The sequence below is a fragment of the Sorangium sp. So ce426 genome, assembly GCF_051475585.1.
In the GTDB taxonomy this organism is placed as follows: domain Bacteria; phylum Myxococcota_A; class Polyangia; order Polyangiales; family Polyangiaceae; genus Sorangium; species Sorangium cellulosum_B.
The window spans coordinates 1672472-1900921 of sequence record NZ_CP150341.1 but is presented as its reverse complement, the minus strand read 5'-3'; the positions used below and the strand labels follow the sequence as shown (position 1 = coordinate 1900921).

193 protein-coding genes, 1 tRNA gene, 1 pseudogene and 1 riboswitch (2 of these 196 only partly in view) are annotated in these 228450 nt (G+C 70.8%); of the genes and pseudogenes, 91 read left to right on the top strand and 104 right to left on the bottom strand.

Features of this window, described 5'->3' with window-relative positions:
* The 8 genes from WMF44_RS07170 to WMF44_RS07135 all read right to left on the bottom strand — a co-directional run.
* A protein-coding gene (locus WMF44_RS07170) for a hypothetical protein (protein WP_437298379.1) crosses the window boundary here: on the bottom strand, positions 1-294 show its 5' portion. 1197 nt of this gene lie to the left of the window's left edge; 294 of the gene's 1491 nt are visible here — the first part of the coding sequence; its start codon is at positions 292-294; its stop codon lies off the left edge, out of view.
* Between the two features lie 145 nt (positions 295-439).
* Positions 440-1969, bottom strand: coding sequence for an amidohydrolase family protein (locus WMF44_RS07165; RefSeq protein WP_437298378.1), 1530 nt, complete (start codon positions 1967-1969; stop codon positions 440-442).
* A gap of 132 nt (positions 1970-2101) precedes the next feature.
* Positions 2102-2245 carry a hypothetical protein gene (locus tag WMF44_RS07160; protein WP_437298377.1) on the bottom strand — a complete coding sequence of 48 codons (144 nt, stop codon included), beginning with the start codon at positions 2243-2245 and terminating at the stop codon, positions 2102-2104.
* 448 nt (positions 2246-2693) lie between these two features.
* A complete protein-coding gene (locus WMF44_RS07155) occupies positions 2694-3590 on the bottom strand; it encodes an STAS domain-containing protein (protein WP_437298376.1) in 897 nt (298 codons plus the stop codon).
* Between the two features lie 122 nt (positions 3591-3712).
* The gene (locus WMF44_RS07150; protein ID WP_437298375.1) at positions 3713-4741 is read right to left on the bottom strand and encodes a hypothetical protein; all 1029 of its coding nucleotides are present in this window, start codon (positions 4739-4741) and stop codon (positions 3713-3715) included.
* Positions 4742-5109: 368 nt separating this feature from the next.
* The gene (locus WMF44_RS07145; protein WP_437298374.1) at positions 5110-6069 is read right to left on the bottom strand and encodes a phosphotransferase; all 960 of its coding nucleotides are present in this window, start codon (positions 6067-6069) and stop codon (positions 5110-5112) included.
* Positions 6066-6608 (bottom strand): hypothetical protein, encoded by a 543-nt coding sequence (locus tag WMF44_RS07140; protein WP_437298373.1) that lies wholly within the window; start codon positions 6606-6608, stop codon positions 6066-6068. The genes WMF44_RS07145 and WMF44_RS07140 overlap by 4 nt, the downstream gene beginning before the upstream one ends.
* 282 nt (positions 6609-6890) lie before the next feature.
* Entirely contained in the window at positions 6891-8396 is a 1506-nt protein-coding gene (locus WMF44_RS07135) for an FAD-dependent monooxygenase (RefSeq protein WP_437298372.1), read from the bottom strand.
* Positions 8397-8501: 105 nt separating this feature from the next.
* Between WMF44_RS07135 and WMF44_RS07130 the strand changes: the two genes are divergently transcribed.
* Entirely contained in the window at positions 8502-9206 is a 705-nt protein-coding gene (locus tag WMF44_RS07130) for a TetR/AcrR family transcriptional regulator C-terminal domain-containing protein (RefSeq protein WP_437298371.1), read from the top strand.
* Positions 9207-9352: 146 nt separating this feature from the next.
* Here the strand turns inward: WMF44_RS07130 and WMF44_RS07125 are convergent, their stop codons facing one another.
* A complete protein-coding gene (locus WMF44_RS07125; protein ID WP_437298370.1) occupies positions 9353-9667 on the bottom strand; it encodes a hypothetical protein in 315 nt (104 codons plus the stop codon).
* Positions 9668-9678: 11 nt separating this feature from the next.
* Positions 9679-10014, bottom strand: coding sequence for a hypothetical protein (locus tag WMF44_RS07120; RefSeq protein WP_437298369.1), 336 nt, complete (start codon positions 10012-10014; stop codon positions 9679-9681).
* Positions 10015-10053: 39 nt separating this feature from the next.
* Here WMF44_RS07120 and WMF44_RS07115 point away from each other — a divergent pair, with 39 nt between their 5' ends.
* Positions 10054-10890 (top strand): cyclase family protein, encoded by an 837-nt coding sequence (locus WMF44_RS07115; protein WP_437298368.1) that lies wholly within the window; start codon positions 10054-10056, stop codon positions 10888-10890.
* A 28-nt stretch (positions 10891-10918) separates the two neighbouring features.
* On the opposite strand, the gene WMF44_RS07110 is transcribed toward WMF44_RS07115, so the two are convergent.
* Together WMF44_RS07110 and WMF44_RS07105 are read right to left on the bottom strand one after the other, a co-directional pair.
* Complete coding sequence (locus WMF44_RS07110; protein WP_437298367.1) at positions 10919-11308, bottom strand: tautomerase family protein; 390 nt, start codon at positions 11306-11308, stop codon at positions 10919-10921.
* Between the two features lie 32 nt (positions 11309-11340).
* A complete protein-coding gene (locus WMF44_RS07105) occupies positions 11341-13272 on the bottom strand; it encodes a D-glucuronyl C5-epimerase family protein (RefSeq protein WP_437298366.1) in 1932 nt (643 codons plus the stop codon).
* Positions 13273-13442: 170 nt separating this feature from the next.
* Between WMF44_RS07105 and WMF44_RS07100 the strand changes: the two genes are divergently transcribed.
* The 4 genes from WMF44_RS07100 to WMF44_RS07085 all read left to right on the top strand — a co-directional run bounded on the left by WMF44_RS07100 (position 13443) and on the right by WMF44_RS07085 (position 18852).
* A complete protein-coding gene (locus tag WMF44_RS07100; protein WP_437298365.1) occupies positions 13443-14609 on the top strand; it encodes an RtcB family protein in 1167 nt (388 codons plus the stop codon).
* Positions 14610-14756: 147 nt separating this feature from the next.
* Entirely contained in the window at positions 14757-16547 is a 1791-nt protein-coding gene (locus WMF44_RS07095; protein ID WP_437298364.1) for a Rieske 2Fe-2S domain-containing protein, read from the top strand.
* 92 nt (positions 16548-16639) lie between these two features.
* Positions 16640-17527: a serine/threonine-protein kinase gene (locus WMF44_RS07090; protein WP_437298363.1), complete on the top strand. Its 888-nt coding sequence runs from the start codon at positions 16640-16642 to the stop codon at positions 17525-17527.
* A gap of 5 nt (positions 17528-17532) precedes the next feature.
* Positions 17533-18852, top strand: coding sequence for a GNAT family N-acetyltransferase (locus WMF44_RS07085; RefSeq protein ID WP_437298362.1), 1320 nt, complete (start codon positions 17533-17535; stop codon positions 18850-18852).
* An 11-nt stretch (positions 18853-18863) separates the two neighbouring features.
* On the opposite strand, the gene glgX is transcribed toward WMF44_RS07085, so the two are convergent.
* Both glgX and WMF44_RS07075 read right to left on the bottom strand, forming a co-directional pair.
* A complete protein-coding gene (glgX, locus tag WMF44_RS07080; RefSeq protein WP_437298361.1) occupies positions 18864-20990 on the bottom strand; it encodes a glycogen debranching protein GlgX in 2127 nt (708 codons plus the stop codon).
* 82 nt (positions 20991-21072) lie between these two features.
* Positions 21073-21324, bottom strand: coding sequence for a hypothetical protein (locus tag WMF44_RS07075; RefSeq protein WP_437298360.1), 252 nt, complete (start codon positions 21322-21324; stop codon positions 21073-21075).
* 599 nt (positions 21325-21923) lie between these two features.
* Here WMF44_RS07075 and WMF44_RS07070 point away from each other — a divergent pair.
* Entirely contained in the window at positions 21924-23057 is a 1134-nt protein-coding gene (locus WMF44_RS07070) for a hypothetical protein (RefSeq protein ID WP_437298359.1), read from the top strand.
* 125 nt (positions 23058-23182) lie between these two features.
* Here the strand turns inward: WMF44_RS07070 and WMF44_RS07065 are convergent, their stop codons facing one another.
* Positions 23183-24376, bottom strand: a complete 1194-nt coding sequence (locus WMF44_RS07065; RefSeq protein WP_437298358.1) for a glycosyltransferase family 4 protein — start codon at positions 24374-24376, stop codon at positions 23183-23185.
* Positions 24377-24390: 14 nt separating this feature from the next.
* Entirely contained in the window at positions 24391-25470 is a 1080-nt protein-coding gene (locus WMF44_RS07060) for a glycosyltransferase family 4 protein (protein ID WP_437298357.1), read from the bottom strand.
* 233 nt (positions 25471-25703) lie between these two features.
* Here WMF44_RS07060 and WMF44_RS07055 point away from each other — a divergent pair, with 233 nt between their 5' ends.
* The 9 genes from WMF44_RS07055 (at position 25704) to WMF44_RS07015 (ending at position 38074) form a co-directional block, all read left to right on the top strand.
* Entirely contained in the window at positions 25704-26600 is an 897-nt protein-coding gene (locus tag WMF44_RS07055) for a hypothetical protein (protein ID WP_437298356.1), read from the top strand.
* Positions 26601-26679: 79 nt separating this feature from the next.
* On the top strand, positions 26680-27762 hold the full coding sequence (locus WMF44_RS07050; RefSeq protein WP_437298355.1) for a nucleotidyltransferase domain-containing protein: 1083 nt from the start codon (positions 26680-26682) through the stop codon (positions 27760-27762).
* Positions 27763-27790: 28 nt separating this feature from the next.
* Positions 27791-28507 (top strand): TIM barrel protein, encoded by a 717-nt coding sequence (locus WMF44_RS07045; RefSeq protein WP_437298354.1) that lies wholly within the window; start codon positions 27791-27793, stop codon positions 28505-28507.
* 177 nt (positions 28508-28684) lie between these two features.
* Complete coding sequence (locus WMF44_RS07040; RefSeq protein ID WP_437298353.1) at positions 28685-30115, top strand: ATP-binding protein; 1431 nt, start codon at positions 28685-28687, stop codon at positions 30113-30115.
* A gap of 2850 nt (positions 30116-32965) precedes the next feature.
* Positions 32966-34048 (top strand): hypothetical protein, encoded by a 1083-nt coding sequence (locus WMF44_RS07035; protein ID WP_437298352.1) that lies wholly within the window; start codon positions 32966-32968, stop codon positions 34046-34048.
* Positions 34042-35520: a protein kinase domain-containing protein gene (locus tag WMF44_RS07030; RefSeq protein ID WP_437298351.1), complete on the top strand. Its 1479-nt coding sequence runs from the start codon at positions 34042-34044 to the stop codon at positions 35518-35520. Before WMF44_RS07035 ends, WMF44_RS07030 begins: the two co-directional genes overlap by 7 nt.
* A 663-nt stretch (positions 35521-36183) precedes the next feature.
* The gene (locus tag WMF44_RS07025) at positions 36184-36417 is read left to right on the top strand and encodes a hypothetical protein (protein WP_437298350.1); all 234 of its coding nucleotides are present in this window, start codon (positions 36184-36186) and stop codon (positions 36415-36417) included.
* A gap of 92 nt (positions 36418-36509) precedes the next feature.
* Positions 36510-37082: a hypothetical protein gene (locus WMF44_RS07020; protein ID WP_437298349.1), complete on the top strand. Its 573-nt coding sequence runs from the start codon at positions 36510-36512 to the stop codon at positions 37080-37082.
* Between the two features lie 128 nt (positions 37083-37210).
* On the top strand, positions 37211-38074 hold the full coding sequence (locus WMF44_RS07015; RefSeq protein WP_437298348.1) for a hypothetical protein: 864 nt from the start codon (positions 37211-37213) through the stop codon (positions 38072-38074).
* Positions 38075-38154: 80 nt separating this feature from the next.
* On the opposite strand, the gene WMF44_RS07010 is transcribed toward WMF44_RS07015, so the two are convergent.
* The 10 genes from WMF44_RS07010 to WMF44_RS06965 all read right to left on the bottom strand — a co-directional run bounded on the left by WMF44_RS07010 (position 38155) and on the right by WMF44_RS06965 (position 49092).
* Positions 38155-38727 (bottom strand): RNA polymerase sigma factor, encoded by a 573-nt coding sequence (locus WMF44_RS07010; protein ID WP_437298347.1) that lies wholly within the window; start codon positions 38725-38727, stop codon positions 38155-38157.
* Between the two features lie 14 nt (positions 38728-38741).
* Positions 38742-39668 (bottom strand): helix-turn-helix transcriptional regulator, encoded by a 927-nt coding sequence (locus WMF44_RS07005; protein WP_437298346.1) that lies wholly within the window; start codon positions 39666-39668, stop codon positions 38742-38744.
* Positions 39669-39818: 150 nt separating this feature from the next.
* Complete coding sequence (locus WMF44_RS07000) at positions 39819-40616, bottom strand: integrase (RefSeq protein WP_437298345.1); 798 nt, start codon at positions 40614-40616, stop codon at positions 39819-39821.
* Between the two features lie 230 nt (positions 40617-40846).
* On the bottom strand, positions 40847-41659 hold the full coding sequence (locus tag WMF44_RS06995) for an integrase (RefSeq protein WP_437298344.1): 813 nt from the start codon (positions 41657-41659) through the stop codon (positions 40847-40849).
* Positions 41660-41860: 201 nt separating this feature from the next.
* Positions 41861-42661: a hypothetical protein gene (locus WMF44_RS06990; protein WP_437298343.1), complete on the bottom strand. Its 801-nt coding sequence runs from the start codon at positions 42659-42661 to the stop codon at positions 41861-41863.
* A gap of 84 nt (positions 42662-42745) precedes the next feature.
* Positions 42746-43996: a glycoside hydrolase family 113 gene (locus tag WMF44_RS06985; protein WP_437298342.1), complete on the bottom strand. Its 1251-nt coding sequence runs from the start codon at positions 43994-43996 to the stop codon at positions 42746-42748.
* A gap of 185 nt (positions 43997-44181) precedes the next feature.
* On the bottom strand, positions 44182-45192 hold the full coding sequence (locus WMF44_RS06980) for a Uma2 family endonuclease (protein ID WP_437298341.1): 1011 nt from the start codon (positions 45190-45192) through the stop codon (positions 44182-44184).
* Positions 45193-45491: 299 nt separating this feature from the next.
* Positions 45492-45908, bottom strand: coding sequence for a hypothetical protein (locus WMF44_RS06975; RefSeq protein ID WP_437298340.1), 417 nt, complete (start codon positions 45906-45908; stop codon positions 45492-45494).
* A gap of 538 nt (positions 45909-46446) precedes the next feature.
* Positions 46447-48432 (bottom strand): protein kinase domain-containing protein, encoded by a 1986-nt coding sequence (locus tag WMF44_RS06970; protein ID WP_437298339.1) that lies wholly within the window; start codon positions 48430-48432, stop codon positions 46447-46449.
* Between the two features lie 312 nt (positions 48433-48744).
* Positions 48745-49092: a transcriptional regulator gene (locus WMF44_RS06965; protein WP_437298338.1), complete on the bottom strand. Its 348-nt coding sequence runs from the start codon at positions 49090-49092 to the stop codon at positions 48745-48747.
* A gap of 204 nt (positions 49093-49296) precedes the next feature.
* Here WMF44_RS06965 and fusA point away from each other — a divergent pair, with 204 nt between their 5' ends.
* Positions 49297-51408, top strand: coding sequence for an elongation factor G (gene fusA, locus WMF44_RS06960; RefSeq protein ID WP_437298337.1), 2112 nt, complete (start codon positions 49297-49299; stop codon positions 51406-51408).
* A gap of 25 nt (positions 51409-51433) precedes the next feature.
* On the opposite strand, the gene WMF44_RS06955 is transcribed toward fusA, so the two are convergent.
* Complete coding sequence (locus WMF44_RS06955; protein WP_437298336.1) at positions 51434-53056, bottom strand: L,D-transpeptidase; 1623 nt, start codon at positions 53054-53056, stop codon at positions 51434-51436.
* A gap of 262 nt (positions 53057-53318) precedes the next feature.
* Here WMF44_RS06955 and WMF44_RS06950 point away from each other — a divergent pair.
* Positions 53319-53392: transfer RNA gene (locus WMF44_RS06950), tRNA-Arg, on the top strand.
* A 190-nt stretch (positions 53393-53582) separates the two neighbouring features.
* Here the strand turns inward: WMF44_RS06950 and WMF44_RS06945 are convergent.
* Both WMF44_RS06945 and WMF44_RS06940 read right to left on the bottom strand, forming a co-directional pair.
* Positions 53583-54458: a hypothetical protein gene (locus tag WMF44_RS06945; protein WP_437298335.1), complete on the bottom strand. Its 876-nt coding sequence runs from the start codon at positions 54456-54458 to the stop codon at positions 53583-53585.
* Between the two features lie 214 nt (positions 54459-54672).
* Entirely contained in the window at positions 54673-55707 is a 1035-nt protein-coding gene (locus WMF44_RS06940; RefSeq protein WP_437298334.1) for a GNAT family N-acetyltransferase, read from the bottom strand.
* Between the two features lie 91 nt (positions 55708-55798).
* Here WMF44_RS06940 and WMF44_RS06935 point away from each other — a divergent pair, with 91 nt between their 5' ends.
* Both WMF44_RS06935 and WMF44_RS06930 read left to right on the top strand, forming a co-directional pair.
* Entirely contained in the window at positions 55799-57256 is a 1458-nt protein-coding gene (locus WMF44_RS06935; RefSeq protein ID WP_437298333.1) for a PLP-dependent aminotransferase family protein, read from the top strand.
* A gap of 338 nt (positions 57257-57594) precedes the next feature.
* Entirely contained in the window at positions 57595-58257 is a 663-nt protein-coding gene (locus WMF44_RS06930; protein WP_437298332.1) for a methyltransferase family protein, read from the top strand.
* Between the two features lie 87 nt (positions 58258-58344).
* On the opposite strand, the gene WMF44_RS06925 is transcribed toward WMF44_RS06930, so the two are convergent.
* On the bottom strand, positions 58345-59631 hold the full coding sequence (locus tag WMF44_RS06925) for a serpin family protein (protein WP_437298331.1): 1287 nt from the start codon (positions 59629-59631) through the stop codon (positions 58345-58347).
* Positions 59632-59751: 120 nt separating this feature from the next.
* On the opposite strand from WMF44_RS06925, the gene WMF44_RS06920 reads away from it, so the two are divergent.
* Positions 59752-60237 (top strand): gluconokinase, encoded by a 486-nt coding sequence (locus WMF44_RS06920; RefSeq protein WP_437298330.1) that lies wholly within the window; start codon positions 59752-59754, stop codon positions 60235-60237.
* Positions 60238-60320: 83 nt separating this feature from the next.
* Here WMF44_RS06920 and WMF44_RS06915 read toward each other — a convergent pair whose 3' ends face one another.
* Positions 60321-61742, bottom strand: a complete 1422-nt coding sequence (locus WMF44_RS06915; RefSeq protein ID WP_437298329.1) for a hypothetical protein — start codon at positions 61740-61742, stop codon at positions 60321-60323.
* An 884-nt stretch (positions 61743-62626) separates the two neighbouring features.
* Between WMF44_RS06915 and WMF44_RS06910 the strand changes: the two genes are divergently transcribed.
* Positions 62627-65230 (top strand): GAF domain-containing protein, encoded by a 2604-nt coding sequence (locus tag WMF44_RS06910; protein WP_437298328.1) that lies wholly within the window; start codon positions 62627-62629, stop codon positions 65228-65230.
* Between the two features lie 708 nt (positions 65231-65938).
* Here WMF44_RS06910 and WMF44_RS06905 read toward each other — a convergent pair.
* The 4 genes from WMF44_RS06905 to WMF44_RS06890 form a co-directional block, all read right to left on the bottom strand.
* Positions 65939-66274 carry a hypothetical protein gene (locus WMF44_RS06905; RefSeq protein ID WP_437298327.1) on the bottom strand — a complete coding sequence of 112 codons (336 nt, stop codon included), beginning with the start codon at positions 66272-66274 and terminating at the stop codon, positions 65939-65941.
* Positions 66275-67009: 735 nt separating this feature from the next.
* On the bottom strand, positions 67010-69151 hold the full coding sequence (locus WMF44_RS06900) for a response regulator (protein WP_437298326.1): 2142 nt from the start codon (positions 69149-69151) through the stop codon (positions 67010-67012).
* Between the two features lie 472 nt (positions 69152-69623).
* Complete coding sequence (locus WMF44_RS06895; RefSeq protein ID WP_437298325.1) at positions 69624-70739, bottom strand: prephenate dehydrogenase/arogenate dehydrogenase family protein; 1116 nt, start codon at positions 70737-70739, stop codon at positions 69624-69626.
* A 198-nt stretch (positions 70740-70937) separates the two neighbouring features.
* Complete coding sequence (locus WMF44_RS06890; RefSeq protein WP_437298324.1) at positions 70938-72068, bottom strand: serine/threonine-protein kinase; 1131 nt, start codon at positions 72066-72068, stop codon at positions 70938-70940.
* A gap of 255 nt (positions 72069-72323) precedes the next feature.
* Between WMF44_RS06890 and WMF44_RS06885 the strand changes: the two genes are divergently transcribed.
* Positions 72324-77405, top strand: a complete 5082-nt coding sequence (locus tag WMF44_RS06885) for a sensor histidine kinase (RefSeq protein ID WP_437298323.1) — start codon at positions 72324-72326, stop codon at positions 77403-77405.
* A gap of 119 nt (positions 77406-77524) precedes the next feature.
* Here WMF44_RS06885 and WMF44_RS06880 read toward each other — a convergent pair whose 3' ends face one another.
* From WMF44_RS06880 to WMF44_RS06870, 3 genes are read right to left on the bottom strand one after another with little or no spacing between them, the layout of a single operon-like run.
* Positions 77525-79678 (bottom strand): heavy metal translocating P-type ATPase, encoded by a 2154-nt coding sequence (locus WMF44_RS06880; RefSeq protein ID WP_437298322.1) that lies wholly within the window; start codon positions 79676-79678, stop codon positions 77525-77527.
* Between the two features lie 2 nt (positions 79679-79680).
* The gene (locus tag WMF44_RS06875) at positions 79681-80277 is read right to left on the bottom strand and encodes a hypothetical protein (RefSeq protein WP_437298321.1); all 597 of its coding nucleotides are present in this window, start codon (positions 80275-80277) and stop codon (positions 79681-79683) included.
* 46 nt (positions 80278-80323) lie between these two features.
* Positions 80324-80584 (bottom strand): hypothetical protein, encoded by a 261-nt coding sequence (locus WMF44_RS06870; RefSeq protein ID WP_437298320.1) that lies wholly within the window; start codon positions 80582-80584, stop codon positions 80324-80326.
* Positions 80585-81186: 602 nt separating this feature from the next.
* On the opposite strand from WMF44_RS06870, the gene tssC reads away from it, so the two are divergent.
* The 4 genes from tssC to WMF44_RS06850 all read left to right on the top strand — a co-directional run bounded on the left by tssC (position 81187) and on the right by WMF44_RS06850 (position 87587).
* Complete coding sequence (gene tssC, locus WMF44_RS06865; RefSeq protein ID WP_437298319.1) at positions 81187-82659, top strand: type VI secretion system contractile sheath large subunit; 1473 nt, start codon at positions 81187-81189, stop codon at positions 82657-82659.
* An 82-nt stretch (positions 82660-82741) separates the two neighbouring features.
* Positions 82742-84856 carry a M13 family metallopeptidase gene (locus WMF44_RS06860; RefSeq protein ID WP_437298318.1) on the top strand — a complete coding sequence of 705 codons (2115 nt, stop codon included), beginning with the start codon at positions 82742-82744 and terminating at the stop codon, positions 84854-84856.
* A gap of 33 nt (positions 84857-84889) precedes the next feature.
* Positions 84890-85522, top strand: coding sequence for a glutathione S-transferase family protein (locus WMF44_RS06855; protein ID WP_437298317.1), 633 nt, complete (start codon positions 84890-84892; stop codon positions 85520-85522).
* Between the two features lie 547 nt (positions 85523-86069).
* Positions 86070-87587: a hypothetical protein gene (locus WMF44_RS06850; RefSeq protein ID WP_437298316.1), complete on the top strand. Its 1518-nt coding sequence runs from the start codon at positions 86070-86072 to the stop codon at positions 87585-87587.
* Positions 87588-87610: 23 nt separating this feature from the next.
* Here the strand turns inward: WMF44_RS06850 and WMF44_RS06845 are convergent, their stop codons facing one another.
* On the bottom strand, positions 87611-88273 hold the full coding sequence (locus WMF44_RS06845) for a hypothetical protein (protein ID WP_437298315.1): 663 nt from the start codon (positions 88271-88273) through the stop codon (positions 87611-87613).
* Here WMF44_RS06845 and WMF44_RS06840 point away from each other — a divergent pair.
* Both WMF44_RS06840 and WMF44_RS06835 read left to right on the top strand, forming a co-directional pair.
* A complete protein-coding gene (locus WMF44_RS06840) occupies positions 88245-89957 on the top strand; it encodes a family 43 glycosylhydrolase (protein ID WP_437298314.1) in 1713 nt (570 codons plus the stop codon). The genes WMF44_RS06845 and WMF44_RS06840 overlap by 29 nt on opposite strands.
* A 2-nt stretch (positions 89958-89959) precedes the next feature.
* A complete protein-coding gene (locus WMF44_RS06835; protein ID WP_437298313.1) occupies positions 89960-91447 on the top strand; it encodes a UxaA family hydrolase in 1488 nt (495 codons plus the stop codon).
* A 97-nt stretch (positions 91448-91544) separates the two neighbouring features.
* On the opposite strand, the gene WMF44_RS06830 is transcribed toward WMF44_RS06835, so the two are convergent.
* From WMF44_RS06830 to WMF44_RS06815, 4 genes are all read right to left on the bottom strand, one after another.
* Positions 91545-92858 carry an MFS transporter gene (locus WMF44_RS06830; RefSeq protein ID WP_437298312.1) on the bottom strand — a complete coding sequence of 438 codons (1314 nt, stop codon included), beginning with the start codon at positions 92856-92858 and terminating at the stop codon, positions 91545-91547.
* Between the two features lie 31 nt (positions 92859-92889).
* Positions 92890-94020: a mannitol dehydrogenase family protein gene (locus WMF44_RS06825; protein WP_437298311.1), complete on the bottom strand. Its 1131-nt coding sequence runs from the start codon at positions 94018-94020 to the stop codon at positions 92890-92892.
* 53 nt (positions 94021-94073) lie between these two features.
* Positions 94074-95087, bottom strand: a complete 1014-nt coding sequence (locus tag WMF44_RS06820) for a zinc-binding alcohol dehydrogenase family protein (RefSeq protein WP_437298310.1) — start codon at positions 95085-95087, stop codon at positions 94074-94076.
* A 195-nt stretch (positions 95088-95282) separates the two neighbouring features.
* Entirely contained in the window at positions 95283-96266 is a 984-nt protein-coding gene (locus WMF44_RS06815) for an amidohydrolase family protein (RefSeq protein WP_437298309.1), read from the bottom strand.
* Between the two features lie 789 nt (positions 96267-97055).
* Here WMF44_RS06815 and WMF44_RS06810 point away from each other — a divergent pair.
* From WMF44_RS06810 to WMF44_RS06795, 4 genes are all read left to right on the top strand, one after another.
* Complete coding sequence (locus WMF44_RS06810) at positions 97056-97208, top strand: hypothetical protein (protein WP_437298308.1); 153 nt, start codon at positions 97056-97058, stop codon at positions 97206-97208.
* Entirely contained in the window at positions 97205-98296 is a 1092-nt protein-coding gene (locus WMF44_RS06805) for a PfkB family carbohydrate kinase (protein ID WP_437298307.1), read from the top strand. The genes WMF44_RS06810 and WMF44_RS06805 overlap by 4 nt, the downstream gene beginning before the upstream one ends.
* Entirely contained in the window at positions 98293-98964 is a 672-nt protein-coding gene (locus WMF44_RS06800; protein WP_437298306.1) for a bifunctional 4-hydroxy-2-oxoglutarate aldolase/2-dehydro-3-deoxy-phosphogluconate aldolase, read from the top strand. The genes WMF44_RS06805 and WMF44_RS06800 overlap by 4 nt, the downstream gene beginning before the upstream one ends.
* Positions 98965-99235: 271 nt before the next feature.
* Positions 99236-100357 carry a YncE family protein gene (locus tag WMF44_RS06795; protein ID WP_437298305.1) on the top strand — a complete coding sequence of 374 codons (1122 nt, stop codon included), beginning with the start codon at positions 99236-99238 and terminating at the stop codon, positions 100355-100357.
* A gap of 96 nt (positions 100358-100453) precedes the next feature.
* Here WMF44_RS06795 and WMF44_RS06790 read toward each other — a convergent pair whose 3' ends face one another.
* The 3 genes from WMF44_RS06790 to WMF44_RS06780 form a co-directional block, all read right to left on the bottom strand.
* On the bottom strand, positions 100454-101398 hold the full coding sequence (locus tag WMF44_RS06790; protein ID WP_437298304.1) for a lamin tail domain-containing protein: 945 nt from the start codon (positions 101396-101398) through the stop codon (positions 100454-100456).
* A gap of 11 nt (positions 101399-101409) precedes the next feature.
* Positions 101410-103494 (bottom strand): PEP/pyruvate-binding domain-containing protein, encoded by a 2085-nt coding sequence (locus WMF44_RS06785; RefSeq protein ID WP_437298303.1) that lies wholly within the window; start codon positions 103492-103494, stop codon positions 101410-101412.
* 381 nt (positions 103495-103875) lie between these two features.
* Positions 103876-106287, bottom strand: coding sequence for an FG-GAP repeat domain-containing protein (locus tag WMF44_RS06780; protein ID WP_437298302.1), 2412 nt, complete (start codon positions 106285-106287; stop codon positions 103876-103878).
* Between the two features lie 144 nt (positions 106288-106431).
* Between WMF44_RS06780 and WMF44_RS06775 the strand changes: the two genes are divergently transcribed.
* Positions 106432-107145 carry a DUF3455 domain-containing protein gene (locus tag WMF44_RS06775; protein WP_437298301.1) on the top strand — a complete coding sequence of 238 codons (714 nt, stop codon included), beginning with the start codon at positions 106432-106434 and terminating at the stop codon, positions 107143-107145.
* 98 nt (positions 107146-107243) lie between these two features.
* Here the strand turns inward: WMF44_RS06775 and WMF44_RS06770 are convergent, their stop codons facing one another.
* The 3 genes from WMF44_RS06770 to WMF44_RS06760 all read right to left on the bottom strand — a co-directional run bounded on the left by WMF44_RS06770 (position 107244) and on the right by WMF44_RS06760 (position 111711).
* Entirely contained in the window at positions 107244-108428 is a 1185-nt protein-coding gene (locus tag WMF44_RS06770; RefSeq protein WP_437298300.1) for a hypothetical protein, read from the bottom strand.
* 124 nt (positions 108429-108552) lie between these two features.
* Positions 108553-110037: a bifunctional metallophosphatase/5'-nucleotidase gene (locus WMF44_RS06765; RefSeq protein ID WP_437298299.1), complete on the bottom strand. Its 1485-nt coding sequence runs from the start codon at positions 110035-110037 to the stop codon at positions 108553-108555.
* 237 nt (positions 110038-110274) lie between these two features.
* Complete coding sequence (locus WMF44_RS06760; RefSeq protein WP_437298298.1) at positions 110275-111711, bottom strand: FAD-dependent monooxygenase; 1437 nt, start codon at positions 111709-111711, stop codon at positions 110275-110277.
* Between WMF44_RS06760 and WMF44_RS06755 the strand changes: the two genes are divergently transcribed.
* From WMF44_RS06755 to WMF44_RS06745, 3 genes are all read left to right on the top strand, one after another.
* Complete coding sequence (locus WMF44_RS06755) at positions 111703-112407, top strand: TetR/AcrR family transcriptional regulator (RefSeq protein ID WP_437298297.1); 705 nt, start codon at positions 111703-111705, stop codon at positions 112405-112407. The genes WMF44_RS06760 and WMF44_RS06755 overlap by 9 nt on opposite strands.
* Before the next feature lie 363 nt (positions 112408-112770).
* Positions 112771-114552, top strand: a complete 1782-nt coding sequence (locus tag WMF44_RS06750; RefSeq protein WP_437298296.1) for a hypothetical protein — start codon at positions 112771-112773, stop codon at positions 114550-114552.
* Between the two features lie 96 nt (positions 114553-114648).
* Positions 114649-115275 carry a hypothetical protein gene (locus WMF44_RS06745; RefSeq protein ID WP_437298295.1) on the top strand — a complete coding sequence of 209 codons (627 nt, stop codon included), beginning with the start codon at positions 114649-114651 and terminating at the stop codon, positions 115273-115275.
* A 390-nt stretch (positions 115276-115665) separates the two neighbouring features.
* Here WMF44_RS06745 and WMF44_RS06740 read toward each other — a convergent pair whose 3' ends face one another.
* The 8 genes and pseudogenes from WMF44_RS06740 to WMF44_RS06705 form a co-directional block, all read right to left on the bottom strand.
* Positions 115666-117345, bottom strand: coding sequence for a methyl-accepting chemotaxis protein (locus WMF44_RS06740; RefSeq protein ID WP_437298294.1), 1680 nt, complete (start codon positions 117343-117345; stop codon positions 115666-115668).
* Entirely contained in the window at positions 117324-118316 is a 993-nt protein-coding gene (locus WMF44_RS06735) for a CheR family methyltransferase (protein ID WP_437298293.1), read from the bottom strand. Before WMF44_RS06735 ends, WMF44_RS06740 begins: the two co-directional genes overlap by 22 nt.
* Complete coding sequence (locus tag WMF44_RS06730; RefSeq protein ID WP_437298292.1) at positions 118313-118867, bottom strand: chemotaxis protein CheW; 555 nt, start codon at positions 118865-118867, stop codon at positions 118313-118315. Before WMF44_RS06730 ends, WMF44_RS06735 begins: the two co-directional genes overlap by 4 nt.
* A 55-nt stretch (positions 118868-118922) precedes the next feature.
* Positions 118923-120611, bottom strand: coding sequence for a chemotaxis protein CheA (locus tag WMF44_RS06725; protein WP_437298291.1), 1689 nt, complete (start codon positions 120609-120611; stop codon positions 118923-118925).
* Between the two features lie 5 nt (positions 120612-120616).
* Complete coding sequence (locus WMF44_RS06720; protein ID WP_437298290.1) at positions 120617-121063, bottom strand: chemotaxis protein CheD; 447 nt, start codon at positions 121061-121063, stop codon at positions 120617-120619.
* Between the two features lie 166 nt (positions 121064-121229).
* Positions 121230-121598, bottom strand: coding sequence for a response regulator (locus WMF44_RS06715; protein ID WP_437298289.1), 369 nt, complete (start codon positions 121596-121598; stop codon positions 121230-121232).
* Between the two features lie 744 nt (positions 121599-122342).
* Positions 122343-122483: pseudogene (locus WMF44_RS06710) on the bottom strand (AraC family transcriptional regulator); the annotation flags it as partial.
* Positions 122484-122838: 355 nt separating this feature from the next.
* A complete protein-coding gene (locus WMF44_RS06705; RefSeq protein WP_437298288.1) occupies positions 122839-123762 on the bottom strand; it encodes a gamma-glutamyltransferase in 924 nt (307 codons plus the stop codon).
* A 540-nt stretch (positions 123763-124302) separates the two neighbouring features.
* Positions 124303-124417: riboswitch (SAM riboswitch) on the top strand.
* Between the two features lie 36 nt (positions 124418-124453).
* Here WMF44_RS06705 and WMF44_RS06700 point away from each other — a divergent pair.
* The gene (locus tag WMF44_RS06700) at positions 124454-125908 is read left to right on the top strand and encodes an aminotransferase class V-fold PLP-dependent enzyme (RefSeq protein ID WP_437298287.1); all 1455 of its coding nucleotides are present in this window, start codon (positions 124454-124456) and stop codon (positions 125906-125908) included.
* A 15-nt stretch (positions 125909-125923) separates the two neighbouring features.
* Here WMF44_RS06700 and WMF44_RS06695 read toward each other — a convergent pair whose 3' ends face one another.
* The gene (locus WMF44_RS06695; protein ID WP_437298286.1) at positions 125924-126943 is read right to left on the bottom strand and encodes a lipoyl protein ligase domain-containing protein; all 1020 of its coding nucleotides are present in this window, start codon (positions 126941-126943) and stop codon (positions 125924-125926) included.
* A 144-nt stretch (positions 126944-127087) separates the two neighbouring features.
* Here WMF44_RS06695 and WMF44_RS06690 point away from each other — a divergent pair, with 144 nt between their 5' ends.
* Positions 127088-128917 carry a vWA domain-containing protein gene (locus WMF44_RS06690; protein ID WP_437298285.1) on the top strand — a complete coding sequence of 610 codons (1830 nt, stop codon included), beginning with the start codon at positions 127088-127090 and terminating at the stop codon, positions 128915-128917.
* 166 nt (positions 128918-129083) lie between these two features.
* Entirely contained in the window at positions 129084-130037 is a 954-nt protein-coding gene (locus WMF44_RS06685) for a serine/threonine-protein kinase (protein WP_437298284.1), read from the top strand.
* 126 nt (positions 130038-130163) lie between these two features.
* Here the strand turns inward: WMF44_RS06685 and WMF44_RS06680 are convergent, their stop codons facing one another.
* The gene (locus tag WMF44_RS06680) at positions 130164-131075 is read right to left on the bottom strand and encodes a LysR family transcriptional regulator (RefSeq protein WP_437298283.1); all 912 of its coding nucleotides are present in this window, start codon (positions 131073-131075) and stop codon (positions 130164-130166) included.
* A 57-nt stretch (positions 131076-131132) separates the two neighbouring features.
* On the opposite strand from WMF44_RS06680, the gene WMF44_RS06675 reads away from it, so the two are divergent.
* Positions 131133-132140: an aldo/keto reductase gene (locus WMF44_RS06675; RefSeq protein WP_437298282.1), complete on the top strand. Its 1008-nt coding sequence runs from the start codon at positions 131133-131135 to the stop codon at positions 132138-132140.
* A 217-nt stretch (positions 132141-132357) separates the two neighbouring features.
* Positions 132358-133020: a glutathione S-transferase family protein gene (locus tag WMF44_RS06670; RefSeq protein ID WP_437298281.1), complete on the top strand. Its 663-nt coding sequence runs from the start codon at positions 132358-132360 to the stop codon at positions 133018-133020.
* 118 nt (positions 133021-133138) lie between these two features.
* On the opposite strand, the gene WMF44_RS06665 is transcribed toward WMF44_RS06670, so the two are convergent.
* The 3 genes from WMF44_RS06665 to WMF44_RS06655 form a co-directional block, all read right to left on the bottom strand.
* Positions 133139-133483: a response regulator gene (locus WMF44_RS06665; RefSeq protein ID WP_437298280.1), complete on the bottom strand. Its 345-nt coding sequence runs from the start codon at positions 133481-133483 to the stop codon at positions 133139-133141.
* A 16-nt stretch (positions 133484-133499) separates the two neighbouring features.
* A complete protein-coding gene (locus WMF44_RS06660) occupies positions 133500-135515 on the bottom strand; it encodes a sensor histidine kinase (RefSeq protein ID WP_437298279.1) in 2016 nt (671 codons plus the stop codon).
* A gap of 190 nt (positions 135516-135705) precedes the next feature.
* Positions 135706-137199, bottom strand: a complete 1494-nt coding sequence (locus WMF44_RS06655; RefSeq protein WP_437298278.1) for a hypothetical protein — start codon at positions 137197-137199, stop codon at positions 135706-135708.
* A 327-nt stretch (positions 137200-137526) separates the two neighbouring features.
* On the opposite strand from WMF44_RS06655, the gene WMF44_RS06650 reads away from it, so the two are divergent.
* The 4 genes from WMF44_RS06650 (at position 137527) to WMF44_RS06635 (ending at position 143982) form a co-directional block, all read left to right on the top strand.
* Positions 137527-140703, top strand: a complete 3177-nt coding sequence (locus WMF44_RS06650; RefSeq protein ID WP_437298277.1) for a hypothetical protein — start codon at positions 137527-137529, stop codon at positions 140701-140703.
* Between the two features lie 522 nt (positions 140704-141225).
* Entirely contained in the window at positions 141226-141954 is a 729-nt protein-coding gene (locus WMF44_RS06645) for a hypothetical protein (protein WP_437298276.1), read from the top strand.
* A gap of 26 nt (positions 141955-141980) precedes the next feature.
* Positions 141981-143495: a hypothetical protein gene (locus tag WMF44_RS06640; protein ID WP_437298275.1), complete on the top strand. Its 1515-nt coding sequence runs from the start codon at positions 141981-141983 to the stop codon at positions 143493-143495.
* Between the two features lies 1 nt (position 143496).
* The gene (locus WMF44_RS06635) at positions 143497-143982 is read left to right on the top strand and encodes a hypothetical protein (protein WP_437298274.1); all 486 of its coding nucleotides are present in this window, start codon (positions 143497-143499) and stop codon (positions 143980-143982) included.
* A 10-nt stretch (positions 143983-143992) separates the two neighbouring features.
* Here WMF44_RS06635 and WMF44_RS06630 read toward each other — a convergent pair whose 3' ends face one another.
* The 4 genes from WMF44_RS06630 to WMF44_RS06615 all read right to left on the bottom strand — a co-directional run bounded on the left by WMF44_RS06630 (position 143993) and on the right by WMF44_RS06615 (position 149093).
* Positions 143993-145060: a hypothetical protein gene (locus tag WMF44_RS06630; RefSeq protein WP_437298273.1), complete on the bottom strand. Its 1068-nt coding sequence runs from the start codon at positions 145058-145060 to the stop codon at positions 143993-143995.
* Positions 145061-145325: 265 nt separating this feature from the next.
* Positions 145326-146639: a multicopper oxidase family protein gene (locus tag WMF44_RS06625; protein WP_437298272.1), complete on the bottom strand. Its 1314-nt coding sequence runs from the start codon at positions 146637-146639 to the stop codon at positions 145326-145328.
* Between the two features lie 184 nt (positions 146640-146823).
* Complete coding sequence (locus tag WMF44_RS06620) at positions 146824-148410, bottom strand: alkaline phosphatase D family protein (protein WP_437298271.1); 1587 nt, start codon at positions 148408-148410, stop codon at positions 146824-146826.
* Between the two features lie 179 nt (positions 148411-148589).
* Positions 148590-149093 carry a response regulator gene (locus WMF44_RS06615; RefSeq protein WP_437298270.1) on the bottom strand — a complete coding sequence of 168 codons (504 nt, stop codon included), beginning with the start codon at positions 149091-149093 and terminating at the stop codon, positions 148590-148592.
* A gap of 192 nt (positions 149094-149285) precedes the next feature.
* Between WMF44_RS06615 and WMF44_RS06610 the strand changes: the two genes are divergently transcribed.
* The 3 genes from WMF44_RS06610 to WMF44_RS06600 all read left to right on the top strand — a co-directional run bounded on the left by WMF44_RS06610 (position 149286) and on the right by WMF44_RS06600 (position 153982).
* A complete protein-coding gene (locus WMF44_RS06610; protein ID WP_437298269.1) occupies positions 149286-149900 on the top strand; it encodes an NAD(P)H-dependent oxidoreductase in 615 nt (204 codons plus the stop codon).
* A 258-nt stretch (positions 149901-150158) separates the two neighbouring features.
* Positions 150159-152201 carry an ABC transporter ATP-binding protein gene (locus tag WMF44_RS06605; protein WP_437298268.1) on the top strand — a complete coding sequence of 681 codons (2043 nt, stop codon included), beginning with the start codon at positions 150159-150161 and terminating at the stop codon, positions 152199-152201.
* Positions 152202-152308: 107 nt separating this feature from the next.
* Entirely contained in the window at positions 152309-153982 is a 1674-nt protein-coding gene (locus tag WMF44_RS06600) for a glycerol-3-phosphate dehydrogenase/oxidase (RefSeq protein WP_437298267.1), read from the top strand.
* A 77-nt stretch (positions 153983-154059) separates the two neighbouring features.
* Here WMF44_RS06600 and WMF44_RS06595 read toward each other — a convergent pair whose 3' ends face one another.
* From WMF44_RS06595 to WMF44_RS06580, 4 genes are all read right to left on the bottom strand, one after another.
* On the bottom strand, positions 154060-154440 hold the full coding sequence (locus WMF44_RS06595) for a response regulator (RefSeq protein WP_437298266.1): 381 nt from the start codon (positions 154438-154440) through the stop codon (positions 154060-154062).
* Positions 154441-154669: 229 nt separating this feature from the next.
* On the bottom strand, positions 154670-156292 hold the full coding sequence (locus WMF44_RS06590; RefSeq protein ID WP_437298265.1) for a hybrid sensor histidine kinase/response regulator: 1623 nt from the start codon (positions 156290-156292) through the stop codon (positions 154670-154672).
* Between the two features lie 144 nt (positions 156293-156436).
* On the bottom strand, positions 156437-157111 hold the full coding sequence (locus WMF44_RS06585) for a hypothetical protein (RefSeq protein ID WP_437298264.1): 675 nt from the start codon (positions 157109-157111) through the stop codon (positions 156437-156439).
* The gene (locus WMF44_RS06580; RefSeq protein ID WP_437298263.1) at positions 157108-158292 is read right to left on the bottom strand and encodes a hypothetical protein; all 1185 of its coding nucleotides are present in this window, start codon (positions 158290-158292) and stop codon (positions 157108-157110) included. The genes WMF44_RS06585 and WMF44_RS06580 overlap by 4 nt, the downstream gene beginning before the upstream one ends.
* Before the next feature lie 285 nt (positions 158293-158577).
* Here WMF44_RS06580 and WMF44_RS06575 point away from each other — a divergent pair, with 285 nt between their 5' ends.
* The 5 genes from WMF44_RS06575 (at position 158578) to WMF44_RS06555 (ending at position 162907) form a co-directional block, all read left to right on the top strand.
* Positions 158578-158895 carry a putative quinol monooxygenase gene (locus WMF44_RS06575; protein ID WP_437298262.1) on the top strand — a complete coding sequence of 106 codons (318 nt, stop codon included), beginning with the start codon at positions 158578-158580 and terminating at the stop codon, positions 158893-158895.
* Position 158896: 1 nt separating this feature from the next.
* The gene (locus WMF44_RS06570) at positions 158897-160075 is read left to right on the top strand and encodes an iron-containing alcohol dehydrogenase (RefSeq protein ID WP_437298261.1); all 1179 of its coding nucleotides are present in this window, start codon (positions 158897-158899) and stop codon (positions 160073-160075) included.
* A 27-nt stretch (positions 160076-160102) separates the two neighbouring features.
* Positions 160103-160303 (top strand): hypothetical protein, encoded by a 201-nt coding sequence (locus tag WMF44_RS06565; RefSeq protein ID WP_437298260.1) that lies wholly within the window; start codon positions 160103-160105, stop codon positions 160301-160303.
* A gap of 43 nt (positions 160304-160346) precedes the next feature.
* Positions 160347-161489, top strand: coding sequence for a class I SAM-dependent methyltransferase (locus WMF44_RS06560; RefSeq protein ID WP_437298259.1), 1143 nt, complete (start codon positions 160347-160349; stop codon positions 161487-161489).
* Between the two features lie 251 nt (positions 161490-161740).
* Positions 161741-162907 carry an acyl-CoA dehydrogenase gene (locus WMF44_RS06555; RefSeq protein ID WP_437298258.1) on the top strand — a complete coding sequence of 389 codons (1167 nt, stop codon included), beginning with the start codon at positions 161741-161743 and terminating at the stop codon, positions 162905-162907.
* 40 nt (positions 162908-162947) lie between these two features.
* On the opposite strand, the gene WMF44_RS06550 is transcribed toward WMF44_RS06555, so the two are convergent.
* The 6 genes from WMF44_RS06550 to WMF44_RS06525 all read right to left on the bottom strand — a co-directional run bounded on the left by WMF44_RS06550 (position 162948) and on the right by WMF44_RS06525 (position 166783).
* Positions 162948-163241, bottom strand: a complete 294-nt coding sequence (locus WMF44_RS06550) for a type II toxin-antitoxin system RelE/ParE family toxin (protein ID WP_437298257.1) — start codon at positions 163239-163241, stop codon at positions 162948-162950.
* Positions 163238-163459: an addiction module protein gene (locus WMF44_RS06545; RefSeq protein WP_437298256.1), complete on the bottom strand. Its 222-nt coding sequence runs from the start codon at positions 163457-163459 to the stop codon at positions 163238-163240. The genes WMF44_RS06550 and WMF44_RS06545 overlap by 4 nt, the downstream gene beginning before the upstream one ends.
* A 58-nt stretch (positions 163460-163517) precedes the next feature.
* The gene (locus WMF44_RS06540) at positions 163518-163997 is read right to left on the bottom strand and encodes a DUF2383 domain-containing protein (protein ID WP_012233797.1); all 480 of its coding nucleotides are present in this window, start codon (positions 163995-163997) and stop codon (positions 163518-163520) included.
* 268 nt (positions 163998-164265) lie between these two features.
* A complete protein-coding gene (locus WMF44_RS06535) occupies positions 164266-164772 on the bottom strand; it encodes a hypothetical protein (RefSeq protein ID WP_437298255.1) in 507 nt (168 codons plus the stop codon).
* Positions 164773-165073: 301 nt separating this feature from the next.
* Positions 165074-166420 (bottom strand): DNA topoisomerase IB, encoded by a 1347-nt coding sequence (locus tag WMF44_RS06530; protein ID WP_437298254.1) that lies wholly within the window; start codon positions 166418-166420, stop codon positions 165074-165076.
* Positions 166421-166432: 12 nt separating this feature from the next.
* On the bottom strand, positions 166433-166783 hold the full coding sequence (locus WMF44_RS06525; RefSeq protein WP_437298253.1) for a polyhydroxyalkanoic acid system family protein: 351 nt from the start codon (positions 166781-166783) through the stop codon (positions 166433-166435).
* Between the two features lie 284 nt (positions 166784-167067).
* Here WMF44_RS06525 and WMF44_RS06520 point away from each other — a divergent pair, with 284 nt between their 5' ends.
* A complete protein-coding gene (locus WMF44_RS06520; RefSeq protein ID WP_437298252.1) occupies positions 167068-169032 on the top strand; it encodes a hypothetical protein in 1965 nt (654 codons plus the stop codon).
* 321 nt (positions 169033-169353) lie between these two features.
* Positions 169354-170880, top strand: coding sequence for an amidohydrolase family protein (locus WMF44_RS06515; protein WP_437298251.1), 1527 nt, complete (start codon positions 169354-169356; stop codon positions 170878-170880).
* A gap of 123 nt (positions 170881-171003) precedes the next feature.
* Here the strand turns inward: WMF44_RS06515 and WMF44_RS06510 are convergent, their stop codons facing one another.
* The 4 genes from WMF44_RS06510 to WMF44_RS06495 form a co-directional block, all read right to left on the bottom strand.
* Positions 171004-172392 carry an MATE family efflux transporter gene (locus WMF44_RS06510; protein ID WP_437298250.1) on the bottom strand — a complete coding sequence of 463 codons (1389 nt, stop codon included), beginning with the start codon at positions 172390-172392 and terminating at the stop codon, positions 171004-171006.
* Positions 172393-172447: 55 nt separating this feature from the next.
* Positions 172448-173056, bottom strand: coding sequence for a DUF2239 family protein (locus tag WMF44_RS06505; RefSeq protein WP_437298249.1), 609 nt, complete (start codon positions 173054-173056; stop codon positions 172448-172450).
* A gap of 155 nt (positions 173057-173211) precedes the next feature.
* Positions 173212-174705 (bottom strand): hypothetical protein, encoded by a 1494-nt coding sequence (locus tag WMF44_RS06500; RefSeq protein ID WP_437298248.1) that lies wholly within the window; start codon positions 174703-174705, stop codon positions 173212-173214.
* On the bottom strand, positions 174702-175058 hold the full coding sequence (locus WMF44_RS06495; RefSeq protein ID WP_437298247.1) for a hypothetical protein: 357 nt from the start codon (positions 175056-175058) through the stop codon (positions 174702-174704). The genes WMF44_RS06500 and WMF44_RS06495 overlap by 4 nt, the downstream gene beginning before the upstream one ends.
* A 136-nt stretch (positions 175059-175194) precedes the next feature.
* On the opposite strand from WMF44_RS06495, the gene WMF44_RS06490 reads away from it, so the two are divergent.
* The 4 genes from WMF44_RS06490 (at position 175195) to WMF44_RS06475 (ending at position 178081) form a co-directional block, all read left to right on the top strand.
* A complete protein-coding gene (locus WMF44_RS06490) occupies positions 175195-175623 on the top strand; it encodes a hypothetical protein (protein ID WP_437298246.1) in 429 nt (142 codons plus the stop codon).
* Positions 175624-175637: 14 nt separating this feature from the next.
* On the top strand, positions 175638-176810 hold the full coding sequence (locus WMF44_RS06485; RefSeq protein WP_437298245.1) for a hypothetical protein: 1173 nt from the start codon (positions 175638-175640) through the stop codon (positions 176808-176810).
* The gene (locus WMF44_RS06480; protein WP_437298244.1) at positions 176807-177181 is read left to right on the top strand and encodes a hypothetical protein; all 375 of its coding nucleotides are present in this window, start codon (positions 176807-176809) and stop codon (positions 177179-177181) included. The genes WMF44_RS06485 and WMF44_RS06480 overlap by 4 nt, the downstream gene beginning before the upstream one ends.
* 168 nt (positions 177182-177349) lie before the next feature.
* Positions 177350-178081: a hypothetical protein gene (locus WMF44_RS06475; RefSeq protein WP_437298243.1), complete on the top strand. Its 732-nt coding sequence runs from the start codon at positions 177350-177352 to the stop codon at positions 178079-178081.
* Between the two features lie 44 nt (positions 178082-178125).
* Here the strand turns inward: WMF44_RS06475 and WMF44_RS06470 are convergent, their stop codons facing one another.
* From WMF44_RS06470 to WMF44_RS06445, 6 genes are all read right to left on the bottom strand, one after another.
* Complete coding sequence (locus WMF44_RS06470) at positions 178126-178785, bottom strand: hypothetical protein (protein WP_437298242.1); 660 nt, start codon at positions 178783-178785, stop codon at positions 178126-178128.
* 324 nt (positions 178786-179109) lie between these two features.
* Complete coding sequence (locus WMF44_RS06465; protein ID WP_437298241.1) at positions 179110-179652, bottom strand: YkgJ family cysteine cluster protein; 543 nt, start codon at positions 179650-179652, stop codon at positions 179110-179112.
* A gap of 83 nt (positions 179653-179735) precedes the next feature.
* Positions 179736-181187, bottom strand: a complete 1452-nt coding sequence (locus WMF44_RS06460) for an FAD-dependent oxidoreductase (RefSeq protein ID WP_437298240.1) — start codon at positions 181185-181187, stop codon at positions 179736-179738.
* Positions 181187-183319: a molybdopterin oxidoreductase family protein gene (locus tag WMF44_RS06455; RefSeq protein ID WP_437298239.1), complete on the bottom strand. Its 2133-nt coding sequence runs from the start codon at positions 183317-183319 to the stop codon at positions 181187-181189. The genes WMF44_RS06460 and WMF44_RS06455 overlap by 1 nt, the downstream gene beginning before the upstream one ends.
* A 99-nt stretch (positions 183320-183418) precedes the next feature.
* Positions 183419-185128: a WD40/YVTN/BNR-like repeat-containing protein gene (locus WMF44_RS06450; protein ID WP_437298238.1), complete on the bottom strand. Its 1710-nt coding sequence runs from the start codon at positions 185126-185128 to the stop codon at positions 183419-183421.
* A 204-nt stretch (positions 185129-185332) separates the two neighbouring features.
* Positions 185333-186133 (bottom strand): hypothetical protein, encoded by an 801-nt coding sequence (locus WMF44_RS06445; RefSeq protein ID WP_437298237.1) that lies wholly within the window; start codon positions 186131-186133, stop codon positions 185333-185335.
* A gap of 218 nt (positions 186134-186351) precedes the next feature.
* On the opposite strand from WMF44_RS06445, the gene WMF44_RS06440 reads away from it, so the two are divergent.
* The 4 genes from WMF44_RS06440 (at position 186352) to WMF44_RS06425 (ending at position 190211) form a co-directional block, all read left to right on the top strand.
* Positions 186352-186627, top strand: coding sequence for a barstar family protein (locus tag WMF44_RS06440; protein WP_437298236.1), 276 nt, complete (start codon positions 186352-186354; stop codon positions 186625-186627).
* A gap of 939 nt (positions 186628-187566) precedes the next feature.
* Positions 187567-188106, top strand: coding sequence for a hypothetical protein (locus WMF44_RS06435; RefSeq protein WP_437298235.1), 540 nt, complete (start codon positions 187567-187569; stop codon positions 188104-188106).
* A gap of 601 nt (positions 188107-188707) precedes the next feature.
* A complete protein-coding gene (locus WMF44_RS06430) occupies positions 188708-189949 on the top strand; it encodes a hypothetical protein (RefSeq protein WP_437298234.1) in 1242 nt (413 codons plus the stop codon).
* Between the two features lie 22 nt (positions 189950-189971).
* Positions 189972-190211, top strand: coding sequence for a choice-of-anchor Q domain-containing protein (locus WMF44_RS06425; RefSeq protein WP_437298233.1), 240 nt, complete (start codon positions 189972-189974; stop codon positions 190209-190211).
* A 91-nt stretch (positions 190212-190302) separates the two neighbouring features.
* Here WMF44_RS06425 and WMF44_RS06420 read toward each other — a convergent pair whose 3' ends face one another.
* A complete protein-coding gene (locus WMF44_RS06420) occupies positions 190303-191013 on the bottom strand; it encodes a DUF3943 domain-containing protein (RefSeq protein ID WP_437298232.1) in 711 nt (236 codons plus the stop codon).
* Between the two features lie 315 nt (positions 191014-191328).
* Here WMF44_RS06420 and WMF44_RS06415 point away from each other — a divergent pair, with 315 nt between their 5' ends.
* A complete protein-coding gene (locus tag WMF44_RS06415; RefSeq protein ID WP_437298231.1) occupies positions 191329-192075 on the top strand; it encodes an SDR family oxidoreductase in 747 nt (248 codons plus the stop codon).
* 88 nt (positions 192076-192163) lie between these two features.
* On the opposite strand, the gene WMF44_RS06410 is transcribed toward WMF44_RS06415, so the two are convergent.
* Positions 192164-192670, bottom strand: coding sequence for a hypothetical protein (locus WMF44_RS06410; protein ID WP_437298230.1), 507 nt, complete (start codon positions 192668-192670; stop codon positions 192164-192166).
* Between the two features lie 344 nt (positions 192671-193014).
* Positions 193015-194580 (bottom strand): PLP-dependent aminotransferase family protein, encoded by a 1566-nt coding sequence (locus tag WMF44_RS06405; protein WP_437298229.1) that lies wholly within the window; start codon positions 194578-194580, stop codon positions 193015-193017.
* A gap of 68 nt (positions 194581-194648) precedes the next feature.
* Between WMF44_RS06405 and WMF44_RS06400 the strand changes: the two genes are divergently transcribed.
* Together WMF44_RS06400 and WMF44_RS06395 are read left to right on the top strand one after the other, a co-directional pair.
* The gene (locus WMF44_RS06400) at positions 194649-195929 is read left to right on the top strand and encodes a hypothetical protein (protein WP_437298228.1); all 1281 of its coding nucleotides are present in this window, start codon (positions 194649-194651) and stop codon (positions 195927-195929) included.
* Positions 195926-196468, top strand: coding sequence for a GNAT family N-acetyltransferase (locus tag WMF44_RS06395; RefSeq protein WP_437298227.1), 543 nt, complete (start codon positions 195926-195928; stop codon positions 196466-196468). The genes WMF44_RS06400 and WMF44_RS06395 overlap by 4 nt, the downstream gene beginning before the upstream one ends.
* 58 nt (positions 196469-196526) lie before the next feature.
* On the opposite strand, the gene WMF44_RS06390 is transcribed toward WMF44_RS06395, so the two are convergent.
* Entirely contained in the window at positions 196527-197972 is a 1446-nt protein-coding gene (locus WMF44_RS06390; RefSeq protein ID WP_437298226.1) for an ATP-binding protein, read from the bottom strand.
* 294 nt (positions 197973-198266) lie between these two features.
* Here WMF44_RS06390 and WMF44_RS06385 point away from each other — a divergent pair, with 294 nt between their 5' ends.
* The 5 genes from WMF44_RS06385 (at position 198267) to WMF44_RS06365 (ending at position 202228) form a co-directional block, all read left to right on the top strand.
* The gene (locus tag WMF44_RS06385) at positions 198267-199373 is read left to right on the top strand and encodes a substrate-binding domain-containing protein (RefSeq protein ID WP_437298225.1); all 1107 of its coding nucleotides are present in this window, start codon (positions 198267-198269) and stop codon (positions 199371-199373) included.
* A 46-nt stretch (positions 199374-199419) separates the two neighbouring features.
* Complete coding sequence (gene modA / locus WMF44_RS06380; RefSeq protein ID WP_437298224.1) at positions 199420-200250, top strand: molybdate ABC transporter substrate-binding protein; 831 nt, start codon at positions 199420-199422, stop codon at positions 200248-200250.
* Positions 200247-201062 (top strand): ABC transporter permease, encoded by an 816-nt coding sequence (locus WMF44_RS06375; RefSeq protein WP_437298223.1) that lies wholly within the window; start codon positions 200247-200249, stop codon positions 201060-201062. Before modA ends, WMF44_RS06375 begins: the two co-directional genes overlap by 4 nt.
* Positions 201062-201838 (top strand): ABC transporter ATP-binding protein, encoded by a 777-nt coding sequence (locus tag WMF44_RS06370; protein ID WP_437298222.1) that lies wholly within the window; start codon positions 201062-201064, stop codon positions 201836-201838. Before WMF44_RS06375 ends, WMF44_RS06370 begins: the two co-directional genes overlap by 1 nt.
* 159 nt (positions 201839-201997) lie before the next feature.
* Positions 201998-202228 (top strand): hypothetical protein, encoded by a 231-nt coding sequence (locus WMF44_RS06365; RefSeq protein WP_437298221.1) that lies wholly within the window; start codon positions 201998-202000, stop codon positions 202226-202228.
* A gap of 311 nt (positions 202229-202539) precedes the next feature.
* On the opposite strand, the gene WMF44_RS06360 is transcribed toward WMF44_RS06365, so the two are convergent.
* The 5 genes from WMF44_RS06360 to WMF44_RS06340 all read right to left on the bottom strand — a co-directional run bounded on the left by WMF44_RS06360 (position 202540) and on the right by WMF44_RS06340 (position 204868).
* Positions 202540-203031, bottom strand: a complete 492-nt coding sequence (locus tag WMF44_RS06360; protein ID WP_437298220.1) for a Fur family transcriptional regulator — start codon at positions 203029-203031, stop codon at positions 202540-202542.
* Positions 203032-203133: 102 nt separating this feature from the next.
* The gene (locus WMF44_RS06355; RefSeq protein WP_437298219.1) at positions 203134-203628 is read right to left on the bottom strand and encodes a DUF3368 domain-containing protein; all 495 of its coding nucleotides are present in this window, start codon (positions 203626-203628) and stop codon (positions 203134-203136) included.
* Positions 203625-203879 carry a UPF0175 family protein gene (locus tag WMF44_RS06350; protein WP_437298218.1) on the bottom strand — a complete coding sequence of 85 codons (255 nt, stop codon included), beginning with the start codon at positions 203877-203879 and terminating at the stop codon, positions 203625-203627. Before WMF44_RS06350 ends, WMF44_RS06355 begins: the two co-directional genes overlap by 4 nt.
* Before the next feature lie 127 nt (positions 203880-204006).
* Positions 204007-204366, bottom strand: coding sequence for an ArsR/SmtB family transcription factor (locus WMF44_RS06345; protein WP_437298217.1), 360 nt, complete (start codon positions 204364-204366; stop codon positions 204007-204009).
* On the bottom strand, positions 204350-204868 hold the full coding sequence (locus tag WMF44_RS06340) for an SRPBCC family protein (protein WP_437298216.1): 519 nt from the start codon (positions 204866-204868) through the stop codon (positions 204350-204352). Before WMF44_RS06340 ends, WMF44_RS06345 begins: the two co-directional genes overlap by 17 nt.
* A 108-nt stretch (positions 204869-204976) precedes the next feature.
* On the opposite strand from WMF44_RS06340, the gene WMF44_RS06335 reads away from it, so the two are divergent.
* The 3 genes from WMF44_RS06335 (at position 204977) to WMF44_RS06325 (ending at position 206629) form a co-directional block, all read left to right on the top strand.
* Complete coding sequence (locus tag WMF44_RS06335; RefSeq protein WP_437298215.1) at positions 204977-205306, top strand: ArsR/SmtB family transcription factor; 330 nt, start codon at positions 204977-204979, stop codon at positions 205304-205306.
* Positions 205307-205316: 10 nt separating this feature from the next.
* Positions 205317-205826, top strand: coding sequence for an SRPBCC family protein (locus WMF44_RS06330; RefSeq protein WP_437298214.1), 510 nt, complete (start codon positions 205317-205319; stop codon positions 205824-205826).
* Between the two features lie 134 nt (positions 205827-205960).
* The gene (locus tag WMF44_RS06325; protein ID WP_437298213.1) at positions 205961-206629 is read left to right on the top strand and encodes a glutathione S-transferase family protein; all 669 of its coding nucleotides are present in this window, start codon (positions 205961-205963) and stop codon (positions 206627-206629) included.
* Positions 206630-206724: 95 nt separating this feature from the next.
* Here WMF44_RS06325 and WMF44_RS06320 read toward each other — a convergent pair whose 3' ends face one another.
* Entirely contained in the window at positions 206725-207570 is an 846-nt protein-coding gene (locus WMF44_RS06320; protein ID WP_437298212.1) for a ketopantoate reductase family protein, read from the bottom strand.
* Between the two features lie 96 nt (positions 207571-207666).
* Here WMF44_RS06320 and WMF44_RS06315 point away from each other — a divergent pair, with 96 nt between their 5' ends.
* The 4 genes from WMF44_RS06315 (at position 207667) to WMF44_RS06300 (ending at position 210325) form a co-directional block, all read left to right on the top strand.
* The gene (locus WMF44_RS06315; protein WP_437298211.1) at positions 207667-208533 is read left to right on the top strand and encodes a LysR family transcriptional regulator; all 867 of its coding nucleotides are present in this window, start codon (positions 207667-207669) and stop codon (positions 208531-208533) included.
* A 201-nt stretch (positions 208534-208734) separates the two neighbouring features.
* Positions 208735-209400 (top strand): TetR/AcrR family transcriptional regulator, encoded by a 666-nt coding sequence (locus tag WMF44_RS06310; RefSeq protein ID WP_437298210.1) that lies wholly within the window; start codon positions 208735-208737, stop codon positions 209398-209400.
* A gap of 17 nt (positions 209401-209417) precedes the next feature.
* Complete coding sequence (locus WMF44_RS06305) at positions 209418-209714, top strand: YciI family protein (RefSeq protein ID WP_437298209.1); 297 nt, start codon at positions 209418-209420, stop codon at positions 209712-209714.
* On the top strand, positions 209711-210325 hold the full coding sequence (locus WMF44_RS06300; protein WP_437298208.1) for a DNA-3-methyladenine glycosylase I: 615 nt from the start codon (positions 209711-209713) through the stop codon (positions 210323-210325). Before WMF44_RS06305 ends, WMF44_RS06300 begins: the two co-directional genes overlap by 4 nt.
* A 58-nt stretch (positions 210326-210383) precedes the next feature.
* Here the strand turns inward: WMF44_RS06300 and WMF44_RS06295 are convergent, their stop codons facing one another.
* Together WMF44_RS06295 and WMF44_RS06290 are read right to left on the bottom strand one after the other, a co-directional pair.
* The gene (locus WMF44_RS06295) at positions 210384-211790 is read right to left on the bottom strand and encodes an MFS transporter (RefSeq protein WP_437298207.1); all 1407 of its coding nucleotides are present in this window, start codon (positions 211788-211790) and stop codon (positions 210384-210386) included.
* Complete coding sequence (locus tag WMF44_RS06290; RefSeq protein WP_437298206.1) at positions 211787-212326, bottom strand: hypothetical protein; 540 nt, start codon at positions 212324-212326, stop codon at positions 211787-211789. Before WMF44_RS06290 ends, WMF44_RS06295 begins: the two co-directional genes overlap by 4 nt.
* Before the next feature lie 149 nt (positions 212327-212475).
* Here WMF44_RS06290 and WMF44_RS06285 point away from each other — a divergent pair, with 149 nt between their 5' ends.
* Complete coding sequence (locus WMF44_RS06285; RefSeq protein WP_437298205.1) at positions 212476-213435, top strand: LysR family transcriptional regulator; 960 nt, start codon at positions 212476-212478, stop codon at positions 213433-213435.
* A 34-nt stretch (positions 213436-213469) separates the two neighbouring features.
* On the opposite strand, the gene WMF44_RS06280 is transcribed toward WMF44_RS06285, so the two are convergent.
* Complete coding sequence (locus WMF44_RS06280) at positions 213470-214534, bottom strand: NAD(P)-dependent alcohol dehydrogenase (RefSeq protein ID WP_437298204.1); 1065 nt, start codon at positions 214532-214534, stop codon at positions 213470-213472.
* A gap of 419 nt (positions 214535-214953) precedes the next feature.
* Here WMF44_RS06280 and WMF44_RS06275 point away from each other — a divergent pair, with 419 nt between their 5' ends.
* Positions 214954-215448, top strand: coding sequence for a DUF421 domain-containing protein (locus WMF44_RS06275; RefSeq protein WP_437298203.1), 495 nt, complete (start codon positions 214954-214956; stop codon positions 215446-215448).
* A 45-nt stretch (positions 215449-215493) separates the two neighbouring features.
* Here WMF44_RS06275 and WMF44_RS06270 read toward each other — a convergent pair whose 3' ends face one another.
* Positions 215494-216450 (bottom strand): LysR family transcriptional regulator, encoded by a 957-nt coding sequence (locus WMF44_RS06270; protein WP_437298202.1) that lies wholly within the window; start codon positions 216448-216450, stop codon positions 215494-215496.
* 379 nt (positions 216451-216829) lie between these two features.
* Here WMF44_RS06270 and WMF44_RS06265 point away from each other — a divergent pair, with 379 nt between their 5' ends.
* The 6 genes from WMF44_RS06265 to WMF44_RS06240 all read left to right on the top strand — a co-directional run bounded on the left by WMF44_RS06265 (position 216830) and on the right by WMF44_RS06240 (position 220309).
* Positions 216830-217522: an O-methyltransferase gene (locus tag WMF44_RS06265; RefSeq protein ID WP_437301537.1), complete on the top strand. Its 693-nt coding sequence runs from the start codon at positions 216830-216832 to the stop codon at positions 217520-217522.
* A gap of 220 nt (positions 217523-217742) precedes the next feature.
* The gene (locus tag WMF44_RS06260; RefSeq protein ID WP_437298201.1) at positions 217743-218636 is read left to right on the top strand and encodes a hypothetical protein; all 894 of its coding nucleotides are present in this window, start codon (positions 217743-217745) and stop codon (positions 218634-218636) included.
* A gap of 334 nt (positions 218637-218970) precedes the next feature.
* Entirely contained in the window at positions 218971-219111 is a 141-nt protein-coding gene (locus tag WMF44_RS06255; protein WP_437298200.1) for a hypothetical protein, read from the top strand.
* Between the two features lie 211 nt (positions 219112-219322).
* Positions 219323-219481, top strand: a complete 159-nt coding sequence (locus WMF44_RS06250; protein WP_437298199.1) for a hypothetical protein — start codon at positions 219323-219325, stop codon at positions 219479-219481.
* On the top strand, positions 219478-220101 hold the full coding sequence (locus WMF44_RS06245; RefSeq protein ID WP_437298198.1) for a hypothetical protein: 624 nt from the start codon (positions 219478-219480) through the stop codon (positions 220099-220101). Before WMF44_RS06250 ends, WMF44_RS06245 begins: the two co-directional genes overlap by 4 nt.
* Positions 220085-220309: a hypothetical protein gene (locus tag WMF44_RS06240; protein ID WP_437298197.1), complete on the top strand. Its 225-nt coding sequence runs from the start codon at positions 220085-220087 to the stop codon at positions 220307-220309. Before WMF44_RS06245 ends, WMF44_RS06240 begins: the two co-directional genes overlap by 17 nt.
* On the opposite strand, the gene WMF44_RS06235 is transcribed toward WMF44_RS06240, so the two are convergent.
* Positions 220281-220955: a hypothetical protein gene (locus WMF44_RS06235; protein ID WP_437298196.1), complete on the bottom strand. Its 675-nt coding sequence runs from the start codon at positions 220953-220955 to the stop codon at positions 220281-220283. The two genes, WMF44_RS06240 and WMF44_RS06235, sit on opposite strands and share 29 nt — an antisense overlap.
* A 21-nt stretch (positions 220956-220976) precedes the next feature.
* Between WMF44_RS06235 and WMF44_RS06230 the strand changes: the two genes are divergently transcribed.
* Positions 220977-221111: a hypothetical protein gene (locus tag WMF44_RS06230; protein ID WP_437298195.1), complete on the top strand. Its 135-nt coding sequence runs from the start codon at positions 220977-220979 to the stop codon at positions 221109-221111.
* A gap of 112 nt (positions 221112-221223) precedes the next feature.
* Here the strand turns inward: WMF44_RS06230 and WMF44_RS06225 are convergent, their stop codons facing one another.
* From WMF44_RS06225 to WMF44_RS06215, 3 genes are all read right to left on the bottom strand, one after another.
* Positions 221224-222069 (bottom strand): hypothetical protein, encoded by an 846-nt coding sequence (locus tag WMF44_RS06225; protein ID WP_437298194.1) that lies wholly within the window; start codon positions 222067-222069, stop codon positions 221224-221226.
* Positions 222070-222466: 397 nt separating this feature from the next.
* The gene (locus tag WMF44_RS06220) at positions 222467-222901 is read right to left on the bottom strand and encodes a YciI family protein (protein WP_437298193.1); all 435 of its coding nucleotides are present in this window, start codon (positions 222899-222901) and stop codon (positions 222467-222469) included.
* Between the two features lie 290 nt (positions 222902-223191).
* On the bottom strand, positions 223192-223494 hold the full coding sequence (locus WMF44_RS06215; protein WP_437298192.1) for a hypothetical protein: 303 nt from the start codon (positions 223492-223494) through the stop codon (positions 223192-223194).
* Between the two features lie 577 nt (positions 223495-224071).
* Here WMF44_RS06215 and WMF44_RS06210 point away from each other — a divergent pair.
* The 3 genes in view from WMF44_RS06210 to WMF44_RS06200 are tightly spaced (at most 8 nt apart) and all read left to right on the top strand, a layout consistent with a single transcriptional unit that may run on beyond the window.
* Positions 224072-225769, top strand: a complete 1698-nt coding sequence (locus tag WMF44_RS06210) for an N-6 DNA methylase (RefSeq protein WP_437298191.1) — start codon at positions 224072-224074, stop codon at positions 225767-225769.
* A gap of 8 nt (positions 225770-225777) precedes the next feature.
* Entirely contained in the window at positions 225778-227289 is a 1512-nt protein-coding gene (locus WMF44_RS06205; protein WP_437301536.1) for a type I restriction-modification system subunit M, read from the top strand.
* Positions 227282-228450, top strand: the 5' portion of a protein-coding gene (locus tag WMF44_RS06200) for a hypothetical protein (protein WP_437298190.1). Its footprint extends 34 nt past the window's final position; the window shows 1169 of its 1203 coding nt (coding positions 1-1169); it begins with the start codon at positions 227282-227284; its stop codon lies off the right edge, out of view. Before WMF44_RS06205 ends, WMF44_RS06200 begins: the two co-directional genes overlap by 8 nt.

The window sequence follows — 228450 nt, the reverse complement described above, 5'->3', positions numbered from 1 at the left end:
GTCGTCCCGCGTGACGGCGTTGGGATCCGGCTCGACGAAGGCCTCCGCGGCTGCGTCGCCCGCGGGCGGGGTGCCGGCGTCCGGCGCGCCGGGGGTGGCGCCGGGAGCAGCCGGAGCGGCGGTCGCGGCGCCCGGCGCGGCGGGGGCTGCGCCAGCAGGCGCCGCAGCCGCAGGGGCCGCGCCGGCGGGCGCAGGGGCCGCGCCGGCAGGCGCCTGAGCCGCGCCGGCGGGCGCAGGCGCGGGACGCTCGCCCTGGGCTCTGCCGGGCGGGTTCTGCGCGCTCGCCTGCGTCACGCAAAGGACGAGGCTCGTCGCGAGGATCGATGATATGGCGGTTCTTGAGCGGTCGAGCAAACGCATGAATGGATCCAGAGGGGTTCGTTGATTCACAGTTACGGTCGGGCGGGGCTGCTTCCGTCGCCCCGCCCGACGCTCCACGTCAGGCCGCCTTGCTCTTCCGCAGCTTCTGCTCGACCGCGGTCCCGGCGAAGAAGCCGGGGTTCTTGCCGGCAAAGAAGTTGTAGGGGTGGGTGAACACGAGATCGCGGAAGTTCGCCTCCGTGAGCGCCCCGCGCTCGACGAGGCTCCAGGTGTCCGCGAGGACCTCGGTCAGATCCGGCACGTCCCAGTGGCCGCTGTCCGACGCCCAGAAGGCGTTGAGCTGCACGCCGAGCGGGTTGACTTTCGTGTTGAACGCGTACGCGATCGTGGGGTCGTCCGCCTCCGAGCCGAAGTAGAAATTCGGCACGTACCGGTCGCGGATGTCCTCGATCCGCTCGATGCCCGCCACCGCGAAGTCGTCGAGCGCGCCCGGGTCTTGCGGCTGCCTCCGCGAGTTGTTCGAGACGCCGAGCGCCCCGCCGAGGACAGCGTGGATGTCGCCGAGCCGCGCCCCGACCTCCTCGCCGCCGTACTGCTGGTACAGCGCGTACAGCAGCTTCGCGTCGATCAGATCGGGGTTGTAGTTCTGGACCGCCCTGCCGTTGCGCTTCTCCCAGTGCCCCACCAGATCCGCGAACAGCGTCGCGCCCCACGCCGCCCCTCCCTCGAGGAAGCCGACGCGGAGATCGGGGAACCGGCGGGTCACGCCGCTGAAGAAGAGCGACTTCGCGAGCGCCTCGGAGGCGGAGGCGAAGTGGCCGATGTGGTTGTACATGTAGCTCGAGACCGAGCTGCGGCTGGTCCACCCCATCCCGGCGGAGTGGGTGGTCAGCACCGTCCTGAGCTCGACGGCCTTGGCCCAGAACGGGTCGTAGTTGTGCTCGCTGTCGACGCCGAACGTGTCGAGCCAGTTGGCGTGCCGCGCGACGTCCGGGTGGTGCCGCGACGGGTACTTCTCGGCCACCGACCGGATCGGCCGCCGGAGGTTGCCCGGGATGAGGGCGACCTTGAGGCCCAGCTCGCGCACGGCGAACTCGAGCTCTTCGACGCCCTCCTCCGGCGTGTGCAGCGGGATGGCCGCGACAGGCGTGAGGCGGTCGGCGTACGGCCGGTACACGTCGGCGTGATAGGCGTTGACCGCGCGGATGAGCACCCGGCGCAGGTCCTCCTTGCCGACGTGGGTGGCGAACGTGGAGACGTTCGGGAAGAGAACCGCGTAGTCCGTCCCCGACTCGCCGAGCCGCTCGTGAAGCAGCCTGGGCAGCGACACCGTGGCGAGATCGAGGGTGTTCTTCGTCGGCAGCGCCCACCACGGCGGGCGGACCGAGCGCTGCGCCGCGCGCTGCTCGGGCGTGAGCTCGTACCACTCGTTGCTCAGGTAGCCGAAGCCCCGGTTGATCGCGTCGCGGAACGCGTCGACGGACTTCGCGCCGCCGTACTTCGCGATGTAATCCTCGAGGATCGGCGCGAACTCGATCGTGTGCAGATCGGTGTCGATCACCGGGTAATCGAGCTTGTCGCGCACCAGCCGCGATCGAGAGGTCTTCTTGCCGTCTTTCAGCGAGAGGTGAGAGGATGAGACGCTCATGACGATGACTCCATGGCGCGATCGCGCGGCCGCGCGGCGGCCATCGGCGCCGGGCAGCCGCGCCCAGGGCGCACGAGGCCGCGCGCCGACCAGGCGCCCGCTCCTGTGCTGAGAATGTGAGAGGCCTTCGAGCTAGAGCGCCGCGAGCGCGGCGCCCCTACAGCGCGTCGCGCCCCGACGCCACACGACGGCTGGCGCGCCCGGGAGGGCGTTCGTCAGGGTCGTGATCGCGAGGGCGGATGAGACCGCGTCGAGCGCGATCACTGGATCTTTCATGGCTTTCTTCAGATCGACTATCGCCCTGACGCATTGCACTGTGCGGACCAATCCTTCACCGTGGCCAGCAGGGCAGGTCGGGCGGAAGCACCAATCGATGCGCTCGGCCTTGTGACCGCGCCCGCACGCTCCAGCGCGCCGTCCCGGGGGAGAGTTCAGAGAGGGCGCGAACGCCCCGACGCCTCCCGGCAACGAAGGAAACTCAGCCGCACGCGGCGCACGCCGCGCACTCTGTCAGGAAAGCAGCTCGACGCTCGTTGCGCCGCTGCAGGTTGCGTTCTGCACTCTGCGTTCTGCGTTCTGCGTTCTGCGTTCTGCATGCGGCGTACCAGGCTTACGTCCGCTTCAAAAGACACGGATCCGTTATACCGGACAAGCCCTTGCTGCTGGAGCAGCAGGCGCGTGCTGCGGGGGTGCTGCTCCAGCAGCAGCCCCCGGGCAAGCTGCGTCAAGGCTGGGACGTCGACGCGGGCGAAAGGCTCATCCCGGTCGCGAACGAGATCGCGCTCTGCAGGTCGCGACGGGTCACGACGCCGGCGAGATCGATGTCGAGGCTGACGATGGCCTGGGACACCTCCGGCCGGATGCCCGTCAGGACGACCTGCGCCCCGATCAGCCGGACCGCCCGCGCCACCTGCAGGAGGGCGCTCGCCGAGGCCGCGTCGATGTGCGGGACGCCGGTGACGTCGATGATCGCCACCCGCGCCTGCCGCTCGACCACCTTGCTCAGCAGGTTCTCCATCATCTGCTGCGCCCGCGCCGCGTCCAGCACGCCCACGAGCGGCAGCACGAGGACGCCCTGGCTGATGGGCACGATGGGCGTCGACAGCTCCAGGAGCGTCTTGGCCTGCAACCGGAGCGTATCCTCGAGCCGCTTCCGGTCGGTGATCACCTCGGTGAACAGCATGATCCCGCCGATCTCGCCGGTCGACTTGTACCAGGGAAAGATCTTCCAGCGCACCCAGTCGACGCTCCCGTCGGCCCGCGGGAAGGGCTCTTCATCATTCGATTCCGAGGCCCCTGCGATGCAGCGCCGGTGGATCGCCCTCCAGTGCTCGGGGATCTCGGGGAAGAGATCGTAATGACATCGGCCGATGATGTCCCGCTCCTTCATGCCGAAATCTTCCCGCCAGCGGTGACTGACCAGGATGTAGCGCATGTCCTTGTCGAACATGGCCACAGCAGCCGGGCTGTAGGTGACAAAGACGCGCGCATGCTCCTCGCTCTGGCGCAGCTCCGCCTGGAGGCGATCCCGCGCCTCCTCGGCCTCCTCCAGCTCCCGGATGCGCTGCTTCAGCTGCTGGTTCTCCGCAACGACAGCCATGTAATCCGTGTCACCGTTCATCCGCACCTCGGTTCCGTCCTGGCTTGTATATCAAAGAAGCGCGGGGCATGGCGCTCGGGCGCAACGCGTGCGCTACCGAGGAGCGGGTCAATGTCGCAGCCTGCGCCTCGGCCCGGCCATCGCTAGCGGTAGGGCCCGCCCCCGGGGCCACGCAGGAGGTTGCGCTCGATCCGTGCGCGCACCTCGTCGAGCGTGTCGATGGCCCACACCATCGTATCCGGCGCGATCGAGGGGGCGATCGGTCCCACGGTCACGCCGCGATCGTCGATGGTAACGGGGCCAGCGCGCTCGTCGAGGGCGAGGAGGGCCACACGGGCGCCGGGGTCGAGCAGCGCGGGGGTTCGGTCGGTCTGCCGCGGATCCACACGCACGAGGAAGCGGCGATCGAACGCCTCGTCGTCAACGACGATGTCCTGCCCGCCCAGCATCGTGCCGAGGCGGTCGAAGAGTCGTTCGCGCCGGACGGCGAGGCCAAGGCCGAGCTCGGTCTCGAAGCTCGCGCGCGCGGTGATCCGGTGGCGGTCGCGCGCCGCGCGCGCCGAGCCGATCTCGATCGGCCCCCCCTCGATCCGGCCCGTGACCGAGAGCGGAACGCTCGCGAAGGCGAGGCCGCGCGCCGCGGCGAGCGCGCGGAGCGCCTCGGCGTGTCCAGCGAGCGACGCGGCGGCGCGGAGGCCGACGCGCGCATCGTCGAGGAGCTCGACGGTCTGCGCGGCGCTGTGGACGGCGCGCACGATCCACGCCTCATCGGTGGAGCCGTACGGCTCGGAGAGCGTGCAACCGCCGTCGTGGACGCGGAGCTCGTAGGACGCGCGGTGCAGGGCGACGAGGTGCTCGCGGAGCGCCACGGTGAAGAGATCCCCTGTCCGGGAAGGGTCATCCGCTGCGATCGAGAACTCGCTGTCGAGGTCGTCGCTGCCGGTCACGACCGCGTTCACGAAGCCCAGGGTCGTCTGCCGGCGGCCCATCTCGAGGCCCAGATCGAGGGATGGCCGGAGCCAGCCATGGACGCGGACGTACGGATGCTCTTGTATGTCGCTGAGCTCCACGGAGACGCGGCGCCCCCCGACGAGGCCCTCCGCGTCGCGGCCCCGCGCGGCGATGCCGAGCGTCGCGGCCGCGGCCTGGACTTGCTGCTCCCAGCTCCTCATGCACCCACGCTATCCGCGCGATGCACCTGGCGCAATCATCGCAATCCCACGCACCGCCGCCCAATGGACCTTGCCTCGCGGAAGCCCCGGTCTTCATGAACGGAGAAGCGTCATTGTTCCTTCGACGCCAGAGCGCCTTCCTGTGGCGCGCACCTCGAGCTCAGCCCGCTCGAGCGCTTCACCCGAGAAAAGGCAAGGAGTCCCCACAAGGGGACTCCGCGCCTTCCTGAATGTACTGCTGGCGTGCTGCCAGCCGCCGGGTCGCGGCCCGACGGGCAGCGTCACCCTGGCCGCGGAGCGCGCTGGGCAGCATCGAGGTGGGTCGCGATCCTTGTCGGGGGTTCGCGGCCCATGCCTTCAGCGTGACGTCATGGCCAGCCGCGCAGGACGTCGAGCGCCCGGGCTTCCTGTCGCATCTCGCGCAGGAAGGCGGCGGCGACGACGCCGGGGTGCGTTCGCTCCGGCGCGGCGCCGAACGCGGCGAGGACCTCCGCGAGCGGGCGGGACGCGTCGTCTTCAGGAGGCGGCCCGCCGAGGCGCGCTGCCACGAAGAAGAAGCTCGCGGCGTAGAAGGCGAGGGCGATGGCGCGCGCAAGGCCCGCCCGCGCGCGCACGCCGTCGCTCGCTGGCCTCCCGAGGTACGCCTCGAGCAGCGCCTCGCGCTGCTCCGGCCGCGGGCACGCAAAGACACCGAGCTGCGCGAGATCGATGAACGGATCTCCCGCGCCCGCGTGGGTCCAGTCGACGAAGTACACGCGCTCGGCCGCCACGAGCACGTTGTTCGGGTTGAGGTCGCGATGACACGCGGCGGCGTGCGCGTGCGGCGCGCTCACACGCTCGAGCTCGACGACCGTGCGCACGAGCTCGGCTGGCAGGCCCGCGCCTCCGAGCGCGGCGCACTGCGCGTCGAGGGAGCGCAGGAAGTCCATGCGCGACGGGCTGCGCGGGAACGGCGGACCGTCGTGGAGCCGCCGCAACGCCGCCGCGACCCGCTCGATCTGCGCCGGATCGCGCGTCGGGCGGAGCTGTGTCCCCGCGATGCGGTCCATGATCGTCACGCCCGTCCGCGCGTCCGCGTGGTGCAGGCGCGGCGCGACGCCGCGCTCGGACGCGATGCGCATGCACGCGCTCTCGCGCGCGGCGCGCTCCGGATCGCTCGGATCGACCGCGAAGCGCTTCGCGACGTACGGCGCGCCGTCGACGACGAACGCGATCAGCGCGGCGCCGGAGAACCCGCCGGAGAGCGAGGTCACGTCCTGGACCGGGCGCCCCGGGAACGTTGCCTCGAGCGCGGCGGTGAGGTCCGGGTGCAGCTCCGGGGCGCTCATGCCCACCCCCGCATCGAGGCGAGCCGCTTTGCGTAGAGGCGGCTCCGCGCGGCGAGATCGGCGGGCCGTGCCCAGTCCCACCCGATCGCCTGCCAGTCCGGGTCGTCGGGATCGAGCCCGAGCGACGCGACGAACGCGCGATCGGCGACGAAGAAGTGGTGTCTGTACGCGAGGAGATAGCCGCGCGGCGCCTCTGGCAGCGCCTCGACGTGGGCGCGCGCCTCCTCGTAGGTCGCGAACCAGTGGTGCAGCACGCCGCCATCCCGGCCGTAGAGCAGCGTCCCGAGCTCGGGCGCGCCGGGCTCTCCCGCGAGGGCGAGGCGCGCGCGCTCCCAGCTCGAGAAGCCGCACTCGCGCGCGACCACCGCGAGGCAGTGCTTTCTGCGGATGCCGGCCACGGCCGCGGCGAGCGCGTCCTCGTCGGCGCGCCCGAGCTCGGGCAGCGCGCGCAGGCGCGAGAGCGCCCTGGCGTCGTTCGACGCGAGCTGCTTGTGCAAGAGCTCGGCGCGGGTCTTCAGCTCGCGAACGGGATCCATCATGGACGTCTCCTCTTGAATCGGCCGCTACCCGCTCCCTCGGCCCGAGGATGTCGACGTGGTCATGACGGTGCGAGGTGGCTCGCGGTCGTCGCGTCGCAGGGTGAAAGGCTTCTTTCCGGCGGGGAGGGCGCCCCTGCGCACCCTGACCAGACGCTAGCGCTTCGCGTCGGGGCGCGCCAGGCCGAACCCAGGAGCGTGCGGGCGCTGATCGCGCGAACGGGCGCCGGCGCTCCACCTTCTCCACCTCTTCCGAGCCGAAGGTGTGAGTGGACCCTCGCGGCCTCACGCGGGCCCGCACCAGGACGCGAGCGCGCTCCTCAGATCGGCGAGGCGCGTCGCCCGCCGGGCAGCGTCGCTCGCCCACGCGACGTGCCCGTCCGGCCTCACAAGGACCGCATCGACGGCGGCGAGATCGCTCTGCGGCGCGGCCGTCGCGCGGACGACGTCGACGCGATCGCCCCACGCCGCGCCTGCCCCCCGGAGATCGACCGCGCCGGCGAGGTCGAGCAGGACGAACCGGGCCGTGTGGAGCAGCTCGTACAGCCGCGAAGCGCCGGAGTCCGTCACGAGCGCGCGATCGGGCGCCCGCCTGCCGACCCAGGGGTGCGCCTCCGCTGCCCCGCCGGCCGGATACGCGACGTCGAGCGCGCTGATCATCCCGGAGATCCGCCGATTGACGGGATCCATGGCGAGCAGCTCGCTCATCATCTGGCGGAGCGCCAGCCCCGCTTCCGAGAAGTCGCCGAGCTTGGTCTGGATCTCCGTGTTGCGCCCCAGGGCCACGCCCACGGGGTGGCGCTCGGCATGATAGCTGTCCAGGAGGTGGGGCGGCGCCCAGCCGTTCACCTCGGCTGCCAGCTTCCATCCGAGGTTCATCGCGTCTTGCAGACCGACGTTGAGCCCTTGACCGCCGGCGGGAAAGTGGATGTGCGCCGCGTCGCCCGCGAGGAGGACCCGCCCGCGCCGGTACCGCTCGGCGACCCGCGTCGCATTGCCAAAGCGCGACAGCCACCGTGGATTGCGCATCCGGAAGTCCCTTCCGACGATCCGCGCGACGCCGCTCTGCAGCTCCTCGAGCGTGACCGGCTCGGACGTGCTCACGTGCGCCCGTTGCGGATCGAACACGACGAAGCGATAGACGCCCTCGTGATCGCCGGGTGGAAGCGGGGCCGCCAGCACGGAGCCGCGCGCGCACGTGTGCCTGAACGGCCTGGCCGGGGGCTCGTCGAGCTCCACGTCGCCCAGGATGGCCGTCACCGTCGTCTCCGTGCCCGGAAACCCCACGCCGATCGAGCGTCGTACGACGCTCCTCGCCCCGTCGCACCCCACCACGTAACGCGCGCGCTCCTCGGCCTGCCCCGCGGGGCCTTCGACCCGCAGCGCGACCTCGCCTTCCCTCTCCGCGACCTCGACGACCGAGCGACCGCGCTGGATGTCGACGCCCAGCTCGCGGGCCCGCTCCTCCAGGAGCGCCTCTGTCTGCGCCTGGGCCAGCCACAGCGTGTACGGGTGCCGCGTGTCGAGGCGCGAGAAATCGAGCGGCGTGTCGAGCCACGCGAAATGCCCTGCCGGCATCGGCACGCCCCGGCGCTGGAAGCGGTCCACGATCCCGCGCTGTTCGAGGATCTCCAGGGTCCTCGGGTGCACCGTGAGCGCGCGCGATTGCTCGGTGCGCGCCCGCCGCTGCTCCAGCACACGGACCCGGACCTTCGCGAGCGCGAGCTCCGAGGCCAGCAACATCCCTACAGGGCCACCGCCAACCACAACAACATCATTTTGCACCGACATTGAAACCTCCACACCCCAAACTCTAACAACGTTAGAGTAAATTGAACGGTGTTAGAGTCAAGGCCGTGCTTCGACTTCCGGGCGCGAACGAGGGAAGGGCCAGCGATGCGGCTACGACGTGAGCAGGTCGTCGCGACGGCGCTGCGCCTCTTGAACGACGTCGGGCTCGACGCGCTGACGATGCGCCGGCTCGGGCAGGAGCTGGATGTCCAGGCGGCGACGCTCTACTGGCACATCAAGAACAAGGAGGAGCTGCTCGACGCGATGGCGGAGGCCATGCTGGCGGGCTGCGCGGAGAGCGTGCCGGCAGCGCTCTCGGGGATGGAGCTCGCGGCGGACATGGCCGAGCGGCTCCGCAGGGCGCTCCTCGCGCACCGCGATGGGGCGCGGGTGTTCGCGGGGACCTACGTCGCGCAGGACAACACGCTGCGGGTCTCGGAGGTGCTGCTCGGCGCGCTGAGCGACGCCGGTCTCTCCCCGCGCGCCGCGGCGTGGGGGTGCTGGTCGATCGTGTACTACGTGATCGGCTTCACCCTCGAGGAGCAGGCCCTCGTGATCCGCCCGGGAGCAGACCCTGGCAAGGCGGATCCAGCGCTCTTCCGCGAGGCGGTGGAGCGAGGAGCTTACCCGCACCTCGCGGCGGCGCTCCCGCACCTCCTGAGCACCGACACGGACGCGCGGTTCCGGTATGGACTGGCGCTGATCCTCAAGGGGCTTGAAGCGGAGCTCGAAGGGGCGCCGCGACCGAGGGAGCCCAGGAGCCCGCCGCACGCCGGAGCCAAGAAGCGGGCGCCCCGCCGGAGCGGCTGACCGCCGCCCGCGCGGATGACCGGGCCGCTCGGGTCGACGGTCGCTCCCGATGGGGGCCACGCCGCTGCGGCTGCTGTGCGGCGGCTGCGCCTACCTGGGTCGAATCGCTGCGATCACGCGCGCGGAGAGCCGTCCTCCCGCGGAGCTCACGACGTGCGGAGCGGCTCCGCGAGCCAGCGCACCAGCGCGTCGGCCTCCAGATCGAGCAAGGCATCCTCGACCTCGCCCGGACCGATGGCGCGGGCTCGCTCGATGATCGAGCGCTCTTCCTCGGCCGTCGGTCGCCGCCCGAGCCGCCGGGCGAAGAGCCGGCCGAGCAGCTCCGCGATCGCCTGCTGCTTGCCTCGCTCCTCGCCGCGTCGCTCCCCGCGCTCCTCGCCGCGTCGCTCGGCCTCGATGATCATTTCCCCGATGATCGGCGTGCGCCGGAGCAGCCCCTCTTCCTTGTCCTCCACCATCATGACGAGCTCCTTCAGCAGATCGTCGGCAGTCGCCGCCTGCGGCCCGACAGGACCACGGCGACGCTCTCGATTGGCGGCACCGCCTCCCTGTGGGCATCGAGGCGGAGCGCGGCGAAGAGGAATCCGAGGTACTCGAAGACGCGATCCGGAACGTCGTCGCGGAGCGCGAAGCAGAACTCGACGTGCAGCACGCGCGGCTCGCCGTCGATCCGCAAACGAATGGCCTTGTCCAGGCGACGCTCGATGTTCGTGACCTGGCTGTCGACCCAGCCGAGTCCTGCCCGCGTTGCTCTCCCGCGCGCGACCTCAGGATCGATGCCCCGGCGCGAGGCCGGTGACAGAATCATCTCCGGCGGCCGGTCGCATGGCCGGCCAGGAGGGGCTCGATGCGAACGTTGATCACGACGATACTCGTGCTCGCCGCGCTCTCGGCGGGCTGCGCGGCGGAGCAGGCGGGAGCGCGGGGCAACACGCCTGGAGGAGCTGGCGCGAGCGACATCCGCCTGCCCGAGGGCGCGCGGCTCGTCGACCTGACCTATCCCTTCGACGACAAGACCATCTACTGGCCCACGGCGACGACGGGATTCACCCACGGCACGGTGCACCACGGCAAGACCGAGGGCGGCTACTTCTACTCGGCGTACACGCTCTGCGCGCCCGAGCATGGCGGCACGCACCTCGACGCGCCCATTCACTTCGCCGAGGGCAAATCGACCGCGGACGCCGTGCCCCTGTCCCGCCTCGTGGGCTCCGCGGTGGTGGTCGACGTGTCGGCCGCCGCGGCCAGGGACAGCGACTACCTCGTGACCCCGGCGGACATCGAGGCGTTCGAGCGGGCGCACGGCGCCATCGAGCCGCGCACCATCGTGATGATCCGGACGGGCTGGGGCGCGCGCTGGCCTGACAGGAAGCGTTACCTCGGCGACGATCGACCTGGCCACGCCGAGGCGCTGCATTTTCCGGGGATCGGCGAGGACGCCGCGCGGGCGCTCATCGAGCGGAACGTGGGGGCGGTGGGCATCGACACGGCGAGCATCGATCACGGCCCATCGAGGACCTTCATGGCGCATCGGGCGCTGCTCGGGGCGGATATCCCGGCGTTCGAGAACGTCGCCTCGATGGAGTCGCTCCCCCCGCGAGGCGCGCTCGTCATCGCGCTCCCGATGAAGATCCGCGCCGGCTCCGGCGGGCCGCTGCGCATCGTGGCCGTGCTGCCGCGCTGACCGCCGGAGCCGCGCCGGCGCCCGGACGCTAGAGATTGACCTTGTAGTTCAGCTTGACCTCGTCGCCGTGCATCCCGCGAAACCCCCAGTCGTGGGCGGGCGACTCCGAGATACAGATCTCGATGTCCTGGTGGTCGATCCCGACCTCGTCCCGGATCTTGTCGAACAGGAGCCGCACGAGCTTCTTCTTCGTCTCCACGCTGCGCCCGGTCATCATCGAGATCTCGATGATCGTGTAGGCGTCGGTGCGCCCGCCCGGCGCCAGCATGTCCTCGCGCTCCATCGGGAAGAAGCGATGCGCCCGCTTGTCCTGCGGCATCAGCAGCGCCTCCATGACGCAGGCGTGGATCACCCTCGACAGGGCCTCCTTCACCGGATTGAGCTTCTCCTTGATTCCGTAGATCTTCACCTGAGCCATGGGGAGTTCTCCTGGAACAACGTCAATGCGTTTCAGTCGTCCGCGTCCTCGCCCTTCGGCCCGGGCTGCCCCGCGGCGGCCTCCTCGCCCTCGTCCTCGGGGAGCCCCGCGTCCGCCGCGCCCGGCGCCTCCGCCGCGAGCGCCATCCGCTCGGCGAGGGGCCGCTCGGGCAGCGTGAGCAGCGGGCCGTCGCCGAGCTCGTCGATCATGTTGAGGTACGCATTCATCGCGTGGCACACCGAGTCGGTGCGCACATAACGGTCCCTGACGCTCCAGAACACCCCGCCGGCGGCCGCCTGCGGGTTCTTCACCACGAACGAGCTGTCCGGACCGTACGTGTACTGCAAGAGCAACCGGATCGCGGCGACCACCGCGTCCTTGTACCGATCGCAGCCCTCCATGCCCTTCTTCCGGCAATGGTGGTACACCTCCGACATCACCTCGGCGAGCCAGCCGCTCCCGCTGCTCGACAGCGAGCGCTGCCAGCGTCCGTAGCGGTAGGCGTCCTCGGGCCTGCGCCACTGCCGCTTCACGAGGTCGTCGGCGCAGCGGAAGACGGTCTGCTCGACGCGCTGGTCGCCGCCGGCCTTCGCGAAGTCGAGCAGCGACTGGACCGCCCACGAGCTCGAGATCGGGTTGGGCTTCCTGTAATCGTCGCCGAGGAAACACCCCTTCTCCGCGATCCTGGCGAGCAGGTGGTCCGCGGTCCGGGCCGCGGCGTCGAGGTACTTCTTGTTGTTCGTGGCCCGGTAGGTGCGCGACAGGGCCGAGAGGACCTGCCCCGTGTAGAGCGTCGAGTCCTTGCCCTGGACCTTCCACGCCCCGCCCTCCTGCCCGGTCAGGGCCGATCGCACGCTGCCGTCCGGCCGCTGCATCGAGATCAGCCACTCGGCCGCGAGCACGGCGGACTCGAGGTACCTCTTGTCCTTCGTGACGCCGTGGAGCTCGAGGAGCGTGAAGATCGACTTCGACGCCGTGCCGACGACCAGCCGGCGCTCGGGCCGCTCGCGCTCCAGGTCGAACGCATAGAAGAAGCCGCCGGCCGTGCGATCGCGCGCCTCGCGGCTCTGCATGCCCATCATGAAGCCGGCGGCCTCCGTCGCCAGCCGCAGCAGGCGCTCGTCGGGCTTGTGGGCGTGCAGCTTCAGCAGCGTCAGCGCCGTGGACGCGGTGTAGATCGTGTGCAGCTCGCGCTCGAACCGGTCCGCGGGGGCGTGGTAGTACTTGTGAACCCCCTTGTGCCGCGGATCGATGACGCGCAGGAGATAGCCTTTGCCATCCTCGATGCGCCGCGCGAGGAGCGGCTTGTCGAGGACGCGCACCGGCACGAGCCCCTCGACGAGCTCGACGCCCTTCCCCGGGCGCTCGACGCTCTCCACCATCGACGCGTGATGATCCGGGAGCTCCACGACCAGCCGCGCGCCCGCGAGCGCGCTCGTCATCGCCGCCGCGCCGCCCGCCGCGGCCACGGCCCTGCGCGCGGCGTCCTTCAGCGCGACGCAGAGCCCCGCGTCCGACGCCTCCCCGCGGGCGATCTGCCTCCCCTCCTGAAAGCCCATCACGACAGCGCGGAAGGGGCGTTTGGACGAGAGGGCGAGATCGCACGTCACCCTGTCGCCGCCCGCCATCACCTGGCGGACGAAGGCGATGGCGCGATCGCGGAAGGCGCCATTGTCGAGCTCGGCGCCCGCGCCCCCGCCCTCCGGGGCCTGGATCGCTGGATCGGGCACCCGGGGTAGGTTCGCCGCGATCTGGGCCGCGAAGCGGTCGTCGCCGGCGGGCAGGACGCGTCGTCGACGTGCCGCACCTTCCGCGGCGCTGGCCGTCGCGGAAGCCGCCGCGGCGGGCTTCCCGGCCGCAGGGTCCTCGCTCGGCTTGCAGCCATCACAACCGCTCGTGGCCCCACACGACAGAGCGGCGAAGGCCGCCAGGGTTGCGATGGAGAGCGCGCGAGCAGACGGCATGAACAAGGACCCCGGAAGCAGCGATTTCGACGCGTATCAAGAACCCAGAGGCCCCGCAAGGCCGAACGGGGTAGCCGCGCCCCTCGCGATCGCTCGCACGCGCGCCTCGCGATTCGCCCGCATGCGCCCCTCGCTGTTCGCCTGCGTCCGCCGCGCGCTACTCTGCCCGCATGGGACCCGCGCAGATCAAGGGCAAGAACGTGGACATCAAGCTGTGGACCCGGCCGGACGAGGTCGAGGAGATCGCGCTGGAGCAGCTGCGGAACATCAGCGCCCTGCCCTGGGTGTTCCACCACGTCGCCGCCATGCCCGACGTCCACTTCGGCAAGGGCGCGACCGTCGGCTCGGTCATCGCGATGCGGGACGCTGTCGCGCCGGCCGCCGTCGGCGTCGACATCGGCTGCGGGATGGGCGCGCTCCGCACGAACCTCACCGCGGCCGATCTGCCCGACGACCTCCGGCGGATCCGCGGCGACCTCGAGCGCGCGATCCCCGTCGGGTTCGCGGCCCACGACGCCCCGCCGGCGGGGTTCGAGCGCCTCGCGCTCTGGGACGAGTTCGCGGGCCTGAGCCCGAAGGTCCAGGGGCTGTTCACGCGGGCGCGCTGTCAGCTCGGCACGCTGGGGGGCGGCAACCACTTCATCGAGCTCTGCCTCGACACGGACGACGGCGTGTGGCTGATGCTCCACTCCGGCTCTCGCAACATCGGCAAGGAGCTCGCCGAGATCCACATCGCCACGGCGAAGAAGCTCGCCCACAACCGCGACCTGCCCGATCGCGATCTCGCGGTGTTCCTCGCCGGCACCCCGGAGATGAAGGCCTACCGGCACGACCTCTTCTGGGCGCAGCGGTACGCGCGGACGAACCGCGAGGCCATGTTCCACCTCGCCGAGGGCGTGCTGCGCCGGCACTTCCCCGAGCTCGCGATCCAGGAAGCCATCACCTGCCATCACAACTACGTGGCAGAAGAGTGTCATTTCGGCGAAGACGTGCTGGTGACGCGCAAGGGCGCGATCCGGGCGGGCAAGGGCGAGCTCGGCATCATCCCCGGCTCGATGGGCACGCGCTCGTACATCGTGCGCGGCCTCGGCAACCCCGAGGCGTTCGAGAGCGCCTCGCATGGCGCGGGGCGCAAGATGAGCCGCGGCGAGGCGAAGCGGCGCTTCACGGTCGACGACCTGGCCGCGCAGACGGCCGGGGTCGAGTGCCGCAAGGATGGCGGTGTCCTCGACGAGATCCCCTCCGCCTACAAGCCGATCGAGCGCGTCATGGAAGACCAGCGCGATCTCGTGGAGGTCGTCGCCGAGCTGCGGCAGGTCCTCTGCGTGAAGGGGTGAGCGAGCGGCGCGGTCCCGGACAGGGAACTTTTCGCGGCGGCCCCGTGTTCGCGGCCCCTCCCCGCCCCGCTCTCGGCTACGATGCGCGTCGCTCTCACGACGCGCGCCGCGTACCCGCCGCGGCGCGCGCCGCCGCGCGGAGAAGCCATGAAATCGGACTGGATCGATCTGGGCCCCCTCTCCGAATTTCCGGCGGAGGTGCCCGTGCTGCGCAAGGACGACGCGGGGCGGCGCTTCGCCTGCGTCCTCCGGGGCGGCGAGGTCCACGCGCTCGACGATCGCTGCCCGCACCAGGGTTACCCGCTCTCGCAGGGCGCGCTGCGCGGCGGCGTGCTGACCTGCGCGTGGCACAACTGGAAGTTCGAGCTCGCCTCGGGCGCCTGCACGTTCGGCGGCGAGCCCGTGCGGCGCTACGCCACCCGCATCGACGGCGGGCGCGTGCAGCTCAACCGGGCCGTCGACACAGCGGCCGAGGTGCGGCGGCTCGTCGCCGGCCTGCGCGAGGCGATCCTGCGCGACGAGCCGGCGCGCGCCCTGCGCGAGGGCCTCCGGCTGGGCGCGCTCGGGCTCCACCGGGGGGAGACCGGCCTCGGCAGCCTGCACCTCGCGTTCGAGGTGCTCGCCAGGGACGGGGCCGAGCGCGCCGAGTACGGCTTCGACCACGGCCTCGCCCTGCTCGCGGATCTCTGCGCCTGGGTCGAGCGCGGCAGGATCCCCGCCGAGGAGGCGTTCGTTGTCGCCGCCCACGCGATCGGCGAGGCGTCGGCCCGGCTGGGCCCCCGCGGCAAGGGCCCCGGCAGGGTGGGGGCCCGCTCGCCCCTCGCGCGCATCGCCGACTTCGAGCTCGACGAGCCGGCGAAGGTGAGCGAGGCGCTCGCGGCGGAGCGCCGCGACGAGGCCGAGGCGCGGATGCGCGAGCTCGTCGAGATCCGCGGCACGGCCGGCGCGCGCCGCGCGCTCATGCCCTTCGTCTCGCAGCACCTGTACGACTACGGGCACGGCGCCATCTTCCTCGCGAAGGCGCTCGAGCTGGCCGAGCGGTTCTCGTCCGCCGCCGACGAGGTCCTCGCCGCCTCGACGGTGCAGCTCGCCTGGGCGACCGCCGACACAAGCCTGCCCCCCTTCGCCGCCACGCGCGCCGCGCTCGCGCGCCTCGCCGATCTGCCCCTGCCCGGCCCCGACAGCGCCGCGGCGGCCACGCGCCCGGACGCCGCGCCGCTCGAGGGCGCGGAGCGCGCCGCCTTCGAGGCCGAGGTGCTCGCGGGAGAGCAGCCGGCGGTCGAGGCGACCGTGCGCTGGCTCGCGCGCGGCGCCGGGCCGCTCGCGCTGCTCGGCGCGATCGGCCACGCCGCCGCCGTCCGCCTCGCGCGCTTCGACTCGGCCTGGGAAGCGCGCCTCGACGCCGAGGTCGGGGTGCTCGACGTCACCCACGCCGTCACCTTCGCGGAGGCGGCGGCGGCGCTCGGGCGCGAGGCCCTCCCGCGCGAGGCCGCGCAGCTCGCGGTGCTCGCGGCCGGCTTCGTCGGCAAGCTCCGCAAGGCGGACGCCGCCGCGCCGCACGCGTCCGCTGCGACGACGGCTACGACTACCCGCGCGCGAGGCGGCGGGCTGCTCCAGGCGGTGGAGGCGCGCGACGTCGGCGCGGCGCTCGCGATCGCGCGGGAGCTCGACGCCGCGGGTCGCCGGCGCGCGTTCGCCGAGCTCGCCCCCTTCGCCGCGTTCGACGCCGCGGTGAGGCCCATCTTCACGGCGCACGCCGTGAAGACGCTCGAGGCGCTGGAGCGGCTCGAGTCGTCCGATCCTCGGCCCGACGGCGCGTACCTCGCGGCGCTGCTCACCCACGTCGTCCCCGTCCGGCCGGAGCTCTCCGCGCGCCGGATCGCGGCCGTGGCCAAGAAGTTCATGTCCGATGGGCGACCACCCGATGGCCTGTATTGAGCCGGCCGCCCGCCCGGTGGCCCGCCCGGTGACCCGGTGGACGGAGACCAGAGAGACGTGCACCGGTGCGAGCATCATTCATACTGACTGCTATGCGGCTTGAGCCTGGATCCCACGTAGCGCCGCACCTGACGCTCGACACCCTCCTCCGGATGGGAGGCGTCGGCAGCATCTGGACGGCGCATCACCTCGGGCTGGGCAAGGAGGTCGCCGTCAAGTTCATCTCTGCGTCGCTCGCGACCGACGCGACCGCGGTCGCCCGGTTCCACCGCGAAGGCGCGCTCATGGCGAGGATCAAGAGCCCTCACGTCGCCGAGGTGTACGAGCACGGCGTCGCCGCCAACGGCCTCTCGTACATCGTGATGGAGCTGCTGCGGGGCGAGGAGCTGTCCGACCGGCTCGCGCGCGCCGGGCGCCTCCCCCTGGAGGAGACGCTCGCGCTCGTCTCGCAGCTCTGCACGGGGCTCACCGCGGCCCACAAGCTCGGCGTCATTCACCGGGACATCACGCCAGAGCACGTCTTCCTCGCCGACACCGGCGGAGGCATCTGCGTCAAGCTGCTCGATTTCGGGGTGGCCAGGGGGGATGTCGACCCGGATGGGACCACGCTGACGAACACGGGCGCGGTGGTCGGCAGCCTCGTTTATATGAGCCCGGAGCAGTTCTTCAACCCGAAGCTGGTCGACGGCCGCTCGGATCTCTGGTCCGTGGGCATCATGGCGTACCACGCGCTCACCGGCGCGCCGCCGTTCGAGCAGAAGGGGATCGAGGCCCTCCTCGGCGCCATCCGGCTCGGCACCTTCTCGCCGCCGAGCCAGCGTTGCGCCGAGATCACGCCCGCCCTCGACGCGTGGTTCGTCAAGGCGCTTGCCCGTGAGCCCTCCGGCCGCTTCGGATCGGCCGAGGAGATGTCCGAAGCGCTTCGCCGGGCCGCCGCCGGGCCGCCGGGCCCAGGGAGCGCGCTTCCCAGGGTAGATTGACCGGCATGGCGCGCACCCGCACCCCGAGCCGTTCCAACCATGAGCTCGTGTTTCGCAGCGCCCGCAAGGGCGAGGAGGGCACCCTCGCGACGGTCGCCTACCGCGCGTTCCAGGCGGGTGATCCAGAGGCGTGGCTGCGGTATTTCACCGAGCACGCGCACCTCGCGCTCGACAACGTGATCGTCGCGGAGACCGACGGCCAGCTCGTCGGGTACGTCGCCTCGCTCGACCTGACGATGAGCTTCGCGGGCGCGGACGTGCCGTTCCAGGGCCTCTCGTCCGTGGCGGTGCTGCCGGAGTTCCGCCGCCGCGGCATCGCGGATCGGCTCGTCCGCGAGAGCCTCCGCCGCATGCGCCGCCGGGGCGAGGCGCTCACGCTGCTCCACCCTTTCCGGCTCTCGTTCTACCGGCGGTTCGGCTTCGGCGTCTGCGAGCTCCGGGACGTCGTGCGCACCTCCCCCGATCGGCTCCCGGACTCGGTGCTGCGCCGCCACGTGCGGGCCTTCTCCCGCCCGCGGGACGAGCCGCTCATCAAGCAGGCCTACGACGTCGCGCGGGCCGAGACGACGGGGCAGCTGAAGCGGAGCGACTACTGGTGGGACGTGCGCGTCTTCAAGCGCTCTCCGAGCGGCGCCGTCTACGTGGATCCGGGCTCCAAGGCGATCGCCGGCTACCTGTTCTTCGACGTCCCGGAGGGCGGCGCCTACGGCGCCCAGCAGCTGCTCGTCCGCGAGCTCCACGCGCCGACGCCGGGCGCTTACCGCGGGCTCATCGGCTTCCTCGGCGCGCTCGGCGATCAGTACGAGGTCGTGGAGCTGGCGCTCCCGCGCGGCCAGGGCGCGCCGCTGCTCGACGAGCCCGGCATCCGCGACGAGCCGATCGTGTACGAGACGGCGGCCCGGCACCCCGGCCTGTGCCCGCCCGCGCACACAGCGCAGCGCCGCAGCGTCCTCGGCCTGACGGCGGCGGGCGCGATGGGGCGCATCGTCGACGTCGCCGCCGCGCTCGCGCTTCACCCGTCGCCGCGGAAGCACGGCATCCGGGGCGCCATCGGCGTCGACGTCGAGGACCCGGTGTTCACGGACGCGCCGCGCGCCTTCGACGTCACCTTCGCGGCGCGCGGCGTCCAGACGGCGCCCGGCAGCACCGCGGGCGATCGCCTCTCGCTCTCCATCGAGCGGCTCACGCAGATCTATTTCGGCGCCTCCTCGGCGCGCGCTCTCCTGAGCCAGGGCTTCGTGGTGGGCAGCGCCAAGGCGGCCGCCCTCCTCGACGCCGCGTTCGCCGGCCCCCCGCTCTTCCTCGGCGCCTTCAACGCGTTCTGAGCGCCCCGCTCTCAGCAGCGGCGGTTGCGGAGGAAGAGCTTGAGCGAGCGCGACGTCAGCGCCGTCTCTTCGCCGCCTCTCCGCGTCTCGACGGCGGCGTCGTCCTGGGTGTCCACGAGGAGCTGCCACGGCCTGGGATCATCGGCGAAGGGCAGGAGGAAGCCCAGGTCGCACGGCGACGCGTTGAGCAGCAGGACGAAGTCGTCGTCGATCAGCCGATCGCCCTCCTCGTCCACGTCGTCGAGCCCCTCCCCCGACAGGAACACGCCGAGGCACTGCGTGCACGGGTTCGACCAGTCCTCGTCGGTCATCAGCTCTCCGTCCGGGCGATACCACTGGATATCGTAGGTCTTGCCGCCGCGGATCGGGCGCCCCTTGAAGAAGATCGAGCGCCTGAGCGCCGGGTGCTCGTGCCGGATGCGGAGGCATTTGCGCGTGAACTCCAGGAGCGCCCGCGACGGCTCGTCCCAGCCCCACGGCTGCCACGTGAGCGGGCTGTCCTGGCAGTACCCGTTGTTGTTCCCCTCCTGCGTGCGCCCCCGCTCGTCCCCGTGGAGCAGCATCGGAGTCCCCTGCGAGAACAGGAGCGACGCCATGATGTTCCGCATCTGCCGCGCCCGCAGCTTCAGGATCTCGGGGTCGTCGGTCGGCCCCTCGACGCCGCAGTTCCACGAGCGGTTGTCGTCGGCGCCGTCGCAGCCCCCCTCCCCGTTCGCCTCGTTGTGCTTCTCGTTGTACGAGACGAGATCCGCCAGGGTGAAGCCGTCGTGGGCCGTGACGAAGTTGATGCTCGTGTACGGCTTTCGCCCGCTGTTCTCGTAGAGATCGCTGCTCCCCGTGAGCCGGAACCCGAGATCGGAGGCGATGCCGCCCGAGCCGCGCCAGAAGTCGCGCAGCGTGTCCCGATAACGACCGTTCCACTCGGCCCAGCGCACCGGGAAATTGCCCACCTGGTAGCCGCCGGGGCCCACGTCCCAGGGCTCGGCGATGAGCTTCACCTGGCTGAGCACCGGGTCCTGGTGGATGATCGTGAAGAAGCTCGAGAGCTGGTCGACGTCGTGGAGGCCGCGCGCCAGCGCCGCCGCGAGGTCGAAGCGGAACCCGTCCACGTGCATCTCGAGGACCCAGTACCGCAAGGAGTCCATGATCAGCTGGAGCGTCTGCGGGTGACGCACGTTGAGGGTGTTCCCCGTGCCCGTGGTGTCGAAATAATAGCGCTCGTTGCCAGGGACGAGGCGGTAGTAGGTCGGGTTGTCGATGCCGCGCAGGCTCAGCGTCGGGCCCAGGTGGTTGCCCTCCGCCGTGTGGTTGTAGACGACGTCGAGGATGACCTCGATGCCGGCGGCGTGGAGCGCCCTCACCATCTCCTTGAACTGCCGCACCTCCGACGCCACCTCGGCGCCGGTGCGGTACCCGACGTCCGGCGCGAAGAAGCCTATCGAGTGGTATCCCCAGTAGTTCCGGAGCCCCTTGTCGAGCAGGAATTTCTCGTGAACGAAGGCGTGCACGGGCAGGAGCTCGATGGCCGTGATGCCGAGATACCGCAGGTATCCGATGATGGCCGGGTGGGCGATGCCAAGGTAGGTCCCGCGGAGCTCCTCCGGGATCTCCGGGTGCTGCATCGTCATGCCGCGGACGTGCGCCTCGTAGATGACGCTGCGGTGGAACGGCACGTACGGGCGCCGGTCTCCGCCCCAGTCGAAGGACGGGTCGATGACGACGCCGAGCGGGGCGCCGAGCGCCTCCCCCTCGGCCATGGCGAGGTCGCCGTCGGGCTCACCGCTCCGGTGGGCGAACGCGCCCGCGTCCCACTGGACCCGCGAGGCGAGCGCCTTCGCGTACGGATCGAGCAGGCGCACCCGCGGGTTGAAGCGCAACCCCCGCTCCGGCGCCCACGGGCCGTGCACGCGATACGCGTATTTCTGCCCCGGTCCGACCTCCGGCACGTAGACGTGCCAGACGAGGGAGGTGCGGTGACGGACCGGCAGGCGTTGCTCGTTCCCCTCGTCGTCGACGAGGCACAGGTCCACCGCCTCGGCGTTCTCCGAGAAGAGGGCGAACTGCGTTCCAGCGCCGTCCCATGTCGCGCCGAGGGGATACGGATCCCCGGGGCGCATTCCTTTGCGCTTGTAGCTCATGCTGGTCTCGATTTCGGGACCCACGGCCGGGGCGCGGCGCCCCCCTCGGGCCTCGTCGCCCCGGCCGGCGTGCTTGCGCGGCTTAGGCGACGTGAGCGCGCCGGCTGCCCATGGCGTCGGTCACGACATCCGCGACGCTCCGTGCCATCCCCTCCGCGATGCGGAGCGCCTGGGCCTGATCGCCCTCCGGAGTGCACATCCTGAGGCGCTCGATCACGTCCACGAGCCGCCGGGCTAGCTCGCACGCCTCGGTCATCGAAGCTTTTGACTCGACGGAGGCCCTCCGCGGGAGGGAGACCATCTCTTCGCTCAGCGTCATCGCGGTTGACATCATGCCTGGCTCCTTGTCGGTGATGGCTGCGGTCCGCACCCCCGAGAGCAGGCGTCGTGCCAGGGCGCCTGCCGTGGGGATGCTCACCGCAGACACAAGGGTAGGTGCTCAGCCGACAGACTGGGCGGCACAAACCGCCACAGGTGGGGCGATTTGTCCCCCCCACAGCGACCGTGGCTCGGCAAAGCAGGGCGGCGCACGGAACAGTCAGGCGCAAAATTTGAAGACGCGATGCGTGCCGTAAGGGTTCGCCGCGCGGTAGCTGTTCGGGACGGCCGCTCGGGCTCTGCTGGGGTGTGCTTGCGCTTCCATGGCCTCTGCGCACCCCTTGCCGCAGGCGGGCGGGCCGGGCCGCGTGCGCTCGCTGCTTGCGGGGCGAGGACGGCGGCCGCGCGCGCCTCGCGGGGGGACGAACGTGGCGAGCACGATCACGACGCGCGCCGTCCGGGAGGCAGGTGGGCCGCGCTCCGCGCGGCGTCGCGCGAGGTAATCTCGATCGCTGCGCGGCCCCGAGGCGGCTATGGCTACGCTCGGGGGGGCCAGGTTAGTATCCGTTCCGCCGCGGCGGCCGCCGGTCCAACGCGTCGCGGTCGAGAGAGCTCATGATCGGAACACTCCAGGCGAAGATCCAGTATCTCAAGAACAAGAACCTTCACAACTGGCTCGGCGGCTACGCCCGGCAGAGGATCGAGAACGCCCGTGCTCCGCGTCCGCTCGGCCCGCGGCACCTGCTCTTCGCGGTCTGCGATCACTGGGAGCCGGGGTGGGAGAACCCCACACCGGAGGTCGCCGACGCGCGGGTGAGGGCGTGGTCGGAGGGGTATCCCGAGATGGCGGGCGCGTACCGCGACGCGGACGGCCGGAACCCGCGTCACAGCTTCTTCTTTCCGGGGGAGCAGTACACGCCCGGGTGGCTCGACGCGCTGGCGGACCTCACGCGCGGCGGCTTCGGCGAGGTGGAGCTGCACCTGCACCACCACAACGACACGGAGGAGAACCTGCGCGCGGACATCCTCAGGTACCTGGACATCCTGGGGAAGCACGGGCATTTCTCGCGCGACCCGGACGGGCGCATGCGTTACGGGTTCATCCACGGCAACTGGTGTCTGGCGAACTCCGGCCGGGACTCGCGGAACTGCGGCGTCGACGCGGAGCTCCCGCTCCTCTTCGAGACGGGCTGCTATGCCGACTACACGTTCCCGTCGGCCCCCGACGAGTCGCAGCACTCCATCGTGAACCAGATCTACTGGCCGACGGGCAACCTGGCGCGCCGGAGCGCCCACGCCGTGGGCGCGCGGGCCAAGGTCGGCGAGGTGCTGGAGGACCGGATCCTGATGATCGAGGGCCCGCTCGCGCTCGCGCTGACGCGCCGGGGAAGCCGGGTGCGGATGCGGATGGAGTACGGCGCGCTCCAGGCGATCGACCCGCCGACGCCGGATCGGGTGAAGACGTGGGTCGATCAGAACATCCATATCGAGGGGAGGCCCGAGTGGGTGTTCGTCAAGGTCTACACGCACGGCGCGCCCGAGGAGCAGGCGGCGTCGCTGCTCGGCGCCGGGGGCCACGAGCTGCACCGGGAGCTCACCACCCGTTACAACGATGGCAAGGAGTGGGTGCTCCACTACGTGACCGCGCGGGAGATGTACAATATCGCGATCGCCGCGCTCGAGGGGAAGACGGGCAATCCCGGTGACTACAGGGATCACCGCCTGAAGCCGCCGCCCTGCGCGAGCTGACCGTTCATCCCCGAGGCATCCCCTCAAAATCTTCGGGGAATTCACAGGGAGGCGGGGAGACGGGGAGGGAAATTTTCAAATACTCCCTGTCTCCCCGCCTCCCTGTGTTCAATTTCCCCGTTGAATCAGCCCGGCCCGCGACCGCGCTGCTCGCCGAGGACCTCCTTCAGGAGCGCATGATAGCGCTCCCCCACGACGTCCCATGACAGCGCCCCCACGCTCCCCCGCAGCGCCTCCGGCTCCCACGCCGTATCCAGCGCTCGCGCCAGCGCGGCCCCGAGCGCCCCGGGATCGCCGGGCGGGACGAGCAGGCCATTGCCCCCGTTCCCTTCGCGGACGAGCTCCGGCACGCCGCCGACCCGGGTTCCGACGACGGGGCGCCCCGAGGCGAGCGCCTCCAGGACGACGTTCGGGCAGCCCTCGCGGCGGCTCGGCAGGCAGAACACGTCGCACGCGGCCATGTAGTCCGGGATCTCCACGGGCAGCGCCCAGCCGAACAGCCGCACGCGATCGCCCAGGCCGAGCGCGCTCACCTTCGCGCGCAGCGGCTCGAGCAGCTCACCACCGCCCACCATCATCAGGTGAATGTCGCGGCGGCCCGCCCGGTCGAGGTGCGCCATCGCCTCCACGAGGACGTCCACGCCCTTCTCGGGCACGTGATAACCGGCGTACAGCACCACCTTCGCGTCCGCCGGGACGCCGAAGCGCCGCCGCGGCTCGGCCCGATCCCGGATCGCGAACCGCGCGCCGTCGACCGCGTTGAGCTGCACAACGACGCGCTCCCGCGGCACCCCGAGCTCCACCAGGCGCTCCCCGAGCGCCCCGCTCACCGCGACCACCCGGGCGCAGCGCTGGAGCGCCGGCGCGATCTGCGCCCGCAGCGCGGGGTTCCTCGGCTGCTCGTTGATGTCGCTGCCGAGCACCGTCGTGACGACCGGCACCCCCGCCTCCCGCGCGAACGCCTCCGCGGCGACCGTATCGGGATAGGCCCACGCGGCCAGGATCGCGTCGTACGGAAACTCGCGCCGCAGCCCCGCCATCGTGCGCCCGAGCGACGCGCGGAGCGCCCGCGCGTGCAGGCTCGGCAGCCCCGGGACCGACCAGTACGTGGGGAACAGCGCGTCGATGCCGGTGTGCGCCTCGCGCGTGCCGCCGAAGAGCTCCCGGGACGCCCCGCGCGCGCGCGTCCACCAGGGGATCGGGGCCACGAGCCGGAGCTCGCAGCGGCGCGCGAGCGCCCTGTACGTGTGATAGCTGTACGGCGCCATCGTCGGCAGCCGCGTGGAAGGGTAATGATGGGTGAAGACGAGGACCTTCATCGCGCGCTCGCCTGTCACGTGAGACGGAAATAGAGTTGCTCGTATTTGCGCGTCATCTTCTCGAACGAGAAGTCGTCGCGCACCCGCGCGTGCCCCGCCTCGCCGAGCCGCCGCCTCAGCGCCGGATCGCTCGCGAGCCGCTCGATCGCGTCCGCGAGCGCGTCGTGCCCGTCCACAGGGACGATCAGGCCGTGCTCCTCGTGCCGCACCACCTCCGGGACCCCGCCGACCGGCGTCACCACGACAGGCAGGCTGCGCGCCATGGCCTCGAGGACGGCGAGCGGCAGCCCCTCGTCGCGCGAGGGCAGCGTGAAGAAATCGGCGGCGACGAGCAGATCGGGCACGTCCTTGCGGAAGCCGAGGAAGCGCGCCTCGGCGCCGTGGACCCCGAGCTCTCTCGCGAGCCCATGGACGCGATCGCGCTCGTCGCCGTCGCCGACGACGAGCACCGCGACCGCGACGCCGCGCTCCCGGAGCCGCGCGAGCGCCCGCAGCAGCACGTCGTGCGCCTTCACCGGGTGGAACGCGGCGGGCATGATGCCGAGGAACACGTCCGGGCCGAGCCCGAGCTCGGCGCGCACCTCGTCGCGCGTCCGCTTGGCCGGGGTGATGTCGATCCCGTTGTGGATGACAGAGATGTCGCTGGCCACGCCGACCGCGCCGCTCTTGTCGGCCGTGTCCTGCGAGCAGCCGACGACAGCGTCCGTCTCACGCCACTCGAAGCGCGACGGAACGCGGATGATCCCGCGCGTCTGGGCGTGATCGGTGAAGACGAGCCGCGCGCGCGTAAGGAGCTTGCCGATCGTGGCGTAATGGAGCGCAGTGGGGTTGTGCGCGTGGACGACGTGCGGGCGGGAGCGCGCGAAGGAGAGGGCCGCGTGCGCGAGCCGCGTGGGGAGGCGCCCGCCCAGCACCGTGGTCGGCAGCGCCCGCTGCCGCGAAAGCTCCGACAGCGGCCCGCCGCGCAGCGCGAGGATGGAGGCGTCGTGGCCGTGGCGCCGCTGCGCCTCGGCGAGGCGCAGCACGAAATGCTCCATACCTCCGCCATTGAGGCTGCTCACGACATGGACGATCCGCAGCGTCGAATTCCCCATGAAGGCTTGCTACCCGAATCGGGTCCCCTGTTGAAGCGCAAACCGCACCCAGCATCACCACACGCGCTGCCAAACGCCCACCCGGCACGCCGGCGGTCGTGGCCTCTGGCGCGCGTCGGCGAGCGTCGACGCTCGCCGACGCGCGCGCCCCAGATCGATGGATCAGCGTACCACCTCGCCTCGCCGTCACCTCACCTTTTGATTTGCCGAACGGAAGCGGCTACTAGACGGGCATGAACCCTGAGCTTCGGCGCGCCCTTGACGAAGGCATGCGCCGCGTGCCCGGCATGGACGCCGCGACGAGGCTGCTCGCCGTGCGGCTCGAGACGGTCAGAGCGCTCCTTGCGCGCCGGCTCGCGGAGAACCCGCTCCCCGTGCCCGACGCCGTGACCCCGAGCGAGATCCCCTCGGTCGCCGAGCTCGGCCCGGGGGACAGGGTGCTCGCGGAGCTCGATCAGGACGGCTTCGCCTTCGCGGTCCACCCGGCCGACGTCGCCTTCTTCAACCGGCGGAGCCAGAAGATGCCGCGCCTGCGCTACCGGCTGCACGTCGTGCTGCGCAACGGCTACGTCTGCGTCCGCAAGCGCTTCGTGGGACAGCCGCAGAACGCGCCGCTCCAGGCGCACCTCTTCGCCCTGCTCGGCCTCTTCTTCTACAACGAAGCAGCCGCGCTCTTCCGCCTGCGCGACCTCCCCAGCGTCCCGAGGATTCGCGATCTCAGCCTCGCGACGCGCACCCTCTACCTCGACTACGTGCGCGGACGGACGCTGCAACATCAGGTCGCCGAGCGCGGGGAGAAGGTGCTCGACATCGACCTCGCGCCGCTCGGGCAGCTGTTCGATCCAGACCGCGACCGGCGGGAGATCGAGGCGTTCGCGAGCGGCGGCGGCGCGACCTACCGCGGCCGGATCGAGGAGATCGTCCGGGCGATGAACGCGCGCGGCGTCGCGCCGCTCGACGTCAAGCTCGGCAACGTGCTCATCGGCGAGAAGACGGGCGCCCTGTACTGGATCGATTTCGAGCGAGCCGCGCTCGAGGGCACCCCCCGCTACCGCGATCGCCTCGACGAGCACCATGACCTCGTGAACCGGTGGTTCGGGCTCGCGCTCTCCGGCGACGGCGGGGCGTGAGGCGCGCGGCGCGACGCGGCGCGCTGCCATGCGCTGCGGTGGGCTCGATGAACGGCTCCCGCGATCGAGGGTGCGATCGATGACGAGAGATGAAGGCGCGGCGCCGCGGAGCGCCATCGAGCGGATCGGCGAGAAGGCGGGGCGATCGTGGCCGAGCATCGAGGCGGCCGCGCGGCTCTCGACGGAGACCCGGGAGCGGCTCGCTGCGCTGCTCCGCGAGCAGATCCCCTGCGACACGAGCGTCGTTGTCTTCGGCTCCCTGGCGCGGGGCGAGTACACGACCGGCAGCGATCTCGACTGGACGCTGCTCATCGACGGTCAGGCCGACGAGGGGCATTTCAGCCAGGCCCAGGCCATCACGAGGATCCTGAGGGAAGCGAAGTTCCATGAGCCGGGCCCGACGGGCGTGTTCGGCAACGTGGCCTTCAGCCACCCGATCCTCCACCAGATCGGCGGACAGGAGGACACGAACAAGAACACGACCCAGCGCATCCTGCTGCTCCTGGAGTCGCTCGCGATCGGCCAGCCGGACGCCCACGAGCGGGTGCTCAGGCTCGTGCTCTCGCGGTACGTCGAGGACGACCGCGGCCTGCGCTACGGCAGCAAGCGCGAGATCCTCCCGATGTTCCTCCTGAACGATATCGTCCGGTACTGGCGCACGGTCGCCGTCGATTTCGTCTACAAGCAGCGGGAGCGCAGCTCGGGCTGGGCGCTCCGCAACGCGAAGCTCAGGATGTCGCGGAAGCTCATCTTCGTGAGCGGGCTCCTCACCTGCTTCGGCTTCGAGCTGTTCTGCAAGGATCGGGCGACGTTGACCGGCGACGGCGAGCGGCTCTCGATGCCCGCGCTCGTGCGCTTCCTGCGAGAGCGCATCCGGGTGACGCCCCTGGAGAGCCTGGCCGAGGTGCTGCTCCGGCCCTCGATCTCGGCGGAGACGGCGCGCACGCTGTTCGACAGCTACGACGCGTTCCTCGCGCTCCTCTCGAACGAAGAGGAGCGCGGCCGGCTGAAGCAGCTGCCGCTGGACGATCAGCTGGGCAGCGACCCGACCTTCAAGCGGGCGCGGGACATCGCGCGTGAGTTCCAGGGCGGGCTCGACCGGCTCTTCTTCAAGGAAGACGACGAGCTCCGCAAGCTCCTCCAGACCTACGGGGTGTTCTGATGCTCCTCCAGACCTATGGGGTGTTCTGATGCGACCCGTGGGCTACTCGACAGGGGCGCTCGCCCTCAGCGACGTCGAGCGAGCGCTCTCGATGCTCGAAGGGAGCTCGGCGACCGCCGTGGAGCTCTCCGCGCTGCGGATCTCGGAGCTCAAGCCGCTGCTCCGGCTCCTCGGCTCGCTCGACCTGTCGCGGTACGGCTACGTCTCGTTCCACGCTCCGAGCCGCTTCGACGCGGCGGAGGAGCGCGCCGTCGCCGACGCCATGGCGGAGGTGGCCGCGCTCGGGTGGCTCGTCGTCCTCCACCCCGACACGCTCCATGATCTCGGCGCCTTCCGGCAGCTCGGCGGCCTCCTCGCCATCGAGAACATGGATAAGCGAAAGCGGACAGGCCGCACCGTGGAGGAGCTCGGGCCCTTCTTCGACGCGCTGCCGGACGCGTCGTTCTGCTTCGATATCGGCCACGCGCACCAGGTCGATCGCACGATGACCGAGGCCCATTTCCTCGTGCGGGAGCACAGGACGCGGCTGAAGCAGCTCCACGTGAGCGAGGTGAACGCGGGGAGCCGCCACGGCGCCCTGAGCCAGAGCGCGGCGCACGCGTTCCAGCGGATCGCCGCCCACGTCCCTGACGACGCGGCGCTGATCCTGGAGACCCCGGCGTCGCCCGCGGAGCTCGAGCGGCAGATGGCCATCGCGCGGGCGGCGCTGTCGAGCCCGAAGGGCCTGGAAACCACGCACGCCTGAGGCCGCGCGCTGCGCAGCCTCGACGGGGAGCCGCGCCGCTCCCGCGGCGCCCGGGCTCGGCCGCCTCTCCGGCGGCTCCGGGAGCTCTGGATTGCCCGGCGGACGGGCCGCGCGCGCTCGCGGCGCTACGCTTCCGCTCGTTCTCGGCGCGACCTGGGCCGGAACCGGGGGACGACGATGAAGCTGAAGACGCTCGCGGCGGCGAGCACCGCATGGCTCGCCGCCCTCGCGCTGCTGACGGCGAGCGGGTTCACGCTCAGCGCCACGTACATGACCCGCGAGGTCACGTGCCTCTTCAACATCGTCCGGGAGGTGCGGTCCATCACGCAGCTGGAGGTCCACCTCCTCGCCCACGAGCGCGAGAGCGCCCGCGTCGCGCTGACCCACCTCCCCGAGCACGTCGGCGCGCGCGACGCCGCCCGGCGCGAGCTCTCCCGGTGGCTCGAGGACCCCCGCGAGCCGCCGGTCACCGCGGAGAGCGCCGGCGTCTTCGAGGAGGCCGAGCGGGAGATCGAGCACTACCTCGCCACGCACCCGCGCGCGCAGGAGGACCGGGAGGCCGAGGCGGACGCCGGGGCGTCCCACGAGGAGGTCGATCGTACGTTCGCCGCGCTCGAGCGGCTGCTCGCCACCCGGCTCGCCGAGGCGCGGATCGCCCGGCAGCGCGTCGACGAGGTGCACAGGCTCTCGGAGATCGTGAGCCTCGGGGCCGCCGGGCTGCTGCTGGCCGGCGTCCTGCTCGCGCTCTGGCAGCTGCGCAGGTGCGTCTATCGCCCGCTCCTCTCGATCCGCGCCGCGATCGACCGCTACGGGGCCGGCTCGCACGACGCCCGCGCGCCGCAGGGCGGGCTCGACGAGCTGCGCGAGATCGCCGTCGCGTTCAACGAGATGGCCGCCGCGCTGGCCGAGCAGCGCAAGAGGCAGCTCGGGATCCTCGCGAGCGTCGCGCACGACCTGCGCAACCCGCTCGCCGCGCTGAAGCTCACCGTCGACGGCCTCCGGCCGGATCGGCCCCTCCCGCACGAGGAGCGGCTCCGATCGATGCTCGCCCGCATCGGGAAGGAGGCCGCGCGCTGCGACCGGATGCTCACGGACCTCATGGACATCGCGCGGCTCGAGGGCGGCGAGCTCGAGCTGCGCCGCGAGACCCGGGACGCGCGCGAGCTCGCCCGCGACGTCGTTGAGCTCTACCGCCCGACCGCGACCGCGCACGAGCTCGGGCTGTCGCTCCCCGAGGAACCCGTCCCGCTGCGCTGCGACCCGATCCGGATCGAGCAGGTGCTCAACAACCTGGTCGCGAACGCCATCAAGTACTCGCCCGCGGGCGGCGCCGTGCAGGTGACCGTCGCGCGGGCAGGCGCCGAGGTCTCCATCGCGGTATCGGACCGCGGGGTGGGGATCGCGGCCGACGATCAGCGACGGCTGTTCGAGCGCTACTTCCGCGCCCCGTCGTCGAGCGGCGTGGCCCCGGGCGTCGGCCTCGGCCTGTGGGCCGCGCTCCGCATCGCCGAGGCGCACGGCGGGCGCATCGAGGTGACGAGCGCCGAAGGCAGGGGCTCGACCTTCACCCTGCGGTTGCCGTCCACGTCGGGCGGGGCGGCCGCGTAGGACCTCGTCGTCTAGGGTCCGCGCCCTGGTTCTGTGAGAGGTCTCGACGAGCCCCCTCCTCGGGGGCCGAGGCCAGCACACAACCCGAACGCGCGCAACCAGAAACGGACCTGGGTGGACGAGGTACTAGACCCCCACCCGGCCTCGTCTGCCTCACGGCCCAGCGCGTCTGCCCTAGGACCGAGGACATCTGGCCCGCAGGGGGGAGAGCACCCGCCTCACGATGCGGGTCAAATCGGGCAGTGCGGCGAGGACAGATGACGCCGCAAATGCCGTGACGACGGGAGGGTCGGTGCGCCGACTTCCGCTTGAATGGCGAGGCCATCGTTAAGACTGGCCCGGAACGCTCCGCCACGTCCCCTCGGACCGAGCCGTCACGTGCGCTCGGAACCGAGCGGCGCTGCCTCCATCTTCGATGGCGCGCTACTCCCAGATCCCAACGGCCCCCTCTCTCCTCTTGTCCCTCAGCAAGAGAATCCGTATGCTAAATGTGATGCTCCCAGGTTGCATAAATAGACACTCTTCCCGCAAGAAGAATGAGCAAAGTACCCTTCTCGTGCGTCGAAGTGGTTGCGAGACCAGGTGTCTCCGACGAACAAAGAACGGCACCCAAGGTGAGACTTACCAGAAAGCAGATTCAGGCTCGACGCTGCATAAACGACCCGGGGTGTGAGCCGCACAGACTCCCGGCCCCGCGAGTTCGTGTTCGTGGCAGGCGGGACGAGCGGCATCGCGTGGGATACGAACGCAGAGGCGGCGTGGAGGGGAAGTGGAAGCGCCGACGTCTCCAGTGCCGTCTCCCGGTCGGAACCGTCCGGCGGCTCGGGCCGCGGCGACAGCGAGGGCGGTACGGGGGACGTCAACGGCACCCCGAGCATCGAGTTCCTCGCGCTCCACGCCCGACAGCGCGGCGTCGCAGAGCACGCTACACGCGCTGCCTGGACGGCGTTCGAGCTCAACAATGCGCGGCCGGTTCTTCGCACCGGACACGGTGTGCATCCTAACCCCTTGATGCCGCTTTCCTGCCGGAGGATCGGCGGGTCTGGAACAATCGGAGGAAACAGATGCAACATCGGTTGATAATGAGGCTGGTCGCTCTTGTTCTATGCGGCGTACTCCTGATCGTCCTCAGTTCTTCGTGCGACTTGAGTTACGAGTGCGAACCCGTGAACACGGGAGGCGCTGGTGCTGGAATACCCACAGGCTCAGTCGGGGCAGGGGACTTTCTCACCGAACGTAAAAACAACGGGGAGGAAGACGTCAACACGGCGTCGGAAGCGCTGATGGCAGGATGCACATCGAAGGACTGTTACGACATGTTCGAAGACTGCGAAGATATCGGCGGGAGGTGCATCATTGGATTTCCTGGATGCGATATCCACGGCAGCAGCCCGTGCAAGTCTTGCCTTGCTGCCTGCCTCGATGACAGACCCTATCCGCCGCAATGCAACTGCAGACAATGCGGGTTCCGCTGATGATCAACCCGCACAAAGGCGCGATTTATGTCGCAATCGGCAGAATCGCCCAATCAGAGCTAAGAAAGATTGCGTCTCCGGTGGTGGTCGAGGACGACTGTCTCCTCCTTGGTCCGTCGAGCGCAGACCCGAGGCGCCATCGCTTCATACGGACTCGATACTGGGGAGTCCAACCATCTGCAAAGCTAAACAAATGCATTGCACGAGCCGATGGCAAACCGATCTGCGTAGCACTGCCATCCACGATCCACGGCCTACTGAGCTTCTCCAGGATCTGCGCATCCGCAGTTGAACGACAACGACAAGTGTACACGGTGGCTCTTGAGCACGACACGAATGTTTCGATGCCACAAGGGCCCGACCCATCGCGAGCAAACTATGTCGACGTAGCTGAGGCGCTGCAGCAACAGCCACCCATGGCTCGGAGCTCAGATCTCGAGATTGCTCTTACAGCCGCGCTATGGAAGTTATGGTGTCGCCGTTCCCCCGTCGCGATATCGAGATTTCTTGCGACTGGTGGCGCACTCCATCCACTACTAGCGAATCTTGGCCGATACCATGCAGGACACTTCCCGCGACAGACTGACCGCGGCCTCTTGCTATCGCGCTTCGACGAGCTTCTCTTGCGCCAACTCTCCAGCGATTGGATCAAGCCGGTCAAGGTGTTCTCTAACGGAATGAGGGCGCAGTCCGGTCTACACGCCTGGCTCTCACACGTCGGCGATCTCTACGTGTCGCAGCGACTGTTGGCCTGGTCACGCCATAGTCGCGGACGCATCATCGAGTGCCAGGAGCATCCGGAAAAGTCGTCTGAATTGAGCAGATGGTCTTTCCGATGGGTTGCGGGAGGAGAGGCTATACTTGATGCACTGCCGAGCGTGCAAGTCGCACCACCGATTTCCATCGGAGGTGCCGTCGCATACGACCCAGATCACGCCTGGGTATGCCGCTTTGACGTTCGGGGTACGCCTTACGTAACTCGGCTCGCCATCGCTGACCCTTCCGTCGACGATCCCTCGACGTAGCCGACTCGCCGAGGGGCAGCTGTCCAGCGTGTTTCTGTGCGGGTACGACTTGTCTTCCCCTTGCAGAACGGCGGCCTGAGCGCGCGGCATCCACGCGCAGACGCCGATAGAGTCGCTGAGGTGCGCCTACATGCTCCCGCGAGCGCCAGGAGCGCGTGGGCGTCCCGGCGCCGCGCCGCATCGGACGCCCTCACTTTCCGTGATAAATCCGCACGGGCCGCCGCAATGCTCTCGGCCGTGCGCCCGCCCATCCCGTCGGTATCCTGCCGCCCCAGGATGGTATAAAGGGGAAGCCCCGCTGCCCTGGGTCGGCTGGGCGTCGGGTCCCCTCGTCTGGGCCGAGGAGTTCCATGGGTGCTTCTGGACTGACCGCTCGCTCCCTGCGAGCGGCGACGCTCATCTCGCTGGCGCTGTGCTCCCTCTCGTCGCCGGTCCATGCGGAAGGACCGCCGCCTCGCTCGCCGGAGCTCCTGGCGCTGTTCCGCGCGGCCGACGAGGCCATGGCTCAGGCCGACGTGGGCAGCGCTCGCGCGATCTGGGGCCAGATCCACCTGCTCGAGCCCACCAACCCGGCCCTGTGCCAGCTCGGACAGCTCGATCGACGCCTCGAGCGCTGGGTGACGGCCGCCGGGGAGCTCTCCAAGTGCACCGAGCGGATGCCCGCGCCACAAGATGCCAGGGAGCGCGGGCTGCACGAGGCGCGCCACGCGGACTTCGCCGCGGTGCGGCAGCACGTCGGCGAGCTCGATCTGAGCCCGCCGCCCGGCGCGGAGCGCGTCCTCGTCGCCGGGAAGGACGTGGACGTGAGACACAAGGTCTATGTGCCACCGGGCGAGCACGAGATCACCGCGATGGGCCCCCAAGGCTTGTTCGCTCGGGCGCGCGTGAGGATCGAGGCGGGAGAAACGTTGAAGCTGCCCCTCATCTACGAGGTAGCACCCCCTGCGCCGGAACCGGCGCCGGAGCCGGCGCCGGCGCCGAAGGCCCCCCCTTCGCCCGGACCGCACGACGCCCCAGCCGTCAAGGGTCCTGTGCTCGACAAACCACGCCATGCGCCCAGGCCGCCCCCTCCGAGCGCGGGCCAGGCGGGCCCGAACCCGTGGATCGCCGGAACCGGTGCCTTCGTGGCCGCGAGCCTGGTCGGCACCGGGATCGGGCTCCACGTGGCCGCGAGCGACGCGAGCCAGGAGGCGACCCGGCTGAGAGGCGAGATCAAGGACAGCGAGCAGGACGCGATTCAGACCGGGCTCGCTGACGCCTACGAGCAGGCGATCGACGTCCATGAACGCGCCAACCGGCTCCACACGTGGAGCTTCGATGTGCTCATGGCCGGGGCGGCGGTCGGCGCCGCGACGGTCGTGTACCTCTCCCTTCCGCGCAACGCCGAGATCCGGGCGCACGCAGGCGGCGCCTCGGTGCGCGTCGTATGGTAGCCGCTGGCGACCTGTGGGAGGGCCATGAGGTCCTGCGCGAGCTCGAGCGGGGCGCGGTGGACACCTTTCTCGCGCGGCGGCCCGGAGACACCCGCGACCTCGTCTGCCTGCACATCCGGGAGGGCGCGCGGATCCAGCCCGACCTGTTCGCCACGGAGATCGAGCGTCTGCAGCGCGTGGCGGCCGAGATCTCCGAGATCGTGCCCGTCCTCTACGGCGGTGTCGCCGGCTCCGTCGCGTGGGCGGTGTCGCCCGTGCACGAAGGCGCAGTCCGGCTCGTCGACGCGATGCGCGGCGCGGACCTCGGGCCGGCGGTGCTCAAGACGCTCATCGACCTCGGAGGCTGCCTCGCGCGCGCCCATGCGCTCTCCGCGATCCATGGCCTGCTGGGCCCCGATCGTGTCTTCGTCGTGGGCGAAGGTCGAACCGCCATCACCCATTTCGGCTTCGTCCGCCTCTTCGAGCTCGGCGCCGACGACGTGATCCTCGAGCCGAACTACGCGGCGCCGGAGCTCCTCTCCGGGGGTCACCTGGGCTCCCGCGCGGACGTCTATGGATTCGGCACCCTCCTCTACGAGCTCGTGTGCCAGCACGAGTTCTCCGTCGAAGAGCGGATTCTCCCTCTCGTGCCGGAGACGGCGGCCGCCGCCCGTGACGCCGCGACGATCCCGACCTTGCTCCAGTGGACGATACGCGAGGCCCTCGCGGAGAACCCCAAGCGGCGGCACCCGAGCATCGCGAGCATCCTCGCGTTCTTGACGCGCTTCGCCCGCGAATGGGAAGAGCTGGGGGGACCGCCCGAGCTCCCCCATGACAACCCCTTCCTGGATGTGTCCGCCTCCCGGCGCCAGCCGCGCGAGACCGCGATGGACCTCGATCCCGACGACGAGGCGCCGCTCGCCTCCGGCGAACGGGCGGGAGCGACCGGTGAGCTGCCACCGTCGCTCCCGTCGGTGCCACCGGACACGCTCAGGGCCGGGACGACGCCGCAGAACGACGTCGGCGCGCCCCACGGGCCTCCTGCCACGCCGCGGTTGCCCGTTGCCCTCGAGGTGCCAGAGCTCGATCCCTTGCCCCCGCCGCCGCCCGCCGTATCGCTCGGTGCGCGCTCGGGCGAGCGGAGACGCCTCAGCGGCCCCGTGCTCGGTCGCGCGCTCGCGCTGCTGTCCCTGCTGGTCACCGCCTGGATCTTCGTCCTGTGGCAGCGCGCGCCTCGGCCCGTGGACCCGCGGCCACAGATCGTCCAGGTCGCGACCGCGCCGTCGTCTGCCGCTCCACCCGCGCCCGTTCCCTCCGGCACCGCCGAGGCGCCCTCGACGCCCGAGCTGCCCAAGGGAGCGCCACCGGAGCGGCCCGACGAGCGCCGCCGCGCTGTCTCTGCGCCACGACCGGTCGTCGGGTCGTCGATGTCAAGGCAGGAGCCGCTCGGCCACTCCCGGTTCTACCTGTCTGCCGGGAACACGGCCTACTGACAGACGGAGCGGAGAGGATCCACGATGCGATACGGGCTACCGTCTGCGCTGATCGCGTTCTCGCTCACAGCCTGCCTCGACCTGGGCGACTCCTTCCTCTATCCCCTGATAACAGAACCGCAGCCCATGTGGCTCTGGTCGGGCAAACACGGGGACGCCGCCCCTTGTCCGGAGGGTCGCACGATCCAATGGCAGGGATGGGCGGACGAGGAGTTTCCACCGGAGTGCGGCCCGTGCGCGTGCGGCCCAGCCCGCTGTGCCCTGCCTACGGGGATAACGACGCACGCGGCGGCGTGCCCGGACGAGGGGCCGCCGAGCTCGTTCGAGGCAGACGAGGTGCTCGACGCAGCGTGTATCGTTCCCGCGCCTCCCATCCCGGAGAGTTCTTTGGCCTCGGTGACCTACCCGCCACCGACCTTCGCCCCGTGTACGCCGTCGCCCACGCCCGAGCCGCCGCCCATCGACGGGGTCTTCGCGAGGGCGTGTCAGGCAGGGCAAGAGAGAGACACGCCTCCGCCGGGCTGGTCCTTCTGCCTCCCGCCCGAGGACGACGGGACCTGCCGGCCCGAGTTCCCGATCCGGCGGGAATTCCGCACGCTGGGGCAGGATCATCGCACCTGTTCGCCGTGCGAGTGCGGCCCGCCGAGCGGGGGCACTTGCAACATGAGGATCACGCTGTACGGCGACACGGGCTGCGCCCGCCCGTTCGACAGCGCGGAGCTGTCCGACACCGACGTCCCGCTGTGCCACGACATCGCGGCGACGGCCGAGCTGGCTGCCTTTCGGGTCGACGTGATCCGGCGGGAAGAGGGCGCGTGTACGCCGAAGCGCGCCACGTCGATGGCCTCCGGCACCGTCGAGGAGGGCGAGCACCATGTCGCATGCTGCCGCGACTGACCTTTGCCTGGCGGGAAACGATCAGGAGCGAACCAGGACGGCGCGTCGTCACGCGGCTCGTTCCAGAGGCGCGACAGCAGGAAAGTGAGCCCATGAAGAGCAGAGCCGCTTTCCCATCGAAGGTCTCGGAAAACTGGAGAGCGCGCCCTGGCCGGCTCCTGTGCCTCGGCCTCACGGCGCTCGTGCTCGGGTGCAGCGAAGAGCCGGATCCCGAGGTCACGGGCATCTCCCAGTTCCTCCTCTTCAACGAGTTCGCGGGGGATCGTCGGTTCACGCTGGACACAGGCGCAGATGGTACGCAGCCGATCCAGAGCGACGGTACATGGGACGTGAGCTGCGACGTGAGCATTCCTGGTTCCCCGTGGATGCGCTTGACCCGCAAGGATCACGCGGAGGTTGCCCAGCGTGACCCCGGCATCATCACGAACATGTTTCTCAGGATATGGCCGGAGTCGTCTCCGGAGGTGAGCGTCGGCGCGATGCTCGACGATTATTACCACGTGGTGGGCACGTGCCCGGTCACCTTCGCGGCGGCGGACGGCGACCGTGCCGCCGGCACGTTCTCCGCCGAGAGCTGCGATGTGGCGACGCGGTTCGGGAACAAGGGCCGTCTCGAGTTCGCCAAGTTTCATGTCACGAACTGCAACACGGAGCCGTACAAATGAAGCGCGCCAATGGGCGTCGGGAAGGTCTCGGGCTCGCGCGCGCCCTCACCGGCCCCCCTCCTCGCCGCGTAGAGCACCGGCCGCTTCGCCCGGGGAACGGCCCACCGAGAGCTCAGGAGCACCCGACGATGCGATCCGTCCTGCCGTTCGCGCTCGCTGGCGTCACCGCCGCGGCGTGCGCCCTCGATACACCGTACATCGAGCAGCCAAAGCCCATGTGGCTCTGGACCGGCGACGAGACGGCGGCGCCCCCTTGCCCGGATGGCGCCGAGCCGGCCTGGGACGGCTGGCAATACGAGGACCCCTCGCCGGACTGCGGCGAGTGCTCGTGCGCGCCGGCCACGTGCAAGCCCTCGACGGCGTACGAGACCTTCGGCGCAGCGTGCGGCGAAGAGACGGTGCCCACGAACCACGTCGACCTGCCCGAGGGCTGGGACGGCGCGTGTTTCGCCCCCGATTTGCCCGTCCCCACGCTCTCTTACGAGTCGATCCTCTACCGTCCTCCGGCCGTCGTGCCGTGCGAGCCCTCGCCCACCCCCGAACCGCCGGCGCTCACCGCCGAGATCGGGAGGGCTTGCCGGGCGGACGCGGCGCTGGCGCCGCCCGCGGGCTTCGTGTCCTGCATGACCTCGACGATCAATGCCGCCTGCCCCGCCGAGTTCCCCCTTCGACGTGTGTTCACCGAGCACCGCATCGACTACCGCATGTGCTCGCCGTGCGAGTGCGCCCCGCCGAGCGAGCTCGAATGCACCGTACACATCATGGCCTACGCTGACAGGGCCTGCGAACAGGCGTTCGACAGCGCGACGCTCTCGTTCACGGACGGTCCCGTGTGCCACGACTTCCCGTCGCCATCCCGACCGAAATTCTCGGCGCTGCGGGCCGAGCCCGCGGCCCCCCTCGCGGGCGCCTGCGCCCCCGTGCAGCGCCGCTCCGTCGTCGTCGACGAGATCGTGCGGAGCCCCCCGGAGTTCCTCTGCTGCGAGCAATAAGGCCCTACCCAGCTCCGGCGCGCCACACCAGGCTGTCGGAGCGCCGAGGAGCCAGCCCCTCGTCTCTTGGTTCGCTCGCCTCATGGCTTCCCCTTCCGTTCCAGGTCGCCCTCGCGCTCCAGCACAGCGCGCAGCGCGGCGAGCGCCCTCGCGCGGTGCTTGTACAGCGTCGACAGGGGCAGCTTGGCCGCCTCCGCCATACGCGCCATGGGGATCCCCTCGAGATCGTGCGAGACGAGGACCGCGCCGAGCTTCGAGTCGATCTCTCCCAGCGCCTCGACGATACGAACCTTGACGCGTCGGCTCGCCATCGCGTCCGCGGCGTCAGGCGCGGGATCAACAAGGTCCGGCGCGTCGTCCATCAGCTCCTCCCAGCGGTGCCGCGCGCGCTCATGGTAGTGCGCTACGACGTGCACCGCGATCCTGTTCAACCAGCGCGCTGCGCTGCCGCGGCTCGGATCGAACGTGCGCCAGCTCTTCCAGGCCTGCAACCAGACCTGGCCCGCGACATCACCTCGATCTCGCTCCGGGACCCCGAGGCGCGCGAGCCAGCACAGCACGTCGCGGCGGACCTTCTCACTGCAGAACAGGCGCGCCGGCGCCGAGGCGCGCGTCTCTTCGAGCCTCGTCCTCTCCATAGAATCGACTCCCATGGTGAAACTCCGGCCTACACGCGAGGCTTGCTGCCCGTGCCGGGCAGGGTGGCCTCGAAGAGCGATCGCTCGACCTCTGCCCATCGGTCGCCGTCGCCAGGGCGAGCGTCTCCACGCAGGACCGGGAAGTCCGTGAGCGTGGAGGCCCGCCCGAGCGCCGGCGTCCCGCCCGGCGTCAGCGCGGCGCCCGGACGCTTGCCGCGCGGCTTCGGCGGTGGAGGCAGGCCGCCGAGCTCACGCCGGGCCGCGCTGGCGCCCGGCGGCTCGGCGACGGCGGGGCGCCGGGGCTCCGCGGCAGCGCGCTGGACAGGCGGAGCCGCGGACGGCTGCGGTGCGACCGGGCGACTGACCGGCGGAACGCGTGGCGCCGCCGGCTCCGCGACGGCGCGGCCGTCATCGACGAGCTGGAGCACGGGACGCGGCTCGGGAGGCGCTCCACCCCCATCCCGCCGCCCGCGCTGCGCGCCGTCGATCAGCATCACGACCGTCTGATCCACCTCCGCGCGGTAATCGTCGTGCAGCCGCCACAGGTGCTCCCAGTAGCGAGCGGGCGCGCCGGTGAACAGCTCCAGCTTCCGCGCGAGGCCCGGCGTCACCGGAAACGCGTTCTTCAACAGCCTGTCCACCTCGACCGGCTGGAGGCCGGTGGTCCGGGCCAGATCTCGTTTCCAGTCGGCGTGCCAGGAGCACAAGCCCTCCAGGACCACCCCCGGCGACGGGACGGCCCGCTCTCGAAACTCCGTCGCTTCGGCGACGATCGCGTCGATGTGGCAGTCGAGCAGGCGCCTGAACCGGCCGATCTCCTCGAGCTCCCAGTCCTTGTTCGCGGCCAGCGTCTTGAGCGCCGCATCGCGCGCTCGTTCCGCGGCCGCGCGGAGCCCGCGCTCCTTCCCCAGCGTCTCGCGCGCGGCGAGGGCCAGGCCGAACGCGAAACACGCCATGATCGCCAACGCTATCGGCGATAAAGACACCATCGTATCGAGTACCCGGTGCATGTCTGACCTCCAGAACGCGCGGCGCAGCCCCAGCCGGCAGCCGCGGCGTAGTGCTCTTCGCTATCAGGTCCGGGTGCGGCACCGACGCCGCGCCCGCTACAGAAGTCGGCGCTCGTCTCGCGAGCCGCGGTGAAGCGAATCCGCGCTGATGCGCTCGATCGACAGGCCCGCCTTGCGAGCCCTGGCCTGCACGATGAGGGTGACCCCGCGCTCGGACAGCCGTCCACCGCACTGCCCCCATCGGTTGATCCCGACGAAGAGCGGCCCGCTGGGCACCAGCGCGCTGGCGTCGATCCACGAGCACACCGCGAGCGGCGTGCTCGTGATCGCATCATGCCCCGGCGGGATGAGGATCCGCCGCGCCGGCACCAGGAGCTCGATCCCTTCGCCGCGGCGGACGACGTCGGCGACGTTCAGCTCGACGAGCTCCGCGGGTCGAAGCCTCGCCGAGAAGCCCACGAGCAGCAGCGCGCGGTCGCGGAAGGCGGCCAGGTCATCCCCCATGACCGCCACGATCCGCCGCAGCTGAGCCGCCGTCAGGCCGGCCGTTCTCTGCGGTTCGTGAGAGCATGTGTCCGTGAGACGACGCAGCCACGTCATCACGAGCGGGTGGCTCATGGGCGGTACGTGGCCGTGCAGCTCATGAGCCTTGGCGATCGCGTTGCAAGCGACCTTCAGCGTTGAAGCCGACAAACGCTCCTCGGCAAGCATGGCGAGATAGAGGATCAGAAGCCGGGGCCGAGCGGGGAGCGCGAGCGAAGGGCGCGCGGCGCACCAGCCCACGAACTTCCGCCACTGCGCCGCGTAGAGCCGGCGCGTGTTGTCGGACAGCGCGACACCCTCGAACAGGCTTTGGAGCTCCGTGCTTGTCTTCGCGGCTTCGTCGCGATCCATGGTCGCCGGCCCCCCGTGAGCTGAACACGCCCCTCGACACACTGAGGCGCTGACGCGCCGACCCATCGCCGCGCTCAGGCATCGCGGGTGGTCGGGAATGCGCCCGTCGTCTTGCCAAACTGTGCTTCAACATCGGAACCAACGCAAGCAATAACGGAAGTGACTGCGCGAGGGGCTGACCTGGAGACGCGTCCGGCGCGAGCACCGGACGCGTCGCCAACGCCGAGACCTCACAGGAGCCGGCGCTCGCCCCGGGAGCCCACGCGGAGCGAGTCGGCGCTGATGCCCTCGATCGACAGGCCGGCTTTGCTGGCCCTGGTCTGGACGATCAAGCCGACGGCGCGATCGGACAGCCGGCCGCCCAGCTGCCCCCATCGATTGATCCCGACGAACAGCGGTCCGCTCGGCGCGAGCGCGGCAGCGTCGATCCATGACCGCACCGCGCCCGGGGTACACGTGTGCTGGTGACGCCCTGGAGGGATGACGATCCTCCGCGCCGGCACCAGGAGCTCGATCCCTTCATCGCGGAAGACGACGTCGGTGACATCCAGTCCGACGAGCTCCGAGCGCCGGAGCCTCGCCGCATAGCCGACGAGCACCAGGGCGCGATCGCGCAGGTCGACCCTGTGAGCGCCCATGGCCGCTGTCATCTGCGCGACCTGGGCCGCTGTCAGCTCGGCGGCTTTCTGGGGCTCTTGATCGCCTGCTTCGATGAGCCGGCGCCGCCAGGCGACCACGATCGGATGGCTCGTCGGCGGCGCGAAGCCGCGCAGCTCGTGCGCCTTGCCGATGGCGGTGCAGGCGCCTCTCAGCGTTGAAGCCGACCGGCCGCCCTCGGCGAGCGCGGCGAGATAGGCGACCACGAGGCGCGGCCGCGCCGGAAGCGCGCGAGCCGGGCGCCCGAGCGAGGCGCGCGTGGCGCACCACCCCACGAAATGGTGCCATTGCGCGCTATAGACCCGACGCGTGTTGTCAGGGAGATCGACTCCGTCGAACACGCTCTGGAGCTCGGTGCCGTTCTTCACGGCTTCGTCGCAGCCCATGATCACCACCCCGATGAGACAGACACGATCCGGTCGCGACCCGCTCGCAGGTGCCGCAAGCCTGGTCGCGACCCGCTCGCAGGTGCCGCAAGCCTGGTCGCGACCCGCTCGCAGGTGCTGCAAGCCCGGTCGCGACCCGCTCGCAGCACCGGCGAGCCTACCGGCGACCTGCTCTCCGCTGCTGCGAGGAACCGCAGCGCCTCACGCCGGCTTGTCGCCCGAAGCCGCGTCGGCCTCGACTCCCCCCTCTTCCGGCTCCGCCCCGGCGCTGGCCGCCGGCGGGGGATACCGCTTGAGCAGCTCGAGGAACGGCCTGTGCAGCGCTTCGACCTGCTCGCGCTTCTTCCCCGCGGGCAGGTGCTCGAGGAGCCAGACCATCTCGTCGTGGATGCTGTTGAAGGCGGTCACGCAGACCCCGATGGCCTCGCGCAAGCGCGTCGACCGCGCGCCCGGCCGGCCCTCCACCGCGCCGCGACCCATCCCCTTCGCCAGCGCGTCGGTCGCTGCCTCGATCCGCTTGAGGTGAGCGAGCGCGCCGATCTTCTTGAGATCGGCCTCCATGCGCTTGTTCTTGGCCGCTTCCAGCTGCGAGCGCCCGAAATCGACCTCGGCGCCATAGGTCAGGGTGGTCTGCCCGGTGCCGCCCCCCTTCAGCATGGCGCGCCGGACCCGCGTCGCGGCCGTGCGCACGGCCGCGTCCTCGTGCTCCTCGGCCGCGGCCACCGTGTAATCGAACGCCCGCTGCGCCGAATCCCATGCCGCGTCGAGCGAGCGGAGCACGTCGTCCGACGCGACCGCCAGGACCTCGTCGAGCCGCGCGATGCTCCACCGCGCGCGCAGCTTCCACGCCACCGGCCGCGGCGCCTCCAGGAGCAGCGGCGCTACCTGATCCGGCGCGTCGTACTTGTCGGTCGAGATCTCCCTCCACGCCCCTTCCTCGAGATCACCGATGAACGCGTGGAACCCCCGGTCGGGGACGTGACTGTACCCATAAGCTGCCATGTCTCTGCGCTCTCCTTTCGCCCTCCCCCGCGAGCGCGATTCTACGCTGAGCTCGGCCGGCGAGTGCAAGCGCAAGCAGCTCGGCTACTCGTCGGGATCGAGCTCCCAGCCGAAGAGCCCCGGGGTGCGGGCGCGGTGCCCGCCGAGCGCGTCGCCGGGCAGCCGGGGGCCGTCGGCGGCCCAGCGGGTGGCGAAGGCGTCGCGCAGCACGAGCTCCGCGAGCTTGCCCCTCGGCGAGAAGCCCCACTCGGCCTCCTGCGAGACGTCGTCCGGATCGGCGTAGAGCCGCCAGACGAAGAAGCCGGCGCACGTGCGCGCGTCGAGGAACGGCGCGATCACCGCGGCGTAGGCCTCGGCCTGCGAGCGCTGGTCGACCACCACGCCCTTCATGCGGTCGGGCCACTCCCACGGGCGCACGGCGGGATCGCGCCGCGTGGTGTAGCCGATCTCCGTCAGCAGGATCGGCTTGCCCCACGCGCGCGCCACGGCGTCCACCCCGGCCGCCACCTTGCGCCCGCCGCGCAGGAGCTCCTCGAACGACGCGCCCTCGCGCTCCGCCAGCGGGTAGAACGCGTTGATGCCGATGAGGTCGAGCGCGTCGAAGATCAGCGTGTGCTCGACGTCGTCCCAGTTCGCCGAGTAGGTGAGCAGCCCCGGGTACACGCGGCGCACCGCCTCGATGATCGGCAGGAAGCTCGCCGCCCGCGGCGTCGTCACCCAGCTCCGCAGCTCGACGCCCACGCTGAGCATCTCCGCGCCGCCCTCGCGCGCGACCGCGGCCCACGTGAGCAGGAACCGGCGGTACGACTCGGCCCAGCGCGCCCAGCCCGCGTCGTCCCCGGGGTCGATGAGGGCCCGCCACTCGCCGCTCTCGACCCAGAGGTGCGGGACGAGCAGCACCTTGAGCCCGCGCGCGTGCGCCTGCGCGATCGCCGCGAGCACGTTGCGCCGGTTCTCCTCGAACGGCGCCTCGAAGACGAGATCGACGCCCGTGCCCTTGCCGTCCCACACGCGGCCGAACGGCGTCAGGCTGACCCACGTCGCGCCCATGGCGACCGCCTCATCCATCGCCCGCCCGCTCGCAGCGGTGCCGTAGCCTCGGCCCGGGTGCCGCAGGTTCTCGATCGGCCCGATCGTCACGCCGCGCACGCCGCCCCAGCCAGACACGGCCCACCCCGCCGCGCCGTACGGCAGGTGCTCCGGCGCGACCCGCGGCGCCTGCTGCGCGACCCGCGGCGCGGCGCTCGCAGAGCGCACAGGAGCGCCGGCCACCGCCGCCGACACGGCGAGCGCCGCGCCCGCTGCGCGGGCGAGCGCCCAACCTCTTCGACTCATCCCTGGCACGGGCCGCCTTATACCAGGCAGGCGGACCGCCGGGCCGCGGACGTCACCCGCCGTCGCTCGCCTGGGGTCGCTGCGCGCCGTCGCTCTCCGCGGGCTGCTGCGGCTCGCGCGCGAGATCGCCCCACGCCCCGCGTGAGAGCGCTACAGATAAAACGGGGAGCGCCCACGGCCGGTGGTCAAGGTTTCGCCGAAGCAACGGCGGCCCATAGGGCGTCGAGGTCGATGGCGAGCCCCTCCAGACCCACCTGGGACATCGTGCCGTCGATCGCATCCAGGAACACGATGTAGCGGCCTCCGGACCCGAGCTCGAGAATCTCGAACGTGCGCTCAAGTGCATCGACGATCCAGTACCATCGCACGCCCAGCGCGCCGTATTCCCGACTGGTCGTCAAGCGTGCACGCCGGTGATCCGCGCGGTTTGCGGAGACCACCTCCAGGACCAGGACCGGCGTCGATGGCGCGCCAGCGTCGGCGGGCGGGTTGTTCGGCATGTAGATGCAAACATCGGGCTTTCGGCCCGTCGACGTCGATACGACGAGCTTGTGCCCTCGGCCGTACACGACCCCCCCGCGCGGTGATGCCCACGCGCGCAGCACCGCGAGAAACCAGCTCGCGACGGCTTCCTCCAGCGCCGTCGAGGTCTTCTCTTCGACGAGAACGCCGTCGCAGAGCTCGCCGGGGCCGTCGAACGCAAGCCATGCTTCGAGCGTCATCGGATCCGCGCGGAGGATGCTGAGCGTTGGCCACGCAGGCGGCACCGATTGCTCCTCACTTGCGCCTTCCCAGCGATCCCACCCCTCGTCCGGCTCCCGAACGTTCAGCGCCCGGAGCACCCTGCGCGCGGCCTCGACGATCGGCTCCGACGCCGGGCTCTTCCCTTCCCATGTCACGAGGCGAGCGCGCAGCTCCTCCAGCGACGCAACAAGACCCGTCGCGTCGCTGGAGGAGCGAAACGTCGTCAGGGCATTCTCGATCACCACCGCGAGAGCCTCCGCGGCCGGCGCCTGCTCTTGGGTTCGGATCGCCTTAGCAAGCAGGCGCGGCGCCGCCAGGAGCCCCGCAACGTGCAGCGCGGCTGAGAGGCCGATCGCGAGCTCTCGCGCCTGGTCCGCCGCCGCTACGGGCGGGGCCGGCGTCGCGCTCCCAGCGCCCTGTTCAAGCACATGTGTCTTGAGGTCGTCCGTCATGGCTTGCCGCTCACGGGTCCGTGCAGATGGGACCCACGAAATGGCCATTCAACGCGGAAACACCCCCGGCTCCGATCGCGACCACACTGGTCTGCGACGGCTTTCCAAGCTCGGCACAAACGTATGCACACCAGGACGTAACCACCAGGCTCTTCAAGAGCTCGGCCACCCACTCAGGACAGATAGAACATCTGGACTTGCCACAATCGGTGACATGACACATGTGCCTTACCGGCGGAGCATTGTATTTGCATGGCACACGAGAAGCGCAACCTTCATCGAATTCGCATTCGGGCTTTTCACGCCATGCCGGGAACGTCGCCGGATCCAGCGTCGCGAGCCACGCCTCCGCCGAGGCCGCCGCCGCGGGAAGGGTACTGCTGCATGAGCTGTTCGAGCGCGACGGCGTCGAGTGTGCTGGGATCGATGCCCGAAGACTCCGCCTGGGCGACCAGGTAGGCCGTGGTCAGCGACGCCTTGGCCTCGGCGAGCGCGAGTTGCTGCGGATCCACTTGGGCGAACGCCGCAGCGGCCTCGTCCTCCGGCGTGGGCTCTGGAGTGACCGGATTCTCCGGCGTCGCGCCCGTGTCCGTCCCGTCGCCGGTCGAATCCCCCTCGGCGCTCGGGCCAAACCGGATGACGCACCCTGGGGTCATCGAGTACACAACGAATGCCACCAGACCGCAGGCGAGAACCTTGGTACGGAAGACTTTCACGGACCTGCTTCTCCTCGTTTCGGACGCTATCACCAGGCTTCTGGCGCGCACCATTCCAAACTTCTGCCACCACTGCCTGGCCGGCGTGCTCAGACCGAGGTGATCGTAGAGCGCAAGCGTGGTGCCCTAGAACGACAAACGGGTTGAAACCGCGCGAAAGAGCAGAAATTCGAACCGCCAAGGCGCCGAAGACGCCAAGAATTTGTCTTCGTCTTGGCGTCCTCGGCGCCTTGGCGGTTCATTTCTCGCTCGCCCAACGTGATCGTTGTTCTAGTTCAACCAACGCGTGCAGCGTGGGCGTACGGTGGGACCACCGTTACGAAGGGCTTGACTTTCGGATCGCGTTTGGATCGGAACCCTCGCCAGCTTACCCCTCGGCGAGAAGCCCCACTCGGCCACCTGCGAGACGTCCTCCGGATCGGCATAGAGCCGCCAGACGAAGAAGCCGGCGCACGTGCGCGCGTCGAGGAACGGCGCGAATCGCCGCGGCGTAGGCCTCGGCCTGCGAGCGCTGAGGCGGACCGCCGGGCCGCGGACGTCAGCCGCCGTCGCTCGCCTGGGGTCGCTGCGCGGCGTCGCTCTCCGCGGGCTGCTGCGGCTCGCGCGCGCCCTCGGCAGGCTGCACCGGCGCGCGCTGGGACGCGTCGCGCTCCTGCCGCGCGCGGGTGGTCGCCTCGCGCCACGCCTGCTCGCGCTCGAGCTTCTCGCGCCGCCGCCGCCGCTCGCGCTCGACCTCGTCGTAGATGACGTCGGGGCGCCGCGCGTCGGGCCGGGCCCCTCGCGCTTGCGCCACCCGCGGCGCCTCGCTGTCGGGGCCCGCGACGCTCGCGGGAACCAGCTCGGCCGCCGGGGGCTCACCCGCCAGGGGCTCGGCCGCCAGGGGCTCGGGCTCGACAGGGACGGCCACGCTCGATCGCCTCGCCACGACCGACGAGCGCGCCTCCTGGACCGCGCGCTCCGCCAGCCCCTTCGCCGCAGGCAGCGCGCTCCCGCCTCCGTCGAGCGTGCGCATCTGCACGAGCCACACGCCGCCGATCCCCGCGAGCATCCCGAACAGCGCGAACGCGATCGCGAGCCGCCGGGGCCACGGCGACGGCCCCCGGCGCACCACCGTGAGCCGCTCCGCGTCGGCCTCGGCCAGGGCACGCGCCGGGAGCACCGGCGTGACGCGAGGCGCCGCGCCGTCGCTGACGCGGTGCACGACCTTGCGGCCGAGCGGAACGGGCGTGTCCTCGGCGGTCGGCTGCTGCCCTGGCCTGCCCGCCTGGGGATCGGAGCGGCGCTCCGGCGGGCTCACCGTCAGGACCGGCGGGGGCGGAGTCCGGCTCGCCCGGAGCTGATCGCCGCCGTCCCACCCCGCCCCCGCGTGCGACACCAGCGTGGCGTCGGACAGACGGCCTGCGGGAGATTCCCACTTGGCCGTCGTCTCGAGGTCGCTCAAGAGATCGTCGGGCGACATCCTCGGCAGGTCCGCCAGCGTGTCGGCCTCCCACTCGTCCGCGGCGACCGGAGCAGGCGTCGCCATGCGGACGGTCTCGTCCGCCCGGAGCGCCTCCCACACGCGCTCGGCCGCGTCCTCCGCGCCCTCGCCCCCGAAGCGCGCGAGCGCGAACGCGAGCTTCGCGACGTCCGAGGGGCGCGCCTCCGGGTCCTTGGCGAGGCAGCGCAGCAGGAGGGCCCGCAGCTCCGGGGGCTCGACGCCCGCCGGAAAGGGCGCGGGCGGCTCGGTCAGGACCTTGGTGCAGATCTCGAGCTCGGTCGGCGCATCGAACGGGCTCGCCCCGCAGAGCAGCGCGTAGGCGACCGCGCCGATCGACCAGATGTCGGCGCGCTCGTCGATGCCGCCCGCCGACCGCATCTGCTCCGGCGCCATGAAGAGCAGCGACGTCCGCATGGCGCCCGAGGCAGCGTTCGGCCCCTCGCTCTCGACGCCGCAGGCGACGGCCGACACCCCGAAGTCGAGGACCTTCACGCTCGGGGCGCCGTCGCCGAAGCTGAGAAAGAGGTTCTCGGGCTTGATATCCCGGTGGAGGATCCCGATGCCGTGCGCCTCGGCGACCGCCTCGCAGATCTGCAGGAGGTACTTCACCGCCTCCCTGACCCGGATCGGCCCGCGGCGCCGCAGGTAGCTCGTGACGTCGGAGCCCTCCAGGTACTCGCTGACAACGAACGGCGCGCCACCTTCGACCCCGACGTCGAGGATCCGCGCGACGTACCTGCCCTTGAGCGCGCGCGCGGCGCGGGCGCCCCGGAGCAGCCGATCGACGGCGTGCCTGTTCTCGACGAGCCTCGGATCGACGCGCTTGAGCGCGACGCGCTGGCCCGACAGGCGATCGGTGGCGAGCTGGACGACGCCCACGCCGCCGGCGCCGATCCGGGTCTCCACCGCGTACCTGCCGGCGACGATCTCTTGCCACCTCGGGCCGCCCTCGGCCGCCCGCGGCGCACGTTCAGCGTCGGTCCACGCGTCGGTCCGCTCCCGTGCGGCCGCGCGATCCTCTCCTCTGGGCTTCAGCGACGTCAACGCACTGCCTCGGTGTGTGTCCGCGAGCTCCGCGGACAGAGTCAAAGCCTGTCCCCTGAATAACAGATTCAGAGTGCTGCTATCGCGTCCATGACGTGTCGTCTAGTGACACCCGGGCACGAAAATGTCCGTTCTTCACGCATTTTGGCGCAGCTGGCTGGCCGGCCAGCTGGCCGGCCGGCCGGCCTGCAGCCATCTCCATCATCCGCGGCATCCGCGGCATCCGCGGCATCCGCGGCATCCGCGGCTATTTTCATGGGCCATCGAGCCATCGACACCGCGTCCATGCGTTCCGCGTGCCATCCACGCGGCTCACGGCGGGAGCCCCAATGCGAGCGCGACGAGATAATCGACGCCGCTCAGGATCAGGACGAGCGCTGCAGCGGACGCCGCGCCGAGCCCGAGCGCCTTCAGCGCGCGGAAGAGCGCTGTTCCGCGTGTTCCACGCGCCCCCGGCCGCCCGTGCTGGACGCCGCGCGTGACCCAGCACCACCCGAGCATGGACAGCGGGCCGAACGCGTAGAGGGCCGCGCCCCAGGTCGCTCCGTTCCAGCAAGCGGCGCGCTGCTCGGGCGTGAGCCGCCGTCGGTCCCAGCGCTGCAGCGCGAACGGCAGCGCGATCCCGAGGACCATCTGGAGCGCGAGGCGGAGAGTGCTCATTTCGTGCGCCGAGCTCCCGGACGAGCGCTCCACTCAGGCAGCGCCGGACAAGCGCAAATCGCCAGAGCACGCCGCAGCGCGTCGCGGCAGAGCTCGGGTGAGCGACTCGCTGCCCGGCTTCGCTGACCTCCTGCCCCGAGGAAAGCGCCGCAAAAATCGCGTGCCGGCCTTCTCGATCTCGACGGGGATTGGTACGAACGAGGGATGACAACGACTGAGGCAGGGGACATCAGGAACGTTGCAATCATCGGGCACAAGGGGGCTGGGAAGACATCGCTTGCCGAGGCCATGCTGTACGTCGCCAAGGCGACGGCCAGGCTCGGCAAGGTGGACGACAAGTCGAGTGTCCTCGACGAGACCGCCGAGGAAAAAGAGCACGTTTGCTCGTTCGAGGCGAGCGTCGCGCACCTCTCCTGGGCGGGGAAGAAGGTCAACCTCGTCGACACGCCGGGCGAGGGCAGCTTCCTCGCCGAGACGCGGCTCGCCCTCGCGGCGGTCGACGCGGCCATCCTCGTCGTGAGCGGCAAGGACGGCGTGCAGCCGATCACCGAGCGCGTCTTCGGCTGGGTGAGGGACGCAAAGCTACCGTGCATGGTCGTCGTCACGAAGGTCGACGCCGAGAACGCCCGCCCCGACGAGGTGCTCGCCGAGGTCCGCGCGCGCCTCAAGGCGCCGCTCGCGGTGATGGAGGAGCGCGTCGGCGAGGGGCTCCAGCACCGGGGGGTCGTCGCCATCCGGACGAAGAAGGCCTGGCTCGACAAACCCGAGGCGCCCGCCACGGCCGCCGGCTCTCCCGTGCCGGCCGACGCCGCGGGCGCCGTCGAGAAGGCCCGGGGGAAGCTCGTCGACGACGTCGCCGGCAGCGACGACGAGCTCACCGAGCGGTACCTGACCGAGGGCGATCTCACGCAGGAGGAGCTCGATCAGGGGCTCCGCGCCGCGGTCCGCCAGGGGGCGCTGATCCCGGTCTACTTCGCCTCCGGGGTCCGCCCGAGCGGCGTCGCCGCGCTGCTCGACGGCATCGTCGAGCTCGTGCCGCCGCCGACCGAGCACCCGGCCTGGAGCGGCGTCGTCCCGAGCGGCAAGCCCGGCGCCGCGCCGCAGGCCGCGGAGCGGCCGTCGTCGGCGGAGGCCCCGGCCGCGGCGTTCGTCTTCAAGACCTCGATCGATCCGCACGCCGGCCGCACCTCGTTCGTGCGCGTGCTCTCCGGCGTGCTCCGGCCCGACGCCACGGTGCTCAACGCGAGCACGGGCGGCTCGGAGCGGCTCGGCAAGATCCACAGCGTGGTCGGCAAGGACCACAAGCAGGTGGACGAGGCGCGCGCCGGGGACATCGTGGCGCTGCACAAGCTGAAGGCGACGCTGAGCGGGCACACGCTCTCGGACGAGAGGCACGCGTTCCTGCTCTCCGCGCCGGAGCTGCCGCCGGCCCTCTTCTCGCGCGGCGTGCGGTTCGACGCCAAGGGCGGCGAGGACAAGGTCGGCAACGCGCTCTACCGGCTGACCGAGGAGGACCCGGGGCTCAGCGTGCACCAGGACGCGTCGACCCGCGAGCTCGTCGTCTCGGGGCTCGGCGCCCTGCACCTCGAGATCACGGTGGAGCGCATCCGCCGGCGCGTCGGGGTCGACTGTCGGCTCGGCCCGCCGCACATCGCCTACAAGGAGACGATCTCGAAGAAGGCCACGAACATCGAGGGCAAGCACAAGAAGCAGACGGGCGGACATGGCCAGTTCGGCGTCTGCTACATCGACATGGAGCCTTTGCCGCGCGGCGGCGGCTTCGTCTTCGAGGACGCGGTCGTGGGCGGCGCCGTGCCGCGGCAGTTCATCCCCTCGGTCGAGAAGGGCATCGTCAAGTCGATGTCGAAGGGCGTCCTGGCGGGCTACCCGATGATCGACGTCAAGGTCCGGCTCTTCGACGGCAAGTACCACGACGTCGACTCCTCGGACGCGGCGTTCCAGATGGCGGGCAGCAAGGCCTTCAAGGCCGCCGCCGCGCAGTGCGCGCCGGTGCTGCTCGAGCCCATCGTGCGGCTCTCGGTGACGGTGCCGAGCGTCGCGATGGGCGACATCATCGGCGACATCAACAGCCGCCGCGGGAGGATCATCGGCACGGACTCGGTCGAGAGCCAGACGATCGTGAACGCGTTCGTCCCGCTCGCCGAGGTGCTCGAGTACGAGTCGAAGCTGAAGAGCATGACCCAGGGCAAAGGCACGTTCACGATGAACGTCGAGCACCTGGAGGTCTGCCCGCCGATGGTGCAGGACAAGGTGATCAAGGAGAGCGGCTTCAAGGCCGAGGCCGACGAGGACTGACCCGCGCCGCTTCCTGAGCCCCGCTCTAGGGATGGATGTGGACGATGGTCCCTTCCCCCGTGGCCTTCCCCGCGCTCACCCCGTGCCATCCGTCGGGCACGGGGGGATCGGTCCAGAGGAACACCCGGCGCGCGTCGATCGGCGACAGGTTGATGCACCCGTGGCTGCGCGGCTTGCCGTAGTCGTCGTGCCACGGCGCCGCGTGGATCGCGTAGCCAGCCTCGAAGTACTGCACCCACGGCACGTCGCGGAGCTCGAACTTGTTGTCGACCTCGTGCGCGTCCATGGTCGTCGTGACGTGTTTGTCGCGGATCCGGAACGTCCCGCGCACGGTCGAGAAGGTCTTCTTGGGGTCGCCGAGCCCGTCGCGCCCGGTCGCCGCCGCGGTCGCGTAGACCGGCCTGTTGCCCTCGTAGAGGATCAGCGTCTGGGTGAGGATCGAGATGTCGATCCACTTCACGTTCCCCTGCGCGAACGACGGCAGCTCCGAGGGCTTCACCGCGATGGCGACGTCGGAGTCGCGCACCCACGTCCCGTCCTTCGCCTCGACGAGGCGGGCGCCGCCGACCTTCTTCGAGCGCCCCGTGAGCTGCACGGCGGTGTGCCAGGGCAGCGCGCCCGCCTTCTCCATCTCGCCGCCGGAGATGTCGTAGCGCTTCGCGCCCTGCCGGTGCACGAACGCGAGCGGCAGCTCCCATCCCTTGGTCATGTCGACGCCGTGGAACGTGGAGCCGCGGGCGGGCTTGAGCTTCGAGGTGGGCACGAGCCGCGCGTCGGTGGTCAGGGCGAAGCGCCGCCCGCCGTCGCCCATGAAGGTGTCGACGAGGGCGAGCCCTGCCTTGCGCGCGATCCGGTTGGTGATGATCGCGTACCCTGGGACCTTGAACGACGAGATGTTCGGGAGCTGCCGGCCGCCCTTGAAGAACCAGGGGATCTCGTCGCTGCCGTTGCCGCCGAAGAGCTCGCTGTCGCCGAGCTCGGGCGGCTCCGCGGGCGGGTCGGCGACGGCGTTGCCCGCCGCGTCGAGCGGCACGTCGTTGGCGCCGACCTTGACTTCGTCCCACTTCTTCTTGAGCTTCTTGTAGCTGCGGAGGTGCCGCTCCAGGCTCATCTCGTACTTGAGCTGCTCCTTCGTGGACGGCATCCGGTAGTAGTTCGGCGCGATGGCCCGGACGAAGGCGTACGGGTACGGCATCGGCTTGGACAGGTCGGGCCGCCGCGTGAGCGCCCGGAGGATCGGGTGCTGCGTGTCGATCGTGGCGTCGCTGTCCGCGCACATGAACCCGGCGGGCAGCACGCGGTAGTAGCCGCCCTGGCAGTCGTCGAACGCGGCAGGCTTCTCCCCGCGGGGCGCCGTCCCGCCCGCGCGGAGGTAGCCGAGCTTGGCCGAGCGCCGGTCCGCCTTCTCGTAGATGGGCGCGACCATCTGCACGGCGCCGATGCGGGGCCCGTCCGGGCGCGGCAGGGTGGCGGGGTCGTTCTCGGCGGCCTTCTGGGCCGCGCCCGCGGACAGGCTGATGATGCCCTCGGGCGTCGCGTTCTCCCCGCCGGTGCAGGCCGGCAGGGCAAGGGCGACGACGGCCAGGGCGAGCGGGAGGGGTCCGCGCGCCGGGGCCGGGAGCGCGGAGCTTCGCTGTCGGGCATCCATGCTCCGGGAATGCCGGACAGACGGGCAGGGGGCCAAATTTTGGCCGTCGCGCCGCCGCCCTCGCGGGCGGGCGGCGGCGGCGCCACGGCTGGCGCGGGCCCTCGGCGAGCGACGGGTGACGACGGGTGACGACGGGTGACGACGGGTGACGGCGGGGGGACGGCGGGGCGGGAGGGCGGCAACGCGCAAAGGTGCAGGAATGGGGTTGCGCGAGAGCCCGGTCTTGGGTAGGTTCGGGGCCCCTCGCGAAACCCGCGAGAGTGCGCCACTAGCTCAGCTGGATAGAGCGTCGGCCTCCGGAGCCGAAGGCCAGTGGTTCGAATCCACTGTGGCGCGCTGGGTCCTCTGCCTTTCCGCAACGTTCGCGGCTGGCTGGTCTGCGCTTCGCCCGGAATCCACGCGAGCGCAAGGTGGGGAGCTGGTTCCCCGAGCCTCCGCGCGTTGATCGCCGGCGAGGGCGCGACGGTGGCCGACCGACGCCGCGGCGGTCGCGTCGGTGGCGTGGCCGCGCGCCCCAGGCGAAGTTCTAGGGGCCATCGTTCGCTTTTGCGCCAATCAAGACACGCCACTCATCAGCGTAGCTCGGATCGTCGCTCGGGAGGTAGGCGTCAGGGCCGCGCGCGTAGTTGTCCACGCTCGTGCCCACGATCGCGCGGTATGCCCCGCTCGCGTCGATATCACCTTCGTGACCGTCGAGAATCGATGCGCCGGGCACACCGCCGACCCGGAACGAGATCCGGGATCTGCGGCTGCTCCGGTATTCATCTCGAATTTCTAGGGGACATCCTTCTCCGGTGGCCGGCAACATCGAGATCGGCGCGAAGTAGCCTTCAGGGGTCCAGCTCGAAGCGCGAACGCCTCCCGCGAGCAGCGCGCCCGTGACATCGGAGCCGGCGCGCACCTCGAACCACTGATAGACCGCGTCGAACTCGGCATATCGCGCCGCCCGGAGGAACACGGGACCGCTCGCCGGAATGGCACCGAGGATGTGCGGATTGGAAATGGTGAGCGTCAGGCCGTGCACCGTGCCGTCTGCGGACGTACACGCGAGGTCGCGCGACGCTGCGCTGGCTGCCTCCACCTGGCAGGGCGCGGCGAGATTGTAATCATAGACATCGGACGGCTCTTTCGGCCAATCCTCCACAATGAGCTCGAAATCAGCCGAAATCCCGGCCTGTCGAGGCTCGCAGACGGAAGTCTGCTCTGGGTTCGCCGGGTCGTCGTCGTTGCCCATGGGATCGTCGTTGCCCGTGGGGTCGTCGTCGTTGCCCATGGGATCGTCGTTGCCCGTGGGGTCGTCGTCGCCCGTGGGGTCGTCGTCGTTGCCCCCGAGGTAGTCGTCGTTGAACGGGCGAGCAGCAGGACCGCACGCGATCGTCGTGCAGACGGGTGCGAGAGCCATGAGCGCAACAGCAAACGCGGATAACGTGCGTCCCATGCGACGGCGAATACGCAACGGGTGTGCCGGCACGGACATCGACGAAACCGCGGCATCTCGCGTCGTGCACACCAACGTGCGTGGCACACATCGTCATGGTTTGTTACGGAATGCGCCATGCGTCCCGTGAGCCGCCGCCGCGCAGCCGCACGGCCCCGTCGCGCGCCCGAGCGCCGCTTCACGCGCGGACGAGCTGCATCTCCGTCGACGTGAACGGCCGCGGCGGCAGCGCCTCGCGGTCGCGGAAGCCGAACCGCGCGTAGAACGTGTGCGCGTCCTGGGTGCCCAGGTGGACGTGGCTCGCGCCGCGGAGCGCGGGATGCCCGAGCAGCAGCCGCACCACCGCCTCGCCCACGCCGCGGCCCCGCAGCGAGGGCGCGACCATCACGTCGTACATCCACGCGCGCCTGCTCCCGTCGCTGATCGCCCGCGCCGTCGCCACGAGCCGGGCCGCCGCGTCGCGCGCGCCCACCCACGCCGACGAGCCGAGCAGCGCCCGCGCGATCGCCTCGCGCGACACGCCCTGGTTCCAGTAGCCGCCCTCCAGCAGATCGACCGCCTCGGCCACGTCGCGCGGGCCCAGCGCGCACGCGAGCACGCAGCCCGCCGGCGCCTCCAGGAACCCGGGCACCGGCGTGTCCGGGCAAGCGCCGCGGAGCAGCTCGATCGCCGCGGGATCGCCCGGCGCACCCCGCTCCCAGAGCTTCGTGAGGATCCGCGCCCGCTCCTCGGGCGTCCGGTTCTGCGCGAGCTTCGCCTTGCCGTCGAGCCGCGACAGCGGGACCGCGAGCACGAGGATCCCGGCGATCGCCTTGCGGTAGAGCGGGCTCGACGCGTCGAGCGGCGTGTACCCGCCCTCGGGCTGGTACTTCTGCATCAGCGCCTCCAGCACCTCGGCCTTGTGATCCGGATCGTCCACGCGCTCGATCACCCCGTGGACCTGCGCGCTCCGGTAGAGCGTCGTCGCCGGGCACGCCCGCTCCGGATCGGTGAAGTAGCTCGGGATCGACGCGACGACCTGCTCGCACGACACCACCGCGGGCCGGCCGACGGCCTCGGTCTTCTCGCCCACGGGCGCGCCGTGGAACGCGATCGCGCCCCGGACCACGACGCCGTGCACCGTCCTCAAGACCGGCTCGCCCTCGGCCGTCGTCGACGCCAGGTGGACCACCTCCGCGAGACCGAGGAGCGCCTCGGCCTCCGCCCTCTCCATGCGAAACATCTCCCTGCGCATGGACCGAGGTTGGCGCGCACCTGGTACTCTCGAAAGATCCGGTTCGCCGATTTCTGCTAGACCAGCTGGCATGCCCTGGGAGCTCGCCCTCGCGGTCGATCCCGCCGCGCCGCAGCCGATCTTCCTCCAGATCGCGCGCGCCCTCGCCGACGACATCCGCCGCGGCCGGCTCCGCGCCGGCGCCGAGCTGCCGGGCAGCCGCGCGCTCGCGCGGTCCCTGTCGGTCCATCGCAACACCGTGCTCGCCGCGTACCGCGAGCTCGCCGCCGAGGGCTGGATCGAGGCCAGCGCCGCGCGCGGCACCTTCGTCTCGGCGGAGCTGCCGGCGCCGGCGCCCCGCGGCTTCGCCCGGCGCGCGGCCGCGCGGGCGGAGGTGCCGGCGCGGCTCGGCTTCGATCTCGGCGCGACCTCGCTCCGGCACGTGCCCATCATCCCGCCCGGCACGCTCCGCATGAGCGGCGGCCTCCCCGACATGCGCCTCGTCCCGACCGCGGCGCTCGCGCGCGCCTACCGCCGCGCGCTGCGCGCCGGGTCGACGCGGCTGCTCGACTACGCCGATCCGCGCGGCGACGAGCGCCTCCGCGCCGCCCTCGCCGCGATGCTCTCGGCGGTGCGCGGCCTCGCCGCAGGGCCGGAGTCGGTCCTCGTCACGCGCGGCAGCCAGATGGCGCTCGACCTCGTCTCGCGCGCCCTGATCGCGCCGGGCGACGCGGTCGCCGTCGAGTCCTACGGTTACCGCCCCGCGTGGGAGGCGCTCCGCCTCGCCGGCGCGCGGCTCCTCCCGCTGCCGGTCGACGCCGCGGGCCTCTCCGTCGACGCGCTCTCCGAGCTCGCCGAGCGGGAGCGCCTGCGCGCCGTCTACGTCACCCCGCACCACCAGTACCCCACGACCGCGGTGCTCGCGCCCGGCAGGCGCATCGCGCTCCTCGAGCTCTGCCGGGCCCGCCGGATCGCGATCCTCGAGGACGACTACGATCACGAGTTCCACTACGACGGCCGCCCGGTGCTGCCGCTCGCCAGCGCGGACACGGCCGGCGTCGTCGTCTACATCGGCACCCTGTCCAAGATCCTCGCCCCCGGGCTCCGGATCGGCTTCGTGGTCGCCCCCGAGCCGCTGATCGAGCGCCTCTCCCTCCACCGCACCTTCGTCGACCGGCAGGGCGACCACGCCGTGGAGCGCGCCGTCGCCGAGCTCCTCGAGGACGGCGAGGTGCAGCGCCACGCGCAGCGCGCGCGCCGCGCCTACCGGGCGCGGCGCGATCGGCTCGTCGCGTCCCTGCGCGCGCGGCTCCCCGGCGCGCTCGACTTCGCCGTGCCAGCCGGCGGGATGGCCCTGTGGGCCAAGGTGGACGCCGCGATCGACGCGGACGCCTGGGCCGAGCGCGCGCTCGCGCGGAAGGTGGCGTTCTCCGCGGGGCGGCGGTTCGCGTTCGACGGCAAGAAGCGCCCCTTCCTGCGGCTCGGGTTCGCGGCGCTGGACGAGCGGGAGATCAGCGATGCGGTGGAGAGGATGGTCGAGGCGGTGTGAACGCCCAGGCGGGCGGGCCAGCTGAACACCGCGGCCCTCCGAGGGTCGATGGCGCACGTGGAAGCGTGGAATCGTCGACGAGACATCCCTATCTCCCCGTCTCTCCGGATACGCCTTCCCCGTGCACCACCGTGTTCCTCCGCAAGCCCCGATACGGCTGAACTCTCCTTCTCCCCCGCAGGCGCTGTCTCCGACAGACCTCGATCGTCCCGCGGCCCCGCCGTCGTCGAAGCGCGCTGCGCCCGCGGTGGATGGATGATGGATCCGACGCGGCGAAAGCCCCGCTGGCTTGACCTCGCTCGCGCCCCCTCTCACGATGCGAGGTAAGGGGGAATACAATGAATGGCGCGGTGCTCTACGACCTCGCGATGCGGCTGCCGCTCGCCGTCCTCATGCTCCATAACGCCCTGTTCGTCGGGCGCGAACTCTATGCTCACCTGTTTCTCTGGAGCGGGCCCAGGGGGCTCACGTACGGGACGACGGTGGCCTCGCTCGTGGCCACCGAGGCCTACCTGCTGCTCGTCGCGACGTTGACGCTCGTTCGCCTCCGCCCTGTACGCAAGCTGAGCGGCATCGTACCTCGCATCACCGCGCTCGCCGCCGGCCTGCTGCCGGCGAGCATCGCATGGCTGCCCAAGGCCCCGCCGATGCCCGGCCGTCAGGTGGTTGGCACGCTGTTCATCATCGCTGGAATGGGGCTCGCCGTGGTCAGCATCGGGTGGCTGGGCAAGTCGTTCAGCGTCATGCCGGAGGCGCGACGGCTCATCACCAATGGCCCCTACCGGCTCGTGCGCCACCCGGTCTATCTCGCCACCCTGATCCAGGGGACGGGGATCATCTTGATCTATCCGTCCATCGCCGCGGTCCTGATCTACACGGTCGAGATGATCCTGCAGGTCATCCGCATGGGCTACGAGGAGCGCGTGCTGCGCGACACCTTTCCGGAATACGACGACTACGCGCGCCGGACGTCCGCGCGGCTCGTCCCCCGCCTCTACTGAGCAGGGCTCGCGCGGCAGGCATGCGGCGCCACGGGACAGGGTGCAACGCCTGTCGCGGGATGCCTCGCTCGCCCGGACCCGGCGCTCTTACCTGGACGGGTCGGCCACGCGGCCGACGAACAGGATCGCGCTCGTCGCGCGATCCCGGATGACGAAGAGGAACGGGCGGTCGAAGCGGATGGTGGCGGGCTCGGGCGCCGACGTCTCGCCGATCACCATCGCGGTCGCCGCCGCCGCCTCGGTGCCCGCCTCGTTCACGGAGACGAACGCTTCGTGGAGCACATCGGTGATGAACAGGCCGCCCTGGCCGTCGATCCCCGAGAAATCCGCGCGATCGGAGAAGGCGGCGGGCATCCCCAGATCCTCGAGCGGCCGGGCGAGATCCAGGGTCGAGGCGATCTTGAACCGCGGCAGCGCCATCGTGACGCTCCGCGACCCGAGGGAGGCGAGGACGCCCTCCAGCCGCTCCCGATCGAGCCCCGCCTCGAAGCCCCCGAGCTCCGACGGCAGCACGAGCACCATCGACAGCTCGCCGCCGTCGTAGGGCAGCTCCAGCGCCTCGTAGCCGTCGCCCTCGCCATAACGGACCTGCGCGTGGTTGGTCATCATCGGAACGGACACCGTGGAGCCGTCCGCCAGGGTGAAGCTCCCCGGAGTCGTCTCCTCCTCCTTGAACGGAAGCTGCCAGGCAGCGTTGAAGTAGATGGCGTTCGTCAGCACGAGCCGGGTCGAGGGCCCGAGGGCGCCTTCAGGCAGGATGTCCTCGATGCGGCCCGCGGTGCGCTCGGCCACCCAGCCATTGATGATCTCCCGCGCCTCATCGGGCGCCTGGACGAAGTCGACGACGTGCAGCCCGGCCCCGTAGCTCTCCGCCAGCACGTCGAGGAACGACGGCACGAACGCGGAGCCGACCTGCCCCCAGATCGCGTTGGCCACGTGGAGCCGGAACCCCTTGCCGTCCTGCCCCTCGGCGCCCTCGCCGCGGCGCGCGAGCGCGAGATCGAGCGCGTTGAACGCCGGGTGGAGCCGCGCTTGCGGCAGCGTGAAGCGCAGCGCGCGCGCCATCTGCTCCGCCGTCTCCCCGCGCGCGCCGGCGGTCGTCATCGCCAGCGCGCTCGACACGCTGTGCGGCGAACAGAAGAGGTTGCCCGGCGCGGCGCCGATCCGGCGGTAGAGATCGAGCGCGAACGCCGTGTTGCCGAGGGCGAGCTCCCTGGCGTCGGCCTCTGGCACCCGAGGGGCGCGGGCCCGCTGCCTGTCCGAGGCGACGACGCAGCCCGCGGTGCCCGGATCGGCGCACCCGGGCCGCGGCTCCGGCTCGGCGCCGCCAGAGGAGCAACCGGCGCAGAGCAGGGAAAATGGCAACAGGACCACGGGGATCGGAGGCCTACGCATGCGCCCGGCGCAGCAGGGGGCGTGCCGAACCGCCCATGATAGGATGGCTCCCACCATGCGGAGAGCTCGAGAGACAGCCATCGGAGAGGCGCGGCGCCCGTGATCGTGCTCGTGATGGGCGTGAGCGGCGCCGGGAAGACGACGGTCGGGGCGCGCCTTGCGCGCGAGCTCGGATGGGAGCTCGTCGACGCCGACGACTTCCACCCCGCCGCCAACATCGAGAAGATGCGCGCCGGCAAGCCGCTCGACGATCGGGATCGCGCGCCGTGGATCGCGGCGCTCACCGCGCGCATCCGAGAGCTCCTCGACGAGGGGCGCGGCGCCGTGATCGCCTGCTCGGCGCTCAAGGCGGCGCACCGCGCGCAGCTGCTCGTCGACCCCGCGCGGATGCGCCTCGTGCACCTGATCGGCGATCCAGCGCTGATCGCCGCGCGCCTCTCGGCGCGCAAGGATCACTTCATGCCCCCCGGCCTCCTCTCGACGCAGCTCGCCGCGCTGGAGCCGCCCGAGGACGCGATCCGCGTCGACGTCGGCGGCAACCCCGAGGAGATCGTCGCCGCCGTCCGCCGCGCGCTCGGCGTGTGAGCCGGGCCCGCGCCGCGCCGCCTGCCGACGCCGGGCGCTTTCCAGGCGCTCTCTCCGGGAGAAACCCGAGCGCCCGCGCGCGGTCAGCCCGGGTCCGGCAAGCGGGTCAGGAAGAGCGCGCCCTGGTCGCTGGAGAGGCGTTCGCCCCCGAGCGCCATCGTGCCCTGGAAGGACCCGGCCAGCATCGGGCTCTCCCACGGGTCCATCTCCAGCCCGGAGACGTGGACGTCCGCGCCGATGCGCCGGGTCCACTGCTCCTCTCCGCTGGAGCTGAGCCCGGCGGCCCACGCGCTGCACGACGCCGGCTCATCCGCCGACCCGCACAGCGCATCGCCGGCCAGCACCACGCGCTCGCCGCTCGCCGTGACGCGGCGGGGGCTCCGCGCGTCGAAGCGCTTCACCCAGATCACACGGCCATCCGGGCCGATCTTGGCGACGAACGGCCGCGGGCCGCCCGGCAGATCGGGCTCGCCGAAGACGCCGCTGCCGGAGAGCAGCGCGGCGCCTTCTGGATCCACGGCGAGGTCGTACGCCTCCTCGAGCTGATCCGGCGAGCCACGGAACCGCTTGTGCCACACGAGCTCTCCGTTCCGGTCCAGCTTGGTCACGAACGTCGCCGTGCCCCGCCCGTCCTGGCTCGCGAGGAGCGCGTTCCCGTCGCGGTCGACCTCGATGCCGATCTCCTCGCTGTCGGAGCCGCTCGGCGGCAGGCTGACCCACGCGAAGCGACCCGAGGCGTCGAGCCGGACGACGAAGGAGCCGATGGCCCGCCGCTCGATCCGCGCGCCGGCGACCTTCGCGGCCCCCTCCAGCCTGCCGAGCACGAGCGCGCCGCCGCGACCATCGGCGGCGAGCGCCGTGCCGATCAGGATCGCGTCCTCCTCCGCGGAGATCTGCGCCGCCCAGCTTGCCGCGCCGCGCGGGCCGAGCTTCGCGAGGAACAGGTCCGCGCCCGAGGGCGACGCCGCCGTGAGCCGGTGCGCGCCGAAGCGGACCGTGCCGGAGAAATCGCCGAGCACGAGCGACTGCCCCCCGCCGCTCGCGGCCACGTCGATGGCGCTCTGCGCCGTGCCGTCGCCGAACTGCTTGCTCCAGAGCGGAGCGCCGCACGCGTCGAGCTCGGCCACGAAGGCGTCCGTCGCGCCCGCGCTCCGCAGCCGGGTGCCGCCGAACGTCAGCTCCCCATCGAAGGAGCCGGCGAGCAGCGCGCGGCCGGCGCCGTCGATCGTGAAGCCGCGCAGGGTCGCGCCCTTGCCAGGATACTGCCGGCTGAACGCTCTCTGCCGACACGCCCGCTCGGCCCGCTCGCCGTCGCCGAGCCCGGCCGCGCCGGCCGACCGCCCGCCGGGTGCGACCGCGGCACCCAGGCACACGCCCCCGGGACCGACTGCCCCCATCTCGCACATCCCGGGAGGCGAGCCGTGCTCCGCGTTCGCCCGCGCCGCACCGCCGCTGTCGCCTCCCGGTTCGCCCTCCGCCACGACGTCCGCAGCCTCCGAGGACATACACCCGGCGCCACAGCAGATGACGCCGCAGAGGGCGCTCCGTGCTCTCAAGACAGACCACATACTGCATCTCCTCTCCCGCCTCGACGCGGGCACACTGGAAACACTGCAGGATGCGGACCATGGCCCGCGCCTTTCAAGCTTCTCGCGAAGTTGAAAACTCCAAACTTTTCTCGATGGATGCGGGCTCATCCGGGGCGGGAGGACGCGTTCGTCCAGCGCCGCTTCATGTCCTCTTCACACCGTCTTCACACCGCCTTCACACCGTCATTCCCGGGCGAACCGGCCCTTCGACCCCGGTCGCGCGGTCGATGGACTCACGCACTGGCAGGCGCGCGCCGACAGAGATGGATAAAGCATCTCTCGCCCTGGACACGGCCTGTTCCGGATCCAGATCACCGATGGTCGAGATCTGGCCGAGTCGCTCGCCGCTGCCGTCGAGGCGCGGGCGACTGGCATCTTGAACGCCGCCCGGCCCGGCAAAGGCGCAGGCGATGGGGCGGGTCGCTCGCGCGCAAGGCCCTGACGCCGGGGCGGCCCTGACGCCGGGCGGCGCCGCGAGCCGCGGGCGGGGCGCTCGCGCGGACCCCGAGGCCGCCCTCCCCCGGCTCCCCGGGTGGCCGGCGGCGCGCGCAGACCGGAAAGACGGGCGTCTACCACCGTAGCGCACCCACGCCCACTTAAGGTAGGATGCTGCCACCCGACTCCGGCGGACGTATTCCCGCTGGAGGAGCCCGCGACCGCGGGCGCCGGCCGCTCCATGACCCCCTATCCATCTACGATCACGACGGAGCTCCCTGCGAGCGAAGGCGCGACTGCGCGGCCCCCCCGCGAAAGCCCCGCCTTCGCCGCCGGCGCCCCCCGCGATCGCCTCGGAGATGGCGATGAAGTTGCTCTGCAAGCCCGCTGACGAGCGCACCGCGCGTGCGCAGGTGCTGAAGGTCGACATCGACGCCTACGCCGCCCTCCCTGACGCGGAGCGGCGCGCGGTCCACCTGCGCCTCGGGCGCATGGCCGAGGCGCGATCGCAGCGCGAGCGCTCGGACGAGGCGCTCTTCGAGGCCGCGCACCACCTGAACCTCGGCGCGCCCTTGATCGTCGAGCCGCGCGAGCGGGCGGCGCTCGCCGCGATGAACCTCGCCGCGGGCCGCAAGGCGAGGGAGCGGGGCGCGACCCCGGCGGCCGCCGATCTCTTCGAGGCCGGGATCGCGGCGCTGCCAGACGGGAGCTTCAAGCGAGACCACGAGATCGCCTTCTCGCTGCACGCGGAGGCGGCCGAGTGCGCGCACCTCGGCGGCCGGCTCGATCGCGCCGAGGCGCTGCTCGACGTGCTCGCGGCGGAGGCGCGCTCGGATCTCGAGCGGGCCAGGGCGCACGAGCTGCGCATCGCCGTGTACACGACCCAGGGCCGGCTCGACGAGGCGGTGGCGCTCGGAAAGACGGCCCTCGCGATGCTCGGCGTCCCCCTCCCCGAGGACGGGCCGGGGCGGAAGGCGGCGGCGGACGCCGAGCTCGCGGCCGCGCGCGCCGCGCTCGGCACGCGCCGGCTCAAGGATCTGCTCGACGAGCCCGAGGCGTCGGACGCCCGGACCCGCGCGGCGCTCCGGCTCCTCATGGCCCTCATGCTCCCCGCCGCAACGGTGAACCCGCCGCTCTGCACGTTCATCGCGGCCAGGCAGGTCAACCTGTCGCTGGAGCGCGGCCACGGCGGAGCTTCCCCGTACGGCTTCATGGCCTACGCCTGGGTCGCCGCGCGGGTGCTCCGCCGCTACGACGAGGCCTACGAGCTCGGCCAGCTCGCGCTCGAGATGAACGAGCGGTCCGGACAGCCAGAGCTCTCCTGCCGGCTGCGCGTCGTGCTCGGGGCCCACGTCAGCGTCTTCACCGATCACCTCCTTTCCAGCCTCGATCTCTTCCAGGCCGCGCTCGAGGCGGGGCACAGGACGGGCGATCTCACCTACCTCTCCCAGGCGTGCGTCCACACCGCGCTCGTTCGATTCGGGCTCGGCGACGAGTGCGAGGCGGTGCGGGCCGAGGTCGATGGGTTCCTCTCGCTGGTGCGGCGCGCGCGGGAGGAGCTCGCCGCCCTCGCGCTGACCGGGGTGCGCCGCGCGCTCGACGACCTGATGGACGCGACGCGCGCCGGCGCGTCACGCCCGCCCAGCCACGGCGCTCTCGACGACGCAGGGGATGAAGCGAAGCTCTCGGCGCCGGCGCACGGCGCCGCCGCGCGCATCCACTACGCGCTGCGGCAGCAGATCTGCTTCCTCAACGAGGACTATGAAGGGGCGCTGCGGATGGGCTCGCTCGCCGAGGCGAGGATGCAGGGCGGCGTCGACGATCACCTCGCGACCGAGGTGTTCTTCTACACCTGCCTGACGCTGCTCTCGCCCGCGCTGGCGCGCGGCCGGCAGCTGACCACCGTCTCGGTGGCGAGCTACCGGGATCGGTTCTCGGAGTGGGCCGAGCGGTGCCCGGACAACTACCGTCACAAGCACCTCCTCCTCCGCGCGGAGTCCGCGCGCGCCGCGGGCGAGGAGCTCGCGGCGATGAAGCTCTACGATCAGGCGATCGAGTCGGCGAAGGTGAACGGTTTCGTCCGGGACGAGGCGCTCGCCAGCGAGCTCTGCGCGAAGTTCCACCTGGCGAGCGGCAGGGAGAGGATCGCCCACGTCTACATGGCCGACGCCCACGAGGGCTATCTGCGGTGGGGCGCGCAGGCCAAAGCGCGACAGCTGTCGCGAAAGTACCCGCACCTCGTGGCGCGCGCCGCGCTCGTCGGGCAGCAGAGCCGTCCGCCGGAGTCCGCGCTCCCGGCGAGCACGGAGCGCCCCACGTCGCTCGACGCGTTCGCCCTCCTCCGCGTCTCGCGCGCGCTCTGCGGGGAGCTCGTCCTGGAGCGCCTCTTCGAGCGGCTCCTCCGGGCCCTGAGCGAGAGCGCGGGGGCGCAGCGCGCTGTGCTGCTCCTCGCGCGCGACGGCGCGCTGACCATCGAGGCCGAGCTCGACGGCGACCGCGGAGGGGTCCGCCTCGGACCTGCGACGCCGCTCGAGTCCACCGCCGATCTCGCCGCGAGCGTCGTCCAGCATGTCGCCCAGACACAGCAGCCGATCGCCCTCACCAGCGCGGCCATGGACGAGCGGTTCGCGGACGACCCTTACCTGCTCGAGGGCGGCCTTCGATCGATCCTGTGCCTCGCCATGACGCATCAGGGCCGCCTCACCGGCGTGCTCTACGCGGAGAACGGCGCGACCGCTGGCGCGTTCCGCGCCGGCCAGGTCGAGCTCTGCGGCCTCCTCGCATCGCAGGCGGCGGTGGCCGTGCACAACGCGTTGCGCCACCGCGACGCGCAGAGCACCTCGCGCGAGCTCCGTCGCTGCAACGAGGCCCTCGTCGATGAGGTCGCCCGCCTCACCGAGGAGCTCCGCGCGTGCAACCGCGACGCTAGCCCCACGAGCGAGCTGCGGCGCTGCAACGAGGCGCGCTAGCCCCGCTACAGCGGGGTGCGTCCGCGTCCGTCCCGCCCGACAGGATTCCCCGCCAAGAAGGGGAGAGCTTCAGCGAGGCGCGCGGGGCGCCGTGGGCAAAACACACATCGCGGAGGGGACATCCCCTCTAAAAATCCATGACGCCGGCACCAGAGGGGCCGCAAAACATGCATAGCGTGGGCGCGTCGGCGCGCCATTGGCTCCGTCCGAGATGCGTGCAAGCGCGAAGGGGAACGCAATCGTGCGAACAAGGCACGCCCGCAACGCGAAAGACACGTGGCAGCGCGGCAGCAGCGCAGACACCGTCCTGCACACAGCCCCTCGAGGCCGGCGCTGACAGGCGCATGCTCCGAAATCAAAATGCTCGGGACACCACGGGACGGTGGGAAGACACAAAGCACTTGCCGTCTCCCAGCCCACCCGTGATGCCCGAGCCTAAAGCGCGGCGCAGCTTCGTGCGCTACGGGCTCATCCGCGTCGTTCGGCTCGCTTCAGCGCACGTTCGCACGCCTAACGCGCTGGCCTGGCGGTCGAGCTAGCATCCCACGAACCTGCACATCGCGATAGAGCGCCGAACAAAGCCAGACCGAGCCATGCAGCCGCGAAGACGCATGGGGACGGGAGGTGATGAGTGGCGCTCCAACAGCCTATCCCCCGCCCGCCGTACCGCGGGCTCGGCGAGGGATGGCCGCTATCGACACGCTCGTCTCAGGCGCCGCCCGCGCCACCCTCGCCGCCGGCGCCACCCGCGCCACCCGCGCCACCGGTGCCGCCGCCCTCGCCCGCGCCACCCTCGCCACCTGCGCCGCCGGTGCCGCCGCCCTCGCCCGCGCCACCCTCGCCGCCGGTGCCGCCGCCCTCACCCGCGCCACCCTCGCCGCCGGCGCCGCCTTCGCCGCCTTCGCCGCCCGTGCCCGACGCCGAGCTCGTCGTCGTCGTGGAGGTGGTGGTGGTCTCCCCGTCATCGCCGCATCCGGCGCCGATCATCATCATGGTCGCGCCTAGCAGCAGCGCGCTTGCAAAGATGCTCTTCGAAGCGTTCATGGTTCGTTCTCTCCGTTGGGTTGTCCCCCCCAAAGAATGACTCGGCAGAACCCCGCGCCGATCACCGCTCCACACCGCCAAGCGACTCAATCCACGCAAATTCGCGCAAAAGGTGCGCCTCAAAAGGCGCTATGAGCACGCTGCGTTCGATGGGCCGGTGTCCACTCCGTGGTGATTCCGTTATGGTGGACGATAGGCCACCATACTGGATTACGCAAGCTTTTTGTCTCACTGCATCATCGTTGCATGTGGGTGCCGCCCCGTGAGCGCCCACCAGTCAAGCACATTCGCCTACATCGGCGCGGGCGAACATGACGCGTGAAGAGCGACTGTGCCTGACAGCTCATCCGCGATAACGGATTGACCTCCAGAGGTGAGGGCCCCATGAGCCAAAGTCTCCTCGCGTGAGCGACCTGGAGGAGCGGCGCCGGCGCCGCGCAACACGCGAACAGCGCCCGACTGCAGCGCGGACGCGCCTCGTCTGGCCCCCGATGGGTCGGCTCCCTGTCTGGTCATGAGGACACGTTCGCGTCATGAAGTGCAAGTCCCAGGCCCGATGCCCATCGGCCATGATCCTCGTCCCTGCTCATGAGCGCAGGCACGCCAGGGAGAGACCCGATATCGCTGGCGGGTCGGGCAAGGTAGCGGGCGAGCTCATGTTGGATGTGCGAGCGACAGAGAACGCGGAGGCGCGGCGCTATGGAGCGCCCGCGGCCCCTCGTCTCCGCGCGCTCTTCACGGGTTGATCTTCTCGCTCGACCCTCGCTCCCGGGCGCAGGGGAGGTCGCCTGCGCGGGCCCGGGCCGCGAGGCTGGCCACGGCGGCCACGAGGGCGGCGGGCTCGATCGGCTTCGTGGCGTGCATGTGGAAGCCGGCGTCGAGCGCGCGCTTCTGGTCCTCCTTGCGAGCATAGGCCGTCAGGGCCAGCGCGGGCAAATCGCCGCCGGCCTGCGGCGGGCGCTGGCGGATGGCGCGGATGAGCTCATAGCCGTCCTCGCCCGGCATGGCGATATCGCTCACGAGCACGTGCGGGAGATCCGCGCAGAACGCCGCGAGCGCCTCGTGGGCCGAAGCCACGGCCGTCACCTCGGCGTGGTGCTGCGACAGCACCTCCTGAAGGAGCTCCCTGGCGTCCGCGTCGTCCTCGACGAGCAGGACGCGGAGCCCGCCGAGGTTGGACGCGGACTCCGAGCAAGCGAGCGAGCGCGACCGCCCCTCCCTCGTGAGCGCCGGGAGCGAGCTGCGCTCGACCCCGAGGAGCGGGAGCCGGACCACGAACGTGGACCCCTTGTGCAACCCAGGGCTGTCGGCCACGACCGAGCCGCCGTGGATCTCGACGAGCTGGCGCACAAGGGACAGCCCGATGCCGAGGCCCGCGTGCGTCCTGCGGCTCGTGCTGTCGGCCTGGCGAAAGCGCTCGAAGACGAGCGGGAGGAAATCCGGCGCGATCCCCTCCCCCGTGTCGCGCACCGTGAGCTCCGCCGTCGCGCCGGCCCGCCGGAGGGAGACGAGGATATGGTCCCCGGGACGCGTGAACTTGAGCGCGTTGGACGTGAGGTTCGAGACGACCTGCTGCAGCCGATCCGCGTCGCCGTTCACCTCGATGTCGGGGTCGAGCGAGACGTCGATCGTGAGGCCCTTTGCCTCGGCGGCGGGGCGGATCGCGTCGATGGCGGTCTCCACGACGGGCGCGAGCGCCATCGGCGCGGCGCTGATGCTCAGCTTGCCCGTCGTGACCCGCGAGACGTCGAGGAGATCCTCGATGAGCTTCGTCTGCGCGGCCACGTTGCGCTCGATCACCTCGAGCCCGTGGGACACCCGCTGCTCATCGAACGGCTCGGACCGCAGGAGGTGCGTCCAGCCGAGGATCGCGTTCAGCGGGCTGCGCAGCTCGTGGGAGAGGGTGGCGAGGAACTCGTCCTTCAGGCGGTTCGCCTCGCGCTCCTCGGCGTGCACGCAGTTCTGGATGGCGATGGAAGCGAGCTGCGCGAGCTGCACGAGGACGGTCTCGTCGTCGTCGGAGAACTCGCCGTCGTTCCGATCCGAGAGCTGGATGGTCCCGATGTTCTGGCCGTCGGCCGCGGTGAGGGGCGCCGCGAGGTACCCCCGCGGCGGCGGCCTCTGCCCGAGGTTGTCCAGCCACTCCGGGTGCAGCGAGAGCTCTCGCTGCGTCAGCCGGAGAGGCCTGTTCCTGGCGCAGACGAGCGCGCACAGCTTGCCCGCGATGGGGGGAGGCGCCTCCTTCTGGAACGTCGTGTACCGCTCCGAGAGCGACACCGCGGTCCGCGCCCGCTCGCCGGGCCGCTCCAGCTTCACGAGGGTCATCGCCTGATGGGCGCCGCCGACGTCGCGGGCCGCCTCCGTGATCGCCGCGACCATGGCGTCGAGCGACAGGGCCGAGTTGATCGTGAGCGCGGCGCGGTTGAGCCGCTGGAGCTGCTCCGCGTGCGCGCGCAGCGACTCCGCCTGGAGCTTGATCTTCTGCGTCTTCTTGAAGAGGTCGACGAAGACTGACACCTTGGTGCGGACGACCTCGGGGGCGAACGGGGTCATGATGTAATCGACCGCCCCGAGCGAATAGCTGCGCTCGACATAGACGCGCTCGGTGTGCGCCGTCAGGAAGATGATCGGCGTGTGCAGCGTGCTCCGCCGCTTGCGGATGAGCGTCGCCGTCTCGAACCCATCTATCTCAGGCATCTTGATGTCGAGGAGGATGACCGCGAACTCCTCCTGAAGGAGATGGCGAAGCGCTTCCCTCCCGGACGCCGCCTTGACGATGTTCTCGCCGAGCGGCGCGAGGACTGCCTCCAGGGAGAGGAGCTGCTCAGGCCTGTCGTCAACGATCAGGATGTTGACTCTGCCTACTTCCGCCCTCATCCCGCGTCTCCTTGCCCCCCTTGCTCCGTTGTCAGCGCCGCGGCCAGCCTCGCAGCATCCTCAGGAATGGGGCTGTGTCCACCGCTTTCGGGCGGCGTCTGCCGCGTCCGCTCCAGCCCGCTCCAGCGCTCCGTGCGAGGAGGCTCGGGGAACCAGGTCGCCGGGGGCGCGCGGAGCGCGGGCCGGCCACGCTCAGCCCCGGAACGCTCGGCCCGCCCGGCATGGCCGCTCCGCAGATCCATTCCAGCCCCTCCCGTGCGCGGCGCTGCGCCGACGAGCTCGTATCGTAGTCGAGGCGCTGTCTTACCTGCGACCCAGGTCTCGCCTGCAGTATCCACAAGGGGGCGCCTGACGCCGCTGCATGATCCCCGCACGCAGACCCTACACCGGAGCACGCCGGGGTGGAATGAGGAAGACGCGCTCGGTGTGCCTCGTGTTTCGGTGGTGAGGAGCCCGTCGCCTGCGCCGGGCGCTAGACGGCGGAGCGCCGCTCCTGGAGCGAGCGCGAGTGCCGGAGGATCACCTCGAAGACCTCGGCGACGCCGTCGGGGTCGAGGCCGAGCTCGACGGCGCAGCGGCGGCGCGACTCCATCAGCCGCGCCTCGCGCACCGGATCCCGGACCGCCGCCCCGATCGTGGCCTTGGCGCGCCCGGCGCGCTGGACGAGCTCGGCCCTCCGCGCGAGCAGGCCGACGAGCTCCAGATCCAGGTCGTCGATGAGCTCCCGCGCCTCGCGGAGCTCGGGAGAGAGCGCGCCGAGATCGGGGATCGCGAGCGCGGCGAGGTCCTCGGGCGCGGCGTCCTTGGTCGGGACGTCGAGGCTCCGATCGACGGCGACGAGCGCGTCGATGAGGCGGCGGCGCGCCTCGCCCGCGAAGGGGTTCTCGCGGTGCAGCGCGGCGAACAGGTGCCCCGCGTCCACGCGCACCGTCTCGATCGTGTGCGCGATGCCCTGGAACGAGGGCGGCGCGTAGGGCGCGCCAGCGGGCACGCCCGCGTCCATCATGCCCTTCGCGATGAAGAACGCGAGCGCGTGCGTGAAGGCCATGACGCGGTCGTGCTCCTCCGGCGCCTGCTCCAGCACCTGACAGCCGATCCGCTCGAACAGCGCGACGACGCGGCGCACCGCGCCCGGGTGCGCGGGGTTCGGGCAGACGACGACGCGCAGCGGGCGCTCGCCGCGGGCGAGGCTCGCCGGACCGAACAGCGGGTGCGTCGCCACCCAGGGCCGGCCTTCGCCGAGCACCTCGGCCATGGCGCTCGCCGGCACGCTCTTCACGCTGCCCACGTCGGCCACCAGCTGCCCCGGCGTGAGGTGCGGCCGCAGCGACAGGAGGGCCTCGCGCACCGCCGGCACCGGGACGGCGACGATGACGAGATCCGCGCCGTCCACGAGCTCCGGGAGCGAGGCGGCCCGCGCGGCGCCGCGGATCTCCGCGGAAGGGTCGAACGCGCGCACCGAGATCCCCGCATCGTGGAGCAACGACCCGAGCGCCGCACCGAAGCGGCCATACCCGAGGAATGCGACCTTGCCGATGCGCGCGGGCGGAGCGAGACCGCCCCCGGAATGCGGGAGAGAATGCGGCATGCGGCGGATACTACGACAGCCGGTCTACGCGGATGTCACGTTTTCTCGGCATAGCCGCGAGGATCTGCGACCGCGTCCGTTGGGAGACAGGACGGCTCTCCGGCTTCTCCACGCCCGCCGCGCTCGCGGCGACGGTGCCCCTGCGGCGAGGGCCGGAGGCGGCGCTCCTCTGCCCGCGGCGGCTCGGCCGGCGCCGGCTCACCTGAGCTGCGTCGCGGCCACGCCGAGGATCGCGAGCAGCGACGCGACGGCGGCGATCAGCGCGATGCGCGCCCTGCTCCGCCCCGTGTCCTGCGCGCCGTACGCGCCATACCGCTGGGTCACCGGGCCCGCCTCCGAGCTCGGTCCGGCGCTCTCGGGCGGGCGGGGCCTCGCGCTGAGCCCGAGCCCGATCGTCGGGAGCGAGGCGCGGGGGCGCGTCGGGAGCGTCGCGCCGAGGAGCCGCGCGGCCCGCTCCACGTGATCCTGGCCCTCCGCCGAAGCGTGGGGGGCGAGCGCGATCGCCAGCTCGGCCACGCTCGTGGGCCGCCGCGCCGGGTCCTTCTCGAGGCAGCAGAGGAGCACGCGGTCGATGGCCGGGGGGATGTCGGACCGCAGCGCGCTCGGGAGCGCCGGCGCCGCGCTCGCGATGCGCGGCGCGAGATCGGCGAGCGAGCTCGCCTCGAACGGCGGCCGCCCGGTCAGGAGCCGGTACAGGATCGCGCCGAGCGACCAGACATCGGCGCGGGCGTCGACGGCGACCGAGGATCGCATCCGCTCCGGCGACATGTAGAGCGGCGCGCCGAGATCCTCCCGCGTCTGCGCCGGCGCGCCGCCGTCGCTCGGGCCGGGCAGCTCCCTGGACGCGCCGAAGCCGAGCACCTTGAGGAGCGTCGCGCCGCCGGGGGTCGTCGCGAGGAACAGGCGCGCCGGCTCGAGGTCGCGGTGCACGATCCCCGCGGCGTGCGCCTCGGCCACCGCCACGCAGGCCTGCAGCACCCAATCGATGGCCTCCGAGAGCTCGAGCCGGCCGCGGCCGCGCAGCAGCTCGGAGAGGTCCTGCCCGTCGAGGTGCTCCGTGACGATGTACGCGACCCCCGAGGCGAGCTGGCCGACGTCGAGCACCCGCGCGACGTGCTCCCCCTTGAGCGCCACCGCCGCGCGCGCCTCCCGGAGCGAGCGCTCCACGCGCTCCGGGCCGCCGTCGGCGAGCAGGAGCTCGATCGCGACCCGCTGCGGAAGCACGAGGTGGCTCGCGAAGGCCACCGTCCCCAGCTCGCCGCTGCCCGAGATCCTGTCGACCCGGTACTTCTCGGCGATCACGTCCCCTGCGACGACAGGTGCGTTCATCAAAGCTCCCCGCAGCGCGCACCGGCGCGTGGGCAGCCGCCCGCCCCCCGTACATGCGCTGATTCATCCTAGCACCTTCGCTCGCCGGATTGGCGGTCGCCGGTCGTCGCCGGAGCTCGCGGTGGCGCCGCCGCGCGATGGCGCGAAGCGCACAACCCGACGTCTCTCCCATATCGCGAGACCCGGGACTTCCCGGCTCGCACCAGCACACATCCTGCTTTATATTCTCGCGGCAACGCGCGAGGGGGAACGCGTATGACTCGGGCGGAAGCGACTGAGGTCCACCGCTGCAGCCGATTTTTGCTCCGCAGACAGAGGCTTGCCGGGAGGATGGTCGTGCAGAAAACCGTTCGGGGGCGTCATCCAGCCCCGGGGGCGGCGGCGCTCCTGCTGCGCGAGCACGCCTTCCTGCGCCGGCTCGACGTGCCGGGGGTCGTGCGGCCGCTCGCGCTGGAGGGCCCGGAGGGCATGCCGGCGCTGCTCCTCGAGGACGCTGGCCCCGAGGACCTCGAGCGGCGGCTCGCGCGAGGGCCGCTCGCGCTGGACGCGTTCTTCGACATCGCCATCGCGCTCGCCGAGACGTGCGCGCGCGTCCACGGGAGCGGCGTCGTCCACCGCGCGATCGCCCCGGGCCGCGTGGTCCTCGGCGAGGACGGGCAGGTCACCCTCGTCCATTTCTCGGACGCGGCCGAGCTCACGAGCATGCCCCGCGCCGTGGAGCTCGAGAAGCTCGACGCGCTCCCCTTCCTGTCCCCCGAGCAGCTGGGGCGCAGCTGCTGGTTCATCGACGCGCGCTCGGATCTGTACGCGCTGGGAGCGACCTTCTACGCCATGCTCACCGGCGCGCCGCCCTTCAAGGACGCCGATCCGCTCGCGCTCGTGCACGCCCACATGGCGAGGAGCCCCGTGCCCGCGCACGCCGTGAGCCCCAGCGTCCCGGCGGTCCTCTCCGATCTCGTGCAGCGGCTCCTCGCGAAGATGCCGGACCTGCGGTACCAGAGCGCCGAGTGCCTCGCCCAGGACCTCCACGAGGCGCGGAGGCGATGGCGCGCCGCAGGCACCATCGCGCCGTTCGAGCTCGGGCGCATGGACCTCGCGCGGCGGCTCCCGCTGCCCGAGCGCCTGATCGACCGCGAGCGCGAGCTCGCCGCGCTGCGCGGCGCGCTCGCCCGCGTGTCGAACGACGGGACGGAGCTCGCGCTGGTGACCGGGGAGGCAGGCGTCGGAAAGACCGCCCTCGTCGAGGCGCTGCAGGCCGCCGTCGCCGAGCGGGGCGGGCGGTTCATCAAGGGCAAGTTCGACCTGCGCGCGGCGAACGTCCCCTATGCGTCCCTGGCAGAGGCGCTCCGCGCCCTCGCCGCCGCGCTCCGCGCCGAGCCGGAGGAGAGCCGCGCGCAGCTCAGGGAGGCCGTCAGCGAGCGGAGCCGCGCCCTCGGCGAGCTCTGCCCGGAGCTCACCGAGCTCCTCGGGGACGCGCCCGCGCCGCCGGCCGCGGATCCGATGCGCGCGGAGAACTGCTTCTTGCTCGCGATCCAGGACTTCGTGCGCGCGGTGGCCAGCCAGCGGCCGCCGCTCGCGATCTTCCTCGACGACCTCCAGTGGACGGACGCCGCGTCGCTCCGCGTCCTCCGCGCCCTCGCCGCGGATCCAGGCAGCAAGCACGTGCTCCTGCTCGGCGCGTACCGGTCGAGGGAAGTCGGCGCCGCGCACCCGCTCCACCAGACCATCGAGGAGATCCGGGGCGCGCAGGTGCCCCCGATGACGCACCTCTCGCTCGGCCCGCTCGGCGTCGAGGCGGTCGTCGCGCTGCTCGCCGAGGCGCTCCGCTGCGAGCCGGAGCGGGCGCGCCCGCTCGCAGAGCTCTTCCTCGCCAAGACGGCCGGCAACCCCTTCTTCATCCGCCAGCTCCTCCGGTCGCTCCAGGAGAAAGGCCTGCTCCTCTTCGACGCGATCCGCTCGACATGGACGTGGGATCTCGGCCGGATCGAGCGGGTCGGCGTCACCGACAACGTGGTCCAGCTGATGTCGGAGTCCGTCCGCAGGCTGCCCGAAGCGGCGCAGGAGCTCCTGCAGGTCGCCGCGTGCATCGGCAGGCGCGCGGAGCTCAGGCTCATCGCGGCGGTGCTCGGCCGATCCGTGGACGAGACGACCGCGTCGCTCGTCCAGCCGCTCCGCGAGGGGCTCGTCGTGCCCGACGGCACGTGCGAGCGCGAGGCGGGGCTCGCGATCCGGTTCGTCCACGATCGGGTGCAGCAGACGGCCTACGAGCTCGGGCCGGAGCAGCTGCGGATGCAGCTGCACCTGCAGATCGGCCGCTTCCTCGAGGCCACCTGCACCAACGGGACGGACGCCGCGCTGTTCGACGCCGCGGACCAGCTGAACCTCGGCGCCGCGCTGCTCGACGCGGAGCAGCGGGACCGCCTCGCCGAGCTCAACCACCGCGCCGGCGTGAAGGCGCGCCGCGCCGCGGCCTTCGGCCCGGCGCTCGCGTACTTCCGCAGCGGCCTCCGGCTGCTGCCGGACGGCGCGTTCCGCTCGCGCTACGAGCTCTGGTTCTCCCTCCACCGCGACGCGGCGGAGTGCGCCGCGCTGACCGATCAGCACGCGGCGGCCCGCGCGCTCGTGGAGGAGGGGCTCCGCCACGCGGCGTCGATCCCGGAGAAGGTCGACCTGGAGGCGCTCCGGATCATGAGCGCGACGATCACCGGCGATCACGATCTGGCGCTCGGCTGGGGGCGCGACGCGCTGCGCGCGCACTTCGGGCTCGAGCTGCCGGCGGCGGATCTCGACGCGGAGATCGCGGCCCAGCGGCGAGCCATCACCAGCCAGCTCGCGGGGCGCTCGCCCGAGTCGCTCGTCGATCTCCCCCGCGTGACCAGCCCGGAAGAGCGGGCCCGCATGAGGCTCCTCGCCGAGATGGTGGCCCCCGCCTGGTTCGCGGACCGGAAGCAGCTGGTGCTCCTCACCTCCCTCGGCGTCCGCTTCGCGCTGGAGCACGGCAACGCGAGCGAGTCGATCCTCTCCTACGCGGGGCACGCGATGCTCCTGGCGGCCGAGGGCGACCTCTCGAGCGCCCAGGGCTTCGGCCAGCTCGCCGCGGAGCTCGCGCGGCGGTTCGAGGATCGCGCCCAGGAGACGATCGCCCGGTACATGGTCAACGAGTTCGTCCACCCGTGGGTCGCGCCGCTCGCCTCGAGCGGGGCGCCGTTCCGAGAGATCATCGAGCTGGGCGTGTCGTCCGGCGAGCTCCGCTTCTCCTCGTACGCGCGCACGGGGCTCATGGCGCACTCGTTCGCCGCAGGGGTGGAGCTCGATCGCGTGCTGGTCGATCTGAACGACGGGTTCGCGTTCAGCCGGCAGACCGGCAACAAGTCGACGCTCTTCTACCAGCTCGCCTTCCGGCAGGTGATCCGGTGCCTCAAGGGGCTGACGAGGGGCCGGAACGTGGCCGATGACGCCGAGTTCGACGAGCGGGCCTTCCTCGAGGCGGCGCAGCGGGAGCCGCCGGCGAGGTGCGTGTATCATATAGGGCGCCTTCAGGTCTCGTACCTGCTCCGGGACCTGGCCGCGGCCATCGCCCACGCAGACGCGGCGGCCCCGTTCATTCATTTTCTCGGCGGCTACATCCCCGAGTGCCAGTACGCGCTGTTCACCGCGCTCACGCTGCTGTGGCGATGTGATGAGGCCGACGAGCAGGAGAGGGCGGCGCTGCTCGCGCGCGTGGCCGACCTGCAGCGCGCCCTGCGAAGGTGGGAGCTGGGCTGCCCGGAGAACTTCCGCCCGCGGCGCCTCCTCGTCGACGCGGAGATCGCCCGCGTCGAGCGCAGGTTCGAGCTCGCCGGCGCGCGGTACGACGAGGCGGTCGAGGCGGCGACGCGCGGGGGGTTCCTCCACATCGCCGCGCTCGGCAACGAGCTGGCTGGGCGCTTCTACAACGGGCTCGGACGGGCGCGGATCGCGGCCATGTACCTGCGCGCCGCGCACCAGGGGTTCGCCCGCTGGGGAGCCTCGGAGAAGGCCCACGCGCTCGCCGAGGAGTTCAGGCTCGGCGGGCCCGGCGACGAGCCCGAGCTCGCGGAGCGGCTCCCGGCGGTCGCCCTCGACGCGCTCAGCCTGCTCAAGGCCGCCGAGACCCTCTCGAGCGAGATCGTGCTCGATCGGCTGCTCGAGAAGCTCCTGGGCGTCTGCCTGGAGGCCGCCGGCGCGCAGCGCGGCGCGCTCGTGCTCGAGGAAGAGGGGGAGCTCTTCGTGCGGGCCCAGGGGTCCGTCGCCACCCCGGTCTCCATCGAGCGCACGCCGCTCTCCCGGTCGCGCGAGATCCCCCGGCGGGTCGTCGAGCACGCCCACATGGCGCGCGAGCTCCTCGTGCTCGACGACGCGGACAGCGCGCCGGCGCGCGACCGCGATCCTCACTTCGCCGCGGGCGGCTCGCGGTCGGTCCTGGTCCTGCCCATCCAGCGGAACGAGGCGCGGCTCGGGGTGGTTTACCTCGAGAACAACCTCACCACGTACGCCTTCACGCGCGCTCGCGTCCACGTGCTGGAGCTCCTCTCCGACCAGATCGCGATCGCCCTCGAGAACGCCCACCTCTACCGCGAGGCGCAGCACGCGGTGCGCGTCCGCGACGAGTTCCTCAGCGTCGCGTCGCACGAGCTCAGGACGCCCGTCACCTCCCTGCGCCTCGGCCTCCAGGCGCTGCTCCGCCGGGGAGACCACGCGTCCGACGAGCGCCTCGCGCGCGCCCTGCAAAGGATGGATCGGCAGGTGCAACGGCTCGTCCAGCTGATCGACGACGTGCTGGACGTGTCGCAGCTCCACACCGGCCGGCTGGAGCTGCACGTCGAGCCGGTCGATCTCGCGGAGGTCGTGGACGACGTCCTGGAACGGCTCACCGAGCGCATCGCGCACTCCGGCTCGTCCGTGAGCGTGCGCGCCGAGCCGTCCGTCGTGGGATCGTGGGACAGGAGCAGGCTGGAGCAGGTGGTCTCGAACCTGCTCGACAACGCCCTCAAGTTCGGCGCGGGCAAGCCGATCGAGGTCTCGGTCGCACGGAAGGACGGCACGGCAGAGCTCGTGGTGCAGGATCAGGGCATCGGGATCCCGGCGGGGCGGCTCCCGCACGTGTTCGACCGGTTCGAGCGCGCGGTGTCGAGCCGCCATTTCGGCGGGCTCGGGCTCGGGCTCCACGTCGTGAAGAGCATCGTCGAGGCGCTCGGCGGCGCGGTGCGCGTCGTCAGCCGGCCGGACGAGGGGGCGCGGTTCACGGTGGAGCTGCCCTGCGAGCGGCCGGCGGCGAGCCACGCGGCGTCGGCGACGCTCGGCGGCCTGCACGCCTGACGCAAGCCGACGCAAGCCGACGCAAGCCGACGCAAGCCGACGCAAGCCGACGCAAGCCGATGACTGCGGCCTGCTCTTCGGCTGCTGCGGGACCATGAGGCGGCGCGCTGACGAGCGCGCTAGGGGCCGCCGGCGCGGGCCTTCCTGCGCGGCGCCGCCATGAGCGGACGGAGTCCGTTCACGCAGGCGAGGACCGCGGAGCCGTTGTTCATGAGCGTCGCCGCGACCGGGTTGAGGAGCCCGGGGATCGACAGCGCGTACGCGACCGCGTTCACGGCGAGGATCATCGAAAAGTTCTGGTGGATGAGGCGCATCGCGGCGCGCGAGATGTCGATCGCCTCAATGAGCTTCGACAGGTCGTCCTCCACGAGGACGACGCCCGCCGTCTCCCGTGCGATCTCGGCGCCCGCGGACACGCTGATGCCGATGTCGGCGTACGACAGCGCCGGGGAGTCGTTGATGCCGTCCCCGACGACCGCGACCGTGCGGCCCTCCTGCGTCAGCCGGCGCGTGATCTCCGCCTTGTCCTCGGGCAGCATCTCCGCGAAGTACCGGGTGATGCCGAGCTCGAGCGCGACCTGCCTGGCCACCTCGCGGCTGTCGCCCGTCAGCATGACGATATCCTCGATCCCGCGCGCGCGCAGGCTGCGGATCGTCGCGCGGCTCTCGGCCCGGATGGCGTCGCGGCAGGCGAGCGTGGCGACGTGCCGGCCGTCGACGGCGAGGAAGAGGAGCGATTTCGCCGCCGCCTCGAGCGCCTTCCTCGCGCCGGGCTCGGCGCGGCAGGTGATGCCGAGCTCGTCGAGGAAGCGGGGGCTGCCGAGCTGCACGACCTTGCCGAACACCCTGGCCTGCACGCCCCGGCCGACGAGGTAGCGGGACTCTTCCCTGTCCGGGATCGTCAGGCACCACGCCTCGGCGAGGCGGAGCACGGCCTGCGATACGGGGTGGGTCTGCCGCGCGGACACCGCGGCGGCGAGGGTCGCCGCCTCGCGCTCGGACAGGGCGTCGTGGACGACGAGGTCCGTCACCTCGGGGATGCCGGACGTCAGCGTGCCCGTCTTGTCGAACACCACGGTCGACACCTTCGCGAGCTTCTCGATGTAGGCGCCGCCCTTGATGAGGATCCCACGCCGCGCCGCGGCGTTCATCGACGCGAGCACCGTCGTCGGGGCCGAGACCCGCGGGCCGGTGCCGAAGTCGATCGTCAGGATCGCCGACACGCGGCCGAGGTCCCTCGTCGCGGCGAGCACGACCGCCGAGCAGGCGAGGGCCGGCGGGACGAGCCGGTTCGCCACGAGCTCGGCGTAGTTCTGCGCGCGCGTCTCCAGCGCGGGCGCGCTCTCGATGAGCCGCGCCGTGCTCGCGGCGGTCGTGTCGCCGCCGACCCGCTCGGCGCGGATGTACAGCTTGCCGTCCTTGATGACGGTCGCCGCGAAGCAGCGGTCGCCGGGGCCCTTGAGGACGGGCATCGACTCGCCGGTCAGCGTCTGCTGATCGACGAGCCCCTCGCCGTCCGTGACCGTCCCGTCGACCGGGATGACCGAGCCGGTGTAGACGACGAGGACGTCTCCGGCGGCGAGCTCGGCCACCGGGATCTGCACCTTCGCGTCGCCGCGGACCACCCACGCGAGATCCTGCTGGTACTCGAGCAGGCCGCTGATCGCGCGCCGGGCGCGCGCCTGGGTGAGATCGCGGATGTGGTCGCCGAGCGTGACAAGCCAGATGATGCCGGCCGCGTTGATGGCGTTTCCGGTCGCCACGGCCGACGCGATCGCCAGGCTGTCGAGCAGGTCGACGTTGAGCTTGCGGTCCCGCACCACCGAGCCCCACGCCCGCTTGAGGATGGGCGCGGACGTCGCGGCGATGAACGGGTACGCGAGCAGCGGCGAGACGAAGCTGCCGAGCGAGAGCACCATGCCGACGCTCGACAGGTAGAGCGGGCGCTTCGCGAGGGCGGCCGCGCGGCGCGCCTCCCGGGCGGCGCGCGCGGCGCGGAGCGCCCCCCGCGGGGCCGGCGCGGCGGAGGCCGAGGCGGCGGCGCCCACGATGGCCTCGAGGTCGGCGTGCCGCGGGTCGTGCTCGACGACGGCGCTCGACGCGCCCTCGGCGATGCGCACGGACAGGACCCCTGGCACGGCGGTGAGCCCCGCCTCGAGCAGCGGGCCGAAGGCCGCGTCCTTCCCGAGGCGCGGGAGCCGCAGGCGGACCCTGCCCGGGATCGCGTGGACCACCGAGACCGGCTCGGTCGCGGTCGACAGGAGCGCGGCCATCGTCACCCCGCCCCGCCGCCGGTGGGCGCGCCCGCGCCCGCGCCCACGCTCGCGAAGAAGCTCTGGATACGGCCGTGGTTCAGCACCACGAAGAAGTCGACCCCGTACTTCACGAGCGTGATCCAGTGGGGCATGCCCGGGGAGCGCCGCATCAGCAGCTGGAGCATCCCGGACCCGACGAGGAGCGCCGGCACCAGGAGCTTGAGGTCGACCTGCGCCGGCGGGACGACCTGCGACGCCGCGTTCAGCCTGTCCGCGGCCTGGACGACGAGGCGCGCCGTCCGGCCCGGGCTCGGCGGCTCGGCGGGCGCCGCGCAGGGCGAGGGCGTGAGCCCATCGATCGGGCGACAGCTACAGCCCGAGAGCTCGGGGATGTGCGCGAGCTCGGAGAAGACGTCCTCCAGCGGGACATCGGGCTCGTGCTCGACCGTGAGGCTCCCCGCCCACGCGCTCGCCCGCGCGTCGACGACGCTGGGGCAGGCGCGCGCCAGCTCCGCGAGCTCCTCGGCCCTCGCCGGGTCCCTGCGCAGCGCGGGGACGGCGAGGCGCACGCGCCCTGGAACCCAGTGGATGATGACGACCCCTCGATCGCTCGGCATGGCTCACCTCCCGGCCTGCGCGGCCGGGTCACCGGAACACCTCTCGTCAGCTCCCGGGCGGCTCCATCTCCGCGCGCGACCACCCCTGCGCGCCGCCCGAGCCGGCGCGCTGCTCCTGGCGCGCCATCTCCTCCCTCACCTCGGCGACGAGGTCGGCGAGCCTCTCCCTGCCCTCGCCGAGCGAGCCCCTGATCCTGTCCACGGCGACGAAGCCTAGCTTCATGGCCCTCTTGACGGTCGGACGGGTGATCCTCGTCAAGCTGGCGAGCCCCATACCGATGATGATGCCGAGCCCGAGGCGTTCCATCCCCACTCCTCTCCTCGAAATCCACGACCCATGGCGCGCGTTGGCGCCGAACGCCGGCGACGCGCGGACGCGCGCCGGATGAGAGACAGAGAATCTGGATCCCACAGGCACAGGGCACACGGAGAGATAGAGACAGCCGATGTCCGCTGTCCCTCCGTGCTCCCACTGCCCATTTCACTCGGTCCCGAGCCGTTCGGAGCGCTGGCGCCGCGCGGCGCCGCGCGGCCACGACCAGGACGGGCGTCGCCGCGGGGCGTCGGCGCCTGATCCGGGAGCGCGAGCGGGCAGACTCGAACGAAAGCCCTTATGTCTTCGGCTTCCGTGGGAGCACCCACACGTGATTTGTAACACTGCAGTCGCGCGTTCGCCATGGGCTTTTCATGTCCGGTCGACACCTGACTCGCGTGCTGAAGGAGCGTTCCGCGCGGGCGTCCGAGGCGCGTTTCTCCTCTGGCGGCGCCGCGCCATGCCGCGCGTTTCTCCTCTGGCGGCGCCGCGCCGTGCCGCGCGCCGCCCCCGCCCGGGCGCGGCGGGGCGCGGCGCGCGGGCGCCGGCGTGTCCATCGCTTCCAGCCGGCGAGCGACCGTGGTAAATTTCCGGACATGCAAGAGGGGCAGCACGAAGAGCCGGTGATGGGGAGCAATGGCTCTCTCCTTGCGGAGCTCCTGGCGGAGACGGGGGTCGCCTCCACGAGCGGCGCCTACCACGATGTGAAGCGGGGCGTGGAGGCGGTGGTCGGCAAGGTCGCGGGCCGCCCGGAGGCCGGCGCGGCGCTGGACAGCGCCCTCATCGACCTGTGGATCGCGGAGATCGACCAGCGGCTGTCGCGGCAGATCGACGAGATCCTGCATCACCCGGTGTTCCAGCGCCTCGAGGCCGCGTGGCGAGGCCTGAAGTTCGCCATCGATCACATCGATTTCCGGGAGAACATCCGCGTCGAGATCCTCAACTGCTCGAAGGACGATCTGCTCGCGGATTTCGAGGATTCGTCCGAGGTCGTGAGGAGCGGCCTCTACAAGATCGTCTATTCGTCGGAGTTCGGCAATTTCGGCGGCAAGCCGTTCGGCGCCGTCATCTCGAACTACGAGTTCGGCCCCGTGCCCCAGGACATCGCGCTCCTCCAGAAATGCGCGGCGGTGGCGACGATGGCGCACGCGCCCTTCCTGGCCGTCGCGGGCCCGCAGTTCTTCGGGCTCAAGGACTACCGGAAGGTGCCGCACCTCGGCGACATCAAGGCGCTCTTCGAGGGGCCGCAGTACGTGAAGTACACAGCGTTCCGCGAGTCCGAGGACGCGCGCTACGTCGGCCTGCTCCTCCCCCGCTTCCTCCTGCGCCTGCCCTACGGGGCGAGCACCGCCCCCATCCGGGCGTTCTCCTACGAGGAGGACGTCGTCGGCAACCACGCGGCGTACTGCTGGGGGGCGCCCACCTACGCGATGGCGACCCGGCTCGCCGAGAGCTTCGCGCGCCACCGCTGGTGCCTGCACATCATCGGGCCGCAATCCGGCGGCACGGTCGAGGGGCTCACGCTCCACGAGTACGAGGCGCTCGGCGCCATCCAGACGAAGATCCCGACCGAGATCATGCTGACCGAGCGCCGCGAGTTCGAGCTCAGCGAGGAGGGCTTCATCGGGCTCACGTTCCGCAAGGACACGGACAACGCCTGCTTCTTCTCCGCGAACTCGGCGCAGAAGCCCAAGTACTTCGGCCAGAGCGAGGAGGCGCGCGCCGCCGAGGTCAACTACCGGCTCGGCACACAGCTGCCTTATGTCTTCCTCGTCAGCCGGCTCGCCCACTACCTCAAGATCATGCAGCGCGAGCAGATCGGCACCTGGAAGGAGCGCGGGGACCTCGAGCGCGAGCTGAACAGCTGGCTCAGCCAGTATGTCGCGGACATGGATGTCGTGTCGCCCGCCGTGCGCTCGCGCAGGCCGCTCCGCAAGGGGCGGACCTCGGTGACCGAGGTCGAGGGGAGCGCGGGCTGGTACCGGGTCCACCTCGAGGTGCGCCCGCACCTCAAGTACATGGGGGCCTATTTCACGCTGAGCCTGATGGGCAAGCTCGACAGGGAGTGAGGCCGGCCCCGCTCCGGGCGGATTCCCGCGGCGGGCGGCCATCGCGAGCCCGCGCAGCAGCCGGTCTGTGGTAGAGCGCTGTATGCGCACGCTCCGACAGCCTGCCGCTCCCCTCGCGCTCACCGTGGCCCTCTCCGCGCTTGCGGCCTGCGGCCCCGCCGCGAGCCCGCCGCCGGCGCCCCCGCCCCCCACCGTGAAGGCGCTGATGCCGCCGGCGCCGCAGGGCCTCCCTGTCGTCGAGACGAAGCTCGAGAGCGTCGGGCTCGACGAGGCCGCGCTCGACCGATCGGCGAACCCCTGCGAGGACTTCTATCAGTTCGCGTGCGGCGGATGGCTGGCGAAGACCGAGATCCCGGGGGACGAGTCCGTCTGGATGCGGAGCTTCCACGAGATCGAGAAGCGCAACGAGGCGGAGCTCCGGCGCATCCTCGAGGACGCCGCGAGCGCCGGCGACCGGGATCCGGTGACCAAGAAGATCGGCGCCTACTACGGCGCGTGCATGGACGAGCCCGCGGTCGAGGCCGCCGGCGCGAAGCCCATCGCGGACCTCCTCGCGAAGGCGCGGCGGGTGCGCGACCCGAAGGGCCTCGGGGCGCTCGTCACCGAGCTCCACCGCCGCCGCATCTGGGCGCTGTTCGACATCGAATCCGCGCAGGACATGAAGGACGCGACCCGCGTCATCGCGCAGCTCGACCAGAGCGGTCTCGGCCTGCCGGACCGCGACTACTACCTCAACGAGGACGACAAATCGAAGGCGCTCCGCAGGACCTACGAGGAGCACGTCGCGCGGATGATGCGGCTCGCCGGGGCGCAGGAGGCGGCGGCGAAGGCGGCGGCGCTCGATGTTTTGCAGATCGAGACCGAGCTCGCGAAGATCTCGAAGACGCGGGTCGAGCGCCGCGACCCGGCGGGCCTCTACAACAAGCTCGACCGGGCGGCGCTCGCGAAGGCCGCGCCGGCGTTCTCGTGGGACGCGTATTTCCAGGGGCTCGGCCTCCAGGACGTCAAGGAGGTCAACGTGACCTCCGTCCGGTTCTTCGAGGGGCTCTCACGGCTGCTCACGTCGGTGAAGCCCGCCGCGTGGCAGAGCTACCTCTCGTGGCACGTGGTGCGGTCCATGACGCCCGCGCTGCCCAAGGCGTTCGTCGACGAGAGCTTCACGCTGCAGGCCGCGCTCACCGGGCAGAAGGAGGTGCGGCCGCGCTGGAAGCGCTGCGTGGACGCGACCGATGACGCGCTCGGCGAGCTGCTCGCGCAGCCGTTCGTCAAGACGAGCTTCCCCGGCGCGAGCAAGCCCGCGGCCGAGGCGATGGTGCACCAGATCAGCGACGCGTTCGCGCGCGACGTCCGGGCGCTCGACTGGATGGATGAGGGCACGCGGCAGCGCGCGCTCGCCAAGCTCGCCGCGATGGCGTACCTCATCGGATATCCCGACAAGTGGAGGACCTACGATTTCGAGGTCGATCCGAGATCGTACGCGAAGAACGCGCTCGCCGCGCGCGCCTTCCACACGCAGTGGGACCTCGGGAAGATCGACAAGCCGCTCGATCGCGACGAGTGGCAGATGAGCCCGCCCACCGTGAACGCCTATTACGACCCGCAGCGCAACCACATGGTCTTCCCGGCCGGCATCCTGCAGCCGCCGTTCTACAGCGTGAGCTCGGCCGCGGCGGTGAACCTCGGCGGCATCGGCATGGTGGTCGGGCACGAGCTCACGCACGGGTTCGACGACGCGGGCTCGCAGTTCGACCAGAAGGGCAACCTGGAGGACTGGTGGTCGAAGGAGGTCGGGGCGGCGTTCAAGGAGAAGACCGGCTGCATCGAGGCGCAGTACTCGGCCTTCGAGGCGCTGCCGGGGCTGAAGCTGAACGGCAAGCTGACGCTGGGCGAGAACATCGCGGATCTCGGGGGCGTCAAGCTCGCGTTCATGGCGTACCGCGCGATGCGCAAGGGCGCGGCGGAGCAGACGGTCGCGGGCGGCTTCACGGAAGATCAGCAGTTCTTCCTCGCGCACGGGCAGTCCTGGTGCGGCAAGCTGCGCGACGAGGCGCTCCGGCTGATGGTCCAGGTGAACCCGCACTCCCCGCCGCGGTTCCGCGTCAACGGCCCGCTCGTGAACCTCCCGGAGTTCGGCGAGGCCTTCAAGTGCGCGCCGGGCACGCCGATGCGGCCGACCAAGACGTGCGCTGTCTGGTAGCCGCGCGCGGCAGGCTCGGTTAAACGAGCCTCCATGATCCTGATTGGTCAGTACGACTCTCCCTTCGTGCGCCGCGTCGCCGTGGCGCTCCAGCATTATGGGCTCGCGTACGAGCACCGCCCGTGGTCGGTGTGGGCCGACGCGGAGTCCATCGCGAAGTACAACCCGCTCCGGCGGGTCCCCGTGCTCGTGACGGACGGCGGGGAGCCGCTCGTCGAGAGCGCGGCGATCCTCGACGCCCTCGACGACCTCGTGGGGCCCGATCGCGCGCTCCTGCCGCGCTCGGGCGAGGCGCGCCGCGCCGGCTTGCGGATCTCCGCGCTCGCCACGGGGCTCGCGGACAAGGCGGTGAGCCTGCTCTACGAGCACGTGCTGCGCACGGGCGAGCGCCGGAGCCCTGTCTGGGTGGAGCGCTGCACCGCGCAGATCGGCGAGACGCTCGACCTGCTGGAGCGGGAGCGCGCCGCCCGGCGCGGCGACACCTGGTGGCTGGGCGCCTTCAGCCACGCCGACATCGCGGTCGCCTGCGCGCTGCGCTTCGCCTCCGAGGCGCACCCGGCCCTCACCGACGCCGCGAGGCGGCCGGCGCTGGCCGCGCACGCGGCGCGCTGCGAGGCGCTCCCGGTGTTCGCGGCGGTGGTGCAGCCCCTCCACGTGGCCGTGTAACCCCGCGCGCCAGGAATCCCGCCGGAAACACCGGTCGATGAACGAGACCGGGACGCGGCAAGCCGCGTACTGGCCATCGCCTTCGCCGTCGGACTCGGGCACGAATGGCCATCGCATCTACTATCGACACCCTCAGCAACAACCTGCTGTACGACGTGAGCTCGTCGCCGGGCCATTTCGGTTGACGCCGCTGATGTGAGCGCTCACAATCGCTCGCGAACCACCCCTTCGCTTTGTTCAGGACAGGCCGTCGAGCGCGCAGGGCGCTCGTCCTCGGGATCGACCCCCGCACGGCTCCGCTCGCTCGGTCATCGCGGAGAAAGGCGCGTGATTCACTGCGCCGCGCAACAGGGGTGGGCTCTCCGCGGTCCGACATCGTCGCACGAAAGCCCGTGGCGGCCAGCCGAACCAGCTGTGGACCAGGACGTGAGCCCGAGCTCCGGACATCGGACCGGGCGGGCACCGGCGTCCATCGGCGCAGCAACTACGCGGGGAACCGAGGAGCGAGATGGCACGTTCGGGAAGCAGATCGAGAGCACGATTCCTGGTGGCGCTCTTGTGGACCTCCGGGTGCAGCGACCCGGCGACGACGACCGGCGGAGACGCAGGACCCGATGCCGAGCCCCCCGCGTGCTCCGAGGGCACCTGGGATCACGATGGCGATGGCGCGACGAGCTGCGTCGCATGGACAGCCTGCACCGCAGGCACCTTCGCGAGCGCCGAGGGCTCGCCTACGTCGGACCGGCGGTGCACGGCGTGCCCGGAGGACACCTTCAGCGACACGATGAACGCGCCGAGCTGCAGGACGCACGCGCCCTGCGCGCCCGGGACGAGGCAGACCGCGCCGGGGACGAGCGCCACGCCAGCGCAGTGTGACGGCTGCTCGCCGGGCACGTACTGCGCTGGCGGGACCGCGGCGCCCGTCGATTGCGCGGACGGCACCTGGGACGACGACGCCGATCCCGCAACGACATGCGTCGCGTGGACCGATTGCATGCCGGGGGAGCTCGTCGGCACGGAGGGGAGCAGCACCACGGACCGCAGCTGTGTCAAGTGTACGAACGGCGAGCACACGGCCACGATGAACGCAACCAGCTGCTCCCCGGGTGCCTGGGTGCTGAGCTACTTCGGGCCGAATCAGGACGTGGCGAGCGATTCGCTGCACCTCGCCTACAGCACCGACGGGCTCCGCTGGTCGCCCCTCGCCGATGGACGGCCTGCGTACCAGCTCACCGGGATGGGCACGAACCACATCCGCGATCCGTTCCTGTTCCGCAAGAACGATGGAACGTACATCTATATCGCCACGGACTGGACGCTCTCGGAGAACGACGCGAACTACTGGAACCATCCGAGCTCCAAGATCTTCGTCGCGGACTCGACCGATCTCATCACCTTCACGAATCCCCGGCTGATCACGCTCACGAACCTTCCCGGCCCCGGGGCCACCCCGATGCACGCGTGGGCCCCGGAGGCTTACTACGACCCCGATCGCAAGCTCTATGCGATCATCTGGTCCGGGAACGACACAACGGGCGCGAACCGCATCTACGTCAGCTACACCGAGGACTTCGTCACCATCGTCAACCCGACGCCCGACGTGCTCTTCGATCCGGGCTACAGCGTCATCGACGCGACGATCACGCAATGGAACGGCCGCAACTACCTCTTCTTCAAGGACGAGACGGACAGCAGCGGGAGCGCGCTCACCGGATCGGGCAAGGACATCCAGATCGCGCGCTCCTCGACGCTCGCGCTCGATCCGGGGACGTTCACGCGATGGAGTCCGGGCTACATCACGCGCGGGTCGACCCAGAGCAGCAGACGGGCGACGGAGGGGCCGTTTGTCATCAAGGATCCGCGGCAGAGTCGATGGTACCTGTTCGCCGACTACTACCTGAACGGCGGTGTGTTCGGGTGCTGGAGCACGACCGATCTCGACGCGGATCCGGGCTCCTGGACGGAGCTCCCGAGCGCGCAGTACCGCTTCCCGTCCGGCGTGCGCCACGCGAACGCGGTCCGGGTCACGCAGGCGGAGCTCGACGCGATCATCGCCCACTACTGACCATCCTACCCGATCCGCGGCACCTACAGCGAGGAGTCTCCCTTTATCATGTGCGCACCGAGATCTCCCCACCCAGAGTGCACATCCACCTCTGCGCCATGCGTTACGCTCACGGCGGCAGCTTGCGCCTTCTCCGCGCTGCTCGTGGTGGTCGGGTGCTCGGATCGGCCCTCGACAGATGCGCCGGACGCGTCGACCGGATCACCGAGCAACTCGTTGCGCATCACGACGGCGAGCACAGCGCTCAGCACCTCGGAGTCCGGCGGGCGGGTGACCGTGAGCGTGGCGCTCGACGCCGCGCCGAGCGGGCCTGTCACGGTACCGGTCTCGAGCTCGGATGCGACCGAAGGCTCCGTCTCACCGGCGACCGTCTCCTTCACGGCGGAGGACTGGAGCGTCCCTCGAGAGATCACGGTCGCGGGCGTGGACGACGCGGAGAGCGACGGGGATCGGATCTTCCGCGTCCGCTTCGGGCCCTCGGTCTCTAGAGACCCAGCGTGCGACGGCCTCATCGCGGAGTCCGCTGACATCACGAACACGGACGACGACGGTCCAGGGACGGCGGCGATCGTCGTCAGCGACCCGTCGGGGACCCTCGCCGAGCGCGGCGCGCCCGTGACGTTCACCGTGCTCCTCGCGTCGCCGCCGAGCGCGCCGGTGACGATCGCTCTCAGCGTCAGCGACACGACCGAGGCGACGCTGAGCCACGCGGACCTGACGTTCACGGAGGCGAACTGGAGCACGGCGCAGACCGTGACCCTGAGCAGCGTCGATGACTGGCAGGCCGACGGAGCTCAGCCCGTACGCGTCGTCTTCGACTCACCGGCCAGCGAGGACCCGGAGGTTGCGGCCCTCGCCGCCCCCGCTGCTCTCGAGCTCTCCAATCTCGACGACGACGTCGGAGGGGGTTACCAGATCCGCACGACGCACAGGGAGGACGCCCCGCTCTACGTCGCGCACTCCTATTATCACGCGATGATCACCGACCTCGACGACAGGGCAAACAACCAGCTTCCTGCCGATTTCCAGTGGAGAGTGGTGCCCGGCCTGGCGAACCCGGATGATCCGACGCTGGTGTCGTTCGAGCCTGTGGGTTTCGGCGGTCGCTACCTGCACGTCGACGGGATGAACTCGACCCGGTACCCGCTGCAGAGTGAGACGTCCAACCGGGCGAGCGGGCTCTGGCAGACCCCGCCCGAAGAGAGGAGCCACCTTCTGTGGATCGACGTGTTCACGGAGTCCACCGCGTTCCGGAGCGACGCCACGTTCCGGATCGTGCCCGCGCTGAACGGGGATCCGACGATGGTCTCGCTGCAGTGGCACTCGGATGCGACACGTTATCTCCGGCGCCTGAACTACCAGATCTATGCGCACGTGCTCGACGGCACGGCGGTCGAGAACGCGGAGGCGTCGTTCGCGCTCGAACCGCTCGGCTATTTGATCTCGCAGCGCGCCGATCCCCACATCACGCGGCATACGGACGGTTACTACTACTTCACCGCGAGCGTGCCGGCGTACGATAGCATCGAGATCAGGCGCGCGACCACGATACGAGGCCTGGCCAGCGCGACCCCGAAGGTCGTCTGGACGAAGCACGCGACCGGCCCGATGGCGGCGCACATCTGGGCGCCAGAGCTCCATTTCATCGACGGCAAGTGGTACATCTACTTCGCCGCCGGAAGCTCGACCGACATCTGGGCCATTCGCATGTACGCGCTCGAGAGCTCATCGGCCAACCCGATGGATGGCACATGGATCGAGCAAGGGAAGATCGTGACGGACTCGGACACCTTCGCGCTCGACGCGACGACGTTCGAGCACGACGGCAAGCGCTATCTCGTGTGGGCGCAGGAGGACCCAAGCGTCGCGGGCGACAACAGCAGCTTGTTCATCGCGGCCATGGTGAACCCGTGGACCCTGGCCAGGCCCAGCGTGCGGATCGCCAAGCCCGAGCACGCCTGGGAGACGGCGGGGTTCGCGGTCAACGAAGGTGCTGCCGTGCTCCAGCGGAATGGGCGGGTCTTCATCAGCTACTCAGCGAGCGCGACGGACGACCGCTACTGCCTCGGCCTGCTCACGGCGAGCGCGACGGGCGACCTGCTGAGCCAGAGCTCGTGGACGAAGAACGCCAATCCAGTGTTCGTCAGCGCGAACGGGCTGTATGGCCCGGGCCACAACTCGTTCACGACCTCGGCGGATGGATCGATCGACGTGCTCGTGTACCACGCGCGGAACTACGAGAAGATCACGGGGGACCCGCTCTACGACCCGAACCGTCACACGCGCGTCCAGCGGCTCGAATGGAATGCAGACGGAACGCCGAACTTCGGCGTACCGCTCCTGAACGGCGCGAATACGATTGGTGACTGACGATGAGCTTGGCAGCCTCCCTGTTGCAGATCGATCCCCGAGATGATGTGGCCGTCGCCGTGCGCGGCCTGGCCGCCGGCGATTCGGTGGCCGACGCGATCACCGCCCGCGTCGACATCCCGGCCGGACACAAGGTGGCGCTGCGCGCGATGGCCGCTGGCGAGCTGGTGCGGAAGTACGGCTGGCCAATCGGGCGGGCGACGGTGGCTATTCAGCCGGGCGACCACGTGCACACGCACAACCTGGCCACCGCGCTCTCCGGCCTCGACACCTACGCTTACGAGCCCACGAACCCTGAGCCCCTCCCCGCCACCGAAGACCGCACCTTCATGGGCTACCGGCGGAAGAGCGGGCGGGTGGGCACTCGCAACGAGATCTGGATCCTATCGACCGTGGGCTGCGTCTCGCGCACCGCCCAGAAGGTGGCCGCCGAGGCGGACAAGCGCTTCAAGGGCCGGGTGGATGGGGCCTATGCCCTTACCCACCCCTTCGGCTGCTCGCAGCTGGGGGGCGACCTCGAGGCCACCCGCCGGATGACGGTGGCCCTGGCCGGCCACCCGAACGCGGGCGGAGTGCTGATCATCGGCCTGGGCTGCGAGAACAACCAGCTCGCTCTGCTCCTCGAGAGCGCCGCGCACCTCGATCCGGATCGCCTGCGGTCCTTCACCGCCCAGACGGCCGAGGACGAGATCGAGGCGGGCCTCGAGGCCGTCGAGGAGCTCGTGAGGATCGTCGAGCAGGACCGCCGCGAGCCCTGCCCCGTCTCCGACCTGGTGATCGGCCTCAAGTGCGGCGGCTCGGACGGCTTCTCGGGGCTGACCGCCAACCCGCTGGTGGGCCGCATCGCTGACAAGGTCTGCGCCGCCGGTGGCTCGGCCATCCTGACCGAGATCCCGGAGATCTTCGGCGCCGAGCGCCTGCTCATGACCCGCGCCGAGAGCGAGGCGGTCTATGAGGGAATCGTCGGCGTGGTGAACGACTTCAAGAGCTACTTCATCGCCCACGGCGAGCCGGTGTCGGAGAACCCCTCGCCCGGCAACATCGCCGGAGGCATCACGACGCTGGAGGAAAAGTCCCTGGGCGCGGTGCAGAAGGCCGGCCGCGCCCCGGTGACCGAGGTGGTCCACTACGGCGGGCAGATCCGCGGCAAGCCGGGCGTGGCGCTGCTGGAGGCCCCTGGCAACGACGCGGTCTCGTCCACTGCGCTCACCGCCGCCGGCGCGACGGTCATCCTCTTCACCACCGGCCGGGGCACGCCCCTCGGTTTCCCCGCGCCGACGCTCAAGCTCGCCACCAACTCCAGCCTGGCCCAGCGCAAGCAGCGCTGGATCGACTTCGACGCCGGCCGCATCGCTGCGGGCGAATCCATGGATACGGCCGCCGACGCCCTGATGGACCTGGTGCTGGCCACCGCCTCGGGCCGTCCGACCCGCGCCGAGGAGAACGGCGAGCGCGAGATCGCGCTCTGGAAGCGGGGCGTCACCCTTTGAGCCCACGACGCCTGTCGGAGGCCAGGCTCGGCCTCGTTCCGCCGCACGTCGAACGGCCCGCCTAGCCGCCTCCGGCGATCGAGCCGGATGGACGGCCTCATCCCGCGCTGGTAGGCGAACTATCTCGGTCGATCTCCAGGCTGGGGTACCTCGCTGCGCTCGGTACCGACCTGACCTGGAGCGGCTCGATCTTGCCGACGATGACGAGGTAGCTGAACGCGCCGAGCAGGCAGAAGCCGCCCGCCACGACGAGCGGGATCGTGAACGATCCTTTGGTCAGCGAGAGCATCACGCCGGTGAACGTCGTGATGACGATGCCGGCCAGATTCGACGCAAAGTTCTGGATGCCGCTGATCGAAGCCACATGGCGCGGCGTGGGCGCGACGTCGCCGGGGAGGGACCAGATGCTGGCGCCGGCGAACGCGAGACTCGCGTAGGAGATGCCGAAGAAGCCGAGCATCAGATAAATGTTGGAGGTCAACGCCGACAACGTGATCGCCGACGACACCAGCATGCCGCCCACCATGCAGGTCTTGCGTGCGGCGGTGAGGCTCCAGCCACGGCGATAGAGCGCGTCGGAGACGAGACCGCCGATCCAGCCGCCCGGGATCGCCATCAGCGCGGGGATCATGCCGAGCGTGCCGAGCGACTTGAGCGAGAAGCCGCGCGTCTGCACGAGGTAGCTCGGGAACCACGTGATGAAGAAGTAGTTGGTGAAGTTGAGGCAGAAGAAGCCGAGCATCATGCCCCAGAGCGTGCGATGGCGGAAGAGCGACGCCCACGTCACGCTGTTCTGCGCGTCCTCTGCGGGCGCTGCGTGGACGACGTCCTTCTCGCCCGTCATGTCGCCATGCGCGGGGCTCCTGTAGATGACGACCCAGCCGAGGATCCACACCGCGCCGAACAGGCCCGTGATGATGAAGGCCGCCTTCCATCCGAGCGTGTCGATGATGAGCGCGACGAGGGGAATCGACAGCGCCGAGCCGACGCGCGCGCCGCTGTCGAAGATGCCCGTCGCGAGCGCGCGCTCGCGCGGCTTGAACCACTGGCTCACGAGCTTGGCGCAGGCCGGGTAGGCGCCGGCTTCGCCGACGCCGAGCAGCAACCGGCAGCCGAACATGGCCGCGACGCTCGACACGCCGGCGGTCGCAGCGGTGAAGAGCGACCACCAGCCGACGGCGATCGGCAGCGCGATGCGCGCACCCACGCGGTCGACGAACCAGCCGAACGGCATCTGCATGAGCGCGTAGGTCCAGAAAAAGCCGCTCATGATGAACCCCATCTGGGCGGGGCCGATCCCGAGCTCCTTCTCGATCTGGGGCGCCGCGACCGCCAGATTGGCGCGATCGATGTAGTTGATGGCGACGGCGAGAAAGCACAGGAAGAGCACGACCCAACGCATCTTTCTCATCTGCATCTCTCCTTTGGGCAGCCTCACATGCTCACGCGGTCACGGCCGTGCGGAGCGCCGCGCGCAGCTGGGGCTGTTCGAGGTTCAGGCCGAGCTCGCGCGCGAGCTCGATCACCGGCCCGAAGCGGCGTCGCTTCTTTTCGCCATGGTTGCGCGCGATATCGGAGAGCCGGTGATCGAGGAATGGGTTCTGGAAGCGCTGGCGCACCTCGTCGAGGTAGGCGCGCGCGGCAGCGCCCTTGCCGAGCGCATCGAAGACGGGCACCACCTCGTCGCGCCAGAGCGCCTCCAGATCGGCGCGCAAGACTGGATCCCGCATCGCGTGTAGCGTGTTCTCGTCCGCGGGGCGCCCGCCCTGCTGCCAGCGCTCGGCGAGGTAGGTGTGCCCGAGGTTAAGCAACAGCAGCTTCAAGCGTTCGTAATGGAGCAGGTCGTCCGTCACGATCATCGCTTCATGCTGGCACGGCAGCACCATTCCCTCGCGCCGCTCGATCGCCCAGAGCGCGTAGGGCTCGGCGATCGCGCCGACGGGGCGGATCGGCTCGGAGACGATCCGGTCGACGAGCGAATTCACCCAGATGCACGTGTGCTCGATGTAGCGCAGGAAGGCGGCATCGGCGCCCCACTGGCGCGCGACGCCGGCGACGAGCGCACGCAGCGTGTCACCGTTGTTCGAGACGAGCTCGCAAGGCAGCAGCGTGAGCGGCGCGGCGCCCGCGTCGAAGCGCGCGCGCAGCAGGACGACGAGCTTCGCGGCGAACCCGCGCGGCACGCCCGCGCCGGGCGCGAGCAATGTCGCCGTGTCCTCGGGCAAGCAGGCGTATCCGCTGTCGCTCGTGTTCGAGATCACGACGCGCGCGTCCTTCGCGAAGCGCTCGCGCACGAGCGGCCAATCGGTGTTCGCGTCGAGCGCTTCCGTGATCGAGCTGCATTCGATCATCGTATCGACGACCTCTTCGCGGCGCAGCCCGCGGATCCGCACGGGGTAACGCGCCTGCGCGCGCAGCGCGTCGATGCGCGCGCGGCTCTCGGGGTTCGACGTGGTCTGCACCACGGTGATCGTCCCGAGCGCGCGGCCGGCGAGGAGCGCCTCCGAGATGAAAAAGTCCGCATGAGCCTGCAGGAACCGGCTCGTGCCGAACTGAAGAATCGGATTGCCCATGTCAGTGCTCCGGCGGCTCAGCGGGCGCGTACCCACGCGAGGCTCGTGTGCGCTCACGACATGCCCACCATGATCTTGGACGTTCGACCGGGGTGGGCAGCCCAGTCAGCGAGCGCCTCGGGCACGCCTTCGATGGGGATCGATTTCGAGATCAGGATGTTCGGGTCGAACGTGCGTCGCTCGAAGAAGGCGATCACGTCCGAGAACTCGTTCAGGCAGTTGCGCGAGCCGAGGATGTCGAGCTCCTTCATCACGAACAGCCTGGTCTCGTAGCTCACCGGCTCTTTGCCGTACCCGATGTACACGACCCGTCCGCAGAATTTCACCCAGTCCACCGCGTCGCGGTACGTCGCGGTCGCGCCCACGGCTTCGATCACGACATCCGGCCCGTCGCCGTTCGTCAGGTCCATCACGCGCTGGCGTGCATCGGCGTTCCCGAGCACCGCCTCCCGCGCGCCGAGCGCCCTGGCGAGCGCGAACTTTTCGTCCTGCGTGTCGAGCGCGATCACGCGCGCGCCGCGGCTCACCGCGCCGGCGATGGCCCCGAGCCCCACGCCGCCGCAACCCATCACCAGCACGGTCTCCTCGGCCTCGGCGCGCCCTCGCGCCGCCGCGTGAAAGCCTACCGAGAACGGCTCGACGAGCGCGAGCTCCGTGAGGCTCAACTTCCGTGACGTGAAGAGCTTCTGGTACGGCACGGCCACGAGCTCGGTCAGCGCGCCGTCGCGCTGTACACCCATGGTCTTGTTGTCGCGGCAGGCGTTGCGCCGTCCCGCGCGGCACGAGGGACACCCGCCGCACGCCGTGTACGGCGTGAACGTGACGTCGGCACCGACGCGCCAGTCCGCCTCGACGCCCGAGCCGAGCTCCACGATCGTGCCGGCCACCTCGTGCCCCAGCACCCGAGGGTACGTCACCATCGGGTTCTTGCCCAAGAACGTGTTCAAGTCGGAGCCGCACAGACCGACCCGTTGCACGCGGATCAACACCTCATCGTGCGCCGGTTTGGGCTCGCGGATCTGGCTCACCTGTGCAACCGACGGACCCGTGATCGTCAGGGCTTTCATGCTGTCATTGCCTCGCTGAGCGACTTCGTTCACTCGCGGCTTTCACGGCGCGCTCCGCAGCCGGGGCCGCTTCGTTCTGCCAGAGAACAGAGCGCCATGTCGAATGGCCGAAGCCGAAGCGACGTGGCGTTGCTTCACGATCCATGAGCGGTGCGGCGGGCGCCGCCTTCGTCGCGGCGCCCGGGACGCCGCTGTTCAGGGGTGACGCGCGTAGAACTTCTGCGCATTCTTGTACATGACCTTGTCACGTGCTTCCTGACCAAACTCCTTGAGATAGAGCTCGGCGATCTCGATCTCCGAAGCGAGGCTGCCGCCCATGTCGACGACGGGCCAGTTGCTGCCCCAGATCAGCCGGTCTTCGCCGAAGGCCTTCATCAGCACATCGAAGTGCGCCTTGTACGCCGCGAGGTCGGTCGGCGCCTTCCAGGGATCGTCCTCGGTGGCGGCCGGGTTGTACATGTCGAAGAACGACGAGAATTTGATGTAGATGTTCGGGTGCCTGGCCAGCCGCTGCATCGCATCGACCCAGGCCGGATCCGGCGTCGGCCCTTTCGCGCCCGCCAGGTGGTCGATGATGATACGGAGCCTGGGCACCGCGGTTGCGAGCGCCTCGACCTTGTCCTTCGGGTTCAGGGTGCCGCGGCTGATGATGTCGAGGGTCATGCCCTTGGCCGCGAGCTCCTCCAGCGAGGCGAGTTGCTTTGCGTCCAGCGTCAGCTTCGGGCTCCAGAGGAAGCCGCGAATGCCGACCACGCGCGGGTCCGCGGCGAGGCGCGCCAGATCGGCGCTGAAGCTCGGCGATCCGATCTCGAGCTGCGCGACGAGGAACTTGAAGAAATCGTTGCCCTTCGTCGTCTCGAGGGCCTTGAAGTTGTCGTCGACCACGGGGCTGGCTTCGACGACGCCGGTGCCGATGATGCCATTCTGCTTCGCGATGGCTTCATACTCGGGCGGCAACACGTCGCGGTAGATCGGCTTCTGCTTGGCTTCCGGCCAAACGACGCCGCCCGGACGCGTGACCTGGTAGAGATGGATGTGCGTGTCGAGGATCGGACCCCGCTGCTCCGCCGGCGCCGCCAGCGGGGCCGCCGCTTTGCTCGTGTCGCCCGCCGTCTCGGGTGACGTCGCGGTGGTCGCGGAAGACGACGCACACGCGGCGAGCGGCGAGAGCGTCATCATCAGGCACAACTTGGCGAAAGTCGTGGGAATACTCGTGAGTATTTTCATGGTGGAGTCTTTTTGGAGTCGGTGCCGAACGCGATCCCGATAGCGAAGGTGTCGCTGCGCACGACGACCCCCTCATGGCAAAGCAGAATAAGGAGGCTCCAATGTGAACGTTCACATAAGCGATGTCAACACCATTTCTCCATGAGGCCAAGCTCGGACTCGGGTGGCGGGCAAGTCTCCTCCGGAGCGCCGCGGTGAGAGAGGCAGGCACCGGACCGCTTCCATGTTCGATATAGATTCCAATTTCCAATCCGCTTGCCTCCGGTCAAGGGCCTGTCCCAGCAGGGAGCATCTGGGATCACCGCTGCCGCGGGCGGGCTGGACGATTCGGTCCGGTGGTCGCCGTCGACCAACACGACGGCGTGGCGGCGGCGAGCCGCCATCTCCTCGACCTGGGTCATGGGCGCGGCGGCCGGCCGCCGCTGCGCGCCCATCGGGATCGAGGATGGCCTGGCGCCGATCCATTTTGGTTGACACCCGTTATGTGAACGCTCACAATTTGCCCTGGGGTTTCCTTTCGCTCTCCCCTGAGCAGGCCGTCATGCGCGGCCGTCTTTCGACCCTGGGATCGGGATCGATCACCAACCCTGGATAAGGCGACGCTGGAGAACTGTTCGATAAGTTTTCCAACATCGTCGCAGCGCCGCACGCCGCCGGCTCGCTTCCCACGCGCACGGCGTGGGGCATCGGAGGCTGTGTTGAAAGCCTTGCCGAACAGCCCGCTAGTTCAATAACTCATTCATGCGTCGAAGGGGCGGCGTTCACTCCACGGCCTGCGGGGCAGAGCTCGGTCGCCTCGACATCCTCGTGAACGACGCGGGGTGGATGCGCAGGTCGTCGGCCGCCCAGCGCTCGGACGAGGACGGCGGCTGGATGAGCCGTCGAGGAGAATGAAGATGCAGATTCGCAGTGCAAAGGGTTGCCAGTGGGACCAGGTGAGCCTCGGCGAGGTGATGCTGCGCCTCGACCCGGGTGAGCGCCGCGTCCACACGGCGCGGACCTTCGACGTCTGGGAGGGCGGTGGAGAGTACAACGTGGCGCGGGGGCTCCGGCGCTGCTTCGGGCTCCGCACCGCCATCGTCACGGCGCTCGCGGACAACGCCGTGGGGCGGCTCATCGAGGACCTGATGCTCCAGGGCGGGGTCGACACGTCCTTCCTGCGCTGGGTCGACTACGACGGCGTGGGCCGGGACGTGCGCAACGGCCTCAACTTCACCGAGCGCGGCTTCGGGCCCCGCGCCGCCGCCGGCTGCTCGGACCGCGGCCACAGCGCGACGTCCAAGCTCAGGCCCGGCGACGTGCCGTGGAAGACCATCTTCGAGCGCGGCGCGCGCTGGTTCCACACGGGCGGCATCTTCTGCGCTCTGTCGGAGACCACGGCCGGCGTGGCGCACGAGGCCATGGAAATCGCGCGCGCGCACGACGTGCGGATCTCCTACGACCTCAACTACCGGCCCTCGCTGTGGAAGAACTTCGGCGGCCAGCGGCGGGCGCGCGAGGTCAATCGCGCCCTCATGCCGTACGTCGACTGCGTGTTCGGCAACGAGGAGGACTTCGTCGCGGGCCTCGGCTTCGAGGTGTCCGGCGTGGACAGCAGCTACAGCCAGCTCGACACGAGCGGCTTCCGCCGGATGATCTCCGAGGTCGTCGCGGCGTACCCCAACATCTCGGTCGTCGCCACGAGCCTCCGGACGGCCAGGACCGCCAGCGTGAACGGCTGGGGTGGCGTCCTGTACTGCGAGGGCGAGTTCCACGAGGTCCCGCAGCGAGACATCGAGATCCTGGACCGCGTGGGCGGCGGCGACTCGTTCGCTTCGGGGATCATCTATGGCCTCTTGACCGAGCAGCGCCCAGCGTGGGCGCTCGAGTGCGGCGTCGCGCACGGCGCGCTGGCGATGTCGACCCCGGGGGACACCTCGATGGCGTCGCTCGCCGAGGTGCGGAGGGCCATGAGCGGAGCCGGCGCGAGGATCGAGCGATGAGCAGGGAGCAAGTCGTCCGCCGCATCGAGGAGATCGGCGTCGTCCCCGTCGTGCGCGCGCCGAGCGGAGAGCTCGCCGCGCGGGCCGCTCGCGCGCTGTGCGCGGGCGGCATCGAGGTCGTCGAGATCACGATGACCGTCCCCGACGCGCTGTCCGTCATGCGCGAGATCGCCTCGCGGATGGGGGACCGCGTCCTCGTCGGCGCGGGCACCGTGCTCACCGCGGACGCGGCCCGCAGGTGCATCGAGGCCGGCGCCGAGTTCATCGTGAGCCCGGGGCTCGACCTGGAGGTCATCCGCGCGGCGCACGATCTCGGGAGGGCGGTCTTCCCGGGGGCGCTCACGCCGACCGAGGTGATCACCGCGTGGAACGCCGGCGCCGACACGGTGAAGCTGTTCCCGTGCTCCGCGATGGGGGGCGCGAAGTACCTGCGCGCCCTGCGCGCGCCGCTCCCGGAGGTGAAGATGATGCCGACCGGCGGGGTCAACCTGACGACAGCCAGGGATTTCATCGAGGCCGGCGCCGTGGCGCTCGGGGTCGGCGGCGAGCTCGTGGACGCCGCGGCGCTCGCGGCGGGCAAGGACGAGGTCCTCACGGAGCGCGCGCGTGAGCTCATGTCCGTGGTCAGCGCCGCGCGTGCAGAGCTCAAGAACAGCGCGCGGGCATAGAGGACAGCTCCGGCGGGCAGCGCCCGGCGGGCAAACGCAGCACCCGCCGGCGGTGGTGCGGCCCCTCCACGTGGCCGTGCAGCGCCTCCGTCGTGCTAGAGTGGGGCGCTCAGGTGCCCGAGAGCTCTCACGGCGTGGCCCTCGTCCTCGCGCTTGCGATGTTGCTGGTTGCGAACGCCGCAATCGCCACTGGAGAGCTGACAGGCCCAGTACAGAGCGTCGAGATCGCCGTACCGGATTTTCATCCAGGAGATAAGGAGAGCGCCAGTCAATGAAACGTACACGCGCGGCGCGCCGCTCATTCCACCGATGGCCAGAGGCACTCGCGATCCTGGTCTTGACGCTGGCGGGCTGCTCGGGCGCGGCGCCCGTGGCCGCGCCGCCTCCGCCAGCCGCTGCATCCCGGGAAGCCCAGGCGCAGGCGCCGCCGGCGGCTCCTGCGGCGCCGGGCGCGCCCGCCGCCGCCCAGGAGGAGCCGCCGCGCGCGGCGGCGCACGTCGCCGCGCAGCTCACCGTCGACAAGGCGATCGTGCTCGGCAAGTGGCCTGAAGGTATCGCGGTGGTCGGCGACACGGCGTGGGTCGCGGAGAGCGGGAACCGGCGCGTCGCGCGCGTCGACCTGAAGCGAGGAGAGGTGACGGCGCACGTGGCGGTTGGCCGGCTGCCGGTGCAGGTGGTCGCGTCCCCCGCGGGGGTGGTCTACACGCTGAGCCACACCGATCAGACGATCTGGGCCATCGACGGGCAGACGGCGCGTGCCCGCGCGCTGGCACGCTTGCCCGACTCGCCCGAGGACATGGTGTTTGCGGACGACGCGCTCTGGGTGCTGCTCTGGAGCAAGGGGAGCTCGACGGACTCTTCGGTCGTGCGGATCGATCCGGCCACGGGAGCTCAACGCCGCTCGCCCGCGCTCGGCCGGGACGCGTTCGCGCTCGCCGTCGGGCACGGCCGGATCTGGGTGGCGCACGGCAATGGAGACGTGAGCGTCGTCGACAAGACCTCGCTGGAGCCGCGCGACGATCTCCACATCGGCGACCTCCACCGGCGCATCGCCGCCGGCCCAGGCGCGGTGTTCACGGATGTGCGCTCCGGGGTCGTCCGTCTGGATCCGGTGAGCGGCAGAGCCACGCACGAGGTCGCGCTCGGCGAGCCCGTCGCCGTGCTCCAGCAGGCGGGGGACGAGCTCATCGCCGTGGGCCAATCGGGTCGCACGTGGCTGCTCGACCCGGAGAACCTGGCCCTCCGCGCGATCCTCGCCGCCCCCGAGGGCGTGAGGTCGCCGCACGCTGCAATGCGATACGGAGAGGCGCTGCTCCTCACCGAGTTCGATGACGCCGGCGGAGCTGGGAAGGCGGACGGCCGCCTGCTCATCCTGCGATCTTCGCCTCGCTGACGCCGAACCATGCCCCAGCTCGGCCTGCGGGCAGGGTCCCGGGAGCGAGCGCGGGCGGCGCGCGCAGGGCCAGCACGGTCCAGCGCGAAGGCGCGATCATTCTTCTGGCGGCTTCACGCCGGGGGTCGGCTGCCCGGCGACGTAGCCGTCCGCGGCCCATTGATAGGCCAGGCTCACGCCGGGCGCCTGAGCTTCGAGCACGAGGCCGCCATCACTCACCCCGCCGGGCGCCGTCAGCACGAGCTCGCCGCCGCTCGGATCGAGCGCAAAGCTCGTGTGGAGCTCGCCCTGGTCCGTGTCGCCGTCGGCAAACAGGACGAGCACCTCGTGACGCGGAAGGGTGACGGCGGGCAGCGGCCACTTGCCGCGCTCGGCGAAGTCGTCGGACAGCGTCCAGCCGGTCAGATCGACGTCCTCCGCCGACGGATTGAACAGCTCGATCCACGGCTCGTACTCGCCGGATTCATCCGCCAGCGTGGTCGTGTTGTTGAGCATGACCTCCGAGATCGACACGGCCAGCGGCGCAGGACACCCCCAACAGAACGCCGGGCTGCCGGTCGAGATCATCGGGACGGCGTCGACGAGCACGGAGCCGTCGGCGGCGAAGGCGCTGAACGTGAACGGAGCAGCGAAATCGAACTTGAGCTCGTAGCGAGCCGTGCCCGCATCGGCCCGCGCGACGTCCGTCCAGTTATGATGGCTGTTGACGTACTCGAGGCGGCTCGACTCGGTGACGCACGCCGTCGTTCCGTCGAGCGATACGCTGAAACCGTCCAATCGATACAAGGAGGATTCGCCGACACCGAAGTCTTCCCAGGTCCGCCTGAGCTGGACGACCGCGCGCCCGTCGGAGGCCTCGAAGCGCAGCACGTGGGTCGCTCCGAGACGGCCTCCGGGGCGTTCGCCGCACAGCGCGTCGCTCGAGTCCGGCGGTGCTCCGCCGGCTCCGCCCGCGCCCGCTCCGTTCCCCGGCTCGGAGCTGGAACAGGCGGCGCACGCCAGCGAGAACCCGAGGCCGTACAGGATCGTTTTCAAGGTCATGTCTGGCTCCATCATGGCGTGTAGGGTCTGGCTTGCTTGATCACGGTGCGCCCGTCGATCGTGACGTCCACTTCCACGTCGAGCGACAGCGGGGCGAGGCTCGTGTACACGCTGGCCGCGAAGTGGTCCTGCACCACGCTGAGCAGCCCCGCGAGCTCGTTCAACGCGGTATCGGACCAGAGCCGAGCGCCGCCCGCCGCCAGCGAGGACGGTGACACCAGCGTGATCTCGCTCGGCGATCCGCCGGCAGAGCGCCGGAACGTCAGGATCTCGGGGCTGGCGGTGGGATCCAGCGGCTCCGCGACGCCGACCTCTCCCACCTGGCTGACCACACGAACCAAAGGCTCCGCCGCGCCGGGTTCGAGCCCCGTGAGCGCGACGGCTTCCAGGCGTTCACCGACGAACGTGGGGTGGACCGCGACGCCCATGAACACCTTGGTGTGATCGATGCCATAGTACGCGCGATCGTCGAACGCGCGTTCGTTCCACAAGCTGGCCCAGACCCGGCGCACCGCGAGCAGGGCGCTCTTTTCTTCGGTCAAGTCCTGCTCCAGATCCTCGATGATCGGCAGCAGATGGCTCCGGTCGGGGTGCTCGGCGAGCTCGCGCTCCCGCCGCTCGAGCTCGGCGCGCAGGTAGGCCTCGTGCTCCGGGCTCAAGCAGGCCGACGGCCCGAGCGTGTCCTGATCGAGGTCGTCGGCCAGGCAGCCGCTCCTGGAGTCGTACAGACCTGCTCCCGACAGACCCGGCAGGTCCTCGGCGTTGGTGCTGCTGCGAAAACGCAGCCGGGTGACCAGCCCCGCGGCGCCATAGGCCTGGCGAACGGCCGCTTCCAGCGCCTCGCCGAACTCGGGCAAGTGCTCGGCGGCGCGCATGCGGCCCCGGAGCTCCGACAGGCGGCGCTGCTTGTGATCGGCGTCGGTGAACACCCGGGGATCGGCCAGCAGCGCCGCGACGTCGGCGTTGAACCCGCGCCGCTCCATGAAGTCTGCATAGGCGCGGAACGGAATCGCAAAGCCGTCCACGCGGTTCTGCTCGGGCAGGATCCGGGACAGCTCTCCGAGGTTCGCGGCCTTGGTGCCGAACGCCGCGACATCCGCCGCGCCGAGCGAGGCCAGGGCCGCCGGCGTGGCGACCTCCAGGTCCGCGGCGGGATCCCCGAGCGGCGGCCGGCGGGTGCTCCAGAACGCCTCGGCGTCTTCCAGGCGCGCGGGCTCGATCTCCACGTGGGCGCCCCGGGCCGTGAGGTGGACCAGGCCATTGGCGAGCGCGCGGAGCACGCTGTTGTCGAACACGCCCGGCACCGCGGCGCTCGGGATCCCCTTCTCGCGCAAGCGCAGGTTCAGGTGGCTGGCCAGGCTCTGCGGCCGCCGCGTCACGAGGCCGGCGACCAGCCCCAGATCGCTGGGCGCCGCGTCGATCACCAGCACGTCGCGCGGTCCGGCGCTGCCTGCGGCGGCGCCATCCACGATCTTCAGGTAACCGTACGCCTCGCCCTCGCTGTACGTCTCGGCGGACAGCCCGCTCAACAGCGCATCCGGATCGACCAGCGCGACGCCTGCTGCCACGAGCTCGTCGGCGATGGCTTGCACCGCCGCGGTCTGGGCAGATCCATCCGGTGAGAACACCAGGAGGCGCTCGGCGAACGGGCTGCACCCCTTGAGCCGCCGGTCGGCCTGCACGATGTCGTCGACCGTCAGGAGCTCATCGGGCGCGGCTTCGCTGTAGACCGTGTACGCCAGCACGCCCGCCGCTCCGGTCAGCGGATGAGGCGTGGCCGGGTAGAGCTTCAGGCCGCCGCCCCACATCACGCGGCTGGCGCGGCGCAGCACCATGTCCGCGTAACGCTCCGGCGCGAGCGCCGCGTACTCCGGGAAGGTACGAAGGAACTGCAAATGGTACGGGTGGTCGTCGGTATTCTGAAACAGGCACGCTGCGCCGGCGAACACCGCCGGAGGCTCGCGACCGTCGACGATCGTCAGGTACTTCACCTCCGCGCCCTCGCCTGCCAGGGAGGTGTAGTCATCGCGCGTGACGAGCTCCGTGAGATACTCCGTGTCGGCCCCTGGCGCTCCCCCCGCGCCGGCGGCGTTCACGGCCGAGGAATCGCCACATGCGGTCAACGCGACCGCCGAAAGCAAGGCTGTTACTCGCGCCGAGGTCCAAGGCTGCATCGACTGGGTTTCCCTCCCCGACGTGGCCGGAGTCGAGCAAGCGTGATGCCAGACAGGCGGCAGCGCTGGTCGCCGCCGGAAGCGGCGCTCGAAGGGCCGCAGCCGTGACATCTGCGTCGCGGAGTGTGCCGCGGCCGTCATGGCACAGAGCCCCTTGGCGCCCCCAGCGAGAACCGGCCGTCCTCCTCGGGATCCCTGCGCTTCGCCACGAACACGCCGGACTCGGCCGGCTGGCCGCGTGCCAGGTGGAAGAGCGCATGCGCCCTCCCCGCGCTACGAGGACCTCGAGGCTCGGAGATGGCCCTAATGAGAGATGTTGACGAAGACGTTCACGCTCCCGTCCTGCTGGACCGGGGTGGAGACGACGAGCACGTCCGGCCTCTGGTCGGCGTTCACGTCTCCGATCGCGAGCGCCCTGGTGAAGACGCTCTGGTACATGAGCGCCGCGTCGAACGTGCCGTCGCCCTTGCCGCGAAACACCCCCACCGTCCCACCGCCGCCGAGCGCAAGGAAGATATCGGGCCGCGCATCGGAGTCGAAATCCGCCGTGCTGAGCGCTGTCTCGATGGGGAGGTAGACCGGCATGGTGATGGGCGCGCCGAACATCCCCCGTGGCTGGCCGGGTAGGACGCCGACGACGCTCGCGCTACCCACCGTCGCGAAAGCCATATCAAGCACGCCGTCGCCCGTGAAATCGGCGGGCGCGACGGTCCACGCGGAGCTGCCCACCGGGAGGCTCGTGGCCGCCTCGAACGTGCCGTCTCCGCCGCCGATGAGGAGCCGAAGATCATCGCTGTCGTAGTTCGCCGTCGCCAGATCCGCCTTCCCATCGCCATTGAAATCGCGCGCCGTTACATCCAGGATGTTCATCCCCGCGGGATACGCGATCGGCGGCAGGAACCCGCCAGCCTTGTCGTTGAGGAGCACGCGCACGTTGTCGAAGGTGGTCGCCGCGACATCGGCGGCGCCGTCTCCATTCATGTCGGTGAGCGCGATCTTCCTCCCGCCCTCGTGGAGCGTCACGGGGCCGAACGAGCCTGCGCCGTCACCGAGGAGCACACCGACCTTTCCCGCCGCGTCGGTGCCGAACACGACATCGAGGTGCCCGTCGCCGTTCACGTCCCATGCGACGACCTGCTCCGGATCCACGCCACCGGCGGGCATGGTCACGGGCATATCGAATGCGCCGCTCCCTTTCCCGAGAAATAACGAGAGCGACTGGCCACCGGCATACGCGACGACCACGTCGGCCTTGCCGTCTTCATTCCAATCGCCGAGCGCCGCGCCGCTCGCGCCCTTGCCCCCGAGCAGCGCCGGAGCTGCGTGGAACGTCCCGTCTCCGCGACCTCGCGCGACCATGAGGCCGCCCATCGACATGACGAGATCCGCGTTGCCGTCCCCGTCGAGATCTCCCGACCGGACGCGCGCGCCACGGTGTCCAGTGAAATAGGTCACCCGCGGCTCGAGCCCCCCGAGCCCGTCACCTCGAAAAACGCTGAGGATCGAGTCGTCCATGCTCTCCACCGCGATGTCTTGTTTACCGTCGCCATCCCAGTCGCCGATGACGACGCCGCTCGGCGCGAGGCCGGCCGGGACGCGCCTGGTCGCCGAGAGCGCGCCCGACGGGCTACCCATCAAGAGGGTCATTCCCTTCGTATCCACGGCAGCGATATCGGGGTTGCCGTCGGCGTCGAGGTCGCCGACCGCCAGATCAGCCGCGCTGCCGACCGGCACGCCGTCTTGCGCGGAGATCGTGGTCTTCGTCACGGGGCCGAACGCGCCGCCGGCCTGACCGAAGCGCACGCTGACGACCGGCGAGGAGATCTCCGTGTCGTAACCGACGATGTCGCGCACGCCGTCGCCGTCGAGGTCGGCCAGCGTGATGAAGCGACAGTTCGTGGTCCCGGTGAGCGTGCTCGACGTCGTGAACGCGCCCGCGCCGTCCCCCGCCAGGATCGTGATGCTATTGCCGTTGCGGCTCGCCACGATGTCGAGCTTCCCATCACCGTTCACGTCGGCGAGGACGGGCGAGACGTAGTCCGCTCCCGGGCTCGAAATCGGGGCCTGGAACGTGCCGTCGCCGTTGCCGAGCAGGACGCGGACGCCAGCGTCGGCGCTCAGGAGCGTGACGACGAGATCCTGGTTCATGTCGCCGTTCACGTCGCCCACGGCGACGTCATGCGCACCGTTCACGACGTGCTCTGTCCGAGGAAGAAACCCACCCTTGCCATCGGCGAGGAGCACCGCGACTCTGTTCGCGCTGCGCAGCGCCAGCGCGCCGTCGACGAGTCCATCACCATTGAGGTCCGCGAGCGCGAATGGGACGCCGCCATAGCTCGAGCCGGTCGCATAGAACCTGACGACATCAAAATCGATCGTCTCCGCAGCCTGAGGCTCGCCCCCACCGGCTCCGCCTGCGCCATCTTGGCCGCCGCTCCCGCCCGTGCCGCCGCTCCCGCCCGTGCCACCGGCGCCGCCGCTCCCGCCCGTGCCGCCTGAGTCGCCGCTCCCGCCCGTGTTGCCGACGCCGCCTGCGCCGCCGCTCCCGCCCGCGCCACCGACGCCGCCTGTACCGCCTACGCCGCCCGCGCCACCTTGGCCGCCGATCCCCCCGGCGCCGCCCTGACCAACGGGCGGATCGGATGGAACGTCCCCGCACGCATAGCTGCAGAAGATGACGAACGCCGATGCCAGAACTCCGCGATGTGTGCGCATCTGGATATCACCCTGAAATGAGCCGCGACCGGGAAGATAATCCGCGCAAATCCGCTTCAATTTGTCAAGAAATTTGTGCCAATGCATGCAGCGTGGCCGTACGGTCGGACGGCCACCACGAGGAGATTGACTTCCGGATCGCGCTTGGATTTCCTGGCCCCCTGTGCCGCCGCGATCAGAGAGGAATTCATCATGAATGCGCGTTATGCGATTGGACTCATCGCCGTAGGTTGTGGTTGCGCGGGATCGACGCCGAGCGCCTCGAGCCCGCCGCCGAGCGAACCGCTCGCGAGCGCCGAAGCTCCCGCGCCCGTTGCGCCCGCGCCGCCGGCGCCGGCACCTTCGCAAACGACGCCTGAGGCCGAGCCCGCGGCGACTGCGAGCGTCCCCAAGCTGGCGCCCCCCGAAGCCCCCGATGCCATCAAGGCGCCGAGCACGGCCAATCTCGTATTGAAGGCGAACGCCAAGGGCGCGCAGATCTACGTGTGCGGCAAGAAGAAGGAGCCCAAGGCGAAATTCGAATGGACGCTCAAAGCCCCGGACGCGACGCTCTCGGACGAGGCAGGAAAGACGCTGGGCAAGCATTACGGCGGCCCGACGTGGGAAGCGGCGGACGGCAGCAAGATCGTTGGTGCCATGAAGGCCAAGGTCGATGCTCCCGACACCGCCGCGATCCCCTGGCTGCTCCTGGAGATCAAGTCGACGGAGGGGCAAGGCGTGCTCAGCCACGTCGCGTGGATTCAGCGCGTTCAGACCGTGGGCGGCGAAGCTCCGGCGGACGGCTGCGACAAGGCGCACGATGGCGCCGAGGCGCGCATCGACTACAGCGCGACCTACTACTTCTACGCGAACCCGTGAGCTCGCTCGCGCTCTGAGCCCGCGCCGACCGCCGCGTTGGCGCTGGCCGCCGCCGCCCCGCGCGCCGAGCAGGGCGCTCTTACCAAGGATCCGCCGACTCAGCGCGCAGCGGTCAGCTGCCTGGCAGACGGGGTTGTCGCCCTCGCATAGAGGCTATCGAGGAACAGGGTCATCGAGAGGTACAGCTGCGCATCAGGGCTGTAGAACGGGGAACGGTGCTGTCCGTCCGCCCCCAGGCTGGGCGCGGTGTTGTCGTAGCCGAGCTCGAACCACGCGATGTCCTCTGCCGGGTAGCTCAGCGACACCTCGAACGTGGTGCTTGTCGTCGTCGCCGACGAGCCGCGCGACGCCACGGGCACGCACGTCAGCACGGTCTGCACACAGCCCTCATCGAGCGGCGCATCACGGAATCGAGCCACGAGCCCCCACGTGTTGCCGAGCGATAGATCGCCCCAGAGGTTGACCCAGAAGCTCATCCGCATGGACAGCTGATCGCGCAGCAGGAACTCCCCCGAGAGCCGATCGTCGAGCAGCACCTCGCCCGACGGGGACGTACGAGGTCTGACGGGGTCGCCGTTCACGGGCGTGGTGGCCTGCGAGAACAGGTGCTCCCATACGCCGCCGGCCGAGAAGAAGACGCCGTTCAACCACGCTTCATCGAGCAGGGGGACGTTCGCGAGCACACCGAGCCCGAGCCGCGTGCGCGCGTAGACTCCGGCGTACCGGCTCGCCGGCGACGTCGGGAGCGCGACGCCGAGCCGAGGCCCGGCGAGCAGGGCGAGGCCCTTGTCGTCCTGGAAGATCGTATAGGTGTACGCGGCCTGGAGGGGAAGGTCCGCCAGGGTGACGGGGGTATCTCCGGGGACATCGCCGTCTGACAGGGGCACGCTCAGGGCGATGTCGGTGCCCACCCAGGCCCAGTGTTCCTTCGTGCTCACGAACGAGTAGCGGGGGACGAGCGAGAACGTCATGCCGGCGTACTCGCCGTCCTCGCTGTAAGGCCCGCCGTCGAGGCCGAAGACGCTGGTGGTGGCGCTGGTGGTCCAGCCGAACCGGCTCGTGCGAAGCGCGTTGTCGCGCGCGCCGAGGTGGAACAGCGGCGCCCCGCCCCGGAGCCCCGGCGCCCGGCCCGGCCCCTGCGCCACAGGCGCCGGCTCTTCCGGGAGAGGATCGGCCGCCGGTTGCGCGAGCGCCTCGCCCCGGCAACAGACGAGCGCAGCGGCGAGCGAGCCCGCGCTGAGCGCTGCCCTTGCGGCGCGACTGGACGGATCCCCCGGCATCACGGCAAAAGCATACCCCGACGTCCGCGAGATTTGAACGGCTCGTTCGGCGCTCCGCCCGCGGTCGCGAGAGGGAGCACCAGCACCCGCTCCGCGCCTCCAGCGTGCCCCCGATAGGCCCGATCGACTATCTCTGCTTGCCCGCCGGCCTCTCGTCGATCTTCTTCTCGAGCGGCGCCCCTTCCGCGCTCTTCTTCTTTTCGATCCACGCGATCACCGGATCTCGCCACGAGAGCCCCGTCCCCACGGCCTTCGGATCTTGCGCCGCGAAGACGGCGCCGTCACCGCCCCCGTACATGAAATCGCTGATGATGACCGTGTAGCGCTTCCTCGGATCCATCGGCTTGCCGCCCACCGACCAGTTTCCGTCTGGCGCTCTCTTCGCGCCGGAGATGATGAACGACGTCGCCTCGAGGTCCTTCGCGAGCGTCGCGCCGTCGATGGATACCTTCACCAGGCGGTTGTCGAACGGGAGCACGCTCCAGATGGTCGCGTGGGTGATCGGCCCCCGGGGGATGGTCTGTCGCACGCCGCCTCGGTTCATGATCGCCACGTCCCCGCCCACCTCGTGGAGCCAGGCGTCGCTCACGATCTTGCCGACAGCCTCCTCCGGGCCGATGCCGTCCTCCGAATGGCCGATGACCTTCCCGAGCGCGCCGTCGACCTTCGTCCTCGACGCCTTCACGAGCCGCGCGAGCGGAGGATCCGCCGGGACTTGCGGATCGGTCGCCACGTCGACGATGGAATGGCTGACGGTGACGACGCGGGCCCCCGGGGGATTGCCGGGGTTGACGGTGATGGCGACGCGGGCGTACTGGTGCAGGCGCCAGCCGGGGGTGATGACGGGCGTGTCGCCCGCGCGCGCGTCGATCTTCCTGTGGCAATGGCCCCCTCCGACGAACGCGAGCTGCCACTCCGGGTGTCTCTTCACGATGGGCACGAGATCGTCGGGGCATTCGTGCGCGGTCACGACGACGACGTCGGCTGCTCCCGTCTCCCGCGCTTCGTGGATCGCCCTGTCGAGGGAGGCCTCGGTGGGCTCGAACGTGATCCCTCGAAAGCGCTCGGCCATCGCGGCCTTCAGCGTATCCGCTGCGGCGAGCCCCACGACGCCGATCTTCACGCCCTTGCGCTCGAAGACCTCGTAAGGCCGGATGGCGAGCTCGCCCGCGAGCTTCGCGTCGTCGATCTTCACGTTCGCCGCGAGGTAATGCAATCGCGCGAGGTCACGGAGCTTCGAGAACTGAGTCACGCCGAAATCGAACTCGTGATTGCCGAACGCCGAGGCGGCATACCCCATGCGACCCATCGCGCTCGCCATGGACACGCCGTTGAAATACGTCGAGATGGCGGGGCCGGTGAAGTTGTCGCCGCCCGAGAGGAGGAGCGTGCGCGGCGAGGTGCAATCCTCGGGCGCGGCGGGCGTGAGCGCCCCTGCCGCGTCGATGCCCGCGGGAACAGGCCCTGGGCAGTGCCCTTCGTGCTTCACGAGCCTCCCGAGCAGCTCGGCCGCGCCGCCGCGGCTCACGCCGTCCGCGGACAAACTCTCGAGCCAGCCATGTTCGTCCGTCGTGTAGAGCAGCGTGACGGTGACGTCGCCTCGCGGCCTCACGGCGCGCGGAGGCGTCTGGCTCGCGGGGCTCGCTGTGCCCGCCTCCGCCGAGGAGCCCAGGGGTTTCAGCGGGGCTCCGGGGCCCCCCTGAGGCTGGACAGGGCCGCAAGCAAGAGGAAGCAGGACGGTGCACGAGCCGAAGAGCAGGGCCAACGGGCGCATGGTCGAGCACGATAGGCCAGGCCGGGTGTCGCCGGTACGAAAAAACCGGCGCGGCGACGCGCGCGTCGCTCCGATTCAGAACCAGCGCGCGAGCGCGTCGTCGAGCGACATCGACGACGCGTCTGTCCACGCGATGCAGCCGTCGGGTCGGACGAGCATCGACGGGCCGTCTTTGGTGCGCGCACAATGCACGTCGTGCGGGAGTGACCGCTCCGACGGCGAGATGAAGAGGCCGCCGCCCTTCTCCATCAGCACATAGAGCCGCTCTTCGCTCCCGCCCTCGAGCGTGAGGAGCTGGTCCTTCGCGAGCGTGCCGACGAGCGGGTCGTCGTCACCGAGGTCGTAACGAACGCCGACACCCGTGAGCATCTCGCCGAAGTAGCGATTGCCTTCGGGCAGCATCATCAGGTCGCTCACGATGGCGCGGAGCGCGCTCGTGAGCGGGTCAGGACGCATGAGCGCGACCTGCGCGCGGGTATTCTCGAGCACGCGCGCAGCGACGGGGTGGCGCTCTGCGGTGTACGAGTCGAGGAGATGCTCGCGCCCCTTCACCGCCGCGGCGAGCTTGAAGCCGAGGTTCGCGGCGTCGACGAGGCCGAGGTTCAAGCCCTGGCCGCCGAAGGGCGAGTGGACGTGCGCGGCGTCACCGGCGAGGAGGACCCGGCCCATCCGGTAGGTCGTTGCTTGCCGCGCGTGATCGGTCCAGCGCGTCGCCATCGTCATCGACAGGATCTTGACGTCGGTGCCGCTCACGCGCTGGATCGCCGCCTCGACCTCGGCTTGCGTGATCGGCGCCTCCCGATTGGGCGGCGGCCCGTGGAACTCCGCCGTGAAGACGCGCCCCGGCATCGGTCCGGACGCGACGAGGCCGCGCGGCGTTCGGCGCCAGCCCGTCTCGAGCTTCTCGGGCGCATCGAGCTCGACGACGGCTTGATAGCCGGTGATCGTCGGATCCGTGCCGGGGAACTCGAAGCCGGCGAGCTTGCGGACGCGGCTCCGGCCGCCGTCGCAGCCGACGAGGTACTTCGCGCCCAGCGGGCCCGCGCTCGTCTGCACGGTCACGCCGCCGTCGTCCCGCTCGAAGCCTTCCACCGTGACGCCGCGACGGATCTCGATCCCGAGCTCCGTCGCGCGCGCGTTCAGGATCTTCTCGAGCGCCTCCTGCGGCACGGGACGCATGTGGCGCTCCGGGTCGCGCTGGAGGCTCGGCTGAATCAAGAACAGTCCAGAGAAATGGCCTCCCGGCCTCTTCATCGGCCCAGGTCCGAAGCGCGCCTTCAGCGCCGGCATCATCAGCGCCATGGCGGCGCGGCGCTCCTCGTCGAGCGCCCCCGCGAGCCCGCGCCGCTCCAGCGCCTCGGCCGCCACCGCGCCGACCCCGGCGGCCTTGATCGTGTGGTCGGGCTCCGCGAGCCGCTCCAGCACGAGCGGCTTCACGCCCGCGGTCGCGAGCTCGATCGAGAGGAAGAGTCCGACCGGGCCGGCGCCTGCGATGACCACGTCGTGAGTCATGACGTGAATTTTATACTAGATAAAATATTTATCCAGGCAAATTTTTTGTCTTGGTATAAGATTTGGTCCATGGGCGAGCTCCGCGAAAGCAAGAAGCGCGAGACCAGGCAGCGGATCTCCGACGTGGCGACGGCGATGTTCTTCGCGCGCGGCTTCGACGCGGTGACCGTCGAAGAGATCGCCGCCGCCGCAAATGTCTCCAAGATGACGGTGTTCAACTACTTCGCGCGCAAGGAGGACCTCTTCCTGGATCGCGAGGACGAGGTGAAGCTGCTCCTGCGCGAGGCGATCCGCGGGAGGCCGCAAGGGCAGCCGCCGATCGACGCGCTCCGCCGCCTCGCCGACAGGCTGTGCGAGCAGAAGCATCCGTTCGCTCGCATCGACAGCCAGACGGCCGGCTGGTGGCGCGTCGTCGCGGCGAGCCCGTCGCTCAAGGCGCGCCTCCGCGAGATCGGGGACGAGGTGGTCGAGGGGCTCGCGATCGAGCTCGCCGGTCCGAAGGCCGATGGCCTCGCGCGGCTCGTCGCCGGCATGGTCGTGCTGACGTGGCGCACGGCGTACGGCGAAGCAATCCGCGTGCTCGAGCGCGGAGGCTCGGCGAAGAAGGCGAACGCTGCGTTCATCGCGCTGATCGATCGCGGCTTTGCGGCCGCTCACGGAATGGCGGCGGGCTCGTGCTGGCAGACGACCGGATGACCCATCCCGCCCCAGGGAGCCCGCTGCCTCACCACTCCGGTCCTCGCGGCGCTCGCCTCCCCCGCTTCCCCCACTTCGGCGCGCTCGAGATCCTGTAAGCCTTCCGCCAAGCATCAGCTTCATGCCCTTGGCGCTGCGCGCTCGAGCCCTCCGGGGCTCGTCATCGCCGCAGCCCACCACGGCGCCAGCGCCGACGAGACTGCATAAGTGCCAGAGGAGCAGAAGTCGACGCATCGCCGCACGCTCCTGCTGCAAGGAATTGCCATCTCCGGTCTCGGAGCTCGGGGCGAAATGCATTAGAGTCGATCGGCAGGTCGAGCCGTGGAAGGGCGCCGCGCTCCGGCGCCGAGTGGGAGCAGCGCGATGAACGAGATCAATTTCTACAAGCTTCCGCGTACCATCCAGGACGGCGTGATCGAGGCGTTCCGCGGGCGGTTCGCGCCGGCGCCGATCGTCAGCCGGTTCGGGACTCGGCGCACCATCGTGGCTTGGCTCACGGTCAGCGCCGCCTCGGGCCTCCTGCTGGCGGGGCTCTGTGCGGCCGGCCTTGGCGACGTCAACAGCGTCCTCGCGCTCCACCCGAGGTCGGCGGCCGCCGCGTACGTGCTGCTCGCCGCGACCACCGTCATCGGCGTGCTCCGGGCGCTCGCCTACAACGCCGACCTGGTCACGCTGCCGTTCGCGCCCGGCCTGTTCGTCTTCCCCGCGAACCTTGTCGACGCGCGCGACCACAGGCTCCGGGTCTTCTCGCTCGCGGAGCTCTCGCGCGTCTCTGCGGGCCCTCGGGGCGCCGTGGTCCTCACGTTCGGCGGCACGCAGCACGCCTTTCCCCTCGAGGACCCGTCGCGCTCGGACGACGTGATCCGGGAGGTCGAAGCGGCGTGCAACCGCATGAGAGCGAAGCCCGACGCCGCGGAGCTGCGCCGGCTCGATCCCTTCGAGCCGCCTGCCATCCAGAGCCCGTTCGCGTCGCCGATCCCGCTCTCGCGCGAGGTCCCGGGGTGGCACAGCTATGCATGGCTCCTCGCGGCCGCTGTCGGCGTGATCCTCGGCCTCGGGCTCTTCTTCCTCCGCAACCGGATGAGCGACGCGCGGATGTACGCCGCGGCGCTGGAGCGCGACGACGTGGCCGCGTACCAGAGCTACATGGCGCGCGGCCGCGGCCACGCGGAGGTCGTCTCGCAGGTGCTGCTGCCGCGGGCCGAGCTGCGCCTCGCGGTGGCGAAGGGCTCGGTCGAGGCCATCGACGATTTCCTCCGCGCCTACCCCAGGACGGGCATCCAGGCCGAGGTCGCCGCGGCCCGCCGCGCCGCGCTCGCCGCGGAGCTCGAGCGGGCGCGGGAGGTGGGTACGCTCGCGGCGCTGCTTGCGTTCGCGGAGCGCTACCCGAAGCACGGCCTGGACAAGGCGTTCAACGACGCCAGGCACGCGCTCTATGCGCGCGGGCTCGATCGCTACAAGAGCGAGATGCCCGAAGGGAGCGAGCAGAACGCCGACTTCGTGCGGCGGCTCCTCGCCTACGCGGAGCGCGTGGGGCCCAGGAGCACGCCGCAGGGCCTCCGCGGCCCGGCCGTCCAGGTCCGCTTCCGGCGGCTTCCGTCGCAGGACCTGGAGCGCGCCGACGATATCGTCAGGAAGATCCCGATGTTCAGCGGCGCCGCGTCCCTGCCGAGCCGCTACGTGGATGCGACCCGCCTCGATCCCCAGGAGAAGCGGACCGCGTCGGCCCTGGTGGAGGGGCTCGCGCGGGGGTTCGAACCGGAGCTCGTCACCTTCGAGCCGGGCCCGCCCTTCGAGGGCGCCGCCGAGGAGCAGCTCACCGTGACCTCCCCCTCCCTCGTGGTGACCTATCGCGTCGAGTCGTCCGGGATCGCCCATGCCAGCAAGAAGCCTCAGATCATCATCATGGGGCTCAAGTTCCTGTTCAAAGCGGAGTTCATCTTGCCCGGGGACGCGGAGCCGCTGCTCGCGAGCCACAAGATCTCGCGGCGGGTCCCGGCCGGGCTCATTCAACAGCAGACCCCCGCCCCGCGCCCCGGGGTCCTCGAGGCCATCGTCTACGAGGCCATGATGCGCGAAGCCTTCATCGACCTCGAAGAGCGCTACCTCTCCAAGTGGTTCAAGAAGCGCGACGCGCCCCAGTGAGGGCGGGCGCGGCGGGCGCGCGCGACGCCGGCATCTCGCGAACGGGCGCCGCGGCGGGGGCTTTACGCACGCCGCGCCTTCGCTGATCCTCGTGCAATGCACCTGCGTCTCGCTCCTGCTCTGGCTCTCGCTGTTGCGCTTCATGGTTCCGGATGTTCGGACGCCGGCTCCGGCGATCCCGGCGGCTCCCAGGCCGGCTCCGGCGGCGGGGGCACGGGGGGCGCTGGCGGGGACGACCTCGGCGAGATCGCCGGCGTCGGTGGGGGGAGCGGGCTCACGTGCCTGGACCGCGAGCAGGCGGTGGAGGAGCTCAACCTGATCAATGAACGTTGCACCGACGAGGTCGTGTCGGTGGAGAGCGCGGAGCAGCGAGACGGCGAGTGCTGCTATAAGGTGACCGCCAGGAACTACTCCCGCAGCTGCCCCATGGCAGGCGCTGGCGGCGTCGGGGGCAGAGGTGGCCCGTTGGAGGGCGGCAGTGGCCAGTCGGAGGGTGGCGGTGGCCAGTCGGAGGGCGGAGGCGGCCAGTCGGAGGGCGGTGGCGGCCAGTCGGAGGGTGGCGGTGGCCAGTCGGAGGGCGGAGGCGGCCAGTCGGAGGGCGGAGGCGGCCAGTCGGAGGGCGGAGGCGGCCAGTCGGAGGGCGGAGGCGGCCAGTCGGAGGGCGGAGGCGGCCAGTCGGAGGGCGACGGTGGCCAGTCGGAGGGTGGTGGCGGCCGATCTTGACTGAAGCTGGATCCCGCCGATGGTTGGCTGCGGAGCCGCACGACACGAGCGTCTAATTTCCGCAAATCTCAGAGACACACGACAGCGCTTCGACGGCAGCCTCACATCTTAGCCGCTCGACCGCGCTTCCCCGCCCGACAGCAATGCGATGAGGCCGTGCGGGGCGGTTTCGCCAAAGCAAAGCTCGAAGGTCGCCGCGGCTTCGGGGGCGGCCTTCGCTCCACGAACGAACATCGCTTCTTCGTACTCGCTTAGGTGCAAGAGCAGAGCGGCGGTCTCCCGCACAGGAGACGGGCCCAGATCGGCGTTTTCGGCGCGCAAGCCCACTCCGGTGCGCTGAGCACCGAGAACGTCGAGGTGGGCCCGTATCCGAAGCGGGCGACCGCCGCTCTAGAACGGGACGAAATCCTGATCGCCCGGGGCGTGCGGCACGCGCCCGTTGCTCGATGCGCCGCCGCTCGGGGGGCCCTTCTGCGGCGGCCTCCACAGCGCCTTGCCGCCGCGGCGGTCCGGTAGACGCCCCGGCGCCGCAGGCCTCTGGCCCGGGTCGCCGTCGCTCTCCTGCGCGAGGCGGAACGACGCCATCACGTTCTGAAGCTGCTCTGCCTGCGCCGAGAGCTCGGCCGCCGTGCTGGCGAGCTCCTCGGAGATCGCCGCGTTGCGCTGCGTGGACTGCTCTATCAGCTCCACCGCCCCGCTGATCTGGGCCACGCCGTTCGACTGCTCCTTGGATGCCACGGCGACGCCCTGCACCAGCTCCGCGGTCTCCCGGATCGACGGGACGAGCTCCGCGATGAGCTGTCCCGAGCGCTCCGCGACGACGATGCTCGACGCGGCGAACGAGCCGATCTCCTTCGCCGCATCCCGGCTTCGCTCGGCCAGCCGCCGCACCTCCGTGGCGACCACGGCGAAGCCCTTGCCGTGCTCGCCCGCGCGAGCCGCCTCGATCGCGGCGTTCAAGGCGAGCAGGTTCGTCTGGTACGCGATCTCCTCGATGATCACGATCCGCTGGGTGATCGCCTTCATCGCCTCGACCGTCTCCCGGACCGCCTGACCGCTCTGCTCCGCGTCCCTCGTCCTCCGGTGCGCCGTCTCCTCGACCTGCTTGCAGTTGGCGGCGTTCTTCGCGATCGTGCCGCTCAGCTGCTGCAGGCTGGTCATCGTCTCCTCCACGGACGCCGCCTGCTCGCTGGTGCCCTGCGACAGGCTCTGCGCCGTCGCCGAGAGCTGCACCGAGACCGAGGAGACCGAGACCGCGCCGCTCCGGACCTCGCCGATGAGGCCCGCCAGGCGCTCCGACATGGCCTTCACGGCGCCGAGCATCTGGCCGAACTCGTCGGAGCTCTTCACCGTGACCTGGCCCGTGAAGTCGCCCCCGGCGATGCGCTGGTGGATCGACACCGCCTGGGTGAGCGGCAAGAGGATCATCCTGCTGAAGATGACGGCGAGCACGGCGGCGACGACGATCGCGAGCAGACCTCCTATCTGCAGCGTCACGTACATCGTCTTGACGAGCGCGTTCGTCGCCGCCTGCCGCTGGGCGAGGAGGGCGATCTCCTCGTCGTCGATCTCCTTGAGCGCCGCGCGCATCTGGTCCATGAGGCCCTTCCCGCGCCCCTGCTTGACCTCCTCGACCACGCGATCCGCCGGCGCCCTCGCCTCGTCCGCGCTGCGGCGCTGCTGGATGATCGGCTCCAGCACGGAGGAGAGCCACTCGTCGTGGAGCTTGTCGATCCTGTCGAGGCGCGTCTGCTGGCGCGGGTTGTCCCTGGTGAGCTCCCGAGCACGCCTCAGGCTTTGCTCGAACCGGTCGCGCCCGCTGCGGTACGGCTCCAGGAACGATTCCGCCCCGGTGATGACGAAGCCGCGCTCTCCTGTCTCGGTGTCGAGCAGCGACGCCATGATCTCTCTCGTCGTGAGCATCACCTCGTACGTGTGCTGGTCCCATGAGCGGGCCTCGTCGAGCTCCGCGAACCTCTGGTAGGCCGTGCCCGCCAGTCCGAGGACGATGACGACCATGGCGGCGAAGCCGAGGTAGAGCTTCCGGCCTACTCCGATATGCGCAAGCATGATGCATGCTCCGGGCTAGATGTGGTGCGGCGTGCTTCGAGCGCCGCCGGGGGCGAAAGCCGATAAACGGATGGCGCGACGCACCGCACGCGGTGGTCCGTCCCGTGGAGGCCCTCGGCGTGTCCGAGGAACAGGTACCCTGAAGGCGCGAGGCTGGCGATGAGCCTCGCCACGATCGACGCCTTCGTCGCGGCGTCGAAGTAGATGAGGACGTTCCGGCAGAAGATCAGATCGAACAGGCCGAATCGCTTGGGTGCCGCGTCGAGCAGGTTGAAGCGCCGGAAGGTGATGAGCCTGCGCAGCTCCGGCCGGGCCTTCATGAGGCCCGCGCTCGCGCCCGTCCCGCGGAGCATGTAGGTGCGCAGGCGCTCCTCCGGGATCTCCGAGGCCCGCTCGATCGGCCACACCGCGCGTTGCGCCTGGTCGAGCGCGCGGACGGACAGGTCCGTCGCGAGGATGCAGATCCCCGGAGCGCCGGTCGACGCGGCGGCGGCCCGTGGCGGCGCCTGTCCCGCCGCGTCGCCGCGATCCCGGGAGGGCAGGCTGTCGAGCAACGACATCGCTATCGAGTAGGGCTCTTCTCCGGTCGAGCAGGCCGCGCTCCAGGCGCGCAGCGGGCGGCCGCGCGCGAAGGACGCTCCGTGGCCCGCGCTCTCGTGCCACGCCGGGAGGATCTCGCGCTCGAGGAGCTCGAACTGATCGCGCTCCCGGAAGAAATGGGTCTCGTTCGTGCAGATGCAGTCGAGCATGTGCACGAGCTCGCCCTCGCCGCCCGGCGCGGTCACGCGGCGGTAGTACTCGCCGAAGCTGCGGAGCCCGAGCGCGCGGAGCCGGGGCCCGAGGCGGCAGAGCAGGAGCGGCTTCTTCTGCGGGCCGAGCGCGATGCCCGAGGCGCGCCTGACGAGCCGCTGGAACATCGCGAACTCCTCGTCGCCGAGGGCGCGCGAGCCCAGCTCGGCGAGCGAGATCATGGCCTGTCCCCTTCGCCGGCCGGCGCACCGTGGCCGCCTGGGAGCGCCGGCGGGGCCCCGGGAGCCGAGGGGCCGGGCGTCGTCGAGGCCAGGAGCTCCGCCGGCGAGAGGATGCGGTCGATGTTGAGCAGCAGCACGAGCTTCTGGCCCACCTTCGCCATCCCGAGCAGCTGATCCGCGCGCACCTGCGCGCCAAAGGCCGGCGCGTGCTCGATCTCGTCCTCGGAGAGCGTGAGCACATCGCCCACACCGTCGATGAGCAGGCCGAGGCGGGTGTTCTCGCCGTCGAGCTCGGTCTCGACGATGAGGACGCACGTCCACCGGCTCACCCTCGTCGGCGGCAGCCCGAGCTTGACCGCGAGATCGATGACCGGCACGACGCGGCCCCGGAGGTTCATGGCGCCGACGATGCACGCTGGCATCATCGGGACACGCGATGTGACGCTGTGCTCGACGATCTCCCGCGCCCGGAGGATGTTCACCGCGTACTCGTCCCCCGCGATGATGAAGGAGATATATTGCGACACGGGGCTCGACGCGTCGGAGATCATGACGCCTCCATGGAGAGAGATGGCAAACGGGCGCTCTGCGCGCCGGGGCGCCGGCTCATCCTGGGCTGCCTCCGGCGGCCGCTGGCGCTGCGCTGCGCTCGTCGGGGGCCTCGACCGGGCCGAGGTCCCCGAGGACGCCGCCGAGCAGCGCGTCGACGTCGAGGATCATCGCCACGCTGCCGTCGCCGAGGATGGTCGAGCCGGAGATGCCCCGGACGCGGCGAAACAGCTGGCCGAGCGGCTTGACCACCGTGCGCCCCTCGCCGTCGAGGAGATCGACCACGAGGCCGGCCTCGGAGCCGTCGTGCGCGACGATGACGACGCGCTCATCCGGCGGGGGAGATCCGCCGAGCCCGAAGAGCGCCCGGAGGCGGACGCACGGCAGCGCGCGCCCGCGCCGGATCATGAGCCCCTGGGGGCCGCCGTGCGCGAGCGTGCCGCGGGGCAGATCGCAGCAGGCGAGCACCGCGCGGAGCGGGATCACGTACCGCTCGCCGCCGATCCCGACGGAGAGCCCCTCGATGGTGGCCAGGGTGAGCGGGAGCTGGATCGACAGCGACGTGCCGAGCCCTTCGCGGCTCTCGATCCGGATCGTACCCTGGATCGACTCCACGCTGCGCCGCACGACATCCATGCCCATGCCGCGCCCCGCCAGGTGGGACGACTCCGCCGCCGTGGAGAACCCGGGCTCGAACACGAGGCTGAAGAGCTCATGATCGGGGAGCGTCTCGGGCTCCGGGTGCCTCCCCAGCGCGCAGACGCGGGCGGCGATGCGCTCGCGGCTCATCCCAGCGCCGTCGTCGGAGATCCGGAGCGCGATGCCGCCCCGCTCGTGCGCGGCGTGAAGGGTGATCGTGCCGCAGGGGTCCTTGCCCGCGGCGCGCCGGGCCTCGGGCGGCTCGATGCCGTGACAGATCGCGTTGCGCAGGATGTGCGTCAGGGCGTCCCTGAACCGCTCGACCACGGCCGTGTCCACCTCGACGTCGCCGTGCACGACGAGGAGGCGCGCCTGCCTGCCGTGCGCGTGCGCGAGATCGCGCACCGTGCGCTCGTAGTGCCGGAACCAGGGGCCGACCGGCACCATGCGCGCGGCGCGCACCGCCTCCTCCAGCTCCTTGCAGAGCCGATCTTGCTCCTCCATCTCGTCGCGCAGCGCGGCGCCGGCGTCGCCGCGCACCGCGCGGAGCGTCCGAGCGATCCTGTTCCGGCCGAGGGTGAGCTCTCCGATGAGATCCGCCATGCAGTCCAGCTTCTCGACGGCGACACGGATGCTCTTGATGCCGGTCGCTCCCTCCGCGTCGTCCTCGGTCGCGCGGCGCGCGCTCGTCGCCCCCGCGTCCTCCTTCGCCGTGAGCCCGCCGCGCCGCGCTTGCTCCAGGCGCGCGACGACCTCTCTGTACGAGGTGCTGCGCTCGGCCTGCCCCCGCTCGACCTCGGCGACGAGCCGGCGGGCTGCGTCCACCGTCTCGAGCAGCAGCGAGACCACGGGCGTAGAGAGCGGGAGCTCGCCGCGGCAGAGCGCCTCGATGATGTCCTCGGCGGCGTGCCCGAGAGCGCTCAAGCCGCCGAGGCCTACCGAGCCGGCGCTCCCCTTGAGCGTATGGGTGGCGCGGAAGACGCGCTGGAGGACCTCGTGAGCGTCGCGGCCGGTCTCGAGTTGAAGCAGCGCGCGCTCGATCTCGTCGAGGATCTCGTGCGCCTCTGGCGTGAACGTCTGGAGCAGCTCGTCGCGATCGCTGTCCATGCGGCTCACAGAGGCTGGATCGAGATGGCGCCGTCGCTCGTCCGGAAGACGATCTTGCGTCCCCGGTTGCCGCCCGTGTCCAGCTGGGCGATCCGTATCCGCTCCACGCGCAGGAACGCGAGCCCGGCATCCACGTTCTGGGCGCCGAGGTGGGTGCCGCGCTCCCGGAACGCGGAGATGAGGCAGGCGCCCCCGACGACGTGCGCTTGCAGCGCCCGGCTGGAGGCCCCGAGCGCCACGAGCCGCTCGAGGAGGCGCTGGCATGCGAACTCGGCGAAGCGGACCGAGGCCATCGCCGGGCTCGGGCATTCCGGAAGCACGTAATGGTTCATCCCGCCGACGCCGGTGGTAGCGTCCCAGAGGCAGATCGCCACACAGGACCCAACGATGGTGGTCACCATGGTCGGCTCGGGCGAAGCGAACAGCTGGCCTGGCATGACGTGCTGGACCACCGCCGGCAGCGAGCGCCAGCTGGGCGGTCCGGCCGACGCGGCCGCCTCCCTTGGGCCGGACGGACTGGTCCTCTCCTCTCTGCCGACATCGTCGGGCAGGGCTACGGATCCATCGTCGCCGCTGGAGGGGGCGAGACGTGCGCCCTCGGATGCCCTCGCCGCCGTGTCAGTCGCCAAGGCAGTTCCTGACCTTTTCCAGGAGCTCCATCGTGTCGATAGGCTTCGTGACGAAATCGGAGCAGCCGCACCGGAATCCCTGTTCCATGTGCGCGACATCGCTCCGGCTGGTGACGAGCAGGATCGGCGTGCTGCGCGTCGCATCCTCCGCGCGCAGCTGCTGACAGGCGTCGAACCCGTTCATGTGCGGCATGACGACATCAAGGAGGATGAGATCCGGCCGCTGCGCCAAGGCCACTTCGATCCCCTGGCCGCCGTCGTTCGCCGTGATGAGGTCGTAGTGCTTGCTCAGCGCCATCTGCTCGATACGCAGGATGGTCTGAGAATCGTCGACCAGCAGAATCTTCTTCCGAGGCATCGTTGCCCCCCCTCGATCCGATTCAGCGGACATGGCGCGGCCGTGCCATCGCGCATGAGCACGACTCCCCCCTTCCACCTACCTGCAGGGCGTCTCCCCCGAGCAGGATCACCCTACCACGAGAGCAGGCGGAATCTCCAATAGAAATTTTCAACAGGCACGCATCTGGTCCCTGTCGGTCGCGATGATTTGCCGGCGCGCCCGGATCCTCTCCATGAGGTTCGCGGCCACGGCTCTGGTGACATGCGGGCGGGCAGGCGCTGGTAGGCCTGCAGCCAGAGCGCGCGGCCTCGAGTGGAGACGCCATCCCGCAGCGACAGCGAGCGCGCGCGGACCAGGCGCGCGAGCGCCGCGATCGGGAGCTCATGGAGGTCGAAGGCAGCTGGAAGGGAGGCGGTAGGGAGGCAGGTAGCAGGGAGGCAAAGGATGTGCGCCGCAACAACGCACAGCAAGCCTGAAGGAGCGACGCGGGGGTGCGTTCGGATGTCGAGCCCAGGGCAGATTCATCGTCCACCTGGTCGACGGCTGCACGCGTCACCGAGGCGGTGGACACGGAGGAGAGGACGAAGAAACGCTGCGTCCTCTCTATGGCTCAGATCCTGTGTGTTCGAATTCTTCCCCATCACGGCGCCAGAGATGAGCTTGGGAAACGCTCTCTTGAGCTCCACCCGACGGCCGTCAAGCGCCCGGGGAGCGCGCGCGAGGAAGACGGAAACAGCTCCGTTCGATCTCGCCCGGCGGTCCGGCCGCTCGCCCCATGCGCCAGCGGGTCAGGTACGCAAGCGGCGGCTCGCCCAGCTCGGGCGTGAACCGGCGGGCGAACGCCGCGCGCGACAGCCCCGCCTCCGGCGCCAGCGTCTCCACCGTCCAGGGGGCCGCCGGGTCGGCGTCAGGACCCCAAAGACGCCTGGAAGGCGTGAGCGCCGCCCGCGACCTGTGGATTGCAATGACGAGCTCCCGCAGTGGACTGCGGGTGGACGGAATCAGCGCTGGCGCTCGCTCGCGGGCCGCGATGCCGTTGCTGCTGAAGCATCACGGTTACTTACCGACTGCTGCCCCATCAACACCAGGATCGCGCGACGGGCCTCGCCCGACCGGATCGCGCGGACGTGGCACCTCGAGGACTGGTTCACCGCGCTGGCGCAGATGGCGCCTCACCCCCCGGCGCCCTGAGCGCCCCGCCTCCGCGGTGCTCGGGGCGGCCGTCGGGTCCGGGCCCCGAGGGGCGCGCGCGCCGCGCTCACCGCTCCTGCTCGACCATCGCGCTCCCGCCGTGGCGCCGGACCGGCTCGGCGACCGCGGTCACGGTTCCATCGCCGTTGAAGCGCAGGGCGGTGGCCGCGCCGATCTCACCTGCCATCGTGCCCGCGTCGGAGAGGACGTGGCCCAGGGACGCGAGCCCCTCGGCCTCCGGGGCGCTCAGGAACGCCGTCTCCGCGTCGGTGGCGCCGTCGCCCGAGTTGCGCTGCGACAGGCGCGGCGCCGCGAGCGCGCTGTCGATGGGGAGGCCCAGCTCGATATGGCCGACGAGGATCTGCAGCACCGTGGTGATGATGGTGGACCCGCCTGGCGAGCCGAGGAGATCCGAGAGCTCGATGACCCCCGCCCGGACGTCGAGCGCGCTCCCGGGCTCGACGGGAGGCGACTTCACCGCGGCGACGATCGCCTCGGCGACCCGCCCTTCGTAGAACGCCTTCTCTCCGCCCTCGGCGATGGGCCGGTAGGTGCCGGCCAGATCCGGGTTCTTGAAGATCGTGCCCACGGGCCACGGCGCGCCGTCGGGCCCCAGGAAGAGCGCTTTGCTGCTCGTGATCGCCTGGAATCGGGCGAGGTTGCGGCGGGTCTGGTCGAGGAAGGTCTGGTCGACGTCGAACCCCGCCTCGGCGACCTGGATGGCCCGCTTCAGCACGTCTCCGAGCCCGAGCGTCCCATGACGGCGGAGCGCCTCGCTCCAGCCCCGCACCGTGCCGGGCACGCCGACCGACAGGCCGCTCGTGACGAGCTCATTGAACGCGATCGGCGCCCCGTCTTCATAAAAGGACCTCGCCTCGAGCCGGGACGGCGCCGTCTCGCGGTGATCCAGGGCGATCACCTCTTGCTCGCCGGCCAGGTAGACGAGCATGAAGCCGCCGCCGCCGATACCGCAGGAGAACGGGTCGGTCACGCCGAGCACGCCCGCCGCGGCGACCGCGGCGTCGACGGCGTTCCCCCCCTCGCTTCAGGATCTCGATGGCGGCCAGCGTCCCGCGGAGATTGACCGTCGCCGCCGCCCCCCGCCGCCCTGTGGCCGTCGGCGCGATCTCCGGGAGCCGGGCGAACAGGTCGTCCCCGGCGCCGCCCTCGGTGGCGTCCGGCTCGGCGCCTGCGTCGCCCGGCGCGGAGCCGCCGTGGCCCACGGGAGCGAGCCTCTCGTCCGGTCTGCAGGCGCTGCAGGAGGCGCAAAGGAGGAAGAGAGCGAGAAGGAGTCCGGGTGTCTTCATGGGTTCTCTCGGGGTGCGCTGGAGGACGGACGGCTCACGGTCGCACCCCGCCTCGTGCGGCAGAGTCGGCCGTGAGGGCGCTGTCCAGGAGCCGCGATGTGCGGCGTCGCGTTGCCCCGGAGATCCACAATGCAACCACCGTACCGGCGTGCGCAGCCGAGCGGGCGGCTGTGAGGTCGAGCCGGTCCTTGCCACGAGGCGACCAACGCGGTAATGGTTCGGCAGGTCATGAGCGCCAGCGCGTAGCCCCGGCTCGCTGGCCGACAACCCTCCGATCCGCGGTGGGGTGTCCCGGGTGACGACCTGGCCGGCCGCATGTGCGGCGGGCAAGCGCGGACTCTGGTCGCCCGGAGTCCCCTGGACTCGTGAGGTGGTATGTCGATCGCTTCCTTCGTGGACTGGCGCCCTGACGCGGGCGCGCCGGCGCCGCCTGCCCTCGGCGCGCTCCCTTTGCCCGTCGTCGGGGCGGACCTCTCCGTGCCGCTCGTGACTGGCGAGCGGGTGAGCTACGTGAACCTCGATTACGCGGCGAGCGCCCCGTGCCTGCGCTCGGTGCTCGACGCGGTCGCGGCGGTGTTGCCCTGGTACAGCAGCGTGCACCGCGGGGCGGGGTTCGCGTCCACCGTGACGACGGAGCTCTATGCCGCCGCTCGCCAGGAGGTGGCGGACTTCGTGGGAGCGCGCGACGAGGACACGGTGGTGTTCACCAGGAACACCACCGACGCGCTCAACCTGCTCGCCGCGGCGCTGCCCGAGGACACGACGGTGGTGATGTTCGCCTCGGAGCACCACGCGAACCAGCTGCCGTGGCGGCGCGGTCGGTCCGTCGTCCTGCCGGTGCCCGCGAGCGCGGACGAGGCGATCGCGCGGGCCGACGGCGCGCTGCGCGGCGTGCTCTCACGCCATCGGCTGCTCGCCGTGACGGGGGCGAGCAACGTCACGGGCGAGCTGTGGCCGCTCCCGGAGCTCGCCGCGGTCGCCCATCACCACGGCGCGCGGCTCGCCGTGGACGCGGCCCAGCTCGCGCCGCACCGCGCGATCGCGCTCGCCGGGATCGGGGCTGATTATGTCGCGCTGTCCGGTCACAAGCTCTACGCCCCCTTCGGCGGCGGGGTGCTCGTCGGCCGCGGCGACTGGCTCGACGCCGCGCGCCCCTACCTCGCCGGCGGCGGCGCCGTCCGGCGCGTCACGCACGACGGTGTGGAATGGGCGAGCGGCGCGCCCCGCCACGAGGCCGGCACGCCCAACGTGGTCGGCGCTGTGTCGCTTGCGGCGGCGTGCCGCGCGCTCTCCGAGGTGGGCATGTCCGCCGTGGCGGCGCACGAGGCGAGCCTGCTCGACCGCGTGACGCGCGGCCTGTGCGCCGTGCCCGGGGTCGAGCGCCTCGCGATGTGGGGCCCGGAGAGCCCGCGGATCGGCGTCGTGACGTTCAATGTGCGGGGCCTCCATCCCGGCGCGGTCGCCGCGGCCCTGAGCGCCGAGCACGGCATCGGCGTGCGGGACGGGTCGTTCTGCGCGCACCCGCTCATGACGGCGCTCGCCGGGGATCGCGCGCCGGAGGCGAGCGGAAGCGCGGCGGTGCCCCTCGCGGTGCGGGCGAGCTTCGGCGTCGGCACCAGCGCCGCGGACATCGACAGGTTCCTCCTCGTGATCGCCGATCTCGTCGCCCGGGGTCCCCGCTGGCGTTATCGCCTCGACGGAGGGCGGCATGTCCCCGACCCGGATCCTCGCCCGCGCCCTGCGCTGGCGGGCCTCCTCGCCGGGGGCGCGGCCGGCGGGGCGCTCGGGCCCCTGGCGAGCCAGCTCGCGCCGTGCCAGGCGCTCCTCTGAGGCCTCCGAGGCGGATCAGCCCCCGGGCGCGCGGCCCAGGGCGAGCGCGCGCCGCGCGAGCGCGCGCAGGTCGGCGAGGGTCGCCCCCTCCAGCGGCGAGGCGTCGACGTCCTCGCCGCGCGCCGGCGCATCCCCCCGGCCGAGCGCGTCGAGGAGCCAGCGCGCCGTGAGCACGTCGCCGCCGAGCCACGCGCGCGCCGGCGAAACGAGCGGAACATGCGGGACGTTGGCGAGCGCCGCGGCCTCGATCCAGCCGATGGGCACGCGCGCCAGCGCCGCGGCGGAGGCGCCCGGCGGCACCGGGTCGTCGGGCGCGGTCACGGGCTGGAAGCGCTCGGCCGCGAGCTCGGGCGCCTCGCCGCCGTCGATCAGCGGGAGCGCGGCGCGGAGGGCGACCCCCTCGACGACGGCGCGCGCGAGCGCCTCGAGCGAGAGGCGCGCCGGGAGGACGTCGGAGAGCGCGGCCGGGGCCTTGCCCAGCCAGCGGTCGATGACGCGCTCGTCCGGCGCCGCGAGCTCCGGGGGGATCGCGGGCGGCGCGTCGAGGCCCGCGAAGACCTCGATGAGGAGCGCGCCGTCCGGCGTGGCGTCGAGGCCGAGCAGCGCGGCGGGGCGGTGCTGCAGCGAGATCCACTCGCGCCCGAAGTAATGCGCGGGCGCGCCGGCGCGGGAGAAGCCCTTGAGAAAGCCGCGCACGTTGCGGTTGAGGAGCGTCCGGGCCGTGGCGTCGGGCGCGAGCGAGGCGGCGTGCGGCAGCGCGAGGGTCCACACGACGCCGCGCCCGCCGAGGAACGCGGCGGTGCCCGTCGTGGCGCGCCGCAGGACCTTCGCGCCGCGCGCGGCGCAGGCCGAGAGGTCGACCACGCGCGCCGCGCGCTGGGCCGCGCCCAGCACCACGGCGGGGCCCTCGACGAGGCTGGCGGCGAGCCAGGGCGCCGCCTCTGCCGTGCGGGCGCGCGCGAGCAGCGCGGGGCCGAGCGCGAGCGCGTCCTCGAGAGGGCGATGAACCGGCGGGAGCGAGTGCATGACGGGCATCGAGGGAGTCTCCTTGGCGTGAAGCTCGGCGCGCGGCGATGCGGCGATGCGGCGATGCGGCGATGCGGCGATGCGGCGATCTGCCGGCCTGCGGAAGCCATCGACCCGTTGACGGCAGCCCGGGGCGGGGTGTGCCATGGTGCCATGTTCAACGCCCGCCCCGATCGACCATGGCTCCCCGCCGAGCCCTCGGAGCGACTGCTCCGGGTGGAGATCACGGTACCCCGGCCCGAGGGGAGCCAGGCCCGCAAGCCTGTCCACCTCTCGCTGGTGATTGACCGCTCCGGCTCCATGTCCGGCAAGAAGCTCCGGCTCGCGCTGGAAGCTGCTCGCCAGGCCATCCGCACCCTCCAGCCCGGCGACCGCTTCAGCGTGGTCACCTTCGACCACCAGGTCGAGGTGCCCATCCCCTCCACCGAGGCCACGCCCGGGGCGCGGCTCCGCGCCGAGGCCGCGCTCGACACGGTGACCGCGCGAGGCAACACCGACCTGGGCGGCGGCTGGCTCCGCGGCTGCGCCGAGGTGGGCGCGCACCTGCCCGAGGATGCCATCGGCCGCGTCCTCCTGCTCACCGACGGCCAGGCCAACCACGGGATCACCTCGCCCGACGAGCTGACTTCCCGCGCCCGCTCCGAGCGGCTGCGCCGGGTGACCACAAGCACCCTTGGCCTGGGTGAGGGCTTCAACGAGTTCCTCCTGGGCCGCCTCTCCGAGGAGGGCGGCGGCAACTTCTATTTCGCCGCGCGCGCCGACGAGCTCCCCGGCTTCGTCGGCCGGGAGATCGGCGAGGTGCTCTCCGTGGTCGCCCGCGACGCCGCGCTCGTGATCCGCGCGCCCGAGGGCGTCGAGGTGGAGTCGCTCAATGACTACCCTTGCACCCGCGACGGCGGGACTTGTTCCTTCTCGCTCGGCTCGCTCCCGGGCGGGATGGTGCTGGCCCCGATGTTCCGGCTGCGCTTCCCCGCCGGCGCGATCGCCGAGACGCTCGTGGTCGACGTCGCGCTCGCGGACCGGGACGGCGCGCTGTCGAAGGAGCCCTGGACGCTGTCATGGCCTCGGGTCGCGGAGGAGCAGGCGCGCGCCCAGCCGGCGGATCCGGAGGTGCTCCGGGCCGCGGCTGCGCTCGACGCCGCCCGCGCTCGCCGGGTGGCCCTGGGGCTCAACGACGGTCGCCAGTGGCAGGAAGCCGCGTCCACGCTGGCCGACGCGGCCAGCCGGCTACGAAGCTATGCCGGCGGGGATCCCGAGATCCAGGCCGAGGCGGACCGGCTCGACGCCGAGCGGGACGCCTATTCCAGGCCGATGTCCTCCCTGAGCAAGAAGGGCCATTATTACGACGCGATGATGGCCATGAAGATGGGCGGCCGCGTCCGGCCCGGCCCTCGGGTCCTCGGCGTCCCCACGGCTGCCCGGCTGGCCCCGCTGCTCCGGACGGCATCCCAGGCGCTCGGCGGTGTGAAGGGCGCGCCGGCCTTCGACGTGGACGAGTCGCTCGAGGGGTCCCCGATCCCTGCCGATCCGCTCTCGCAGCGCGACGAGGACGAGCTGGTCGCCGACGCGGACTCGCTGGACCCCGGCGCCCTCAAGGTGGTCTTCGTGGAGCAGCCCCTGCCGGACCGCTGGTTCTCGCACTGGCATCCGGGACACCGGACGGCGGTGATCTCGCTGGCCGGCCTGGATCAGCTCATCTCCTTGCCAGCCGCGTCCTTCGTGGCCTACGAGCTACTCCTCTACGGGCTGCACGCCCTCTCCGCCGATTATGAGCCCGCGAAGCTGTTGCACGCCGAGACCCTCGCCTGCCTCTTCGACCTCTGCCAGCAGAAGGCCGACGTGGCTATCAAGCTCCAGGCCGGTCACATCTGCGCCGGGTGCCTCGGAAAGCTCTCCACCGTCGGCCTGGATCGCGACCTCGTGACCCAGCTATGGCGAGCGGTCCAGGCGCTCGCTCAGCCGGGGACGTCCACGGGGCGCTGACCTCCAGCACCTGCTCGTCCTGTCCGCCGCAAGACGGTCGCCCGCGGTCGCCAGGGTGAGCGCAGTCCTCGCCCCGAGGAACGCGGCCGGGGCCCTGCAAGAGGGGCGCGGACGAGCCCCTGCGGGACGAGGCCCGGCGGGCAGCCGCCGGTGGTAACATCTCCCCATGGCGACCGAAGAGGAGCTGGCGGAGCAGCGCGTCGGCACGTGGATCGGCCCCTGGGCGGTGGAGAGCGTCCTCGGGGTCGGCGGCATGGCGAGCGTCTTCTTTTGCCGCCGGGCTGACGGGTGCGTGGCGGCGCTCAAGGTCCTGCACGCCGAGCTCGCCGAGATCGAGGCGGTGCGAAAGCGGTTCTTGCGCGAGGGGCCGATCGGGAGCGCGCTGGCCGCCGTGGCGCCGCTCTGCGACGGGCTCCCCCAGGTGCTGGAGTCCGGGGCCACGGACGACGGCCTTGTCTACATGGCCATGGAGGTGCTCGAGGGAGAGACCGTGTTCGACCGCATGGCGCGGCACGGGACGCTCCCTGTCGGCCAGGTGCTCGCGCTCGGCGAGCGGGTCCTCGACGTGCTGATCGTGGCGCACGAGCACGGCGTCGTTCACCGCGATCTCAAGCCCGAGAACCTCCACATCGGCAACGACGGGCGCGTGCGGGTGCTCGATTTCGGCCTCGCGCGCGTCCTCGACCCGCTGCTCGAGGACGTCGCCGGGGTGCCGGAGATGACGAAGACCGCGACGGGCGTGTCGATCGGCACCGACGATTACATGGCGCCCGAGCAGGCCCTGGGCCTCATCCGCGAGATCGACGGCCGGACGGACCTCTTCGGCCTGGGAGCGACGATGTTCCGGCTGCTCGCGGGCCGCACGATCCACGGCAACCTCGAGGACGCGCGCCTGCTCATCGCGGTCGCCACGGAGAAGGCGCCGCCCCTCGCGATGCACGCCCCCACGGCGCCGCCCGGCCTGTGCGCCGTGGTCGACCGCGCCCTCGCCTTCCTCAAGCAGGAGCGTTATCCCGACGCGAGGACGATGCGCGCCGATCTCGCCGCCGTGCGCGCCGGCCGCGAGCCGCCTTATGCGACGGCCGCGGCGCGGCAGCCGCGCGGGGCGACGGGCGCGTAGGGACCAGGGGCAGACAGCGCTCCAGGTGGAGCCAGAAGGCGGGAAGGCCGGAAGAACGATCGATGATCTTCGTGCCTCGATGGAACTCTCTCCGGGCCGATGAGCGCTGACGGGCCGGCAGGCAGGTCATCTCTTGCTCAGCGGCCGCGCGATCTGGACGATCTTCTCCCGCGCGAACTTGCACGCCTCGTCGTCGTCCGTGGCGGCGGGCCACAGCAGCTCCATGTACCCGGGCTGGACCTCGAACGGCAGGGGCTTGGTCCGGAGGTGCGGCCTGACGGCGCGGATGTCGTCGGCGACGATCTCGGGCACGGTCGCCAGCATCGCTGTGCCGTCGATCAGCGCGCCCAGGTTGGAGAAGGTCGCGACGGAGCACCGGATCCTCCGCGTCTTGCCGAGCAGGTCCTCCACGAAGCCGCGCAGGTCCCCGTTGTACGAGACGATGACGTGATCGTGCGCGAAGTACTCGGCCTCGGTCAGCTTGCGCAGGCGCGCGTGGCGCGGGTCGTACAGGCAGGTGAAGCCGGTCCTCAAGAGCCGCTGCCGGCGGACGTTCGAAGGTAGATCGTCGGCGACCGTGATCGCCGCGTCGACGCCGCCCGCGAGCGCCGCGCCCACGGTGCGGAACTGAACGGGCACGGCGACGACGCGCATGCGCGGCGCCTCGCGCTCGAGCGCGCGCAAGAGCGGCGGGAGCAGCCACACCTCGGCCGTGTCGGAGAGCCCGAGGCGGAGGGTGCGCTCGCACGTCTTCGGGTCGAAGGTCGGCGGCGCCAGCGCGGCGTCGATCAGGGCGCCGAGGTGCGGCTTCAGCGACGCGCGCAGCCGTTCGCCCCGGCTCGTCAGCGCGACCCCGCGCCCGCTCCGTACGAAGAGCGGCGCGCCGATCGTCGCGGTCAGGCGCCGGAGCGCGGCGCTCACCGCCGGCTGCGTCAGGTACAGCCGGCTCGCCGCCTCCGTGACGCTGCCCGCCTCGGCGACGACGGCGAAGACGCGGAGCAGGTTCAGATCGAGGTTTATTCCATAAACGTCAGGCATGTCGAGAATAGAACCTATTCATTGGAGCAATGAAACGCGAGCGCCTAGAGTGACGGCATGACGACGACGAACACCACCAAGCTCGGCAAGACTGGCCCCTCCATCTTCCCCCTCGCCCTCGGCTGCATGAGCATGGGCGGGGGCAGCTGGTACGGCGAGAGCGACGAGGCGGAGAGCATCGCGACCATCCACGCGGCGCTCGATCGGGGCGTGAACCTCCTCGACACCGGCGACTTCTACGGCATGGGCAAGAACGAGATGCTCATCGGCCGGGCCATCAAGGACCGGCGCGACAAGGCCGTGCTCAGCGTGAAGTACGGCGGCCTGCGCGCGCCCGACGGCACCTTCCTCGGCTTCGACGCTCGTCCGATCGCGACGAAGAGCTTCCTCGCCCATAGCCTGTCGCGCCTCGGCGTCGACTACATCGACGTCTACCGGCCCGCGCGCCTGGACCCGGCGGTCCCGATCGAGGAAACGATCGGCGCCATCGCCGACATGGTGAAGGCGGGTTATGTCCGCCACATCGCCCTCTCCGAGGTGGGCGCGGAGACGATCCGCCGCGCCGCGAAGGTGCACCCGATCGTGGACCTCCAGATCGAGTACGCGCTCGTGAGCCGCGGCCCCGAGGCGACGATCTTCCCCGCGCTCGCCGAGCTCGGCGTCGCGGTCACCGCGTACGGCGTGCTCTCGCGCGGCCTGCTGGCCGGGAGCAAGCCGGCCGGCGCGGGCGACCTGCGGGCCCACATGCCGCGCTTCTCGGGCGAGAACGCTCGAAAGAACCAGGCGCTCGTCGACGCCTTCGTTCGCCTCGCGGAGAGGCGCGGCGTCACCCCCGTGCAGCTCGCCGTCGCCTGGGTCCGCGCCAAGGGCGCCGCGCAGGGCGTCACGGTGATCCCGACGATGGGCGCGCGCACGCGGAAGCAGCTCGACGATGCCCTCGCCGGCCTCGAGATCGCGCTGGCGCCCTCCGACCTCGCCGAGCTCGAGGCCGCCGTCCCCGCGGAGGCGATCGCCGGCACCCGCTACCCCGCGCCCATGATGGCGATGCTCGACAGCGAGAGGTGACCTCAGGGCGGCCTCATCGTCGATGCATGGATGAATCGATCGGGTTGAGCGGAGAGGAAGAAGGAAGGATTCACAGGGAGGCGGGGAGGCGGGGAGGCGGGGAGGCGAGAGTTGGGGATTCTAGTTCTCTCCCCTCCCCGTCTCCCGCTGTACGCTCTTGCTCTGCTTCACGTGCTGTGATTTCCTGTGGCTGAGCCACGCACGAGAAACGAGATCCATGAAGCTGTACTTCAGCCGAAACTTGAATCCACGGGTCGCCGTCGCCGTGGCGCGCCACCTCGATGCACCCGTGGACTACGTCCACGCGGCTCCTCTCGACCCGTCACAGCAGGAGAAGTTTCGAGCGCTGAATCCGAACCTGCGCGTGCCCATCCTGGTCGAGGGGGACGAGTCGCTCTGGGAAACGGACGCGATCGCGTGCCGCCTTTCGCAGCTCACGGGCTCGGACTTCTGGCGCACGGGCGCCGCGCAACCGGAGATGATCCGCTGGTTGAGCTGGGGCACGCACAACTTCGTCGCCGCGTGCGACAAGGTCCATTTCGAGCGGGTGACGAAGCAGCGCTACGGGCTCGGTCCCATCCGCGACGACCTCGTGGCGGAGGGGCTCTCGGGGTTCGCCGAGGCGGCGACGCTGCTCGAACAGGTCCTGAGCGGCAGGGACTGGCTCGTCGGGAGCGCGGTCTCGTATGCGGACTTTCGGATGGCATCGGTGCTTCCGTTCGCGGATCTCGCCGGCCTGCCGCTCTCGGACTACCCGCGCGTCGCGGCCTGGCACGCGCGCCTGTGGCAGCTCGACGCCTGGCGCGATCCGTTCGCGGGGCTCGATGCCCCCGAGCTCCCGCAGGTTTCGCGCTTCGATGCCACCGGTCGGCGAGGGTGAACGGGTCAGCCGTAGGCGACCCGCCATGGCCATGGGCGCGACCCCCCGCCGCTCTCGCCGGGGTCGACGCCGTCGCTGGAGGATGTCTCGAGCGCCGAACGAGCTCCCCGACGCGAGCTCATCGTGTCTGCGCGACCACGGCGAGAAGGGCGTCGAGATCGATCGGCTTCTTGAGCAGCGCGCACACGTCCAGGGTGGCTGCCTTGGCTTCCAGAGCGTCGACGCCCGACAGGATCGCCACCGGGATGTCCGCCAGCGCGGGCTCCCGTCGCTTGAGCGCGAGGAACTCCCAGCCGTTGATCTCCGGCATCATGAGGTCGAGCAGGATGATGCCCGGCCGGAGGCCGCGGCGGAGCAGATCCAGCGCCACCGCGCCATTTTCCGCGCAGACGACCTCGTAGCCGCATGCCTGCAAGAGCTCCTCCACGACGGCGCGAAAACCGCTGTCGTCGTCGACGATCAAGACACCGTCGTGATGATCATCCCGCGGGCTCATCGGGACCTCCGGCCGGCGGAGACACCTCGGTCGGCAGAGCGTCGCGCCGCCGGCGCAGGGGCAGCTCCACGATGAAGGCAGCCCCCGCGCCGAGCTCGCTCTCGACCCGGATCGAGCCACCATGGCCGTCCACGATCTGGCGGCTGATGTACAGCCCCAGGCCGAGGCCGCCGTAGTGCTGCGCCGAGACGCCTCGCTCGAAGCGTTCGAAGATGTACGGCGCGCAGCTCGCATCGATCCCGATGCCGCGATCGGCGACGACCAGCCTGGCCACCTCGCCCTCGGCCGCGACGCTGATCTCGATCGGCTCGCCCCTCCCGTACTTGATGGCGTTCAACACCAGGTTCGTCACCACCTGCTCCAGACGGGCCCTGTCCCACGTGCCCACCACGGGAGCGTCTGCCCGCCAGCGCACTGTACTTCCTGCCTGCTTCAGCTCCACGTCGAAGTGCTCCACGACCTCTTCCGAAAGCGCCCGGAGATCGACGTCTCCCAGCCTCAGATCGAGCTTGCCTGCCTGGATCCGGGCCACGTCGAGCAGATCTTCGATGAGCCTGACGAGCCGCTGGCACTGCCGCTCGGCCATCCTGGCCAGCTTCGTCGCGCCGGCGGGGAGCGTCGTCGCCTCGCGCATCAAGCCTTGCACGGCGAGCTTCAGGCCCGCGATGGGGGTGTAGAGCTCATGGGAGGCGATCGACAGGAAGTCGTCGCGCATCCGCACCGCGGCTTCGGCGGCGGTCCGAGCCCTCTGCTCGTGCTCCAGGACCAGGGCGCGCTCCGCCTCGATCTTCTTCCGCTCCGTGATGTCCGTGGAGATGCCGCCCACCGCGTACGGGACACCGGCGGCGTCGCGCAGAGGGAACTTGATGGTGAGGTAGGTGTGCACGCCGTCGTCCTCGGGCATCACCTCCTCGTCTTTCAGCGCCGTCCCGGCGAGGAGCGCCCGCCGGTCGAAAGCGCGGAGCGCCGCGGCGTGCTCCCGGGAGAACACGTCATCGTCGCTCTTGCCCACGATGGCCTCGCGCGCGACGCCGAACAGCTCCTCGAAGCGGCGGTTGACGAGGAGGTAGCGCCCCTCGATGTCCTTGACGGCGACGATGGCCGTCGAGCTGTCGATGATGGCGCGCAGGAGCTCCTGGCTCGTGCGCAGCGCCTCCTCCGCGCACCTGCACTCCTCCGCGACCTTCCGCAGCGCCGCCTCCGTCCGCTCGTGGTCGGCGATCTTCTGCCTGAGCTGGGCGTTGACGTGGCGCAGGTCCGCGGTGCGCTCGGCGACCTGCTGCTCCAGCCGCTCTTTTGCCCGGGCCTCTTCTGCCAGGCGAGCATCGAGGGCGAAGATGGATTTCAAGTCCATCTCGATCACGTCGCGGCACTGCTCCATGAGCGCCTGATAGGCCTTGCTGTAATGGTTCGCGCGGTCATCCAGCACGCAGATGGTTCCGAAGATATCCCCCGTGGGCCAGGAGATCGGGAAACCGAGATAGGATATCAACCCGAGCTCGATGTCCGGATTCGACCTCCACTGCTCGTCTTTCAGGGCGTCCGGGATCAGCAGCGGCGTTCGGCTCTTCATCACGCTCTCGCAGTAGAGCCCGGTGCCGAGGCGCGCTCGTTCGTTGGCCGCGAAGGGGTTCCCCTTCGACTCGCTGGAGACGCAGACGACGATCTCCGGCGGCTCGATTCTCATGATCAGAGCGGCCGGGACGCGCAGGATCTCCGCGAGGAGATCGGTCATCTCCTGCCACTTGCGAGCGATGTCCGTCGGGATGTCGATAGCGACCGTGCTCGGCTGGGCTCTTCGGCCGCTCCCCGGCGGAGGGCTCTTCGTCCCGAGATCGCCCGTACGTTGCTCCGGCGGGCAGCCCGAGGCGGCCTTGCGCGGCCCGAGGCCCGCGCGCTCAGCGGGCTCCGAGCGCGCGGGCTCGCCCGGCCCCAGGCGACGGGCATGGTCGACAACGAGCGCGCCTGGCTCCGTGTGATCGTCGGGTCCTGTACGCATGCTCCCCCACGATGATGAATCGTGCGAAGGACCATCGGGTTGTCAAGCAATCCACGATCACGTTGACCGCCCCCCAGCGATCCAGCAGGCAACGTGCGCGCCCCGGACCTGGTGACGTCGCGCCGGCCGGCCCGTCGCCGCTCGGGCGAGCGCGGCCCGACGTGGAGCTCCCGTCGTGCCGCGCCTCCGCTCAGGCGGAAGGCACGACGGTGATCTCTCCGGTCGTGTACAGCGCGGAGGTATCCCAGGCGAGCCCGGGGGCGAGCGGCAGGGCGATGTGCACGTCAGCGAAGGCCCCTGTCAGCTCTCCGCTCCAGCCGAGCAGGGCGACGGTGTCCCCGGCCTGGAACGGCGCCGTGTCGCCTGCCGGGACCACCTCCAGCACGCCATCGAGGCTCACGTCCCCGTCCACGACCAGGAGCGGCGCGGCGCCCGGGCCCGCGACGGTGGCGCTCAGCGTGGCGCTCGGGCCCTGGCTGTAATCGCCGGCCACGTCCGTCGAGGCGTAGACATCTCCCACGGACAGCGCGCCGGCCTGCGTATTGGCGAGATCGCCGACGAAGCTGCCAGTGCTCAGGCGGCCTCCGGCGAAGTCGAAGTCGCGCGCCTGGATCTCGATCGCGCCCGCGGCGAGCACCCCGCGCGTGAGGCGCACGATGGGCTCCGGGCCAGGCGCTGCGCCTTCGACCAGCGGCGTGATCCGGAGGAGGCCGCCGATGCTGACCTCGCCTCGCCCGTCGACGAGGAGCGACGGGGAAATCGAGAAGGTCGCGTAGATCGTCACATCGCCGCTGTTGCGCCATGACGCGTAGGGCTCGTTCACCCGGACGAACCCGTGGCCGTACGTGGAGCGGATCTCCGTGTCTTCCGTCACGAGGGTTCCATAAGCGCCGACCGTGAGCTCGCCATGGCCGGCGGCCCCGACGCGCAGCAGCCCCTCGTTGGTCCAGGTGGCGTCCCAGCCCCTCACGATCGCCGAGCTCGCGAAGTAGCTGGGCTCGCCGGGATAGGTCTCGATCTGCGCGTTCGCGGTGAAGACCTGGGCCCCCTGCTCGATGCGCAGCCTCGCGCCGCCGTTCGCGCCCACGACGAACTCGCCCGTGTTGACCCACCTCGTCGCGGAGCCCGTGACGGTCACGTCGCCCTGGCAGATCGGGCACGTCGCGATGAATACGTTGTTCGAGAAGAAGCTCCCTCCCTGCTTGATCTCGAGGACGCTGAGCTCCTCCGAGCGGCCGATGTACGCGTTCGTGTGGCTCGTCAGGGAGGCGTCGTACCCCTCGACGAGCACGTATCCCATGGCCGCGTAGCCGCGCACGCCGAGCACGAGGTCGTCGGTGGTCACCTGGGCGCCCCGCCGCACGAGGAGCGAGCCGGACGCCCCGGCGCGAAGCCCGAGCGCGAGCTGCCCATCATTGATCCATCGCGAGCCGTATCCGATGACCTGGACCCTGCCGCTGGAGTAGGCGACCGCCGCCACCGAGGCGCCGGCGCTGATCAACGTCCCCTGGTGGCTGACGATCACCTCTCCCATCGGCTCCTCCGCGTCGAGCGCGCTGCCGACCACCAGCGCATTCGCCCCGAGATCCCACGGGTCGCCCGGGTCAGCGACAGCGGGCGTCACATTCCCCGAGACGGACACGCTGGCATAGGCCGGCCCGGCCGCGCCCATCGAAGCTGCCACGAGCAATACCGAGAAAGCGGTTCGAGCTTGTTGGTTCATGTGCCGTGCCTCCGCATGAAAAATTCGCGCTTCACTGGACTACTCCTCGCCACCAACGCGCCCGCGAAACGGAAATTTCGTTAATCATGTTACACATTTACGCATCAGACACGTCATTGCCCGTCCTGATCCGCTTGCAGGGGATCAGGTCATCGTTTTCGAGGTGCGAAGGCAGGTTTTGAGGTGAAAGAGTACACAGGATCATTCAAAAGAAAATCGTCCAGTGGCTCCTCGCTTATTTGGAGGCCTGATGAATATGCGGCTCATGTCGAGCAACGAAGCGTTGCCATGGCCGAACACATTGCGCGTCGTGGTTGGAGCCTCAAGGGTTGCCGGCGGGCAGCATCCGCACTGACCATCACGGCCCTGGTTGGCCTCACCGCGTGCGAGCCCATCGCGCGCGGCGGAGGTAACGGCGGCGCAGGAGGCACAGGCGGCAGCGGCGGCACTCCGGGGGCGAGCAGCAGCAGCGCCACAGAGGGTGCCGGCGGATCGAACGACGGCGGCGCGCCTGGCACCGGCGGCGCATCTGGCACTGGCGGAGAAGGCGGCGCGCCTTGCACCGGCGGCGATGGCGGCGCGCCTGGCACCGGCGGCGGCAGCAGCTCGACCGGTGGTGGCGGCGGCTCGCCGGGCACATGTGTGCCGGGCTCGGTCGTCGCCTGCTACACAGGTCCTGCTGGGACGAAGGGCGTCGGGCGCTGCGCTTCCGGGACGCAGACCTGCCGCCCCGACGGCTTCGGCTACGGCGCGTGCGCAGGCGAGGTGACACCCGATCGAGAGCGCTGCGCCACGCCGGCGGACGAGAGCTGCGACGGCGAGCCCCGCTGCGCTCAGCCGCCGGCCTGGGCGCTGGGCTTCGGCGGCCCTGGCGTCGACGAGGGCTTCTCCGTCGCGAGCGACGCATCGGGCAACACCTACGTCTCGGGCACCTTCCGAGGAACCGTCGACTTCGGCACCGGCCCCGTGACCAGCGCCGGAGAGGGGGACATCCTCTTTATCAAGCTCGATCCCTCGGGCGCGGTGCTCTGGAGCAAGCGCATCGGGACCGAGCTGAACGAGCGGGGGGGCGCCGTGACCGTCGACGAGAACGGAAACGTCTTCCTCACCGGCGTGTACATGGACTCGTACGGGATGCCGAGCATCGATCTGGGCGGGTGTCCCCTCCCCCTCCAAGACATCGCCCCGTTGGTATCCTTCTTCGTGGCCCAATTCGATCCCGACGGCAATCACATCTGGAGCAATGGTCCCTACGCTGCTCCGGTGGTGCACTCCGTCGAGCAGATCGCCGTCGATGCTCACGGCGATATGTATGTCGTGTACCTCCAGTGGGAGCAGGCCCAGCTCATCAAGATCGACGCCGCGAGCAAGGCCACCCTCTGGTGGGAGACGTTGCCAGGATACTATGCTCGCGGCGCGGGGCTCGCGCTCGACAGCGCCGGCAACGTCGTGGCGGTGGTGACCCACGGCTTGAGCTTCGAGGGCATTCCAACCAGGTTCGTGGTCTCCAAATACTCTCCGACCGGCGATCCCCTCTGGGTGCAAAATTTCATATCCAGCGACCCTGTGTTTGGCGGCGGCGTGACGGCGCACGCCGTGGCGATCGATGCGGCGGACGAGATCCTCGTGACGGGCACGACGGATGGATCCATCGACTTCGGCAGCGGGCCCCTCCCCGCCGGCTCCGTCCTCCTCAAGCTGGATGCCGCGGGCGAACCCCTCTTCAGCCGCTCGGTCCGCTTCGGCGACAGGATCGCGCTGGATCCCGCGGGCGACATCGTCATCGCCGGACGCGGCCTCGCGAAGCTCGACGCGAGCGGGACGGAGCTCTGGTCGATCGACTTCGACGCAGATGCGCGGGATATCTCCTTGTCCCCGAACGGCGCGATCGCCGTCACCGGTCTCGCGGGTGGCCCCGTGGACTTCGGGACCAGCCCGATTCCCTATGTAGGGTCCAACGACGCCTACGTCGTCGTCTTCAACCCGCCGGCGAGCGGCGGCGACGATGACGGCGGCGGCGGCGGAGCAGCATCGAGCGGTGACGGCGGCGGCTCGACCGGCGGCGACGCGCCGGCGACGTGCGCGCCGGGCTCGGTCGTCGCATGTTACACCGGCCCCGCCGGGACCCGGGGCGTCGGGCGCTGCGCTCCTGGAACGCAGACATGCCTCCCCGATGGTGCCGGGTATGGGCCCTGCATCGGCGAGGTGACGCCCGCCGCAGAGGTCTGCGTGACACCGGAGGACGAGAGCTGCGACGGCGAGCCCCACTGCCCTCCGCAGCCACCATGGTCGCGGGGATATGGCGGCGCCGGCGCCGACGTGGGCTGGTCCATCGGGAGCGACGCCGCAGGCAACACCTACGTCATCGGCACCTTCGAAGGTACCGTCGACTTCGGCGCCGGCCCGCTGACCAGCGCAGGCGAGACGGACGTGTTCCTCCTCAAGCTCGATCCCGCCGGCGCGTTGCTCTGGAGCAAGCGCTTCGGCAGCGACCTGGCGGAGACCGGCCGCGCCCTCGCCGTCGATGGAAGCGGCAATGTGTTGCTAGCCGGCAACTACAGGCAAGGGATGTCGGCCGTGAGCTTCGGCGGCTGCGCGCTCCAGGCGTCGGGCTGGGAAGAGGCGATCTTCGTCGCCAAGCTCGACCCCGAGGGGAATCACATCTGGAGCCAGAGAGCCGTCGCGTCGGACTGGTTCGGTTACAAGCTCTTCGGGCGGCTCGCCGTCGACGCCCTCGGGAGTGCCTATGTGGCGTTTGCCCCGCTCTTGGCCCCGTCGACCCCCTCCCTGGCGAAGCTGGATCCCGCAGGAAACATCCTCTGGACTCAACCGCTCGCGACGGCGATCCCGTCCCACAACGACGACCAGCACCAGAGCGACGACGTTCTTCTCGCGGTCGACAGCGCTGGCGATGTCATCACGACGAGCGCGTCCATCTCCGGTCAGCCGTCCTGCCCCTGCCCTCACGGGTTCACCGTCCAGAAGCGCACCCCGGCCGGCGGCGTGGTCTGGAGCCGCCAGTTCGGTCCCTCGGATCCCTCCGAGGCGGAGCTCGGAGCGTCGGCCCTCGCGCTGGCGATCACCGCCGAAGACGAGATCCTCCTGACGGCCTACACCGACGGGACCGTCGACGTCGGCGGCGGCGTGCTCCCCGAGGGCCCGGTGCTCGTCAAGCTGGACGCCGCGGGCGAGCATGTCTTCAGCCGCTCGATCCCGTTCGGCCATGCGATCGCCCTGGATGGCTCCGGCGGCATCGTCATCGCCGGCGACGGGCTCTCCAGACTCGACGCGGCCGGGACGGCGCTCTGGACGAGCAGCTTCGACGCGCACGCGAACGACATCGCCGTCTCTCCGAACGGCACGATCGCCATCACCGGCGCTGCCGAGGGACCGACGGACTTCGGGACCGGGCCGATCCCCCACGCGGCCGGCGCCGATGTCTTCGTCGCCACGATGAGCCCCTGAGCGCCCCGGCGGCGGCGCCGGCGCGTCCGCCGCGCCCCGTCACCTCGACGGGCGTCGCGTCACGTCATGCGCCCGAGATCGAGGCGGCGACGACCAGGCGGCCCAACTGTAGCGCAATCGCTCACACCGGCGCGCAGGCGGAGCCGCCTGACGCCTGTAAGACGCCACGCAGCTCCGCGGCGCGCAGCGCGAGCTCGGGTCGCCCTGCGCCGAGCTGCCCTCCCAGGTGCGCAGATTGCGTCTTCCACTGGCCGCAGATCCCTGTAGGATTATTCCTGTGCGGACAGTTCGGGGGCATGGCCGCAGTGGACGGGCACGCTGGGATTGGAGCAGACCAGCTACGACGGCGGCAGCCGGGCTGCCCTCCGGTGGGCCCGACAACAGAGAGGTTCGCTCCTCTTGCAAACCCTGCGTTCGAAGGTTGTGTAACGAACCCAACAACGAGGAATGAGCGTGATGTCTGCGAGACTGCTGCATGGACCTCTCCCCTCGGCGTCACGCCGATGGGGGCGAGTCTTTCTGATGGCCAATACCGTTGCTTTTTCGTTCCTTGGTTGCGTTTACGACAGCGAAAAGCCCTGTGGACCTGGCCAGACCCTCAGGGCCGAGTCGGAGTACTTTGAGGTCTGCGTCTGCGCCGAGGGTCATGCTGCGACGGCGGCGGGCTGCGTGCGCTGCGGCGAGAACGAAGAGGTCGGGCCGAGCGGCTGCCTCTGCAAAGCCGGATATGGCCGCGCTGACGCCGCGGTGTCCTGCTCGGCGTGTGGCGAGAACGAGGTGACCGGAGCCACAGGGGCGTGCGAATGCGCGCCCGGGTTCAGCAGGGCGTCCGCCGAGGCGCCATGCACCGCGACCCCGGCCGGCCTGGCTGCGGCGTGCGACACCGCGACGACCCCTTGCCCCGAAGCCGCGTACAGCTACTGTCACGCCGCCTCGGGGACCAGCGGCTACTGCACCAGCCAGGGATGCGAGGGCCCCGCCGACTGCGCCGTTGGATACATGTGCGACCTCACGGTCGCCCCATCCTACTGTCGCCGACCGCCGATCGGCGCGGGGAAGCCCTGCGCCGGCGACGCGGATTGCGCGGGGACCGAGGCCACGTACTGCAATGTCCAGCTGACGCAGAAGTGTCAGGTTCAAGGCTGCACGCTCTCGCCGAACAATTGCTTCACCGGCACCGTGTGCTGCGACCTTACCGCCTATGGAGTCGAGCAATACCAGTGCGTCGCGGAAGGGAGCTGCCCCAATTGAAGACGCGATCCATCGAGCTCCGCGGCGTGCCCGTTCACCTTGCCTTCGCCGTCTCCTCCGCGCTGTTGCTCGGGTCGTCGTACGCGGCGGCACAAGCAGCTCCGACGCCTGCGGAGGCCACGGGTCCGGCGGCCCCCTCCGGACAGGCTCCGGCACCGGACGGCTCGGGCGCCGTCCAACCTCCGGAGCCAGCGCCTCCGGCTCAACCTGCCGCGAGCGCAGAGCCGGGCGCAGCAAACACACCTTCGCCGGCGGCCAGCGCGGCTTCGAGCGCCGCGGCGCCTCGACCCCAGGCAGGGGCTACCGGCCCGGTCGACGCGGGCGCTGCGCCGGGAGCCGGCGGAGAATCGCTCGCTCAAGCGCTGGCCGGCGAGGAAGTCGCCGAGGAGCTCACCTCCGAAGAGACCAAGCTCAGCGTCTACGGCTTCGCTGATTTCACCTTCGCCACGCTGCTCAGCGACGAGAAGACCTCCGGGGCCTTGACCGGAGTGGGCCCGAACCCGACGTTCTACGTCGGCAACCTCAACGTCTACCTCGACTCGAACCTGGGCAAGAAGTTCCGCTCCTTGATCGAGCTCCGCTTCACTTACCTGCCGGACGGGGCGATCGTGACCGACCCGGCGACGTTCCAGAGCGCCCGTATCAGCGCCGCCTTTCCAGACTACACCGACTTCAATCGGCCGAAGAAGGTGGGCGGGGTGGTCATCGAGCGCGCGTGGCTCGAATACGCCGCCCATCCGCTCTTCAACGTCCGGCTCGGACAGTGGCTTACCCCGTACGGGATCTGGAACGTGGACCACGGGACACCCGTCATCCTGAGCGTCACGCGACCCTATATCGTCGGCTCCGAGTGGCTGCCCCAGCGACAAACCGGCATCGAGGCGCATGGAAGTCATGGCATCGGTGACACGCAGATAGGGTACCACCTTACGCTGTCCAATGGCCGTGGCCCGGTCGACAGCTACATGGACCTGGACAACAACAAGGCGGTCGGCTGGCGCCTCTGGCTACGGCAAGACACTCCGTTCGGCAACGTCGCCGTCGGCACATCGGGCTACAAGGGCCGCTACACCGACGCCGCGCAGGTCACGACGCTGGAGGACGGCGCGTTCGCTACCAGCTTCCCGGTCACCGCGAGGTACGACGAGCTCGGCCTGGCCGCAGATCTCAAGTACACCTGGGGCGGCTTCCTGTTCCAGTCCGAGTACATCATGCATGATGTACGCTACGACGACGACCACCGGCCTGCCGGCCTTACGCCAGGGACATGGACCCCTGACAACCGTGGCTGGGGCTTCTACTTTCAGACGGGTTATCGATTGCCCTGGTACGGCATCATGCCCTGGTTCGGCTTCGAATACGACCGCACGGGCAAATCCAGCTTCGTGTACGAGGCGTGCGATATCGTCGGGGGCTTGAACATACGCCCCACGGAGAACGTCGTGCTGAAGGTCGTGGGCGTGCATGTATGGATGCCCTACCTGAAAGAGAAGAGCATCGATTTGGATCAGTTCATCACGCAGGCCGCGTGGAGTTTCTAGCATGATCGCTCGAAGAACCCTCTTGACGTCGTGCGCGTTGGTGTTCGCGGCGGTGGTCACGGCAGCGCCGGAGGAGACGTACGGCGCGGGAGACCTGGGACCTCTGGCGATCGTCGTCTCGAAGAGCTTCCCCGCGGAGGGGATCTCGTTCGGAGATCTGAAGCGCGCGTACATGGGCAGCCAGGTCATGGTGAACGGGAAGCTGCTGGTGCCCGTCACCTATCCCAGGGCCGCTCCGGAGCGCATCGCCTTCGACGAGGCGGTCCTTGGCATGTCACCCGAGGAGGTGGGTCTCTACTGGATCGATCGCAAGATTCGTGGCCAATCCGGTCCGCCGAAGAGCGTGCCGAACGCGGCTACGGTCGTCTGGATCGTGGGCAGGGTGGACGGGGCGATCGGGTTCGTTCGCGCGTCCGCGGCGGGGAATGACGTCAAGGTGCTTCGCGTCGACGGCAAGCTGCCGCGCGATCCGGGGTATCGTCTCTAGCGCGGAGATTTCATCCCGCCTCGCCGGCACCGCTCTCGGCCTCGCCGATGCGCCCCGCCTCCTCGGGCGGCTCTTCCCACGGCCGCGTGATCTGCGCGGGCCGCACCAGCGGCACCCACGGCCTCGGCCCCGCCGCCGCCATGCGCCCCTCCTCGGCCGCGATCTCCATCAGGCTCTCGCGGCTGATGCTCACCAGCTCGAGGCGCACCGCCTCCGGCATCGATCCCACCCGCGCCGGCTCCGGCATCTCCACCCCGACCGCCGCCACGGCCCCCTCCCCCGGCGACGCCGCGCCGGCCCGGATCTCGGGCGCCGACGGCCACGCCCCGCCGAGCTCTCGCCCGATGGCGTCGAGGCTCTCGCGCCCGAGCGTCGCCTCGCCGATACGGATGTCCGGCAGCGACCCGGCCGGCCGCGCCGGCGCCCCGGGCGACGCCGGCGCCTCGCGCAGCGCCACCGGGCGCGCCAGCGACCGCGGCGGCCCCCCGTTGGCGAGGAGGGCCAGCCCCGCGACCGCGCTCCGCTTGCGGGCCGGCGGCGACGGCGGCGGCGGGCGCCTCGAGGCCGGGGCCGGCGCCTCGCACACGACCGCGGCCCCGCAGATGGCCGGCGGCACCTCGCGCACCTCACCGACCGGCCGGCGCGCCGAGGCAGGCACCGCCTCCCCCCGCGGCCGCGACCGGGTGCGCCGCGGCGCGCCCCGGACCGGCTGCGGCGCCGCCGGGGTCCCCTCGTCGATGGCACGCAGGCCGCGCTCGATCGCAGACGCCACGTCCCGCCGGTCCGCCCACGTGGGCATCACCACGCAGAGGATCGCCTCGGCGGCCACGCCGAAGTACACGTCGACGGGCGCCGCGCCCCCGTACGGCACCAGATCCTCGCGCCGCAGCTCGACGCACCCGAGCCGCCCTCGCTCCCCGAGGCTCTGCGCCGCCTCGACGATCTGGCCGCGGCCCTCCCTGGGCATGTCGCGCGGCACGCGCTTGGTGATGACCCGCCCCCGCCGGGTGATCACGAACGCGAAGTCCGCCCCCGCAGCCACGTAGGTTCGGTCCGAGATCGCATCGAGATCTACCACGCTCCCATCCTACCCGATCCAGGGCGTCCCCGTCTCGGGATCATGCCTTTCCGCGCCTCGCATCGCCCTCCCCTCGCATCCCCCTCCCGCCGCGGCGGAGGTGATGGGTTGTGCGAGATACCGACAGAGCCCCTGTTTTTCTACAGCGCTGTTATCAACCCAGCCGCGCGCCGCTCGCCCCCCGCGTCCCGCTCCGCGCGCTTCGCCGCCTTCCCCCGCCGCCGCGTCTCGCCGCGTCTCGCCGCGCTCAACGCGCGCAACGCGCTCACCGTACGACTTGCAGCATCCCCATCATGCCCGCGTCGGCGTGATCGAGGATGTGGCAGTGGAACATCCACATGCCAGGCCGGTTGTCGTAACGCACCGCGAAGCGCGCCGCCCCGTCGACAGGCACGTTCACCGTGTCCTTCCACGCGAGCGGCCTCACCGGCTGGCCATCGGCGCCGAGCACCTGGAAGAAGAAGCCGTGCAGGTGGAACGGGTGATCGAACTCCATCGTGTTCTCGACGGTCCACACCGCGGTCTCGCCCACCGCCGCCACGAGCGGCTCCGCCTCCCAGGAGGGCACGCCGTTGATGCCCATCACGAGGTCGCCCGGGCCCTCCTCCCGCGTCAGCTGCAGATCGACGCGCCTCGCCGCCGCCGTGTCGAGCGCCTCGATGCCCCGCGCGATCGCGGGGAGCGGTTCGTCCTCGGCCAGGGGCTCGTCCGCGAGGCGCAGCCGGAACGCCTCGACCTCGGGCCTCCCGAAGGTCGTGCCGTAGCCGCGATCGTAGGGCACCCAGCGCACCGAGAGCGTCGCGCCCGGCGCCCCGCGCGGCGTCACGAGCACGTCGGCGCGCTCTCCGGGGGTGAGCAGGATCCTGTCCTCCTCGACCGGGTGCTCCAGGAGCCCGCCGTCGCCGCCGATGCGGGTGAAGCGGTGATCCGTGATCAGGAGCTGGTAATAGCGGGACTTGGCCGCGTTGACGATGCGCCACCGCTGCCTGAGCCCGGCGCGCGCCCCGATCACCGGGTTGACGCGCCCGTTGACGAGCAGGAGGTCGCCCTCGCGCCCGAACAGCGTGCCGAGGTTGCCGCCCGCCTCCGGGTCCTCGAGCAAGCCGCCCTCGCGCACGCTGATGTCGCTGAGCACGAGCACGAGCTCGTCGCCGAGCGCCGCGGGCTCGTCCGGATCCTCGACCAGCAGCGGGCCGTAGAGGCCGTTGCCCGCCTGCACCGCGGAGTCGACGTGCGGGTGGTACCAGTAGAGCCCCGCGTCCGGCACCACGAAGTCGTACGTGAAGCCGCCGCCCGGCGGCGTCTCGGGCTGGCTGTGCCCGGGCGCGCCATCCATCGCCGCCTGCAAACGCACGCCGTGCCAGTGGACCGTCGTGGGCGCCGGCAGCTCGTTGCGGAAGTGCACGATCACGCGATCTCCCACCCGGGCGCGCAGCAGCGGGCCGGGGAGCCCGCCGTTGTAGGTCCACGTCGGCGTCTTCGTGCCGGCCACGATCTCCACGTCCTCGACGCGCGCCGTCAGATCGACCTCGAGCACCCCCGGCCTCGCGTCGAGATCGCGCGCCGGTCGCAGCGCCACCGCGCCGTCCCACCCCTCGGGCTGCGACGGACGCTCGCCCGCACACCCGATCGCGGCAACAGCAAGCCAGAAGCTCGCGAAAGGACCAGCAGAACGCCCGCTAAGCATATCGCAGGGACGGATCGTACCACCAGCCGGCGGAGGATCCCCGTGGTTTCGCGGGCTTCGCGGGCCCGCCGCGATGTCAGCTCACGCGCGGCGCGGCCTCCGGCGGGTCGTCGATGGCGGGCGCCGCCGCTTCCTCCCGGACCAGGTGGCTCTCGCCGCGGCGCGCGGCGAACGCCGCGGCGAACACCTCGTCGACCTCCGGGCGCTCGGGCGCATCGTACAGGAACCACGCGCCCTGCACGCGCTCCGGCGTCACGTCGAGCACCGCATACCCGCGGCGCCACAGGTCGGCGTACTTGACGTGCGGGTTCGCGAGGAACAGCGGCTCGGCCGCCCGGGCCTGCTCCTCGGTGAGCCACGGGGAGGTGATCCCCGGCACCGCGATCTCGACCGCCAGCGCGCCCCGGCCCGTCGCGGCGTCGTAGCGCGCCGGATCGAGCGGCGCCGGCGCGAGATCGATCGCCCACGACGCGTGGGTGTCGCCGCTGAGCACGACGACGTCGCGCACGCGCTCCTCGTCGAGGAGCTCGAAGAAGCGCTGGCGCGCCGCCGGATACCCGTCCCACGCGTCCGTGTTCAGGTCCTGCGGGAGCTGGCCCATCAGCACCTGTTGACCGATGACCTTCCATGCCGCCGTCGAGCCCGCGAGCTCCGCGCGCAGCCACGCCTCCTGATCGCGCCCGAGCATCGTGCGCGCCGGCGCCTCGATCGCCGCGCGGTCGCCCGGGTCGGCCTGCCGGTCGCGCCCCCAGGAGCGCGTGTCGAGCAGGAAGAGGTCGACGAGATCGCCGTAGCGCAGCGCGCGCCAGATCCGGCCGGCGCCGCGCAGCTCCTCGCCGCGCTCGCGGATCGGCATCCACTCCGCGTAGGCGCGCTGCGCGACCGCCCTGCGCTCCTCCCACGACCCCTCGGCAGGCCACGCGTGGTTCCCCGCGCCGCCCTTCCATGTGTTGTTCGCCAGCTCATGGTCGTCCCAGACCGTGATGAACGGGTGCTGCTGGTGCGCCGCCTGGAGGTCCCTGTCGCGCCGGTACTGAGCATAACGCGCGCGGTAGTCGGCGAGCGTCACGATCTCGTGCGCTGGCTCGTAATGCCGCGCACTCCCGTACTGGCCGGCGCCGAATTCGTAGATGTAATCGCCGAGGTGGATCACCGCGTCGAGGTCGAGGCGCGCGGCGATGTGCCGGTACCCGTGGAACAGCCCGTGCGCATAGCTCGCGCACGACGCGACGGCGAAGCGCAGCCGCCCGGCGCGGCCGCGCGGCGCCGTCCTCGTGCGCCCGACGGGCGACGATCCGCCGAGGGCGATGAACCGGTAATAATAGGTCTTCCCCGGGTCGAGCCCGCCGGCGTCGACCTTGACCGTGTGATCGCGCTCCTCGTCCGTCAGGAGCGCCCCCGAGCCCACGATCCGCGTGAAGCCGGCGTCGAGCGCGATCTGCCATGTCACCGCCACCGCGCCCGCCTTCCCCGCCGTCACGCGCGTCCAGAGGATGACGGCATCGGGCAGCGGATCCCCGCTCGCCACGCCGTGCTGGAATACCGCCTTCGACAGCTCGCTGGCCGGCGACGGAGCGTCCCCCGACGCCGGCAAAGGCGCGTCGCCGTCCGGCGCGGCGCCCCAGCCGCCCGACAATCCGGGGAGCGCAGCGAGGCTGAACATAGACACGCTGCAAAGGATGCTTCGCCGGGCCATCGACATGTTCTCTCCCCTCGTCGACCGCGTGCGGTGAGCTGCGTATGACGCACGCACCGCCGCCCCGGCAAGCGGAAACAAGCGCTGTAACGCGTCCGTCGCGCCGCGCTCTCGGCGATGTTTGTTTCGGGCGTCCCGGCGCCGACTCAGGTGTTGCGGCCGACCACGTCGAGCAACGCGACGAGATCGACAGGCTTCTTCAGGATGTCGACCGATCCGAGCTCCGTGGCCCGCGGCGCCGCCCCCGCCGTCAGCACGACCACGGGGACGTCGGCGATCGCGGGCGTGCGCAGCTGCTCCGCGCGGAACGCGTATCCGTCCATCCCCGGCATCATCAGATCGAGCACGATGAGCGCCGGCGTCGGCCCCTCGCGGAGCCTGACCAGCGCGTCCGCGCCGTCCCCGGCCGTCATCACGTCGTATCCCTCATCGCGCAGGACGGTCACGAGCGCATCGCAGACGCCTGGATCGTCCTCGATGATGAAGATCGTCCTCCGTCGAGAGGGGCCCTGCTCGGCGAGCCTCCGCCCCATCGCGCCCGGAGGGCGCGGCGGCGTGGCCGGCCGATCGCCCCGCTCCGCGCCGCCCCCCCTTCCGGGGGCGCGCGGGACATCGACGCCGCCGCCCCTGCCCATTCCGCTCCGGACCATCAAAGGACCCATAAGGCGCGGGGCCGCGACGCGCAATTTGAATCGCGCCGCGCGCCCTGCGCCATGCGTCATCCACGGCTGCAGGGCCTGCCAGCGGGCCCCGCTCATGCCGTTCTCGACGACGCCGTGACGGGCGCGCGGCGAGCTCATCGGACACGGCATGGAGCGCTCCGGCCATGGGAGCACGGCGGTATGAGGGCTGCATGCGCGCTCGGCATGAACGTGGCCGTGATCTTCTATTCTCGCTATGGCGGCACGGCCGCGCTTGCGGCCGCCGTCGCGCAGGGCGCCAGGCAGGCCGGAGCGACCGTGCGGCTCCGGCGCGTCGCCGATCTGACGGCGATCGAGGACCGGTGGAGCGCGGCGAATGAGCGGCTCCGCGCCGCGCGGGAACACCTCGCCTCCGTCCCGCTGGCGCGGCAAGACGACCTCTTCTGGGCGGACGGCATCGCCATCGGCTCGCCTGCGCGCTATGGCGCGATGTGCGCGGAGATCCGGCGCTTCCTCGACGGGTCGAGGCAGCCCTCGGGAGATCTCGCCGGCAAGGTAGCCTCGGTGTTCTGCTCGCCGTCCGCTGTAGAGGGAGCGCAGCGCGCGACGCTCCAGGCGACGCTCGCCTCCCTCGCCGGCCATGGAGTCCTCGTCCGGGCCCCCGCACGCGCGGAGATGGATCCGACGAGCAGGGCCGCGCAGCGCGGCGGCCCGCCTCAGGCGAGCGCGGATCACGCGCCGGCGGAGCTCGACCTCGCGCCGGCGCGCGCCCTCGGCCGCGGGCTCGCGCGGCTCGAGAGCAGGACTCGCGGGTAGGCGCGGAGAGCCGGCCGCGCCGTCGGCCTGTGCCGTTGGCCGCGCCGGCGTCATTGGCCCTGGAGTCCCGGACAACCGCGCAGCAAATCAGCGAGCGCCGACCTCTTCTCCGGTACTCACGTAGAGCGCGTCCGCGTCGGGCTGTTACACCAGCGGCGATACCTCGCTACCGGTCGTAACCGATGGATCGTCAGGCGGGGCCCGAGATGGGCCGCCCACGACCACCTCAGCCGTAGACAGGAGAGAGCTCAGCGAACCATGAGCGCACCGGCTCACCGCAAGCACTATCATCCTTCGCCTCGGCGCGAAGGCAGGGTCAGGTTTTCGAGGCACTCCCCGCGGACGACCGCGCAGCTGGCGGCCGCGCGCGCCGCGCCCAGCCAGCCGGCCGGCACCGAGCGGGTCCGCTTCTTCCTCCGGGTGGGCGCCTATTTCAAGGGCGAGTGGGCGCGCCTCGGGGCGCTCGCCGTGCTGGTCTGCGCCTCGATCACGATCAGCCTGCTCCAGGTGTGGCCGGTCGCCGTGATCGTGGATCTCATCTCGACAGGCCCGCGCGCGGGGGACTTCGTCCACCGCCTCCTGCTCGCGCCGCTCCCGGACAGCCTGCTCGGCCGCGTCCTCGGGCTCGCGGCGATCACGCTCGTCCTCCGCGTGGCGCAGGAGTTCGTGGGCATGGGCCGCGCCTTGCTCACGTTCCGCATCGGCTATGGCGGGCTCACGCGCGTGCGGCGCGACGTGTACCGGAAGCTCCAGGCGCTCCACATGGGCTATCACCGGGCGCAGCCGCAGGGGGACGCGCTCTACCGGCTCAACCAGGACGCCTCCGGGTTCCACGGCATCCTCAACGTGGCGGTCGCGGTGATGGGGAGCGCGCTGACGCTCGCCGTGATGATCTGCATCATGGCCTCGCGCAGCCTGGAGCTCACGCTGCTCGCGCTCGCGGTCGTCCCGCCGCTCCTCCTCACGAACGCCAGGTTCGGGCGCGTGCTGCACAAGAAGTGCACCGAGGCGAAGGAGGTCGAGAGCGAGTTCGCGACGTCCGTCCAGCGCTCGATGGCGTCGATCGGCCTCGTCCAGGCGTTCGGCCGCGAGGCGGACGAGGAGGCGCGCTTCCACACGACGCTGCGCAACAGCGTGAAGGCGTGGCTCCGGCTCCACCACGACGAGCTCCGCCACACGCTCGCCATGGGCTCGATCCTCGGGCTCGGCGGCGCGCTGGTGCTCGGCTACGGCGGCTACCTCATCGTCCAGGCCCGGGCGAGCGGGAGCGAGGCCGGCATGACGCTCGGCGCGCTGACGGCGTTCCTCGGGTACCTGGGCATGCTCTACGACCCGCTCTGCAAGCTGACCGGCGCCGGCGCCGCGGTGCAGGGCGGCGTCGCGGGCGCGCAGCGCGTCTTCGAGGTGCTGGACCGCGACCAGGCGGTCGTCGACGGGCACGACGCGGCCCCCCTCCCGCCCCAGCCGCGCGCGCTCTCGCTCGATGGCGTCGGGTTCGAGTACCGCCCGGGCCACCCGGTGCTGCGCGGGCTCGACGCGACGATCCGGCCGGGCGAGATGGTCGCGTTCGTGGGCTCGGTCGGCGCCGGCAAGACGACGCTGCTCGGCCTGCTGCCGCGCTTCCACAACCCGACCTGCGGCGCGCTGCGGCTCGACGGCATCGACACGCGCGCGGTCCGCGTGGCCGACCTGCGCCGGCACATCGCGCTCGTCCTCCAGGACAGCATCCTCCTGCCGGCGACGATCGCGGAGAACATCGCCTACGGCCGCCCCTCCGCGACCGACCAGGAGATCCGGAGGGCGGCCGAGATGGCGGGGGCGGCCGGCTTCATCGAGGCGCTGCCGGACGGCTACCTGACGGCGATCGCCGACGGCGGGCTCAACCTGTCGACCGGCCAGCGGCAGCGCATCGCGATCGCGCGCGCGCTGCTGACGGACGCGCCCATCCTGGTGATCGACGAGCCGACCGACGGGCTCGACGCCGAGCACGAGCGGACCATCGGCGAGGCGCTGCGGGCCCTGAAGGGGAAGCGGACGATCGTCCTGATGAGCCACCGCCTGAGCACGGTCGTCGACTGCGACCAGATCTTCGTGATGGAGCGCGGCCGCATCGTCGAGCACGGCGGGCACGGAGAGCTCCTGCGGCGGGGCGGCGTCTACACCAAGATGGCGCGCTGGCAGCACCTCCACACCGGCCACGCCGCCGCGGCGAAGAGCAGCCCGCGCCGCGTCCAGCCGGCGCCGTCGTCCGACGCGTACCGCGCCGAGGAGGGCAGCTGGGCCGATGGGCTGATGGGCTGAGCGAGACGCTGGCGAGACGTCGGGCGCCGTCCGCCGCCACGAGGCGGCGGGGACGTGATAAAGCAGATGGGGCGCGCGCCGGCCGCGCCTTCGCCGGATCGCCATCGATGCTGCGGGCCACGAACATCGACAGCTTGAGCCGGGACACATTCGACGTCCTCGTCCTCGGCGCCGGGATCAACGGCGCCGTCGCGGCCGCGGCCCTCGCCGCGCGGGGGGCGAAGGTCGCGCTGATCGATCGGGGCGACTTCGCCGGATTCACCAGCCAGGAGTCGTCGAACCTCGCCTGGGGCGGCATCAAGTACATGGAGAGCTTCGAGTTTCCGCTCGTGCGGAAGCTCTGCACGTCGAGGAACCTCCTCCTCAGGAGCTACCCGTCGTCGGTGCAGGAGATCCGGTTCTACGCCGCGCACGAGCGGGGCTTCCGCCACGGGCTCTTCAAGCTCTTCCTCGGCACCTGGCTCTACTGGATCATCGGCAGCTTCTTCACGCGCATCCCCCGCCTGCTCTCCCGCCGCACGATCGCGCGGGAGGAGCCGATCATCAACCTGGACGGCTGCGACGGAGGATTCGAGTACTCCGACGCGTACCTCGTCGACAACGACGCGCGGTTCGTCTGGGGCTTCGTGCGCGCGGCGCTCGATCACGGCGCGCGGGCGGCCAACTACGTCGAGTCGCTCGGCGCGCGGCGCGAGGGGGGCGCGTGGGTCACGCGCGCCCGCGACGTCCTGTCGGGCAGGGAGCTCGCCGTCCGGTCGCGCGTGCTCGTCAACGCCTGCGGGCCGTTCGTGGACGCGCACAACGAGCTGACGGGCCAGCGGACGAGGCACCGCCACATCTTCTCGAAGGGCATCCACCTCATCGTGGATCGGCTCACCGCGAGCCGGCGGGTGCTCACGTTCTTCGCGGACGACGGCCGGCTGTTCTTCGTGATCCCGATGGGCTCGAGGACGTGCATCGGCACGACCGACACCCGCGTCGAGAGCCCGCGCGCGGCGGTGACGCCCGAGGATCGGCGCTTCGTGCTCTCCAACATCAACAAGCGCCTCAACCTGCCCCGCCCGCTGACCGAGGCCGACGTCATCGCCGAGCGCTGCGGGGTGCGCCCCCTGGCCGTCGAGGGCGGCGGGGAGGGCGAGGACTGGCTGCAGCTCTCGCGCAAGCACGCCCTCGAGGTGGACGGGGCGCAGGCCCACGTGAGCATCTTCGGCGGCAAGCTCACCGATTGCATCAACGTGGGCGACGAGGTCTGCGCCGCCGTGCAGCGGCTCGGCGTCGCGCTGCCCCGCCCTGCGCAGCGCTGGTATGGCGAGCCGGGCGAGGCGCTTCGTAAAGAGTTCTTCCACAAGGCGCGCGCCCTCGATCTCGACGCGCTGACGCCGCCGCGCGCCTCGGAGACGCTCAGCACGCGGCTATGGCGCCGCTATGGCGCGCAGGCGCTCGGGCTGCTCGAGGACATCCAGCGCGATCCGAGGATGGCCGATCCGCTGTTCGAAGGGGCGGACGACCTGCGCTGCGAGGTCGCCCACGCCGCGAAGCACGAGATGATCGCGAAGCTCGATGATTTCCTGCGGCGGCGCACGAAGATCTCGCTCTTGCTCCGCCGCGAGGCGCTCGCGAGGTCGCCCGGCCTCCGCGAGGCGTGCGAGCTCCTCTTCGGCGACGAGGCCGACAGGCGGCTTGCGGAGTACTTCCACGAGCACGGCGCCGGCCGCCTCGCGGAGGGGACGGCGCCCGCCGCGGGCGCTGCCGATCAGGCAGCGCCGCGCCCCGGAGCCTGATCAGGGCGCCCGGGCCGCGTGAGCGCCGCCCTGGCGCGCGATCTCGCTCGATAGGCGCGCGCGCCCCGCCCGGCTCATCACGCCGGCGCGCCGCAGATGCGGTGGACCAGCTCGAGCAGCGGCTCGATCTGGAGCGGCTTCTTCAGCAGGCCCGCGACGCGCAGCCGCGACGCCTCCTGCTCGACCCGCACGTCGGCGGACACGATCACCACCGGGATCGACGCCAGCGCCGGGTCGCGCTGGAGCTCGGCGCGGAGCTGCCACCCATCCATGACCGGCATCATCAGATCGAGCAGGATCAGCGCGGGCGGCGCGTCCCGCCGCAGCAGCGCGAGCGCCTCGGCGCCGTCCGCGGCCTCCTCGACGTCGTACCCCTCGAACACGAGGAGCTGCGTCAGAATGCTCCTGATATCCAGATCGTCCTCGACGACCAGGATGCGGCCCGTTTTCTCGATCATGACCGAACCTCACGACCGGACTGCGCCGCGCGGCGCGCTTCCTCTGCCGCCCCGCCGAGCAGCCCAGCTGCGGCCCTGACCGATCGAGTGTTCATGGGGCCGGTGACGCAACTTGAGCGAACGCCGCGGCCCTGGCAAGCGGTCGGTCCCGCGGAGCGGCGCCGCGGCGCGCCGGAGCACGGACGGCGCGCGGCCCGTCGAAGCCCGTCCGCCAAGGACGGCGGAGCGCCTACTGAGCGGCCTCCTCGGGAAGCTCATCGGAGGCCCCGCCCGAGGCGGCGTCGCGCTGCTCGCCTGCCCCCGCGCGATGGTCATGGACAGGCAAGAGCACGCGGAAACACGCCCCCTTGCCGACCTCGCTCTCGACGCCGATCTCGCCCCGGAAGCTCGTCACGATGCCGTGGCAGATCGCGAGCCCGAGCCCCGTCCCTTCCCCGATGGGCTTCGTCGTGAAGAACGGGTCGAAGATGCGGCTCCGCAGATCCGGCGCGATCCCTGGCCCGGTGTCGCACACCTCGATGCACACGCGGCCGGGCGGCGCGGGGGCGGTGGAGATCCGGATCTCGTTCTCCGACACCTTCCCCTCCGGCAGCGCCTGGGCGGCGTTCACGAGCAGGTTCAGGATCACCTGGCCGAGCTGCGCCTCGTTCGCGTGGACGGCCGGCACCGGGCGGAGCTCCAGGACGAGCCGCGCCTTGCTCTGGATCTGCTGCTGCGCCATCCGCAGCACCAGCTGGATCACCGGGTCGACGTCGACCGGGCCGAGCTCGCCGCCGTCGGCCCGCGAGAACGTCTTCAGGCCGCCCACGATGTGCCGTACCCGCGAGCCGCCCTCCGCGGCCTCGTCGAGCGCCGAGAGGAGCGCGTCGAGGCGCGCGCCGGCCCCCTTCGCGCGGAGCTCCTTGCGCGCGAAATCGACGTTCGCGACCATGTACGCGAGGGGGTTGTTGATCTCGTGCGCCACCCCGGCCGCGAGCGTGCCGAGCGAGGCCATGCGATCGGCGAGCTGGAGCCGCGTCTCCATCTGCCGGCGCTCCGTGACGTCGGACACGGCCCCGAGCATCCGGTACGCCCTGCCGGTCGCGTCGCGCAGCACGATGCCCCGGTCGTGGACGTCGGCGTAGCTGCCGTCCGCGAGCAGGCACCGGTACCAGAGCTCGAACGTGCCCTCGCCCCCCTCCATCGCGCGCCGCAGCCCGTTCATCACGCGATCGCGATCCTCGGGGTGGACCCGCTCGAACCACCACACCGCGTCCTCCTCGATGTCGGCGCCGCCCGTGCCATAGAAGCTCCGCATGCGCTCGCTGCCGGTGACGCGCCCGGACGAGAGATCCCAGTCCCAGAAGGCGTCGCTCGTGGCGCGCACGACGAGCCGCATGCGCTCCTCGCTCGTCCGGAGCGCGTCCTCCGCGGCCTTGATCACCTCCGCGGACGCGTCGCCGAAGGAGCGCGCGGCGCGCTCGAGCAACGCGCGCTCCGCGGGCGCCCGGTCGGCCACGCGCGCCGACGGCCGCCGCGCCCACCACACCGCCGCGTCGAGCTGGATGGCGATCGACGGCTCGAGCGCCGCCGCCACGACCGTCGCGCCCGCCTCGAGCAGCGCCGCTGTCGCGCCCGCGCTCCCGGTGACGGCGACGACGGCCACGCGATCGCCCCCGGGCGCCGCGCGCAGCCGCCGGCAGAGCGCGAGCGTTTCCTCGAGCGGCCCCTCGGCCGCCAGCACGGCCACGTCGAACGGCTGAGTCGCCAGGAGATCCAGCCCGGCCTCGACGTCCCGCGCCGGGACCGCGACATGGCCGCGCGCCGCGGCGAGCGCCTGCGCAGCGCCCGAGGGGCCGCCTGGGAAGATCAAGATCCTGGGTGCCTGTGGTCCCGCCACGCGCGCAACATCCCGCGCGCGGCGCGCAGACGCAATACCGGCGCAGCGGTGATCCTCGTTCTCGTACGTCCCCGCACGTCCCCGCGCTTTCCCGCGCGCTCCGCGCCTACCCCCGCCTCACCCGACCCCGGCCCTCCGGTCGTCGAACCATTGCCACGCGTTCGCGAACCCCACGCGCTGGGATGATTTCTTGTAGCAGAGGAAGTAGAGCCTTCCGCCCTGAACACCGCACTCCGTGCGGTCTTTCCAGCAGGTGAGGAGATCCGGGTCCACGGCCGGATTGCTCGAAAACACCGTCCCTTCCTCGAGCTCCTGTGTCCCGGCGTCCGGGCAGGCCGCCGGGCCGGTGGTCACCGGAATGCCCACCGCGCTCGACTCCACGCCGGTGTTGAAGAGCGCCTCCGCCACCCGGCGCACGGCGGCGGCGCGGTCTGGACCGCAGAGAGAGAGGATATCGAGGCTCGCGCGATCGACCTGGACGAGAATGAAGTTGCGCCCCTCGATGACGGTGAGCCCGAGCCCGCCCGCGGCGTACTCGTGGCGGAGCAGGTCGGGCGTATCGTCCGTGGCGGCATGGAACGCGTGGCGCGCCTTCACGGCCTCGCCGTGCGGGTTGAGCTCGTCCCGGAAGATGGAGTCGCACCAGTGGAACGACTCCGCGCGCGCCTGGGCCGGCACGTCGTCGAACCGCTCGACGGGCGTGAAGCCATCCAGCGAGACGCGCGCCACGGCCGCGAGCCACCCCGCGATCTTCGCGTCGACGTCCTGCTTGTGAAATGCGTCCGCGCTCATCCCCAGCCTCCGTTTCTGTAGGTCGCCACGATCTGCTCCACGCGGTACCCGTCGTCCGGCGCCGAGCTGAACCAGATGAGCCCCCAGAAGACGCCCAGGATCGGCTCCACGGAATCGAACACGCCGGCGCCCCCCGCGTAATACCTGGTCACGCCGCCGTGGGAGAACTCGAGGCACGCCTCGTACCGGTTGAGCCCCGGGCTGAGCGTCCCGTCGGGGAGGCGCGTATGGGACGCCGGATAGGTCCTCCCCACCTCCACCGGCCCGTCGACGAGCGCGGCGCGCCACACGCGGCCGCCCTCGACCTTCGTGACGTCGAGCCCCGCCCACGGGTTCTGCTCGACATCGGCCGACAGCGTCCTGCGCCCGCCGCCCACGTTGGGGTCGCCCCAGACCACGATCATGCGCGTCCGCCCCGGGATCCCGAGCTGGCGCAGCATGCCGCGGAGGAGGCGGACGATCGCCTGGCACTCCCCGCTCTCCTCGACGTGATCGGTCATCGGCCAGGCGCCGCCCTCGTCGTTCATGTACGTCGGGTGACGGTACTTCCGGGGCACCCTCGGGCTCGGCAGGAGCGTGTACGTCGGGAACCTGGCCATGACCCCCTCCACGATCTCGTGGGGATTGAGGGTTTCCATCGGCGCGATCCAGGAAACCGCCCTGTCCATCCGCTTCAAGGTCACCCCGTCTTCCTGCCAGACATCCTGTCTGTCGGTCTGGGGCCTGCCCATCGTGACATAGACGACGTTCGAGGTCCGGGCGGGCGACACCGTAGCTCCCGCCCCTGCAGACCAGCTCAGGGCGAGGTTGAACTTCTGGATCTTCCTCCCGATCTTCCGCGAGGAGAAGAGATCGAGCGGCGCGGCGACGGCCCCGCCGCCGCGCCGCTCGAGGGCGATGCCCCCCGGCCCCACGGCGCGGATCTCGGCCGCCGCCGCGCTGTACGCGTCGCGCTGCGCGAGCTGGAGCCGGACGACGATGTGCCGCCCCATCGAGATCGAGAGGGGGACGGCGCCCCCCGATGTCCACTCCGGCCGTGGGCACGGGGCCCCCTCGTTCCTCCAGCCGCTCTCCCCCTTGCAGTCCTTCAGGAGACCGTGATCGGACCTGAACTCGATGGAATGCAGCGCGATGGACCGCGCCGCATCGGGCTGCGGGCTCTCCGGGGTCGGATCCGCCATATCGACCTTCCTCGCTCGCGGCGCTCATGCACTCGACGCTTGCCGAGCCGCACGCCGGGTCACGACGATCGTAGTGCGCGAGCCGGCCGGGCCAAGTCGGGAGTCCACGCAGGGAGCGACGGCGCTCTGCCGGCCGCCCCGCCACCCGCGCGCCCGCCCTGCCCCCCGCCGCCGCGCCCCGCCCGGAGGCAGCGCGCTCGGCCGAGCCCGCGCGCGCTCTCCCGGAAGGCCGGCCGCGGCGCGAGCCGGGTTCCTGCGGCGGCGCGCCCGAGCTAGATTGCGCGCATGTCCAACAGCCTGTTCGTCGTGCATGTGCATGTACGTGTCAGACCCGAGCTCGTCGACGCCTTCCGGAGCGCGACGATCGAGAACGCACGCGAGAGCGTCAAGGAGCCGGGGATCGCCCGGTTCGACGTCGTCCAGGACACCGAGGATCCCGCGCGGTTCGTGCTCGTCGAGGTCTACAGGACCAAGGAAGCGCCGGCCGCACACAAGGAAACGGCGCATTACCAGCGGTGGCGGGACACCGTCGCGGAGATGATGGCCGAGCCGCGGACCAGCCGGAAATACGTCAATGTCTTCCCTGACGACGCGGGGTATTGACATGACGCCTCCCGGCCATGAGCCCGCCTTCGAGTTCGCCACCGCGACGCGCATCGCCTTCGGCGCGGGCAAGGTCGCCGAGGTCCCCGCGGCCGTGCGCGGCCTCGGCGGGACGCGGGCGCTCGTCGTCACCGGGCAGGATCCCGGCCGCGCCACGCCGCTCCTCGCCGCGCTCGCCGCGGCGGGCGTCGCCGCGGTGCGCTTCGCCGTCGCGGGCGAGCCCACGGTGGACATCGCCCGCGAGGGGACGTCGCGGGCCGCGGCCGAGCGGTGCGACGTCGTCGTGGCGCTCGGCGGCGGCAGCGCGATCGACGCCGGCAAGGCGATCGCCGCGCTCGTCGCGAACGGCGGCGACCCGCTCGATTACCTGGAGGTCATCGGCAAGGGGGGAGCGCTCTCCAGGCCGTCCGTGCCGTTCGTGGCGATCCCCACGACCGCGGGCACCGGCGCGGAGGTGACGCGCAACGCGGTGCTCGCGTCGCGGGAGGCCGGCGTGAAGGCGAGCCTGCGCAGCCCGCACATGCTGCCGCGCCTCGCGGTGGTCGACCCCGACCTGCTCGCGGGCGCCCCGCCCGGGGTGCTCGCGTCGAGCGGGCTCGACGCGCTCTCGCAGCTCATCGAGCCGTTCCTGTCGAGCCGCAGCAACCCGCTCACCGACGGCCTCGCGCGCGAGGGCATCCGCCGCTCGGCGCGCTCGCTGCGCCGCGCGGTCCTGGAGGGCGCCGACGCGCCGGCCCGGGACGACCTCGCGATCGCCAGCCTGCTCGGCGGCCTCTGCCTCGCGAACGCCGGCCTCGGGGCCGTCCACGGCTTCGCGGGGCCCGCGGGCGGCATGTACGACGCGCCGCACGGCGCGGTGTGCGCGGCGCTCTTACCCGCCGTCCTGGAGGTCAACCTGCGGGCGCTGCGCGCGCGCGACCCGGCGCACCGCGCGCTGCCGCGCTTCGACGAGCTGGCCGCGCTCGTCACGGGGCGCGCCGGAGCCAGCGCCGAGGAAGGGATCGCCTGGGTCCGCGAGCTCTGCCGTGACCTCGCGATCCCGGGGCTCCGGCGCTACGGCATGGCTGAGGCGGACCTCCCGGCGCTGGTCGCGAAGGCCAGGGCGGCGAGCAGCATGAAGGCGAACCCGCTGCCGCTCACCGACGAGGAGCTGTTCGACATCGCGGCGGCGTCCTTGTGATCGCGGCGCTGGTGGTATCATCACGGGGTGGCAAGCCCGTACCGCACGAGACCGCCCACTCCGCCGCGGGTCCGGTCGATCGACCAGCGGCGGCGGATCAGCGTGGCGAGCCTCGTGTTCGGCATGCTCTGCGGCGTGACGGGGATCTCGCTCGCCGACGAGGGTCGGGCAGAGTGCGCGCTGCTGTTCACGGGCGTCTGCGGCTTCGTCTTGCTCCTCCAGCGCTAGGGTGCACCCTAGCCTTGACCCCACCCCCGACGACCGGAGCTCGATGAAGAACGATCCCGCCCCGAATCCCACCCTCGACGCCATGCTCGCCGCCCAGCGCATCGCGTTTGCGCCCGTCATGTTCCAGGTGGCGCGGGTGATGCGAAACCGCGGCGTCCTCAAAGCGCTCCAGCGCGCTGGCAAGGGCGGCAGGACACCGGCGGAGGTGGCCCAGGACACCGGCCTCTCCGCCTATGCCGCCAAGACCTTGCTGGAGGCGAGCCTGAGCTTCGGCCTGGTGGAGCGCGCAGGCGGCGCAAACGTCGCGAGCGGCGCAAACGCCCATGCAGAGCCGCGAGAGCGTGGCGAGCGCTACACGATCACGCGGGTCGGGCTCATCGTCGAGAATGACAGGATGACCCGCATCAACATGGATTTCATCCATGACGTCTGTTACGAGGGCATGCGCTTTCTCGACGAGGCCATCGAGGACGGCAGGCCGGCTGGCCTGAAGGTCTTTGGCGAGTGGCCGACGGTCTATGAGGCGCTCCCGGCGCTCCCGCCGAAGGTGAGGGAGAGCTGGTTTGCGTTCGATCACCTCTACTCCGACTCCGCGTTCCCCGAGGCGCTGCCCGTCGTGTTCGAGCGGAGGCCGAGGACGCTCCTCGACATCGGCGGCAACACGGGGCGGTGGGCGATCCAGTGCTGCACGCACGACCCCGACGTGCGCGTCACGCTGCTCGACCTGCCGGGCCAGCTCGAGGACGCGCGCGTCAACGTCGAACAGCACGGCCTGCTCGGCCGGATCATGGGCACCCCCATCGATTTCCTGGATCACGGCCAGGCGTTCCCGAAGGGCTTCGACGCCATCTGGATGAGCCAGTTCCTCGTGTGCTTCTCCGAGGCGGACATCCTGCAGATCCTCCGGCGGGCCGCGTCGGCCATGGGGGACGAGACGGTGCTCTGGATCCTCGACACGTTCTGGGATCGGCAGGCGAACGAGGTGGCGGTCCACTGTCTTCACGGCTCTTCCCTGTATTTCACGTGCCTGGCGAACGGGAACAGCCGCATGTACAGCGCCGCCGATATCCGGCGTTGCATCGACGAGGCGGGCCTCGTCGTCGAGGCGGAGATCGACCACCTCGGCCTCGCCCACACGCTGCTCCGGTGCCGCCGGCGCGACGCGCCCGCGGGCAAGCGCGCGTGAGCGTCCAGGTGAAGCAACGCGCGTGGCAGCCTGGACGATCCCGACCCCGGAGCGCGCGGCGACACAACGGATGAGGCGGCTCGGAGCGGCGCGCCCCGTCCGCCGCCGGCGCGGCGTGGCCTGCGTTGCGCCGCGGCGATGACCGGGCGGGGCGCGCTCGAACGGCTTTCGCTCGTGGCCCTCGCGTAGCATAGTGGGGCGACGCCGCCATGGCGCCGCGCCGCGCCATGGGCCCACAAGGAGAAACCGTCGTGTCCCACCCCCCGCTCACCCAGCTCTCCGACGAGGAGCGCCTCTTCCGCGACTCGGTGCTTGATTTCGCCCGGAAGCGCGTCGCGCCGCGCGCGGCGGCGATGGACGAAGAGGGCGCGCTCGACCACGATCTGCTCCCTCCGCTGTTCGAGCTCGGCCTCATGGGGATCGAGATCCCGGAGGCGTACGGGGGCTCGGGCGCGGGCTTCTTCAGCGCGATCCTCGCGATCGAGGCGCTCGCCGTGGTCGACCCGAGCGTGAGCGTGCTCGTCGACGTGCAGAACACCCTGGTGGCCAATGCGTTCCTCCGCTGGGGCACCGAGGCGCAGAAGGAGAGATACCTCCCGCGGCTCTCCCGCGACTGGGTCGGCTCGTATGCGCTGAGCGAGGCGGGCTCCGGCTCGGACGCGTTCGCCCTCGCGGCCCGCGCCGAGCGCCGGGGCGACCGCTGGATCCTGAACGGCCGCAAGCTCTGGATCACGAACGCGAACGAGAGCTCGGTGTTCCTTGTGTTCGCCAACGTCGATCCGACGAAGGGCTACAAGGGCATCACGGCCTTCGTGGTCGAGCGATCCTTCCCCGGCTTCTCGGTGGGCAAGAAGGAGAACAAGCTCGGGATCCGCGCCTCCAGCACGTGCGAGCTCGTCCTCGAGGACTGCGAGGTGCCGGAGGGCAACGTGATCGGCGAGGTCGGCAAGGGCTACAAGATCGCCATCGAGACGCTGAACGAGGGCCGTATCGGCATCGGCGCGCAGATGCTCGGCCTGGCCGCGGGGGCGTTCGACCACGCGATGCGCTACATCGGCGAGCGGAAGCAGTTCGGGCAGCCGATCGCGAGCTTCCAGGGCGTGCAGTTCCAGGTTGCGCGCGTCGCCATGGAGATCGAGGCCGCGCGCCTCCTCGTCTACAACGCCGCGCGGCTCAAGGACGCGGGCCAGCCTTTCGTGAAGGAGGCGGCGATGGCCAAGCTGTTCGCGTCCGAGGTGGCCGAGCGGACGGCGTCGCTCTGTATCGAGTTCATGGGCGGCGTCGGCTTCACCAAGGACTATCCTGTCGAGAAGCTCTACCGCGACGCGAAGATCGGGAAGATCTACGAGGGGACGTCGAACATGCAGCTCTCCACGATCGCGAAGCTGCTCCAGGCGGGGTACGACGCGAAGGGCTGAGCGGGGGAGTTCGCCCCGCGTCCCACGACCGACGTTGCCCTCAGCGCCTCCGCTTCCATGACTCGGGTCTTCGGCGCGTGTGAAAGCACGCGACGAAGACGACGACGTCATCCATCAGACGAAAGAACAGCCCATAGGGGAAGCGCCGGACGAGCGCTCGTCGTGTTTGGCGGTGCAGAACGGCGCAGGCCGTCGGCGCCTCGACGACCGCCTGCATCGCCGCGCGGACCTCCACGAGGAACTCCTCTCCTAGACCGTCGCGCTCTCGCTCGTACCAGGCATATGCCCGCGCGATGTCCGCCGCAGCGGCGGGCCGAACGAGGTACGGCCTCACCGTGACCGAGCGCGCGCTTGGGCGACGACCTCATCCCAGGTGAGCCCGGCTGGCCCCTCGGCCTCGAGCTCATCGAGGCGCCGATCGAGCTCGACCCGCTGGGCGTCGCTGAGAGGCAGCGCGTCAGGGTCTCGCCCGAGGCTCGTCCATAACTCGTCGAGGAGGTCGAGCTGCTCGTCGCGGCTCAGTCGGGTGATGTCCAGCGCAGCCCTGCCCATACGCCCGAAAGTATCGCACGGAGGACCCGCCGGAACAATCCACCGGCGGCTCCGCGCGTCACGGCAGCTGCCGCTTGAGATCCGCGAGCGAGCGGCGCGTCGATACCTGCTGCGGCAAGATCACGTCCCGCACCAGGGCGTGCGACTCGGTGTCGAGCTCCTCGATGTCGTTCCGGTAGTCCTTCAGGCCGTGCTCCTCCCCCTCGGCCAGCGCCGAGAGCGCCGTCTTGTGGCCGAGCGCCAGCGCGGTCCCCTCGACGGCCTTGGCGAACGCGCCCCATGGCCCGGAGCTCGCCGGGGGGTCGCCTCCGAGCTCCTCGATCCGCCGGCGCAGCACCTTCACCCGCGCCTCGTGCGACGCGAGGTTCAGCCGGAGGTGGTGAGCAACCCAGCCCTGGCGCGCCGCGGCGATGGCCTGACGGTAGGTCTCGACCGCGGACATCTCGCCGCGGCAGAACGATTTGAGCTGCTCGATCGAGTCATCGTCGATGAGTCCGTCCAGGCCCACGCTCTCGTCTGCGAATGCGACCGGTTCCATGGGTACTCTCCTGAGATGTCTGGTGAACGCCCGATTCCTCTCTCCTCCTTACCTCCCAAGGTGGGCCACCACGCCATACGTCCACGCAGGAGCCGCGATCGCCAGGGATCGTCGCCGCTGCGGGAAGGCGCGCGCCCCCGTTGCCTCAGGGGTACATGTTCGCCTTGTACTGCATCAGTCTCGGCTGAACCCTTTCATTCCCTTCAAGTCCCGTTCCAATGTCCAGGACTTCACGGTCATGAAGCGAGCTCATCGAGCCGGCGACGGCTCACAGCGCGGCGAACACGCGGGCTCCCTTGCCCGTGCCGCAGAAATCGCCGTTGCCTCCGTCTCGCAGGATCGCGCGCAGCGCCGCGGCGTCCTTCTCGTCGCGCGCGAGGGCGCCGAGGAGCATCGCGCCTTCCTTGAGGCGCCTCTCGATCTCCGGCGCGCTCTGCTCGGGGATCCCGGCGTCGACGAGCACGCTGCTCAGGCTGGCCGTCTCGCTCGCCGAGCTCGCGTCCGCGAGCCTCACCGCGATGGGGCCGGCCACCGCGAGCCGCAGCCCCGGGACCACGAGCCCCGCGCTCGCCGCGGCGAGGACGGAGGTCAGCGCGCTCCCGTGCGAGGCCGCACCGTATGCGCGCGAGCGCAAGATGTGCTGGCGGCGCGTCGCCTCGCTCACGATGGCGCAGACGTCCCATCGCGTGTGCCCGCTGTCCAGGATGCGCCGGACGACGTCTTCGGCCTCCCCACGTGCTCGCACCATCCCGGTGATCAACCTCTGGCTCGCCATGCAGACCTCCTTGGCTGAGGGTTCGCGCCGCGCGCGCTGGTTTCCAAGGAGCTGCGCACAACACGAACCGTACCGCACGCGTACCCGGCGGGAGATCGCGGGCCGCTCGCGACCCCAGCAACAGCGCCCGTCGCGTCCGCGGCACGATGCCACAGCGAGGCGATCACGCTGTGACGCGACGACACGGCAGACCCGTCGGCAACAGCGGGGCGCGGCGCATCCCCGCGCGGCCGCTGCGCGCTCGCCGCGGCGCGGCGCGGCTCAGGCTGCGGCGCTCGTGCGGCGCTCGCCGCGGCGCGGCTCAGGCCGCGGCGCGTCGTTCCCTGGGGGGACGCTTCGCGCTCTTGCCGGCTCGCCGCGCGTTCACCGCGCGCGCCGAGCGCGCGCTCTCGCGGAGGCGGGTCACGAGCGGCACCGCCTCTCGCTCGCCGAAGCCGCGGACGATCCGGAGCATCTTCGCCTCTTCGGGCCTGAGCGCCGCGACCGCCCCGTCCGCGACGGCCTCCTCCGCGTCGATCAGGGACTGCAGGGCGCCCTCCGTGTAGGCGCGGATCACGGCGGGGTGGACGTAACAACGCTGGCAGACCGCGCGTGTGTTGCCCAGGCGGGCGGACACCCTGTCGATCACCTGCGCCACGCGCTTCTTCACCTGGCGGACCGAGCTCGCGATCTCCATCTCGCAGAAGAACGACGCGCACAGCACGGTGCCGGTCCAGGTGCGGAAGTCCTTCGCCGTGAAGTCGTGGCCAGCGACCGAGCGCAGGTACTCGTTCACGTCGTCCGAATGGATCCTTTGCCGCCGGCCCTCGCCGTCGATGTACTGGAACAGCTCGTGGCCGGGCACGTCCTGACAGCGCTTGACGATGCGGGCGAGCCGCCGATCCCGCACCGTCATCGCGTGCGCCTTGCCGCCCTTGCCCCTGAAGTGGAACCTGATGAGACTCCCCTCTATCTCGACGTGCTCGTCGTGGAGCGTGGTGAGTCCATACGAGTCGTTGTCGCGCGCGTACTCGTCGTTTCCTATGCGGATCGACGTCTCGTCGAGCAGGCGCACCACGGCCGCCAGCACCTTCTCGCGCGGCAGGCCAGGCAGCGCGAGATCGCGCTCGCTCGCCGCGCGGATCGCCGGGAGCGCCGCGCCGAACGCGAGCATGCGGTCGTACTTCGTCTCGTCGCGGACCTCGCGCCAGCGCGGGTGATACCGGTACTGCTTCCGGCCGCGCGCGTCCCGCCCTGTCGCCTGGATGTGCCCGCGCTCGCTCCGGCAGATCCACACCTCGGTCCACGCGGGCGGGATCGCGAGGCGGCGGATGCGCGCGAGCGTCGCCTCGTCCTTGACGGGGCGACCGTCGGCGTCGACGTAACGGAAGCCCTTGCCCGCCCCTCGCCTGGAGATCCCCGGCTCACCGTCGTTCACGTACCGGAGCCCGGCCGACTCGGCGGACTCGACCGGTGACGGGGTGAGCTGCTCTGTCCCCGCGAGCTCGCCGTCCGCGCGGGCGAGCTCGACCGTCTCGACGGACTCGACCGACACGCTGACGCGGCGCCGGCGCAGGACGACGCCGCTCGCTGCTCCGCGCCGCTCGCGGCGCGGGGCGCTCCGCGGGCGGCGCCCTTCATGGGGGGTCGTGGCGCTTCCGCTCTTCATGGCGCGGACCGCTCAGAGCGCCTCCTGCGCGACCGCGCTCGGAGCGCGCCGCCGCGCGCGATCGCGGTGCGCGTCATCGATGCACCGCCTCACCTCGGCGTCGATCGCCGCGATCGCCATCCGGTTGAACATGCGCAGCGGCAGCGGCATGTCGATCGCGAAGTCGACGGCCCTGGGCCGGAGCTCGAGCCGCCCGGAGAGCGTGAAGCCCTTGAAGGAGAGGCTGAGATCCGCGCGCCGCTCATCGCTCCAGAAGATGGAGGGAGCGTACTCCGCGTATCGATCACAATACTTCGCCATCGCCCGCAGGACGGCGCACTTCGCTTCTTCGTCGTTCAGGTCGTGATGGACAGTGTGGTTCATGATGACCTCGGGTGATGGCTGGAAGCTGGAAGATCGACTCCAGCGGACCTCCAGCGGCGTCGACGCGCGACGCGCTCGCCAGCGCCGGCGTTCGCGGGGTTAGCAAGCCGGGTGCCTGCCGGGTCCGACGGAGGCCGAGCGCTCGCGGCAAGGCCATTTCCGGGCACGTCCGCGCGAGATCGGGCCCCACCGCGGTCCGCGCATGTCGACGTTCGCCACGAGCGGGGCATATCGCCACGGCCAGCCCTGAGCTCGCCCCCTCGCGCCGCGGCTCAGCTCGCGGCATGGCGCGTGCGATCCATGCGCTCATGCACGCGCTCCTGCCCGAAGCCGCCGCGCTGAAGTCCTCACCTGCGCTCAGCGGGCGGCTCGGGCCACGGGCCAGGAGGGCGCTCAAGGCGCTGTTGATCCTGCCTTTGGCGCTCTGGCTCGGCTACGTCGTCGCCGTGAACGTCATGCTGAGCACGGGGCTCATCGCGAGGCTCGTCAGCGAAAACCCCGTCGACGCCTCGCTCTACTACGGCTCGGCGTGGAGCCTCTGGCCGGGCGTCGTTCACGTGAAAGAGCTCCGGCTCAGCGGCTCCGACAGCGTGCTTCAGTGGGCGGTGGAGCTCGACGAAGCGGACGTCGATATCCACCTGACCGATCTCCTCCGGAAGAAGTTCTATGCGGAGGACATCCGCGCCACGGGCTTCGTGTTCCGGCTGCGGATGCTCGTGGATCCGACGAGCGAGCGCGATCTGGAGGCGCCGCACATCGAGGCGCTGCCGCCCATCCCGGAGTTCGCGAACCCTCCGCTCAAGCCGGAGCTGCCGCCGAAGCACGATCTCGAGAGCTCGGACGAGGGCTACAACCTGTGGACGGTGCACCTGGAAGGCATCGACACGACGCTCAAGGAGGTCTGGATCCAGCAAGTCCGGTATGCCGGCGGCGGTCGCGTGCGGGGAGGGTTCTATTACAAGCCGCTCCGCGCCGTTCGCGTCGGGCCCGTCGCGCTCGAGCTCCGGTCGGGCGAGATCCACGTCGCCGATCGCGTCGTCGCGCGGCTCGACGCCGACGCCGACGTGACGATGAGCACGTTCGATCCGCGGGACGTCGACGGGCTCGACGTCCTCGAAACCGCCTGGGCGCGCGTCCGCCTCGACGCGCAGCTGCCGGGGCTCGATTTCATCCCTCTTCCCGCGGGCGATGGCGCCGGACCCCGGCTCGACGACGGGAGCGGAGAGCTCCGGACGAACCTCGTCGTGAACCGGGGGAGCGTCGAGCCGGGCAGCACCGTGTCCTACGAGACGAGCCACCTCGTGGCCTCCACCGCGTCGCTCCGCGCGACCGCCGAGGCGCGCGCGGCGCTCCGCGTCGACGAGCGCGGAGCGGCGCGCCTCGCCGTGACGCTGCCCCGCGCGACGCTCGAGCGCCCGGGAAGCGGGCTGCCGCCCATCGTCGTGGAGAGGGCGAGCGCCGCCTTCGACGCGCCGGAGCTCCACCTCCTGCGGCTCCAGCCGGGGTTCGCGTCGAAGGTGGATGTCGTCGCCGCGGCCATCCCGGACCTGCGCTGGCTGAACGCCGAGGGCGCCGCGCCGGACGCGCCGCGGTTCACCGGCGGCGCAGCCTTCCTGCGGAGCAGCCTGGAGGTGGACCCGCTGGGCCGGGGGACGGGCTCGCTGAACCTGCTGTTGAAGCACGGCGCCCTGCAGTGGAAACGGACGAGGGTGAAGGGCGACGTGGCGGCGCGCATGACGCTCGACGCGGCGAACGTCTTGAATCAGGCAGCCAGGCTGCGGAAGGGCCGCATCGACATCGAGGACCTCGCGATCGAGCACGAGGGCGAGGCGCTCCCTGGCTGGTGGGCGCACATCGACATCGAGGACGCCGAGGTGAAGCGGGGGCTCATGGAGGCGGCGATCCGGGTGGAATGCAAGGACGCGCGGCCGGCCGTGATGCTGCTCGACGCCGAGGATGCCATTCCCGGCTGGGCCGCGGGGCTGCTCACGATGGAGGGGCTCAAGGCATCCGCGAGGGTGAGGCGCGCGGACGACGGCGTCGATTTCAGGCTGCTGGAGGCAAAGGGGGGCGATCTCGCGATCCGCGGGCGGCTCACGAAGTCCGACGGGCAGACCCCCAGGGGGGCGTTCCTCGTGAAGAGCGGGCTGCTCTCGGTGGGGATCGCGCTCGAGCAGGACGGGGCCGGCGTGCACCCCCTCGCCGGAGACGGCTGGGTCAACGAGAAGATGACCGCGCTGGGCAGGTGATCTCGCCGCGACCGCATCATCACACTCGATACGCCTCTGTAGTCATTACCGGGAGATTCGCTGTGTAATACGGCATCTCGGGTGAAATTCTCCATCCGGCCTTCCAGCGCGATGCCGTGCGACCGTGCAACCGTGCGACCGTACAACGGCACAAGGCGCACGACCTCCGCGCTGCATCGCATCGTATCTCACGAGGCTCGACCCTGGCTTCCGCACCGGGTTAGTCTCTGCTTTGCTCAGCCCACCAGAACGCAGCGGTCGGTGTCTCGAGAGGCGGACGCACGACAGAAGGACGCGTGAGCTGAGCAGGAGGAACTCAGTATGTGCCAGAAGCTCTGTGGAAACGACTCGAACCACGACGGAGAGCCGGGCGAGGCGGGCTCGTCTCGTCGCCGGTTTCTCGCGGCGGGAGCTTCAGCGCTCGGTGCTGCGGCGGCCTTGTCGACGCCCGCGGCGGCGAGGGGAAGGTCGGAGCACGAGGATGACATGCCGCACGGGACCGGCGCCCCGCACCGGCGTTACATCCTGAGGGGCGGCGCCGTGCTCAGCATGGATCCGAACGTGGGGGACTTCGCCCGCGGCGACGTGCTCGTGCAGGGCAAGAAGATCATCGCGGTCGGGCCGCACCTGCACGCGCCAGGCGCGGAGATCATCGACGCGACGGGCACGATCGTGATGCCGGGGTTCGTCGACACCCATCACCACCAGTACCAGACCGCGCTGCGGAGCTTCCTCTCGGACGGCCTCCTGGCCAACGACGGGCTGCCGCACGGCGAGAAGAACTACCTCGACACCATCCACTTCACCATCACGCCGGTCTTCCGGCCGCAGGACGCCTTCCTCGCCATACTCGCCTCCTCGCTCAGCCAGCTGGATGCCGGGGTGACGACGGTCGTCGACACGTCCCAGGTGGGCCACACGCCGGAGCACACCGATGCCGTCATCCGTGGGCTGCAGGATTCGGGCCGCCGCGCGCTCTTCGTGTATTCGCCGGGCGCGGGCCCCGGCAACATCTTCCCGAACGATCTCGATCGGATCCAGAGCCAGTACTTCTCCTCGACCGACCAGCTCCTGACCCTGGCCATGGGCGGGGAGGTGTTCGACCCCGCGTGGCGCGATACCTGGGCGATCGGGCGCCAGCACGGCCTGCCCATCGTGACGCACCTCGTCGGCAGCATCGGCCAGGGGACGCTCATCGAGCAGATCGAGAGCGAGGGCCTGATGGGGCCAGATCTCGAGTTCATCCACGCCAGCGCCATCTCGGAGGCCTCCTGGCAGGCGATCGCCGATTCGGGCGCGAACGTCTCGATCGCGGCCCCGATCGAGATGACCATGAGGCACGGCATGCCGCCTATCCAGGCCGCGCTCGATCATGGCGTCCAGCCCGCGCTGAGCACCGACGTCGAGTGCACCATGACCGCGGACTTCTTCACCCAGATGCGGACCGTCTTCACGCTTCAGCGGGCGCTCATCAACGAACGCGCGCTGGCCGGGGAGACGGATCTGCCCGAGCTCCTCACGTGCCGCGATGTCATCCGCCTGGCCACGGTCGAGGGGGCCCGGGTGGCCGGTCTCTCCCACAAGGTCGGCACGCTGACTCCGGGCAAGGAGGCCGACATCCTCCTGCTGCGAGCGGATGCCATCAATGTGGCGCCGCTCAACAACGTACCGGGGGCCGTGGTGACGTTGATGGACCGCAGCAACGTGGACACGGTCATCGTCGCGGGGAGCATCCGGAAATGGCGAGGCAAGCTCGTCGGCGTGAACTTTGGCGGGCTCCGCGCCGGCCTCGAGGCGTCCAGGGACTACCTCCTCGACGCGGCCGGAGTCGAGCGCGTGCTCTTCTGAGGCGGTAGCCGCGAGCCTTCTCGCGAACGGCGATACGCCATCCACGGCCTCGGCAGCTACATCCTCTCGAACCTCGCGCGCTTCGTGCCGCGCGCCATGGCGGCGCGCCCCCCCGGCGGCGCGTCACTGCGACACGGGCACCTTGAGGGCGAGCTCGCGCCGCAGCAGGATCTGCTGGAGCCCGAGCTGGCCGAGCGTGGTGGCGACCGAGACGAGCCAGATGGTGTGCATGCGGAAGCCGGGCCGCGCGCTCAGGACGAGCACGGGGAGGACGAACGCGACCGCGCGCGCCCCCGAGGCGGCGAGCGAAGGCCAGGTGTTGCCGAGGCCTTGAAAGACGCCGGCGCAGACGAACACGATGCCGCTCGCGAAGTAACCCCAGGAGGTCACCTGGAGGTAGTCGACGCCGGCCGCGACGACGTCTGGCGCGGGCGAGAAGAGCGCGACGAGCTGCGCGGGGAAGACCTGGCAGACCAGGGTGAAGAAGAGCATGAACCCGAGCACGAGCTTCACGCTCTCGAGCGCGGTCTCGCGGACGCGAGCGTAGGCGCGGGAGCCGTAGTTCTGGCCGACGACCGCCGCAGCGGAGAAGCTGATCGCCACGGCAGGCATGAAGCCGGCCTGCATCAGCCGCAGACCGATGCCGAACCCGGCCTGCGCCTCCGAGCCGAAGGGGCGCGTGACCACGTAGATCACGCCCATGGTGACGGCCAGCAACAAGAACTCCGCGCCCGAGGGCAAGCCGATGGCCACCAGCCTTCGCCATGTGGCGAGGTCAGGCTGCCAGTCGGCGAGGCGGAGGCGAAGGAAGGTCTTGCCGCGCAGCAGATAGACGGCGAGCCCCACGACGGCGGCCGCGGTCGCGAGGAGCGTGGCGAGGGCCGCGCCGAACACGCCGAGCGGGCGCCCCGATACCCAGCCGAAGACGAGGAAGGGCGCGAGGACCATGTTGAGCAGCACGCTCGCGGTCTGGGCCACGAGCCCCGGCTTCATGTCGCCGATGCCGCGCAGGGCCGAGCCGAGCCCCACCATCGTGAACTGCAGCGCGAGCGCCGGAATGAACGCGAGCAGAAAGCTGCTCGCGAGCTCGGCGGTCATGGCGTCTCCCGAGAGCCTCTCGGCGTACGTGCGGTGAAGCGCGAGGCCGAGCACGAGAAAGACGGCGCCCGCCCACGTGGCGAGGCTCTGCACCTGGTTGAACAGGCGCTGCACCTCGCCGTGCTCCTTTCTCCCGGCCGCCTGCGAGACGAGCGCCACGCAGCCGACCGAGAGCATCTGCGTCGCGGCCAGGGAGACGAACATCAGGTTGCTGGAGACCGCCACGGCGGCGACGGCCTCCTTCCCGAGGCGACCCACCCAGTAGATGTCGATCAGGCCATAGAGGGTCTGGATCGCCATGCCGGCCAGGATGAACAGCATGACGCGCACGACGTGCGCGCGCGGCTTGCCCTGCGTCATGTCGTGCACGCCGCGCGGCGCGGACGGCGCTTCGACTTCGATGTTGGTGTCCATATATTTTACCGGGTAGTATCTGACCGTCTCGTGGATGGCGGCTCGGCGGCCACGGCTACCTTGTTCGCCGCGGTTTGCCCTCGCGCGCTTCAGGGAAGGCCCCGCCCTCGCGCAGGAGCTCGTTCAGGTGCTCTCGCACGTCCGCGGGCCAGGCGCGGGTGAGCTCCGTGAAGCGCCGCTTGTCCGAAGCGAAGAGCGCGCGCGACGCCTCCTCGAACAGGGGCAGGTCGCCAGCCATGACCCACATGAAGCGGCTGGCGGCGGCGCGGGCCTCCCGGGCGCGGTCCTCGTCCGGGGCGCGCTTGCTGGCCTCCTCGACCAGCCTGCGGAGCGCGGCCGAGATCCCCTGCGGCTGGCGCTCGAGCCACGCCCAGTGGCGGGGCAGGAGCGACACCTCGCGCGAGACGACCCCGAGCTTCGGGCGCCCGGGGCCCGCCCTGGCCGGGCGCTCCGGCCTGGCGCGCGAGAGGACCTGATCGAGGGTGCCCCGGAGGTCGAAGTCGACCTGCTTCCCCGAGGCGTCCTCGAAGATCAGGAGCCGGAGCTCCGGATCCGCGTCGAGCCGCCGCTTGGCCTCGCGCAGCGTCTCCTCCAGCGTGCCGCGGACGACGCGCTCGGCGCCGGCGAAGGCGGTGAACGTCGGCAACGTCGGCGGATCGCTCATGACGGCGATAATATTACCCGGGTATATTCTCTTGGCAAGGGCCAGGCGGGCGAGCTCGTTCGCGACGGCTCGCCACCGCGGATCGGTCCTCGGGGGACGCGGCGATGGCTCTGCGTGTCATGATTGCGGCCAGGGAGCGCTGCCCCCGTCGGTGCTCACCAAGGCCAGTCGACGTCGAGGTTCTCGGGGTTGCCTTGGCCGACGGATCCGCCCACCGTGTTCTCCGCCTCCTCCCAGCTGTCGGAGTCGCCTGCGTTGGTGTGGCCGACGGATCCGCCCACCGGGTTCTCCGCCTCCTCCCAGCTGTCGAAGTCGCCTGCGTTGGTGTGGCCGACGAATCCGCCCCCGTGTTCCTCGACCTCGTCCCAGCTGTCGAAGTCAACGTGGCGGTGCCCGGCCTGCTGGGACCCACCGAATTCGTGGTCGGGCTGCTGCCAAGCTGCCGATGCCGTCGCTGCCGGCTTCGCTTTCGCGGCCTCGATCCTCTCCTGGTGGTCGTACCTCACCTGCATCATCTGCGCTCGCAGCCGGGGAGCCAGATGCGTCAGCTCGACGACCGTGTGCTTCTCGCGGATGTCCTTGGCTCCCTGCTGGTAGTGCTCATCCAGGGCGCGCTCGAGAGCAGCGTCGGGTTTGGGCGGCTTCGCGCCCTTCAGGGCCGCATCCAGCTCCGTGAGCGCGTGTCGGCGGTAATCGAACGCGCCCTCTGCAGCCTCCTCGTCGCTCTCGGGCACGTCGAGCGCGTCGAAGCTGAGCGTGACGCCGTCGCCCAGCGTCCGTCGAAGCCACTCCATCGTGCTGCCCACCGTGCAGCACAAGGGCAGGCCGCCGCCGGTCCATCCGTCCGCGCCCGCCTCCTCGCTGCCATAATTGTTGAGGAGAACCGGCCGCCCCTGGCTGTCCACCCAGATGCCGCCCGACTCGCCGGCCACCGAGACGGGGTTCGGGCTCTTCAGGACGGCGACGTTGACGAAGCGCGCATAGAGATTGCCGCCGAAGGAACACTGTCTACGTTCGTCGACGAAATCGAACGTGCCGCAGACGAGCCCCCTCCCGGTCCACATGCTCAGCACCTCGCCCTTCTCCAGCGGTTCCTGATCGAGATCCCGGACGGGCCCTCGGACGAGGGGGTGGGCCTCGACCTTGGTGCCGGGGACGAGCTGGGCCAAGCCCACATCATACAAGTTCCCCCCCTTGCGCGTGATCCTCGAGTACTGCCGGGTCCAGGCGACGATGGTCTCGCCGGACACCACCGCCAGGGAGCCCTCGCTGTCGTCGAGCCCTGAACCCGCTCCGAACACGTGGGCGTTGCTCACGATGAAGAACTTGCCGCCGTAGCGCACGCAGGCGCCGAGCGTGCCTTCCTCGAACCCGAGCCGGCCTTCGGCGGTCTTGGCGACCGAGATCGCCTGACCGAGCTGGACGCGTGGCCTCTGCCAATCATCGCGGGCGACGCTCTGCGCCAGCGCCTGCCTACAGGAGATCGAGGTCTGGCCGAGCTTGGGGCTCGTGGCGATCTTCAAGACCCATTCCGGGGTCACGACGGTATCGAGGTAGCGTTGGAGATTGTCGTCACCCGCCGCGGCCCAGCTCGCGATCACCGCGGTCCACCGCGACAGGCGCCGTTCCCCCGAGCCCTCGTTGTTCACGCTCGTTGCCTCCGCGAGCGTGTGGCGGCGTCGAGCAGCCTGCCCACCCGCGCGCGCTCGTCCCCCCCGCCGCTCAGGCACCGGGACGCCCACGGAAGCTTCGGGTCCGAATCGAACGCCGGCCCGAACACGAACATCAGCTGCACGAACACCCGCACTCCGGCTTCGCTCTCGATGCGGTACGACCGCGCCCGCCCAATCCCGTATCGGATCGCCTCCCGCACCCCCTCCTCGCCCAGGGCGCCGAACTGCCGAGGCAAGTGCTCGCGGAAGTGCGCTGAGAGCTCGCCGACGAAGCGATCGACCGCTATCTGCGCGAACATCGCCGACTGGCGGCGCCGGATCGTGAGCATCGCGCGGAGACTATCCCGCCCGCCTGCTGCTGTCACCACGCCCGAGCGGCAACTAACGGCAACTAACGGCAACTAACGAGCGTAGATCGGCGGCACCGCTCTTGAAGTTTTCCGGAGAAAAGCAGAGAGTGGCGGGATGATGAAGCCCTCGTGCCTCGTGGCGATCGCCGCCTTGCTCGCAGCGCCGCTCGTCACCTCTTCAGCGCGGGCGGACATCCCGCCGCCCGACGCGTGCGACACGCCGGGATCGAGCTGTAACAACGCAGGGCCCGAGGGCAACGGGCCTGGCACGTGCACGAAGCAGAAGTGCCAGCGAACGCTGCCGGGCGAGGACGGCGGCTTCACCACGATGGAATACGACTGCAATCTGTGCATTTCCTCGGGCGGGAGCTCGACGTCGACCTCGGGCGCGGGCTCGGCGTCGGCCGGCAGCGCGGGCGCGGACAAGGCGTCATCGGACGACGGCGGCTGCGCCATGAGCGGCGCCGCCTCGGGCGGCGCGATGGCGGGGCTGATGCTGCTCTGCGGCGCCGCGGCGCTCGTGACCGCCCGCCGGCGCCGCTGAACCGGGCGTCGACCGTGGGTGCGCCCGGTCCTCCGCCCGCGAGCGTGGCCCGCCTGCTCGAGCGCGGCGTCGCGCCGCTCGACGGCGCGCGGCGGCGCCTCTTCGGCCTGCTCCGCCGGAGCGAGCTCGCGATCGCTGTCGTGGCGCGCCCCGATCGCAGGATAGCCACCGTCGCCGCGGCCAACGCGCTCGGCGCCTTCACCATGGCGGTCTTTGCGCCGAGCGCGCTGCTCGTGCTCGGGCCCGTCCTGCTCGGCGTCCTGCACGTCGCGGCCGACGTGCGCTACCTCGTGCTGCGGCGCGGGCTGCCGTCGTGGTGGCGCGGCGTCGTCTGGGCGGCCTGCGCCGCGCTCCTGGGGCTGCGGGGCGCCCAGGAGCTCTTCGGCTCGGCCGCGGCGCTGCTCCGCGCCGAGCACGCTTTGCTCGCCGTCTGGCTCGGCGCCGCGGTCGTCGCCGGCGCGCTCGCGTCGCGCGCGTGGCGGCGCGCCGCGCTGGCCGCCGCCGCCGCCGTGGCGCTGTCGGCGGCGGCGCTCGCCGCGCCGCGCGGCTTCCGGCTCGTCCTCGCGCACGCGCACAACCTGGTCGCGCTCGCGCTGTGGCTCGCGCTCTTCCGCCGCCGGGCGCGCGCGGTCGCCTGGCCGCTCGGGCTCGTGCTGGCCGGGACCGCGCTCCTCGCGGGCGGGGCGATGACCTCGCTCACCCTGCGCGCGGGGTGGCTGGACGCCTTCGGGCTGCACCTCTTCCTGGCGAGCGACTGGCTCGCTCCCGGGCTGCCGACCCGCTCCGCGGTCGCGCTCACCGCATGTTATGCGTTCCTGCAGTCCGTCCATTACGCGGTCTGGCTGCTGCTCATTCCCCAGGAAGATCACCTGGGCCAGCGGACAACCACCTTCCGCATGTCCGCGCGCTCGCTCCGGCGCGACTTCGGGGACGCAGGGCTCGCCGCTGTGGCGGTCCTCGCCGGCCTGGTGCTGCTCGGCGCCCTGCGCGGCGCGCTCGGCGCGCGCAACCTGGTGCTCTCGCTCGCCTCCTTCCACGGGTACCTGGAGCTCGCGCTGCTCGCGTACTTCTATGTCCGCGGCGACGTCGGCCGGCGCGCCGCGGAGGCGCGCCAGGAGCGGTCCGGGCGCGCGCGCGGGGTGGACCGCGGCGGGCCGGAGATCGCCGCGCAGCCGGCCGCGCCATGAGCCGCGTCTTCACCGATCCGCTGGTGGCCGCCTGGGCGCGCGCGTTCGCGTTCACGCTGCTCATCGAGCTCGCCGTCGCCTCACCGCTGCTCGGCGCGGCGGAGCGGTCACGAGCCCGCCGCGCCGCGCTCGTCGTCGTCGCCAACCTCGCGAGTCACCCGGCGGTGTGGTTCATCTTCCCCGCGCTCGCGATCGGCGCCACGGCGCGACTGGCCCTCTCGGAGCTCTGGGCGGTGATGCTCGAGCTCGGCGTCTACCGGCTCGCGCTGCGCGAGCTGCCTGCCACGCAGGCCATCGCGGCCTCGGCGCTCGCGAACGGCGCGTCGCTCGGGCTCGGGCTGCTCCTGCGCGCCACGACCGGCTGGGTGTGAGCGGGCCGCGGAGCGCCGCTCCGCCGGCTCCGGAGCGACACCACCGCGGACAGCGCCCCTGCGGGCGGGCTCGTCCGGCGCGAGCGAGACGCGACATCGCTCGTTCGCCGACAGCGTGGGTGTTCGTCTCACGCAGCGCGGACGGCTCCGCTGCGCTATGACTGCGGGATGTTCGGTCCAGGGCGCCCTCAGTACCCTCCCCAGCAGCCGCCTCAGTACCCTCCGCAACCGCCGCATCACTACCCTCCGCAGCCGCCGCCTTACTACCCTCCACCGCCGCCGCAGCGCCCGAAGTCAGGCCTGTCGCCGCTCGTGATCGTGCTCATCGTCCTCGGCGGGCTTTTCGCGCTGGGCGTGGGCGCCATCTTCGTGATCGGCGGCGCGGTGTACCTGGTGGCGAGCGCCTCGCCGGAGCAAACCGTCGTCGAGACCACGCCTTCCGGCGTGTCGACCGCCGGCGGCGTCTCGCCCGTGGTGCCCACGTCGACGAGCACCCCGCTTCGCCCCGACCAGGAGGCCGGCGAGGCGGCGGGCAAAGACCCGTCGACCGGCGACCGCGCCGCGGGCGAGGCGCCGTCGCCTGCTGCCGACGACGAGACGGGTGAGGCGCCGGCGCCTCTGTCGACAGCGGCGCGGACGCCCGCCTCCCCGAGCGAGGGCTCCTCGAATGGAAGCCCGAGCAACGGAGGCGCGGCGGGCGGGACGTCCTGGTGGTGTACGGCGAGCGCGTCCGTGCGCGTCTGCGGCTTCGCGGGCGCGTGCAACTATCAGATGGTGTTCGGCAACGGCTCGGCGAAAGACCGCTTCATGGCGTCGCAGCAAGCGAAGAGGTCGTGCGAGGCGAGCGCCCGCGCCAAGGGCGCCACGGCCTTCTGCGTCGTGCAGTGCAGCCCTCGCTGACGGGCGATGACGTCGCTCGCTCCGCTCCGCTCCCCTCGCCAGCGCTAATAACCGCCGCTGCCGCCGACCCCCGCCGCGCTGTATCCAGAGCTGTAGTCGCCGCCGCCCGCGCCCCCGACTCCGACCGCAGTCACGTTTCCGCCGTAGTAGTAGTCGTCCGGATCTTCGTAGACGCTGACGCCGAGGTTCACCTTGCCGTTGAGCCACAGCTCGCTGCTCCCGATACCGAACGCATACTCGGCCCAGGTCGTCGAACGCGGCGAGACGTACACGTAGACCCGTTGCGGCGATAGCAGCGTGGCCTCCACGTTCGGATCCGTCACCGTGCCGTCCTCGACCTTCTCGAAGTGCCAGCCCGGAAGGAGCGTGACGCTGTACCCTCCCTGCTCCAGATCGACGAGGAGGGAGCTCTCGTTCGGATCCTGATCCTCGCTGCTGACCGTCACCACGGTTCCGTAGCCACCACCGACAGCCATGGCCGAGGTATTCTCGTCTTCGTAGTAGTAATAACCGTTCGAGATCTCGAACGTGGCGTCGCGGAGCCGATACCGCGCTCCAGACGGCGCATCGGCCGCGAGCGGCAAGCTGATCGAGCCGACGTCCGGCCCGCGATCGGCCCCCTGCGAGCCGCAACCGCTGAGCAAGGCCGCGAACACCACGCCAGCCGCCGCCACCGACCCAAACCCTCTGATCGTCTTGGTCATTCTATCCTCCAGATAAGCTGCCCCTCCCGGATCGACGGCGGCGTGTGCCATGACCTGCTACCGGTCCAGAGTGGGCCACCACCTAAAAGCAACCCGCGGGCCAACCTGGATTTGCCAAAAATTCGGGGAACTATCGGGAGCCACCAAGGACCCGGCCAAAGTGTGTCAGCCATAATGGGCCAACATGAGCCTGCACCACCGTCCGCCATGTGCCACGTCCAACGCGCACAGCCGAGCGCGGGGGCGTGGGGGCGTGGGGGCGCTGAGGGCGTTCGCTCAGCCGAACCCGATCTGCCCGTCATCAGGCCGGCGGCTCGGCGGCAGCTACCCCTCGCCCGAGAGCACCGCGGCGATCGCGACGCGCTGCCCTCGCGGCTGCCCCGCCGCGTCGGCGTGCGCCATGTCGAGGGCGGCCAGCACCGTCGACAGCGTCGTCTGGTCCAGGACCGACGACGCCTCGACGGCGTGGAGGTCTTCTCCCACGAAGTTCTTCGGGCAAGCGTCGATGACCGGCAGCGCGCGCTCGCTGGCCGGCGCGAACCGGATGGGCAGGCCGTGCGTGCGGCAGATGAGCGGCCGCGCCGCATAAAGCGCGCACCTCCCCTCCCCGTCGAGCGCCGGGCACACGCCCGGATCGCCCGCCCGCGCGCGCTCGGCCAGCGCCTCGCGGTCGGCCTCCGGGAGCGCCGCGAGCGCCTCGCGGATCGCGTCGGCCTCGATCGACGTCACCGAGAACCGCCGCCGGCAGCAGTCGCTGCACCCGGTGCGGCAGGCCATCCGCTCGCCGTGGCGGGCGCTCGCGCTCGCGAAGAACGCGTCGACCTTGGTGAAGAGCTCGTGGAGGCGCTCGCGCGGCGTGCGGTGCATGCGCCGCGGTCTATAGCGGGGCGGATCCTCGTGCGCCAAGGGCGCCTCCGCGCCGCTCGGCTCCCCGCGGCGTGTTTTCCACGTTATCCGACGGCCACGGCGCGGCCGCCGGCGACCTCCGGCGAGGGCGCGTGCCGGGCCACGAGCTGGGCGACCTCGCCGCGGCAGGAGCCGCACCCCGTCCCCGCCCTGGTCGCGGCGCACGCCGCCTCGAGCGAGCAGGCGCCGCCCTCGATGGCCTCCCGGAGGGTCGCCTCGCTGACCTTGTGACAGGTGCAGACGACGCGCTCGGCCTGCGCCGCCGGTCCCGCGCCGCCGCCGGCGCAGAGCGCCTCCAGCGGATCGGCGGGCAGCGGATCGTTGCGATCGAAGAGCTGCACGAGCGTGGCCGCGGCCGCGGTGTTGCCGACGAACTGGGCGCCCAACAATCGCCCGTCGCGGATGATCAGCTTCCGGTACGTGCTCTTCCGCGTCTCCACGACCTGGAGCACGTCGTCGCTCTCGAGCTCCGGCTCGGTGCTGCCCATCGAGGTGACGTCGACGCCCGCCACCTTCAGCCGCGTGTACAGCTTCGTGCCGCGGTAGCGCGCCTGCGGGTTCGCGCCCGTCAGGACGTCGGCGAGGACGGCGGCCTGCTCCCAGATGGGCGTCACGATGCCATAGAGCCTGCCGCGGTGCTCCGCGCACTCGCCGATCGCGTAGATGCCGGGCACCTGGGTGGCCATCGTGTCGTTGACGACGATGCCCTTGTTGATGGGCAGGTTGGAGGCGCGCGCGACGTCGACGCGAGGCCGGACGCCGCACGCGAGGACGACCATGTCGGCCGGCAGGACGCTGCCGTCGTCGAGGCGACAGCCCTCGACCGCCTCCTCCCCGCAGATGGCCTCGACGGTGCGCCCGGTGCGGACGAAGATGCCGCAGCGCTCGATGTGCTGCTCGAGCATGTCGCCGCCCATCTGATCGAGCTGCGCGTTCATGAGGCTCTTCGCGACGTGGATGACGGTCACGTGGAGGCCCATGTCGCTCAGCACCTTGGCCGCCTCGAGGCCGAGGAGCCCGCCGCCGACAACGATGGCGTTGTCCCCCGCCCGCGCGCAGCCGCGCATCCGGACGCAATCGTCCATCGTCCTGTACACGAAGACGCCCGGCCGCAGATCGCCGTCCGAGGTCGTCATGCCCTCGAGCGGCGGGACGAGCGGCTGGCTGCCGGTCGCGAGCACGGCGACGTCGTATCGGTGGCGCGCGCCGTCCGCCGCCACGACCGCCCTCGACGCGGTGTCGATCCGCGCCACGGAGGTGCCGCTGACGAGCCGCACCCCGTTCCGCTCGTACCAGGCGGGGGGCTTCGTGACGATGGAGTCGGGCGCCTCCCCTGCGAGCACCTTGCTGAGCAGGACGCGGTTGTAGGCGCCGCCCCGCTCCTCGCCGAAGACGGTGATGTCGTAGCGGTCCCTGGCGCCGCGCGACATCAGCTCGTCGAGCAGGCGGCACGCCGCGTTGCCGTTGCCAACGATGACAAGGTCCTTCCTTCGCATCAGTTCGACTCCGAGACCCGGCGCGCCCTGACGGCGCACACCTTGAACTCCGGCATCCGGCTGGTCGGGTCCAGCGCCGGCACGGTGAGGACATTGGCGGCCTTCCTGCCGCCCCAGTGAAACGGAGCAAAGAGCGTGTCCGGCCGGATCGAAGGCACGACCGCGACCCGGAAGGTGACCGCCCCTCGCCGGCTCTCGACGAGCAGACAGTCGCCCTCGACGACGCCGAGGCGCGCCGCCAGCCTGGGGTGGACCTCGACCTTCGGCTCGGGCCTGGCCTCTTCGAGCTTGGAGACCCGGCGCGTCTGGGCGCCGGAGTTGTAGTGTTCCTTGTAGCGGCCCGTCGTGAAGTAGAATGGATAGGCGTCGTCGGGGAGCTCGGCGGCGGGGCGGTGGTGGACCGCGTGGAACCGCGCCCGGCCGTTCGGGTGGTGGAACCGCTCGGCGAAGAGGCGCGGAGTCCCCGGGTGCTCGACCGACGGACACGGCCAGAAGACGCCTCGGTGCCGGCGTATCTTGTCGTAGGTGATGCCGCTGTAGTCCGCCCTGGCGCCCGCTGTCGCCCGGCGCAGCTCGTCGAACACCTGCTCCGCGGACGTGTACTGGAAGTGCCTGCCCGCGCCGAGGCGGCGCGCGAGCTCGCAGAAGATCTCGATATCGGTCTTCACCTCGGGGGGCGCGGGGCGGACCTTCTGCCGCAGGATCACCCGCCCTTCGAGGTTCGTCATCGTCCCCTCCTCCTCGGCGAACTGGGCGACCGGGAGGAGGACGTGGGCGTCCCGGGCCGTCTCGTTGGCGAAGGCGTCACAGACAACGAGCAGATCGAGCGAGGCGAGCCGCCGCTCGACGTTGAGCGCGTTCGGCGACGCGACAGCCACGTTGGACCCGAACACGAGGAGCGCGCGGATCCCCCCGTCGGGGCCGAGCGCGTCGAGCAGCTCGTAGGCGCTCTTCCCCTTGGCCGGCAGCTCGGCGGGGTCGATGCCCCAGACGCGGGCGATGGCCGCCCGGTGCTCGGCGTCCTCGATATGCCGGTAGCCCGGGAGCTGATCGGCCTTCTGGCCGTGCTCGCGGCCGCCCTGGCCGTTGCCCTGTCCGGTGAGGCAGCCATAGCCGCTGTACGGCTTGCCCACCTTGCCGAGCGCGAGCATCAGGTTGATGAAGGAGAGCACGGTGTCTGACCCCTTCGACTGCTGCTCCGGCCCGCGGCCGGAGAGCAGCATGCTGCTCGGCGCCTCGGCGAGCATCCGCACGGCCTTGAGCTGATCCTGCGTGGAGACCCCGGTCAGCCGCTCGACGTGCGCCGGGTGGTACGAGAGGACCGCGCGCCGGAGATCGTCGAAGCCGTCGGTGCGCGCGGCGATGTACGCCGTGTCGACGAGCTTCTCCTCGAGGGCGAGGTAGAGCAGGCCGTTGGCGAGCGCCAGGTCGGACCCGGGCGTGGGCTGGAGGTGGAGCGCCGCGGCGCGCGCCGTGTCGGTGCGCCGCGGGTCGACGACGATGAGCGCGCCACCGCTATCGCGCTGCGCGAAGATCCATTGCATGATCGGCGGCAGGGTCTCCGCGCAGTTCGCGCCCCAGAGGAGGAGCGCCTTGGTCTGGGCGATATCGGACACGGGGAACGGCAGGCCGCGGTCGATGCCAAACGCCTTGTTCTGCCCCGCGGCCGCCGAGGACATGCAATAGCGGCCGTTGTAATCGACGTTCGGCGACTGGAGGGCGAGGCGGACGAATTTGCCGAGGAGGTAGGTCTTCTCGTTCGTCAGGGCGCCGCTGCCGAACGCGGCCAGCGCCGCGGGGCCGTGGAGCTCGCGCAGCCGGAGGAGCCGCTCCGCGACGAAATCGAGCGCCGTGTCCCAGCGCGCCGGAAGGAGGCGGCCGGCGCGCCCGCGGATCTTCGGCACCGTCAGCCGCTCGGGGTGATCGAGCAGCGCCGCGGAGGTGAACCCCTTGATGCACATCTGCCCGCGGTTGACGGGGAAATCGTCGTCCGGTCGGACGTCGATCGCCCCCGCGTGGTCCGCGCGATCCGTCATGACCACGCCGCACTGGAAGGCGCAGTAAGGACAGTGGGTGTGCGTTGTCGTCTCGGAGGTGACGATCTTGAGCCGGAGGGAAGAGCGCGGTGCCATGGAGTCGCGTCAGCCCCCCTCACCGAGCGCGTCGAGGAGGCTCTCCCTGGTGTAGCAATCGCTCTGTTTCGAGCGTATTTCTCAGGAATGTGCGGGCAGTTAATCTGTCGACGCCCGATGCCGCCGGCGCAGCAGGAGGTTTTCTCCCAGCGCCCACACCTCGCCCCCGTCTCCGCGCACCTCGAACAGGGTGCCCCAGGTGCCGGACGCCTCGCCTCGCCAGGTGTGGCCCCCATCGATGGATCGCAGGAGCACGCCGCGCGCGCCGCACGCCCACAGCGTGCCGGCGTCGTCTCCCCAGAGGCTCCTGAGGCTGCCGGAGACCTGGGCCAGCACCTCCCAGGTCGCGCCGCCGTCTCGAGAGCGCAGCACGTCGCTGACGCCCTGTCCGCCAGCCACGAAGAGCTCGTCACCCCTGCCCCAGATGGCGGACAGATCGCGGGAGCTGCCGCTCTCCGCGGCTTCCCACGTGGCGCCGTCGTCGATCGTGCGGACGATGGTCCCGCCGGAGCCGACCGCCACGGCGCGCTGCTCCGGCCCTGCCCAGACGGCGCGGAGGCGCGGCTCGCGCGGGACCTCCAGCTCCAGCCATCGTGAACCGCCCGCGACGAGGCGGCAGACCCGACCCTCGATGACGGCGAACGCCCTTGTCTCGCCCTGCCCGTGGACCGAGGCGCCGCCAGGTTTGCCTGCCACTTCTATCCAGGAGCGCCCGCCGTCCTCGGTCCGGATCTGCGAGGCGCCCTCGCCGACAGCCAGGATCGTCTCGCCGCTGCCCCACACGGAGATCAGCGCGCCGGCGTCCTCCACGGCGCTCCTCTCCCAGGTCTGGCCGCCGTCGTGGGTTCGCGCGACGGTGCCTCCGTCGCCCACCAGCACGACCCTCCCCTGGCCATGCGCCCAGAGACCCCGGAGCTTCCCCCGGACTGGCACCTTTTCCCAGGGCCCGTCGAGCGGCGCGTCCCCTGCCTGGACTGGCACCTTGACGAAGCTCTTCCCGCCATCGAGGGATCGGGCGGCAGGGCCGTCTCCCACGCACCAGATCGCGCCCTGGTCATCGCCCCACGCAGCGCAGCGGTGCTGATCGGACCGGAGCGCCGTGCGCCTCCAGGTGCGGCCCTCGTCCTCGCTGACCGTCAGGATGCCGCTCTCGCCGGACGCGATCACGAGGCCCGCGGCGCCGAGCCACAGCGCCTTGATCGAGCGCCCGGTCCCGGTGGAATGCGACTCCCACGAGGCGCCCCCGTCCCGGCTCGCGTGGGCATGGCCGTCGCCGTCGCCCACAATAACGAGCCCGCCTCGCGCGCAGAGCGCCCTCGGACTCCGGCCCGGGACCTTGTGGCGCGTCCATGCCGCTCCTTGCAGGGTGGCGAGCTGTCCTTCGAGCGCCAGCGCGACGAAGCGGCCCTCGGCGTCGACCGCGGCGGCCTCCAGGCAGAGGTCTCCGGGGCTCGCCCCGGCTCCCCAGGTCTGGCCGTGATCGCCGGAGCGGAGCACCGTCCCGCCGAGCCCCACCGCGATGGCCTCGCCGTCGTCCCGCAGGGCGACGCCGCGCAGGTCCGCGTTTGCGCCGCAGCTCACGTCGGACCAGCGCTGCCCGTCATCGCGCGAGGACAGCAGGGTCCCGCAGTGTCCGGCGGCGATCAGCGCCGCGCCGGTGCCTGCGAGCGCGCTCAGATCCTGGCGGGTGGACGTCTGCATCCTCTTCCAGCGCTGGCCGCCGTCCTCCGAGCGGAGCACGTGCCCCTCGGATCCCGCGATGACGATCAGGCGACCTCGTCCCCAGACGGCGCTGTGCCGGATGCTCATTCCGGGCACGATACCAGGCCGGTGCACCGGGGCGCTCGCGATCGTGTCCAGGCCTCCACGCGCTGCCGGCGAAGGCTCGCGCGGGTCGACATCGTGGGTTGGCAACGGCGGTGGTCGTTCGACGTCTCATGTCCTCACCACAAGGAAGATCGGCGTGAGGACGGCGCCGTGTACCAGCTGCCCGACAACCGACAGGAGCGGGGGTCAGACATCACCGGGCTCCTTCCGGAAGAAGTGACCGTGCAGAAACTGCCCGTTCGCCGGATCTCGATGATAGTTGTACTTGAAGCAGCGGCTCGGGCAGCTCACATCGAATAGGCTTGGCGAATCGTGGACGCGCAGCACCGCCGAACACAGGGGGCAAACGGCCGCCACGCCCTCGTGCCTCGCGATGCAGCCGCAGAGGTGCTGGAGCTGTCGACCTTCCGCCTCGTATCGATCGCGGCGGGCGGGAGTCCAGAGGTAGAGCGGCTTGTTCCTTCTTGCGGAGAACGCCCTGGCCTGCGCATGGAACACCAGATCGACCTTGATCGTGTCATCGCCCGACGAACGATGGAACGCGAACTCGAACTTGTAGATGTCGCGGACCGCGCTGTTCGGACCGCAGTACCTTTCGGCGTCGTAGGCCGCCACCAGGGTTCCGCTCGTCGACTCGAAGGGCTGTTCGACCTGCGGCAGCAATTCCTTCTCCAGAAATGCGCCGAGCGCCTCCTTGAGCTCCGGGGTCATCGCTGCCGCGTGGTAGGCGCTCGCAAAGGGGCCGAATCGAATGTTGGCGAAGGCAGGATGCATCTTCGATCCCCAATACCGTCGTTCAGCAGCGGGCGCCAGAGCGACGGCGAAGCCCGCGGGCCGTGGCGTGAGAGCGGCCCCTTCGAACCATGGATAAGTTGTTGATACAGCGTCATTTTTCCAGGAGGGAGGCGGATCGCGCAAGGTGCTCGATGTCAACCAGCGCGTACAGCGTAACTGTACGGTGAACCGGTGATGCCGCAGGCCCTTCATCGCGGGCGATGTGGCGGCGGAGGGCGCCCCGGCCCCCTGGGGAGGCGTCGACCGCCGCCGGTGCTCGACGGACCTACCCCATGGCGCTGGACAGCATCGGGGCCTTGCGGCGCAGAGCCGGTTCATGCGACCTTTCGTGGGGGAGGCCACGAGAGGCGACGATCTCGACAGACCTGGTCAGGCGGCTTCGTTGACCCATCGAGGAACAGTGAGAAGACATGCGATCGATCGTCGTCGACTGCGCCCCCGTCCAGACAGAAGCAGACTTCTGGTCCGCGTACGTCATTGCGGCAGAGCCGGAAGGTGCGGCGTACTTTGGTCGGAACCTCGACGCCTTCTGGGACGGCCTGAACGGCGGCCCTGGGTGGCCGGGCGAATGTGAGCTCAAGCTCGTCAACACACAGTCCTTGCATCGGCTCCGCGACGGGCAGTTTGTTCGAGCGTTGCGCGACATCGCCAGTCGATCCACCTTTGTGAAAGTCACACTCGAGTAGCCTTCCACCCCGCCATACCGGCCGACGGCCTCCCGTCGCGGCTGAATGTCACAGGACCCGTGTGTTGCAGGATCGCGGGGAGGTCGTGGCGGTCCTCACGCGAATCGACCTTCCCGGGAGCTCGGAGCCCTTCGCGCGCTCGTGGGACGTACCCAAGAGAGCGCTCCTCAACATGATCCAGGCGGTCCACTCCATCATCAGCATGCTGGAGGCGAGCCACACGGAACGGGCGCTTGCTCTGATCTCGCAACGTCAGCGCGCTCGATAGCACCGTTTCATTTCTCGAACGCCGCCGTTCCAGCCCGCCGTCTGGCGTCGCCCACGGTGTCGCTGCATACTCTGGACGTGATCCTTGCGCGGTTGCGGGGTGGGCCGGATGCGCCTGCCTCCGTACCTCGGGCTGCAGCGGGCTCATCATGCGGCACCGCCGCTGCGGAGGGCATCACGGCGGATGGAACCTGGCCTCGATGATCCGCCGCGGTGCTCCGGGCCGATCCTTCCAGCGTGAGGGTCGCGCGCGGGCGCTGCGGCTCTTCCAGGCTGGCGATTGCCGTGAAGGGAGACGAGATCGCGAGCGGCACGCGCCTCGCCGAGCTCTGGGACCCACGAGCGAACTGCAGAGCCCGGCTGAAGGCAGGGCCTGTTCTACTGACCGAGCGGCTAGGACCCGATTGCCATTTTCACCTCGACCAGAGATATCCATGAAAACAACACGCTCGTTTAGACATTGACAGCGTTTCCGCTTGTGAGAATGATGCCTCCGCGCTGGCAGATGAAGCACGGGACGGGCTCTCCGCTGCGGAGCCCACAGCGCATCTTGCGGCGTGACCAAGACGCACCAATGAATCCCTGCGCCTGGCCACGCGCTTGGCTTGGAAACATAACCCATCATAACAGCACATTGGTTGACACATGAAACACACTCGTCACACGACGTCCATGGGCGCCCTGATCTGCGGCCTTGTCGGCGGAGTCATCTCGCTGAGCGCACCCGCTGAAGCTCAAGCGGTGGAATTTGGAGTATATGAAGGAGAAACTTGCCCCGTAGGATACACGCCGCTGCTCCCAGTCGACGCCTTCTGGACGTTTATCGCCAGCTGCGATGAGCTCCCCTATTCAGGAGTCTTTCGTCTCGCGGACGGGAGTTCGATAGACGGCCCGTGGAACAACTGCCAGCAGCATGCCAACGACACCCGCGAGCTGGACTACGTCCTCTGCAAACCCAACTACCAGCTCTTTGACATCGGCGGGACTACCTTTGCGGTAGTGAGAGGCGGAGATCAGTGCCTGGAAGGCTTCGAGCACGTGGATTTTGCTACCGCGTCCGCCTACTCCGATGAGATATGCACTCACGTCGGGTACTGGGGGATTGCGAGGATCGGTGGAGGGGGCTCCATCGACGGCGTAGGTTACGGTTGCGGCATCCGCGCGACCGACTCTCGCGAGCTCGGTGATGCCATCTGCGTAGAAAGCGAGTGAACATCCCGAACCAGAGGCAGCTCGCGCGATCCCGACCAACGTGAGGTCTGGGTGACGCGCGACGGAGCCGTCCACGACCGCCGCGTGACGCTCGCTCCTGCCGGCGCTCGATGGTGAAGCCCGAGGTCATCTCGTCGAGGCCGATGTCACTGACGTCCCCGTCTGCCGTGAGGACGCGCGACTGGGTCGAATCCCTCCAGAGCACGTCGTAGAGCGTCACCTTGAAGCCGGCGGGGAAGCCGGCGGAGCTGATCCTTGTGTCCCAGGCGCCGCCGCCTCCGACGAGCTCGTCGCGGAGGTGACGAGCCATGCCTCAACGCGCTCGCCTGCGCTGCCGCCCCTCCGATGCCCACCACCCCGGTCACGAGGCGCAGGGTGGGAATTCCCACAACGAGCTACGTGGAAGAGAGGACTTGATGAAGCGCTGAATGACGTCAGGTGAGAGCGTTCTTGGAACCAGGAAAATGCGCATGGCAGTCGTACCGCGAGCTGACAAACTGGAAAGGCGCGGAAGGGCTGCGTGCGATGCTGAGCGGATCCACGCCCAAGACGCCTCCGCGCGCGCTGCATTCCTTTCTCACGGAGGGGGCCGAGGATGGGCATGGAACGAAGAGCCGTGTCAGCGTTCGTCGCGCTGGCTGTCGTGGTCGCAGGGTCGCGCGCTGCGCGCGCACGCACCATCGACGTGCCGGAGGACTACCCGACGATCCAGGCCGCCGTTGATGCGGCCGGGAACCACGACAGGATCCGCGTCGCCACGGGCACGTACCCGGAATCCATCGCGTGGACCGGCAAGTCCATCGCGCTGATCGGCGCCGGGCCGGACGCGACGCTCGTGGATCCGAGCCTCGGGCCGGGCGGCCGGTGTCTGATGCTGGTCGACGTCCCCCATGGCACCCGGGTGGAGGGCTTCACCTGCCAGAACGGCACGACCGACGCGATCAACCCGGACGGCGGCGGGATGCTGATCCAGGGGGGCAGTCTGCAGGTCAAGAGGGTGGTTTTTCAGAACAACCTCGCGTCCAGGGACGGAGGTGGATTGTGGATCGAGGGGGCCGACGTGACCCTCCACGAGGTCAGCTTCCTCAACAACGAGGCCTCCATCAGCAGCGGCGGCGGACAGGGCGGTGGGCTGGGCATCACGCTCGGTGGCGAAGTGAAGGTCGTGCGATCCATCTTCTCCTTCAATTTCGCCAACCCATCAGGGGGCGGGCTCGCCGTCCGTGACGGCAGCAGCGCGAAGGTGGTTGAGTCCCGTTTCGAGGGGAATTTCGGCAGGAGCGGGGGCGGGATCTTGTCCTCCGACAGCGAGCTCAGGGTCTCTGGCTCCATCTTCTCCGGCAACGTCAGCGACTTCAGCGGGGCCGCGCTCCGCGCCTCCAACAGCAGCGTCGAGGTGGCCGATTCGACGATCGACGGTAATGACTCGGACGCACGCCAGCAGCATGTAGTCAGCGTCAGCGGGAGCCTGGCGATGTTCCGGTCGAGCGTCACCGGCAACCTGGGCGGCGGAATCTCGTCCGTCGGCGACCTCACGGTGCTCGACTCCTTGTTCGCGAACAACACCGCGACGAGGGGTGGAGCGATCAACGCCACGGGCACCGCGCGCGTGACCAACAGCGTCTTCTTCGCCAACACGGCGAACGGCGCGGGCGGCCTCAACGACATCGAGGCGCAAGGCGGAGCGATCTACGCGGACGGCGATCTGGACGTGACGCACTGCACCTTCTACGGCAACCAGGCCCAGGGCTTCAACCCCCCCCTCGGATGGCGGCGGGATCTACGTGGCCTCCGGGACCACAACGGTGCTCAACTCAATCCTCTGGGGAGACTCGCCCAATGAGATCGCGGGCCCCGGAACGGCCGTGATCACCTACAGCGACGTGATGGGCGGCTATCCGGGCGCGGGCAATATCGACCAGGATCCCCTCTTCGTTGCCCCTGCTGGCGGCGATCTGCACCTCCAGGCTTCCTCGCCCGCCCGGGATGCCGGGCTCCTCACTCGTGGCCTGCCAAGGACGGATCTGGACGGGAATCCGCGCGTCGCGGGAGCCGCTCCCGACATGGGCGCCTACGAGATTCGCCGACGAAGGAGAGGGTGTTGAATGACCTCGCAGGGATGGGAGGTTCGCCCCGGGGTCGTGCACGCGCCGCAGCGGCACCACGAACACCGAAGTCGCTCGCGCAGCGCGGGGCCTAGCAGCCGAAGACCCCGGCGCCCCGCTCGATCTCGCCGAACGGATCCATGAGCGCGCGCAGGATCAGGCGCGCCGGCCCGCTCTCGATGCCCCCCGCCGCGCGCCAGGTCGCGTACCGGAGCTCGCCCAGGAGGACCCCGGCGAGCGGCGTGTAGACCAGATCGAGCGCCGAGGGCCGGACGCCGTTGGCCTCGTAGCCGTACTCCCAGAGGTGCGTGCCGGCGATGGCGAACGCGAGCGCGGCCGGGGCGCCGAAGCGGCATATCCGCGCCCTGAGGTACATCTCGCTCCCGAGCAGGCCGTGGCCGACCACGTTGATCGGCCACGGGTCGTGATCCCACCGGAAGGCGGGCTGAGCGGCGTCGAAGATCGGCGGCTTCGTGAGCGCCTCGCCGTAGTGGTATCCCCATCGCTCCGCACGAAAGTCGGCGAAAGGCTCGGGCCACAGCACCGCCTCCACGCTGCGGGTCACCGTGAGCACGGCCAGGGTGTGCACGATCGGCGGCGCCCAGGCGGGCTCCACGGCGTCGGTCGCAGCGGCGCGGGGCCACGCCTGAGGCTCCCCCGTGGCAGGCGCGCGCTCCGGCAAGGGGGCCGGGAGGCCAGGTGGAAAGGCCGACTCGGCCGGAGGGACCGCCGTGGTCCGGCCGGCGCACGCGGAGACGAGCACGGCGACGGAGGCGGCGGCGAACAGGCGGATCGGGGCCATGGGACGAGCGGCCGCGTCGCGAGGTGGATGCGGCGACCAGACCCAAGTCTAGAGCGACAAACGGGCTGAAGCCCAATGCAAACAGCAAGAAGCTGAACTACCAAGCAAGAAGTTGAACCGCCAAGTCGCCAAGGACGCCAAGATTTTGATGTCTTCTTGGCGTCCTTGGCGACTTGGCGGTTCATTTTCATCTCTCCTTGGCGCCCCTTGCGGCTTGCCGGTTGATTTCTCCGGTTTCCAAGGCGGCATGCTCTGGCGCGACCGCGGGGCTGACGGCGCGCCGCCTCGCCGCGGGCTCGCGTAGGCTCCCGCGCCATGGCCGACATCATGCTCATCACGGGCGGCAGCCGCGGGATCGGCGCCGCCACCGCGCTGCTCGCCGCGAGCCGAGGCTACGCGGTCGCCGTGAGCTACCTGCGCGACGAGGGCGCCGCGGCGAGCGTCGTCGACGAGATCCGCGCGCACGGCGGCGCCGCCCTCGCGATCGCGGCCGACGTGAGCCGCGAAGAGGACGTCGTGCGCCTGTTCCAGACCGTCGACCGCGACCTCGGCCCGATCGCGGCGCTCGTCAACAACGCGGGCGTGGTCGACCGGCAGGCGCGCCTCGAGGACATGACCGCGGCGCGCGTGGAGCGCATCCTCTCGACCAACGTCGTCGGCAGCTTCCTGTGCGCGCGCGAGGCGGTCCGGCGCATGTCGACGCTCCGCGGCGGCAAGGGCGGCGCCATCGTGAACGTCTCCTCGCGGGCGTCGCAGCTCGGCTCTCCGGGCGAGTACATCGACTACGCCGCCTCGAAGGCCGCCGTCGACACGCTCACGATCGGCCTCGCGAAGGAGGTCGCCGCCGAGGGGATCCGGGTCAACGCCGTGAGGCCGGGGATCATCGCGACCGACATCCACGCGAGCGGAGGCGATCCAGGGCGGGTCGAGCGGCTCCAGGCGAGCCTGCCGCTGGGCCGCGCCGGCAGCCCCGAGGAGGTCGCGCACGCCATCCTGTGGCTCGCCTCCAGCGAGTCCTCCTACTGCACCGGCTCCCTCCTGGACGTCGCCGGCGGCCGCTAGCGCCGCCCGCCAGCCGTCTGGCCAGGGACTGGCGACGTCGCTGCATCGCCCTGCCGGGGGCGAAGCCGGGCCGCTCGCGCGCTCGGCCTCAGAGGTCCATGAGGCAGTCGCAGCCGCACTGGACGGTGGCCTCCTGCTGGTTGTATTGCCGCGAGCCGAGGGCACAGCCGGATTCTTCCCACGTGTCCGTGTCCGTCACCTCGTACGAGCACATCCCCGTGCCGGTCGTCTCGTCGTACCCGTTGAACTCGCAGATCTCCCGACAGAGGATGTCCCAGACCTCCGGGTTGTCGTCCCGGATCGCCTCACACTCGTTCTCCGCGTGGGCCTCGAGCGCGTCGATCGCGCGGCTCTCGGCGTTCTTCTTCCGCCCGATGAGGGAACAGGACGAGCCGACGCCGTACGCTTCCATCTCGAACATCGACATGGCCACGGGGACACACCCGAACCCTTGATATTCGTTCTCGATCGGGCTGGCGAGCGCCTCGACCTCCTCCACGTCGGTCCCCTGCGAACCTTCGAGCCCGCCGCAGCCCAAAGCCGAGCCAACCGACAGCATGAGCACGGATATCCCCACGATCTTCTTGAGCAGCATGAATGTCTCCTCCGTCAACGAGGTCACGGGGCTCGCGGATTGCGACTTCGATGCCAGCCCGTCCTCGCGGCGAGGACCCGCGCGATCTCCGCATGCGCGCGGTCCGCTCCTGCTTCTGGCGCTCGCGCGCCCGTTCTGCGACGCCGGGGGGCCTGCCACACCGACCGGGTGTGACAGGTGTCAGGTGTGGCAGGAGGTGACACGGCGATGGCGTGCCTCGGCGTGCTCCTCGGAACGCGCCCGGACCAGCGGGCCGGATCGCGGACGAGCCCTGCTCGTACGGCGCGGTGGTGGGCGCGGCGCTCGCTCACGACGGGCGGTACCCGCATCCTGGGGGACAAGCACTATCGCGGCGGCGACCCCGGCGGCGCGCCGGCCTCGCCCGCGCCGATCGCCTGCGTCACGACGGCCGCCAGCGTCCGCGCCGCGTCCCGGAGCGCGCCCTCCGAGTGCGCGCCGAACCCCAGGATGAGCCCGGGCGCGCGCGGCGCGCGCGCCGCCGTGCTGCGCGAGAGCGGCAGCGCGTCCACGCCCCGCGCCGCGAGCGCCTGGACGATGGCGACGTCGTCCGCGCCCGCGGGCAGGTCGAGCGTCAGCACCGAGCCGCCCGCGGGCGCCCGCGCCCGGACGGCGCTCGGCAAGAGCAGCCCGAGCTCCGCGAGCAAGAGGTCGCGCCGGCGCCGCGTCGCCTGCTTCAGCTTCCGGAGGTGGCGCGCGAAGTGGCCCTCGTCGATGAAGTCGGCGAGCGCGGCCTGCAGCAGGTAGGGCGGCGAGCGGGTCGACGCCGCGCGCACCAGGGCCACGGCGCGCACAAGCGCGGGCGGCACGATCATGAAGCCGAGCCGCAGGCCCGGGAACAGCGAGCGGCTGAAGGTCCCCACGTGGATCACGCGATCCTTCACGCCCTCGAGGTCGAGGCTGAGGAGCGAGGGCAGCGGGGTGCCGTCGAACCGCAGCTCGCCCTCGTAGTCGATCTCGACGACCACGGCGCCCGCCCTGGCGGCCCAGGACAGCAGCTCGATGCGCCGCGGCAGCGTGAGCCGCGCCCCCGAGGGGAACGCGTAGGCCGGCGACACGAAGGCGACCCGCGCGCGCGGGGCGCCCCGACGTCGATGCGCGCCGGCGTGCACCCGGAGCCCGTCCTCGTCGACCGGGATCGGGATCAGCCGCGCGCCCGCCATGCGCACCGCCGCGCGGAGGGCGAGCGGCCCCGGGTCCTCCACCCAGGCGGCGTCGCCCGGGTCGAGCAGCGCGCGGCAGCACAGGTCCACCGCGGCCTGGGATCCCTCCGTGATGAACACCTGGTCGACCGTCGCGCGCACGCCGCGGGCCACCGCGATGTGGTGGAGCACCGCGCGCCGGAGCAGCGGCGCGCCCCGCGGATCGTGATCGAGCGCGTCGGCCGCCGACATCGAGCGGACGCGGCGCGCGAGGCACCGCTCGAGGATGCGCCACGGGAGCAGCTCGAGGTCCGGCAGGCCGACCCCGAACGGGCGCGACCGCGCGCGGCCGCCGAGGAGCGCGTCGAGCTTGTCGGGGGGCACCACCGCCGAGAGCCGCCGCGCGCTCTTCGACGTGCGCGGCGCGGCCGCCGCCGGCGGGACGCGGGCGGCGCCCTGCCACCCCGCGCGCGCCGGCACGTGCGCGACGACCGGCGCCCGCCGAGGGCGCACCACGATGGTGCCGTCCGCGGCCAGCGCCTCGTACGCCGCCACGGCGGTGTTGCGCGACACGCCGAGCTCCCGCGCGAGCTCGCGGGACGACGGGAGCGGGTGATCGGGCTGGAGGACGCCGTCCAGCACGGCGCGGCGCAGCTGCTCGACCAGCTGGGCGGCCAGCGTCGCCGGCGCGCCGCGCTGCAGGTGAAGGAAGGCGTGGGCGGCGTGGGAGGTGGAGCGCGCTGGCACCATCGAGATCGGCTTCGCTGGCCCTTTCCAGGGTGCCAGATCCGGGGCACCGTGTCGACGAGGAGCCAGCCATGCCCACCGCCGACGACCCGAGGCTGTCGACCGCCCGCAAGCGGCCCACCGCCCGCGAGCGGCCCACCGCTCCCCCGCTGCGGCCGCTCGAAGGCGACAAGACGGGTGAGCTCTCGTCGCGCATCGCCCGCCGCGCGGCCGAGGCGCACGCCGGTCAGCCGCTCGATCGGCTCCTCGCCGAGGACCTCCCCGGCAACGAGCTGACCACGCTCCTGCTCCATTGCCTGCGCCGGCGCGCGCTGCGGCGGGGCTTCGCCGACGTCCTCGACCACGCGGAGCGCGCGCCCATGACGCACGCCTCGACGGCGGACGCGCGGCGGCTGCACGCCCTCGACGCGGCGGCGTACGCGGCGGCGGCGGGCTTCGAGGCGGTGGATCTCGCCCCGATCGGGCCGCTCGGCGCCACGGCGTGCGCGGGCGTCGAGCCGAACAACGTGCTCGCGACGGTCCGCTTCGCCGAGGTCGCCGCGGATCCCACGACGGGGCTCGCGCTGCACGCCGCGCGGCGCCGGCGCGGGACCCGGGGCGGCGAGCCGCTGCGGTTCTGCGCGAGCCAGCGCGTCCTGCGCATGCAGCCCACGACCCAGCCGGGCTTCACGCCGCACTTCCGCCTGTTCGCCCTCGTGACGGCGGCCCGCTCGCCAGGCCGCGGCGAGGACGACGCGTGCGAGCGGCGCGCCCTGCTCGAGCACCTCGTCGTCTGGGCGGACCTCGTCCGCGCGCTGCCGCACGCGGGCTTCCGCGCCGCGGGGCTGCGCGTCGTGCTCTCCGACACGTCGCTGGTCCGCGCGAGCCTCGGCGCGCGCGGCGTCGACGCGGGCGCGATGGCGCGGCGGGCGAAGGCGCACGAGCCCGGGTCGTCCGAGGCGGCCCTGCGCGAGGCCGGCGTCGATCTGCCGCGGCGCGCGGCGGATCTCGTGGGGGCCGCGCGGTCCCTCGGCCTCGGCCCCGAGCTCCTCGCGCGCGCCGAGCGCTGGGTCGCCGAGGTGAGCGAGCCGCTCGCCCGCGCGCGGCCGGAGGTCGAGGTCGTGCACGATCTCGGGCGGCTGCAGGGGCTCGGCTACTACGCCGGGCCGTTCATCCAGCTCGTCCTCCGCCGGGACGACGGCCTCGAGCTCCCGCTCGGGGACGGCGGCGCCTTGCCGTGGCTCGGCGCGCTGCTCTCGAACCGCCGCGAGCGGATGGTCGCGACCGGCATCGGGAGCGAGATCCTCGTGAAGCTCTTCGATCGATCGGAGGCTCGGGCCGGCGAGGCTCGACCGGAGGGAACGACGCCATGATCCTCGAGATGCCCGCGTTCACCCTGCGTCCCTGGGCGGCCGCCGACGTCGGCGCGCTCGTGAAGAACGCGAACGACCGCCGCGTCTGGGCGAACCTGCGCGATCGCTTCCCGCACCCGTACACGCGCGACGACGCCGAGGGCTGGATCGCCCACTGCGCGGCGCGCGCGCGGCCCGGCGAGGCCCTGGCAATCGTGGTCGCCGGCGAGGCGGCCGGCGGCATCGGCCTCGAGCGACTCGACGACGTGCACCGGAACACCGCGGAGCTCGGCTACTGGCTCGGCGCGGCCTACTGGGGCCGCGGGCTGGCGACCGAGGCGGTCATCGCGCTGACGCGGTACGGCTTCGAGCAGCTGGGCCTGGAGCGCATCCAGGCGGGCGTCTTCGACTGGAACGGGGCGTCCGCCCGCGTGCTCGAGAAGGCGGGTTACGCGCTCGAGGCGCGGATGCGCCGCCACGTCGTGAAGGACGGGCGGCTCGGCGACGTGCTGCTCTACGCGCGCGTCCGGGAGGGCGCGCTGGCCGGCGGGCAGCCGTGAAGCGCCGGGCGGCACGGGCGCCGCCGCGCGCCGCGCGCCGCGTTGGTTGCTCGACGCCTCACCCGCGCGGGCGGCCCTCGCCTCCCGCCGAGGGCGCGGGCGCCTCTGCCGCCGCGGGCGCCTCTGCCGCCGCTGGCGCCTCGGCCGCCGCGGGCGCCTCTGCCGCCGCGGACGCCTCGTGCCCCGCCGCCTCGGCGATCGGGAGCGTGAAGTAGAACCGGGCGCCCTGCCCGACCTCGCTCTCCACCCAGATGCGGCCGCCGTGCGCGTCGACGATCCCCTTGGCGATGTAGAGCCCGAGGCCGGTGCCCTTCTTCCCGGGCGTCTCGTCCTTCCAGAACCGCTCGAAGATGCTCGTGAGGTTCTGGGGGGGGATCCCCGGCCCCGAGTCGAGGACGGCGAAGCGGGCCATCGCCCCGTCCCGGTCCACCGAGAGGGTCACCTGGCCGCTCTTGGGCGTGAATTTCAGCGCGTTGCCGAGGAGGTTCGACAGCACCTGGAGCACGCGCTCCCACTCCGCGCGGATCACGAGCCCGGGCTCCTTCAGCGATTGCTCGAACCGGACCTGCTTCGACTCGGAGAGCGGCCCGAACATCTCCATGGTCTCGTGCAGGAGATCCTCCACCGCGCACGGCTTCGGCGTCACCGAGAACCTGGAGGCTTGCATCGTCGTCACGTCGAGCATCGTCCTGATGAGGCGCTCCATCCGCAGCGAGACGTGCTCGATCGACTCCGCTTGCTGCCGTGTTCGCTCGGAGTCGGCGCCCCGCCGCAGCCACGCCGCCTTCAGCGCGATGGCGCCGAGCGGGTTGCGCAGATCGTGGGCCACGATGCCCATGAGCTCGTCGCGGGCCGCCAGCGCCAGGCGCGCGGCGTCGCGCGCCTCCCGCGCCTTGTGGTACGGGCCGCCGAGGAGCTTCGTGAAGTACCAGGCGATCCCCAGGCCGGCCAGCACCAGCAAGCCCAGCAGGCCATCGAGCCACAGCTCCAGCCGGACTCGCTCCGTCTTCGCGTCATCGTAGAGCTGCTTGAGGATGGCTTGCTTGTGGTCGGCGAGGCGGGCGAGGGAGCCCTCGAGATCACGGTGACGCGGCCTCAGCTCCTCATCGAACCGGCGCACGAGCTCGCTCGCGTCGTCGGTCCGCTGCCGTGCGGCGAGCAGCTCGTCCTGCACCCGGACGAACTGCCTGGCCGCCTGTTCGACCTCGGCCACTCGCTGAAGACCGGTCGGGCTGAGCGCCCGGTCGCGAAGCGCGCTGACGTTCTCGTCGAGGCGCGCCCTGGCGCTCTTCGCCTGCTCGAGGAGCTCGCGATCGCCGGAGATGAGGTAGCCCCTGCCGTGAGACACGATGAGCTCGCTGCTCCACCGGAGCCGCTCCGCGAGCGTGATCTCGTGCTCTTTGGCGCGTAGCCGATCGATCTGAGCCTCGGCGACGGACGAGAAGCGCCGCACCGAGAACGCCATGCCGAGCGCCAGGAGCAGGGTGAGGATGGCGTAACCCATCCTCGCCGTGGCCTCGAAGCGCGTCCGCGTCGGAATGACCGAAGTTCCGTCCTCTCGACGGGCGTCGGCGGATCCGTGGGGCTGAGCCACTCGGCGAAGGCTAGGCCGCGTTGCGCGAAGAGCAAGGCGCCCCGGCGCCGCGCCGCACGGCGAGGCGCGCTCCGGCGGCGAGCGGGAGCGTGGCAGGACGACGCGCGACGAGCGGGGCGACTCGACCTGTCGAGGGGGCGAGGGGCATTTCAAGGCCGCCAACCGATGACAAGCAATCGTTCCTCGGTGTAAAGAGGTTGCGTCATGACGGACCGAGCGGCGAACCGGGTTCGCGAGCGGCGCGAGGCGCGCGGGCTGACCCAGGTTGCTCTCGCCGAGCGCGCCCGCCTCACGAGGCAGAGCGTTGGCGCCATCGAGGCGGGCCGCGCGACCCCGGCGGTCGACGTCGCGCTGCGCCTCGCGAGCGCCCTCGACTGCTCGGTCGAGGTCCTCTTCGGGGAGCCGAGCGCGGTGGCGGACCTCGCGACCGAGACCGACGCTCCGGCGGCGCTGGGCCGCGCCGCGGTCGCGCGCATCGCGGATCGCTGGGTCTCCTACCCCCTCGAGCAGGACGCGGTGCGGATGGCCGCGGACGGCATCGTGACCGGCGAGCGGCGCGGGAGGGCCGTCGTCGAGCCGCTCCGGGCGCTCGCCGAGGTCGAGGAGAACGTCGTCGTGATGGGCTGCGCGGCCGGCCTCGGGCTGCTCGCCGACCGGCTCAACACGAGGCCGGGGCCGGGGCGGTTCCTCTGGTTCCCCCGCTCGAGCACCGCGGCCCTCCAGGCGCTGGCCCGGCAGCGGACCCACGTCGCGGGCGTCCACCTCGTCGACGCGCGCACCGGCGAGGCGAACGTCGCCGACGTCCGCCGGCTCGGGCACGCCGAGCCGATCGTCCTCATCACGCTGGCGCGCTGGGAGGCGGGCTTCCTCGTCCGCCGCGAGGACGCCGGCCGCATCCGCGGCGCGGCCGACCTCGATCTCCCCGGCCTGCGCGTCGCCGGCCGCGAGGCGGGCGCCGGCGCCCAGCGGCTCCTCGAGCGCGAGGTCCGCGGCCACGGGCTGCCGCTCGAGCTCGCGCGCAAGCCGCACCTGCGGGTCGCCGGCCACCTCGACGTCGCGCGCGCCGTGGCGATGGGCGCGGCGGACACCGGCGTCGCGACGCGCGACGCGGCGATGGCGTTCGGGCTCGGCTTCGTGCCTCTGGCCGAGGAGCGCTACGACCTCGCTGTCCCGCGCGAGGGGCTCGCCGACGGCAGGGTGCAGCGCCTGCTCGACGTCCTCGTCTCAGGGGAGTTCCGCCGTGAGCTCTCGGCGCTCGCCTACGACGCTCGCCAGGCGGGCGAGCGGGTCGCCGAGGTGCGAGCGGCATGACGGCGCGGACCGAGCCAGGGAACGACGGAACAGAGGAGCCTCCCGGATGAATTGCCCCCGACGACAGCTGGTGCGCGCCCTCCCCCTCCTGATCCTCGCGGCGTGCCTCGCCGTCCTCGGCGGCTGCAAGCGCTCGGAGCCGGCGTCCGCCCAGCGAGAGGACAGCCTCGTCGTCTTCGCCGCAGCCTCCCTCCGGGACGTGTTCACCGCGCTGGGAGAGGATTTCAAGCGCTCCTATCCGGGCGTCGAGGTGACGTTCAACTTCGCCGGCACGCAGGAGCTCCGCACGCAGCTCGAGCACGGCGCCGCGGTCGACGTGTTCGCCTCGGCGGATCAGCGCCACATGGACGAGCTCGTGAAATCTCAGCGCGCCGCCGGCCCCGTCGTCTTCGCGCGCAACGAGCTCGTCCTCGTCGTCGCGAGCGAGAGCGCCGCGACAGTCCGGGGGCTCGCCGACCTCCCCGCCGCGACCCGCATCGTCGTCGGCACCCCCGAGGTCCCGATCGGCCGCTACACGCTGCAGATCCTCGATCGCGCGTCGGCCTCCCTGGGCGGGGATTTCCGCGCGCGCGTGGAGTCCAAGGTCGCCTCGCGCGAGCCCAACGCGCGGCAGGTGCTCGCCAAGGTGCGCCTCGGGGAAGCGCAGGCGGGCGTGGTCTACAGGACGGACGCGCAGGCGGCGCAGGACGGCGTGGTCGTCGTGGCGATCCCGCCCGAGGTCAACGTCCTCGCCGAGTACCCGATCGCCGTCGTGTCCGGCGCCGCGCACCCCGGGCTCGCGCGCGCGTGGGTCGACCTCGTGACGTCGGAGGCCGGCCGGACGGCGCTGTGGCGCGCCGGGTTCCTGGTGCCTTCCGGCGGGGGCGCGCCTCGGTGAGCGGGCGCCTCCGCGCGGAGCGGGTCGCCCTGGCCGCGGTCGGCGCGGTCCTCGTGGCCTTCCTTGCCGTCCCGATCCTGGCCTTGTTCGCGACGGCCACGGCGGGGGACGTCGCGCAGGGGCTCCGCCACCCCCTCGTGTGGCCCGCGCTGCGCCTGAGCCTCCTGACGACCTGCGCGAGCCTCGCCGTCGTGGTCGTCCTCGGGACGCCGCTCGCCTGGGCGCTGGCGCGCTCGCGCGGGCGGCTCTCGCGCGCGGTCGAGGCGGTGGTGCAGCTGCCCATCGTCGTCCCGCCCGCTGTCGCGGGCGTCGCGCTGCTGCTCGCGTTCGGCCGCCGCGGGCTCCTCGCCGGGTGGCTCTACCCCGCGGGGTGGTCGGTCTCGTTCACGACGACGGCGGTCGTCGTCGCCGAGGTGTTCGTCTCGGCGCCGTTCTTCGTGCAGGCGGCGACCAGCGCGTTCCGGAGGGTCGACGCGCGGCTGCTCGTGGTGGCGCGGACCTTCGGCGCGTCGCCGCTCCGGGTGTTCTTCCGCGTGGCGCTGCCGCTCTCGGCCCCTGGGCTCGCCGCGGGGGCCGCGATGAGCTGGGCCCGCTCCCTCGGCGAGTTCGGCGCCACGCTCATGTTCGCCGGCAACCTGGAGGGGCGGACGCAGACGCTGCCGCTCGCCATCTACACGGCGCTCGAGTCGGAGCTGCGCGCCGCGCAGGCGCTGTCGATGGTCCTCGTCGTCGTGGCGTTCACGCTGCTCCTGTTCGTGCGGGCCGTGCTGCGGCGCTCCACCGAGGCCGAGCGCCCCGAGGCGGCGCCGTGATGGCGGCGGAGCGCCTCCGCGCCCGCGTGACCGCGCGCGTCGGGCGCCTGCGCATCGAGGCCGAGCTCGACACCGGCGGCGGGTCGCTCGTCCTGGTGGGGCCGAACGGCGCCGGCAAGACGACCCTGCTCTCGCTCCTCCTGGGCGTCTTCCCCGTGGAGCGAGGGCGCGTGGAGGTCGGCGAGGCGGTGCTCCTCGACACGGCGGCCGGGATCGACGTGCCGGTCGAGCAGCGCGGGATCGGCTATGTGCCCCAGGACTACGCGCTGTTTCCGCACCTCAGCGTCCGCGAGAACGTCGCGTTCGCGGTGCGGAGCGATCCCGCGCGGCGGGGGCGCGCGGCCGGCGCCGAGGTCGTCGACGCCATGCTCGCCGACCTCGGCATCGCCGCGCACGCGCACCGGCGGACGCAGGCGCTCTCCGGCGGCGAGAAGCAGCGCGTGGCGCTCGCCCGCGCGCTCTCGGTGAGCCCGCGGGCGCTGCTCCTCGACGAGCCGCTCGCCGCGCTCGACGTCCACTCGCGCCGCGCGGTCCGGGCGTTCCTCTCGGACTACCTGCGGACGCTCGCCATCCCCACCGTCGTCGTCACGCACGACGCCACGGACGCGCGGCTCCTCGGAGATCGCATCGCCGTCCTCGAGGCAGGGCGCGTGACGCAGGCAGGCACCTGGGAGGAGCTCTCCGCCCGACCGGCGTCGCCCTTCGTGGAGGAGTTCGTCGCCTCGGCGCGCAGCGCCGCCGACGCGCCGCCCTCCCGGCGCGCGGATTCAGCCTGAAAATTCGGCAAGAAGCAGCGAAGACCATCTGCCACGGCCGGATCTCCGGTCACGAGGCCATCCGTCCGTCCGTCGCCCCCCCAGCGCGCAGCTGCCACCCAGCGCGATGATATTGAAAATGAGAATCATTCGCGTTACCGTCTCGCTCGGGAGGTCGACTTGTCAAACCCGAAGGACTGTCGTCACGAAACCCTCGCGCACAACGGCGTCGCGCACGTCCAGCGGTGCCTGGACTGCGGGAGTATCTCGATTCATCTCGGCCCCATCTCCGTCCGGCTCGACGATTCAAGCCTGGAGGCGCTGTGGGCGGTGCTCGGAGAGGCCACCGCGGAGCTCCACGCGAGGAAGACGACCGAGGTGCTGAACGTCATGAGGCGAGGTGTCGCGTGAGGGCCCGGGCGCTCGCGCGCGCGTCCTCGACGGCCCTTCCGCTGGACGGGCCCTGGGGGACGTTCGGCGTGCGGGTCCGGGGGCTCGCGTGCGCGGCCATGGGGCGCCTTGGTCGGTGGGTCGCCGCGGCCGGCTGCGCGGCGATGTTCGGCTTCGTCGGCGCGTTCGTCGCCCTGAGCGCCGGCTGGATCGCGTGGCCTGGCTACCTGGCGGCGGTGTCCGGGTCGCTGCTCGTGTACGCCGCCTGCCTCGCGGTCGGGCACGCCGGTGATCCGGTCGCGCTGCGGCGCCGGCAGGGCGCCTCTCGCGCGTCAGCCCTCGACGCCGGAAGCGCTGCAGTCCTTGCAGACCCCGAGCAGCTCGTGGACGTGGCCCGTCAAGCGGAAGCCGAATCTCTCCGCGACATCGCGCTGAAGAACCTCGATCGCCTCGAACTCGAACTCCACGACCTTGCCGCAGCGTGTGCAGATCAGGTGGTCGTGATGTTCACGCTCGAACGCCCGCTCGTACCGCGCGCCGTCGCCCTTCGACACGAGCGTCATCTGGAGGAGCCCCGCCTCCACCAGAAGGGGTAGGACGCGGTAGACGGTGGCGGGATGAGCGTCGATGATGCCGCCCTCGCGGAGCTCCTTCAGCAGGTCGTCGACCGAGAAGTGCCCTCGCCTGAGGAGCGCCGCGCGCGCGATGGCGTCGCGGACCGACGACCCCTTCAGGCCGCGCTGCCGCACCGTGCGCCGCAGCCGCTCCAGTGCCCGCTCGAGGCCGGCCTCGTCGAGCGCGGGCGGCTGGATCACATGGCGCACGCGGGGGACTATACGAACCGTTCGCAAGATGGTCAACGCTGGCCCAGCACCTCGGCGGGTGCGCGGCATCGTGGGCTGGAGCTCGCCTGTCCGGCGCCGCCGTCAGTCCGCCTCCCCTGCTCTCTCCAGCACCGCACGCCAGACGGGTGTGGCCAGGCGAAACCCGAATGTCTGCAGGCGTTCCAGCTCAGGACGGACCAGGTCGAGAAGCCCGCGCTCCTTCGCGACCACAAGGACGCCAGCCGTTCCGGTGATGTGCAAGCCCAGGGATGTCGCGACAGTTCGCGCGTATCCGTCGTCCAGAAGGACCAGCGATCCAGGGAGCGACCGCGAGAGCGCTATCCCCTCGGTTTCCCCGGCGCCAAGCCCGTCGATCCCCTGGAGCGCATGAGCAGGGGGCGATCGCAGCTCGATCCAGTCCAGGGTGGTCACGTCGGGCAGATCCCTGCCCAGGCGAAGCCCTACGTTGAGCTCTGCGACGACGGCAGGTGGGACGAGCAAGCGCCGATAGAGATGTTGCAGAAGCTCGAGGCGCCCGAGGCGGTGAAGGTAGCTCAGCGGCCCCGTATCGCTGATCACCGCGACCGGAAGCGTCATCTCGCCGCCGTCTTGGCAACATCCACATCGGCCGGGTCGAACGCCGCGGTCGGGATGCCGATCTCCGCGAGCCGGGCGGCGAAGCGAAACCGCTCCACGCATGCGATTTCGGCGGCCTTGGCCAGCGACACCCGGCCTTCCTCGTAAAGGCGGATCGCGGCGGCGAAGGCGATCTCGGACGCCAGCCGTTCGGCCGGCACCTGCAGCGCTGCGCAGAGGTCGTCGGGAACCGTCAGGGCGACGATGGTCATGCCTCTGAGTATCGCGCGAAGCGCTCCGGTGTCGAGGTCGGCTCGGGGGCCACAGCCGGCGTCCGCGTCGCGATCCTGGGCGGCGCTCGACTGCCTCGCCCGAATGCGTGCGCGGCAAGCCGTTCTCCTAGCGCTTTTCCCGTTCACGCGTCGACGGCGGAGGCTCCTCGACCATCCGGCGCAGCCGATCGAGCGCGCGATCCCAGCCTGCGGAGATGCCGTCGAGGAACACGCGGGCTTCCTCGATCCGCCGCGGCTCGAGCGCGTAGAGGACCTCGCGCCCGCGCCGCTCGTGCGTCACGAGGCCCGCGCCCTCGAGCACCCGGAGGTGCTTCACGATCGCCTGTCGCGTCACCTTCGCTCCGTCGGAGAGCGCTGTCGCCGACAGCGCCCCTCCGGCCCCGAGCCGGGTCACCACCGACAGCCGCGTCCCGTCGCCGAGGGCGAAGAAGACGTCCGCGACCGCCGGTTCACACGCTTTCGACATACTTCGCGATGTTCTCGGCCTGAGCGGCCCATCCCCCCTCGTTCATGCGGAACGCGCGCTCGCGCCGATGCGCCGGCACACGGTCGAAGCCGGACTCCACGATGGTGAGCAGGGTGCCTTCAGCGACCCCCTCGAGGCGGAACTCGACGAGCGTCGTCGGCTCGTTCTCCGGGTCGGCCTCGGCGTCGATGCCATACGGGATCCAGCGAAAGCTGAAGTACCGCTCCGGCTCGACGCGCTCCACCGTGCAGAACACCGCGTTCTCCTCCGGGAGCTTCACCTTCGAAGGCCGGAGACCGCGGCTCTTCTGGTAGTCCATGATGGCGGCCTCGTTGAGCTCCTCGTCGAAGATGCCGGTGAGCGTCTTGCCCGCGACGAACTCACCCTCGAGCTCGACCCCGAACCAGCGCCCGAACTCCCGGGCGTCGGCGATCGCCCGCCACACGCGTGACACGGGCGCGCGCAGCGTGACCCGCTTCTCGATCCTGTCCGTCGATGCCATGTGCAACCTCCTGGATGCACAATACCGAGCCGCCTGACGAAGTGCAACCATCTGATTGCACTTCGTCCTTCGCTTGACTTCAGGGAGCCAATCCACAACCATATGGTTGTGGATTCGCTGAGCACGACCCTGGCCGCCCTGAGCGACGCCACCCGGCGCGCGATCCTCGTGCGGCTCAAGGCGGGGCCTGCGTCGGTGCACGAGCTGGCGCAGCCGTTTCAGATCTCGCAACAGGCCATCTCCAAGCACCTGGCGACCCTGGAACGAGCGGGTCTCATCGAGAAGCGGCGCGACGGGCGGCAGCACGTTTGCCAGCTCAACCCCGCGCCGATGCGGGAGGTGGCGAGCTGGGTCGAGCAGTACCGGCAGCACTGGGACGAGGCGTTCGGCCGCCTGGACGACCTCCTGCACGAGCTGCATCCGCCGAAGAAAGGGTGATCACGTCACGATGCAATTCTCTCAAACCCCTCATGAGCCCACGGTCCTCATCGAGCGCACGTTCGACTTTCCGCGCGACGTGGTGTTCGATGCGTGGACGAACCCCGACCTGCTGGCGCGCTGGTTCGCGCCGCGGGGGTGCACCCTCCGCTTCGCGCGGATCGACGTCCGGCCGGGAGGGGGCTTCCACTCGTGCATCCACAACCCGCAGTTCGGCGATTGCTGGACCGTCGGTGTCTACCGCGAGGTCGTGCGGCCGGAGCGGCTCGCGTTCACCCTGCGGATCGCCGACGCGAACGGGGATCCCGTCTCCTCCGAGAGCCAGGGGCACGATCGGGAATGGCCCGAGGAGACGCTCGTGTCGATCACCTTCACCGAGCGAAGCGGGCGGACGCTCGTGAGGCTCGAGCAGAACGTGAGCGAGGCGCTCGCTCGCCGGACCGGCGCGCACCCGAGCTGGCTCCAGATGCTGGACGCGCTCGGCGAGGAGCTGGCGAGGGGCGCGCGGAGGCCCGGCTAGGACATCGATGAGGCTGATTTTGCGAGAATTTCGGGCGCTCCGATGGAGCGCGCGACGGTCTCGCCGGATGCTTGCAGACACGAACCACTTGCAGACACGAACCGCTCGCAGACACGCGAAGCAGCAAGGCCACCATGACGACACCGATCCTCTACGCCCACCCCTTCTCGTCCTACTCCCAGAAGGCCTTCATCGCCTTCTACGAAAAGGACGTCCCTTTCGAGCTGCGCCTGCTGGAGCCTTCCAACCCGCAGGCCGGCGCCGAGCTGGCCGCGCTCTGGCCGCTCGGCAAGTTCCCCGTGCTCCGGGTCGGTGACCTCGCCCTGTGGGAGGCGAGCATCGTTGTCGAGTGGCTCGACCAGGCCCATCCGGGTCCTGCCCGCCTGATCCCGCCCGATCCGGACGCCGCGCTCCAGGTGCGGATGTTCGACCGCATCTTCGACAACTACGTCATGAACATGATGCAGGTGATCGTGAACAACCGCATTCGCGCGATGCAGTCCAACCCGCGCGATGAGCACGGGGAGGTTCTGGCCCGCGCGGCCCTGGACAAGGTCTACGCCTGGCTCGACGGAGAGCTCGCCGGCCGCACCTGGGCGACAGGCGAGGCCTTCACCCTCGCCGACTGCGCCGCCGCCCCGTCGCTGTTCTACGCCGACTGGGTCCACCCCTTCGACGATCGCCCGAACCTGCGCGCCTATTACCGCCGCCTGCGCGAGCGCCCGTCCGTCGATCGTGCCGTGGACGGCGGCCGCCCCTACCGCCACTACTTCCCGGGCGGCGCGCCGGCCGATCGCGACTAGTTCCGCCCGCCAGAAGTCCGGCCAGCGATCTGGGGCGAGATTTCAACGCAAAGCCGCAAAGTCGCAAAGCCGCAAAAAAGAACAGATTGATACCTCTACGGGCGGATCGCCAGCAGCTCGGCGGCCTGACTCGGCGCCGCGGTCGCCACCATGTCGATGAGCATCCGGGGCTCGGCGGCGCCGAGCGCGCCGAGCTTCCGGAGCTCCTGGGTGCGGCTCATGAGCCACAACAAGCCGGTCGTGAGCGGGCGCGGCAGACGGCTGAGCAGCGCCACCACGGCGGGCTCGACGGCGTGGCCCAGGCCGCGCACGATGTGAAACCCCTGGGCGAGCGCGGCGGCGTAGCGGCGCGCCTCAGGCCAGGTGATGCCGGCGTTCCGGTGCGCCACGACGACGCCGATCGACATGAGGGGGATCACCATGGCGGCGTGCGAGCGCAACCATCCGTGCATATCGGCGCTTGTCACGGTCGGGATCCCCGCAGCGCCGAACACCTTCGCCCAGGCCGCATCGCCCACGGTGGTGCCGGGCAGGATGCGCCTCCGCAGCTCGCCGTCGATGAGATGCGCCAGCACGCCGCCGGGGAAGCCGAACGAGAAGCGCTCGGCGCCCACCGCGTCCCGCAGTCGATCCAGCGGCTCGAAGGTGTTGAACATGAACATGATGTGTCGCGCGGCGCTCTGTCGCAGCGCGGGCAGGACGCTGTCGACCTGAGGCGCCAGCACCGTCACGAGCACGAGATCGTACGGGACGCTCGGGTCGAGCGTGCCGGCGACGGCCACAGGGGCGCGCGCGCCGTCGGTCAGGACGATGGCGCGGTCTTCCCGCAGGCGCTCCAGCCGCGCGCCGCGCGCGACGGCCGTGACCTCGTGGCCGGCCTTCGCCAGCTGGTAAGCGAATGTACTGCCGATGGCTCCTGTACCGAGCACTGCTATTTTCATAAAGACAGCATAACCTGCGCCGCACCATGAATGTTTTGCGCAGATACAAAACGGTTTTGCATGGACGAAGATCCGCCGAGATGGCAGGGTCGCCCCATGGACTGGGACGATTGTCGTGTGCTGCTCGAGGTCCACCGCCGCGGGAGCTTCCTCGCGGCCGGACAGCGCCTCGGCATGTCGGCCTCCACGGTCATGCGCCGCGTCTCGACGCTCGAGCGCGCGCTCGGGCGCTCCGTCGTCCACCGGACGAGCCACGGGGTGCGGCTCGAACGCGAGGCCCTCGCGCTCGTAAAGATCGCCGCCGGGTTCGAGCAGGCGCTCGGGGCGCACGATCGTGAACGAGCCGGCACCGTGCGCCTCTCCGTGCCGGAGGGGTTTGGCGCCGTGGCAGCCCAGGCGGCGCGGCGATGCTGGGAGCAGGACCGGACGACCATCGTCGAGGTGTCGGTCGAGTCGCGGCTCGTCGACCTGGCGGAGCGCGAGGCCGACATCGGGCTCCGCGGGGGTCGTTCGGCCTCGAACGTGCTCATCGAGAAGCGCGTCGGCGAAGTGAAGCCGGCTCTGTACGCGAGCGCCGCTTACCTGGCAGCGCATCTGCCCGGACGCCTGGTCACGAGAGACGACTACACGGGCCAGCGCTTCATCGTCGATGAGCGGATCACCCAGGGACTCGGCCCCTTCCGCTGGCTCGTGGAGCGCGGCGCGCAGAGCTTCCCGCTTCGTTCAAACGCCGTGGAGACGCGGCTCGAGGCAGCGCGGGCAGGCATGGGCATCGTCGTGCACGCGGCCGGCGTCGATGTTCCGGGCCTGGAGCCCGTGGCGCTCGACGCCCCGGGTCCGTCGCTTCCGTTCTACGTCGTGATGCATCGAGAGCTGCGCCAGGTGCCGCGCATGCGCGCGATGGCGAGGGCGTTGGGTGAGATGTTCGCGGAGTACACGACCAAGGCCACCGCTCGCGGATAACAGCGGGCCCTCGCGCCGCTCCAGCGTGCCGACCGGCGCGACGGCGGGAGGGTGCTGCAGACGCCGCCGGTCCGCGACCGTGCCCGCTGATGCCCCGGGTCGTGGCAGGGCGGGCGCGGCGACGCTTGACAGCCTAGGACAATCGTCCTACAAGTTCGACTCTCCGCGGCTGCGACAGCGGCCGTCCGGCGAGGCGACGCTGTGAGCAACCCGACGACGCGCGCTCAGATCGTTCAAGCGGCCGATGGCCTCTTCTATCGACGGGGCTACGAGCACACATCCTTCGCCGATATCGCGGAGGCCGTCGGTATTTCACGCGGCAACTTCTATTACCACTTCAAGACGAAGGACGAGATCCTGGATGCGGTGATCGACGAGCGCCTCGCCAATACGCAGCAGATGCTCGATCGGTGGGAGGCCGAGGGGAGCAGCCCCGCGGACCGCATACGTAGCTTCATCGGGATCTTGATCGCGAACCGCGCCAGCATCAAGCGATACGGTTGCCCCGTCGGCACCCTGTGCGCCGAGCTCGCAAAGCTGGACCACCCTTCCCGGCCGGGAGCCAACCGGCTGTTCACGCTCTTCCGGACGTGGCTGAGCCGGCAGTTCGCCCTGCTCGGCCGGGCGGACGACGCCGATGAGCTCGCGATGCACCTCCTGGCCCGGAGCCAGGGGGTGGCCACGCTGGCGAGCGCCTTCCACGACGAGGCCTTCATCGCGCAGGAAGTGGAGCAGATGCACGCGTGGTTGCTGTCGCTGACGACCAGCGCCGCCCCGCCTGGCCCCGACGCTCGGTCAGAGCGGGGGAGCCAGGCGACGCAACGCAATACGACACGTGGCCGTCCCCGCGGCAGACGTGAGCCGTAACACCAGGAGCATGCGCCGTGTTTCTTGTCCTTCTCAAGTTCTCCGACAACAAGGGTCAGGCCAGCCTGTACATGGAGCAACACAACGCCTGGATCCGGCGTGGCTTCGACGAAGGCGTGTTCGTGCTGGTCGGGAGCCTGAAGCCCCACGGCGGCGGCGGCATCCTCGCGCATCGGACCACGATGGAGGAGCTTCGCGACAGGGTGAACGGCGATCCGTTCGTCACCGCGGGCGTCGTCAGCGCCGAGATCCTCGAAATCGCGCCGTCTCGAGTCGACGAGCGGCTCGGGTTCCTGCGAGGCGACGCGCCATGAGCACCGCGACGATCGTGGGGCCCGACGGCCGAGCGCGTTGCCGCTGGTCCGGCGCGGCGCCGGAGTTCATCGACTACCACGATCGCGAGTGGGGGTTTCCTGTCAGCGACGACCGCCGGCTGTTCGAGAAGCTGAGCCTCGAGGGCTTCCAGTCCGGGTTGAGCTGGCGCACCGTCCTCGCCAAGCGTGAGAGCTTCCGCGCGGTGTTCCACGGCTTCGACGTCGACGAGATCGCCCGCTTCACGGGGCGAGACGTCGAGCGGCTCCTCGGAGACGAGCGGATCATCCGCCACCGCGGCAAGATCGAGGCGGTCATCCACAACGCTCGATGCGCCAGAGAGCTCGTCGCGCGCGAGGGCTCGCTGGCGGCGTTCGTCTGGCGCTACGAGCCCGAGGCGGAGCGGCTCGCGCGCCCGCAGACCGTATCGACCTCACCGGAGTCGGTCGCCCTCTCGAAGGATCTGAAGAAGCTCGGCTGGAAGTTCGTCGGCCCCACGACGGTGTACGCGTTCATGCAGGCGATGGGGCTTGTGAACGATCACGTCGAGGGCTGCGTCATCCGAGGAGACGTCGAGCGCTCGCGCGAGCGATTCAAGCGCCCCCGGCGCTGACAGCCCGCACCCGTCACGGTCGGGACACCACGGCTTTCAGCTGCCCATCCGCCCACCGTCATGGCTCGCGGTGCGAGCCAGCGCGCAGCGCGCTGACGATCCCGGCGCTCAGCGTCAGCGCGGCGCCGATACCGAGGCCGATGCGCGGCGCGGCATCCACTGGCATGAGCGTGAAGAGCAAGGTCATGACGACGGCGCCCGCCGTCTGGCCGGCCAGCCGCGCGGTGCCCTGCATGCCGCCCGCGGCGGCGCTCCGCGCGCGCGGCGCCGCGAGGAACATGTTGCGGTTGTTCGGCACCTGGAACAGGCCAAAGCCCGCGCCGCACAGCGCCACGAACGGCACCAGCGACAGCGCGCCGCCGTGCGCCGGCGACAGCGCGAGCGCGGCGAGCCCCAGCGCGAGACACCCCGCGCCCGCCGCGCACAGCCAGGCCGTCGAGATGCGGTCGGCGAGGCGGCCCGCGACGGGCGCCAGGAGGGCCACGCTCAGCGGCCAGGGCGTGATCAGCAGCCCGGTGGCCAAAGCATCCTGGCCAAAGCCGTGCCGCAGATAGAAGGGCAGCGCGACGAGCGCCGAGGCCTGCCCCGCGAAGCACGCGACCGAGGCGATCACGGAGACGCGAAACGAACGGCTGCGCAGCAGGTCGAGCGGCACCAGGGGCGCCTCCTTCGGCAGCTCGCGGCGGAGCAGCAGCGTCGCGCTCAGGACGGCCGCGGCGAGCAAGCCGGCCCCGAGCGCCGGCGCCGCCGGCAGCAGCTCCGCACCTGTGATCAGCGCGCCGAAGGCCCCCGCGCTCAGCGCCATGCTCGTCGCGTCCAGCGCCCGCGCCGTGCCGGGGACCTCGGGGAGGCCGCGCGAGGCGAGCAGCACCGCCACGCCGAGCGGAAGATTGACGGCGAACAGCCAGGGCCAGCTCGCGCTCGAGAGCAGCACGGCGCCGACCGTGGGCGCCGCGGCCGAGGAAAGCGCCACGGCGAGCGCGTTCCAGCCGATGGCGGCTGCCAGCTGCGCCTGCGGAACCACGAAGCGCAGCAGCGCCACCCCGAGCGCCATCACGGCGGCGCCCCCGAGCCCCTGCAAGAAGCGCGCAGCGACAAGCCAGTGGAGCGACGGCGCCAGCGCGCACAGCGCCGACGCGCCCGTGAACAGCCCGACGCCCGCCGTGAACACGGCGCGATAACCCAGGCTCTCGCCCAGCGCGGCGCACGGCAACAGAGCCATCACCAGCCCGAGCTGGTAGGCGCTGACGACGCGCACCGACGCGGCGGGCGTCACCTGGAGCGCGTGCGCCAGCGCAGGCAGCGCCACGTTGGCGATGCCCGCGGAGAGCACCACAAGCACCATGGCCGCGAGCACGCACGCGATCGCCTCCGCCCGCGCCGGGCCCTGCGCACAGGAAGCCGCCTGATCGCGCGCCCCGCTCGGCAGGGGCGCGCCCGCGATCGAGGTGCGCAGCGCCATCATGTTCCCACCGTCCAGACGCCGTTGCGCTCGACATAGCGGGTCACGCGCCGCGCGACCTGATCTTCCTGTCGGAGATCGCGCTCGGTGAAACGGAACAGCAGCGCCGGGCCGGCGACGCAGCGCGTGTCGTGGATGTCTCCCGGCAAGAACAGCTGCGCCTGCCCGGCGCGCAGCAGCGTCTCGTCACGCTTGACCAGCTGGACGCCGGCCCCGGTCTCCACGCGAGCGTAGGTCGACATCGCGACCTCTCCGCGCTGCACGGCGTAGATCACCCAGCTGCGACCGTGGTCATGCGGCGGGCGGTAGAGCCCGGCCTGCTCGGTGTGGGCCTGCAGCACGAAGCCGTGCCTCGCGTCCCGGTAGAGCTCCCTGGACGCGGGCGCCTCCTCGTGCAGCGCCGCGAGCCAGGGCTCGGCGGCGTCCGCCTTCGCCAGCTGTTCCAGGTGATCGCGACAGCTGGCGACAAGGTCGCTGCTGAGCGGTCCCCAGCTGGCGCGGGTGCGATGGACGAACAGGTCAAGGGCGTTCTCGGTCATGGGTGGCCTCCGGCTCGGCTCGAATCGACGTGATCCGCGCTTCGACGTCGAAGCTAGAGCGCCGGCGCGGATTGCGGAACGCGCAACGATCGCAATCACTATGTGCATCCGACGCTATAGTTCACCCCGACCTCTGCTAGCCTGGCGGCGTGTCGCTGCCTGATCTGAACCTGCTCGTGACGCTCGACGTGCTGCTCACGGAAGGCAGCGTCACCGGCGCGGCCCGACGCCTGCGCCTGAGCCCGTCGGCGATGAGTCGGGCGCTCGCGCGCCTGCGGGAGACCCTGGGCGACCCCCTGCTGGTGCGCGCCGGACGCGGCCTGGTGCCGACCCCGCGCGCGCTCGAGCTGCGCGAGCGCGTGAGCCACCTGGTGCAGGGCGCCGAGGCCGTCCTGCGCCCGGCCGAGAAGCTCGATCTGAAGCGCCTGGTGCGCACCTTCACGCTGCGCACCAGCGAGGGCTTCGTCGAGAGCTTCGGTCCAGCCCTGATCGAGCGCACCGGCGCCGAGGCGCCAGGCGTCCGGCTGCGCTTCGTGGCCAAGCCCGACAAGGACAGCGCGCCGCTGCGCACGGGCGCCGTCGACCTCGAGACGGGCGTCGTCGACGAGGACACCAGCCCCGAGCTGCGGACCCAGGCGCTGTTCCGCGACCGCTTCATCGGCGTCGTGCGCGGCGACCACCCCCTCGGCCGCGCGAAGATCACGCCCGCGCGCTACGCCGCCGGACGCCACGTCGTGTTCTCGCGGCGCGGCGTGGCCAAGGGGCGCATCGACGAGAGCCTGGCCGCGCTCGGCCTGGCGCGCGAGGTGGTGACCATCGTCGGCGGGTTCGCCACGGCGATCGCCCTGGCGCGCGCGACCGACCTGATCGCCACCGTTCCGGATCACCACACAAGGAGCCTGCGCGACGGCCTGTTCAGCTTCGCGCTGCCCTTCGCCGCGCCGGAGATCACGGTGTCTTTGCTGTGGCACCCGAGGCTGGACGCGGACCCCGCTCACCGCTGGTTGCGCGACAGCGTGCGGGAGGTCGTGGCAGGCGGGGAAGAGACGGCGGCGGGGAAAGGGCGTGCTGGGCAGCGCCGCGAGCCACGGAAGAGGCGAAGGGGCTAGCGCCGCCCCTCGGCTTCGACGATGACCTGTGGCTTTACCCCTGTGGCCCGGCGGCCAGGCTGGCGGTGTCGATGACGAAGCGATACTTGACGTCGCTTCTGAGCATCCGCTCGTACGCCTGTTCGATCCGCTGGATCGGAATCACCTCGATGTCGGCGACGATCCCCTTCTCCGCGCAGAAATCGAGCATCTCCTGCGTCTCGGCGATGCCGCCGATCGTCGACCCGGCGATCGTCCTGCGCTTGAGCACGAGGTTGAAGACGGCGGGCGACGGGTGGGCGTCCTTCGGCACGCCCACGAGCACCAGGGCGCCGTCCCGCCTGAGCAGCCTCGTGAAGGCGTCGAGGTCATGGCTCACCGCGACCGTGTCCAAGATCATGTCGAAGCTCTCGGCGTGAGCGTCCATCTCGCTCGCGTTGCGCGACACAACGACCTCGTCCGCGCCGAGGGCCTTGGCGTCTTGCCGCTTCGACTCCGACGTCGTGAACGCGACGGTGTGCGCGCCCATCGCGTGGGCGAGCTTGACGCCCATGTGGCCGAGCCCGCCGATGCCCACCACGCCGATCTTCTTGCCGGGCCCGGCGTTCCAGTGCCGGAGCGGCGAATAGGTGGTGATGCCGGCGCAGAGCAGCGGGGCCACGGCCGCCAGCTGCTCCTCGCGATGGCTGATCTTCACCACGTACTTGTCATTGACGACGATCCGCTGGGAGTAGCCGCCCAGCGTGTGCCCGGGGGCGTCCGGGGTCGGAGAGTTGTAGGTGAGCGTCATGCCCCTCTCGCAGTACTGCTCGAGGTGATCGGCGCAGGACGCGCAGGTGCCGCAGCTGTCGACCATGCAGCCGACGCCGACCAGCTCGCCCTCCTTGAAGCGAGATACCTGGGCTCCCACAGCGGACACCCGCCCCACGATCTCGTGCCCAGGAACGCACGGATAGAGCGTGCCCGCCCATTCACCTCGGACGGTGTGCAAGTCCGAGTGGCAGACGCCGCAGTAGACGATGTCGATCTGCACGTCGTGGTCGCCCGGGGCGCGACGAAAGATGTCGAGCGCCTCCAGCGGCTTGTCGGCGGCATGGGCACCAAAGGCTTTCACGGTCATCGTTTACTCCTGGAAGAGCTTGAGCTCCTGGAAGGGGGAGGATCGGCCCTGCCAGCTCGTCGGCTGCCGGGCCACGTGCGGCACTATAGTGCGCTCGGCGCCGGCGGTGAACCAGCGCGCCGAGCTGGCATAAACACGAGCAAATACGATAATTTAGCAAGCAGCGCACCGAGCGCCCCCTCCTCGCCCGCGCGGCACACGGTCTGGAGCGGTCCCCTTCTTGCGAGGGCCCCTCCAGCGCGAACGAAGCAGTGCTCCCGTGCCCCCGAAGGAGGCGGCCATGCCCAGCAACACAGAGATGAGACACCTGCACCGCTGCGTCGAGCTCGCGGCGCTGGCGCGCTGGGCGGCCGCGAACCTCGATCCCGGCTTCCATCCCGCGCGCTGACGCGCGTGGCCGTACCGGTGGGAGGACGCCCATGGAAGGGAACTTCGGTTTTTCCAAGCCCCTCTGGGAGATCGCCCTGCGCACGACGCTCGTCTATCTCGCCCTCGTGATCCTGATCCGCGTCATCCCCAAGCGACGCACCGGGCATCTCTCACCGAACGACATGCTCGCCCTCATTCTCATCGGTGGTATGGCCGCCGACGGCATCATGGGCGGCTCGAGCTCGCCCGCGGACACCTTGCTCATGATCGCGCTCATCGTCGCCTGGGGCTACGTGCTCGATATCCTGGAGTTCCGCGTCCCCTTCTTCCGGCGTTGCCTGCGCGACACGCAGACGACCCTCGTCCGAGACGGCCGCCCGCAGTGGGAGAACATGCGCCGGGAGATGGTCACCGAGGAGGAGCTGCTGGCGGCCCTTCGCAGGCAAGGGATCACGGACATCACCACCGTGCGCTCTGCCTGCCTCGAGGCGGACGGGGAGATCAGCGTGGTCAAGGAGCAGGGTGCGCAGGGCGGCGAGCCGTGAGGCGGGTCATCGACCCATGTCCTCGAAGCGCTCGGCCCGTTGTCTCTAGCCGCGTCGCGGTCGCCGCTGGCGCTCGCTCTCCTGTCTGCGCGGCCCCATCTCCCGATCGCGAAGCGCGGCGCCGAACTCACGTACCAGGTCGACGAGCGGTCGGAGCAGGAGAGACTGCGCGTCGGGCCGCCACATCGCGATGTTGCGCATCTCCAGGCCGAGATCGCTGACCGGCTTCCAGATCGCGGTGCCGACCGCGAGGAAGGGCGCCGCGGGCTCCGCGCCGAAGGTCAATCCGAAGCCGCTCGCCACGAGCGTCAACAGGGCTTCTCCGTCGAGGATCTCCGAAGCCACGTTCAGGGTCACGCCGCGCGCGCGAACGGCGGCGATGATGTCGTCATACAAACGAGGGTTGCTCTTCCGCGGATCCATGAGCATGGGCTCGTTCGCCAGGTCCTTGACCTTGATCATGGATCTTGTCGCCAGAGGGTGCTGCTCCGGCACGATGATCCCCAGGCGATGCCGGGCAAGCACGACGCTCTGGAGCGAGGAGTCATCCGGGACGTAGTTCCCATAGCCGAGCGAGATCTGCCCCGCGCGCAAGGCGTCCCACTGCTGCGCGCTGCTCATGGGCACGAGCTCCACGTTCACTCGAGGCGCCTGCTCCCGAAACCGCGCGAGGATCGTCGATAACGGCCCTACATACGCAGAGCCGCTCTCGAACCCGATCGTGACCGTCCCGATCTGGCCTTCGGCCGTCTCCCGCGCCTCTTTCGCCGCGGCGTCCACGTCCGAGAGGATCGTCTTCGCCCTGTCCAGGAGCAGCCGCCCGGCGGGCGTGAGCTTCACGCCGCGCCCCGATGGCTCGAAGAGCTCGGCGCCGATCTCCTCCTCGATCTGCTGCATCTGACGGCTCAACGGCGACTGTGATACGTGCAGCTTCTCCGCCGCGCGCCTGAAGTTCTCCTCCTCGGCGATGGCGATGAAGTAGCGCAGGTGACGGAGCTCCATCGGTCTGATCCTCGATCCCAGGGCTGGCCTCGGCCCCCCATCGATGCTCAGCAGGTCTCAAATCGAGCCCAATATCGTCCTGGACGACTCGGTTGTCAAACGGTGCTCATCACGCAGGGTCATGAAGGTCGCAAGGAATCGCCTGGCAGGCGCCGTCCCGGCCTCTTGAGCCGTCGGATCCGGGCGCGAGCTCATTGGGCACCGGGCAAAGAAGGGCCCGACTGAGACCCTTCTTGGACAGCTCGATGAGGAGCGGGCGCCGACGCGCCTGCCCATCGATGCAGCGCAGCGCGCCTCTTCCGAGAGGCCACCAGTCACCGAGTCAACGACCAGGCGCCGCGCGCATGGCCGTTCATTGAGAAGGAAAGGGATTAAAGAGATGAATTCGATCAGCAACGGCCAGATCGCGGAGGTCCTCGAGCGTCTTCACCGGGAAGCGGAGGCGGCCGACGCGCCGCTGGCCGCCAGCGCAGCGAGCGAGGCGGCCACCAGGGAAGAGATGATCACCCGGCTCCTCAAGGACGAAGCCAGCGATCTGAAGAGCACGTACCGCGGGTTCGCGGAGAATTTCCTCAACGTCTCCCCGGATTTCGGGCGTTTCCTCTACATGTGTGCCCGCGCATGCAAGGCCAAGTGCATCGTGGAGTTCGGCTCCTCGATGGGGATCTCCACGATCTACCTGGCGACCGCGCTGCGCGATATGGGCGGCGGCCGCTTGATTGGGACCGACCTTGTGCCCAGCAAAGTCGAGCGGGCGCGGGCGAACGTCGCCGCCGCCGGGCTGTCCGGCATCGTCGAGCTCCGGGTCGGTGATGCGCGAGAGACCCTCGCGTCGGGCGTCGGCGGCGATATCGACATGGTGTTGCTCGACGGCGCCTTCACCCTTTATCTGGACGTTCTCAAGCTGCTCGAGCCGCATCTGAAGCCTGGCGCGATCATCATCGGCGAGAACGCGTTCGAGCAGGCCTCGGGCTATATCGACTACGTGCGCGACCCGCGGAACGGCTACCTCTCCCAGCCGCTCCCGTTCGAGGCGGGACGCGGCAACGAGCTCACGATCAGGACGGGTTGAGCACCCTGGCCGAGGCACGCTGACCCCGGCAGGACCGCCGCACGCCCGCCGGGGAAGTAGAGCGCGCGAACGCTGTCCCGGCGCGCACGTCACCCGGCACCAGCTCGGGGCGCGTGGCATCGGGTCGAATAGCCGCCTTGCGACAAAAGCGGCCACCCGACGCGCACCGTCCGCGTCGATTGCTGCCAACCCGGAAGCGCTGCCCGGGTAGAATGCGCCAGTGAGCAACGTGCCCAGCATCGCCGACGAGGTCGAGCGGTACCTCCGCACCGGCGAGACCGACGCATCCAACGCGGCGTGGCCCGGCGAGTTCATGGAGCGTGCGAACCGCGCCCACGAGGAGCTCCGAGGCGCGCTCGTTCGCGAGGTGCGGCGGCGAGCCGAAGGACTCGCGCACCAATTGCTGCCGCACGCCGACGCCGTCGCCATCACGCGCGGCAAGGTGGAGCCGATGGTGCGGGGGCTGTTCCCGCGGATCGAGCAGGACGCGGTGCTCGCGACGCTCGAGACGTCGGTCGTGTTCGTCACGAGCGCGAACATCGAGCCGCTCTTGCTGGAGCATGGATACGACAGCTCGGCGTGGACGCTCGCCAACCTGTACCTCGCGAGCCTCGGCGCGGATCTGCTCGGCGAGGACGCGCCGCGCCTCGTTGGCTTGAGCGAGGGGACGACCTGCTATGTCTCGGTTGAGTACTTCGCGGACGACGATCCGTTCGCCGACTTCATCGTTCACGAGGCGGCGCACGTCTTCCACAACTGCAAGCGCGCGACCGTCGGTCTTCGCGAGACGCGGACGAAGGAGTGGCTCCTCGACATCGAGTACCGCAAGCGCGAGACGTTCGCGTACTCGTGCGAGGCCTACGCGTGCATCCTCGCGCGCGCCAAGGGCCCGGCCGAGCGCCGTGCGCTCGCCGCGGAGTACGGTGCGACCGCGCGGCTCTCCGAGGAGCGGGTGGACGCGAGCGAGGTCGCAGACATCGTCGCGGACGCGGCGAGCGCACGGAACGGCTGGAAGATCATCCTCGCGCGGTGCGCTCCGGCGAGCCGTCCGCGGTCGGCTATCCAGCTGCTACGAGCGTCGTGGGCCGCTGAGGAGGCTGCCCGGCGTCGGTGATCGAGTCGGGTCCGGCATCCATGCATGTCGGCCCGTCGGCCCGGCACCCCTTCTACGTTGGCGTCCTCCCACTGCCGTCACGTTCACGGGGAGCCAGCACACGCATGCGCTATCGTCACATCACGATACTCTGGGCGCGGGGCGCCGACATCGAACTGCCGGAAGATCGGAGGGTCGGGCAGCGTCGCCACGCGGCGAACGGCAGCTGGAGGCCTCGGGCTGCTGGAGGACCTGCCCCCTTCCCGTCGGGCGTTCCAGCCGGTCGAAGGGGGTCATCCCTCGTCCGAGCTGGCATGGCACCGGGTCGGAGGGGGGCCGCATCGCGTTCTGCGGGGTGACACCGCCCGGCGTCGGCCTGGGAAGCAAGTCGGCCGCGGTCGTGGCGGTGGAGCCGGGCGCGTGCGCGCCGCAGGGCGGCGAGCCTGTCGGCGAGCTCCAGCCGGCCGAGCCGTCCACGTTCTGCTGCATCGCCTGACCTGCCGCGGCGATGAGGCGCACGTCGAACGCCTCGTCCGCCTCGACCAAGCGGCCCTTGAGCGGCGCCGCGAGCCCCGCGTAATCGCGGAGCGCTTGGCGATGCTCGCCTGAGCGTGCCTTGCGAACCGCTAGCGGTTCGCTATACTTACGGTATGCCTCAGCCGTCGAAGCGGGCTCGTCCGCGAAAGGGGCCCGATGGGCTGGACAAGGTGCTCTTCGTTCGCACGAATCAGGAGCTGCTTGACAAGCTCAACTTGCTCCTCGAGCGGCGCCAGCGTGAGAACCCGGGCGTGGCGCTTTCGCGCGCCGATGTAGCGCGCGCGATCCTGTGGGACGCGGTTCGGCGCGAAGGGTTGAACGAGGCATGACGAGCGAGGCCACGACATCCGTTCCCACACGGCAGATCGCCTTCGACTACGACCGCGCGGTCGTCGCGCTCCACGGTACGCGACGGAGCACCGCCGAGAGCCTCGTGGCAGGCATTCCGTTCGGCCAGAGCGAAGACGACGACGACTGGCTGGGACACGGGATCTACTTCTGGGAGTATGCGCCCCAGCAAGCCTGGTGGTGGGCCGAGCGGCGGTACGGCAAGCAAGACGCCGCCGTCGTCGGCGCGCTCGTACGGCTCGGTCGCTGCATCGATCTCCTCGACCCGAGCAACGCCGAGCTCCTGGCCCAGGCGCACCGCGATCTCGAGCTAGCGCTCAAGAGCGCCGGCCAGCAGCTGAAGAACAACGCGAACACCCACAAGTATCGAGACTGCGCGGTCTTCAACTACCTCTTTGCGAAGCTCTCACAGTCGAACCTCGAGGTGGAGAGCGCGCGTGCCGTCTTCGTCCCGCTGAAGGCCGGCAAGGGGCTGCCCCGCTTGTGGGATCGCATCGGCGTGTTCCGTGGTGCGCACATCCAGCTTTCGGTTCGCGAACCGAACAACATTCTGGCAGTCTGGCCAGTGAGGAAGGACGGCCGCTATGGCAAAGACCAGTAAAAAGAAGGTCGCACCCAGTGCTGGCCGACAGGCTCCGACGGGCGCGTGGACCCCCGACACGTTGCTATCGGCGCTGCAGCGAGGCACCGACGACGATCGCATCGAGGCGCTCAAGAAGGCGGGCATCATTGACGCGCGCGGCCAGCTCACGAAGACCTACAAGAACTGGGGCACCAAGGTTACCCGCACGCCCGACGCCGAAGCGTAGCTGCGCCGGCCGTTGCGAAGAGCGACGGAAGGCGTCGCCTTGCGCCGGCGACGGGCGGCCGTCCTGATAATGCTACCCGAGCCCAAGCTACGACGCCGACAGAACCTTTCGGACGAGACCTTGCACGGTCTGTTCGGAGCGAAGCGCCGATGCTTCGGCGATCAACGAGCAGGGGCTCTCCGAACGAAGCGGTCGTCGTGGGGAGCAACATGGCGGACTCCTTGGGGTCGTGGCTGAGCGCGTGGCGTTCGGAGACGAGGAGCCTCGCGATCGAGTCGCGAAGCGCGAGCAAGGAAGGGCGGACACGCTCGATGAGCGCCGCGTCGGAGGCCCTCACGAGAGAGCGCGGCGCCAGTTCGACGACGAGCTCCGAGGCGAGGCGCTCGATCTTCTGGTTGCGGCGATGCGTGGCCCCCGCCGGTTCGGCGGTCCACGTGGCCAGCTCCGCGCGGAGCCGTTCCTGGCTCGACGGCCAGTCGACGGTGAGCGCTGCCGCCGTCGAGGCGTCGACGGCGTTGCCCTGGCCAGGCACCCAGCCGACGATCCACTGGCTGATGCCGCCACCGACGTGCGTCGCCGTGAACGTCAGCAGCAGGTCGGCGGCGACCGCGCCGGGCTTGGCGACCGCTGCCGTAGACTCCTGCACGGCGGGAGCGAGGCCCCGTACATGGCGACGCGACTCGGTCGCCCCGGAGCGGCCGCGGGCGTCGAGGTGGACGCCGGCGAGCTCGGGGCGGTCCGTGCTGGCCGAGGCCACGTCGGGCGCTGGTGGCTCGTCCTCCGCTTCCGGCGTCGTCTTTGAGGGCTGCGAACGGCGATGGTGGATGGGAGCGGGCGCGCCGCGGGGCGCAGTTTCCGCGCGGACGGCGAACCGGCCGGGATGACGGCGGCCGAGCGCCGGTCGATGTCGATGTCTAGCTGGTCGAGGGCACGGCGGTCCCAGGCGCGGGCGCCGCCGCCGGCTTGCCGTTGGCCTGGCCGGCCTCGGCGGCCTTGCGGGCCTTCTCGCGCCGCGCCGCCGCGCGCCGGCGCCGCTCGTAGGCGCTCGTCACCTCGCGGGCGATCTCGGGGTGGCGCCGGAAGACGTGGGCCGCGGTCTTCCGGATGGCGCCCACGCGCCCGACCATGAGGTGCAGGAGCTGGTTGCGGATCGTGGTCGCGGCGGCCGAGGCGCCGGCCTCGGGGGCCGCTTCCAGCGCTCGCCGTTGCAGGTCCTCCGCGAGCTTCCTGGCCTCGGCGATGAGGCGCACGTCGAACGCCTCGTCCGCCTCGACCAGGCGGTCCTTGAGCGGCTCCGCGAGCCCCGCGTAATCGCGGAGCGCCTGGGAGAGGGCGCTCGAGCGCTGGCCGTCCTGCGCGTGGAACTCCTTGATGCGCGCGAGCTGCGCGTCGGCGGGCTCGTCGACGTCGTCATCGAGCAGGAACTCGAGCGCCGACTCGAGCTCATCGACGACGAACCGGGCGCGCTCTCCGAGATCGGCCACGGCCGGATCGACGATGAGCAGCAGCCGCATCTGCGCCTCCTGCACCGCGTGCACGATGGAGAGCAGCTCCTCGCCGCTCGATGCGGGCAGGCGGCTCTTGACCCGCTTGAGGCCCGGGCGATCGCCGTCGGGCTCCCAGTACTTCTTCACGAACGCCGCGGCGGCGACCGCCTCGCGCACGGCGACGTCGTAAGGAATGTTCAGCGGGTTGTCGGTCCGCTCCGACCCGGCGGCGACCTTGACCCAGCGATCGAAGTCCTGTCCTTGCTTTGCCATGATGATTGCCTGACCCCTCCTCCTGCGACCCGCGCCCCTCGGGGCACGACGCAAAGCGGCAAGGATGAGCTCGGTCGGAGGGACGTCCAGCGCGGAGCAGGATCTGGACACGGGTGGGGGGAGCCGGGAGGTGAGGCGGCGGGGTGGGATGTCCAGATGGGTGGGCAGGGTGTCCAGATGAGCCTGCCCCCTGTCCAGATGGGCGGGCGGGGTGTCCAGATGACCCCGCCCCCTGTCCAGATGGGCGAGGGGGATGTCCAGATAAGCCGGGGGATGTCCAGATGGACGGGGAGGACGTCCGAACGGCGGGAGCGCGCTCACGGCGGGGGCGGCGTCGATGCGCCACACGGCGTCGACTGCCTTTCGCGTGCGTGCTCGGCTCGCGCGCGGCCGTAACTTACGCCTTCTGCTGCCGCTCGATCTCTGCGCGGAGGCGCTCCTCCCGAGCACGGAGCTCCGGGGTGAACTCCTTGCCGAAGTCGTCCGCCTCGAAGATCGGGCGAATCTCGAGCTCGGCCTCCTCACCCGGCATCGGATCGGGGCAACGACGCGCCCACTCGACGGCCTCCTCCATCGACCGGACCTGCCAGATCCAGAAGCCGGCAATCAGCTCCTTCGTCTCGGAGAACGGACCGTCGACGACGGTGCGCTGGTTCCCGGCGAACCTGATGCGCTTGCCCTTCGCGCTCGGGTGCAGGCCGTCGCCCGCGAGCATGAGGCCGGCGTTGACGAGCTCCTCGTTGTACTTGCCCATGTCGGTCAGGAGCTTCTCGCTCGGCATGATGCCTGCTTCGCTGTTCTTCGTCGCCTTCACGATCACCATGACCTTCATCGTCGTGTCCTTTCGCTGCGACGCCTTGAGCGCCGGCGGGGTTGCTCGTACAGGCGACGAACGACGCTGGGCGAGATCGACATGGCCGCGAAAGTTTTTTCATCCGGCAGCGCCACACCAGCAAATAGCACGTAAAAACAAGGGGTTACATGGGTCGATCGTCCGACACGCCATGGACGACGACGGCCGCCAGGGCCCCTGAGGATCATGACCACCCTCACCCAGGTGCGCCCCCGAGCTTCCGCGTCGTGGCGGCCCGGTCGCCTACAAGCCCCGGTGGATGGCAACGCTCAGCCCACCAGCTTCTTGAGCATCGCCATCCCGCGCTCGGCCTCGGCGCGCGTCACGTCGGCCAGCTCGAGGTACACGTAGCCGCGCGCATCGTAGACGCTCGCGGTGTGAACGATCCAGCGATCGCACTCCGGCGTCGTCAGCTCGACCGCGGCATCGAGCTTGTTGAGAGCAGCGGTGACCAGACTGTGGCTCGTCCCCTTCGAGAGGCCGAGTTCGATCTGCGGCTCGGCCGTCCCGTGCCGGCGCTGGCCCTGGCTCACCATCTTCGTCGACTGCGTGGTCTTGCTCGTGGTCCGCATCGTCGCCGTCGCGTTCTGCAGGGTGGCACCTCGCCCGTCGCGAGGTGCTCGCGGGTGCGCTTTACCGAGACCGAGCCGCCACCGCCCAGCCCGAACGTGTGTGCCACCCCGCGAAGGTCGCCCGAAGGCTCGCGCGCTCTCCTCACCGAGCCGCCGCCCCCCCGAAGCCCGAACCGGTGCGGTGGCCGGCGAAGGTCGCCCGGATGCTGGCCCTCGCGCACCACCTCCAGGGCGCCATCGACCGGGGGCTCGTTGCAGACCAGGCCGCCGTAGCCCGCAAGCTGGGGCCGCCGCGCGGGTCACAGAACGGCTCGACTTGCTTCATTTCCCTCTCGCGCCCGATCTCTCCGAGGCCGTCCCGCCCCTCGAAGCCGTCAACGGCACCGAGTCGATGGCCGAGCAGGCGCTCCGTGCCGTGGCGCATACGGGGAGCTGAGCCAAGCAGCGGGCGGCGTGGACTGGGCTCCGGAGAATCTGGTCTCCGACGCCTCGCGCGTCTTGATGCCACCCCATCGGCCGCCGTACTCTGGAAATGGCCGGAAGCTCACGCCTTCCGCCGCCATGGATTCCTGAACGGATGAGCGACGAGATACTCACAATCCAAGAGGTCGCGGCCTTGCTGAAGGTCGCCGACAAGACCGTCTCCACGATGGCCCAGAAGGGGGAGATCCCAGCGTTCAAGGTGCGCGGGCAGTCGCGCTTCCGGCGCGCGGACATCGACGCGTGGCTCCGCAGCAGGCGACCGCGTGTCGTGAGGAGGGAGGTCACGAGTAGCCAGTCGTCCCTCCCGCTTCCCGTGACGCTCGCCGAGCTCGAGTCGCACCTCTGGGAGGCCGCGAACATCCTGCGCGGCAGCCCGGTCGATCGCACCGACTGGAAGTCGTACATCCTGCCGCTGCTCTTCTTCAAACGCATCTGCGACGTGTGGGACGAGGAGCACGCCGCGATGCTCGCCGAGTACGGCGAGGACTTCGCCGACGAGCACCGCTTCCAGGTGCCCGAGGGCTGCCACTGGTCCGCCGTGCGCCGCGCGCCGAAGAACGTCGGCGCCGCGCTCGCCAACGCGTTGCGCGGCGTCGAGGCCGCGAACCAGAAGCACCTCTACGGCGTGTTCGGCGACGCCCAGTGGACCAACAAGGACCGGCTGCCCGACGAGCTGCTCAAGGACCTCATCGAGCACTTCTCGGCGCTCTCGCTGGGCAATGCCCGCGTCGCTTCCGACGTGATGGGCGACGCCTACGAGTACCTCATCAAGCAGTTCGCCGACGCGACCAACAAGAAAGCAGGCGAGTTCTACACCCCGCGCAGCGTCGTACGCTTGATGGTCGACATCCTCGACCCGAAGGAAGGCGAGACGATCTACGACCCGGCCTGCGGCACGGGCGGCATGCTGCTCGCGGCCGTGGAGCACGTGCGCGAGCGCGGCGGTGATCCACGGACCTTCTTCGGCAGGCTGTACGGACAGGAAAAGAACCTCACCACCGCCTCGGTCGCGCGGATGAACCTCTTCCTGCACGGCATCGAGGACTTCTCCATCGAGCGCGGCGACACCCTTCGCAACCCGGTGTTCACCGACCCGAGCACCGGCGGCTTCGCGACGTTCGACGTCGTCATCGCCAACCCGCCGTTCTCGCTCGAACAGTGGGGCCGCGAGGTGTGGGAGACCGATCCGTGGGGACGCGCATTTGCCGGGCTGCCCACGGACAGCAACGCGGACATGGCGTGGGTGCAGCACATGGTGAAGTCGATGGCACCCAAGACCGGTCGAATGGGCGTGGTGCTCCCGCAGGGCGCGCTCTTCCGCGGTGGTGTCGAAGCGCAGATCCGCAAGCACCTCCTCGAGAAGGACCTCGTCGAGGCCGTCATCGGCCTCGCACCGAATCTGTTCTACGGCACTGGCCTGGCCGCGTGCGTTCTGGTGCTGCGTCAGCGCAAGGAGAAGCGCAAGAAGGGCAAGGTCCTCATCGTCGATGCGTCCTCGGTGTTCCGCCGAGAGCGAGCGCAGAATTCCATGGCCCCGGCGCATGTCAGCGAGATCCACTCGTGGGTGCAGGGCTTCGCCGACGTCCAGGATCGTGCGCGCGTCGTCGACCTCTTGGAGATCGAGAAGGAAGGCTGGACTCTGAACATCTCGCGCTACGTGCTTCCGCCCATCGGGGCCGACATCCCGCCGCTTCCCGTCGCTGTCGCCGCCTTCAAGGAGGCCCTCGTGAAGTGCCGCGAGGCCGAAGACGACCTTCGTCGCGTCATGCGTGAGGGGGGGTGGCTGTCGTGACCACGCACATGACCCAGCAGGAGCTCGAGTCGTATCTGTGGGGCGCCGCCGTCATCCTGCGCGGCCTGGTCGATGCTGGTGACTACAAGCAGTTCGTCTTCCCGCTGATCTTCTTCAAGCGCCTCTCGGACGTCTGGGACGAGGACTACGCCGCCGCCCTCGCCGAGTCGAAGGGCGACACCAGGTACGCGACCGCGACGGCCGACGACCGATTCGCGATCCCGGACGGTTCGCACTGGAACGACGTGCGCGCCGCCGCGAAGGACGTGGGCAAGAAGCTCCAGACGGCGCTCCGCGCGATCGAGGCGGCGAATCCGGGGCGACTCGACGGCATCTTCGGCGACGCTTCGTGGACGAACAAGGAGCGCCTCCCCGACGTCACGCTGAAGAACCTGCTCGAGCACTTCTCGGGGCAGACGCTCTCGATCGCCAACGTGCCCGAGGACGAGCTCGGCAACGGCTACGAGTTCCTCATCAAGAAGTTCGCCGACGACAGCGGGCACACGGCGCAGGAGTTCTACACGAACCGCACCGTCGTCCACCTCATGGTGCAGATGCTCGCGCCGAAGAGCGGCGAGAGCATCTTCGACCCGACCTGCGGCACCGGCGGCATGCTCATCTCGGCGCTGGCCGAGGTGAAGCGAAAGCGCGGCGAGCACCGGACGCTCAAGCTCTTCGGTCAAGAGCGGAACCACATGACGGCGTCCATCGCCCGCATGAACCTCGTGCTTCACGGTGTGGAGGACTGCGAGATCGCGCGCGGCGACACGCTGGCCGTGCCCGCATTCCACGAGGCCGACCGGCTCAAGACGTTCGATGTGGTCCTCGCCAACCCGCCGTACTCGATCAAGCAATGGAACCGCGAGGCGTGGGCCACCGACCCCTGGGGCCGGAACTTCCTCGGAACGCCGCCGCAGGGCCGCGCCGACTACGCGTTCTTCCAGCACATCTTGAAGAGCATGGACCCGAAGACGGGGCGCTGCGCGATCCTCTTCCCGCACGGTGTGCTCTTTCGCAGGGAGGAGGCTGAGATGCGACGAAAGCTCATCGAAGCCGATTTTGTCGATTGCGTTCTCGGGCTCGGGCCGAACCTCTTCTACAACTCAGCGATGGAGGCCTGCGTCGTCTTCTGCCGCTCGAAGAAGACGCCGAAGAAGCGTGGCAAGGTACTTCTGATCGACGCGGTGAACGAGGTCGCGCGCGAGCGGGCGATCAGCTTTCTCCGGCCCGAGCATCAGCAGCGCATTGAGACAGCCTATGCGGCGTTCGCCGACGAGGAAGGCTTTGCGAAGGTCGCAACGATCGAGGAGATTGCCGCGCAGGGCTTCAGCCTGTCGATCCCGCTCTATGTGAAGCGCGAGACGGCCGCGACGAACGCGACGGAGGCCAGCCACGCACCGACACTGCGCGAGGAGTGGGAGGCTCTGGAGGACTCGGGGCGCACGTTCTGGACCGAGATGGATGCGGTGATCGACCTGCTCGACGGGCTTGTGGGCGACGAGGAGGTGGCCGATGGGTGACCTGAAGCCCGGGTGGAAGCGTTACAGATTTGGAGAAATGGTATTGAGCATGGGGGCCACCCGAAAGGCTCGCGGGTGGACCGCCAGCGGGAGTGGGGTCGACCGGTACGTCGGCCTCGAGCACTTGGACTCGAACAGCCTCAAGATTCGGCGATGGGGTTTGCCGGACGACGTCGGAGAGAACAGCGATCTTCGGCACTTCGAGCCCGGTGACGTGATTCTGGCTCGCCGAGGAATCGAACTCCGCAAGGTTGGGGTAGCAGAGTTTCGTGGTGTTGCTTCGGGACATGCCCTGGTGTTCCGCGCAAAGCCCGAGGTAGTGTTGCCAGAATTCCTGCCGTTCTTCATGCAGTCCGACGCGTTCATGCTGCGTGCGGATCGTTTTTCGGTCGGTTCCCTGTCGCGCACAGTAAACCTCTCCGCCCTGACAAGGGAAGAGTTCGCACTGCCCCCGTTGGAAGAGCAGCGACGCCTCGTTGAGGTGTGCAGCCTCGCCTCGCGCCTTGCTGAGACCAGCGGCGAATTGCAGCGTTCGACGAGTTCTGCCCGACGTGCGCTGTTGGTCGACATCTTCCGACCGAACCGTGGCTCGCGCGATGAGTTCCCGAGCCACTGGAACGTTATGAGCGCAGAGAGTGCTGGGGACTGCCAGCTCGGACAACAGCGGCACCCGATGTTCGACGACGGCGACAATGTGCGGCCCTATCTTCGGGTTGCGAATGTCTTTGATGGATTCATTGATCTGTCGGACGTCCTGTCCATGCACTTTCCCAGAGAGGCGTTAAACAAATTCGAATTGCGCGACGGCGACATCCTTCTCAATGAAGGACAGAGCACGGAACTGGTTGGCCGAAGCGCCATTTGGCGTGGCCAAATCGACCGAATGTGCTTCCAGAAGACGCTGCTTCGATTTCGTTGTGGCCCATTGCTACTGCCTGAGTTCGCACAATCCTTCTTCCAGCACATGCTCTACACGGGGCAGTTTGCTCGCATCGCCGTACAGACGACCTCGATCGCACACCTCACATCGATTCGGTTCGCGAAGCTGCCGCTGCCGGTCCCGCCGATGTCGGAGCAGCAAGGCATCGTCGAGCGCATCGTCGCCATCTCGAAAGCGGAATCGTTGGCGACGAGCCGCGCTGCTCAAGCGGCACTGCTCGC

Bases quoted from the DNA above. Each gene is read 5' to 3' on its own strand.
- WMF44_RS06245 (WP_437298198.1), top strand. From the start codon at position 219,478: ATGACGAGCGAGGCCACGACATCCGTTCCCACACGGCAGATCGCCTTC.
- WMF44_RS06910 (WP_437298328.1), top strand. From the start codon at position 62,627: ATGAAGTTGCTCTGCAAGCCCGCTGACGAGCGCACCGCGCGTGCGCAG.
- WMF44_RS06830 (WP_437298312.1), bottom strand. From the start codon at position 92,858: ATGAGAAAGATGCGTTGGGTCGTGCTCTTCCTGTGCTTTCTCGCCGTC.
- WMF44_RS07140 (WP_437298373.1), bottom strand. From the start codon at position 6,608: ATGATGGATCCCGTTCGCGAGCTGAAGACCCGCGCCGAGCTCTTGCAC.
- WMF44_RS06900 (WP_437298326.1), bottom strand. From the start codon at position 69,151: ATGAGGGCGGAAGTAGGCAGAGTCAACATCCTGATCGTTGACGACAGG.
- WMF44_RS07050 (WP_437298355.1), top strand. From the start codon at position 26,680: ATGACGAGAGATGAAGGCGCGGCGCCGCGGAGCGCCATCGAGCGGATC.
- WMF44_RS07045 (WP_437298354.1), top strand. From the start codon at position 27,791: ATGCGACCCGTGGGCTACTCGACAGGGGCGCTCGCCCTCAGCGACGTC.
- WMF44_RS06750 (WP_437298296.1), top strand. From the start codon at position 112,771: ATGAACGAGATCAATTTCTACAAGCTTCCGCGTACCATCCAGGACGGC.
- WMF44_RS07105 (WP_437298366.1), bottom strand. From the start codon at position 13,272: ATGCCGTCTGCTCGCGCGCTCTCCATCGCAACCCTGGCGGCCTTCGCC.
- WMF44_RS07060 (WP_437298357.1), bottom strand. From the start codon at position 25,470: ATGGGGAATTCGACGCTGCGGATCGTCCATGTCGTGAGCAGCCTCAAT.
- WMF44_RS06280 (WP_437298204.1), bottom strand. From the start codon at position 214,534: ATGACCGTGAAAGCCTTTGGTGCCCATGCCGCCGACAAGCCGCTGGAG.
- WMF44_RS06545 (WP_437298256.1), bottom strand. From the start codon at position 163,459: ATGGGCAGGGCTGCGCTGGACATCACCCGACTGAGCCGCGACGAGCAG.
- WMF44_RS06890 (WP_437298324.1), bottom strand. From the start codon at position 72,068: ATGAACGCACCTGTCGTCGCAGGGGACGTGATCGCCGAGAAGTACCGG.
- WMF44_RS06880 (WP_437298322.1), bottom strand. From the start codon at position 79,678: ATGGCCGCGCTCCTGTCGACCGCGACCGAGCCGGTCTCGGTGGTCCAC.
- WMF44_RS06935 (WP_437298333.1), top strand. From the start codon at position 55,799: ATGCCCTGGGAGCTCGCCCTCGCGGTCGATCCCGCCGCGCCGCAGCCG.
- WMF44_RS06265 (WP_437301537.1), top strand. From the start codon at position 216,830: ATGAATTCGATCAGCAACGGCCAGATCGCGGAGGTCCTCGAGCGTCTT.
- WMF44_RS06820 (WP_437298310.1), bottom strand. From the start codon at position 95,087: ATGAAAGCCCTGACGATCACGGGTCCGTCGGTTGCACAGGTGAGCCAG.
- WMF44_RS06535 (WP_437298255.1), bottom strand. From the start codon at position 164,772: ATGGCGAGCCAGAGGTTGATCACCGGGATGGTGCGAGCACGTGGGGAG.
- fusA (WP_437298337.1), top strand. From the start codon at position 49,297: ATGACAACGACTGAGGCAGGGGACATCAGGAACGTTGCAATCATCGGG.
- WMF44_RS06395 (WP_437298227.1), top strand. From the start codon at position 195,926: ATGATCCTCGAGATGCCCGCGTTCACCCTGCGTCCCTGGGCGGCCGCC.
- WMF44_RS06270 (WP_437298202.1), bottom strand. From the start codon at position 216,450: ATGGAGCTCCGTCACCTGCGCTACTTCATCGCCATCGCCGAGGAGGAG.
- WMF44_RS07120 (WP_437298369.1), bottom strand. From the start codon at position 10,014: ATGATTCTGTCACCGGCCTCGCGCCGGGGCATCGATCCTGAGGTCGCG.
- WMF44_RS06600 (WP_437298267.1), top strand. From the start codon at position 152,309: ATGCTGCGGGCCACGAACATCGACAGCTTGAGCCGGGACACATTCGAC.
- WMF44_RS07095 (WP_437298364.1), top strand. From the start codon at position 14,757: ATGAAATCGGACTGGATCGATCTGGGCCCCCTCTCCGAATTTCCGGCG.
- WMF44_RS06810 (WP_437298308.1), top strand. From the start codon at position 97,056: ATGCGTCGAAGGGGCGGCGTTCACTCCACGGCCTGCGGGGCAGAGCTC.
- WMF44_RS06700 (WP_437298287.1), top strand. From the start codon at position 124,454: ATGTCGATCGCTTCCTTCGTGGACTGGCGCCCTGACGCGGGCGCGCCG.
- WMF44_RS06475 (WP_437298243.1), top strand. From the start codon at position 177,350: ATGTTCGGTCCAGGGCGCCCTCAGTACCCTCCCCAGCAGCCGCCTCAG.
- WMF44_RS06645 (WP_437298276.1), top strand. From the start codon at position 141,226: ATGGCCAATACCGTTGCTTTTTCGTTCCTTGGTTGCGTTTACGACAGC.
- WMF44_RS06390 (WP_437298226.1), bottom strand. From the start codon at position 197,972: ATGGGTTACGCCATCCTCACCCTGCTCCTGGCGCTCGGCATGGCGTTC.
- WMF44_RS07135 (WP_437298372.1), bottom strand. From the start codon at position 8,396: ATGTCGGTGCAAAATGATGTTGTTGTGGTTGGCGGTGGCCCTGTAGGG.
- WMF44_RS06885 (WP_437298323.1), top strand. From the start codon at position 72,324: ATGACTCGGGCGGAAGCGACTGAGGTCCACCGCTGCAGCCGATTTTTG.
- WMF44_RS06560 (WP_437298259.1), top strand. From the start codon at position 160,347: ATGAAGAACGATCCCGCCCCGAATCCCACCCTCGACGCCATGCTCGCC.
- WMF44_RS07130 (WP_437298371.1), top strand. From the start codon at position 8,502: ATGCGGCTACGACGTGAGCAGGTCGTCGCGACGGCGCTGCGCCTCTTG.
- WMF44_RS06895 (WP_437298325.1), bottom strand. From the start codon at position 70,739: ATGCCGCATTCTCTCCCGCATTCCGGGGGCGGTCTCGCTCCGCCCGCG.
- WMF44_RS06480 (WP_437298244.1), top strand. From the start codon at position 176,807: ATGAGCCGCGTCTTCACCGATCCGCTGGTGGCCGCCTGGGCGCGCGCG.
- WMF44_RS06370 (WP_437298222.1), top strand. From the start codon at position 201,062: ATGGCGGCGGAGCGCCTCCGCGCCCGCGTGACCGCGCGCGTCGGGCGC.
- WMF44_RS06715 (WP_437298289.1), bottom strand. From the start codon at position 121,598: ATGCCTCGGAAGAAGATTCTGCTGGTCGACGATTCTCAGACCATCCTG.
- WMF44_RS06875 (WP_437298321.1), bottom strand. From the start codon at position 80,277: ATGCCGAGCGATCGAGGGGTCGTCATCATCCACTGGGTTCCAGGGCGC.
- WMF44_RS06510 (WP_437298250.1), bottom strand. From the start codon at position 172,392: ATGGACACCAACATCGAAGTCGAAGCGCCGTCCGCGCCGCGCGGCGTG.
- WMF44_RS07145 (WP_437298374.1), bottom strand. From the start codon at position 6,069: ATGAGCGCCCCGGAGCTGCACCCGGACCTCACCGCCGCGCTCGAGGCA.
- WMF44_RS06520 (WP_437298252.1), top strand. From the start codon at position 167,068: ATGGCGCGTGCGATCCATGCGCTCATGCACGCGCTCCTGCCCGAAGCC.
- WMF44_RS06525 (WP_437298253.1), bottom strand. From the start codon at position 166,783: ATGAACCACACTGTCCATCACGACCTGAACGACGAAGAAGCGAAGTGC.
- WMF44_RS06410 (WP_437298230.1), bottom strand. From the start codon at position 192,670: ATGCTGCTCAAGAAGATCGTGGGGATATCCGTGCTCATGCTGTCGGTT.
- WMF44_RS06980 (WP_437298341.1), bottom strand. From the start codon at position 45,192: ATGACGGACGACCTCAAGACACATGTGCTTGAACAGGGCGCTGGGAGC.
- WMF44_RS06355 (WP_437298219.1), bottom strand. From the start codon at position 203,628: ATGACGCTTCCGGTCGCGGTGATCAGCGATACGGGGCCGCTGAGCTAC.
- WMF44_RS06405 (WP_437298229.1), bottom strand. From the start codon at position 194,580: ATGGTGCCAGCGCGCTCCACCTCCCACGCCGCCCACGCCTTCCTTCAC.
- WMF44_RS06580 (WP_437298263.1), bottom strand. From the start codon at position 158,292: ATGGCGGATCCGACCCCGGAGAGCCCGCAGCCCGATGCGGCGCGGTCC.
- WMF44_RS07150 (WP_437298375.1), bottom strand. From the start codon at position 4,741: ATGAGGAGCTGGGAGCAGCAAGTCCAGGCCGCGGCCGCGACGCTCGGC.
- WMF44_RS06955 (WP_437298336.1), bottom strand. From the start codon at position 53,056: ATGGATGCCCGACAGCGAAGCTCCGCGCTCCCGGCCCCGGCGCGCGGA.
- WMF44_RS06275 (WP_437298203.1), top strand. From the start codon at position 214,954: ATGGAAGGGAACTTCGGTTTTTCCAAGCCCCTCTGGGAGATCGCCCTG.
- WMF44_RS06945 (WP_437298335.1), bottom strand. From the start codon at position 54,458: ATGGCTCTCGCACCCGTCTGCACGACGATCGCGTGCGGTCCTGCTGCT.
- WMF44_RS06495 (WP_437298247.1), bottom strand. From the start codon at position 175,058: ATGCTCACGATCCGGCGCCGCCAGTCGGCGATGTTCGCGCAGATAGCG.
- WMF44_RS06940 (WP_437298334.1), bottom strand. From the start codon at position 55,707: ATGGAGAGGGCGGAGGCCGAGGCGCTCCTCGGTCTCGCGGAGGTGGTC.
- WMF44_RS06450 (WP_437298238.1), bottom strand. From the start codon at position 185,128: ATGAGCATCCGGCACAGCGCCGTCTGGGGACGAGGTCGCCTGATCGTC.
- WMF44_RS06860 (WP_437298318.1), top strand. From the start codon at position 82,742: ATGCGCACGCTCCGACAGCCTGCCGCTCCCCTCGCGCTCACCGTGGCC.
- WMF44_RS06295 (WP_437298207.1), bottom strand. From the start codon at position 211,790: ATGATGGCGCTGCGCACCTCGATCGCGGGCGCGCCCCTGCCGAGCGGG.
- WMF44_RS06490 (WP_437298246.1), top strand. From the start codon at position 175,195: ATGATGAAGCCCTCGTGCCTCGTGGCGATCGCCGCCTTGCTCGCAGCG.
- WMF44_RS06795 (WP_437298305.1), top strand. From the start codon at position 99,236: ATGAAACGTACACGCGCGGCGCGCCGCTCATTCCACCGATGGCCAGAG.
- WMF44_RS06805 (WP_437298307.1), top strand. From the start codon at position 97,205: ATGAAGATGCAGATTCGCAGTGCAAAGGGTTGCCAGTGGGACCAGGTG.
- WMF44_RS06745 (WP_437298295.1), top strand. From the start codon at position 114,649: ATGCACCTGCGTCTCGCTCCTGCTCTGGCTCTCGCTGTTGCGCTTCAT.
- WMF44_RS06320 (WP_437298212.1), bottom strand. From the start codon at position 207,570: ATGAAAATAGCAGTGCTCGGTACAGGAGCCATCGGCAGTACATTCGCT.
- WMF44_RS06930 (WP_437298332.1), top strand. From the start codon at position 57,595: ATGAATGGCGCGGTGCTCTACGACCTCGCGATGCGGCTGCCGCTCGCC.
- WMF44_RS06445 (WP_437298237.1), bottom strand. From the start codon at position 186,133: ATGAAGGGCCTGCGGCATCACCGGTTCACCGTACAGTTACGCTGTACG.
- WMF44_RS07100 (WP_437298365.1), top strand. From the start codon at position 13,443: ATGGGACCCGCGCAGATCAAGGGCAAGAACGTGGACATCAAGCTGTGG.
- WMF44_RS06740 (WP_437298294.1), bottom strand. From the start codon at position 117,345: ATGCTTGCGCATATCGGAGTAGGCCGGAAGCTCTACCTCGGCTTCGCC.
- WMF44_RS06725 (WP_437298291.1), bottom strand. From the start codon at position 120,611: ATGGACAGCGATCGCGACGAGCTGCTCCAGACGTTCACGCCAGAGGCG.
- WMF44_RS06835 (WP_437298313.1), top strand. From the start codon at position 89,960: ATGAGCTTGGCAGCCTCCCTGTTGCAGATCGATCCCCGAGATGATGTG.
- WMF44_RS06210 (WP_437298191.1), top strand. From the start codon at position 224,072: ATGAGCGACGAGATACTCACAATCCAAGAGGTCGCGGCCTTGCTGAAG.
- WMF44_RS06225 (WP_437298194.1), bottom strand. From the start codon at position 222,069: ATGGCAAAGCAAGGACAGGACTTCGATCGCTGGGTCAAGGTCGCCGCC.
- WMF44_RS06515 (WP_437298251.1), top strand. From the start codon at position 169,354: ATGTGCCAGAAGCTCTGTGGAAACGACTCGAACCACGACGGAGAGCCG.
- WMF44_RS06315 (WP_437298211.1), top strand. From the start codon at position 207,667: ATGGACTGGGACGATTGTCGTGTGCTGCTCGAGGTCCACCGCCGCGGG.
- WMF44_RS07125 (WP_437298370.1), bottom strand. From the start codon at position 9,667: ATGATGGTGGAGGACAAGGAAGAGGGGCTGCTCCGGCGCACGCCGATC.
- WMF44_RS06505 (WP_437298249.1), bottom strand. From the start codon at position 173,056: ATGAGCGATCCGCCGACGTTGCCGACGTTCACCGCCTTCGCCGGCGCC.
- WMF44_RS06870 (WP_437298320.1), bottom strand. From the start codon at position 80,584: ATGGAACGCCTCGGGCTCGGCATCATCATCGGTATGGGGCTCGCCAGC.
- WMF44_RS06230 (WP_437298195.1), top strand. From the start codon at position 220,977: ATGGCGACGCGACTCGGTCGCCCCGGAGCGGCCGCGGGCGTCGAGGTG.
- WMF44_RS06985 (WP_437298342.1), bottom strand. From the start codon at position 43,996: ATGAGTCGAAGAGGTTGGGCGCTCGCCCGCGCAGCGGGCGCGGCGCTC.
- WMF44_RS06735 (WP_437298293.1), bottom strand. From the start codon at position 118,316: ATGATCTCGCTCGCCGAGCTGGGCTCGCGCGCCCTCGGCGACGAGGAG.
- WMF44_RS06855 (WP_437298317.1), top strand. From the start codon at position 84,890: ATGATCCTGATTGGTCAGTACGACTCTCCCTTCGTGCGCCGCGTCGCC.
- WMF44_RS07025 (WP_437298350.1), top strand. From the start codon at position 36,184: ATGAGGATCACGCTGTACGGCGACACGGGCTGCGCCCGCCCGTTCGAC.
- WMF44_RS07035 (WP_437298352.1), top strand. From the start codon at position 32,966: ATGGGTGCTTCTGGACTGACCGCTCGCTCCCTGCGAGCGGCGACGCTC.
- WMF44_RS06965 (WP_437298338.1), bottom strand. From the start codon at position 49,092: ATGAGCACTCTCCGCCTCGCGCTCCAGATGGTCCTCGGGATCGCGCTG.
- WMF44_RS06650 (WP_437298277.1), top strand. From the start codon at position 137,527: ATGGCCGAACACATTGCGCGTCGTGGTTGGAGCCTCAAGGGTTGCCGG.
- WMF44_RS06345 (WP_437298217.1), bottom strand. From the start codon at position 204,366: ATGTCGAAAGCGTGTGAACCGGCGGTCGCGGACGTCTTCTTCGCCCTC.
- WMF44_RS06635 (WP_437298274.1), top strand. From the start codon at position 143,497: ATGATCGCTCGAAGAACCCTCTTGACGTCGTGCGCGTTGGTGTTCGCG.
- WMF44_RS06240 (WP_437298197.1), top strand. From the start codon at position 220,085: ATGGCAAAGACCAGTAAAAAGAAGGTCGCACCCAGTGCTGGCCGACAG.
- WMF44_RS07115 (WP_437298368.1), top strand. From the start codon at position 10,054: ATGCGAACGTTGATCACGACGATACTCGTGCTCGCCGCGCTCTCGGCG.
- WMF44_RS06620 (WP_437298271.1), bottom strand. From the start codon at position 148,410: ATGTTCAGCCTCGCTGCGCTCCCCGGATTGTCGGGCGGCTGGGGCGCC.
- WMF44_RS06675 (WP_437298282.1), top strand. From the start codon at position 131,133: ATGACGACGACGAACACCACCAAGCTCGGCAAGACTGGCCCCTCCATC.
- WMF44_RS06420 (WP_437298232.1), bottom strand. From the start codon at position 191,013: ATGGCCCCGATCCGCCTGTTCGCCGCCGCCTCCGTCGCCGTGCTCGTC.
- WMF44_RS07005 (WP_437298346.1), bottom strand. From the start codon at position 39,668: ATGGCGTGTTTCGCGTTCGGCCTGGCCCTCGCCGCGCGCGAGACGCTG.
- WMF44_RS06290 (WP_437298206.1), bottom strand. From the start codon at position 212,326: ATGACCGAGAACGCCCTTGACCTGTTCGTCCATCGCACCCGCGCCAGC.
- WMF44_RS06995 (WP_437298344.1), bottom strand. From the start codon at position 41,659: ATGGGCTGCGACGAAGCCGTGAAGAACGGCACCGAGCTCCAGAGCGTG.
- WMF44_RS07020 (WP_437298349.1), top strand. From the start codon at position 36,510: ATGAAGAGCAGAGCCGCTTTCCCATCGAAGGTCTCGGAAAACTGGAGA.
- WMF44_RS06595 (WP_437298266.1), bottom strand. From the start codon at position 154,440: ATGATCGAGAAAACGGGCCGCATCCTGGTCGTCGAGGACGATCTGGAT.
- WMF44_RS06205 (WP_437301536.1), top strand. From the start codon at position 225,778: ATGACCCAGCAGGAGCTCGAGTCGTATCTGTGGGGCGCCGCCGTCATC.
- WMF44_RS06660 (WP_437298279.1), bottom strand. From the start codon at position 135,515: ATGCGTACAGGACCCGACGATCACACGGAGCCAGGCGCGCTCGTTGTC.
- WMF44_RS06430 (WP_437298234.1), top strand. From the start codon at position 188,708: ATGGAACGAAGAGCCGTGTCAGCGTTCGTCGCGCTGGCTGTCGTGGTC.
- WMF44_RS07015 (WP_437298348.1), top strand. From the start codon at position 37,211: ATGCGATCCGTCCTGCCGTTCGCGCTCGCTGGCGTCACCGCCGCGGCG.
- WMF44_RS06215 (WP_437298192.1), bottom strand. From the start codon at position 223,494: ATGCGGACCACGAGCAAGACCACGCAGTCGACGAAGATGGTGAGCCAG.
- WMF44_RS06435 (WP_437298235.1), top strand. From the start codon at position 187,567: ATGGGCGCCCTGATCTGCGGCCTTGTCGGCGGAGTCATCTCGCTGAGC.
- WMF44_RS07085 (WP_437298362.1), top strand. From the start codon at position 17,533: ATGGCGCGCACCCGCACCCCGAGCCGTTCCAACCATGAGCTCGTGTTT.
- WMF44_RS06455 (WP_437298239.1), bottom strand. From the start codon at position 183,319: ATGGCACCGCGCTCTTCCCTCCGGCTCAAGATCGTCACCTCCGAGACG.
- WMF44_RS07040 (WP_437298353.1), top strand. From the start codon at position 28,685: ATGAAGCTGAAGACGCTCGCGGCGGCGAGCACCGCATGGCTCGCCGCC.
- WMF44_RS06340 (WP_437298216.1), bottom strand. From the start codon at position 204,868: ATGGCATCGACGGACAGGATCGAGAAGCGGGTCACGCTGCGCGCGCCC.
- WMF44_RS06800 (WP_437298306.1), top strand. From the start codon at position 98,293: ATGAGCAGGGAGCAAGTCGTCCGCCGCATCGAGGAGATCGGCGTCGTC.
- WMF44_RS06695 (WP_437298286.1), bottom strand. From the start codon at position 126,943: ATGCCCGTCATGCACTCGCTCCCGCCGGTTCATCGCCCTCTCGAGGAC.
- WMF44_RS06730 (WP_437298292.1), bottom strand. From the start codon at position 118,867: ATGATCTCCGACGCGTCGAGCCCCGTGTCGCAATATATCTCCTTCATC.
- WMF44_RS06330 (WP_437298214.1), top strand. From the start codon at position 205,317: ATGCAATTCTCTCAAACCCCTCATGAGCCCACGGTCCTCATCGAGCGC.
- WMF44_RS07110 (WP_437298367.1), bottom strand. From the start codon at position 11,308: ATGGCTCAGGTGAAGATCTACGGAATCAAGGAGAAGCTCAATCCGGTG.
- WMF44_RS06415 (WP_437298231.1), top strand. From the start codon at position 191,329: ATGGCCGACATCATGCTCATCACGGGCGGCAGCCGCGGGATCGGCGCC.
- WMF44_RS06670 (WP_437298281.1), top strand. From the start codon at position 132,358: ATGAAGCTGTACTTCAGCCGAAACTTGAATCCACGGGTCGCCGTCGCC.
- WMF44_RS06540 (WP_012233797.1), bottom strand. From the start codon at position 163,997: ATGGAACCGGTCGCATTCGCAGACGAGAGCGTGGGCCTGGACGGACTC.
- WMF44_RS06690 (WP_437298285.1), top strand. From the start codon at position 127,088: ATGTTCAACGCCCGCCCCGATCGACCATGGCTCCCCGCCGAGCCCTCG.
- WMF44_RS07165 (WP_437298378.1), bottom strand. From the start codon at position 1,969: ATGAGCGTCTCATCCTCTCACCTCTCGCTGAAAGACGGCAAGAAGACC.
- WMF44_RS06460 (WP_437298240.1), bottom strand. From the start codon at position 181,187: ATGCGAAGGAAGGACCTTGTCATCGTTGGCAACGGCAACGCGGCGTGC.
- WMF44_RS07070 (WP_437298359.1), top strand. From the start codon at position 21,924: ATGATCGGAACACTCCAGGCGAAGATCCAGTATCTCAAGAACAAGAAC.
- WMF44_RS06680 (WP_437298283.1), bottom strand. From the start codon at position 131,075: ATGCCTGACGTTTATGGAATAAACCTCGATCTGAACCTGCTCCGCGTC.
- WMF44_RS06615 (WP_437298270.1), bottom strand. From the start codon at position 149,093: ATGGTCCGGAGCGGAATGGGCAGGGGCGGCGGCGTCGATGTCCCGCGC.
- WMF44_RS06400 (WP_437298228.1), top strand. From the start codon at position 194,649: ATGCCCACCGCCGACGACCCGAGGCTGTCGACCGCCCGCAAGCGGCCC.
- WMF44_RS06585 (WP_437298264.1), bottom strand. From the start codon at position 157,111: ATGAGCGCGGACGCATTTCACAAGCAGGACGTCGACGCGAAGATCGCG.
- WMF44_RS06350 (WP_437298218.1), bottom strand. From the start codon at position 203,879: ATGACCATCGTCGCCCTGACGGTTCCCGACGACCTCTGCGCAGCGCTG.
- WMF44_RS06685 (WP_437298284.1), top strand. From the start codon at position 129,084: ATGGCGACCGAAGAGGAGCTGGCGGAGCAGCGCGTCGGCACGTGGATC.
- tssC (WP_437298319.1), top strand. From the start codon at position 81,187: ATGCAAGAGGGGCAGCACGAAGAGCCGGTGATGGGGAGCAATGGCTCT.
- WMF44_RS06815 (WP_437298309.1), bottom strand. From the start codon at position 96,266: ATGATGACGCTCTCGCCGCTCGCCGCGTGTGCGTCGTCTTCCGCGACC.
- glgX (WP_437298361.1), bottom strand. From the start codon at position 20,990: ATGAGCTACAAGCGCAAAGGAATGCGCCCCGGGGATCCGTATCCCCTC.
- WMF44_RS06440 (WP_437298236.1), top strand. From the start codon at position 186,352: ATGCGATCGATCGTCGTCGACTGCGCCCCCGTCCAGACAGAAGCAGAC.
- WMF44_RS07160 (WP_437298377.1), bottom strand. From the start codon at position 2,245: ATGAAAGATCCAGTGATCGCGCTCGACGCGGTCTCATCCGCCCTCGCG.
- WMF44_RS06780 (WP_437298302.1), bottom strand. From the start codon at position 106,287: ATGCGCACACATCGCGGAGTTCTGGCATCGGCGTTCGTCATCTTCTGC.
- WMF44_RS06905 (WP_437298327.1), bottom strand. From the start codon at position 66,274: ATGAACGCTTCGAAGAGCATCTTTGCAAGCGCGCTGCTGCTAGGCGCG.
- WMF44_RS06530 (WP_437298254.1), bottom strand. From the start codon at position 166,420: ATGAAGAGCGGAAGCGCCACGACCCCCCATGAAGGGCGCCGCCCGCGG.
- modA (WP_437298224.1), top strand. From the start codon at position 199,420: ATGAATTGCCCCCGACGACAGCTGGTGCGCGCCCTCCCCCTCCTGATC.
- WMF44_RS06990 (WP_437298343.1), bottom strand. From the start codon at position 42,661: ATGGCAGCTTATGGGTACAGTCACGTCCCCGACCGGGGGTTCCACGCG.
- WMF44_RS07010 (WP_437298347.1), bottom strand. From the start codon at position 38,727: ATGGGAGTCGATTCTATGGAGAGGACGAGGCTCGAAGAGACGCGCGCC.
- WMF44_RS06325 (WP_437298213.1), top strand. From the start codon at position 205,961: ATGACGACACCGATCCTCTACGCCCACCCCTTCTCGTCCTACTCCCAG.
- WMF44_RS06385 (WP_437298225.1), top strand. From the start codon at position 198,267: ATGACGGACCGAGCGGCGAACCGGGTTCGCGAGCGGCGCGAGGCGCGC.
- WMF44_RS07075 (WP_437298360.1), bottom strand. From the start codon at position 21,324: ATGATGTCAACCGCGATGACGCTGAGCGAAGAGATGGTCTCCCTCCCG.
- WMF44_RS06220 (WP_437298193.1), bottom strand. From the start codon at position 222,901: ATGAAGGTCATGGTGATCGTGAAGGCGACGAAGAACAGCGAAGCAGGC.
- WMF44_RS07030 (WP_437298351.1), top strand. From the start codon at position 34,042: ATGGTAGCCGCTGGCGACCTGTGGGAGGGCCATGAGGTCCTGCGCGAG.
- WMF44_RS07090 (WP_437298363.1), top strand. From the start codon at position 16,640: ATGCGGCTTGAGCCTGGATCCCACGTAGCGCCGCACCTGACGCTCGAC.
- WMF44_RS06570 (WP_437298261.1), top strand. From the start codon at position 158,897: ATGACGCCTCCCGGCCATGAGCCCGCCTTCGAGTTCGCCACCGCGACG.
- WMF44_RS07055 (WP_437298356.1), top strand. From the start codon at position 25,704: ATGAACCCTGAGCTTCGGCGCGCCCTTGACGAAGGCATGCGCCGCGTG.
- WMF44_RS07065 (WP_437298358.1), bottom strand. From the start codon at position 24,376: ATGAAGGTCCTCGTCTTCACCCATCATTACCCTTCCACGCGGCTGCCG.
- WMF44_RS06575 (WP_437298262.1), top strand. From the start codon at position 158,578: ATGTCCAACAGCCTGTTCGTCGTGCATGTGCATGTACGTGTCAGACCC.
- WMF44_RS06470 (WP_437298242.1), bottom strand. From the start codon at position 178,785: ATGACCAAGACGATCAGAGGGTTTGGGTCGGTGGCGGCGGCTGGCGTG.
- WMF44_RS06300 (WP_437298208.1), top strand. From the start codon at position 209,711: ATGAGCACCGCGACGATCGTGGGGCCCGACGGCCGAGCGCGTTGCCGC.
- WMF44_RS07155 (WP_437298376.1), bottom strand. From the start codon at position 3,590: ATGAACGGTGACACGGATTACATGGCTGTCGTTGCGGAGAACCAGCAG.
- WMF44_RS06605 (WP_437298268.1), top strand. From the start codon at position 150,159: ATGAGCGCACCGGCTCACCGCAAGCACTATCATCCTTCGCCTCGGCGC.
- WMF44_RS06610 (WP_437298269.1), top strand. From the start codon at position 149,286: ATGAGGGCTGCATGCGCGCTCGGCATGAACGTGGCCGTGATCTTCTAT.
- WMF44_RS06790 (WP_437298304.1), bottom strand. From the start codon at position 101,398: ATGACCTTGAAAACGATCCTGTACGGCCTCGGGTTCTCGCTGGCGTGC.
- WMF44_RS06760 (WP_437298298.1), bottom strand. From the start codon at position 111,711: ATGACTCACGACGTGGTCATCGCAGGCGCCGGCCCGGTCGGACTCTTC.
- WMF44_RS06465 (WP_437298241.1), bottom strand. From the start codon at position 179,652: ATGCACCGCACGCCGCGCGAGCGCCTCCACGAGCTCTTCACCAAGGTC.
- WMF44_RS06915 (WP_437298329.1), bottom strand. From the start codon at position 61,742: ATGTCCTCGGAGGCTGCGGACGTCGTGGCGGAGGGCGAACCGGGAGGC.
- WMF44_RS07000 (WP_437298345.1), bottom strand. From the start codon at position 40,616: ATGGATCGCGACGAAGCCGCGAAGACAAGCACGGAGCTCCAAAGCCTG.
- WMF44_RS06825 (WP_437298311.1), bottom strand. From the start codon at position 94,020: ATGGGCAATCCGATTCTTCAGTTCGGCACGAGCCGGTTCCTGCAGGCT.